Raw genomic sequence first — 230,686 nt, 5'->3', positions numbered from 1 at the left:
GAGGCGTGCGTTCCAGGAATTTTCTGATCTCATCTGCAATCCTGATCACCTGCTCTCTCACGGTGGCCGTCACAGTGTAGGAGGTTACAATTCCGTCCCTGGGAAGCCCGGTTACTGTATCAATGCCCATCACCTTGCGTCCCTCCTGCTTCTCAGCGGCCAGATCAGTCAGAGAGATCTTCAGACGCTTGGCAGTCTTCCGGCTGATCTGGAAACTGTTCTTCCTTCTGACGCCGGCAGCTATTGCCGCGTTGAACTGCTTCCCGCCAATCGGGAAGATCTTGCTGATGATCACACGCTCATCCGCAATCACGGAGAGCTCCGTGCTCTGTGCGCCGATGTTGGCGATCATGGACCCCCGGGTTCTGTGGATGGGTATTCCCAGTGCCAGGGCGTCGGCAATCGGCTTCTCCACCAGAAAAACCCGGCATTTTTTCAGCTTGCCCCTGTGGGCGATGGAATAATAGGCTCTCTTTTCGATCTCGGTCATATCCATGGGAACAGAGAAATACAGAGTCGGATGATAACCCATAAATGTATGGCAGCGGGCGAGTAAAGTGTGCAGAATCGCTTCTACCAGCATGACATCACTAATACGGCCATTGGACATGGGAGTCACCACATCAATGTTCTCCGGTGATTTCTCGAACATCTCATAGGCTTCATTACCCACAGCAAAGACCGTATCTTTATCGCGCACTGCTATCATGTTTTTTTCTTTTGTGATTGTATCCTTCTTCTGATCATAGATTTTAACATTGCTGGTGCCCAAATCTATGCCGTAAACTCGTTGAAACAGCATTCGTACCAAATCCCCTCTTTGGATTACCGTTCATTAAATATCCCCGCCTCAAACAGGCTCACATAATTCTGTCCGCCAATCACGATATGATCCAGCAGGGTAATCCCCAACAAAGCTCCTGCTCTGGCGATCCGCCTGGTCACCTGGATATCTTCAGCGCTGGGAGAAGGATCTCCGCTCGGATGATTATGGACCAGTATTAAATGAACCGCATGGAAAGCAAGAGCCTCCAAAAACAACTCCCTGGGGGATATCAGAGATGTGTTCACCGTCCCTTTGGTCAGACAGATATCTCCCAGAAAATGATTCTTCGTGTCCAGCATCATGCATATCACATGCTCCTGCTCTTCATGGCGAAGAGTCTCCATATAATAATGCGCGATAGATTCCGGCTCCTTAAAATCCAGGACCCTTTTGGCCTCGGTTTTAGCGATCCGCTTGGACAGCTCCCCAATACATTTTATCTGCACCGCCTTCACCTGTCCGATCCCCTTCAATTCCTGCAGCTGCTGCAGCGACAGATGATGAATGCCGGTAAGTCCCTCTTCAAACCGGCAGAGCTTCAGAACTTCCTTCGCCAGCTGCAGAGAAGTGCATCCCTGAGATCCGCACCGCAGGATCACTGAAAGCAATTCTGCGTCACTTAAAACCTCCGGACCCTGGTCCACACACTTTTCATACGGCTGTTCTTCCGCCGGTAATGTCTTCATGGTAATTAGTTTCTCCATGGTCGCTCCGATCTACTCTCTTCCAGACAGAGAACCAGATGGCAAACTCAAAAAGTCAATTTTTATTCTAGCACAAAACGAAAACAAAGTATATGACTTCATAAAATATTCATATATTTTTTCCCGATGGCCTCTGCCACCCGCAGCCCGTCCATGGCAGCCGAGGTGATGCCCCCCGCATAGCCGGCCCCTTCCCCGCAGGGATAGATGCCCCTGACGTTACTTTCCAGCAGATCGTCCCTGCAGATTCTCACAGGGGAAGACGTCCTGCTCTCCACGCCCGACAGCAGCGTATCAGGAAGGGAGAAGCCCGGAAGCTTCCTGTTCAGAGCTGTAATGCCCTGTTCCAGGGAAACGGCCAGAAATTCCGGGAAGATGCTCCGGACATTGGCATATTCGTAGCGGCCTTTCATGCACGGCTCATAACTTCCCGGTCCGCCCGGGCGGTTCCGGCAGAAATCTTCAAAGCGCTGGACCGGAATGGCCCCGCCTCCGCATAGAAAGGCCTCCCGTTCCAGACGCCGCTGAAAGGCCAGGCCATCCAGAACGGAGGGGGTTCCCTCCGCATGGCAGCCGGAAAAATCTGAAGGGCCTACGGTCACGACGATCGCACTGTTTGCGTTACGGGAATCCCGGGCGTGATAGCTCATTCCATTGACAGCCAAAAGTCCCTGCTCCGAAGAGGCGTTGACCACATAGCCGCCCGGGCACATGCAGAAGGAATAGATTCCCCGCCCGTTTTTCAGGGTGTGGGCCAGCCGGTAGCTGGCGGCGCCGAGAATCTCCGGCGCATCCGGGCCGTATTGGCTGTCGGTGATCATCTGCTGGGGGTGTTCCACCCGTACTCCTACGGCGAAAGACTTTGGCTGCATTTTAAGGCCCTGCTCATACAGCATGGAAAAGGTGTCCCGGGCACTGTGGCCGATAGCCAGCACTACTGCCTGGGCGGGTATCGTTTCACCGTCCTGCAGCCTTACTCCCTTCACCTTATCTCCCTCTGTGACGAGACGGACGGCCTTTGCACGGAAACGCACCTCTCCGCCCATTTCCAGTATCTGATTCCTCATATGCTCTACGATTTTTAGCAGAAGGTCTGTCCCCAGATGCGGGCGGGCGTCATAGAGGATTTCTTCGGGCGCTCCGGCTTCCACAAAGATCCTCAGAACTTCCTGGTTCCGTCCGTTTTTATCCTTTACTCCGGTGTTCAGCTTCCCGTCAGAGAAGGTTCCGGCCCCGCCTTCTCCGAACTGTATATTGCTGTCCGGGTCCAGGCGTCCGCCCTTCCAGAAGGCTTCCACCTTCTCGCGGCGGATCGCGGCGGGGTCTCCCTGCTCCAGAATTACGGGCCGGTAGCCCTGACGGGCCAGCATATATCCACAGAACAGCCCTGCCGGGCCGCTGCCCACTATGACCGGCGGGTAAAGAAGTTTCTCATCACCGGGCATTGGAAAATGATACCGCTCCGGATGGATAGACATAATATTTTTATGTTTACCCTTAGCGAGGATTTTTTTCTCAGCAGTGATTTCTGCATAAATCGTATATACCATTTTAAGATCTTCTCTTTTTCTGGCATCTATGGACCTGCGGGCAATCTTCCAGCCTTTAATTTCCTCCGGACGGACTCTCAGAACCCCTGCGATCTGCGCCTCCAGCTCCTCCCTCGTATGCAAGACAGGCATTTTCAACTGTGTGATCTGTATCATACTTCCTCCAATCAGGCATTGTATTCATAAAGCCCCACATCACTGCGGCCTGACAGCTTATTCCCTGCTGTGAATACCTGCCGCCGCTCCGCTGGACCAGGCCCACTGCAGATTATAACCGCCGCAGGAACCGTCCACATCCACCGCTTCTCCCACGAAATAGAGGCCGGGTATCTTCATGGATTCCAGATGCTCCGTTAATTCTGCGGTGCTGACGCCTCCGGAACAGACCTGTGCCTGGGCCAGGGACGCGGCTCCCCGGATTCCAACGGGAAATCCCTTCAAAAAGGATACGGTCTGTGGAATATCCGCTTCAGCAGAGGCCACCAGCGGAATCAGCCTGTCGGGAACCAGCCCGATCAGCGATTGCTGGAGCGTTTTATAGGGGCATTGCTCCCTGCGCCATTCCAGATAAGTGTGCAAATTCTCCCGTTCATAACCGGGCAGAAAGTCCAGGCGTACCAGAACGCTGCACCCTTCGTCCAGCGCTCTGACCGCAAATCTGCTCAGCTGGAAAACAGGGATTCCCGATATACCATAATCTGTCAGCTGAATCTCTCCCGTTTCTGTCCGGGCGTCTGCCCCTGCCAATATCAGTGTCGCAGAAGCGGATATACGGACGCCGGCCCATTTGGAAAACCAGCTCCCCTGCCCTCTCAGCGGGACCAGAGCGGGGCGGAAGGGAATGACTGTATGGCCGAAGCTCTCCGCTATGGCACAGGCTGTGTCTGAAGCCCCCTCGATGGAAGAGGCGGGACTTCCGCAGGCTACGATGACTGCATCCGATTCGTATTTCCAGGTTTCTGTTTCGGTAAGAAACGTACAGCCCACTTTTTTAACCGATCTCACAGCTTCTCTGGTTTTCATCTTCACCTTCAGGCTGGAAGCCTCCATCAAAAGCACCTGCAGGACGCTGGCTGCTTGGTCGCTGTTAGGATAGATCCAGCCGTCCCTATTCTTTGTATAGATGCCCAGAGAGGAAAAGAATGCGATCGTCCGGTCCGCCGGAAAACCGCCGATAACCTTCCAGGCGAACTCCCGCTGATCTCCGTGATAACAGGACTCCTTCTGTAGAAGGTTCGTCAGGTTACACCGGCCGTTGCCAGTGGCCAGTAATTTCTTCCCCGGCTTTTCATTCCTTTCCAGCAGAGTGACTGACGCGCCGCCCCTTGCCGCCTGTATGGCGGCCATCAGGCCGGATGCGCCGCCGCCGATGATGACAATCCGTTTCTTCATGGTATTTCCTTTCTCCCTTTCAGGGAAGAACCACTAAATTCGCCTCCCAGAGCTTTTGCAGGCTCATCAGGATGCCCAGCTTCGCGTGTGCCCAGGTCAGGCCGCCCTGGAAATAGACTGCATAAGGCGGCTTAATGGGGCCGTCGGCGCTCAGCTCGATGGAAGAACCCTGGACAAAGGCGCCCGCCGCCATGATTACGTCCGAATCATAGCCCGGCATGGCCCACGGCTCCGGGGCTACATAGCTGTCTACAGGGGCGGCTGCCTGGATGCCCCGGCAGAAGGCGATGACCGCCTCCGGACTTCCCAGGGTCACCGCCTGGATAATGTCGTGGCGGCTCTCCTTTCCGTCCGGAAGGACCGGGAAGCCCAGCCGTTCATAAATATTCGCTGCAAAAACCGCTCCCTTCAACGCCGCGGCCGTCACAGACGGAGCTAGGAAAAAGCCCTGATAAAAGGATTGGTTTACACCCAGAGTAGCACCCACCTCTTTGCCCAGCCCCGGCGAGGTCAGGCGGTAAGCGGCGTTTTCCACATACTCTCTTCTGCCGGCAATATATCCGCCGATGGGAGCCAGCCCGCCGCCCGGATTCTTAATCAGGGAGCCGACCATCAGATCTGCACCCACCTCGGACGGCTCCTGCTCTTCTACGAATTCCCCATAACAATTATCTACCATACAGATCAGATCAGGCCGGATACTTTTTATAAAACGGATCAGCTCACCGATCCGCTGTACAGACAGTGTCGGCCGGGTCTGATAGCCCTTTGAACGCTGGATGGTGACCAGCTTTGTCTTATCATTGACTGCTTTCCGGATTCCTTCATAGTCGAAGGAACCGTCAGGCAAAAGATCAACCTGGCGGTAAGAGACTCCGTATTCTGCCAGCGAACCATTGGAGGGACGGATGCCTATGACCTCTTCCAGTGTGTCGTAGGGCTTACCCACCGGAGAAAGCAGTTCGTCGCCGGGGCGCAGGTTTCCGGACAGCGCCACTGCCAGCGCGTGGGTTCCGCAGGCGATCTGGGGGCGCACAAGGGCATCCTCTGTGCTAAAGGCTGACGCGTATACCTTTTCCAGGGTGTCGCGCCCGATGTCATTGTAGCCGTAGCCGCTGGAGGCATAGAGGCAGGCTTCACTCACGCGGTTTTCCTGCATGGCGCGGATCACCTTCAGCTGGTTGTACTCGGCGGTCTCATCAATCTGCTGAAAACGGCTGCTTAGACGTTCTGCCGTATGCTCTCCGTACTCCCATACTTCTCTGCTGATTCCTATTTTTTCATACATCTCTGCCTTCTGATTGATCATTTTCTCTGTTCTTCCTCTCTAAGCTTTTTCTGCCACAAGTCCAGCATATAGTCCAGTATAGCCTGCTCATCATATGAAAATTCCGGCTTATTCAGCCAGATTACTTCTTTTTCTCTCCGGAACCAAGTGAGCTGCCGTTTGGCAAAATGCCTGGTATCCCGTTTGATTACGCGTACTGCTTCTTCCAGCGTGATTTCCCCACGAAGAAAGGGAAAGAGTTCCTTGTAGCCGAGGCCCTTCATGGAGACGTTTTCCTCTGTCAGCCCTCTGTCATACAAACTTCTCACTTCTTCCAGAAGCCCTGCCTTCATCATCTGATCCACCCGTCTGTCGATCTGGCGGTATAGCCTGTCCCTGTCGTCATTCAGCACAAAATACGCATAACAATAGGGAGATTCCTTTTCACGCTGAATCTCATTGTGCCCGGAAATCTGCCGCCCTGTCTCTTCATAGTATTCCAGGGCGCGGATCACTCTCTTCAGGTTGTGAGGATGGATCTCCCGCGCGGCCTGAGGATCTCTCTCAGCCAGGAGTCCGTGGAGATATTCCGGGCCTTTTTCCGCAGCCTCAGCCTCCAGCCTTTCCCTGAACGGGGATACGCCGCCGCTTTCGCTGAAATCCACTTCTTTTAAAAGTGCCTGTATATAAAAGCCAGTTCCTCCCGTCACGATGGGAATTCTTCCGGCCCCGTAGATTTCTTTCATGGCGCTTTTCGCCATCTGCTGGAATAAAACCACATTAAAATCGGCCTCCGGTTCCAGCACGTCGATCAGATAATGGGGGACCCCTTCCATCTCTTCAGGGCAGATCTTGGCGGAGCCGATATCCATGTGCTTATAGACCTGCATGGAATCAGCGGAAATGATGGAACCGTTCAGCGCCTTTGCCAGCGAAAGGGATAATTTCGTCTTGCCCACCGCAGTGGGCCCTGTAAGAACAATACATGGTTTTCGCAAATTTCTCACCTACAAAATCCGTTTGAATTTTTTGTCCAGTTCATATCTGGACATTGAAATGATCGTCGGCCTTCCATGAGGACAGTTATAAGGGTTCTCAAGACTTAACAGTTCGTCAATCAGACTTTCTGCCTCCTGTCTGGACAAGGATTGATTCCCCTTGACCGCTGCTTTGCAGGACATAGAGGCCAAACGTTCCAGAATCAGATCGGGAGACTGCTCTCCCAGCTCCTCCAGCCGGTCAAGAATCTCTGTGAACAGCTGATCTGCCTTCACCCGGTAAAGGTTGGCCGGGACCGCGCAGATTTTATACTCTTTTCCTCCGAATTCCTCAATTTCATAGCCGAATTTCCTGAAATCTTCCAGATACCGCTTCAGAAGCTCCTGTTCCCTGGCGGACAAGCTGATTACCATTGGCGGGCAGAGCATCTGAGAAGTGATCTGCTTCTCGTGATATTCTTTCATCATACGTTCATATAGTACTTTTTCATGCGCCGCATGCTGGTCAATGATGTAGAGAGAATGCTGATATTCCACCAGCCAGTAGGTATCGAATAGCTGCCCGATGATCCGGTGGTTTTTCCTGGCTTCTGCTGACAGCAGCCGGTCTGAAAACAGCTCTATCTGCTTTCCCTCCGGGACCTCGGACTCATCGTGCGGTGCAGCGTGAGCGGCCTTTACAGATGAACCGGTGCTTCCGGCTGAATACATTTCCTGCGCAGGTGCAGGAGAAGCCGCCGCCGGTTCTTTGATCGGTCTACCGTCAGACGCGCCTGTTTTCTCAGCAGTTAATGCAGAGTTTCCGGACGTTCCGGAAGCTTTGAACGCTTCAGGAACACCAGCTGCTCCGTGGGCAATGGAAGCGATCCTGTTCCCGGCTTTGTAAAGAGCGGACGTCTCCGCCAGGGCCCCGGGTTCCGGGGCGGCCGGCTCTCTCCGGAGGTATCCGTCAGCGCCTTTTATGCTCTCACGGGCGTCCGGAACAGCAACATGCTCCGGCCTCCTGCCTGGCAGCTGTGGAACCGCTGTCGAAAGGTTTCTTCTCATCCGTTCAAAGGGTTCCGGGGCCTGTTCACGATTTGGCTCCGTATCACGTCTGGTTCTTTGAGCGGAAGATTCTTCCTTTTCCAGGGATACCTCAGGTATCCGTTCTCTCGCCAGAAGAGCGTTCTGCAGCGCCAGGCAGAGCTGATGGTAAAGCTCCTCCTGGTTGGAAAAGCGCAGCTCCATTTTTGAAGGATGGACGTTTACATCCACCTTTTCCCCGTCAATTTCCAGATACAGCAAGGTGAACGGATATCTGTGCTGCATCATGAATCCGTGATAGGCGTCTTCTATGGCGCGGGCCAGCAGTTTGCTTTTCACATACCGGCCGTTGACGAAGTAATTTTCAAAATTCCGGTTTCCTCTGGCAACTGAGGGATTGCCTATAAAACCGCTGATTTTCATGAGCGGCGTCTCTGCCTCTACGGCGATCAATTCCCGGGTCAGATCTCTTCCGTAAATCTGGTAGACGATTTCCTTCAGATTCCCGTTGCCGCTGGTGTACAGTTTATTCTGTCCATTCTGGATGTACTTAAAAGAAATTTCCGGATGAGACAGCGCCAGCTGTTCAACGACGGTGCTGACACTGTTCCCTTCTGCCGTGGCGGATTTCAGGAACTTAGCCCTCGCCGGGGTATTGTAGAACAGGTGATGGACCAGAAATGTGGTGCCGGAAGGGGCGCCGATTTCCTCCAGCTCTTTCTCTGTACCGCCTTCTATGCAGTAGCGGACTCCGGTCAATGATTCAGGGGTCTTGGTGATGAGCTCCACCTGTGAGACGGCCGAAATGCTGGACAGAGCCTCGCCCCTGAACCCCAGGGATGCGATCTGCACCAGGTCCTCCACATTCCGGATCTTGCTGGTTGCATGGCGCAGAAATGCCAGACGGACCTGATCCTTCGTGATTCCGCACCCGTTATCCGTGATCCGTATGAAGGATATTCCACCTTCCTTGATCTCTACCGTAATTGCCGTTGCTCTGGCGTCAATGGCATTTTCCACCAGCTCCTTGACCACCGAAGCGGGACGCTCGACCACTTCCCCGGCGGCAATTTTGTCTATCGTTTTCTGATCCAGTATTTCTATCGCTCTCATAGCTTCCTCCAGTGACCCAATCTCTGCGGCCCTTTACCACCGGTTCTTGATCTTGTTCTGTAGCCGGTAGAGTGTGTTCAGCGCATCCAGAGGCGTCATATTAGAAATGTCCATGTCTTTCAGCTCATCGATGATATCATTGTCCTTAACCGTATCGAACAGGGACATCTGCGTCATATCCACTTCATCATAGTGGGCGCTCTTCGACTTTGGCTTCTTCAGCCCGGCCAGATCCTTCACCGTTGCGGTGATATCCGCGTCTGTGAGCTCGGCTACCAGTTCCTTGGCCCTGGCAAGTACGGATTCAGGGACTCCCGCCAGGCGGGCCACCTGGATTCCATAGCTTTTGTCTGCCCCGCCCTGTACGATTTTTCTCAGGAATACGATATCGTCGCCCTTTTCCTTCACGGCGATGCAGTAATTATGTACCCCCGGCAGCTTGCCTTCCAGCTCTGTCAGTTCGTGATAATGGGTTGCGAACAGTGTCTTTGCCCCCAGAATGCGAGTGTCTGCGATATGTTCGATGACTGCCCAGGCGATGGAAAGCCCGTCAAAGGTGCTGGTACCCCTTCCGATCTCATCCAGGATCAGAAGGCTGTCGGAAGTGGCATTCCTGAGGATGTTGGCCACCTCGGTCATCTCCACCATAAAGGTGCTCTGTCCGCTGGCCAGATCGTCGGAAGCGCCGACCCTGGTAAAGATCCGGTCCACGATTCCGATATTCGCAGATGCTGCCGGGACAAAGGAACCGATCTGCGCCATCAGGACGATCAGCGCCGTCTGACGCATATAAGTAGATTTTCCTGCCATATTGGGTCCGGTTATCACGGAAATACGGTGATCTCCATTGTCCAGATAGGTATCATTGGCGATGAACATATCATTGGGAATCATCTGTTCGACTACCGGATGACGGCCGTCATGGATGTCAATTTTCCCCTTCTGATTCAGCTTCGGACGCACAAAACGGTTTTTCTGCGCCACGCAGGAAAAGGATGCGAACACATCCAGGGCGGCAATGGCCCGCGCCGTCTTCTGTATCCGGACCACCTCTCCCGCAATTGTATCCCTGACCGTACAGAACAGCTCATATTCCAGTGAGGACAGTTTGTCTTCCGCCCCCAGAATCTCTTCTTCCAGCTCCTTCAGACGGTCTGTTGTATAGCGCTCCGCGTTTGCCAGCGTCTGCTTCCTGGTGTAATGCGCAGGAACGAGATTTTTGAAGGAATTTGTGACCTCCAGATAATATCCGAATACCTTATTGTACTTCACCTTCAGGTTTCGGATCCCTGTCTTTTCACGCTCTTCACTCTCCAGCTCGCTGAGCCACTGTTTTCCTTTATTCTTGGCTTCCCGGAAATGGTCGACCATCTCGTGATAGCCGTCTTTCAAAATCCCGCCCTCTTTCATGGCCAGAGGCGGATCGTCGATGATGGACTCTTCCACCAGCTGATAGAGATCCTCCAGTGAATCCAGATCCTCCTGGACCTTTTGCAGCAGAGATCCCTGGAAGGAATTCAAAAGCTGTTTGATATAGGGGAGCATCTGAAGGGATGTCTTAAATGCCACCAGATCCCGCGGATTGGCGGACTGGTAGGTGATCCGGCTGACGAGCCGTTCCAGATCGTAGACCGGCTGAAGGTATTCCCGGATTTCGTCGCGGATCATGGGCTGGCCGTTCAGCTCTTCCACCGCCTCCAGACGGCGGTCTATCTCCTCCTGGTCGATGAGCGGCTGTTCCACGAAGCTGCGCAGCATTCGGGCGCCCATGGCCGTCTTAGTCTTATCCAGCACCCACAGGAGCGAACCCCGCTTCTGCTTCTCCCGCAGCGTCTCCACCAGCTCCAGATTCCTTCTGGTAGAGCTGTCCAGCAGCATGAATCTGTCAGAAAAATATGGGGTGATGCTGGTCATCTGCCCCATATTGGACTTCTGTGTCTCATAGAGATACTGGAACAGAGCCCCCGCGGCGATCGTCCCGCAGCTGAAATCGTCCAGCCCCAGCCCCTTCAGCGTTTTACAGTGAAAATGCTTTTCCAGCGTCTTCCGGCAGGTGCTGTCATCAAAGTACCAGTCCTCCAGCCCGTATACCGTAATGTGAAGACGCTCCCGCAGGTCATTAATATCAGCCCCGCAGACCAGGAACGCGTGGTTGCAGATGATTTCCGCAGGCATGAACTTGTAGATTTCGTCCAGAAGCTTCCGCTCCTTATCCACCTCAGTCACCAGACACTGGCCGGTGGTTATGTCAGCTAATGAAATTCCAAACCGGTCTGCTGTGCAGACAATACACATAATATAGTTATTCTTTGTTTCATCCAGCCCCTGAATGTCCAGAACAGTGCCTGGAGTTACCACGCGGATGACCTCCCGCTTCACCATGCCCTTTGCCAGCTTCGGGTCCTCCACCTGCTCACAGATGGCTACCTTGTGCCCGCGCTCAATCAGGCGATTGATGTAGGTCTCCGCCGCGTGATAGGGAATCCCGCACATGGGAGCGCGCTCCTCCAGGCCGCAGTCCTTTCCGGTCAGGGTCAGCTCCAGTTCCCTGGAAACCGTCACCGCATCCTCGAAAAACATTTCATAGAAGTCGCCCAGGCGGTAAAATAAAATACAGTCCGGATACTCTTTTTTAGTCGCAACATAGTGCTGCATCATTGGTGAAAGTGCCACGTATTTATCCTCTTTCTGTAAATTCGCTGTTGGTAGCAGTCCCGCCTCCCGGCTTCAGACTGTACTTCCGATATAATAGAATCCCTTACAGCAGTCCAGATGAACCGGTAGAATCGTTCCGATCATTGAGGCGTCTCCCGGGAAATGGACCACCAGATTATTAGCCAGCCGTCCGGTTACAAGGGAAGAATCCTGCTCATTGACAGCTTCGACCAGCACGTCCATGGTTCGCCCCTCGAAGCGTGAGGACTGCTCTCTGGCGATCTCCTGTACTCTGGCCAGCAGGCGGTCAAACCGGTCTTTTACCACTTCTTCCGGTATCTGGTTGTCCATCGCCGCCGCAGGAGTACCGGTCCGTTTGGAGTAAATAAACGTAAAGGCGCTGTCATAACGGACCTTTTCCACCACATCCATCGTTTCCATAAAATCCTCTTCCGTCTCCCCCGGAAAACCCACAATAATATCTGTCGTCAGGGAGATGTCCGGTATGGAGGCCCGAATGCGGTCAACCAGGGCAAGATAGGATTCTTTGGTATAACGGCGGTTCATCTGTCTGAGAATCTCTGTGCTGCCGGACTGTACGGGGAGATGCAAGTGGGGGCATATTTTAGGGTATCTGCTCATAACTTCGATCAGTTCCTCTGATAAATCCTTGGGATGGGAGGTCATGAAACGGATGCGTTCCAGCCCGTCAATGCCGGCAGCCTGCTCCAGCAGCTCCGCAAAGCTCAACGGCTGCGCCAGGTTCCGGCCGTAAGAATTAACGTTCTGTCCCAAAAGCATGATTTCCTTCACACCGTCGTCCACCAGCCTGCGGATCTCTTCCAGAATCTCTTCCGGAAGCCGGCTCCGCTCCCGTCCCCGGACGTAGGGTACAATACAATAGCTGCAGAAATTATTGCAGCCAAACATGATATTGACACCCGACTTAAAAGGATACTTCCGGTCAATCGGAAGATTCTCCACGATCTGGTCCGTATCCTTCCAGATGTCTACGATCATTCCGTCCTGCTCCAGCGCCTCCGTGACCAGCTCTGCCAGCTTGTATATATTGTGGGTGCCAAAGATCAGGTTTACAAAACGGTAGCTCTTTTTCAGCTTTTCCACCACCTCCGGCTCCTGCATCATGCAGCCGCAGAGCCCGATCATCATGTGGGGATTTTTCTTTTTCAGGGCATGGAGATAGCCCAGCCTGCCATATACCCGGAGATTGGCATTCTCCCGGACCGTACATGTGTTATAAATTACAAAATCAGACGATTCACTGTCGCTTTTTATGTAACCGATTTCTTCCAATATCCCCCGGAGCTTCTCGGAATCCCTGGCATTCATCTGACAGCCAAAGGTTTCGATACAAAAGCTTAAAGGGCGGCCCAGCTCTTCCTTTTTCTTCCTGACCAGCTCCCGGCATTTGGCCATGAAGTAATATTGGCGGCGCGGCTCTTCCGACGGCGGGGATTCCGTGAGATCTATTTCATCCAGATTAATTTCATTGAACATGTAGGTTTTCCTTTCTTTTAAACACAAAATGCAACCCCAGAAGAAATCTTTTGGGGTTACGGTTTCACTACTATGCATTTTAACTGATTTATTCGTCTTTGTCCAGAAAAAACAATCGCCGCGCGTTGCCGTAAAAGATGTTTTTGATCTCTCCCTCCGTCAGTCCAAGCATATTCGCCGCATCATAAAAAGCCGACAGAGCTTCTGTTCCCACCAGCGCCGTCTGGATTCCCGGGCAGGCGGACTGATCCAGCCAGACGAATTCCCGTCCAACCGATACACACCGGCCGCGCAGTCCGGATACGGGGGCGTCGCTGCCCCACAGCACACGTTCTGCTCCCATCACTTGAATGACCGTGAAAATCGGCGCAGGCTCGCACACCGCCGCCAGGTCAAACCAGACATTCGGGATTTCCCGGAACGCAGCCACACTGTCCATCACCGTCCAGGCTGCAAATCCGCGGCCGCAGTGGGCCAGGATCAGGGATGCATGGGGATATTGGCGGCACTTCTCCAACAGATAAGATGCATTATCCGGATCGGACAGAGCCTCATCTTTCACCAGATGCAGTGTTATGGCGAGCCTGTTCCGTTCCGCCGCCTCCCAGGCCCCCTCCGGAAGATACTCCCAGACCGGCGCATCCATCGTGTGCCGGCGCCCCTGTGCCAGCGTATGATAACACTTAAGGCCTCTGATCCGTGGATGAACGAGCTGTGCTTCGATGGTTTCCGCCGTATCCTGCGGCACAACCACTACTTCCCCGCTGCACTCTGGAAAAATGGCCAGTTCCTTCGCCAGAAACTGCGTCGCTGCATCCCTCAGCCCATTTGACAGATCCGCCATAGCAGCGTCCGGCATCAAAACAAAATTAGCGTTCAGCCTGACTCTGTTTCCCAGCACAGTTCCTGCCAGCGCCAGCCCTTCCCGTCCCCCAAACACCCGTCCGGCCCTGTAAAAAGCAGACCCCTCCTGACCGGCATTCGGCATGAGCGAACAATCGTAAATATGCAGATGAGCGTCAAACACCCGCTCCGGAACAAAATTCCCCAGCCGCGCCCTCATCCGCCTGTCTGTCTCATCTGCCCAAAAATCCAGCCCGCAAAACTCACCCATATTCACAACCCTCCGTCTGGCTTTCTTTTAAGACAACTCTACCTCAATAACCTGCCAAAGTCAAATTTACTTCCGATTGGGCGGTGAGGGGATATTTATTTTTGAATTTTGAAATTCAGGCTAGTTCTGCATATTATCCCGTCGAATATCCAGAACATTGCCGGCAGGAATAGCAATACCGCACACATGCTGATCAGCGCGCCTCTTGCCATCAACAGGCACAGGGAGCTGATCATATCGATCTTTGAATACATCCCCACCCCGAAGGTTGCCGCGAAGAAGCTGAAGGCGGATACCATGATGGAGCGCATGCTGGAGCTGTGGGCGATCTGGATGGATTCTTTTTTGTTCTTTCCGGAGCCGCGTTCTTTTTCATAACGGCTGGTCATTAAGATCGCGTAGTCGACAGTAGCTCCCAGCTGTATTGTCCCTATTACGATAGACGCGATGAACGGGAGCTTTGCTCCTGTCAGATAGGGGATTCCCATATTGATGAAAATGGCGCCTTCTATCACCATGACCAGGATAACCGGCAGGGAGATGGATTTGAAGGAGAGCGCAATGATGAAGAATACGGCCAGTATGGAGATTGCGCTCACTACTTTAAAATCATGTGCCGTAATATCAATCAGATCCTTGGTACAGGGGGCCTCGCCTACCAGCATTCCTGTGGGATCATACTTTTTCAGCACCTGATTCAGATCCTCTATCTGGCGGTTGACTTCATCCGATGCGGTGGCGTATTCATTGGTGATCAGCATCAACTCATACTGGCCGCTTTCCAGTATATCTTTGATATCCGGGGGTATCATGCTCTGCGGAAAGGCAGGGCCTATGATACTTTCCAGGCCCAGTACCTGTTTTACGCCGTCCACCTGCTCCATCTCATCAATCATCTCGTATTTTCCCTTATCGGATATATTCTGGTCCAGAAGTATCATGTGGGCGGCGCCCATATGATATTCCTCCTGGAGCTTTGTATTTGCCACGATACTTTCCAGATCTTCCGGGAGTGAAGAATCCAGATTGTAGTACACATCTGTGTTTGCCTGAAAATAGGCGAAGGGGATAAACAGTACCACGAATAATACGGCAAATACTTTATGATGCTTCACCACGAAACCGGAAGCTCTGGGGAAATCGGGGATCAACTGCCGGTGCTTTGATTTTTCCAGCGCACGGTCAAAGATCATAATCATGGACGGAAGGATTGTCACACAGCAGAGTACGCCGAATATCACGCCCTTTGTCATCACAATCCCCAGATCCAGCCCCAGGGTAAAGCTCATAAAGCAGAGTGCAATGAATCCGGCAATTGTGGTGACAGAGCTGGCGACCACGGACTTTACCGTAGCGGCGATGGCCTGCGCCATAGCTTCTTTGTGGTTTTCGGGATAGAACGACTGTTGTTCCTGGTAGCTGTGCCACAGGAATATGGAGTAGTCCATCGTCACACCCAGCTGCAGCACTGCACTCAGTGCTTTAGTGATATAAGAGATTTCTCCCAGGAACAGGTTGGTTCCCATATTGTACAGGATTGCCATTCCGATACTGAGAAGAAACAGTACAGGAATCAGATAGGACCCCATCGTCAGGGCCAGGACAATGGATGAGAGGATGACTGCGATCACCACATAAATTGTAACCTCTGACTCGGCCAGATTCCTTGTGTCAGTGACAATCGCTGACATTCCGCTTAAGAAGCACTGTTTATCTGCCAGGCGGCGGATCGCGTTTATGGCGTCCATTGTCTCGTCGGACGAAGTCGTGGAATCAAAGATGATAAACATCATGGTGGAATTCTCAGAGTTAAACGCCGTTCGTATCTCTTCCGGCAGCATTTCCATGGGGATGCTGAGGTCCATAAAGCTGTCATACCATACGACCTGGGACACATGCTCTACAGCTTCTATCTTCTCTTTCAGGGCAGCTACGTCTTTGTTGTTCATTCCCTCGCAGACGAACATGGAATACGCTCCAGTCCCGAATTCATCCATCAGGATATTCTGCCCCTTCATTGTCTCAATATCATCCGGCAGATAATACAGCACATCATAATTGACACGGGTGTTTATGTACCCAAAAACCGCAGGTATCAGCAGTAATATGCTGATAATGAAAATAGGAATCCGGAATTTTACAATTTGCCTTCCCAGTTTTTCCATTTTGCTTCCTTCCTCTTTTCTTCATTTTTTATATGGTCATTCCAAATATGACCATTAGTCATTTTTATAGTAGCGCAAAAATGACCTTTAGTCAATAACACATCCGTAGAATTTTGACCAAAAGTCATTTTATATTTGGGCACTATATCAAAATTACTGAGAATCAGGTTTATAAAGAAGCCAGCATTGAAAGAGGAATTGACTTGATTTCTTCATATGCATCCAGCTGATAGGAAGGGCTGGTGGGGAACGGCGCATCTAGCGGCAGAGTTTCAATGGTGATGGCAGGATTTCCGGTCAGTTCTGAATAAAAATGCACAGAATTCCCCCCGCTCACCTTGGAGAGCAGCTCTTCCTCCCTGCGGCCCAGCGCATAGCCGCTCACATGCTGAAGAGCTCTGGCGAACTGGCGGCATTTCTGATTATATGTATTGGGCATGGCATTTCTGTAATAATAAATGATTTTTCCACGGGAATGGAAATCGAGATATGCCACTGTCTCATAATCCCGGAAAATGCGCATCAGCATCTGCGTCTCAGATTCACTGCCCGGATATTCGTATAACTGCTGCTGAACGTAAGATTTACAGGGGAAATTCCGGTTAATGTCCACACCCCTGGCATTGTACTTCCAGTTTTCGCTGGAAATGTTCCGCGCTCTTGCCATTCTCCTGTAGATCGGGTTGCTGATCACGTCGAAGCCTGATGTGGCAATCTCATACCCGTCCGGATTGACGATGGGAATAAAACAGATAGAATATCTGTGGAGCAGCTCTGAAACGTCACAGCCTCCGATGCTCTGGCGGAACCGGAACCCTTGTGCATAATCCTCGATCATACGGAGCATCAGCACCGGGTTGACTGACTCCCGTCCATGGATGCCTGCTGTACAGATCAGATTCTGACTCCCGAAACCCATCCGCATCATGGGAATCGTCCGGTCATCCTGACTGGTTCCAACGATCCTGCAGATTGTGAAATCATTGTAGCACTCTGAAAGGATCTGCATGGACGTGCAGATATCCTGATAAGAATAGCGCTGATTCAAAGCAATCATAGAACAATCCTCCTAAAAAAGTCTTTTGTATCATTCTATGTGCGAATACAGCGCTATATGACAAAAATTACGGACGGATCTGGCCGTTTCCGTAAATAATATATTTAGTTGTGGTCAAAGCCAGCAGCCCCATGGGGCCTCTGGCATGAAGCTTTTGCGTGCTGATGCCGATTTCTGCTCCGAAGCCGAATTCAAATCCATCGGTAAACCGCGTAGAAGCGTTCACATAGACTGCGGCGGCATCCACCTGATCCAAAAACTTCTGGGCATTTTCATAGCTGGAAGTGATAATGGCCTCCGAATGCTTCGTGTTATACCGGTTGATGTGCTCAATCGCCTCATCGACAGAGGAAACTGTCTTAATAGAAATGATGTAATCCAGGTATTCTCTGCCCCAGTCTTCTTCGTCCGCGGGGGTGCCTCCCTCCACCAGAGGAAGCGATTTCTGATCAGCCCGCATCTCCACGCCGGCCTCCTTCAGCCTCCTGGAAAGGACGGGAAGCAGGGCTTCTCTGACTTTTTCATGTACGACGAGTGATTCACAGGCGTTGCAGACGCCCACTCTCTGAGTTTTCGCGTTGACGATGATATTCACGGCCATATCCAGGTCTGCACTTTCGTCCACATATATATGACAGTTTCCGGTTCCTGTCTCGATGACCGGAATCGTGCTGTTATTCACCACCGCCCGGATGAGTCCAGCGCCGCCTCTGGGGATCAGCACATCCACGTACTGGTTCATCTTCATAAAGGCGTTGGTGGTTTCACGGCTTGTATCCGTAATCAGCAGGATTGCATCTTCAGGAAGTCCCGCGCGCTTCAGGCTTCCCCGGATACAATCCACTATGGCCCGGTTAGAGCTGAGGGCATCACTCCCGCCCTTTAGGATCACCACGTTCCCGGTCTTAAAGCACAAGCCGAAAGCGTCTGCTGTCACATTGGGCCTCGCTTCATAAATAATTCCCACAACGCCTAGCGGTACACGTTTCTGTCCGATCAGCAGCCCGTTGGGGCGTTTTTTCATACTCAGAACCTCTCCAATCGGATCATCGAGGGCTGCCAGCTGACAGAGTCCCTCTGCCATGCCCTCAATCCTTTCTTTTGTCAGCAGCAGACGGTCCAGAAGCCCCTGGGACATGCCGTTGGCCCTGCCCTTGTCCATATCCTCCTCATTGGCTGCTATAATCTCTTCCGCATGCTTCTGAAGGTCCGCGGCGCATTGAAGCAGCAGGTTGTTCTTTTCGTCAGTGGAAAGTCCGCGCACCTGGGGTTCGGCTTCTCTGGCACACCTTCCGATTTCCAATAATTCCATTCTTTTCCCTCCTTTTTTCAAGATCTTGCACAGTCAATAGGTCCTGCTTTCCGTGATCAGCAGAGAAGGGCAGATATCTGCCGCCTCGGCCGGAACGCGGTTCAGGACCTGAAAGTCGAAGGCCACAGCGAAGGTTGTATGTTCTCTGTGAACGCTCAGGTATCTGTCATAAAAGCCCTGCCCGTATCCGATCCGGTGCCGCTGGGGATCAAAGGCTACTCCCGGCACTATCATCAGCGCATCCTCGCGGCAGGCCCTCTCTCCCCGCGCCGGTTCTTCTATCCCGAAGTATCCCTGTTCCAGCTGTGAAAAGTCTTCCAGTACGTAAAAGACAAGGTTCTTTCCCACCACCTTCGGCACGGCCACCTGTTTTCCATCCTCCCATGCCTGGCGGATAAACCTCCGGGTCATAACCTCGCGGTTAAAATCCATATAAGCGTATACAGCCTGCGCCCTGACGTATTCCTCTCTCTCACGGACTTTGCGGAAAATCTGCTCGCTTTTCCCCGCGATTTCAATGTCCGAAGCTTCTTTTCTCCTGGAAAATATCAGCTTTCTAATGCTTTTTTTGGTCTCCATATTTTTCCCCCAGATTGGTGATCGAACCGTCCTTTTCCTGTATATTGATGTTATCCAGCTGGGTTCTCAGATTCAGGCGGACGGCGGCGATATACTCCTGTCGGAGCTTTGCCTGTTCTGCCTTCTCTTCTTCCGTCAGCCCTTCTGCTTTTGATTTGCGGGCCAGTTCGTTAATTCTGTCTATATTCATATTGCCTCCTGTCTCATACCATATGTTCCAGATAGTTCAGCACATAGAACTCATCCTTTTTATCCTCCAGGAACAGCGTTCCATAAGGCTTTCCCTGCATGATCTTATGAATGACGTGAAAATCGTCGCCGTTGGCAATGACCATATCGACACCTGAGCTGGTGGCCACCTGCGCGGCTGACAGCTTGGTAGCCATGCCGCCGGTCCCCACATTGCTGCCGGTGCTCCCCTTCCCCATCGCCATCAAATGGTCATCCAGATGCTCTACCACCTCAATGAACCTGGCGTCCGGGTTCTGATGAGGGTCGTCAGTATATAAGCCGTCGATATCTGAGAGCAGGATCAGAAGGTCCGCTCCGATCAGGGAAGCCACCACTGCGGAAAGGGTGTCGTTGTCCCCGAATACCGACAAATAATCAATCTCATAGGTAGCAATCGTGTCGTTTTCGTTGACAATTGGAATCACCCCCAGAGACAGCAGCTCCAGAAATGTATTCTTGGCATTGATTCGGTTCAGATTGTCCAGCATGGTGTTCTTCGTCATTAAAACCTGACTGCATATTTGATTATATTCTGAAAAAAGCTTCTGATAAATCATCATCAGCTTCGCCTGTCCTACCGACGCGCAGGCCTGTTTTACTGTGAGGTTTTCCGGCCGTTCCTTCAGACCCAAAGTATTCCTGCCGACCATGACGGCCCCTGAGGATACCAGAACCACTTCTTTTCCCTGGTTCCGGAGATCGCTGATCTCCCTCACAAGTATTTCTAGCTTAATCAGGTCCAGCCTGCCCGTATCCTTGTGGGTCAGGGAGGAGGAACCGATTTTTATGACAATTCTGGATTTATCTTTTAGCTTTTCACGGATATTCATATTATCTCCCTGCTTTCGTGTAATCGTCCTTATTTTACAACAGAACCACACGTTTGTCTATAAGGGAGTTGTGATCAGCACGGGGGTTCCAGCGGCAGGCGGCTGAGATTTTTGCTTAAATGTTTTGATTGCAATTTCAATAGGTTGCAATAAACCCTATATATGGCAAAAGCCCACGCTTCCGGTTTTACTGCCCGCGGCATGAGCTTCTGCTATTCTGTCATATTATTCCTGTCTTATAAAAATTTCTGGAGATAATAGATGCATTTTATTTCAGCATCTTGCAGTATGTAAAAAATATCATCAGATAAAATGTCCGGCCTATACTTAGATGTTGAGCAAATTTCGATATAATTATCTATATGATCTTTATCAATTTGATAGGTACTAGGAATATCTTCTAAGTTCTCAATGATACTCTGAATTTGAGAAAATTGTTCATCATTCAGCGCATCTCCTCTGGTAACCACATAAGTATCATTTTCATCTGAATATGTATTCGGGATTTCCATTTCTGCAAAATCCACCTCATCCTTATACTGAAGGACAAAATATTCCGTACCGTCCCCATGAAATCCTCCGCGGTTACTGTTCAAGTATAAGAGTTTAGAATGTGGTGGAACAACACTTATGCGCCAATTAATAGATGTTTCCATGGTGAGGGATAGGAGTTCATTGTCGCTATTTGAGCATCCGCATTGAATAAATAATAGTAAAATTGCGCCAAGACAAACAAAATATTTTTTCACTGCGACACACTCCATTCAAAAACATCGAAAATTAGCATTATGAATCATAATCTAAATGGCTGAATCCAACCCAATCGTATATATCTATTACATAATATATTGATCTGGGCATGTCGTTTAATAGGTATGGCTCAGCAGGCATTTGTTCTTCTTCATTGATGGCTTCTAATATTTGGTTTTCAGCTTCTGACATATCTAGATTTTCTATGCACAAATAAACAACATCCTCAATATAAATTTCTGCCTCTGGGCATTCATTTAGAACCGATCAAATTTTATTATCTATTATATACTTCCATGCATAGTTTTTCAATATATTCCGAATGTATTATGTATTTGTTTTTAGTATCAATATACTGATTTATATTTTGCTTATAGTGTAATTTTTATGGAATATTATAATATTTATTAGAATATTTTTATATTCAAGCAAATAAAACAAGGACATTTATGAAAATACATCGCCAATATTGTTCTTATCTTTCGCAAGTTTAACATCCGGAAATAATTTATTAAATTTTAGTACGCCCATTGACAAATAAAATTAAGAATACTTCTTACATAGCAGATGTTATAAAGAAGGAATCGCCAGAACCGACATTTGCCGGAACTGGCGATTCCTAATCAAGGACTTATTTTACAGCTCCTTCCCTTGAAGAAGATACAAGAAATTGTAATGGAATGTACCGGCAAATGGCAAGAAAATAGTACGCTATACACTTGGCATCTGGGCTTTCATACAGCTCTTATCATTCAACAATACAAATACAAGTTGCTGCAATCAGCAAACGGTTTTGAATTTCGCTGTCTTACTGTATATAGCCCTTAGGCTCACTAGCTGCTGAAATTTTCCAGGAAGCTGTACAGCTCTCTGTTGTTTTTTACACGCTTTCCGGCCTTTAGTTCCTCCTGGAGATCCTCCGGAAGGCTGTCGACGGCGATGCCGGTTTTCTCATAGACTGTTTGGCCGTCTTCTTCATAGACTACTACCAGCCCGTCCTCTTCCTTCAGAAAATATGCCTTTTCCTCGCTTGCGTCCACCGGGACAGTCAATACCTTGGATTCATTCTGGATTTCACTGTTCTCAGCGTTTTTCTTCTGGTTCTCCGACAGGGCGAATCCTCCGGCAGCGATTGCCAGAACCGCGCAGATAATGCCGATACCACAGGCTGTTCTTTTCATAGAACTCACTCCTTTTTTGTATAGTATCGGCATTTTTTATTATTTCATTCATTCGATATGGGTCTGGTCCGCATATGTGTCCAGCACAATGCATATCCAGGTTTTTCCTTCGTTTAGCGTGATTTCATTGCCCTCCTGGTCGTAGTAATACGTCGGCCCCCAGGGTTCCGTCTTCTTCCAGGTGATATCGACAGCTTTCCCGCCGGTGATATATTTTCCTGTACCGGGGTCGTCGGTGTGTATATTCAGATATCCCCCTGATTCATAGTATTCCCAGGCTGAATTCTGTATCAGAATATTCGTGACGGCTAGCTGTTCGCCGCTTTCTTCGTCAATCTGTGGCTCCCCGAACTGGTATCTGAGATATTTTCCGCTGTCCGGATCGTATACGAAGCTGGGGCTGTTGTAATCATAGCCGCCCGGGAGCACCAGTGATGCGTTCGTCCCGTTTTCCAGGCTGACCGGTTCTTCTGCTTCTGCGAACTGGAAGTATCCCTGATAATCTTCCGGATATTCTTCCGAATAACCGCAGATATCAATTCCTTCCGCAATTCCTGCGCCGCTCGTATAGGCGTTATGGGGCGGATTCCTGTCGTCTGTCCGGTAAAACACCTGTTCTCCGTAGCCTGCCAGACCGCTGATATTATTAACCTCCGGCAGCTCAAGGTATGGCACCGCATAGGCTGATTGACCGTAGTGCACATAGATCGCTTCAAATCCCGCCGCGTAAAAAATAAAATAATTCCTGCAGCTTCGGACAGATCCGATCCGTTCCAGATTGTCGTAGTCCTCGAAAATAGCCATCATCCTGGAAATGCCGCCTTCTACCGGCGCTTCATAGATGACTCCCGCGTGACTGATCCCCCACTGGGGCAGACACGCCTGGATGTTATTGATCATCACTGCAGCGGGCCTTCTGCGTCCGATCTCTTCAGCGACAGGTTCGCCTGTCAGGTAACTTCTGACCATTCCCTCCGGGAGGGTATCTGGTTCTTCTGTAGGACTAGGAGCAGCTGTAACGTCAGGGGTGGCCGTCTGCCGGGGCGGCTGAGTAGTTTCGGCTGCCGCTCCCTGAGTAGGGGCGGACGGCAGAGCCGTGGATTCTTCTTTTGTGCTGCAGCCTGATGCGATCAGTGTGATCAGCAGAGCTGCTGCTGCGAGTCTCATATGCTTCAAATCCATTCCTCCTGATTTTGCTGTATAATTCCAGTCTCAAAGCAGAGACAGATGGGCTGCTTGCAGACCAGTCCGGCTCTGCTTTAGAGACGACAACAGGTATGAAGAAGAAGGCCGACAGGCCGGATTCTGAATACCTGTAGAATTGCGAGAGCACGCAGTGCGAAGCAATTCGTGGGCTTATACATGTGGTGATGCCCGCCTCAGCGGGCATGGGGATTTACCGGGTAATACCTAAAGCTGTCAGAGCAGCCTCCTGCTTCTCTTCCATGACGGCAACCTCCTGGGGAACCATGTGGTCATAGCCCAGAAGATGCAGCATGCTGTGGGCAATTAAAAACGCGTATTCGCGTTTCAGCGCATGTCCGTATGCTTCCGCCTGTTCTTTTGCTTTTTCCACTGAGATCACGATATCTCCCAGCATCAGCTCGCCTGTCTCCGGATGAAAACAATCGGCCGTCTCTTCTTCCAGAAAGCGGTAATCCGCGGGAGCTGGGAAGGCTGCCATCGGAAAAGACAGGACATCTGTCTCTCTGTCAATCTGCCGGAACTCTCTGTTCAGCCTCCGGATCTCCTGGCTGCCAGTCAGAGTTACGGATACCTCCGCCTCATAAGGGCATTGTTCCATATCCAGCACCTGTTCAATGACCTGGCGTGCCACCGCCTCATAATCAAAATCAAAGCTCAGCCCCTGTTCATTCTCTATCTGAATTGTCATGAAATCTTACCTGCTCTTTCTCCTCTTCTGTATCCTGTCCTGGGCGGGCGCCGCCTTTTTCTCAAAGGCCTCGTAGGCCTGTACAATTTTCTGGACCAGAGGATGGCGGACCACATCCTTGCTGGTCAGCTCGCAGAAGGAAATCCCTTCCACCCTTCTCAGCACCTGCATGGCAACATCCAGGCCGGATTTGGCGCCGGAAGGCAAGTCCTTCTGGGAGGCGTCTCCGGTCACTATGACCTTTGATCCAAAGCCGATCCTGGTTAAAAACATCTTCATCTGAGCCGGTGTCGTGTTCTGCGCCTCGTCCAGGATAATATAGGCATTGTCCAGGGTTCTCCCTCTCATATAGGCAAGTGGGGCTACTTCTATCAGTCCCTTTTCCATATTCTTCTGGAAGCTGTCGGCTCCCATGATCTGATAGAGCGCATCATACAGCGGACGGAGGTAGGGGTCAACCTTGCTCTGCAGGTCGCCGGGCAGAAAACCCAGCTTTTCTCCTGCCTCTATCGCCGGACGGGTGAGGATAATCCTGCTCACCTCGTCGTTCCGGAAGGCCGTGATCGCCATAGCCATGGCGAGATAGGTCTTACCCGTTCCTGCCGGACCGACCCCGAATACGATCATGTGCTCACGTATGGCGTCCACATAACGCTTCTGCCCCAACGTCTTCGGCTTGACCGGGCGGCCCGCAATCGTGTGGCAGATACAGTCACCGTCCAGCTCCACAAGGGAGCTCTCCCGGGAATCCATTGCCAGGGCGATCAGGTAATTCACATTCTGCTCCGTGATATCATTGCCTCTCCTGGAAAGCTCCAGCAGCTGCTCAAGACAGTTCCTGGCGCACTTCACATTACTTTCCGGTCCGACGATCCGGAGGGTGCCGTCTCTTGAAACCAGCGTAACATTTAAAGAACGCTCTAACTTCTTTATATGCTCGTCAAATTGTCCATATACATTTTTTTCATGTTCAGCCGGTAATTCCAGCTTTTCTTCTATGATGCCAGCGGCCATATCAGCTTTCTTCCTTTCCGGGCGGAATTAATTCTTCAATCGTGCAGGGCGTTTTGTCCACTGCCTGTTTCCGCACGCTCAGAGTTCCTTTGGTGATACATTTGGAACCGGACAATTCTATTGTAACATTATTTTCCGATATTTCCACCCCTGATTTTTCCAGCTGGCCGCAGAATTGTTCCAGCCGCTGCTGGGCCAGCGCCCTCGCTTCCTCCTCTGTATAAGTGGCCTGTGTCTCAGAATAAGGCAGGACCTCCACCGTACCATACAGGATGGGGAGCACGAAATTTTCCGTCAGATAGACTTCATGTTCCTTCACCAGATAATCACAGGAGCCATCCTCCATACTGCCGCCCAGATTCAGCCGGTAGTTAAACAGCTGAAGGAAGGGTGCAGTCCTTGTCTTTTCCTCGTAGGTCCTCACCGTATGCTTCAGGGAGAACTCATCATAATAATATTGGCTACTTTCAATGATTATATCCGCGTCGCTGCGGACATATTCATTCCGGATGGTCTCCCCGCTGTCATCATTCACCGGAATTTTCCCGCTGACGAGAATATCCCCCTTTTTACAGCTGTCACCCGTCCGGACCTGGGGAACCCCTGTCCGGGTAAAAATAGACACTATGACGCCGTCCTCAGCGGCCACCAGGTCGCAGGGAGACTGGTCCTCTGCCGGGCTTTCGTCGGCGCGGTAGCCGTCCACATTTTCTTTCAGTTCCAGGATCAGCCGCGTGCCTTCCATCTTTGCGGAAACCCAGGTTACATTCGAAAACTCTTCCCGTATGGCGGCCGCTATCTCCGCACAGTCAACCCGGCTTTTGGGAATGCCGTGACGGATCCCCCTTGTCTCCAGAAATTCCAGGATGGAATAAGTGCTGTTTGCATAATTTCCGTCCACATGAATATTCCATATGAAACAGGAAAGCAGATACAATAGTCCCACAAACAGCAGGACCCCAAGAAAAAATGCCTTTCTCTTCCGGCTCTTTTGAAAAAAGAAAGGCATCCCCCGTTTTTGTAAAATTCTGATTCTGGACCGGGTTTTCCTGCAGAGGGGCTGGAGCCTGAAATAATCGCCGACAGACATTTTCATCTGGTATCCCTCGTCCCGGTGCAGAAGCTCCCAAATGACAATTCCATTTGCTGAACAGAGATTCAGAAAGCGCTCGGGCTCCTTTCCAATCAGCAAAAGGGTGACATACCCTCTGAGAAACCGCATCCATCGATTCATCCAGCCGCCTCCACCTCTTTACAGAATAGCTATCTCTTGTATCTGCCCGGTGATATACATGTCATCACTGGTGTAGCTTATGATAGCCAGGCGCTTTCCACGAACGGAAACCTTGCCGTTCTTTGTCAGAACCCGGATCTCGTCTTCCTGATACTCCAGGATATGACGGTAATTCTCAATATATATTTCGTTGCCGCCGCAAAGGGTCAGAATGCAGTCCCGCCTTGCGAGATCCGGCGGAATCTGCATCGCTTCCAACACGCGTGCGCCGGGATTTCGCCTCTTTTTTTTCACAGGATACTCCAGCGCTTTATTAATTAATCTATGTTCCGCCCCAGGCAATTATTATGTATTTTTAAAGAAAATCATGGAATACCAGAGCAGCAGGCGCTCTCCCATATAATAATCCATATTGCATCTCTCCACCAGGTTGGCAACTACGATCCCATGGCTCTCGATGCAGGGATGCATCTGCTCCGGATGCCGGCAGTGCTCCTTGGGGAAACCGCATTTACTGCAGATAGAGCAGGAATCACTGGATAGCGTATAGACCAGCAGCCCCTGGCCCCGCAGGTAATCCTCGATGATTTTAGTCATCTTCTCGTGCTCTTTTTTCGTCTTGAGATTTTCCTCCATATCTGTAAAATCTTTTACCTCAGTCACCGATGAAAAGAACAGGACGTCCTCATATTCATAACAGCGCTCCCTGCACCTCTCCACTTTCCCCACCGCCGGCGGGCATGACCAGGAATTCCCGTATCTGGGGCATTCCTTCTTGCAGATTGCCCGCACCCGTTCGTTAAAATCGATATCCTCCGGCTTTACAAAAGCATATTGATAAATAGGAAACTGCGTGATAAATGCTTCAATCTCTTCTTTTGTCACAATCTTTTCCTCCTGTTGGCTCTTTTCGTGTACAGCTATCATCATACCAGCTTTCAGGCGCCTTTTCAATGGCAGTATCTGCATGCGTTCCCCTAACACAGGAAGCCATCACTTCAGTTTAACCTTCAGGAGGGCAGGCTGATGATCTGTATATTGAAAATCCGTATCTATGTTTTCTATCCGCGAAACCTCAAGGTTGTCGGAGACAATAAAGCCATCCAGCACGTACACCTGTGAGTCCTGATAATTTCCGCTGTACGGGGCGTTTAACAGCCTGCAGGTTGGCACGTTGTCTGACACGGCGAATGTAAATCCTGCTGGCAGATCCGCCTGGCCGATCACACCGGGCACCCAGTCCTCCTGATTGTGGATCGGGTAACCGTCAATCATTTCGAAGGTCTGGTTAAAATCACCTCCTGCGATCACGTAATTGCCCTTGTCATACTCTTCCTTCAGCTTCTCCGCCAGTATCCTGCTCTGCGCTTCCTTACCCTCTCCGCTGTCATAAGCCTCCAGATGGAAATTTATCAGTACCAGCTCCCGGTCTGTTCCTTCGACAGGTATCCGCGCCTCAAGCATACAGCGCTTCAGATTACAGGTCTTCACCGGCCAGCTGAAGGATTCCGGCAGCGAAATACGGGAAGCCTCTGATACACCATAATCCGTGAAAGTCACCAGGCCGCTGTTGACTTTTCCGATCGGCGGCAGCGGATACGGTACAAAATCACATTTATAATTACAGCCAAACATGCCCGTAAGACCCAGCGTTTCTTCGTAATATGCCTGCTCGTCGATATGATAGGAACGGCTGGAATTCCGGTCGACTTCCTGCAAAAAACAGACGTCTGCATCGTGAAGCTCCAGAATCGCTGAAATCCCCCTCAGATTTTCTTCCACCAGCTCCCGGCTCTCTGGCTTCACCTTTGATCCGCCGTCCATAAAGAAATCCTCATTCCTGCTCAGTCCCGCATATCCTGTATTAAATGTTAATACTGTCAAAGCTTCCCCTTCCGCCAGCGTCCTGGCACCTGATCCAGGGTTTACTTTTTCCACAGCTTCCGGCCTGTATTCTCTCACCGTCAGATAGACGATGCCCCCGGCCAGCAGGAGTAAAATCACACCTATCACGATGGCTGTAATTTTAAGAATTCTTTTTACTTTTCCGCTCATATGTTCCCCCTTTTTATTTGTGTCTGATTTTTTCGTTAATTATAGCAGTTTGTTAAAACTATTGCACCATTTTCTCTTTTAGTTTAAAATGTCTTTATCCCTCCGTATATGAGCTACACCAACCACTATATCCTTTCTACAGTGTCACAGCTTCAGCCCGATGGGAAAACTGTGTTTGCCTATGATATTAAAATGGGAGATATACAGGACCTGACTACCTCCCTCATGGAGTACGATCAGGAGCAGATGATCATATTCGACAGCAAGGGGACAATCATCGGAAGTACCAACGAAAAATATCTGGGCGAAAGTCTCACTGACACGGCAGAAGATGCTGAAAGAAAGCTGGAGGAAGCCAAAAAAACACACAACGGGAAATATGTCAGCGTATCTGCTGCATTTACTTGTGATACGGTTCCCCCGCCATAATACGATACCCTCTGTAGATCTGTTCCAGCAAGATAATTCTCATCAACTGATGAGGAAACGTCATCTTTGAAAAGCTGACGGAAAAATCCGATCTCTTTAACACGTTAAGCCCTAACCCCAGCGAGCCGCCGATCAGAAAGATAATGTGGCTTGTCCCCTGTATTCCCAGCTCTTCGATTTTTCTGGAAAACTCAAGTGAATCCAGCATTTTCCCGCCTATTTCCAGAGAGATCACATATGCGTCGTCCCTTATGTGCTTTAACAGCCGTTCCCCTTCCTTTTGGCGGATCTGTTCTTCTGCCTGCCCGCTGCCGCCGACTGGCGTCTTTTCATCGGCAACTTCCAGAATCTCCAGCTTGCAATATCGAGAAAGGCGTTTGGTAAATTCGCCGATAGCCTGAACATAAAATTTTTCTTTAACTTTTCCTACTGTCAACAGGGTAATCTTCATCTCATTACCTTTCATATTCCAAAATATACGGTATCTCATGCCCCTGACGGGGCGGGGGGAACAGCTCACGCTGTTCCACAAAGTATGTTCTAGTTTTATTATAGCTGATCTTTTAATAAGTGACAATCAGAAAAAGCTGTCTGAAAAACACAGAATGGCCACATTTTGCCTATATAATTTTTATAGTTCCGCCTATACGCCCTGTATCCCGGCCAGCGGGAATGCCGGCCGTACCAGGCTCATATTACATTGACAAGGAGAGGATTTACCACATGAAAAAAGAAAACCGTAAACTGGCTCAGCAGCGGAGGGCGGAAGCCCGAAGAAGGGAGGCTTCCCGCAGGAGAATCAAGAAAGTGCTCATGGCTGCAATTCCTGTTGCTGCCATCATTGCAATTGTGTTGGCTGCCGCGCAGTTCTTTTCCGGCGCTTCCGGCACCTCAGACAGTTCATCCACAGCGGGTTCTGCCAGCAGCTCCGGAACAGGGACAGATAGCGGCACTTCCGCTTTCTCATCGGATGAATCTCTGACAGTGGCAGACGGTGATACGGTCAACATCGACTATGTCGGAACTGTTGATGGAGTTGAATTTGAAGGAGGCAATACAAAAGGCCGGGGGACAGACCTGACGATAGGCTCAGGCCGGTACATCGATGATTTTGAGGAGCAGCTCATCGGCCATCATCCGGGGGAGACTGTAGAAGTGAACGTGACGTTTCCGGAGAATTACGGCAAAGAGGAGCTGAATGGAAAAGATGCGGTGTTCACAGTTACGATCAATGGAATCTATACCGGGACAGGCTCCTGATACCGGCAGCAGAACAGGCAGGCAGCGTGTGATACCGCTGTCTGCCTGCTTTATGCCTTTTTTTCTCAGGGCACTTTACTGGTATTTTTTAGTTATAAATTCATGAATCCCCTTAGCTGCCGCTTTTCCGGCGCCCATAGCCAGTATTACGGTAGCGGCTCCTGTTACGGCGTCGCCGCCGGCAAACACGCCTTCCTTGGAGGTCTGTCCGTTATCCTCATCTGCGATGATACATTTCCGTTTATTCGTATCCAGACCGATGGTGGTGGAGGAAATTAACGGGTTCGGTGAGGTTCCGAGGGACATGATGACAGTATCCACTTCTAGCTCAAATTCCGAATCGGGTATAGCAATCGGGCGCCTCCTGCCGGAAGCATCCGGCTCGCCTAATTCCATACGGATGCAACGGATTCCCCTTACCCAGCCATTGTCATCGACCAGGATCTCTGTGGGATTGGTCAGGAGATTAAAGATAATCCCCTCTTCCTTGGCATGATGTACCTCTTCCTTACGCGCAGGCAGTTCTTCTTCACTCCGGCGGTAAATAATGTAAACCTCAGCTCCCAGGCGAAGGGCTGTTCTTGCAGCGTCCATCGCCACATTCCCGCCGCCTACGACGGCCACTTTCTTCCCGTGAGCGATCGGCGTCTGGTAATCTTCCCTGAAAGCCTTCATGAGGTTGTTACGGGTCAAATACTCATTGGCTGAAAACACACCGTTGGCATTCTCACCGGGAATTCCCATGAACATGGGAAGGCCTGCTCCTGAACCGATGAATACTGCCTCGAATCCTTCTTCCTGGAGAAGTTCATCCACCGTAACTGATTTTCCTATAATCACATTTGTCTCGATTTTGACACCCAGAGATTTAACATTCTCGATTTCAGCAGCTACCACCGCATCTTTCGGGAGACGGAATTCCGGAATTCCGTAGCTGAGAACGCCGCCCGCTTTATGCAGAGCTTCAAATATCGTTACGTCGTAGCCCATTCTGGCCAGGTCTCCCGCACAGGTCAGTCCCGCCGGTCCTGAACCGATAACTGCCACTTTATGGCCGTTCTTCTGCGCTGCAGGCGTGGGCTTAATTCCATTTTCACGGGCCCAGTCCGCAACAAACCGCTCCAGCTTTCCAATGGAAACGGGCTCTCCCTTAATGCCGCGGATACATTTCCCCTCACACTGGCTCTCCTGAGGACATACCCGGCCGCAGATCGCCGGAAGCGCGCTGGATTCACTGATGATCTGATAAGCCCCCTCAATATTGCCCTCTTTTACCTGGGCGATAAAATCCGGTATGTTAATTCCTACCGGACATCCGCCGATACATTTCGCGTTCTTGCAGTGAATACAGCGGGCAGCCTCTTCTATGGCCTCGTCCTGGTTATATCCATAGCATACTTCGTCAAAATTAGTTGCCCTGACCTTTGGGTCCTGTTCTCTCACAGGTACCTTCTTTAATACATCCGCCATTATTTGTCACCTCCGCATATTCCGCAGCCGCCGTGGTGGGTATCGCCCTCTTTTGCCTTCAGGACCGCACGGCCCTCCTCGGTCTTATACATCTGCTGCCGTTTCATGGCCTGGTCGAAATCGACCAGATGGCCGTCGAATTCAGGACCGTCCACGCAGGCGAATTTCACTTCCCCGCCTACAGTCAGACGGCAGGCGCCGCACATTCCAGTGCCGTCTACCATGATCGGGTTCATGCTGACAATTGTGTGTATACCCAGTTCCTTAGTCAGCAAACATACAAATTTCATCATGATCATTGGGCCGATGGCGACGCAGACGTCATACTGTTTGCCCTCTTCCACCAAATCCTTAATTGTCTGAGTGACCATTCCTTTTCTCTTGTAAGAGCCGTCATCCGTTGTTACATACAGATTACAGACTTCTTCAAATTCTTTTTCCAGAATTACCAGGTCCTTTGTTTTGGCTCCGATGATCGCATCGGCAGTGACGCCGTGCTCATGCAGCCATTTCACCTGGGGATACACGGGAGCTGTTCCCACTCCGCCGGCCACGAAAAGTATTCTTTTCTTTTTCAGCTCTTCCAGATCTTCAGTGACGAATTCGGAAGGCTGTCCCAGAGGACCCACAAAATCCTCAAAGGCATCTCCTGTCTGCAGCTGCGCCATCTCCGTTGTCGACTCGCCGATTGGCTGGAACACAATTGTAACGGTCCCCTTCTCACGGTCGTAATCACAGATCGTTAAAGGAATCCTCTCTCCCTTTTCATCCAGCTTGACAATGATAAACTGTCCCGGCTGGCAATGCTTCGCAACTCTTGGAGCATCCACTACCATCCGGTAGATATTGGCTGCAAGTTTGTCTGCTTTTAAAATTTTGTACATGGTTCCTCCTCCTTACAAATATTACCCATTATACTCAAAATATTTCTAAACAGCCTCAGCCGCCTGAGGCTGTAAAGATCGTAAAATCACCATTGCTCTCAAGAGGAGCCGTCGACTCCCTCATCATCAGGAGTCACCGAAGGGGTCGGGTTTACAGAAGGCGTAGGTGTCGGCGTATCAGTCGGCGGGGGCGTCGGCGTATCGGTCGGGTCCGGTGTGGGCGTATGCGTGGGATCCGGTGTGGGCGTCGTTACGTCCTCAGGCTTTTCCGTCTCAGATGAATGAGCCGGTTTCTTGGTAGGCGACGGCGTGATGGTCGCGGCTGCAACCTTTGTGTAGATATAGGTGGCTGAGGCCGCTATACTTTCTGTCCCGTCCTCGTTAACCAGGATTGCATAAAATATGTGTTCACCCTCCAGCATATCCACCGGTCCTGTATATGGAGTGCTGTCTTTGGTGGGCTTTTGGTCGAAGGCATAATATGCTTTGTAGCCAAATGGCACTGCAACCGTAATCTTGGTGGTTGTCCTGGATGTATAGCTTCCGTCTTTCGGTGAGATCTTCGGAGCTGAAGGCACCTTCAGGTTGATGGTATAGGCAGCTTCAGTCTCCTCACTCTCAACTCCCAGAGAATTTACCGCTATCGCCCTGACAATGGTCTTTCCCTCTTCCAGGCGGACCGGTGAAGAGTACTTTTTACTGGAAGTATCCGGTGCGGTTCCGTCTGTCGTATAATAAATCACTGCTCCTGAATCCGCTGTGATTTCCAGGCTCTTCAGATCATCATACCGGCCTTCCGGCAGACTGAATTGCGGCGCCTCACAGATATATTCTTTGTATTTCTCCCTGATATCTGCCGGACAGTTGTCCAGCAGCTCTTTGATCTTACCAGGCTCTTTCATCTCTTCGTATATTTTGATCAGCTGACCGTAGGCCGGGTCATAATCTGGCTGGTCCTCAATGATCTTGAGAAATTCTTCGGCTGCACGGCCGGAATCGCCGTTCTTATCATAAATCTGGGCCAGAAGCATCCGGGCGTCCAGGTTCTCGCTGTCCAGAGCCAGGGCCCTCGTCACATAGTCCAGAGCGCCTGTATAATCGCTGTTGCTGTAGGCTGTCTCTGCCTTTTTCAGCTGGTAATCAAAGGAGTTATAATTCTTCTGATCGTTCAGCGCTTTGACCGCAAAAAGGATGACAACGGCAGCAGCCAGCACCACAATGAGTATTAAAATAGACTTTCTTGTCTTACGCTTTTTGAGCATGGCTTCTTCTGACGCCAGCCGTTGGGCCTCTCTCCGCTTCTCCGCCTCCTCCTGCTGTCGCCTCTGCTGTTCCTGCAGGCGGCTTCCCATGGTCTCGTAGTCGGGAACTAACTGAACTTCCTGTCCGCATTCCGGGCAGAACAGCTCACCTTCCGGCAGCGGCGCGCCGCACTGTGAACATTTCTTCATAATTATATCTCCTCCAGATAATTCTCAAACTGTTCTATTGTCATCAGCACTTTCCGGGGCTTCGTACCTTCTTCCTCTCCCACGACACCCGCGTCACAGAGCTGATCCATAATCCTCGCAGCCCTGTTAAAACCGATTTTAAAGGCCCTCTGAAGCATGCCGATAGACGCTTTATCTTTATCAATAATCAGCTTCCCGGCATCCGCGAAATAGGCGTCCAGATCATCCGTTCCTGAAGCGGCCGCCGCGGCTGCGGATGAAGAGTTGTTAATCTTATCTTCCACCGCCTGGTCATAGGTATGTTCTCCTCCGTGTGCCGACAGGTATTCAACCACTTTCATAATCTCATCGTCAGATACATAGGCCCCCTGAACTCTTGCAGGCTTCTGATAGCCCTGGGGATAAAACAGCATGTCACCCTTTCCCAGCAGCTTTTCCGCTCCGTTCATATCCAGGATCGTCCGGGAATCTACTCCCGAAGCCACTGAAAGAGCTATCCTGGAAGGCATATTCGCTTTAATCAGTCCTGTGATGACGTTAACGGAGGGCCTCTGTGTGGCGATGATCAGGTGAATGCCGGCTGCCCTGGCCAACTGGGCCAGACGGCAGATGGCGTCCTCCACCTCGCCCGGAGCCACCATCATGAGATCTGCCAGCTCGTCCACCACGATCACGATCTGGGGCATTTTGGCCGGACGTTTGTCTTCTTCAATACCGTCCAGCTGTTCAATCCTGGCATTGTAGCCGGCCAGATCCCGGACGTTGAATTCTGCAAATTTATTATACCTGTCTGTCATCTCAGTCACAGCCCAGTTCAATGCCCCGGCAGCTTTTTTCGGATCAGTGACAACCGGTATATAGAGATGAGGGATACCGTTATATATGGAAAGTTCCACAACCTTCGGATCAATCATGATGAGTTTTACCTCATCCGGCGTAGCTTTATACAAAATACTGACAATCAGAGTATTGATGCAGACAGACTTTCCTGATCCGGTAGCCCCTGCGATCAGCAGATGGGGCATCTTGGCGATATCGGTAACTACCGGCTGTCCGGCGATATCCTTCCCGACGGCAAAGGCCAGCTTGGATCGGTGCTTCTGGAATGCCTGTGATTCCAACAGTTCCCTCAGCATGACTGAGCTGTTGGTCTTGTTGGGCACCTCGATCCCCACCGCGGCTTTTCCTGGAATAGGCGCTTCAATCCGGATATCCTCGGCAGCCAGATTCAGCTTAATATCGTCGGACAGGTTCACTATCCGACTGACCTTGACCCCCTGTTCCGGCTGCAGCTCATACCGTGTGACCGTAGGCCCGCAGCTGACATTGGTTACCGTCACGTTTACGCCAAAATTGTGAAGTGTCTGCTGCAGCTTCATCGCCGTCTCCTTCAGGTGGGCATTGGAATCTCCGCTGCTCTTTCCATTCCCTTTTTTCAGAAGTGAAAGGGATGGAAAACGATAGGCTGGTTTCGGCTTCACTGGCTGCTCCGATATTTCTTTTTTTATATCCTGAATGCCCGCGTCAATTTCTGCCTTGGTGGAACGGGGATTCCTTTTCTGATCCTTTTCATTCGGATTCGCGCCGCCCGCGTCCGGATTCATTTCATCCACTGCCGTATAGTCCGGCGGGCAGGCTTCATCCCTGCGGGTCTCCACAGGTTCATCCGTCAGCAGCCCGTCAGCCGGAAACGGTTCAGGCATCGTCTCCTCTGATCTCTGCACAGCCGCTTCCGTGTCTGGTTCATCGTTTCTCTGTATTATGAAATCAGGGATTGTTACCTGTTCAAAATTCTCTGACCTGGACAGCTCCTCCATTCGGGCGTCGGATCTGCGTTTCTTCTCCTGCTTCAATCGGCCTTCTGCAGGGGCTGTCTCCTTTTCACGGCTCTCTCTCCGCTTTCGGGATGCTTCCTGATGGCGTTCCCTGGCAGTGCGGTATGCTTTTGAGCCTTCTTCATGGAAAGCAGAAAGCAAAGGCTTCTGCGTCATAATGATCGCGAAGATAATCAGCGCAATGATGATGAGCACATAAGCGCCCACTGTCCCAAAGGCGGTGCCCAGAAGCTTGACCAGCGCGCCGCCTGTCAGTCCTCCGCCCAGCTTGTCATAGGCGCTGTCTGAAAAGAAGTCTGCCATTCTTGCCTCTTTCTCATATCCGATCATCAAAAGCTGCATGAATGCGCACGCGAATACAAACAGCCCGGACGCCCCGATGGCCTTGCGGACCGCTAACGGGTTATTCCTGTTGGAGATCAGGAACGCACAGCCGATGAAGAGAAAAACCGGAAACACATAGGCCAGCAGCCCGAACACTCCGAAGAAAAAGGAGCTGAACGCCCTGCCTACGACTCCGCCCAGCCCGAAATTGCTGAGCAGCAAAAGGATGGAAAATGCCAGAATCACTAACAGAAGTATTTCGATTTTCAGCCTGCCGTCTGTTGCTGACGCTGTCTTCTTCTTTGGCTGTCTTCCTGCGGAGGATGTCCTTTTTCCTGAAGCAGTGGATTTCTTCCCGCCGGAAGCTTTCTTTCTGTTTGCCTGCGCCATTACTCTCTCTCCTTTTTCAAAATCCCGGTTGGCTCCGGAATTATTTCAAATATCCGACCACGGATATAATTCCAATAATAATACAATAGGCGGCAAAGATCCGGTTTCTCTTCTTGGAGATCAGCCTTACAGCCAGCCGGATGATAAAAAACCCCACAACAGCAGATGCGGCCATGCCTGCCAGACACGGCCCGACGCCTAACGCCGCCGTGGAAGTATGTGTCCTGGTCCCTTCGAGGATAATCGCTCCCAAAATCGTCGGCACACATAATATAAAAGAATATTTCAATACAAATTTGCGGGAAAATCCGCTTAAATAGCTGGAAGAAACTGTCATCCCCAGTCTGGAAATCCCCGGAAAGCCGGAAAAGCCCTGGAAGGCTCCAACCAGGAAGGCGTCCACGTATTTCGCTTCTCTCGGTCCTTTATCAGACCCCAGCATAAAGGAAGACACCAGCAGCAACAGGGCCGTTATTAATAACCCCATGCCTGACGCCAGCAGATTACCTGTCACCGCTTCTGATACCGGGCAGATCAGATAGCCTATGATGCTGGTAGGAATCATGGACACCAGAAGCATCAGCGCAAATTTTCTGTAATTGCTGGAAACTATTTTCCTATAGCGTACATTCTCCGGATTTCTGTGACCGCCCAGCCACAGTTTCAGATTGCAGAAAAGATCCCCGATCATCCTGACCAGCTCTGATAGCAGGCGCAGGATATCACGGTAAAAAACGGCTATTACAGCCAGAAGTGTACCAATGTGAAGCATTACCACGAACATTAGGCTGGTACTGCTCTCTATCCCCATAAGATTACTGATCAGTGTCAGATGTCCGGAACTGCTGACCGGAAAAAATTCCGTTACCCCCTGCACAGCCCCTAAAAGCACAGCTTGTAGTATTGACATAGTCATTTATCCTTATCTATGTATATTGACGAAACAGCTCTGGCGTTCCCTGAACTGCTGCATATTGACAGAACAGCAGAGGCTCCCCTCCCCATTGCAGCTGTTCTGTATTGTTCTGTATGAATGTCCTATTTTTCGCGAGTATTATAACATAAAACCTTCCCAAATACAATGGGAAGGTTCTTTTTTCAGCTATTGGCAGGCTCTTCCATCAGTTCATGCAGCTTCTGAAGCGCCCGTGATATACCGCCCACCTCATCAATCAGGCCTTCTTTCACAGCCTCTTTTCCATCCAGCATGGTCCCGACGTCCTTAACCAGCATCTTCGTATCCAGCATCAGCTCCTCCAGGCGTTTCTGACTGATCCTGGAGTGGCCGGAAACGAATTCCGTGATTCTGTCCTGGGTTTTTTCCATATTCCGGTATGACTGGGCTACGCCTATGAACATCCCGTTCTGCCGCACCGGGTGGATTACCATGGTGGCGCTGGGTACAATAAACGAGTAGTCGGCGGAAACCGCCAGCGGAACGCCGATGGAATGTCCTCCTCCCATGACCAGAGATACTGTAGGCTTGCTCATGGATGCAATCATTTCCGCAATCGCAAGGCCTGCCTCCACATCCCCTCCTACGGTATTTAAAAGTATCAGAATACCTTTAATATTCTTGTTATCCTCCGCCTTGGCCAGATTCGGAAGGATATGCTCATATTTTGTGGCTTTCGCTCTCTCTGCCAGCGCTTCATGGCCCTCTACCTCACCAATGATCGACAGCAGGTAAATGTCATTCTGAATCGCGATTAAATTCTCGTTCTCTCTCTTTTCTTCTGACGGCATAATGCATCACACTCCTTTTTTCAGAAGTATCTGCATGTCCGGGCTGTTTTATGCACCGGCCGTCAGCCGGAGGCTTATTCGTCCAGGTTCGTATATACGTATTGCACGTCGTCATTTTCATCCAGAAGATCCAGCGTCCTCTGAAGGTTCTTCAGCGCTGTCTCATCCTCCAAAGCCACGTAAGTCTGGGGAATCATTGTCACATCAGCCTCAGCCATGGCAATTCCTTCTTTTTCCAGAGTCTCTCTCACTCTGGAAAAATCATCAGGATCGGTAATGATTTCGTAGCAGTCCTCTTCCTCCGAAAAGTCCTCCGCTCCGGCATCCAGCGCCATCATCATCAGATCATCCGCATCCATCTCACATTCTTCTTTGTCTATGATGATCTGGCCTTTTTTGTCAAACATGAAGGAAACGCAGCCTGGTGTACCGATGCTGCCCTGTCCCTTGGTGAAGGCACTTCGCACGTCTGCGGCTGTCCGGTTCTTGTTGTCCGTCAGGGTTTCAACAATGATCGCAATACCGTTGGGCCCGTAGCCTTCATATGTAATCCGCTCATAATTATCCGCACTGGCATCCCCTGCTGCCTTCTTGATTCCCCGGTCTATGGTATCATTAGGCATATTGTTGGCCTTCGCTTTCGCGATGACGTCTCTCAGCTTGCTGTTGTTAGCCGGGTCCGGTCCGCCTTCTTTAACCGCAATTACGATTTCACGTCCGATAATCGTAAAGATTTTACCCTTTTTGGCATCGTTTTTTTCTTTTTTATGCTTAATATTGGCAAATTTTGAGTGTCCTGACATACGTATTCTCTCCTTGTTCTTCTATAAAATCCCATAAGCGGCCGGGCAGATGGCCGCCTATCAAAATATATCACCGATTGGCTCTTTCGTCAAGAATGGCTTATGTAGGCAGTTCCAGACTGATTTTCAACGCCTCATTCACCTGTGCCAGGAGATCCGGCCGCAGATGGCAGATTTTATCTTTCAGCCGCCTCTTGTCGATTGTACGAAGCTGCTCCAGCAAAATAACCGAATCCCGCACAATATCGTAGGAGGAGGCATCTATCTCAATGTGCGTGGGCAGCTTCGCTTTATTCATTTTGGATGTGATTGCAGCACAGATTACCGTAGGGCTGTGCTTGTTGCCTATATCATTCTGGATAATCAGGACCGGCCTCACGCCGCCCTGCTCGCTGCCGACCACCGGCCTTAAATCCGCGTAAAATACATCTCCTCTTTTAATGATCAAATCCCTTCACACTCCGCTTCTAAAGAATTTAGCAGCCGTATCCCGGCGCTACCTTTAGTATTTCCAGATTTATCGAAGGTATTCAATCATCCATACCGGCTAAAGCCATGCATGTCCGTTTTTTTCTGTTACAGGTACTCCGGGATAGCCTCCAGCACATTCCGGGCGGTCATAGAGTTTTCAGAGTATTTTGAAGATGCGCTCTCCCCGCACAGCCCGTGTACATACGCTGCCAGAGCCGCGGGCGGAACCGGAAGCTGAGGATACTGCGCCGCCAGCCCCGCTGCAATCCCGGAGAGCACATCTCCGCTGCCGGCCGTAGCAAGACCGCTGTTGCCGCTCAGGTTCAGGTAACATCTGCCGTCAGGCAGCGCCGTCACACTGCGCGCATCCTTCAGTATACAGGTCACCTGATGAAGTGTGGCAAATCTGCGGGCAGTTTCTATCAGATCCTTTTTTACCACTTCTGGCGTTGTTCCCATAAGCCGGCACATTTCTCCCACATGAGGAGTTATGATGCAGGGAGCTTTCAGAGCATTCCACAGCTCTTTTTTCGATGCCAGCAGATTAAGCGCATCTGCATCTATAACACAGGGAAGTTCATTTCTGTCAAGGAAATAAGCCAAAAGTCTTCCGGCGAACTCAGAGGTTCCCAGCCCCGGTCCGATTACAACAGAGTCGGCCCATTCCAGGTCACGGTTAAATTCCTGGAGGTTCCAGGCCGATTCCCGGTAGGTGGATATCAGCGCTTCCGGCAGAAGCACTGACAGGGGAAGGCGGTTGGCCTCAGGCGTATAGATTTTTACCATTCCGATCCCGGTCATGAGCGCGGCACGGGCAGCCAGATATGCGGCTCCGCACATTCTGTCCGATCCGGCAATTACCAGCAGCTTACGGAATGTGCCCTTATTGCCGGACGGATCCCTGGCCGGAAGGCAGGAAAGATCCGATGGCTCCAGACAATACAGTCCCGGCCCGCCTTCTGGTCCGGATCCCACCGGGATGCCGATATCCCTGACAACCACCGTACCCGCACAGGCAGCTCCCGGGTAGAGATACAGACCTGTCTTGCCCCGTGCGAAAGTGACCGTCAGGTCCGCCCGTGCCGCCGTTCCCATGATTTCCCCCGTGTCCGTATGTATCCCGGACGGGATGTCCACGGAAACCACAGTCCCTCCTGAGCTGTTGATTCCGTCGATTATCTCCCGGTATGTCCCTGCAACCGGACGGCGCAGGCCGATGCCAAAGATTGCATCTATGATAACAGTATATTCAGAAGGCCTGAAACTATTAATGAAAGTTACAGGATAATTTTCCGCTATCCGGATCTGCTGTTTGAGCTGCTCACTGTATTTTTCCGGGTTCCCTGTCAGACAGACAGCTGGCCGCCAGCCCCGTTCACATAAAATACGGGCTGCGGCAACCCCGTCTCCGCCGTTATTACCCGTTCCGCAGACCACGCAGACACGGCTCAGATCCAGCCCCCTGCCAGTCATCTCTTCCACTACCGCCAGCGCGGCCCTCTCCATCAGGACCATCGATGGGAGACCCATCGCCATCGCTGACTGGTCCGCCTGCCGCATCTGTTCCGCACTGAGAATTCTTCTCATTCCGTATGATTCCTCCTTTCTCCTGTGCAAAATAAAGGCAGAAGCCCTTGGACGGCTCTGCCTCTGTTGTTATTTATTCGTCTTATGCTTTTCTTCATAGCTGGTCAGATTATAGGAAAGCCGCATCAGGCTCTCGGACAGATGTACGTTCTCCACGATGACGTCGCGGGGCAGGACCAGATTCAAATCCGTATGGGCGAAATTCCAGATCGCCCGTATCCCGTATTCTACCAGAAGCTGGGCCATCTCTTTGGCTCTGGACTTCGGAAGGGTCAACGTAGCGATCTCTACTTTATTTTCTTTGATAAATTCCGGGAGCTCGTCCACCATGCGGATGGGAATTCCTCTGACTGTCACACCCTGCAGGACCGGATTCACATCGAACAGCCCAACCGTCCTGAAGCCGCTCCGCTCGAAGGAGGCGTAATTCGCCAGCGCCTGTCCGAGATTTCCCGCTCCGATAATCACCATGTTGTGTATTCTGTTCAGGCCAAGGATCTTGCCGATTTCATCATGAAGGTACCGTACATTATATCCGTAGCCCTGTTGTCCGAATCCGCCGAAATTATTCAGATCCTGACGGATCTGTGACGCAGTAACTTTCATCCGTTCACTGAGTTCTCCGGACGAGATTCTCTCCACACCGGCTTCCAATAACTCCCCAAGGTATCTGTAATACCTCGGAAGCCGCTTGATAACGGCTTTTGAAATACCCTTTTCGCTCACTACTCCTATTCCTCCTGTCCAGGTATTTGCTGCCCGACTCTTCGATCCACTAATTCTTTTACCATTATATCTATTTGACAGAAGATTGTCAAAGATTTCTTCTGTTTTTCTTGTCTATTTTCGTTTTTTCTGTATAATAAGTACTGAAAACAATGTGGAGGTGTAATATGGTACTGGCCTGTCAAAATATCAATAAGGCATTTGCAGCCACGGAAATTCTCCGTGATGTATCTTTTCATATAGAGGAACACGAAAAAGCCGCCCTCATTGGCGTCAACGGAGCAGGAAAGACCACTCTGCTGAAAATAATCATGGGAGAAATACAGCCCGATTCCGGCCAGGTGATCCTGGCTAAGGGGAAAACCATCGGATATCTGGCGCAGCATCAGGACATCAGCGGCGACCGGACCATCTACGAAGTGGTACTGGAGGCAAAGCAGGACATTCTGGATATGGAACGCAAGATGCGCGTTCTGGAGATACAGATGAAAAATGCGGACCCCGGAGAGCTGGATGGACTGATGGCTTCCTACACCCGGCTGACCCACACCTTTGAACTGGCCAATGGATACGCCTGCCAGAGCGAAGTGACAGGCGTACTCAAGGGGCTTGGTTTCCCAGAAGAGGATTTCCACCGGGAGCTGGACACCCTCTCCGGAGGGCAGAAAACCAGAGTGGCTCTCGGCCGCCTGCTCCTGACCAAACCAGATGTGCTTCTGCTGGATGAGCCTACCAATCACCTGGATATGGAATCCATCTCCTGGCTGGAAACGTATCTGATGAATTATCCCGGCGCGGTCCTGATTGTCTCTCATGACCGCTATTTTCTGGACCGCATCGTCACGAAGGTCATTGAAATAGAAAACGGAAAATCCTTAATGTTTCCCGGAAATTATACAGTCTACAGTGAGAAAAAGGCGGTGATCCGCCGGGCGGAATACAACGCCTATCTGAACCAGCAGCAGGAAATACGCCGCCAGGAAGAGGTAATTACAAAGCTGCGCTCCTTCAACAGGGAAAAATCGATCCGAAGGGCAGAGAGCAGGGAAAAGCTGCTGGATAAGATTGAAGTTCTGGATAAGCCCGCCATTCCCCAGGCGGACATGCGCATTCACCTGACGCCAAGGATCATCAGCGGCAATGACGTGCTGACAGTCAGAGGGCTGTCAAAAGCCTACTCCGGCGTATCCCTGTTTGAAAACCAGGATTTTGAGATACACAGGGGTGAACGTGTCGCCATCATCGGCAGCAACGGGACAGGAAAGACTACCATACTGAAAATTATTAACGGCCTTGTGGAGGCAGACCATGGGAGCATTGCGCTGGGTTCAAAAGTACATATCGGATACTATGACCAGGAGCATCAGGTACTGCATATGGATAAGACGATATTTGAGGAGATCTCTGATACCTATCCTTCGATGACCCAGACGCAGATACGGAATGTGCTGGCCGCATTTCTCTTTACCGGTGACGAAGTATTCCAGCCGATCCGCACACTGAGCGGCGGAGAACGGGGCCGGGTTTCCCTGGCCAAGCTCATGCTTTCAGAGGCTAATTTTCTCATACTGGATGAGCCCACCAACCATCTGGATATCGTATCCAAGGAAATCCTGGAGGAAGCTCTGAGAAAATATGCGGGAACGGTCCTGTATGTCAGCCATGACCGTTATTTCATCAACCAGACCGCTACCCGCATCCTGGAACTGACCGGCCAGACCCTGATTAACTATATCGGAAATTACGATTACTATCAGGAAAAGAAGGAAGAACTGACCCGCGCCTACGTCTCTTCCGCCGTCTCCGGACCGGAGGCTGAAGAACAGTCCGCATCTTCCGCCCAGATGGACTGGAAAACGCGCAAAGAGGAGCAGGCGCGGCTCCGCAAGAGAGAAAACGACCTGAAGAAGCTGGAAACCCTTATCTCGGAGCTGGAAACCCGGGATAAGGAAATTGACGAGGAATTTAATCTGCCGGAAACCGGAACCGATCTCCCTCGCTGCCAGGAGCTTTCCCATGAAAAAGCGGAAATTGCCGGGCAGCTGGAACAGCTCTATGACCAATGGGCTGAACTGGCAGAGTAAGCTGAAACCTATTCTGCCACGAATACTGCGGCAGACCGCGGCCCTATCATCATGCTTTTACCGTCAAAGGGCGTATCCGGCTGAAAAGAGTCTTCACAGAAGGTATGAAGCTTCAGCCGCCAGCCGCAGCCATTTGGAGCCTCCGGAAGCTCCTGCCTGTGAGGCTCCCAGTGAGCATTGACGGCCAGCAGCACCAGATCATCCTTCTGCCCACCTTTCTGTCTCCCGGCAAACAGCACGCCGATCTGCCGGGTAAACGGGTCCGTCTCCCTGTTCCACGCAGTTCCGTTGTGCAGCGACAGATCCGGCCAGCCGCACCGGGCAGGCGCAGTCTTGCCGCGCAGCACAGGATGCTCCTTTCTGAAAGCAATCAGCCGCGCCACGAATTGCTGAAATGTCCGGTATTGCTCCAGACGCGACCAGTCCAACCAGGAAATTTCATTGTCCTGGCAGTATGCGTTATTATTGCCGTACTGTGTGTTGCAGAATTCGTCGCCGGACAGGAACATAGCTGCCCCGTGGCTGCACAGAAGAACGGTAAATGCGTTTTTCCTCAGACGTTCCCGGAGGGCGAGAATCTCCGGAGCTTCCGTCTCGCCCTCAGCGCCGCAGTTCCAGCTGTGATTGTCCCAGGCCCCGTCAGTATTCTCCCATCCGTTCGCCTCATTGTGTTTTTCATTATAGGCGTACAGGTCATATAATGTAAACCCGTCGTGACAGGTAAGAAAATTCACAGAAGCGTTCTGCCGCCTGTCCGGCGGATACAGATCCTGCGAACCGCAGATGCGCTCAATGGCCGCAGCTGCGGTGTTTTCATCCCCTTTGAGAAAGCGCCGTACATCATCCCGGTATTTCCCGTTCCATTCCGCCCACCGGTTCCAGGACGGGAACGACCCCACCTGGTACAGGCCGCCCGCGTCCCAGGCCTCAGCAATCAGTTTTACCTGGCCCAGGATAGGGTCAAATGCCAGACTTTCCAACAGCGGAGGCTTTGACAGCGGGCTGCCGTTCTCGTCTCTTCCCAGAATCGAAGCCAGATCAAACCGGAAGCCATCGACTCTGTATTCAATCACCCAGTGCCGGAGACAGTCCAGTATAAACTGGCGGACCACCGGATGGTTGCAGTTCAGAGTGTTCCCGACGCCGGAAAAGTTATAATACCTGCCATCCGGCGTGAGCATGTAGTAAATTTGATTATCAATTCCCTTGAAAGAGAAGAATGGGCCCCGTTCATCGCCCTCCGCCGTATGGTTCAGGACGACATCCAGGATTACCTCAATGCCGTGCGCGTTAAATTCCCGTATCAGCTGTTTCAGCTCCGTCCCTTCCCGGTTATATTCAACAGCGGCCGTATAGCTGGTATTAGGCGCGAAAAAGCAGACTGTATTGTAACCCCAGTAATTCAGCAGCTGTCTCCCATCCACAATGCGTTCGTCAGCCGTCTCGTCAAATTCAAAAATGGGCATCAGCTCTACGGCATTAACTCCCAGCTCCAGAAGATAAGGCAGTTTCTCCATGAGCCCGGCAAAAGTCCCTCCATGCTTCACGCCGGAGGATGGGTGCTTTGTATAACCTCTCACATGTGTCTCATAGATGACCATATCCTGAAAAGGGATTTTTGAATCACAAAAACCGCTCCAATCAAAGGAATCCTGCACAACACGGGCATGATAGGCTTTTCCCTGTTCCTTCCGGCAGCCCCAGACGCTCTGGCCGGTAACCGCCCGGGCATAGGGATCCAGAAGGAACTCCGTCCGGTCGAAGAGCAGCCCCCTGGCCGGATCATGCGGCCCATCCATCCGGTAAGCATATTCAAACTCCCGGATATCCAGGCCAAACACAATCATGGAATAGGTGTGTCCGATTCTGCAGTCCTCCGGAAAGGGCAGCACTGCGAATGGCTCACAGGCCGCCCTGTGAAACAGGCATAATTCACAGGAGTCCGCTCCGCAGGAAGATATGGTAAAGCTGACGCCTCCCGGCACAATCACCGCCCCATTCTCCCGGAACAGGCCCGGCCGGATGCGGAAGCCCCCGACCTCCCCTGTAGCTCCCGGAGCCTGGGAGATATTTTCACAGCCTTCTGCACGATAACTCATATACCACCATCCTTTCAGCTCAGTTCAAACAGGCCGTTATACAGCTGGTAATAACGTCCTTTGGCGGCCAGAAGCTCTTCATGGCTGCCGCGTTCCACAATCTGTCCGTTCTCCAGAACCATGATCGCATCAGCGTTACGGACCGTACTCAGACGGTGGGCGATGACAAAGACTGTACGTCCCTCCATCAGCCGGTCCATCCCCTTTTCAATCAGAGCCTCCGTACGGGTATCTATGGAAGAAGTCGCCTCATCGAGAATCAGGACGGGAGGATCTGCCACAGCCGCCCTGGCTATGGCCAAAAGCTGCCTCTGTCCCTGGGACAAGTTGGCGCCGTCCGCTTTCACGAGCGTATCATAGCCCTGGGGCAGCCGGCAGATAAAAGAATCCGCGTTGGCAATCCGGGCTGCCTGACGGATCTCATCGTCTGTGGCATCCAGCTTTCCGAATCGGATGTTATCCGCTATTGTTCCGGTAAACAGATGGGTATCCTGAAGCACAATCCCCAGAGAATGACGCAGGGCATCCTTGCGCATTTCGTTGACGTTGATCCCATCGTAGGTGATGCTACCCCCCTGTACATCGTAAAAACGGTTGATGAGATTGGTAATCGTGGTTTTCCCGGCTCCTGTGGACCCTACAAATGCAATTTTTTGTCCGGGCTTCGCGTACAGGCTGATGTCTTTTAAAATGGGATGCCCGGGCTCATAGCCGAATTCTACGTTCTGGAACCTGACGTCTCCCCTGAGAGGAACCAGTTTCCCATCTGCCCTGCGCCAGGCCCAGCGCCCGGTTTTCCGGCTGCAAGGCGACAATTCACCATTTTTTTCTTCCACATTGATGAGGTCTACCTGTCCGTTGTCGCTTTCCGGCTCCAGATTCATCACCTCGAACACCCGCTCCGCGCCTGCCAGAGCTGCCAGCAGGAAATTACTCTGCTGTGTAAACTGGTTGATCGGGAGGGCCGACTGCCGGACAAACACCAGATAACTGGCCAGGCTGCCCACGTCTGTGAGGCCCCGGAGGGCCATGATCCCTCCCAGGACGGCGACAATGGCATAGTTGATATAGGAAATACTCACCACGGCAGGAATCATCGTAGCGGCATAGCTCTGCGCGCCCGTCCCAGCCTTTCTGAGAGCTTCATTTTTAGCCCTGAAAGTCTCCAGGCTGGCTGCCTCATGATTGAAAACCTTAACGACTTTCTGCCCGTTCACCATCTCTTCGATATAGCCGTCCAGATCTCCCAGGCTCTCCTGCTGGCGGGTATAATACTTCTTACTTCTCTGGCCGCTGAATTTGATGTATAAAAACATGGCCGCATAGCATATCACCACAATCAGCGACAGCCTCCAGTTGAGGATGAACAGAATGAGGAGCGTGCCCACCATCTGTATAAAGCTCTGAATCACCATGGCAAAGCTGTTATTCAGGGCATCGGAGATCGTATCCACATCATTGGTAAAATAGCTCATCACATCCCCGTGACGCCGGGTGTCAAAGAACTTGAGCGGCAGGCCCTGAAGGTGTGAGAACAGGTCTCTCCGTATGTCGAACAGCACCCGCTGGGCAGCCTTTACCATAATCTGCGTATAGCCATAAGCGGATAAAGCTCCAGTCCCATAAATCGCAGCCGTGGCCGCCACGCCTGTTACCAGGGAACGGACGTTTCCGACCACCAGATTATTGACGATCGGGCGTATCATATACGTGCCCAGCAAGTTCGCAAGAGCGCTGACCGCGACCAGTATGGCCACTGCCAAAAGCAGGAATTTATGCCGCCCCATATAGGATAACAGCATGCGCAGAGTATAGCGCAGGTCCTTGGGCTTTTTAGCACTGAGCTGCCGTGCTGCCATGATCATCCCCTCCTTTCATCTGTGACCTGTATATTTCCTGGTAAATGGGATCGCCCGCCAGCAGCTCCCGGTGGGTACCCACCGCATGCACCTTTCCGTCCTCCAGGATGACGATCTGGTCTGTATTCATGACAGACGTGATCCTCTGGGCGATGATGATTTTCGTGACATCTTTAAGCTCCGCCAGAGCGCTGCGGATCTTGCCTTCGGTAGCTGTATCCACCGCGCTGGTGGAATCGTCAAATATCAGCACCTTCGGCTGCCGGAGCAGTGTCCTGGCGATGCACAGCCGCTGCTTCTGGCCGCCGGAAATATTGTTGGCGCCCTGGCCCAGATCTGTATCCAGCCCTCTGGGCAGCCGCTCCAGAAATTCATCGGCGCAGGCGGTCCTACAGGCCTCCCAGAGAGTATCGTCACTGGCTACAGGATTGCCCCATTTCAGATTCTCACGCACTGTTCCGGAAAAAAGGACGTTTTTTTGCAGGATCATGCCCACGGCATCCCGTAACGCTTCAAGATCATACTCCCGCACATCCCGGCCGCCGACTTTTACCGTGCCCTCGGTGACGTCATACAGCCTGGGGATGAGCTGCACCAGCGTGGTTTTGGCAGAGCCCGTTCCACCCAGAATTCCCACAGTCTCTCCCGCCCGGATATGGAGAGTTACGCCGGACAGAGCATTTTTCCGGGCATCTGCGCGGTATTTGAAGGACACATTCTCAAAATCAACGCTTCCGTCTGTTACATTTTTTACTGCGTCCGGCGGAGAATCCAGGACCAGTTTTTCATCCAGCACCTCACTGATCCGGCAGGCACTGGCCAGGGAACGGGTCAGCAGCAGGAACACGTTGGCGATCAGCATCAATGAATTAATTACCTGCATCACATAGCTGAGAAATCCCGTCAGATCCCCTACCTGCAGAGAAGAGTCCAGGATCATGTTCCCGCCGAACCACAGGATCAGAACTACTGCCGTATACATGACAACCTGGAAAACCGGCAGATTCAGAACCGCATAATGAAAGGTAGTCTGGCTGGTTTCCATCAGCTCCCTGTTGACAGCCTGAAACTTTTCTTCCTCATACTGCCCTCTCACAAAAGCTTTCACAGCACGGATAGCTGTCAGCCCCTCCTGTACCACATGGTTCAGCCGGTCCACCGTCTTCTGAAGCCATCCGTACATGGGCGCCACCTTCCGGATAATAAAGAACAAGATGATTCCCAGAACTGGCGTACAGACCACGAAGACTAAAGCCAGGCGGGGATTCATCCAGAAGGACAGTGCCACTCCCATGACCAGCATGACAGGCCCGCGGACTAACGGGCGGAAGCCTCCGTTTATTGCGTTCTGCAAAACCGTCACATCGGTTGTCATACGGGTTACCAGAGATGAACTGTCGAAATGATCCAGATTCGCGAAGGAGTAATTCTGCACCCGTTTATACTGCGCTTCACGTACATTCGCGCCCCATCCGTATGCCGCCCTGGCTGCAAAACGTGCGTACAGAAGCCCTGTAATCAGTGCCAGGACCGCGCATACTCCCATTTGCAGTCCCTTAGACAGAATGTAAGAAATATCATGGCCAGCCACGCCCACATCAATCAGGTCGGCGATCAGGACCGGAATGAACAGTTCCAGGCAGGTTTCTGCCAGAACCAGAAAGGCTCCGGTCACCATGTCTTTCCGGTAAGGGCCCAGATACATCAGCAGTCTTCTTATATCCCGCATGGCTCTCCCTCCTTCTCGGCGCGGAGGTTTCTGTAGGCCCGCGAAAGATAACTGGCAAATTTTTTCTTCTCTTCCGCCGTAAAGCCATCCAGCATGATATCCTCCATGACGCGGTAATTCTCTTTCCAGATTCCGGCAAACTGACAGCCTTTCTCCGTCAGCGCGATCAGATCGCTGCGCCTGCTCTTCTGATTCGTCTCTCTGGACACAAAGCCGCTCTTTTCCATTGAATATAGCATCCGGGAGACTGCGGCAGGATCTATCTCAAAATATTCAGCCAGTTCCCGCTGGCTGCAGGATCCCCGTCCCGACAGGTATACCAGCAGTTTCGGCTGGCCTGCTCCCAGTCCGGAATCCCCCAGGCAGGAACGGAGATAGTTCCTCTGTGAATGAAAGGAACGATATAACAGCATAAAGAACATATTTTCCATCTCTGATACCTCACTTCAATTATAATTGACTTATCAATAATTGATAAGTCAATTATAAAATATTCTCCCAAATTGTCAATCGTCAATACTGCAAAAATCATATTCTACTGGCGCCATAATTATGAAAAAAATACCAGATCCGGGAACCATCATGCAGGTTCCCGGACCCGGTATTTATCTGTGCATTAAATTCTATCCGAGAAGCGACTCCAGCTTCTCACGGATTGCTACAATGAAGTCACGGCTGTTCAGGACTGTCGGATTCTCCAGGGTGGTAATCAGTGCCAGGTCTTTTGTCATCTTTCCGGATTCAATGGTGGAAATTGTAGCTTCCTCCAGCTTATCCGCGAAATTCTGCAGTTCCTGGTTCTTGTCCAGCTCACCCCTCTTACGGAGAGCGCCTGTCCAGGCAAATATAGTTGCCACGGAATTAGTGGATGTCTCTTCGCCGTTCAGATGCTTGTAGTAATGACGCTGAACGGTGCCGTGAGCCGCCTCATATTCATAGTATCCGTGCGGAGACACCAGGACAGAGGTCATCATTGCCAGAGAACCGAAAGCGGAAGAGATCATATCGCTCATCACATCCCCGTCATAATTCTTGCAGGCCCAGATAAAACCTCCCTCTGCCTTCATGATTCTCGCGACAGCGTCATCGATCAGCGTATAGAAGTAGGTGATTCCCGCCTCCTCAAATTTTTCTTTGTAATTCTGCTCATACAGATCTGCAAAGAGGTCCTTGAAGCGATGGTCGTATTTTTTGGAAATAGTATCCTTTGTCGCAAACCACAGATCCTGCTTTGTATCCAGCGCGTATTCAAAACAGCTCTTGGCAAAGCTTTCAATGGAATTGTCCAGATTATGCTGGCCCTGTACGATGCCGCTTCCCTCGAAATGATGTACGAGAAGCTCCTGCTCCCCGGAACCGCCCTCCGGCACATACACCAGCTTCACATCGCCGGGAGCCGGGATCTCCATTTCCACATTCCGGTACACGTCGCCGTAAGCATGACGGGCGATCGTAATCGGTTTCTTCCAGTTCTTCACGCAGGGCTCAATTCCCTTCACCACGATAGGTGCACGGAATACCGTACCGTCCAGGAGAGCTCTGATAGTCCCGTTAGGACTCTTCCACATCTGGTGAAGATCATATTCTGTCACACGGGCGGCGTTAGGGGTGATTGTCGCGCACTTCACGGCAACACCGTATTTTTTGGTAGCGTTGGCAGCATCTACCGTGATCTGGTCTCCGGTCTCGTCTCTCTTCTTCAGTCCCAGGTCATAGTATTCCGTGTTCAGCTCCACAAACGGCGCCAACAGCTCGTCCTTGATGATCTGCCACAGAATCCGGGTCATCTCATCTCCGTCCATCTCTACCAGGGGTGTTGTCATTGTAATTTTCTGCATAGTCTTCCTCCTTGCCATCACTCTGTTTTCTCATGCAGCAATTCTTCAATATCGTACTGCTGCAAATTCTTCATACTGTTTAAAATATGCTGGGTCGCCAGCTGTTCTGCCCGCTCACCATCCTTGTTGCGCAGAGCCGCCAGAATCTCTTTATGTTCTTCACTGCTCATCATGGAACGCCGGTGGTTCTCGATGGTCAGCCTCCGGACCTTCTGGATATACTGATGATACTGAAGAAGCGTATTGCACAGCATCCGGCTTCCACTGGCCTCATACATCAGTCCGTGAAAACGGCTGTCCTGTTCGTAGAGCTGCCGGTAATGTTCACGGTCCGCATGATATTCCGAGAGGCAGATCACCTCCTCCATCGCCTGCAGCTGCTCAGGAGTGATCCGCATGGCCGCCCATCTGGCGCAGAGGCCTTCCAGCCTGGAGCGGACCATATAGATATCCCATACGTCAGAAGCTGAGATTCCGTTCACAAAGGCGCCTTTATTAGGTATAATCTCCACGAGGCCCTCCAGCGCCAGCTGGCGCAGGGCTTCGCGGACAGGTGTCCTGGATACCCCCAGGCGTTCTCCCAGGGCTATCTCTGCCAGCTCCGCCCCCTGTTCGTAATCACCGCTCAATATCTCGTTCCGGATCGTCTGATAAACTCTTCCTCTCAGAGAAGCACTTTTTACTGCCATTCGTCTGTCCTTCCGCTCACATATCTTCTATGTCCAGTTCCATCATCAGCCGTCCTGCCGCCCCGTCCACAGCCCGCTTCAGCTCTTCTCCGGTCAGGTCTGTCACCCGGCCCTCCTCATACTGGGCGTCTACCCATTCCTTCACCTGCTGTACCAGTTCACAGTTCTTGTCCAGCTGCCGGTCTCCCTTCAGGTGGTAATGGGTATTGATCCAGTGGGCGATTCCGGCCAGGCCGGAGGTATTGGAGACCGATACCTCCACCGGACGGTTTAATAATTTCTCCGTATCAAATATATTATAAATCTCTTCATTTTTCAAGAGCCCATCTGCATGAATTCCGGCTTTTGTGATATTAAAGCTCTTTCCGACGAAGGGGGTCCGCTCCGGAATCTCATATCCGATCTCTTTCTCATAGTATTCTGCCAGCTCCGTGATCACGCGGGAATCCATGCCTCCCAGATCCCCTTTGAGCTGCCCGTATTCAAATACCATGGCCTCCAGCGGAGTATTCCCCGTCCGCTCTCCGATTCCAAAGAGAGAACAGTTGACGCCGCAGGCGCCGTACAGCCAGGCTGTACTGGAATTGCTCACCGCCTTGTAGAAATCATTGTGCCCATGCCACTCGATCAGCTGAGACGGCACCCCCGCGTGAGTCATGATGCCATAAATAATACCCTGCACAGAACGGGGGATCACTGCTCCTGCGTAATTGACGCCCAGCCCCATAGTATCACAGCAGCGTACCTTAATTGGTATCCGGTATTCCTCCATCAGCCTCATCAGTTCCAGGCAGAAGGGAATCACATAGCCGTAGATATCCGCGCGCGTTATGTCTTCCAGATGGCACCGGGGGCTTATCCCCGTCTCCAGACATTCCCGGATCACGCTCAGATAATGTTCCATGGCCTGCTTACGGGTCATCTTCATCTTGTAGAAAATATGGTAATCAGAACAGCTTACCAGAATGCCGGTCTCCTTCAGGCCGATGTCCCTGACCAGCTGAAAATCCTTCTTACTGGCCCGGATCCAGCTTGTGACCTCCGGAAACTGATAGCCTCTTTCCAGGCATTTGTATACTGCATCCCGGTCCTTTTTGCTGTAGAGGAAGAATTCACTTTGGCGGATTTTCCCATTGGGTCCTCCCAGCCGATGGAGATAATCAAAGATTGTCACGATCTGGTCCGTCGTGTAGGGCGCCCTGGACTGCTGCCCGTCGCGGAAGGTGGTATCTGTGATCCAGATTTCACCGGGCATATGATGAGGGACGATCCTGTCGTTAAAAGCTACCTTCGGCACCTCGCTGTAAGGGAACAGATTCCGGAACACATTGGGCGTTTCCACATCTACCAGCGGATACATGTGCTCTTCCAACTCCAAAAGGTTGGTTTTTCCATTCATTCTCACTTGTCTGTTCTGCATATCTCTTCTCCTTCCGTATCCCGTTTGTATTATTGTATACAATAATACAGTTATACAATATGTTCATTATACAACCTTCTGTAAAAATGTGTCAAGCGAAAACTCTCCCCATCCCTGCAGATTATGTTCGTATCCCAGATCCCGTGTGGATTCCTTCAGCAACATCTTGAGTTCCACGTTCGTCAGCAAAGGATCTCTCTCCAGAGCCAGGGCTATTGCACCAGAAATCACCGGCGTAGACATGGAAGTTCCGCTTTTTGTGACATATCTGTTTCCGCCTCTTCCGGGTGCGCAGGAGATGATGTCCATTCCTGGCACTACCAGGTCTGGCTTGCACACACAGTCCCTGGTGGGCCCCCGGCCGGATATTCCCTGGTTGCTGACCAGCATATCTGAAGAGCCTACCGTAATCACCTTCCGGCTGCTGCCCGGAGCGGTAACGCTGCCCGGCGCCGGACCCAGGTTGCCTGCGGCCGTAACCACACAGAGGCCTTCATCCCACAGCTTTTCCACCCCTTCAATCAGCGCTTCATGAAGGGCCGGCTCCTTTTCCGTCGTGCCAACGGAAATATTGATGATCCTGATACGATACCTCCTCCTGTTCTGCCTGATCCATTCCAGAGCACGGAGCACATCCCGTTTCTGTCCGTTCCCTTTCCGGTCCAGAACCTTCAGAGCGATCAGCTGGCTGCCCGGCGCCACACCTGGATACTGCCCGTTGCTGCCGATTCCGCTTCCGGCCGCGATACCTGCCGTATGAGTCCCGTGGCCGTTATCATCATAGGGCTGCTTTCTTCCATACAGGAAATCCCTGAAGCAGATGATGCGGTTATCAAAATCTATATGTGGAAAGATCCCGGTATCCAGCATGGCAATACCGACACCTCTGCCTGTTAATCCATATTTATTATTCATAAAAAATTCTCCCTGAGATTGTATATTATAAAATATTCAATCTCAGGGAGAACGCCATTACACTCTTTAGATCAGCTTTCTGATCAGCTCTCCGGCCATGGCAGGGTTCGCCTTGCCCTTCATCTCTTTCATCACCTGTCCCACCAGGAAGCCCAGCACCTTTTCCTTGCCGCCCCTGTATTCTTCCACAACCTTGGGGTTGTTCTCCAGGACCTTCTTCACAACCTCTTCCAGGGCGCCGGCATCATTGACAGTTTTCAGCCCGTGTTCCTCCACATAGGCTTCCGGGTCCACATCCTCTTCATACATCTTTTCAAAGACCTCTTTGGCTACCGTACTGTTGACGGAGCCCTCCTCGGCCAGCGCGATCAGCTTCGCCAGGTGCTCCGGTGAAAAGCGGAGCTGCTCCGGCTCTTCTCCGTGTTCCTTCAGAAGACGCAGAGTCTCCACCATCAGCCAGTTGGACACTTTTTTCGGATTGCCTCCCAGCGCCACCGTTTGTTCGAACAGGTCCGCCAGACGCTTGGAACCTGTGATGATCGCCGCATCATAGGCAGGAAGGCGGAACTCCCTTTCATACCGGGCCTGCTTCTCCGGCTGCAGCTCCGGCAGGGAGGCACGGACTCTCTCCATCCATTTGTCGCTGATCACCACCGGCGGCAGGTCAGGGTCCGGGAAATACCGGTAATCCTGGGCATCCTCTTTGGAACGCATGGCATATGAGTATTCCTTCGTGTCATCCCATCTCCGGGTCTCTTGAACGACCTGACGGCCGCTCTCCAGCAAGTCGATCTGACGCGCCCGTTCCCCGGCGATCGCTCGGGCAATGGCTTTGAAGGAATTCAGATTCTTCATCTCTGTCCTGGTGCCAAAAGCTTCACTGCCTTTTTCGCGGACAGAAAGGTTGACGTCGGCACGCATGGAGCCTTCCTGCAGCTTACAGTCGGAGGCTCCCAGATACTGGGCGATCATCCGCAGACGGTCCAGATAGTCAATGACCTCTTCAGCGCTGCGCATATCCGGTTCTGAAACGATCTCAATCAGAGGAACCCCGCTCCTGTTATAATCCACCAGGGAACAGTCCTCCCATTCGTCATGGATCAGCTTTCCGGCATCCTCTTCCATATGGATCTCGTGAATCCTGATTTTTTTCCTGCCCTCTTCTGTCTCAATTTCGATCCATCCGTCATGGCAGATCGGCAGATAGAGCTGGGAAATCTGATAGTTTTGAGGGTTATCCGGATAGAAATAGTTCTTTCTGTCAAATTTGCAGTTCTGATTGATCTGACAGTTGGCGGCAAGCCCCACCGCCATGGCATATTCCACTACCTGTTTGTTCAGAACCGGAAGAGAACCCGGCATGCCGGTGCAGACCGGGCATGTATGGGTATTGGGCGCTCCGCCGAATTCAGTGGAGCAGCCGCAGAATATCTTCGTCTTTGTAGCGAGTTCTACGTGGACTTCCAGCCCTATGACGGTTTCATATTCTCTCACCATGATTATGCTTCCCCCTTTCCTTCCGAATTCCGGAGACATTCATAGGTATAGGCGGCCTGAAGCAGCGTCTTTTCACTGAAGCAGTCGCCGATCATCTGCATCCCCACAGGCAAACCTGTGCTGTCGGCCCCACAGGGAACAGTGATGCCCGGAAGTCCGGCCAGGTTCACAGAAACGGTATAGATATCTCCCAGATACATCTGGATCGGATCACTGAGGGATTCACCCAGCTTCGGCGCCGTGGTGGGGGCAGCCGGGGCCAGGATCAGGTCATATCTGGCGAAAGCGCTGTCAAAGGCCTTTTTGATCAGCGCTTTCGTACGCAGCGCCTTCAGATAATAGGCATCATAATAGCCGGAGCTCAGCACAAAAGAACCAAGCATAATCCTCCGCTTCACCTCCGGCCCGAAGCCTTCGGAACGGCTGCACTTATACATGTCGTGAAGCCCCTCGTAATCCTCCGCGCGGTAGCCGTATTTCACGCCGTCAAACCGTTCCAGATTGGAGCTGGCTTCCGCGGATGCGATCACATAATAGGCCGGTATGGCATATTCCAGCATTCCCAGGTCAAACTCTTCCACCTGAGCGCCATTCGCCCTCAACAGTTCGGCTGCGGACAGAATCTTTTCCTTTACTTCCGGATTCAGCCCTTCTCCAAAATATTCACGGGGAATGCCGATTCTCATCCCGCCGCAGTCATTCTTCAGAGCGTTCATAAAATCATAGTCCTCCAGCCTCACGGAAGTAGAATCCTTGCTGTCATAGGACGCGATCACCTGCAGAAGCGCCGCACAGTCTGTCACGTCTCTTCCCACAGGGCCGATCTGATCCAGGGAAGAACCATAGGCGATCAGCCCGTATCGGGATACGGTCCCGTAAGTCGGTTTCATTCCCGTAACGCCGCAGAAGGAACTGGGCTGACGGATAGAGCCACCCGTGTCGCTTCCCAGGGCACAGGGCACCTCGCCGGCCGCAACAGCCGCACATGAGCCGCCCGAGGAGCCGCCCGGCACGTGATCTGCATTCCAGGGATTCCGTGTGACGCCGAAATAAGAGGTTTCCGTGGTGCTTCCCATCGCAAACTCATCCATATTCGTCTTGCCGATGATAACCAAGCCAGCTTTCTCGAGATTGGCAGCCGCCTCCGCGTCATAGGTAGGAACGAAATTGTATAATATTTTTGAAGCACAGGTTGTTTTCAGTCCCTTTGTACAGATGTTATCTTTTACGGCAATGGGCACACCGGCTAACGGCCCCGAAAGCTCTCCTGCATCTATCAGCCTCTGGACTTCTCCGGCCCGCTTCATTGCACCTTCTTCGTCAACGGTGATAAAGGCGTTCACCTCTTTATCTCTCTCTTTTATCGCGGCGAGAGCAGCACTTACAGCATCCGTCACCCGGATCTCTCCGGCCTTCATTTTGGCTGAAAGCTGTACCGCAGTTAATTTCATCAGATCCACGTCTCTTTCCTCCTCTATTCCACCGTCTTTGGTACCTGATACTGCCCGTCCTTCTGCTCCGGAGCATTGGCCAGCATATGAACCCTGTCGTCTTCATTCGTCACCACATCCTCCCGGAACACATTATGAACCGGAAATATATGAGACATAGGCTCAACCCCGGTGGTATCCAGCTCGTCCAGTTTATCAATATAATCCAGCATTTTCTGCATATCCTCCCTGGCCTGTTCCTTTTCTTCGCCGGAAAGCTTCAGCTTCGCAAGAATGCCGACATACTCGATGGTTTCATCCGTAATTTTACTTGCCATCTATACTCTCCCTTCCACATGCCCCGGTTCCAAGCCCGAAGCGCTGTTTCAAAATCTATCTGTTAGCCAGTATACAACAGTTCCCACCCCTTTGCAAAGCCCCCAATTCAGGTTTTGCTTCCAATTGGTCGGTGAGGGGGGTGTTGGATACCCGGACGAAAGTGTCATCACGATGGTTGCGGACGGCAAGGATTGGCTGATTCAGCCTTATTGACGTCCGTATTATTTAATATGGCTGTTAGAAGTTATGAAGATTCCCTTCACAGAACCTACCGTCAGAGATCGTCAGGGAGCCAGTACGGAATCTGCCGCCTGCGATCATCCGGGTTCACACCACGAACCTGCCGTCTGTGATCATCCGGGGTTCACACCCCTGGCAAGAGCCACTATACCGTCTGAAGCAGTCAGAAAAGCAGCGGGCGGCCTCCAGCGGTTCCGGCCTGGTGGGCAGACCTCTGCAGGGTTGTTAGTAGTTCTTGCTTTCCGGCGACTTACCCCGGTACCTCCGGAGAGGAGCCGCCGGAATGCTAGAACTACTTCAACCCGAAGCCCAGTCTGCCCACCAGGTCGGAACCGCTGGAGAACGCCCGCTGCTTTTCGTCCGGGTATTACTATCTTGCCATAAGCCCCTTACATTCTTTTGATTCGCTCGATTGCTTCCACAGTCTTTTCATACGTTCCAAAGGCTGTCAGCCGGAAGTATCCTTCTCCGCTGGGACCGAAGCCGGAGCCTGGGGTTCCTACCACGTTTGCAGTTTCCAGCAGGTGATCGAAGAATTCCCAGGAGTTCATGCCTTCAGGGGTTTTCAGCCAGATATAGGGAGCATTTACGCCACCGGATACCGTATAGCCGGCAGATTTCAGGCCCTCGTAGATGACTCTGGCGTTTTTCATATAATAAGCCACCTGCTCTCTGAGCTGGGCCTTGCCCTCCGGTGAATAGACAGCCTCTCCGGCTTTCTGGATGATATAGGGTGCTCCGTTATATTTGGTGCCGTGGCGTCTCGCCCAGAGGCTGTGGAGGGATACGTCCCCGCTCTTAAGCTCCTTCGGAATGACTGTGAAGCCCAGGCGCACGCCGGTAAAGCCTGCGTTCTTGGAAAAGCTGCGGAATTCGATGGCACAGGTTCTGGCCCCGTCACATTCATAAATTGTATGGGGTACATCCTCTTCGGAAATGTACGCTTCATAGGCGGCGTCATAGAGGATCACGGCGCCCACACGGTTGGCGTAATCCACCCATCCCTGGAGCTGTGCCTTCGTGAGCGTGGCGCCAGTGGGGTTATTGGGATAGCAGAGATAGATCAGATCCGGAGTCTCTTTGGGGAACTCCGGTGAAAAATGATTCTCTCTGGTGCAGGGCATGTAAATGACATTGGAAAACATCTCTGTCTGGGGATTCCAGTCTCCCGCTCTTCCTGCCATCACGTTAGAATCCACATATACGGGATACACGGGATCGCAGACGGCTATTTTACTGTCCTCGCTGAAGATCTCCTGAATATTGCTGCAGTCGCATTTTGCTCCGTCAGAAACAAAAATCTCGTCCGCCGCAATGTCACAGCCCCTGCCCTGGTAATCATTTTTTGCAATAACCGTTCTCAGGAACTCATATCCCAGGTCGGGCGCATAGCCGTGGAAGGTTTCTGCCTGGCCCATCTCATCAACTGCTGCATGCAGCGCCTTAATGATAGCAGGAGCCAGCGGCTGTGTCACATCGCCGATTCCCAGGCGGATGATCCGGTCCTTCAGTTCCGGATTTGCTTCGGTAAAAGCCGCCACCTTTTTTGCGATATTGGAAAACAGATAGCTCCCCGGCAATTTCAGATAATTTTCATTCACTTTAAACATAGTTTCTTCACCTCTCCATAAAATCATTCATATTTGGTATTGCATCTATTCAACAGGACATCAGGGTCAAAACCATCTGGGCAGTTTCCACAAGGTTCGTCCCGTTGTCCATGCTGCATTTTTGTATATAACGGTGCGCTTCGGATTCTGTCATGTGATTTCTTTCCATCAGGAGAGCTTTGGCGTTGTCTATAATCTCCTGCTCTTCCCTGGATCTCGCCTTCGGCCTGGGATTCTCCCTCCTTCTGCGCCGGACTGCCTTCCGCTGCATCATCGACAGCGTATTCACCAGTTCAAAAGCGGACAGCGGCATGGACACAGCCATGATGCCGGAACCCTCCACAGAACTCAGGACACGGTTGGAAGCAATCAGCAGCATCTCGAAGCCTGCCGGCATACATTCTCTCAGCTCTGTAAAAAACATGTCGGAAAGTCTGTACCCACAGATTACGATTCCACCGTCAAGGTTATTCATTTCAGACAGGGCCCCCGCTGCGGTGGTGCAGACTGCGTCCACATCGAACCCGTGCCGGACGCATACGTCCCTGATCCGCTTCGCATCTTCCGGTTTGGGAAATACTACAACCAAGCTGCTCATTCAAACTTCCCCTCTTCATCAGATACGGTACAGATACTTGTCAACTTCCCAATCGGTTACCTGAGGCATATATTCTTTCCATTCAGCCTTCTTGGCCTCCAGATACCGTTGTACGAACTCCTCTCCCAGAACCTTTCGGACGAATCCATCCTTTTCCAGTTCTGCTATCGCTTCTCCCAGTGTAGAAGGCAGTGCAGATATATGGAATTGCTCCTTTTCTTCCGCTGTCATTTTGTCCACTTCTTTATTCACGGGTTTGGGCGGCTGAAGCTTCTTCTGAATCCCGTCAAGTCCCGCGGCCAGGCAGATGGTCAGCGCCAGATAGGGATTGGAAGCCGGATCTGGAGAGCGCAGCTCGATCTGTGTCTGGCTGCCTCTCGCCGGAGGTATTCGGATCAGAGAGCTTTTAACCCGTGTGGACCAGGCCTCATAAACCGGCGCCTCATATCCGGGGACCAGCCGCTTATAGGAATTAATCAGCGGGTTGGTGACAGCGCTCATCCCCTTGATGTGGGCCAGCAGACCGCCGATAAAATAATATGCTTTATCAGAAAGCTTTAACGGGTCATTTTCATCATAAAAAACGTTATTTCCTTCCTTATCATAGAGGGCAAAATTCAGATGCATGCCAGAACCAGGGACCCCTGTCTTCGGCTTAGGCATGAATGTAGCGTGGAGGCCGTGCCGTTTTGCGATGGTCCGCACCGCGAATTTAAAGGTCATCAGGCTGTCGGCCGCCGATACCCCCTTTGCCCAGTGGAAATCTATCTCATGCTGGCCGGGAGCCACTTCATGGTAAGAGGATTCCACCTCAAAACCCATGTCCTCCAATGTCAGCACCATATCCCTTCTGGCATTTTCGCCCATATCGATGGGACCCAGGTCGAAATACCCCGCCCGTTCCAGGGTATTTGTGGTCGGCATGCCGTTATCATCCGTCTGGAACAGAAAAAATTCACATTCAGGGCCTATGTAAAAATAATAGCCCATTTTTCTCGCCTTTTTCAGGAAATTTTTCAGAACGCTCCGGGTACAGCCGCCGTAAGGAGTGCCGTCCGCCATGTGGACGTCACAGATCAGCCTGGCAACCTTTCCCTGCTGGGGACGCCAGGGCAGGATCACGAAGCTGTCCAGGTCGGGATGCAGGTACAGGTCTGTCTCATCATCGGAAAAACCCTCAACGGACGAACCGGGAAACATGCACTGATTATTCAGCGCTTTTTCCAGCTGGCTGGAGGTGACCGCAATGTTCTTCAAGGTTCCAAACATATCCGTAAACTGCAGCCGGATAAATTCAACGTCCTCTTCTTCAGCCATCTGCAGAATTGCGTCCTTCGTATATTTTGCCATATTTACATACTCCTTTGCTCATGGACAGTCGTAGACAGTCGCATAAGAGGCTGCCGCTGCCGCTGCACCCTCTTATTACCGCATGTTTGACATGTCTGATTATACCGATTTCTAATTTCTTTGTCAATTGGATTACAGATTTGAATACCCCATGAGAGACAAATCCACCGCTTTCGCTGCTTCCCGTCCCTCACGGATCGCCCATACCACCAGGGACTGGCCCCGGTGCATATCGCCTGCCGTGAACACCCCCGGCACAGATGTCTCATATTCCCCTGGTTTTGTGTTCACGTTGGTACGGCCGTTTACCGCTACTCCGAACGCTTCGGTCACGTACTGCTGCGCTCCGAGAAAGCCTGCGGCGATCAGCACCAGATCGGCCGGGATCACCTTCTCAGACCCTTCCACCGGAATCATATTCATCCTGCCGCTTTCCGGGTCTTTTTCCGGCTTAAGCTTTATAAGCTTCAGCTTTTTCAGCTCACCCTTTTTATTTCCGATGAATTCTGTTACTGTTGTCTGATAGATTCTGGGATCCTGGCCAAACAGGGCGATGGCCTCCTCCTGGCCATAGTCAGTCTTCAATACCTTCGGCCATTCTGGCCATGGATTGTTTCCGGCCCGCTCTGCCGGAGGCTTCGGCATCATCTCCAGCTGCACGACAGATCCGGCTCCCAGGCGGATAGCAGTGCCTACGCAGTCATTACCGGTGTCGCCGCCGCCGATTACCACCACATGCTTATTTTTCGCATCTATATAATTTTTATCCTGCAGTTCAGAATCCAGCAGGCTTTTTGTGACAGAGCTCAGGAATTCCACCGCAAAATGGATGCCCTTCAGCTCCCGGCCCGGCGCCTCAATATCTCTGGGATTGGAAGCGCCGCAGCAGAGCAGCACCCGGTCGAACTCCTTCAAAAGCTTCTGCGCTTCCACTCCTGTCCCCACGTCCGCATTCGTGACAAAGCTGACTCCTTCTTCCTCCATCAGACGGATTCTCCGGTCAATCACCTTTTTTTCCAGCTTCATATTCGGTATGCCATAGCGGAGGAGCCCGCCGATCCGGTCTCTTCGTTCAAAAACTGTTACCGAATGCCCACGTTTATTCAGCATCTGGGCGGCCGCCAGGCCGGACGGGCCGCTGCCCACTACGGCGACGCTCTTGCCGGTCCTGACCTTCGGAGGCTCCGGCCTGATCAGCCCTGACTCCCAGGCATTTTCTATGATAGCCCTTTCATTTTCCTTCGTGGCTACAGGATCTCCATTCAGATTGCAGGTACAGGCCGCCTCGCAGAGCGCCGGGCAAACCCGCGAGGTAAACTCCGGGAAACAATTAGTCTTAGCCAGCCTCATATAGGCCTGTTTCCAGTTGCCCAGATATACCAGATCGTTCCATTCCGGGCACAGGTTATTCAGCGGGCATCCGCTGGCCATGCCGGCGATTATCCTCCCTGCCTGGCAGAAAGGCACGCCGCAGGCCATACAGCGCGCTCCCTGCAGCTTCTGTTTTTCCTTCGGCAGGGGGGTATGGAATTCATGGAAATCCTTAATACGTTCCAGGGGCGGCGTACACCCGCTGTCCTGGCGTTCATAATCTAAAAATCCAGTCGGTTTTCCCATCTTATTCTCCTCCTACTTGCGCAAACTCTCGTAAAAAGCTTCAATCTGAGCCTGCTCGCTGCTCAATCCCTTTTCCTCCAGCTGTGCTGAAAGTGTCATCATTCGTTTGTAATCGTTCGGTATGATTTTCTTGAATTTGGGGAGGTAATCCTCAAAGTGTTCCAGAACCTCCCGTCCCTTTTCAGAACTGGTGGCTTCCACATGTTTCTGGATCATATCTCTCAGCTCTTTCCGGTCATATTTATTTTCCACCTTGTCAATCTCAATCATTTCTTTATTCAGGTTCCGGTAAAGATCATTTTTTTCATCCAGAACATAGGCAATTCCCCCGCTCATTCCGGCTGCAAAATTCTTTTCCGTCTTCCCCAGGACTACCACACGCCCTCCGGTCATATATTCACAGCCGTGTTCGCCGACTCCCTCCACTACCGCGCGTACTCCTGAATTCCGGACGCAGAACCTCTCTCCGGCCACGCCGTTGATGTAGGCTTCGCCGCTGGTGGCTCCATAGAAGGCCACGTTGCCGACAATGACATTTTCATCTGCTTTCAGAGGGGAATTCTCCGGCGTTTTCACGATAATCTTTCCCCCGGAAAGCCCTTTCCCGAGATAGTCATTGGAATCTCCCGTCAGCCTGAGCGTCAGCCCCTTTGGAATGAACGCGCCGAAGCTCTGGCCCCCGGCGCCCTCACATTCCACCACATAGGTGTCGTCCTTCAGCGCGCTGTCACCGAATTTTCTTGTGATTTCTGCTCCCAGAATCGTTCCCAGCGTCCGGTCCGTATTGCTGACCCTGACGGAAATCTTCTTCGGTTCCCGCTTATCCATGGCAGGAAGGAGTTCCTTTAATAGAATTCTCTCATCCATAGTCTTTTCCAGCTCGAAATTATACACTGCCGCCGGATCAAACGTGACTCTGCTTCCTGTATTCGCGTAAGGGTTATTCAAAATCGCATCCAGATTAATCCTAGCGGCCTTTTCACTGGAAACATGGTCTTTTTTACGGATCAGGTCACTACGGCCCACCATCTCATCCACTGTACGGAAGCCCAGCTTTGACATGTATTCCCGCATTTCCTCCGCGATAAACCGCATGAAGTTCACTACATATTCCGGCTTCCCGCGGAATCTCTTCCGCAGCTCCGGATTCTGGGTGGCCACGCCCACCGGACAGGTATCCAGATTGCAGACACGCATCATCACGCAGCCCATGGTGATCAGCGGCGCCGTCGCAAAGCCGTATTCCTCTGCTCCCAACAGCGCTGCAAAAATCACGTCCCTGCCGCTCATCAGCTTGCCATCCGTCTCAATCATCACCCGGTTCCTCAGCCCGTTCATCAAAAGTGTCTGATGGGTCTCTGCCAGCCCCAGCTCCCAGGGCAGCCCCGCGTTGTGAATAGAGCTTCTGGGGGCGGCTCCCGTTCCTCCGTCATAGCCTGAAATCAAAATGACCTGCGCGCCGGCCTTGGCCACGCCGGCGGCAACTGTCCCGACTCCTGCCTCGGATACAAGCTTTACGGAGATGCGGGCGTTTACGTTAGAATTCTTAAGGTCGTAGATCAGCTGTGCCAGATCCTCTATGGAATAGATATCATGATGCGGCGGCGGTGAAATCAATGATACGCCCGGAGTGGAATGCCTGGTCCTGGCGATCCAGGGATAGACCTTCCCCGCCGGAAGATGGCCGCCCTCTCCCGGCTTGGCTCCCTGAGCCATCTTAATCTGTATCTCTTTTGCGCTGACCAGATATTTACTGGTGACGCCAAATCTTCCGGAAGCCACCTGCTTAATGGCTGAACATCGCTCAGGTGAAGCCAGACGGTCATCACTCTCGCCGCCCTCTCCCGTATTAGATTTGCCGTGTATACGGTTCATGGCAACAGCCAGAGTCTCATGGGCTTCCTGAGAAATAGATCCATAGGACATTGCGCCTGTCTTGAATCGCCGCACGATGGAATCCACACTTTCCACTTCTTCCAGCGGAACCCCTTCTTCCGGGTAGCGGAAATCCATCAGGCTTCTGAGATAACCGGAATCCTCCTGATCCACCAGAGATGTATATTCTTTAAACATCTGATAATCGCCTCTTCTTGTGGATTCCTGAAGCAGATGAATCGTCTCCGGATTATACCTGTGCTCCTCTCCCTGGCTTCTGCTCTTGTGACGCCCTACGCTGTCCAGCGTCAGGTCGCTGCCCAGCCCCAGCGGATCGAAGGCCTCTGAATGGCGCTCATCCACATCTCTGGAAATATCCTCCAGCGTGATCCCGTCCACCCTGCTGACAGTATTGGTAAAATATTTATCAATGACCTCCCCGGAGATCCCGATGGCCTCAAAAATCTGCGCCCCCTGATAGGACTGGATCGTGGATATGCCCATCTTAGAAGCGATTTTGACGATCCCGCTCAGTACCGCATGGGTATAATCATCCACAGCCGCATAGTAATCTTTTTCCAGCATTTCATTTTCAATCAGCTCGTGAATCGTATCCAACGCCAGATAAGGATTGACGGCGCTGGCTCCATAGCCCAGCAGCGTTGCGAAATGATGCACCTCCCGCGGTTCCCCTGATTCCAGGATAATTGCCAGCGCTGTTCTCTTCTTCGTCTTTACCAGGTGCTGGTGCACGGCTGATACAGCCAGAAGCGACGGCATCGGGACGTGGTTTTCGTCCACTCCCCTGTCGGACAGCACCAGGATATTGGCGCCCTGCCGGTAGGCCTTATCCACTTCCACAAACAGCCGTTCAATCGCTCTCTCCAGCGGTGTGCTCTTGTAGTAGGTAATCGGCACAACGACTGCTTTAAAGCCTTCTACCTTCATGTTTTTGATCTTCAGCAGATCGGTATTGGTTAGGATCGGGTTGTTGATCTTCAGCACCTTACAATTTTCCGGCTGTTCCATCAAAAGATTGCCGTCTCTGCCCAAATAAACGGACGTGGAGGTGACAACCTCCTCCCGGATGCAGTCAATCGGCGGATTGGTCACCTGGGCGAAAAGCTGTTTAAAGTAATGAAACAACGGCTGATGTTCTTTGGAAAGGACCGGAAGAGGGGTATCAATTCCCATTGCCGCAATCCCTTCAGCTCCGTTCAGCGCCATATTCCTGATGCCCGATCTGTATTCCTCATACGTATACCCAAACGCCTTCTGAAGCCTGGAACGTTCCTCCGGCTGGTATTCTTCCACCTTCAGATTCGGTATCTTCAGGCCGGCCAGCTCCACCAGATTGCTGTCCAGCCATTCCCCATAGGGCTGCTTCAGGGCATAGCGCTCCTTTAGCTCGCTGTCTCCGATCAGCCTTCCCTCCAGGGTGTCCACCAGCAGCATCTTTCCGGGGTGCAGGCGTTCCTTCTTCACAATGTGCTCCGGCGAGATATCCAGAACGCCCACTTCTGAGGACAGGATCAGATATCCGTCATCTGTGATGTAATATCTGGAGGGCCGCAGGCCGTTCCGGTCCAGAACCGCTCCCACCTGGTCACCATCAGAAAATACGATGGCTGCCGGGCCGTCCCATGGCTCCATCATCGTGGCATAGTACTGGTAAAAATCCCTCTCTTCCAGCGAAATCGTCTCGTTATTGGCCCAGGGCTCCGGAATTGTAATCATTACCGCCAGAGGCAGCTCCATGCCGCTCATTACCAGGAACTCCAGCGTGTTATCCAGCATGGCGGAATCAGAGCCCTGCGCATTGATCACAGGAAGGATTTTATCCATATCCTCCTGGAGCGACGGTGAAATCATCGTCTCCTCACGGGCCAGCATTTTATCCGCGTTGCCCCGGATCGTATTGATCTCCCCGTTATGTACGATGAAACGGTTCGGATGCGCCCGCTCCCAGCTGGGATTCGTATTCGTAGAGAACCTGGAATGAACCACTGCGATTGCCGATTCATAATACGGGCTCTGCAAGTCTGTAAAAAAGGTCCGGAGCTGCCCAACCAGAAACATTCCCTTGTATACAATCGTCCGGCTGGACAAGGATGCCACATAGGTATTCCCGGTGCTCTGCTCAAAAACCCTTCGGACCACGAAGAGCTTTCGGTCAAATTCCAGCCCCTTTTCCAGCTCCTGAGGTTTCCGGATAAATGCCTGCATGATGCAGGGCATGCATTCTCTGGCCTTGTGCCCCAGCACCTCCGGATCGGTTGGGACAGCCCGCCAGCCCAGCAGCTCCAGTCCTTCCTTCTCCACGATAATTTCAAACATCTTCCTGGCCTGGTTGCGCTTCAGCTCATTCTGCGGGAAGAAAAACATGCCCACGCCATACTCCCGCTCTCCGCCCAAAGAAAAACCGAGGGATTCACAGGTTCTGGAAAAGAATTTGTGTGATACCTGTAATAGGATACCAACACCATCCCCTGTTTTTCCCTCGGCGTCTTTGCCGGCTCTATGTTCAAGATTCTCAACAATTTTTAAGGCGTTCTCTACAGTCCCGTGGGACTTGTCACCTTTGATGTTCACCACTGCACCGATTCCACAATTGTCATGCTCAAATTCGGGCCGGTACAGGGCGGGCTGCTGTTCGGCAGCGCTTCGTCCTAGCTGCGTCATACGGTTCTCCCTCTTTCATTCCATTTTTGTGCGCCGGAGTATTCCTGCCGTTCCTCTGCCTGTAAGGTAAAATGCCCGGCGGCCTTTCGCTTACACGGGCAGCGGGCCAGGAAGACATACCTGCGTGTTCACCTGGCCGCCGCCGCGATCACGGGCGAAACTGAAAAAGCCTGTTTCGTCTCGTTTTGGTTAGCAATAATATAATACAAAAATCTCTGGTTGTAAACTATTTTTTCTAATTTTATAAAGTTTTTTTAATTTACGCCGAATAATTTAAAGTTTTATTCATTATTTACATTTGTTTATTAGATTTCTGGTTCCGATGGGCAATTGCAGCCGCAACCAGTCCCCTGAAAAGAGGATGTGGACGATTCGGGCGGCTTTTGAATTCCGGATGTCCCTGGGTCGCCACAAAAAACGGATGCTCTGGCAGCTCAATCATCTCCACGATATGGCCGTCCGGTGAGAGTCCGGAAAGAATCATGCCATTTTCCTGAAGTGCTTTTCTGTAATCATTATTGACCTCATAACGATGCCTGTGACGTTCATGAATCAGCTCCTGCCCATACAGCTCAAAAGCTTTTGTCCCTTCTTTCAGCACGCAGGGATAAGCTCCCAGCCGCAGTGTGCCTCCTATATTCTCCACGCCGTTCTGGTCCGGCATCAGAGCGATTACCGGGTGCAGCGTGTCAGGGTTTAGCTCGATGCTGTGGGCATCGTGATAGCCCACCACATGTCTTGCGTATTCTACGATCGCCAGCTGCATCCCCAGGCACAGGCCCAGAAACGGAATATTATGATCCCTCGCATATCTGATCGCCGCAATCTTCCCCTCAATCCCTCTGCTGCCAAATCCGCCGGGAACCAGAACTCCGTCCACATCCGCCAGGATCTCCGCCACATTTTCCTCCGTCACTGTCTCCGAATCAATCCATTGAATGTGAACGTTGGCACGGCTCGCAATACCGCCATGCTTCAATGCCTCAGCCACGCTCAGATAGGCGTCGTGCAGAGAAATATATTTTCCAACCAGTCCGATGGTTACATCCTTATTGGCGCTCCTGAGAGCATCTACCATCTCGGTCCAGTCTGTGAGATCCGGATCAGGACAGGGCAGATGCAGACAGTCCAGGACGACTTTGGCCAGATGTTCCCGCTCCATGGCCAGAGGCGCCTCATACAGATACTCCACATCCAGATTCTGCAGCACATGCGACGCCGGCACGTTACAGAACAGCGCGATTTTATCCTTCAGTTCAAAAGACAGCGGCAGCTCGGAACGGCATACAATAATATCCGGCTGGATTCCCATACCCTGAAGCTCCTTGACACTGGCCTGGGTCGGCTTTGTCTTCAGCTCCCCGGAGGCCTTGATATAGGGAATCAGCGTTACATGGATTAGAATCGCATTTTCATGCCCTACATCATGCTGGAACTGACGGATAGATTCCAAAAACGGCTGGCTTTCGATATCACCGACTGTTCCGCCGACCTCTATGATCGCAATCCGGTCTTCATCCACGCTTTTCCCCCTGTAAAAGCGCCCTTTAATTTCATTCGTAATATGAGGGATAACCTGTACCGTGCCCCCGCCGAAGTCCCCATGCCGTTCCTTCTGCAGAACGGACCAGTAGATTTTTCCGGTAGTCACATTGGAGTTCTTATCCAGGCTCTCATCTATAAACCGTTCATAATGCCCCAGATCCAGATCCGTCTCCGTGCCGTCATCTGTCACGAACACCTCTCCATGCTGTATGGGGTTCATTGTTCCCGGATCAATATTGATGTACGGATCAAATTTCTGCATGGTCACCTGATAGCCCCTTGCTTTCAGCAGCCGGCCAAGCGACGCAGCCGTAATCCCCTTACCCAGACCAGATACCACTCCACCAGTTACAAATACGTACTTTACTGCCATTTGGTTACCCTCCTGTCTTCTGTCGGTGATTCACTGTTTATAAAAATACGGTCACCATTATATACTAATTTATTTCCGTATTCAAATATTTTTTTCAAAAAAGCAAAAAAAATTGCTGCCTTTCGGCGTCCCCGGGCGGAGTGTTTTCAATCTCCGGAAAGGCCGGCGGGAAACGAGACAGAACAGGGGCCCACCATGGATTTCTGCAGGCCCGGCCCGATCTGCTTAACGGACAGCAGCGCCGAAAGGGAGGCCAGGTATTGTGCCTTACGCGCAATGCCTGAAGGACACGGAGGTTAGAAAGTATTATTTTATACTTGTATCTTTGGAAAAAAGCATTTATAATGTACGCATAAAAAATACGGAGAGGAATCAAAGAGCTATGACCACATTGTATAACAGCGGCCTCCGTGAGGAATGCGGGGTCTTTGGCATTTATGATTTAGACGGAAATGACGTCAGCACCACTATTTATTATGGCCTTGAAGCTTTACAGCACCGGGGCCAGGAGTCCTGCGGCATCGCCGTTTCCGATACTCAGGGGCCGAAAGGCAGAGTGCACTCCTGCAAAGGTCTTGGCCTGGTCAATGAGGTTTTTAAGGAATCAAAGCTGCAGGAGCTGAAGGGCAATATCGGCATCGGCCATGTCAGGTATTCCACCTCAGGCTCAACCAGTATCGACAATGCCCAGCCACTGGTGCTCAACTATATTAAGGGATCGCTGGCTCTGGCCCACAACGGCAACCTGATCAATGCCATGGAGCTGAGAGAGCAGATGGAATATGGCGGCGCCATCTTCCACACCTCTATCGATTCTGAAATCATCGCCTATTGCATCGCCAGAGAACGTGTACGTTCTAAGACGGTAGAAGAGGCTGTACTCGAAGCATCCAAAAAGATCAAAGGAGCCTATGGCCTCGTAGTCATGAGCCCCCGTAAGCTTGTAGGCGTCAGGGACCCCTACGGCCTGAAGCCCCTCTGCATCGGCAGACGCGGCAATTCCTTTATCATAACTTCTGAAAGCTGCGCCATCTCTTCCATCGGAGCTCAGTTCATCCGCGATGTGGAACCCGGTGAGATTGTCACAATCACGAAAGATGGCGAAATCCATTCCCAGTTTCTCCCTGAAAAACCACAACACGCTCACTGCATATTTGAATACATCTATTTTGCCCGGCTGGACAGCTGTCTGGATAAGGTCAGCGTCTATGAATCCCGTATCCGCGCCGGCGCCGCCCTGGCTGAAACCTATCCTGTGGAAGCAGATCTGGTAGTCGGTGTCCCTGACTCAGGCCTCACCGCCGCCAAAGGGTATTCAGAAGCTTCCGGAATCCCTTTTGGACTGGCCTTTCATAAAAACAGCTACATCGGAAGGACCTTTATCAAACCCAGCCAGAAAGAACGGGAATCCAGCGTAAAGATCAAGCTCAGCGTCCTGGATTCAGTCGTCAGGGGCAAACGGATTGTTCTCGTAGATGACTCTATCGTCCGGGGTACGACGATCGCCAATATCATTAAAATGATGAAAAACGCCGGCGCAACAGAAGTACACGTAAGGATCAGCTCTCCTCCCTTCCTGTATCCCTGCTACTTTGGAACAGACGTGCCCTCCAACAAGCAGCTGATCGCCTCCTCTCATTCTCCGCAAGAAATTTGCCAATTGATCGGAGCAGATTCACTGGGTTATATGCCTATCGGAGAGCTACAGAAAATGGTGGGGAACCTGCCTGTCTGTAAGGCCTGCTTTAACAATCAGTATCCCATGGATGTGCCCGATCACGAGATCCGTAACCTTCTGGAAATCTGACAGCAGGAAACTGACAGGCTTATGCATATCTGCGCTTTTCCCAATCATATGATAAGGTAAAACCAAATGAGGTGCTCATGGTCACCTTAACAGATATGATCTATTCTGAATCTTATATGGATTTTCTCATCCGCAGCTACTTCCTCAGTCAGGAGCAGATTCAGCAGCTCCCGCCTGAGGATGCACGCACCCTGGTTTTAAATACTCAGTTTTCTGCACTCTATCTCCGTCGGAGTGACCGAACAGAAAATCTCTCTGAAACCTTTCCATACAATACCATACCAAAACTTTTCATGCCCCTGGATACCCAGCCGCTGGAAGCTTCCGGCATCCGGCAGGTACAGAATCAGTCGATTCTGAATCTGAGCGGCAGCGGGGTCCTCATCGGCTTCCTGGATACCGGCATAGACTATACCCATCCGGCTTTTTTAGACGCTAGCGGACGCACACGGATCCATTCTATCTGGGATCAGACAGACCTTACCGGAACTCCTCCGATTCATTTCCCTTATGGCAGCGTATATGGACAGGAGGAAATCAACCGGGCTCTCGCCTCCGATTCTCCTCTAACCATCGTCCCGTCTACAGACGAATTGGGACATGGAACCGCCGTTGCCGGCATTGCGGCAGGAACTCCGGTCCCCTCCGCAGATTTTCTCGGTGCCGCTCCAAACGCCGGCATTGTGATGGTGAAGCTGAAGCCCGCAAAAAAATATCTCCGCGACTATTACTTTGCCGCTGACTCAGCCGTTCTGTACCAGGAAAATGATATTATCGCCGCCTTTAGCTACCTGATTCATGTTGCCGAAAACCTCCGGCGGCCATTGATCATCTGTCTGGCTCTGGGCTGTAACCAGGGAAGCCATTCCGGGACAGAACCCCTCGCCTCCGTTCTCAGCCGGTATGGGAGCCTGCAGGGTGTGGTCACGGTGGTCGCCTGTGGAAATGAAGCCGGGCGATCCCATCATTACACCCCGGTTCCGGATCCTTCCCTTCCCTATACAAACGCCGAAATCAGGGTGCCTGAAAACAGCCCCGGCTTCTTCTGTGAAATCTGGGGGCAGCCGCCTCAGGAATTATCCGTGGGATTTCGTTCTCCCCTGGGTGAGACAATTCCACGCATTCCTATAACACTTCAGCAATCCATGCAGATCCGGTTTGCTTTAGAAGAAACCCTGATATACGTCAACTATAATCTTGTCCTCCCCAGCTCAGGAAGCCAGCTGATCCTCCTCCGTTTTAAAAACCCCACGCCCGGAATCTGGAATATCCGTGTATACAGCAGCCAGCAGGAACCTGCCTTCAACATCTGGCTTCCCATGTATGGCTTTTCCGATCCGGACATAACCTTTCTTTCTCCCAATCCCTATACTACATTAACAACGCCTTCTGACGCTGAACCGGCAATCTCTGTCAGCACCTATAACTCACTGGACGGCAGCCTGTATCTTCATTCCAGCCGGGGTTATACCCGGACCGGAGGCCTAAAGCCTGACCTGGCAGCTCCGGGCGTGGCCCTGACCGCGCCCGGTCCCACCGGCTCCTTCGTTCCATTCACAGGTTCCAGCGCTGCCGCCGCCATCACAGCCGGCGCCGCCGCTCTTCTCATGGAATGGGACGCCCGGCGCTTTCCCGAGAACTATCTCACCGCCTATACCACGAAGATTTATCTGATCAGAGGAACAGACCGCCGGGAGGATCTTTTATATCCAAACCGCGAATGGGGGTATGGCACTCTGGACCTGTATCAGACTTTTCTTTCACTGATGACCTCATAATCTATTCACCAAAAGTAACACAGCTACATATCCTAAAGTGTAAATAAAATTTCCTGGAGGATTTAACATGAGTGATTTAGCTGCTACAAATTGTGGATGCGGATGTGATAACGGATGCGACAGCGGATGTGGATGCGGTAACGGAGGTAACTTCCTTAGCTCTGGCAACGGCTGCTGCAACATCATCTGGATTCTGCTCCTGCTCTCCTGCTGTGGAAACGGCAATTCGGACTGCGGATGCGGTAACGTCTTTGGCGGCGGAAACAACAGCTGCCTGTTAATTATCCTGCTTCTGTGCTGCTGTGGTGGATGCTAATATCTGACAGCATGCAAATGGGCTGCCGCCGCTTTGGCGGCGGCCCTTCTTTTATCTAGTTTTCTTTTCTGTTTTCCGGCTTATACTCTTCTTCTCTTCTCTTTTCCTCCGCCTCTTTTTTCCTTATGCAGTCCATGTCTATTTCATAAAAGGCGTTTCCGCTGACAATCAGCTTTTCTTTCTTTTCCTCCATCACGTTTACTTCCTTTCATAAAGATACTTTGGCGTATATCCCCTGGGCGATTTACGCCACAATGTATCATATGCGAAATTTACAAGAAGGGTCATATTCCTGCCCGGGACGTCATAGGATAAAGAAACAGCTTATGAGGCCTGCCAATGAATGAAAATGAAAACTTTAAAATGACGCCTCTGGATCAGATGCTGTCCAGTGAGTCCCTTCAGGTATTAAAAGCTGCGGTGCCCTATGCGCCTCCCTCCATGCAGAAATTCTTGTCCATATGGTCTAAAATGCAGGAGCTGAGGAATGCCATGAATTTATTTCCCCAGGCGCCCGACATGCAGGCCATGTCCACCGCGGATACGCCAAAGCCGTCAGCTTTTGATATACTCTCTGAAATCAGCCAGTTTGCAGTGGGGGAGACAAAGGCAAACCTTGAAAATATGACATCCGCTCTGGCTGCCATGCAGATGTTCCAGGCGATGCAGAATGAAACTGAACTAAATAAGGAGTGACAACTATGGATTCTGATTGGATGAATAACCCGAACCTTGCAGGAATCGACCCTGCCAAACTCGCAATGCTTCAGTCCCTGGCATCCCAGGGAAGCCAAAAAAGCCAGAAAGAGCTGCTGCCATTTCTGATGGCAGCAGCTTCTTCCTCACAAAAAAATGGCACTCAGTTCTCAAGAGACGAAATGGATGTGATTGTTGAGGTGTTGAAATCCGGAAAAAGCCGGGAAGAAGCGGCCAAAATAGACCAGATGATGCAGATCATGAAAATGATGAAGAAGTAGGCATGCGTTACGGGATACTCCGGAGTATACATTCCAGCGCCAGCTTCAGCGCTTCGTCTGCCGCCTGATCCCTGATTTCCCTCCGGCTGCCCTTCAGATGAAGCTCTTTTACTGTCACACGTTCATGAACGGCACATCCCACATACACAAGGCCTACCGGACGTTCTTCTGTTCCTCCCCCCGGCCCGGCCAGCCCTGTCACCGCCAGAGCCACATCGGCACCGGACGCGCGGATGCCTCCCAGCGCCATCTCTTCTGCGGTCTGTCGGCTGACGGCGGTATATGCTTCCAGGGTTTCCCGGCGCACGCCTGCCAGTTTCATCTTTGCTGCATCACAATAGGTGATATACCCCTCTTTCAGCACGTCCGATGCGCCGGGCACATTGACGATCCGAGCAGCCACCGCGCCGCCCGTGCAGGATTCTACTGTGGTGATTTCCCAATTTCTGCCCAGGAGAGCATCCACCGTCTGCTCTTCCAGGCTTTTCTTATATTTCTCACAGTACATGGCTTCCTCTGCCTCCTATTTCTGGCTGCTCATCACCTGTTTGTTTTTGCACAGATAATCAATCAGCGATATGACAGTCAGGGCCAGAGCCAGATAGATGAGAACCTGCTCAAGCACATGGGCCACGTCTCCCCCCAAGTTCACCAGAAGCAGGATGATCATCACCATCTGGCAGATGGTCTTTAACTTGCCCCATTTGCTTGCGGCGATCACAATCCCGTTATCCGCTGCAATCAGCCGGAAGCCACTGATAATAAATTCTCTGGAAATAATTACAATCACCACCCAGGAGGGCAGCTGGTCCGTATCAATCAGACAGATCATTGCCGCGCAGACCAGCAGCTTATCCGCCAGAGGGTCCATAAATTTCCCAAAATCCGTAACCAGATTGTCTCTCCTGGCGATATACCCGTCCAGGGAATCCGTCAGGCTTGCCACCACAAATACCACCAATGCAATGTAACGGTGGATTTCCCCGCCGCCCACAGGCACTTTCATAAAAACCACAAAAAAAGGGATTAAAATCATCCTGAATATCGTCAGTTTATTCGGTAAATTCATCTTCAACTACTCCAATCAAATCATATTCTAAGGCTCCGGTCACCCGCGCGCGCACCAGATCGCCGGAATTCAAAGTTTCCTCCGTATTGACAAAAAAATATCCGTCAACGCCTGGAGCATCTCCGTAGGTACGCCCTACATATGCATTCTCATCGGCCACATACCCCTCAATCAGAACATCCAGCAACTGTCCGATCTTCTGTTCACCCAGCTCCAGAGAGATTTCCTGCTGAAGCGACAACAGTTCATCCTGCCGCCTCGCCTTTATATCCTCATTAATCTGCTGCTCCATCAGCGCCGCCGGCGTATCTTCCTCCGGCGAATAGGTGAATACTCCCAGGCGGTCAAACTCCATCTCGTCCACAAACTCCATCAGCTCCTGATGCTGCTCTTCTGTCTCTCCCGGGAATCCTGTGATCAGAGTAGTCCGCAGAATGATATCCGGCATATGTTCCCGGAGATTCCGGACGATGGCCTTCAATTCTGCCTTGGAGGTCCTGCGCCCCATTCTCTTCAAAATTTCATCATTGCCATGTTGAATCGGCAGATCCAGATAGTGGCAGATCTTAGGCTCCTCCTTCATCACACGGATCAGTTCCGGATAAATCTCTTCCGGATAACAATACAAAATCCGTATCCAGCAGATGCCGGGAATTCCACACAGCTTCCTCAGCAGCACATGGAGCGACTTTTTCCCATACAGGTCTTTCCCGTAGACCGTCGTTTCCTGTGCTACCAGGATCAGCTCCTTCACCCCGTCATCAGCCATCTGTTCTGCCTCACGCATCAGCTCTTCCATAGGCACGCTCCGGTAGCTGCCCCGAAGCTTCGGGATGATGCAGTAGGTGCAATGCTTGTCGCATCCTTCCGCTATCTTCAGATATTCGTAATGGCCCCCGGTAGTCATGACCCTCTTTCCTTCTGTCTGCGGGATGCCTTCCAGTGAATCCAGAATCAGGCTTCTCTTACCGCCCAGGGCCTCTTCTATCGCCTCCGCGATTTTATCAAAACTGTTCGTACCCAGGACAGCGTCCACTTCAGGGATCTCATCCAGGATCTCCTGCCGGTAGCGTTGTGCCATGCACCCAGTCACAATCAGGGCGCGGCAGCTTCCGCTCTTCCGGTATTCCGCCATCTCCAGTATGTTAGAAATACTCTCTTCTTTGGCGTCATGAATAAAACAGCAGGTATTAATGATAATAATATCAGCCTGTTCCTCATCGTCTGTCATCTCATAGCCGTGCCCGGCCAGTTTTCCCAGCATATGTTCGGTGTCCACAAGATTCTTGTCGCATCCCAGGGAAATAAATAAAATCTGCATCACGCTTTCCTCCAGCCGTGCTCCGCTAAACCGCATGTATTGTGGGTATACAAACAGGGCATGTATTGCGGGGTGCCCTGCGGGTATAAATTCAGGCAGGGCTGCCAAAAACAGCCCCACCCGTTAATCCCGCCGTTATCACTTACTCCTCTTCCTCGGATGGAAGAATATTAACCTTGCCTTTATATAGCTCATCCACTGCCACAGACAGCGCTTTCTTGCCCCTCGTCTTCACCAGCGGTTCCGCTCCTGCAATCAGCTGGCGCGCCCGTTTACTGGTGGCAAGTACAATGGAATACCTGCTGGTAACCAGCGGGGCCTCATCCATGTCCTGTCCGTTATTAATTACCTCAATCAATTCTTTGTAAGACGGATGTATCATCTTCAATTCTCCTCTCTATCCTTTAATTCTTTCTGTATCTGCGATATAAATTCAATCTGGTGGGAGGCCGACTGGCGCTGCGAACAGATAATCTGGTGCATCTGCTCCACACAGTCCTCCAGTACATCGTTAATCACGATATAATCATAACCGCCCATTCCCTTGGACTCTTCCACTGCCCTGGAAAGCCGGGACTGTATGACTTCCATAGTCTCCGTCCCCCGTCCCACCAGCCGGCGTTCCAGCTCCCCGGCACTGGGAGGCGTCACGAACAACAGCAGTGTATCCGGCCGCTTCCTTTTGACTTCCAGCGCACCCTGTATCTCAATCTCCAGGATGACGTCCTTGCCGGCCGCCAGCTGCTCCTCTACATAGGACCTGGGAGTACCGTAATAATTGTCCACATACCGGGCATATTCAATAAATGCCTCCTCCGCAATCATCTTCCGGAATTCTTCCGAAGTCTTAAAAAAATACTCCACACCATCCCGTTCACCCGGCCTCGGCTGTCTGGTAGTCGCAGAAATGGAAAGCGCATACTGATCGTACTTTTTCAACAGCTCCTTCATCAACGTGCCCTTGCCGGCTCCGGAGAAACCGGACACAGCTACTAAAATCCCCTCACTCATCGTCTGCCTCCGATTCTTCTTTTTCATCCCTCACCATGGAATCAGGATTCACAAGGTAATCTGAATTAAATCTCCGGCTGATAGTCTCAGGCTGAAGGGCCGATAACAGGATCCGTCCCCCCTCGAGGACCACAACCGCCTTTGTCCTCCGGCCCTGAGTCGCGTCAATGACCATCCCCTCTTCCTTCGCCTTTGTCACCAGGCGCTTGATAGGGGCCGCGTCAGGGCTTACCACTGCCAGAAGCTTTTCAGAATTTACCACATTTCCAAAACCGATATTCACAAGCTTTGCCAATTCTATCTCCTATTCAATGTTCTGAATCTGTTCACGTACCTTTTCGATTTCCGTCTTCAGTTCGATGGCAATCTCTGAAGTGGCCAGATCATTGGCCTTGGATAAGATCGTATTCGCTTCTCTGTTCATTTCCTGAGCGATAAAATCCAGTTTCCTTCCGACTCCATTACCGTCCGTCAACGCCTGTTTCATATTGGTAATATGGCTCTTCAGGCGCACAGTTTCTTCATCTGTACAGATTTTATCTGCGAAAAGTACCACTTCAGCAGCAATTCTGCTCTCCTCGATCTGTGCATCCTCCAACAGCTCTCTCGTCCTCTGCTTCAGGCGTTCCTTATATTCTTCCAGGATACCTGGTGAACGGCTGACAATCTGATCCACATCCGCATCCATCCGCTCCAGCTTGCCGACCAGATCTGTTCTGAGGGATTCGCCCTCTCTGGTTCTGGATTCCGCAAAATTTTCACCAGCTGTCCTGAGCGCCTTTTCCAGCGATATCCAAAGTTCCTCTTCATCCACCGGCTGCTCCTCCATGGTGAACACTTCCGGACAGCGGGCCAGCCTGCCAACCGTCATGTCATTCACCAGCAGGAACTGCTTTTCCATCTGCGCACAGTAATCCATATACTGGCGTGCCAGTTCCTCATTATATTTCAGCGATACTTTGGTCTGCGTAAAATCTTCGTATGCGATAAAAACATCAATTTTTCCGCGCTGCATGTAATTCTTCAGAACAGTGCGGATTCCGGCTTCGAAAAAGCTGAACTTTTTCGGCATTTTTATATTGAAGTCCAGATATCGGTGGTTCACCGATTTTATCTCTACTGTAATCTTCTTATCGGCGTCCTGCAGCTCTGCCCTGCCGAAGCCTGTCATACTTTTAATCATTCAGTTCCTCGCCTCCATGGGTAAGCCCATATAAATTCACCGTATATTATAAGCTATTCCAATAGCCGCGTCAAATGCTTTTTCCGGCATATTCATACAATATTCAGAGAATATTCAGATGACTTTTTTCGATTATGTGTTATACTGAAGTCAAATTCATTCATATAAGGAGTACGTCTATGGCTTTTGATGGAATTACCATTGCTAATATAAGGAAAGAACTGGATCAGGCCCTGACCGGGGGGCGGATTACAAAAATTGCCCAGCCAGAAGCCGATGAGCTTCTGATTACTGTGAAAAACAACAGGGACCAGCACCGTCTGCTGCTGTCAGCCAGCGCCTCTCTGCCTCTGGCCTATCTGACGGAGCAGAACAAGCAGAGTCCCATGACAGCCCCCAATTTCTGCATGCTTCTGAGGAAGCATATCGGCAGTGGGAAAATTCTCTCCGTGGTACAGCCCGGACTGGAACGGATACTCATATTCACGATTGAACACCGGAATGAGCTGGGGGATCTTTGCTGCAAAAAACTGATCGTGGAAATCATGGGCAAGCACAGTAACATCATCTTCTGCACAGAGGATGATAAAATTCTGGATGCAATCAAACACGTTTCACTGAACATGAGCTCTGTCAGAGAGGTTCTTCCCGGCAGGGACTATTTCATCCCCCGCACCCAGGAGAAGGAAGATCCTCTGGAAATCACGGAAGAACGCTTCTATCAGACTGTTTTCACAAGGCCCTGTACCACGGCTAAGGCCATCTATACTACTCTGACTGGTTTTTCGCCTTTAATGGCCGAAGAGTTATGTTACCGCGCTTCCATCGACGGCGGTCTTCCTACCGGTGCCTGCGGAGAAACCGCAAGACTCCACCTCTACCACACCTTCAGCCGTATGATCGAGGACGTGAAAAACGGAGACTTTTATCCTTCCATCCTCTACAGAGGGCGGGAACCCTTTGAGTTTGCCTCGCTGCCCCTGACCCAGTACAAAGATTGCGAAGCAGTTCCCTTTTCCTCTGTTTCTCTGCTATTGGAAACCTATTATTCAGACAAGAGCCGCATCACAAGAATCCGGCAGAAATCCACAGATCTGCGGAAAATTGTCGCAACCGCGCTTGAACGGAATGTAAAAAAGTTAACCCTGCAGAAAAAGCAGCAGCACGACACGGAAAAGAAGGATAAATACAGGATTTACGGGGAATTATTAAATGCATACGGATATAGTCTGGAGACCGGAGCCACTGAGCTGTCTGCTGTGAACTATTATACGGGCGAACCGGTCACCGTACCCCTGGATCCCACCTTAAGCCCTTCCGAAAATGCGAGGAAATATTTTGACCGTTACGGCAAGCTGAAACGGACGGCTGAAGCATTGGAGACCCAGATTGCTGAAACAGAAGCGGACGTTGCCCATCTGGAAAGCATCAGCACCGCCCTGGACATAGCGTTGGAGGAGAATGATCTCACTCAGATCCGTGAGGAGCTTTCCGAATACGGCTATATCAAACGGAAGGGTCCCACAGGCAAGAAAAAAACGAAAACCTCCTCTGTGCCCCTCCACTATGTATCCAGTGACGGCTTTGACATGTACGTGGGCAAGAACAATTACCAGAATGAGGAACTTTCCTTCAAATTTGCCTCTGGCAGTGATTGGTGGTTCCACGCAAAGGGAATGCCAGGATCCCATGTGATCGTTAAGAGTAACGGCCAGGAGCTTCCCGACACAACCTTTGAAGAAGCCGGACGCCTGGCGGCCTTTTATTCAAAAGGCAGGCAGGCCCCGAAGGTGGAAATCGACTATACCCTGAAGAAAAATCTCCGGAAGCCCGGAGGAGCAAAGCCGGGCTTTGTAGTTTACTATACCAATTATTCACTGATGGCAGAACCAGATATCAGCGGCATAAGAGAATCTTGCTAAAGATTTTCCTCTATGCTATACTAAATTCCAGTATTTACAATATCTGACAAATTATAAGTGAGGTACTACATGAAACACCAAATCGAACAAGCGGAACCGCTACATAAGCGCCGCCCCACCACCCGGTATCAGGCCGACGTGCGGAAAGGCCTGACCTCTGAACAGGTCAGCGAATACCGGGAGAACGGCTGGGACAACTGCTCCGTGCAGCCGCCTTCCAAGACTACTAAGGAAATTATAAAGAGTAATCTTCTGACATATTTCAACCTGATCTTCCTGCTGATAGCCATTCTGTTGGTTGTCGTAGGTTCCTTTCGGGACCTGACATTTCTTCCGATTATCATTGCCAATACCCTGATAGGAATTATTCAGGAGCTGAATGCCAAGAAAACACTGGAAAAGCTCACCGTCCTCAACGCGCCTAAAGTTCGTGCTGTCCGGAATGGCAAGACGAAGATGGTATCGTCGGAAGACCTGGTGTTGGATGATATTGTTATCTTCAACGCCGGCAATCAGATCTGCGCCGACGCTGTCGTGGCAGAAGGCGAGGTTTCCGTGAATGAATCCCTCCTGACCGGCGAATCCGATGAGATTACGAAGAAGCCGGGAGATCATCTGATGTCCGGCAGCTTTATTGTGTCAGGAAGCTGTTACGCAAGGCTGGAAAAGGTAGGAGCAGACTCTTATATCTCCAAACTGACCATCGAGGCCAAAGCCACCAAAGAGGGCGAACAGTCAGAGATGATCCGTTCTCTGAATAAGTTAGTGATGGTTGTGGGCATTCTGATTATACCCATCGGGTTGATACTGTTTGGCCAGCAATATATCTACGCCAAGGCTTCCCTCAGAGACAGCGTGACCTCTATGGTGGCCGCAATCATCGGAATGATCCCGGAAGGCCTCTACCTGCTGGCCAGTGTGACCCTGGCAGTCAGCGTCGTACGCCTTTCCATGAAGAAGGTGCTCGTACACGACATGAAATGTATAGAAACTCTGGCCCGTGTCAATGTGCTCTGCGTGGATAAGACCGGTACGATCACAGAGAATACCATGAAGGTCAACAGCATCTGCCCCCTTCCCGCTTACGATCCCGAACACATGGACCCGCTGGAGGAAACCCTCAGTGATTTCGCAGCCGCCCAGTCTCCGGACAATATCACCATGGCGGCTCTTCAGGAGTCTTTTAAGACTCCTGGCGGCATGACGCCCGTGAGCATCACCTCCTTCTCTTCTGCATACAAATACAGCAGCGCCACATTCTCTGACGCTTCCTATGTGCTGGGTGCGCCTGAATTTGTCCTCCGCGAGGATTATTCGGAATATCAGGAAATCATTGAAGAAAAAAGCAGCAAAGGCTATCGTGTCCTGGTGTTCGGCAAATACGCCGGAACACCGACGGGTAAGGAATTGACCGAGAAGGTGACTCCGCTCTGCCTGATTCTGCTCTCCAACCCGATCCGTAAGGACGCACCGGAGACTTTTCGATTCTTCGCCAAGCAGGGCGTCGCCATTAAGGTGATTTCCGGAGACAATCCGGTCACCGTTTCAGAGGTTGCCAAGCAGGCCGGGATCGCTGACGCTGATAAATTTGTTGACGCTGCCACCCTTCGTTCCATGGAGGACATTTCAAAAGCCGTGCTGGAATACACAGTGTTCGGAAGGGTAACCCCCAACCAGAAGCGCCAGTTCGTTCAGGCACTGAAGGCCGCCGGCAAGACAGTGGCGATGACCGGAGACGGTGTCAACGACGTACTGGCACTTAAAGACGCTGACTGTTCCGTAGCCATGGCCTCCGGAAGTGATGCCGCCGCACAGGCATCCCAGCTGGTGCTGCTGGAATCTGATTTTGCGCGGATGCCAGATGTGGTCATGGAAGGACGGCAGGTTGTCAACAACCTGGAACGGTCCGGAAGCCTCTTCCTGGTGAAGAACATTTTCTCTCTTCTGATGTCCATGTTCTCCATCATTTTCAGCATCAGTTATCCGCTGGAGCCTTCCCAGGTTTCGCTGATCAGCATGTTTACCATTGGAATGCCCGCGTTCTTCCTGTCACAGGTCCCGAATAAGAATCTGATCCGCGGCCATTTCATAACGAATATACTCCTGAAAGCTCTTCCTGCCGGTATCACCGACGCTGTGATCGTCGGGGCGCTGGTCATCTTCGGAGAGACTTTCAATGTGAGCTCCCTGGACATTTCCACGGCTGCCACCATGCTGCTGGCCATTGTAGGCTTTATGATCCTATATCAGATCAGCAAGCCCATGGATCTCATCCGCTGGATCATCTGGGGCATATCCATCGTAGGGCTGATCTTCTGCAGTATCTTCCTGAAGGACCTGTTCGCCATAACAGGAATGTCCACCCGATGCATCATGCTGTTCCTGGTGTTCTCAATTATCACAGAACCGCTCTTCCGGTATCTGACCAAGCTGGTTACCATGCTCCGGAACCTCTACCTGAAGCTGCGGCACCGGGAAGCTGAGATTCAGGAAACAGCCTGACCCTGCTCTGGAAATGATAAAAATCGAGGAAAGAATCCGAGCTTTCGGAATTTTTCCTCGATTTTTGTATGCCTTTACCTCTTATTCACAATGTAAAATAAAATCCTGTCATCTGATGCAGGGGCAGATTGCCGGGCATTTATCTTTAAAAGTACAAAAACGGAGCGCTGCTCCACAGACGATTCCTCATCTGTTTTGCAGCGCCTCTTTTCTCATCAGACCGGGTACGCCCCGTTCTCCGTATCTGCCACTTTTGCATCCACCTTTGTCTTCTGTGCGTCTCTATATTTGAAGAAATCCATGGCCACCTGCGGGAACAGCGCATATGTCAGGACATCCTCGTCCTGCTCCTTGTAGGGTGCGATTTCTTTTTCAAGAGTATCCAGCTCGTTCTCAAGCAGATCCGCATAACGGCAGGTGATCGGCTCGGTATCTCCGATTACCTTTTTCTGTACCTCTGCGTTAAAGGGCTTCGCAGTGGCCCCGTATTTACCGCTGAGCACGTCCCTGGTCTCCTTGGTAACCATTTTGTAGCGCTCTCCCATCAGCACGTTAAACACGGCCTGAGTTCCCACAATCTGGGAAGACGGCGTTACCAGAGGACACTCTCCCAGATCCTTCCGGACGCGGGGTACTTCCTCCAGCACCTCATAATACTTATCCTCCGCATGCTGTTCTTTCAACTGGCTGGTCAGGTTGGAAAGCATTCCACCCGGAACCTGATACAGGAGGGTTTTAATATTAACGCCCAGGTTTTTCGGATTCAGAAGGCCGCTTTCCAGGCACTGATCCCTGTATGGACGGAAGTAATCTGCAATTTCAGCCAACAGCCCCTGGTCATAACCTGTATCATATGGCGTTCCTTTAAAAGTCTCAACCATAACTTCCGTCGCCGGCTGGGAAGTTCCCAGGGCAAATGGCGACATCGCGCAGTCAATCACATCCACTCCTGCCTCTACAGCCTTCATATAAGTCATGGAAGCTACGCCAGAGGTATAATGGGTATGAAGTTCAATCGGAAGCTTTGTCGTCTCCTTCAGCGCCTGAATCAGCTTTGTAGCCTCATAAGGCAGGAGCAAGCCGGCCATGTCCTTGATGCAGATAGAATCCGCACCCATTTCCTCGATCTGTTTTGCCATGTTGGTCCAGTATTCCAGTGTATACGCGTCTCCAAGGGTATAGGAAAGCGCCACCTGCGCATGGGCTTTTTCTTTGTTCGCCGCTGAGACAGCAGTTTTCAGATTCCTCAGATCGTTCATGCAGTCAAAAATACGGATAATATCAATCCCATTTGCCGCTGATTTCTGAACAAAATATTCTACCACATCATCCGCATAGGGACGGTAGCCCAGAATATTCTGCCCGCGGAAAAGCATTTGCAGCTTCGTGTTCTTAAAACCTGCACGGAGTTTTCTGAGTCTCTCCCATGGATCTTCATGCAGGAAACGCAGGGACGCGTCAAATGTCGCGCCACCCCAGCATTCTACGGCATGATAGCCAACTTTGTCCATCTTTTCCACGATGGGAAGCATCTCATCCGTCGGCATTCTGGTAGCGATCAGAGACTGGTGCGCGTCACGAAGCACCGTCTCCATAATTTTAACAGGTTTCTTTTCTATTTCAGCCATTTCTATCCTCCTATCAGTAACGATTGTGTATGGCGTCAGACTCCGAAAATTGCCATAAATGTTCCGGCTGCGACGGCCGTTCCGATGACGCCGGCTACATTCGGACCCATGGCGTGCATGAGCAGGAAGTTGGTGGGATCAGCTTCTGCCCCCACTTTCTGCGAGACTCGCGCAGCCATCGGTACAGCGGATACGCCGGCCGATCCAATTAATGGATTGATCTTTCCATGGGTCAGTTTACACATCAGCTTGCCCAGCAGGACGCCGCCGGCTGTTCCGAATATGAAGGCAATCAAGCCCAGGGCAACGATCTTCAGCGTCGTAACATTCAGGAATGCTTCAGCGCTGGTGGTAGCTCCGACGGATGTTCCCAGCAGGATTACCACGATATACATCAGCGCATTGGACGCGGTCTCTGTCAGCTGTTTAACCACTCCGCTCTCACGGAACAGGTTGCCCAGCATCAGCATGCCGACCAGCGGTGCTGTGGAAGGCAGAAGCAGACATACCACAACGGTGATCACGATGGGGAACAAGATCTTCTCCAGCTTGGAAACAGGGCGGAGCTGTTCCATCTTGATCTTTCTCTCTTTTTCAGTTGTCAGAAGCTTCATGACAGGCGGCTGAATGATCGGGACCAATGACATATAAGAATATGCCGCCACCGCAATCGGCCCCATTAGAGCTGTCTGGCCCAGCTTTCCACAGAGGAATATGGATGTAGGACCATCCGCGCCTCCGATAATTGAAATTGCAGCCGCTTCTTTTCCGTTAAACTGAAGCAGGATTGCAAGAAAATATGCCGCATAGATTCCGAGCTGAGCGGCTGCGCCCAGAAGGAAGCTGATCGGATTGGCAATCAACGGGCCGAAATCCGTCATAGCTCCCACACCCATAAAAATCAGCGACGGAAGGATGCTCCATTCATCCAGCTGGAAGAAATAGTGCAGAAGTCCGCCCGCATGCTCAATGCCTGACGCATCTGTGAAGGGCGCCGCCATGATATCCGGATAGATATTCACCAGCAGCATGCCGAATGCGATGGGCACCAGCAAAAGAGGTTCAAAACCATGCTTAATCGCAAGATAAAAAAACACAAAAGCAACAATAATCATCACATAGTTGCCCCATGTCAGATTAAAAAACGCGGTCTGATGAACCAGGTTTGACAATGTATCTAAAATACCTGACATTTTACTACCTCCGGTTTTATATTTTCATCGAGTGTCTGATCAATCCATCGTTGCCAATACATCACCGGATTCAACAGCATCTCCTGCTGCCACATTAACACTTGCAATCGTACCGTCCTGCGGAGCCACAACCGGGATTTCCATCTTCATCGCCTCGAGAATGACAACTGTGTCGCCACTCTTGACAGCCTGCCCTGCTTTCGCCTCTATCTTGCAGATTTTTCCCGGAACAGAAGCTGTTATCTCCACTGAACCTGCCGCACCTGCCGGAGCCGCTGCTTTTGGGGCCGGGGCTGGCGCCGGGGCCGGAGCTGCTTTTGGGGCGGCTGCCGGGACTGCTGCTTTTGGGGCCGGAGCTGCTGCACCGGCAGTGGTTCCCTCTTCTACGGTCACATTATATACATTGCCATTTACTGTAATTGTGTAAGTCTTCATCTTTTCATCCTCCTAAACTCTTCTCCATCTCCTGGATGTATTCACCTTTTTAATCGACCGAACCACATAACCGTCTCCTGACGGCTGCTCTTCCTCTGCGGCCGCAATCGCAGCCGCCAGAACAATCGCCAGTTCTATATCGTCCGTCCCCTGCACCGCTTTTGCAGGCGTCTCTTCCACCGTAGCCCGGACCGGGGCAATATCCTTTACAGGCATCTTTGTCGGCTCTGCCTTTTCCTTTTTGACACCTTTGTTTATGAAACCAAACAGAGAAATCACTCCCGCCAGAAACAAAAGGATCACAAATACTACCAGGATTCCTGTCAGAGTATTCATTCCGGCCTGGCCCATTTTAACAGACAGCGGATAATCAATGTTCATCACAAAATTGGTGGGTGCCGAGCCAGCTGCATCGAAAGTCATCACCACATCCACATCGTAATTCTCGAACTCCACCTCTGTCGTGCAAGTCACAGCCGTATCGGTCGCTGCAACTTTTACATCACCGACGCTTACCATGGCTCCAACCGTATCCTGATTTTCACGGATGGCGTCGACCATGATCTCATAAAAACCGCCGCTCGCCCTCACCTGATCGTAAATACTGTCCTCAAGGCCAAAAATACTGCTCAGGTAATCGTGTACATTCTGCTGCAGCATTTCCTCTGTATCCTCCGTGATCTCAGCGGATACGGGCACTGCCAGCATCATTGTAAACATGCAGACTACAGCCAGGAGCAGGCCGGTCCATTTTCTTTTTCTATTTTTCATTTATGCCACCTCACTTAAACGGTACCATGCTTTTTGTCCGGCCGGTAGTCTCTCTTGGTGAACAGCATTTCCAAAGCACCAATTATATATTTCCTGGTATCTTCCGCTTCAATGACAGTATCCACATACCCTCTTCTCGCGGCGGACTCCACGCTGTTCTGCAGAGCATCATATTCGTCAGCCTTTTCCTTAATCACAGCACCATCAGCTCCGGCATACATGATTTTAGCCGCCGCTTTGGCATCCATCATGCCGATCTTTGCGTCCGCCCAGGCGTACACCAGGTCAGCTCCGACCGACTTGCTGTTCATGGTCAGATACGCGCTGCCGAAAGCTTCTCCGGTGATTACATTCACTTTCGGCGCCGTCGCGCTGGCAAACGCATAGGTCAGCTTGGCTGCAGCCTTCGCCATATTAGCTTCTGAACATTTGGTGGCCTTATAGCCTCTGACATTGGTAAATGTAACGATAGGAATGGAAAAAGCGTCACAGAATCCTACAAAATCAGCCGCTTTTTTAGCGCCCCGGGCGCTGATCACCGGCTCATAAGTCTCTACTACATTCCCCTCCGCGTCGTAGAGAGTGGTTCTGTTCGCAACCGCGCCAACGGTGGTACCATTCAGCTTAATGAACGCGGTCACCATATCTTTTCCATAAGCTGCTTTGGCTTCCACATACACCTGGTTATCACTGATTCTGGCAAGCAGCAGCGCAGGGTCCGCCATGCAGTTCTTCAGATCCGGGCATGTGCGGTTCAGATCATCTTCACACTCTTCATAGGACATATCGTCTTCATTATTAGAAGGAAGCAGAGATACCAGGTTCCTCATCTGGGCAATGATCTCGCTTTCGCTTCCTGTCCCGTCTACCAGGCCTGCCTCTTCACTCTGGAATGCAGCTGATGCGGTATCGCATTGGGAATCAATATTGCCTTCCAGCGCATTGGGAGAGTTCACAAACAATTTTGCCTTTTTCTCTTCCATAAACGTGAAATCCGTCAGGGCGGGAATCAAAGCCATTCCGCCGCCGCAGGTACCAAAAATGCCGGTAATCTGAGGGATTACGCCGGAAGCATCGGCCTGGGCCATGTAAATTTCGCCAAAGCCATTCAGAGCATCCGTCGCTTCCTCAAGACGCAGCCCGGCACAGTCAATCAGTCCGATGACCGGCGCTCCCATCTTCATCGCCAGCCTGTAGAGGTTCACAATTTTTCTGGCATGCATTTCACCTACCGTACCGTTTAATACGGACGCATCCTGGCTGTAGACATAAACCAGGCTGCCATCGACCACACCATATCCGGTGATAACACCGTCAGAGGGCGTGCTCTTTTCAGATAAGTTAAAATCAGTACTTCTAGCAGTTACCCGCGCACCAATTTCAACAAAACTGTTCGCGTCAAGCAGAGTTTCAATTCTCTGTCTTGCCGGGCTTTGTGTTTCGTTGCTCATTCTTTTGACCTCCATTACCTATTTATACATTGTGGAACAGCATTAGCTGCTTCCCCGCCCCGTTAGGGGCATGAATTACGGGGTGCCCTATGGGTATACTTTGTGGAACAGCGAATGCTATTCTCCCGCACCTGTTGCTGCGGGAATAAACAAAAATTTGCACCTATTATAATATAGCGTTTTTTACTAATTTTTTCAACTGTTTCCGATCTGTTCCAATCAATTTAACAATATTGTAATAAGTTGTATTTTCTATTCGTAAAACGACAGATGTTTAGGAATCCCATTTTCATATACCACCTTGTTTTCTCCCTGGATCAACGGCCGGAGATAGGTGATCATTTCTTCAGTCACATCGTTGCCGCTGTCTGTGATCCAGTCCGAAGGCACTTTCTTTTCTGCGTTTGCTACTTCACTGATAGGAACTGTTTTAAATTCCACCACATACGGCACATCTGTCTTGCGAATAACAGCCGCCATCCGACCGCTGCTGCCTTCCAGCGCACACTGACAGGCTTTCATTCCCAGCATCCTGGATTCCTCTATATCAACGGCACTAGCAATGTGCGCGGCACAGCGCTGCATCAGGTTTAACTCAATGGAACGCACCTTACATCCCAGCTTTTCCTGAACCAGACTTTCCAGAACTTTCGCCGATCCTGCAATATAGGCGTGTCCAAAATTATCTGCTGCTTTTGTCTGTACCTGTTCAGACACATATCTGCCGTCAGCTCCCTTAATGCCTTCGCTGATCGCAACCAACACGCTGTCCTGTGACTCCAGGCACCGTTCCACATCGCTCAGAAATCTGTCAGTATCAAAGCTGTTCTCACAGAGGTAAATCAGATCCGGACCCTTGCCTCCGCCCAGCCGCGCAAGGGCTGAGGCTGCCGTCAGCCAGCCTGCATTCCTTCCCATGACCTCTACAATCGTAACAGCTTTCACGTCATATACATGGCAATCTCTCTCCAGCTCCGCGAAGGTAGAAGCAATATACTTGGCAGCCGAACCAAAGCCCGGACAGTGGTCTGTTCCCATCAGGTCATTGTCAATGGTTTTCGGGGCTCCCATAATACAGATGTCGGAAATCCCCTCCTCTTCACAGTATGCCGACAATTGGGCCACCGTATCCATAGAATCGTTCCCGCCGATATAAATAAAATACCCGATGTCATGCCTGCGCAGCACTGTGATAATTTGCTCCAGCTGCGTCCGCTCTTTAATTTTCAGGCGGCAGGAACCCAACGCCGCCGCCGGCGTCTGGCACAGCAGCTGAAAATCTTCCACATTCTTTATATGAAGCCCCAGATTCAGAAACCGTTCCTCCAGCACTCCCTTAATTCCGTTCACTGCTCCCAGGACTTCACTCACTTTACCCGAGCTGTACGCACACTGTACAACTCCCGCCAGTGTGGCATTAATCGCTGCTGTCGGTCCCCCGGACTGCGCTACCAGTAATTTCTTCATCTTGTCTACCTCCTGAATTTTATACTTCTGAAATTGAACGCTAATTGAAGTAAGTATACCATAAAAAGGCAGACAAGGAAAGGGCGGCTCTGCTTGAACCGCCCTTTCTCTGCTAAGCAGATATCTTTTCAAACTGGCTGTTATACAGTTCGGCGTAAAAGCCTCCCTGGCTCATCAATGTGTCATGATCTCCCTGTTCAATGATATCCCCGTCTTTCATGACCAGGATCATATCCGCATCCCTGATCGTCGACAGCCGGTGCGCGATCACAAAGCTGGTCCGTCCCTTCATCAGGTTGTCCATAGCCTTCTGTATCAGTACCTCCGTACGGGTATCAACGGATGAAGTCGCCTCGTCCAGTATCAGGATTTTATTATCGGCCAGGATCGCCCTGGCAATTGTCAGAAGCTGTTTCTGCCCCTGGGAGATGTTGCTTGTTTCTTCATTCAACATTGTCTGATAGCCTTCCGGCTGCTGCATGATAAATTTATGGGCATGGGCGGCTTTCGCCGCGGCAATCACTTCTTCATCTGTGGCATCCAGGCGGCCATAGCGGATATTTTCCATGATCGTCCCGTTATACAGCCAGGTATCCTGAAGCACCATGCCAAACATGGTTCTCAGTTCACTGCGGTTAAAATCACGGATATTATGGCCATCCACGCGGATAGCACCGCTGTTCACATCATAGAACCTCATCAGCAATTTGACCATTGTGGTCTTGCCTGCTCCTGTGGGACCGACAATCGCAATCTTCTGCCCCTCTTTTACATCGGCCGAAAAATCATGTATGATGATCTGTTCTGGATTATAGCCAAAGCTGACATGCTCAAATTCTACATTTCCATTGAGACCTTTTGCACTCACCGGATTTTGTACTGTCTGATCTTCCTCCGATTCCTCCAGGAACTCAAAGACTCGTTCGGAAGCGGCCGCTGAAGACTGCAGCAGGTTCGTCACCTGGGCGATCTGCTGGATCGGCTGGGTGAAGTTCCGGATATACTGGAAGAAGGACTGGATATCCCCCACCTCGATAGCATTCTTGATGACCAAAAAACCGCCGAGCAGCGCTACCAGAACGTAGCCCAGGTTGCCGATAAACTGCATGATGGGCATCATCATCCCTGAAAAAAACTGAGACTTCCAGCCTGTCTCATACAGCTTCTGATTTGCCTTCTCAAATTCTGCGATCACATCCTCTTCTTTGTTAAACGCCTTGACCACATTCTGTCCGGCATAGACTTCTTCAACCTGCCCGTTTACCTCGCCCAGATATCTCTGCTGCCCCTGGAAAAACCGCTGGGACCGCTTCATCACCTGGCCGATAATCAGCATGGATACCGGAAGTATTACCAGGGCGCAGAGCGTCATCCATACGTTGATGGACAGCATCATTACAAATACACCGATCATGGTTGTGATCGAGGTGATTAGCTGCGTAATACTCTGGTTCAAGCCCTGCTGCAGCGTATCCACATCATTTGTAACCCTGGAAAGCACCTCGCCGTAGGGACGGCTTTCAAAATATTTTAAGGGAATTCTGTTAATCTTTTTAGAGATATCTCTTCTCAGCGTGTAGCTGACATCATTGGATATCCCAGTCATCACCCAGCCCTGTATCATAGAGAATATGGCGCTGACCAGGTACAGACACAGGACGCTCAATAATATCTGGCCGATTTTCCCGAAGTCAATGCCTCCGCTTCCCTCTACTTTGGCGACCAGGCCGTTAAACAGTTCTGTTGTCGCCTTTCCCAGGATCTTCGGCCCTACTATGGCAAAGATCGTTCCTGCGATTGCGCAGACAAACATGATAATCAGCCGGACCTTATATTTCCCGATGTAGGCCAGAATTTTTTTCATGGCCTGCTTAAAATCCTTGGGCTTCTCCACAGCTCCCATACCATGGCCAGGGCCGCGGTGCTTTACTTTATGTTCACTCATGCTCCTAATTCCTCCTCTGACAGCTGTGATTTCGCGATCTGCTGGTAAACTTCACAGTTCTCCATAAGCTCCTTATGCGTTCCCTTACCTACCACACTGCCCTCTTCCAGAACGAGAATCTGATCTGCATGCAGAATCGTACTGACGCGCTGCGCCACAATCAGGCTGGTGGTATTCGCAGTCTCTTTCTTGAGAGCTCTCCTGAGCTTCGCATCCGTCTGGAAATCCAAAGCAGAAAAGCTATCGTCAAAAATATAGATTTCCGGCTGCCTGGCAACGGCTCTCGCAATGGACAGCCGCTGTTTCTGTCCCCCCGATACGTTGGAACCACCCTGAGCGATTGGGGAATGGACACCGTCTGGTTTTTCATCAATAAATTCTGCCGCCTGGGCGATTTCCACCGCCTTCCGGATCTCTGCTTCCGAAGCGTCTTCCCTGCCATAACGAAGGTTGGAATCTATGGTTCCGGAAAACAGCACTGCCTTTTGCGGCACATATCCCAGTTTGTCACGCAGTTCCTTTATATTCATCTTGCGAATATCAACGCCATCCAGCAATATTTCACCTTCCGTCACATCGAAGAAACGCGGAATCAGATTTACCAGCGTACTCTTTCCGCTTCCAGTGCTTCCGATAAATGCCACTGTCTCGCCCTGATGCGCCTTAAAACTGATATTTGACAGCACCTCTTCTTCCGCTCCCGGATAAGAGAATGACACGTTCCTGAATTCCAGTTCTCCCTTTTTCCCTGCCTCCGGCTGTTCAGCCTTTTCAGGGTTGTGGATGGAAGGCTCTGTTTCCAGCACTTCATTGATACGGTTCGCAGACACACTGGCCCTGGGCATGAATACCGCCACCATGGAAATCATCAGGAACGCCATGATGATCTGCATCGCGTACTGGATAAAGGCCATCATACTTCCCACCTGCACATTGCCCGCATCCACCCCATGAGCGCCGGTATAGACAATCAGCACGGTAAGCCCGTTCATGATCAGCATCATGACAGGCATCATAAAGGTCATGCTGCGGTTGACAAAGAGGTTCGTCTTCGTGAGTCTTCTATTGGCCTCTTCAAACCTGTCTTCTTCATGTTTTTCTGTTGAAAATGCACGGATGACCGGGATACCCGTTAAGATCTCCCTCGTCACCAGGTTGATTTTATCAACGAGCGTCTGCAATTTTTTGAATTTCGGCATCGCAACAGCGAAAAGCACCAGCATTACCGCCAGGATCACTCCTACGCCCAGTCCCAGCACCCAGGTCATGGTTGATTCGGTCTGAAGAACTTTCAGCACGCCTCCAATTCCCAGGATAGGAGCGTACAGCACAATCCGGAACATCAGCGTCATCACCATCTGTACCTGCTGGATATCATTGGTGCTCCGGGTGATCAGCGATGCGGTGGAAAAATGATTCATTTCGCTGCTGGAAAAAGAAAGCACCTTCCGGTAGACCTTGTTTCTCAGGTCACGGCCAAGAGCAGCGGCCACCCTGCTGGAAAGGAAGGTCACCAGCACGGCCGCCAGCATGGCAATCGCAGCCAGTCCCAGCATCTGCAGTCCCGCCTGCAGCACATAATTGGTCTGCATCTGATCCACGTCCCTGCCCTGTGCGGCATATTCACTCTGCACATAGGTGACGGCAGCCTGCGTAACAATGCTGTCCGACATGGCGTCAATTTTTTCTTCTGCCTGCTGCATCATGGCGTTCCGCTGTTCCTCCGGAAGCTGAGTGATATCTATGTTCTGCTGCGATACGGCAGCCGCAATCAACATGGCCTCGCCCATCGGCCCGTTAATCTCATCCCGTTCCTCCCTGGTCAGGTCTTTTCTGACGTACAGCTCTCCCTCCAGAGTGTAGGCATCCTTTACCTTCGTCTGATCCGTCTCTTTCATCAGCAGAAGCAGCCCATCCATTGCTTCCTTCCGGATCTGGTCCGGAACTGCATCTTCAATTCCCTTTTGCTGTATTCCGGTATCTACAATTCTGGATGTATATTCCGGAAGCGAAAGATCACAGAATGCCTGCAGAAACAAAAGCCCGAAAATCACAAGAATGAAGCCCAGGCTTTTCTTCATCTGCTTAAACATCTTAATCATCGTATGTCTCCTCCTCCTGCCCGCAGCACCGGATCGTCATCTCCGGAGTCTGCAGATTGTCCATGTTTTTGTATATCTGCTCCAGCAGCCGCTGCAACAGACAAATCTCCACCATGCTGATTCCCTGCATGAGCACCTGATTATTCTCGCACATCAGATCACGTATTTCTTTCCATATAGCCTTTGCCTTGTCGGTTGCATAAATCCTGTTTTTCCTCTGATCCCGTTCATCAGACGCCCGGAAGATCAGTCCGTTTTTTTCCATCCTTTGCAGGCTGACCGCTGCCGTGGATGGCTTGATCCTCAGTTTCCTGCAAATTTCACTCTGGTTCAGACCGTCATTCTGATCCAAAAGCATCAGCAACGGCATCTGACCGGGGTGAATGCCAAACCTCCGGAATTGATGAAATATAATCTGCGAATACCTGTGGCTGAGCTGTGCGAAAGTTCTCTGCACCTTAAAAAATTCCCCTGAATCCTTTTCCGTCATCTTTCATTCCTCTTTTAATTCTCTGTATGGCAGTATAGCTGTCGTCAAGTTTTTCAGGCCTCAATTCTTTTAGTCGGACTAACATAGTTATAGTCCTATCTTCCATATATTTCAAGTCCTTCGTCGGTATTTTATAGTTATTTTAGAATTTTATGATTTTTTTATTAGTTCAGCTAAATAATTCAGGACTTTCCACAATACCATTTCCACAGCTGCTCCAGACACCATCTGTAATCAATCCGTTCCACACTCTGACCGATGTAGACCGGATAAGACGCCAGAAGCTGTCCACCCAGGCTGTAATCCACCCTGCCTGCTTCCGTTCCCGCCGTCACCGGCGCTTCTAGTGACTCGGGGAGCTGGTAGCTGACTTCCACCTGTTCATCCTGACGGAGGAGCATTTTCAGGTGCCTGGATTCTTCCGGCAAGTTCAGGGTCAGTTCCGCGGACGCCTCTCCTTCTTCCGGATAATTTTCATACTGTCCGTTCTCAACCTTCACGACTGTCCCTTGAAAACTGTTGTCAAATACATCCCGGTATGTGTAATTTTCCAGCCCGTATTCCATCAGCTTTCTCGTATCAGACCATTTGTAGTTCTTATTGTTCGGCCAGCCGCAGGCCAGAAGGGCTACGATAAAGCACCTGTCATCCTGCTTAACCGCACCCACGTAGCAATACCCTGCCTGGGCGGTAAAACCTGTCTTTCCTGAAAGCGCGCCATCCATCATACTCAGGAAGGCATTGTGATTATTACAGTCAAAGACACTCTTCTGCTCCAGGTCCCAGAAGCTGTAAGAGGTAGTCTGGGTGATCGCCAAAAATTCAGCCGCTTTTGGCGACTGGCTGATGCAATAGCGCATGATTCTCGCCAAATCTGACGCCGTCGTATGGTGCGCCCCCCCTTCATCGCTGGCGTCCAGCCCGTTCGGCGTCACAAAATGAGTGTCCGTGCAGCCGATTTCCTGCGCCTTCTCATTCATCTGGCGTGCAAATTCCTCTACCGAACCGGCCACCCCTTCTGCGATCATCACTGCCGCATCGTTATGTGATTCCAGCATCAGGGAGTACAATAAATCTCCCAGATAAAACTGCTGTCCTTCTGAAACGCCCAGATGGACCTTGGGCTGAGCCGCCGCATTGGCTGAAGCTGTCACCACCTGTTCCGCAGGATTCTCTGTCTTTTCCAATGCCAGGATACAGGTCATTATTTTTGTAGTGCTGGCCATGGGCAGAGGGGTGTCCGCTTCTTTGCCAAACAAAACCCTCCCTGAATCGCAGTCCATCAGACAGGCAGATTTGGCATATAATTCACTCGCCGCGAATTCTCCTTCCGCCCGCACCTCCGGAACGGACGAAACAACCAGAATCATTGCGGCAGCAGCCGCAAGACAAAGCCTTTTGACTTTCCCCATAGAATCTCCTTATCAAATCAAAATTTTCTATAGTATATGATTTTATACGAATAATATTGACAAGGATTTTATGCAGCCCATATAATAGCATAAGGATATCAAAGGAGGACCTCTATTGTGAGTAACAGACTGATTGATTTAATAAATATATCCAAATCTTTTGACGGAGTCCCTGTCCTGGATGAACTGAATCTGTACATCCGTGAGAATGAATTTCTGACGCTGCTGGGCCCGAGCGGATGCGGCAAGACCACAACGCTGCGGATTCTGGGAGGTTTTGAACATCCTGATACGGGAAAGGTCCTCTTTGACGGAAGGGATATCACTGATACCCCGCCGAACAAACGTCAGCTGAACACAGTTTTTCAGAAATACGCCCTGTTCCCCCATATGTCTATCGCGGAAAATATCGCGTTTGGCCTGAAGATCCGGGGCAAATCCAAAGCCTATATCGATGATAAAATCCGTTATGCCCTGAAGCTGGTGAACCTGGAGGGCTATGAGTACCGCTCCCCTTCTGCCCTGAGCGGCGGCCAGCAGCAGCGCATCGCCATTGCCAGGGCAATCGTCAACGAACCCAAGGTTCTCCTGCTGGACGAGCCGCTGGGCGCCCTGGACCTGAAGCTGCGCCAGGACATGCAGTACGAGCTGATCCGCCTGAAGAATGAATTGGGCATTACCTTTGTCTATGTCACCCATGACCAGGAGGAGGCACTAACCATGTCCGATACGATCGTAGTCATGAATCAGGGCTATATCCAGCAGATCGGCACCCCTGAAGATATATATAATGAACCTCAAAACGCGTTTGTGGCCGACTTCATAGGAGATAGCAACATCCTGGACGGCATCATGGTAGAGGATAAGCTCGTTGAAATTCTTGGGGTAAAGTTCCCCTGCGTAGACGTGGGCTTTGGCCGCAATTGTCCTGTGGACGTGGTAATTCGGCCAGAGGATATTGACCTGGTCAGCCCAGAGGCGGGAACGATTCAGGGCCGTGTCACGCATCTGATATTCAAAGGCGTCCACTATGAGATGGAGGTGGAAGCCCATGGCTATGAATGGCTGGTTCACAGTACAGATATGGTTGCCGTCGGAGAAGAAGTGGGCATCCAAGTGGACCCCTTCGACATTCAGATCATGAATAAGCCCGAATCTGAAGATGAGGAGGCGGTTCCCGTTGAAGAATAATAAAAAATGGCTGGCTGCGCCTTACACCGCATGGGCGGCGGGATTTATTATCATACCGCTGCTCATGATCATTTACTACGCGTTCACCGCTCAGGAAGGCGGCGGCTTTACACTGTCTAATTTTTCGGAGGTTTTCACCTCTGAGACCATGAAGGCGCTGGGGCTTTCTCTCGCACTTTCCCTGATAAGCACCATCATATGCCTGCTGCTCGCCTATCCGCTGGCCATGATCCTGGCCGAGAAGAACGTGAATCAGACCAGCTTTATCGTGCTGATCTTTATTCTCCCCATGTGGATGAATTTTTTGCTGCGTACCTTTGCCTGGCAGACTCTGCTTGAAAAAAACGGGGTCATTAACAGTATCCTGAGCTTCCTGCATCTGCCTGCGCTGGGCATCATCAATACACCGGCCGCCATCATTCTCGGCATGGTCTACAACTTCCTGCCTTTCATGGTGCTCCCGGTCTATAATGTGCTGATTAAAATTGATAAGGATGTCATAGAGGCCGCCCGGGATCTGGGCGCCAGCGGGGTTCAGACCTTCTGGAAGGTCACTCTCCCCCTCTCGCTTCCCGGCATTGTATCGGGCGTCACTATGGTATTCATACCGGCGCTGACCACCTTTGTCATTTCCGACCTGCTGGGAGGCAGTAAAATTCTGCTCATCGGAAATGTCATCGAACAGGAATTCAAACAGCTCAATAACTGGAACGTCGGCTCGGCCATGTCCATGGTTCTGATGGTCTTCATCATCCTTTCCATGGTCCTGGTCAACAAATATGATAAAGACGGGGAGGGGACAGCATTTTGAAACGCACATTGAAAAAGGTCTACATGGCGCTGATTCTCATACTCTTGTATGCGCCGATCGCCACCCTGGTGGTGCTGTCCTTCAACGCCTCCAAATCCCGTGCCAAATGGGGCGGGTTCACGACAAAATGGTACGTGTCTCTCTTCCAGAATGATGAAATCATGCAGGCCCTATATACTACTCTGATCATCGCCCTGCTGGCCGCGATCATCGCTACTCTGGTAGGGACGCTGGCTTCCATCGGCATCAACAACATGCGCAGACGTTTTCGCTCCGTTTACATGGGAGTTACTAACATCCCCATGCTGAACAGCGAAATTGTCATGGGCGTATCGCTGATGCTGCTGTTCATCATCGGCCGGATTGAACTAGGCTTTTCCACGATCCTTATGGCTCATATAACCTTTAACATCCCTTATGTCATCCTGAGCGTTACGCCCAAATTAAAGCAGACGAACAAAAGCGCCTATGAGGCGGCGCTGGACCTGGGAGCCAGCCCGGCATACGCCTATTGGAAGGTTGTCATGCCTGATATTATGCCCGGCATACTCTCCGGCTTCCTGCTGTCCTTCACCATGTCTCTGGACGATTTCGTGGTGACCTATTTTACTAAAGGGCCGGGAATCGATACTCTGTCTACAAAAATTTACGCAGAAGTCCGCAAGGGCATCAAGCCGGAAATGTATTCCCTGTCGACCATTCTTTTTATTACCGTGCTGATCCTGCTGCTCCTGATTAATATGAGCCCTTCCGAAAAAAGCGCGAAGGAAAAGACCCGTGAAGCGGAGCATCTGGCCCGCACCGGTAAGAAGCGGCTTATCACGAAAAAACGCATTCTGGGCCGGGTCGTTCCATTGCTTTTGATTCTTACCATAGTTGCCGGAGGCTTCTATTACAGCGGCCGGAAGATATCTGCTGGTAATAATCAGGTAATCGTCTATAACTGGGGCGAATATATCGATCCGGAGGTGCTCAGCCTCTTTGAGGAAGAGACAGGCATCCAAGTGATCTACGAGGAATATGAGACAAACGAAATTATGTATCCAAAGATCAAATCCGGCGCCGTCGCCTATGATGCGGTCTGCCCTTCCGACTATATGATACAAAAAATGATTGATAACGGCCTTCTGGCAAAGATCAACTGGGATAACATCCCCAATATTGAGAACATCGGCGAGATCTATCTGGACAAATCAAGAGAATTCGACCAGTATAATGAATACTCTGTCCCATACTGCTGGGGTACCGTAGGCATCCTCTATAACAAAACCATGGTCAGCAACCCTGTGGACAGCTGGCGGATTCTGTGGGAGTCTCAGTACAAGGACAGCATCCTGATGCAGGATTCCGTGCGGGACGCTTTTGCAGTCTCTCTGAAATACCTGGGTTATTCCTTGAATACTACCAATATTCAGGAATTGAAGGAGGCACAGGAGCTTCTGGTCACTCAGAAACCGCTGGTACAGGCATATGTCATTGACCAGGTACGCGACAAAATGATCGGAAATGAAGCCGCCCTGGGCGTCATCTATTCCGGCGAGGCTATCTATACGCAGATGGAAAACCCTGATCTGGAATACGTGATTCCAAAGGAGGGCTCAAATGTCTGGATCGATTCCTGGGTTATTCCCAAGAATGCAAAACATAAAGAGAATGCCGAAAAATTTATCAATTTCCTCTGCCGGCCAGATATCGCGCTGATGAACTTTGAGTATATCACATATTCCACACCCAACACCGCCGCTCGGGAATTGATCGAAGACCCTGAAATCCGCAACAGCCATATCGCATTTCCAGATGATTCAGAGCTGGAGCGCTGCGAAACCTTCCATTTTCTCGGCAATGAAGCGGAAGAGATTTATAACCAGCTGTGGAGAGAGGTCAAATCCTCTTAAAATATAATTCCTCTGCCGGTCGTTCAGTAAATTCTGTTATTCACGGAACATCGTAAGCTGTTCCCACACCCCGTCTGGGGCATTCGTCGTTTGTAATCTGATAGTTGCCCGAATGGGCATAGATCATGGATTTAAGAGACTGGCAGGGGATGACAGACATCTCCCTGCCGTCAGATGTTAGTAATTAGTAATTTTTCCATTCCGCATCCAGCAGGTACTGTTCCAGGGAATCAGCCCGGGCGGCAAGCCTGAGCCATCGTTTTAATACACTCAGATCCTTTTCGGAACGAATGGCACTCCGCTGGCGTTCTGTCACCGTACCCAGAGCGTTCAGAAACTCAAGCACTGTCTCGGCTATTCCTTCTACTTTTCCCTCATCCCGTTCATCCATTAATAATGCGTTTAATGCTAATGACATATACTGTTCCTCCGCTTCTCTGTCCTGCTTAATCTTTAATCTCGAATCCTGAAGCTGCTTCACGTAACTGTCCTCAAAATCTTTTTCCCTTTCTTCCAGATTCGCCTTTATGAATTGCAGGAATTTTCGCAATTCTTCCGGAACCTCTCCGTCATTCTTCCCATACGCGTTCAGAAAAAAGCAGCATCCGCCGTCCTTTAATTCAAGAGAGGGCACCTCACGGCAGGACCTCGAACGGGTATTGCGTTCGTCCCGCGTATAGACGTCCAGCCTGACCCTTCTGTATTCCGGGTGGTATGTTATACTTTTTTCACGTATATGACTTCGATTCGTCCAATGGAGATTTGCATGATCGCTTCTGCAGAGAAATTCTACAAGAGAATTATATCATATCATTCAAAAGAAATCAACCGGTCAGCCTTCCAATTCGCTCAGCATTCGTGCCCCCGAAGTAAACAGTAAATTTCTCATGACCCAGGTCACAATTGCAAGAATCACCATAACTACAATTGTCACGGAATGGATATTCAAATGAAGCACCCGGTACCCCAGTACGCCCAGGCCGATCAAAGCGCCGCCTATCGCCAGGTCGATGAGCATGGAGAACATGGCGCGGTAGTTCTGTTTTACGGCCGCCGCCTCCGTCTCCCATTCCAGCTTCGGATGTGCGATGTCCATATAGAGCTGCTGGTAATTTACCGCCATCACAAACAGGACAGTAATCGCTGAGCTGTAAATAAGCGTCACCGGATGCAGCCCAAATATTACCGCTCCTAAGTTAATCAACAGTATATAGGGTAAGCTTCCCAGAATCCCGATCTTAATGCCACAGGACAAAAGCCCTCTGATCTGATCCTCATAGGACATGGGGATCATCTTCATGAAGCCAAAATTGTCCCCCTGCCTGGAAATGGCCGTGGATGAGACGAGGCACATCATAGAAATAAAGGCGGCCACACATCCCACGATCAGGACGGCCACCGCTACCGGCCCGTCCCCCCGGAGCAGGGTGAACAGCGGCAGCTCCCCTCGCCCCGTCATCTGTGAGAACAGATTCATAAAGGCGGCTGTCCCGGAGCTTCCCAACACGCTGACGGCGATGATCACCAGGAAAAACACCGGCCAGATCAAAGTCATGAGGACACAATTCATGAAATATACGGGCGTGCGGTAAAGCTTCTTCCACTCAATTCTTCCATAGGCTTTCACCGGATTGGTGCTCCGCACTTCCCTCCTGACTTCAGCCTCCGTCAGCTTCCTCTTCTCAGCCGTAGCCTCGCTCATGCCCAGCACGGCGGGCAGATACAGCTTCTGGGCAATCAGCAGGAACACCGCGAAGATCAGCACCGTCGTCCCATAGTAGAAAAGAATGTAAATAAACGATCCATGGCTGACACCCTTAGCCAGGAAAACCAGGTTGGGGAAGATCGCATGGAAAATATCAATCAGCCCCTGCTGGCCTGACAGAAAATTAATCATAGATTCTGCCTGAACCCCTTCCATTCCCCGGACCACAAATTGAATTCCGATGGCCAGCACCAGAGCCATGCCAAAGCCCAGATAACTCAGCATATCTTTATTCCTGATGTTTTTAAAAATCCGCATGATGATCATGCATAAAACCGCGGAATAAATCAGCGGGACCGCTGGAAGGCCGATGCATCCTAACACCATGGTAATCCAGTAGGAAGGGCCCATCTGCCCAGACACTCCGTACCCGGCCAGAATCGGTAAGAAAAAGAAGATCACCAGCCAGTATTCATTCAACAGGCAAACCAGCCATTTCGCCCCGACAATTTCCGCTGGACGCAACGGAAACGGCAGCAGCAGCGGCACATCCGTCGACATATAGAACACGCTCAGGATCGTAGCGATCCCGAACAGGAAGAACACACAGGCTCCTGCAATGCAGACCAAGTCCACGACCGCCGTCCCCTGTCCAAGGGGAGCAAACATGTGGTACATTTCTTTTCCCAACGTGAACAGCATCCCCGCCAGAGGCAGAAAGCAGACTGCCAAAATCAAATACATAGAAGTCCTGTTGCCAAATTTCTTTTTACCGTTTTTCTTCTGATTGTTTCCCAGGCCATTTTTCAGAAGAAACCGGGTCAGCAGCCACAGATTACGCATGTTCTGTAATCTCCAGGAAAATATTTTCCAGCGTTTCATTCGGATATTTTTCTTTCAGAGCTTCCAGTGTGCCCAGGTACACCTGTCTGCCGTGATTGATAATGCCGATCCGGTCGCAGAGTTTCTCCGCCACCTCCAGCACATGTGTAGAAAACAGTACCGAATTACCCGCTGCCGCATGCTCCCGCATCATTTCTTTCAATTCAAATGCTGATTTCGGGTCCAGGCCGGTCAGAGGCTCGTCCAGAATCCACACAGAGGGATTGTGGATCAAGGCGCCCATGACCATGATCTTCTGGCGCATCCCATGGGAATAACTCTGTATCCTGCTGGACAGCGCGTCCTCCATCTCAAATCGTGCCGCGGTTTTCTCTATGAATCCCTTCCGGGCTTCCGTAGTGACGCCGTAGATATCAGCCACAAAATTCAAATATTCGATTCCCTTGATCCTCAGAAATGAATCCGGGCTGTCCGCCACGAAGCCGAACTGCCTTTTTGCTTCCAAAGGCTCTTTTACAATGTCTTTGCCGTTGATCAGGATCTCTCCCTCTGTCGGTGAAAGGATTCCTGTAATCATCTTCAGCGTTGTTGTCTTCCCTGCCCCGTTCGGCCCGATAAAACCTGTAATTTTACCGTCCTCCACATCCCAGTTCAGGTCTTCAACAGCCATCTTCCCGCTGTTGCCATACCTTTTGCTCACGTGCCTTAAATTAATCATTGTCTTCTCCTTTATTAAATACCTATTTTTACCTCTGCCTCGGCTTCTGCCTTGAAATCCTCCAGCTGTACCGGATTGATCTCCGGCAGATGCTCGGTGGAATCGATTCCGAAATTGCGCAGGAATTCCTCAGTTGTCCCGAATAAAATCGGCCGTCCGGGGGCGTCCAGCCGCCCCAGCTCCTGTACCAGATCATATTCTACCAGCCGGTTGACCGCGTGGTCACACTTCACGCCCCTGATTTTCTCAATCTCCGCCTTTGTAACCGGCTGCTTATATGCGATGATCGACAAAGTCTCCAGCATGACGTCTGTCAGTACTGCTTTCTTAGGCTGCTGGGCTATGGTGATCAGGCAGTCATAATACTCCTGTTTTGTACAGAGCTGAAACGCTCCCTCCAGTTCAATCAGCTTAATTCCCCTGTCTTCCCTGTCATACCGCTCCTTCATCCGTTCCAATATCTCTCTGGTTTCCTCCGGCTCTTTTCCGATGGCTGCGGCGATCTTTGTTACCTCCACAGATTCTCCCATGGAAAATAAAATTGCCTCTATAGCAGCTTCCGGAGTTTTTTCCGCTTGCTCCATCTGCGTCACGCTCCTCATTCCTCTACTGAAGTATATGGTATTACGATTGTATCCTCATCTTCCATGGATTCAATCAGTATATCCCCAAAAATCTCTTCCTGCTGGATCCGGATCTTCCCCGTCTTCATCAGCTCCAGAACCGCCAGAAATGTCACGACGATCTGGGTCTTGCTGGGCTGCCCCTCCAGCAGCGCGCGGAAAGAAAACTGTCTTTCCTTCACCGCATAGCTCTCCACATATGTCATCTTCTCCGGAAGAGACACCTCCTCTTTCTCGATGTGCCCGAATTTGCTCCGGATCGGATCGATCTTATCCTCCTGGCGGCGCAGCACCGACCGAAAGATCTCATGAAGCTTATCCAGGGACATATCCGCCAGCAGCTCCTGCATATCCACCGGAGGCCTGTAGGCCAGCACACTTTTGGGAAGGCTCTGCTTCCGGCAGACAGTGTTCCCGGCTTCTGTCATCCGTTCCCTTAGCTCATAGGACATATATTTATATTTCTTATATTCCAGAAGCTGCATGACCAGCTCCTCCCGGGGATCTTCCTCTTCTCCCTCTTCATTCATCTCACGGGGCAGCAGCATCCGGCATTTGATGTCAATCAGCGTCGCAGCCATCACCATGAACTCACTGGTCACGTTCATATCCTCATGATCCATCTGCCTGATATAATCCAGATACTGGTCTGTAATTTCCGCAATCGGGATATCATAAATATCTATCTTATTCTTGTCGATCAGGTGCAGAAGGAGATCCAGGGGACCTTCGAACACCGGAAGCTTTACAGGAATCGCCATAGCCTCTCCCTTCACGATACTTTTATGTCCAGCACCACCAGTTCTCTGGGGTTGCAGATTCTCAGAGGCAGCGTATGCTCCCCCAGCCCCGCGCTGACAATCACTGACTTCCCGCCGCGTCTGAACAAGCCGTGGACATCCCCGGGAAACAGGCGGAAATCCGGACTGACCAGACCGCGGTGTTCTCCCAGGCGCACGACACCTCCATGATAATGGCCGCAAAGAGTCACATCCGCCCCCCAGCGGAAATATGTGTCCATCTGCGCCGGATTGTGGGCCAGCAGCATTGTCACATTCTCCGGGTCCGGGCGGCCCAGCGCCTGATTAACCGCTTCCACCGGAAGCTTTCTCCGCCTAAAGCGGTCATAATAACGGCGCTCCATATCGTAGCCGTAGATCACCGCTGTCAGGTCCTCCTTTTTGAAAACGGCCTTTTTATTTTCTAAAAATATAACTCCCGCCTTCTGCAGGGGCTTTTGATAGGCTTCATACATGCCGGGGTAGGTCTCCGGATATATTTTGGTTCGGTATTCATGGTTCCCTGTCGCACAATATACGGGATACCGCTCCGCAAGCTGAAGCATCAGGGTTCTTGCCGGCTCCACCGGGCTTCCGGGTTTCCCGACGATCATATCGCCTCCGCAGAGTACAGCGTCAGGCTTCGCTTCTCCGACAGCAGCCAGCAGGTCCCGGTTATCCGGACCGACCGTCACATTATGAAGATCGGTAAGAAAAGCGAACCGCAGAGTACCCCTCCCCAGCCCGCTTTTACGTTTATTCAGCTCATATTGTTGTACGGCAAATTTTTTCATACTCTGAAGTATACTATATTTTTCATGCAGACGCAACAACCGGATAGTTAATTATCCCCGGCGAAGGTTAATCGGAAGTTAACCTTCCGCCGGAACCTCATCCTGAGAATCTTTATTTCCAAAGCGCAGGTATTGCTTCCAAAGCAGCTTCACATAATCAACATATTCCGCGGCCTCCACATCCTTCTGATACAGAATCGCCACACTGCCGATTTCCTGCCCATCCAGCGTATAGACAGCCCGGCCGGCCGTCTCTCCCTTTTTAACCGGCGCGGTAACCTTCTCAGGGAGTTCTACCGTCTTCTGGATCTGTGAAAGGTCCCTTCCTTCGGTCTCCAGATATCGGAATTTCTCTGCATAGGCAACCTTCACCTCTTTTGTAATCGAATTTTCCACGGGAACCGGATTGAATTCCTCCTGGTTTTCATCCTCATAGAGGGTGCAGCTGCCAAACCCGTAATTCAGCAGGACTGACGCATCCGTAAACCGCACCTTGTGATCCGGCGCCCCCATGACCACTGCGATCAGGGTGATTCCGTTCCTCTGGGCCACGGCGCTGACACAGTATTTTGCCGTGCTGGTGCTGCCTGTTTTCAGACCAACGCAGCCTTCATAGCTTCTGATCAGCTTATTCGTATTAGACAGCGTAAAAGGTTTCGTCCCCTGGGCCGTCACATGGGTGATATCCTCCATCCAGATGGAAGAATAGTTAAGAATCTGAGGGTAGTGAGTCACCAGCTCCCGGGACATCAGCGCCACATCCCTGGCTGTGGTATAATGCCCGGCTGAATCTGTCAGCCCGCAGCAATCCTCAAATTTAGTCGCCGTCATACCCAGCTCCGCGGCCCGCGCATTCATCCGGGCTACAAAATCGCTCTCACTGCCAGCTATGTATTCAGCCATGGCAACTGACGCATCATTCCCCGACGCCACCACAATACACTTGATCAGTGTCTCAACCGTCTGTTTTTCTCCCTCCTCCAGAAAAACCTGGGAACCTCCCATGCTCTTGGCATGGGCGCTCGTAACCACTTCATCCGTCAGGCTGATCGTACCTTTTTCCAGTTCATCGAAAATCAGGATCAGAGTCATGATTTTCGTAATGCTGGCGGGGCTGCGCTGCTCGTCTGCATTTTTCTCATACAAAACCTGGCCGGTGCTCTCTTCCAGCAGCAGGACACTCGGGGCTGAAATCTCCAGTTCAGCTCGCACCTCTGCCGGCGTCATCATCAGAAAAATCAAAAGAAAGGACAATAAGCTGCAAAGAACTTTTTTCATAGACGCTCCATTTTCATCATTCTATCACAATCTATGAGCCCATCCAACATGATATGCACCGAAATATTCCAGAAACCATACCCGCAGGGTATCCCGTAATTCATGCCCCTCACGGGGCGGGAGAACAGCTCTCGCTGTTCCACAAGGTATACCCGCAGGGCTTTTTAAATCAATAGAGCAGCGGGAGCCGGACAGACTGCTCCCGTCCTACTGGCAGGCGGCTTCATCCCGAAGCCAAATCTGCCAGGAGGATCGGAATGTCTGTCCGGCTCCCGCTGCTTTTCTTTCACGTACTTATATTCCGGTCCGGATCATAAAATCGGCGCGATCGCTCTCAGGACACTCTGGAAGGCCCGTACAAAAATATGCCTGTTCTTGCAGAAATCCAGATCGATCTCTCTGGAGATCTCGAACGTATCCAACGCGTCTTTTTTTACTTCCATTACCGATTCCGTCTGATAGAGCCAGGTGCCGCATTCAAAGTGGAGGTACAGGCTCCTGTAGTCCAGGTTGATCGTGCTTACCACCGCCGCCTCGTCATCACAGACGAAGCTTTTAGAGTGGATGAAACCTGGCGTATATTCATAGATTCTGACTCCCGATTCCAGAAGCTGCTGATAATAGGACTGTGTCAGAAGAAAAACCATTTTTTTATCAGGTATGCCAGGCGTTACAATTCTCACGTCCACGCCCTTTTTGGCAGCGTTGCACAGCTCCGTCATCATTTCGTTATCCAGCACCAGATAGGGAGTAAAGATATATACATACCTCTTTGCATTACTGATCATGTTCCTGTATACGTTTTCACCCACTGTCTCGTCATCCAGGGGCGAATCACCGTAGGGCTGGACAAAGCCGTCGCTTTTGAAGGTTTCTTCGTAATATTGGCGGGGACGGTATTTTTCAAAGTCGCAGGGAGTCTGCAGCATAACCGACCACATTTCCAGGAACATAGCGGTCATATTCCAGACGGCCTCTCCATGGATATAGATGCCTGAATCTTTCCAGTGGCCGAACCGGGATCTCTGGTTGATATATTCATCTGCCAGGTTGATTCCCCCGTTAAAAGCCGTGTGCCCATCAATGACAGTGATTTTCCGGTGATCCCGGTTATTCAGAATAATATTTAAAAACGGGCGGAAGGGGTTAAAAGCGGCGCATTTAATGCCATAAGCCTGAAGCTCTCTGTAATATTTGGAGGGAAGCGTGGTCAGACAGCCTACGCCGTCATAGATCAGACGGACGTCCACACCCTGCTTTACCTTCTCCTTCAGAATGTCCAGGACCGTATCCCACATATAGCCTTCCGCCACAATGAAATACTCCATAAAGATATAATGCTCTGCCTTCTTCAGTTCTTCCACATATTTTGCGAACCAGTCTTCGCCTACGGCAAAATACTCCGTCACAGTATTCTGGTAACAGGGCATATGCACCGTATTGGTCAGATACCATGACTGGTTGGCTATGCCCAGATCCAGCTCCCGGAGCTTTTCCCGCACCTCAGGGTCTTCGCGCAGCAATTCCCCGTTTTCCTGCTTTACTTTCTTCAGTTCCTTCTGGAATTTCCTTGCCACTCTGGACTTGCCCATGACAAAATAAAAGATCAGGCCAACAATCGGCATGGCCAGGATCAGGATTGTCCAGATCAGCTTATAACCCGGATTGATCCTCTGGTTAATCAGCCAGAGAACCGTGGCAAAAGCGATCACCCACATGGCAACATTAAAAAAAACATTGCTACTGGTAATGAACAGAACCAGGAAAAAATACCATGCAAACTGGAGCGCCATCGCAAAAACAGTCACGGTAATTCGGTTAGAAAAGAACTTTAGTATTTTCTTGAGCATTCCCATCTGTAATTACTCCCTACTCACAATATTGACTATCAGAGTTATTCATTATACAAAAAAGCCCTGACTGGTGTCAAGGCTTTTTACGTGCACTTAATTATATTTACGCTTTCTAGCCGCTTCAGATTTTTTCTTACGACGAACACTTGGTTTCTCGTAATGCTCTCTTTTACGGATCTCCTGCTGAATACCGGCCTTTGCACAGCTGCGTTTGAATCTGCGTAAAGCGCTATCCAACGTCTCGTTCTCTTTTACGATTACATTTGACATCTTCTCACACCTAACCTCCCTCCAGTTGTAGATTGTGCTTAAATACAACTGTTTGGGTATTTTTTTGCACTACTATGATTATAGCAGATTTTTCCGATACGTCAACTGATTTTGCACATTTTTTTTACATTACTGGATCTGTGCAGAGAGTATCTCCGGGATCTTCTTCACCGCTTCCGGGATCTTGTCGGGATTCTTGCCTCCGGCCTGGGCCATGCCCGGACGCCCGCCGCCGCCGCCGCCCACAACTGAGGCTGCCGCTTTCACAAGATTTCCTGCATGTGCTCCCGCTTTCTGAGCTTCTTCTGTGACCATTGCCACCAGATTCACCTTTCCGTCTTTGGCGGATAACAGAACGATTACACCCTGTCCCAGCTTTTCCTTCAGCTGATCTCCCAGATCACGGAGGCCGTTCATATCCACATCCGGAACCGAGGCGGCCAGCAGCTTAATGCCCTTTATATCTGTCACCTGGTCCATCACATCTCCCAGCGATTCTGAAGCCATTTTGCTCTTCAGAGATTCATTTTCACTGTGGAGTGCCTTCAGTTCGGCCTGAAGATGTCCGATTTTATCCAGCAGGTCTTCCGGAGAGGCTTTCAGCGCCCTGGCTGCCTCATGAAGCTGCTCTTCTTCTCTCTTATAATAATCGATGACGCCCTGGCCTGTGAGAGCTTCGATCCTTCGTACTCCGGCAGCTGTCCCGGATTCTGAAATAATCTTAAACAGCATCACATCACCGGTGTTGTGTACATGAGTTCCTCCGCACAGTTCTTTTGAAAAGTCGCCCATGGAAACCACGCGGACTTCATCACCATATTTTTCTCCAAAAAGCGCCATTGCGCCTGTCTGCTTCGCTTCATCCAGAGACATGATATCCGTATGGACCGGAAGCTGTGCGGCAATTTCCCGATTCACCAGGTCCTCAACCGCCTGCAGTTCTTCCTTCGTCATCGCCTGGAAGTGTGCGAAATCAAAGCGGAGCCTGTTCGGCGCCACCAGTGACCCCTTCTGCTCTACATGAGCTCCCAGAACGGTCTTAAGCGCCTTCTGAAGCAGGTGTGTGGCACTGTGGTTCTTCTCTGTATTCTTTCTGGACGGCTGGTCTACTTTCAGCACAGCCTTCTCACCTTTGGATATCATACCAGACTTCATCGTTCCCACATGGCCGTATTTTCCGCCCCGGAGCTTTATGGTATCCTCCACTTCAAACACACCGTTAGCTGTCTCAATCCGCCCGCAGTCTCCCTGCTGGCCGCCCATGGTAGCGTAAAAAGGCGTCTGCCCGACAATTACCGTTCCTCTTTCACCCTCCATCAGGGAGTCCCTAAGCTCTGTCTCGCTGGTGAGGACGGTGATCTGTGATTCGGCCTCCAGACAGTCATATCCCACGAAATCCGTCGTCACGGAAGGATCTATTTCGTCATAGACCGTGGCGTCCGCGCCCATATAGTTCGTTGTCTCCCTGGCTTTTCGGGCCCGCTCCTGCTGCTCCTTCATGCATGCTTTGAAACCGGCCTCATCAATCTCATAGCCCTTTTCCTCCAGGATCTCCTTCGTCAGATCCACTGGGAAGCCATAAGTGTCATAGAGCTTAAACGCATGTTCACCGGACAGCTGTTTCTCACCCTTTTCATTCATCTTCTGCTCCATATCACCGAGAATCCGAAGTCCCTGGTCAATGGTTTTGTTAAACTGGCTTTCCTCATTATTGAGTACATTAAAGATAAAATCTTTTTTATCCTCCAGCTCAGGATAACCGTCTTTGCTTCCCTCAATAACCGCTCCAGCCAATTCTGCAAGGAACAGATGGCTGATGCCCAGCAGCCTTCCATGTCTGGCAGCACGGCGGATCAGACGGCGAAGCACATAGCCCCTGCCTTCGTTGGTAGGCATGATCCCGTCTGAGATCATGAAGGTTGCGGAACGTATATGGTCGGTAATCAGCCGTATGGAGACGTCGGTTTCATGGTTCTGGTGGTATTCCCGGCCGGCAATCTCACAGACACGGTTTCTCAGCGCCTGAATCGTGTCCACGTCAAATATAGAATCTACGTCCTGCACGACGACGGCCAGACGTTCCAGTCCCATTCCTGTGTCAATATTCTTCTGGTCCAGCTCCGTATAATGGCCTTCTCCGTCATTGTCAAACTGCGTGAATACATTATTCCAGACTTCCATATAGCGGTCGCATTCACAGCCTACGGTGCATCCCGGCTGTCCGCAGCCATACTTTTCCCCTCTGTCATAATAGATCTCCGAACAGGGGCCGCAGGGGCCGCTTCCATGCTCCCAGAAGTTATCATCCTTGCCGAATTTAAAGATCCGTTCCGGTGCTATGCCGATCTCGTCCTTCCAGATCTTAAAGGCTTCATCGTCCTCCAGATAGACGGACGGATACAGACGTTCCGGGTCAAGGCCCACTACCTCTGTCAGGAACTCCCAGGACCAGCGGATCGCATCCTGCTTAAAATAGTCCCCGAAAGAAAAGTTACCCAGCATCTCGAAAAAGGTGCCGTGGCGGGCCGTCTTCCCGACATTTTCAATATCACCCGTGCGAATACACTTCTGGCAGGTAGTCACCCTCTTCCGGGGCGGTATCTCAGCTCCGGTGAAATAGGGTTTTAACGGCGCCATGCCGGAATTAATCAGCAGCAGGCTTTTATCATTCTGCGGAACCAGGGAAAAGCTTTTCAGCGCCAGATGCCCCTTACTCTCAAAGAATTCCAGGAACATTTTCCGCAATTCATTTACGCCATATTTTTTCATGACATTTCCTCCAAAAACAGTTACTATATTTTTAATTCTGATACACTTACATGAATAAGCAGATTGCTTCCGGGCATGTAGAAACAGCTCACGCTGTTCCACAACGTATACTCCAGAGCATCCCGTAACTCATACCCCTGTCGGGGCGGGGGAGCAGCTACGCTGTTCCACAAAGTATGATAGCACAACTGGCTATTGGACGCAAATCTTTTTAAAGTTCTTTTTACCCCGTTTCAGCAGGATTCCGTCTGTACCGATGGATTCTTTCTTTACCTGATACCGGATATCGCCGATCTTTTCTCCATCAATGGAAACACCGCCCTGTTCTATCGACCTTCTCGCCTCTGAGCGGGTGCCGGCCAGCTCGGCCTTCACCAGCAGTGTGATTAAATCAATTGCCCCTTCTTCAAAGTCTTCTTCTGCCAGCTCTGTGGTTGGCATATGAGCGGCGTCACCGCCCCCGGTAAAGAGAGCCTTTGCGCCTGCCTCCGCTTTCTTGGCCTCCTCTTCTCCGTGAACCAGCCCAGTCAGCTCGTAAGCCAGGATCTCCTTCGCCTGGTTCAGCTGGCTGCCTTCCCACTGATCCATCTCATCGATCTGTTCAATGGGAAGGAAGGTCAGCATCCTCAGGCATTTGAGGACATCCGCATCCCCGATATTCCGCCAGTATTGATAAAATTCAAAAGGAGTCGTCTTGTCAGGATCCAGCCAGACCGCGCCTGACTGGGTCTTGCCCATTTTTTTGCCCTCAGAATTCAGCAGCAGGTTAATCGTCATTGCATAGGCGTCTTTATGCAGCTTTCTCCGGATCAGATCGGTCCCGCCCAGCATATTGCTCCACTGATCGTCGCCGCCGAACTGCATGTTGCAGTTGTAGCGCTGGAACAGCTCATAGAAATCATAGCTCTGCATCAGCATGTAGTTAAACTCCAGAAAACTCAGCCCTTTTTCCATTCTCTGCTTGTAGCACTCAGCCCTCAGCATCTGGTTTACTGAGAAATGAGGGCCGATCTCACGGATAAATTCAATATAATTCAGATCCATCAGCCATTCCGCATTATTCACCATCAGCGCTTTATCATCAGAAAAGTCAATAAAACGGCTCATCTGCCGCTTAAAACAGTCACAGTTATGCTGGATGGTCTCCGGCGTCATCATCTGCCTCATATCAGATCTCCCAGAAGGGTCCCCGATCATGCCGGTTCCTCCGCCCAGAAGTGCGATAGGCCGGTTGCCGGCCATCTGAAGGCGTTTCATCAGGCAGAGGGCCATAAAATGCCCCACATGAAGGCTGTCTGCCGTAGGATCAAATCCGATATAAAAGACAGCTTTACCATTGTCAACCAGCTCACGGATTTCCTTTTCATCTGTCACCTGGGCAATCAGGCCCCGGGCAACCAGTTCATCATAGATTTTCATTGTTTCATTCCTCCTGATTTTCGTATTTAAAATAGGAGTGAGGCGCTTCTTAATGCATAATAAAAAGCCCTCATCCCAAAACATAGGACGAAAGCTCTACTTCCGTGTTACCACCTAAATTCACAGCCGCTTCACAGCCGGCTGCCTCAGCGGGTACTGTCATACCCTGACGCTGATAACGTCCGTCAACACGCCGCAGCCTACTTGTACTCCGTTCGGTGCGGGGCTTGGGGATGTATTCGCAAAAGTTCCGCACGCGCCTCTCAGCTTCCGGCTGCTCTCTGTCTGCTTTCCTTCTGTTACTGGTTCCCTTCATTGCCTTTCTCTAAGATGCAGTATATCGGCCTGGCTGCAGAATGTCAAGAGGTAATTTGGTTTTATAAGTGTTTTCAGAATATCCCGTGTTTTATCTGTATCCGGTTCAATTTCTCACCGATCGGTTTTATTGTCAGCATCAAAAACACTACATTTGACACCATATAAGTGACGGTATACGGAACCGCTGTACTCAGCGCCAGCAGATACCGTTTCCAGCTAAAAGAATCAATCAGGCTCAGCACCGTCCAGATATCCATAATTCCGGAATACATGATTCCCATCGCCATTCCCCAGATAGCCAGCGGCAGGCGTTTTCTGAGCAGCACCCGGAACAGGGGAAGGCCTGACAATAAGCCTGTCATCCCCAGGGTCAGCATCTGGAACGGGGTCCAGGGGCCCTGTCCGAAAAATATATTGGACACCACCGCCGACAGGGAACCGACCAGGAACCCCGACTCCGGCCCCATATAGATGCCTGACAGGATCGTGACCGCCGCCATCGGCTTAAATGCCGGTATTGGCCCGAAAATCAACCTGCCCAGCACGGAAATCGCCGTCATAACCGCAATCATGACCATGCGGCGAATACTCCCCTCTCTCTTTTCATAGGCGAAATAGAAAGGGACACAGGAAAGGAGAGCGATCAACACCGACACCAGATTATATCTGCGGTCTGCCATCAGCCGGACGCCCAGGACGATCAGCAGGACGGCGCCGGCAATCAGGCACCCCCAGCCCACAAATCTCCGGATGCTGTAAGGAGCCGTATTTTCCAGAACTTCTCCGGCCGGCCGTCTGAATTCCCCTGCCGCTGTATCACTCTTTCTCATGCCGCACCTCCTTGTCTGTGATCCGATGCCTTTCTCCCGTTTTCCCTGCACAGGGCGATTACCTCTTCGCAGGTGACTGCGTTGTCATATTGCTGTCTGGATATGCGGTTTGCCGCTGTCGTATAATAATTATTATTACAGAAAAACTCCTCCGGAGTATCCAATGACACAACCGCATGGTCAAAGAACAGGCCGCAGCGGTCAGAAACACCTGCGGCAAATTCCACATCGTGCGTTACCATTAAGATTGAGATTCCCTGTTCTTTCAGGCTCTTCAACAACAGCTGCAGCTGCTGCTTGGACCATGCGTCAATTCCTTTCGTCGGCTCGTCCAGCAGAAGCAGACGCGGCCGCAGCAGCAAAATCTTCCCAATGGCCGCCTTTTGCTGCTCTCCCCCGCTGAGATCGTATGGATGGCGGTCCAGCAGATGGCTGATCCCCAGAAGCTCTGCCGTTTCACTGATTTTCCGCCCCATTTCATCTTCTCCGCAGCCAATCACTTTTCTGATTTCCTCATAATCCTCCCGTACAGACATCTTAATAAACACTGTCTGGGGGTTTTGAGGCAGTGATGCCAGCTTGCCCACATACAGCTCTTTTCCTGAATATTTCTGAAGCCTCTTTCCAAAGATTTCTATTTTCCCCCGGTATGGCTTAATTGTCCCTGAAATCACATTCAGCAGCGTCGTTTTGCCCGCCCCGTTGCCTCCCAGGAGGCTCACGATTTCCCCTTCATAGACGGTCAGGGCTACTGCTTCCAGCACGTCCGGAAGCTCCTTCTCATACCGGAAGCAGATATCTTTCATACGCATGGCCACAGGTCTTTCTTTTGCATCCGGCGCTGCCGGCCGCATCAGGCTTCGCACCTGGTTTTTATAATTTTCTGCGAGAAAATTTCTGCCGTCCCGCACAGTCAGCGGACATTCCGCATCCTCCGCATCCAGGCCGTGATAAATGCGCAGGGCGCTGGGCAGGCCCAGAAGCATTTTGTGATCTGCCTTCAGCTGTTTTAAATCGCGCCCCGCCTCTCTGGGCGGCTCCATCAGAAGCATTTTGCCCTGATCCATGATAAACACACGGTCAGCTGCCGGGAATACTTCTTCCAGCCGGTGTTCCGTCATCAGAATCGTCAATCCCAGCTCCTTATTGATTTTCACAAGCGTATTGATGAAATCAGAAGCCGCGATTGGATCCAGCTGGCTGGTCGGCTCATCCAGGATCAGCAGCCGGGGCTGCATAGCCATGATGGAAGCCAGGTTTAACAGCTGCTTTTGGCCGCCAGACAACTCAGTGGTCTTCTTCCTGAACCAGTCATCGATGCCGAAGAAGCAGGCCATCTCCGCTACCCTCCTGCGGATGGCCGGTCTCGGCATCCCCATGTTTTCCAGCCCAAAAGCCAGTTCATGCCAAACCTTATCCGTCACTGTCTGATTTTCCGGATTTTGAAGGACGTAGCCAATCTCACAGGCCGCCTCCCGTTCCGTCAAAGCCTTCTGCTCTACTCCACGAAACCATATGTTCCCGGACTTCTCTCCGGCAGGTGCCAGTTCCCGCTTCAGAAGCTTTAGAAGCGTCGTTTTGCCGCAGCCTGATTCTCCGCACACCACAATAAATTCTCCCTCCTGAATCCGGAAGGTAACCCCTTCAAGAGCCGGATGGCTTTCCTGACTGTCCCTTTTCTGCCGTGGATATGTAAATGTCAGATCTTCGACTTTTAGTAACTCCATGATACCTTCTCCTTTGTTTTCTTCACTTCTGCAGCCGGTAAATCCTGCTCCTCTGAAAAATCAGATTTTCGATTTCAAATAGTTCCAGGTTATCCGTTCACGAATTTCTAAAATGCCCGGAATACACATGAATACTAGTACCGATAAATATTGGAAAACAGATAACACATTCCAATTAATATCCGCTGCCAGCGGATAATAATAATAATCAAAAACTCCCAGTCCAAAACAGATAAAGAGATCACACGCCAGAGCGCACAGAACACTCAGAAGTATCCCATCCCTTTTATGAAAACGAAACAATGTAAAATTTGTTCTTCCCCGCAGCCCATAGCCTCTGGCTTTCATTGCGTCCGCCGTATCGATGGAATTTTCCATAGACCAGGAAACAAGACTGTCAAATACCCTTATTCCTCCCCCGATTTTATCTGAAATACTATCGGATGCATACAGCCCCATCGTCTTCTGGGACTGATTAATTTTCTTTATCTGCAGCTTAAATAACGGTATAAACCGAAATGCCATGGATAATATCAGCCCCAGCTTTGGAATCAGTTTACCAAACAAATACAGGAATTTATCGGTCGTCAGGACCGCGCTGTAGCAGCGGCACCATAACAGAATCCCCACAATCATCAACGAAGACATGCCGCCGTAAATCATCGCTTCCAGCGTAACCGGATTGTCGTTCATGAAAAAGAGAACCGTCTCCCCGTTGTGAACCAGCAGCGGATTGGCAAAAGCCATCAGAAGAAAAAGAACAAAGAAAAAGCCCAGTTCCTTTAATAGTTTACGAACTGTATTCTGAGCCCAGAACAACAGAAGGCCCCCTATAACGGATGCGCCGATGATGACCGGGTGCATGCTGATCATAGAAAAGCAAACTACCAATACATAATAGGAAAACAATACCGCCGGATGATAACTTCCGAATCCATTCATGACTCTTTACCTCCCGCTTCAGTCTTTCTGTCTTTTTCCACTTCTTCTTTATTTTCTTTTTGGTTCTTTCCCTTCAGATACTGGTCTCCGACATCCTTGCCCAAATCACAGGTGTATACCCACTCTACCCGGTCTCCGTCATGAAGCTTATAGCTGCTGCAGCCCTTTCCCGGAAATTCTCCATTAACCTTGTACATCCATCCGGACAGCTCTCCGCAGGAAAAATCATATAAATAATTAATCCCTTTAATAAATACTGTACTGTAAACATTGGTATCCGGACCCTGGTATTCCATCTGGATTTCATGATACCTGCACACCCTCTTCAGCAGATCAAAAGCCGTGTCTCCTTTCCTGAGAGCGCAGGCCGTTTCTCCCAGTATCATTCCGTCTGAGGGGACATATTTATCACTGCGCAGCTGCTTGTCCAGCTTCTTCCAGTTTTCCTCTTTTAAAAGAGTATCGCAGCGGATACTGACCGTGACTGTCTCCGAATCCTCCGTGATGTCTTCTGTATGAGTCAGATAATATTCTTCCACTGACTGAATTCTGACCCCTTTAGCTAATATCAGTACCAGCATAACGATGATCCCAATCAGAAGAATGTTTTTCTTCATATGTCTCCTCCGCGATTACCACTCGTCATCCTCACCATCCGCATTTTCCTCTCTGCCGGTACCGCCGTCAGAATCCGCCTTCTGCTTCTTTTTGTTCCGGTCCCTCAACAGCAGAATCAAAAAGATCACCACAGCCAGCACGATACCTGAGGCAGCCACAGCCGTCACCAGTACCGCCCGGCTGCCAGTCTCCTGTTTCACCTGTTCGCCTGTCTTTTCTTCCTCTTCAGTCAGCTCCGGAAGTTCCGCGCCTGCTTTCTCAATTTCCTCCCGGGAAATTTCGGGCGCGTCAGACAGGTCGAAAACTCCGGGCCTTCCCTCCTTCAGCCTGCAGACGGCCTCTAAACCATAGACAGCCTGATAGCCGGCCATATTATTACCTTCTGTTTCCTCCTGATCCCCGTCCAGGCTGTGAATGATACTGCCGTCCTCCAGCCTGAAGGCCCTCAGCCCATCCAGCAGGGTTTGTCCGTTTTTGATGAATTGCTCATCCTTTTCCGGATCCCGGCCCCAGGAGGCCAAAGCCATCATGGCCCAGCTGGTGCTTTCTGAGGTACGTTCCTCATAGGTAATCATGCTGCCGTCCGCCTGCTGCAGCTTCTCCAGACATGCAAAAGCTCTCTCGGACATCTCCGCCACAGTCATAGTCACCTGTTCTTCCGATACAATATTGGTCACAGTGTAAGTCTGCTCTGAATCCCGGTATGGAGCGAGTGCGGTCAACGCCATGGAAGTGAGATCCACGTCCGACGGGTCTGTTTTAATCAGGCCAAAGCCGCCGTCCGCCAGCTGCCGGGAAAGTATAGATGTAATCAGCTTTTCTCTGGTCCATTCTGCGTCTGCCGGCTCTTCGTAACCCCTGCTGTCCACAGTCAGAAGCGCCCAGATATAACCGTTAATCCCCTGTGCTCCCGGATCGCCCCAGATACTGTTCCAGACACTATCCCGGATCAGATTAATGGGATTTCCCTCCGGATCACTTCCAAAGGCAGTGGGGTCGCCGCCGCAGGCCTCTACCGTCATGGCAATCCTGTGCAGATCCGACAGCCGGTACCTCAGCCGGCTGTCTTCCATATCCTGGTAGATCTTCTCTACCACATCCTCCAGCCTGCTCAGATAAGCTGCCTGTTGATCCTCAATTCCCATCCGGCTGATATCAAACGCAAACCAGTCACTTCCGGCGCTCCCTGCTTTGTCCAGCAGCTCGCCGGACAAAAGCTGGCTGCTATCTTCAAAGCTGCGTCTCCAATCAATAATATCCTCCTGCATCTGCCGCAGTTCTCCTGCGACAGCCTCCCCTGTTTCCGCTCCTGCAACGGACGTTTCAGGGTCTGCCCCGGCAGCAGGTACGGCCATGGCCGGCTGAAGCAGAAGGAATGCTGATACAATTGCCGCCAACAGCTTCTGCGGGCTCCTGGATCGTTTCCATCGTTTCTTTTTCATAAATGAACCTTCTTTTCCTTTCTTTTTCCCGCAGCCTTACGCAGGGAGAAGCCTAAAGCGCCTGTCACCGCCCCGCAGGCCGCCAGAATAATCCCTAAAATAAGCAGCAGATTTTTTCGTTTTGCCATCTTAACCTGTTCCAACGCCAGCGACTCTGCGTCGGCCGATGTATCAGCAGCCGCGTTGCCGTTCAGCTGATTTTCCAGCCACTCCGGGAGTGCTCCGTCTTCTGCTGAAGCATCGTCTTTCGCTGTACTTTCAGCTTCCGCCTCTTCCGCGGACGATTCCTGCCCGGCGTCTCCATTTTCCACTGCAGTTCCATTTTCCTTAACAGTCCCACCGGTTCCGGCGCTTCCGGAAGACTGTCCGCCGCCTGCCAGAGCAGCGGTATTCCCCTGTATTCCCCCTGTGTTCACGTTGGTGTCAACCTGGGGACTCTGAAGAGCCGCAAAGGCTTTTTCGGCATTTTCAAGCACTTCTCCATTCGTCACTCTTCTCTGCTGATCCGGCGTCAGGCTATTATATGCCGCGCGCGCTTCCGCGATCTGTCCGCCGCTGGCCTGGCTGACTGCACCGATCCGGTCAATCAGGATCATTACGTTCTGTATGGCGGACAGTGAATCATAGACAGAAGCCGCCGCCTCCAGTATGTCATAATTCGTCACCAGGGCCTGCTGTTCTCCGGTCAGCATATTATATGCCGCAATCGCCGCCAAAATCGCGTTCCCGTCTCCCAGAGTGATGCTGCCCACATCTCCCAGGCCGCTGATCATCTCTATAACAGGCTGAGCCACCACAAGATTCTGATAAGTAATAATAGCGTTCTCCAGCACCTGATAGTCCTGGACCAGAATTTTTTGCGCGTCCGACAGAGCGTCGTAGGCATCCTTTGCCGCGAAAATTACTTCTTTTTTATCCAGCGTAATCTCTCCGATAGCCGCGATAGCCGACGCCACAGGATCTGCACACAGCTTGTTGTAGGCCGATTCTGCGTCCAGTAAGAGCTTTGCGTTCCCCACAAGGTTTTTTTGCTTATCTGTCAGCCCGTCATAGGCATGCCGGGCCTTCGCGATGGCATCCCCGCTGTCTGCTGTAACCGTTCCAATTTCTCCTATCAGCGCGTCCACTGCGGCGGCCAGATTCCTATCCTCGTCCGTCGGTTCATTTTCCTCCGCCAGCTTTTCCCAGGCCGCTTCCGCATCCAGCAGCACCTGAGTATACATCACCAGGGCCTTCTGCTCTTCCGTCAGCTTGTCATAAGCGTCACGCGCTGTCAGAATGGACAGTTTGACGTAATCCGCGTAGATCACTTCTCCAATCTCCAGGATAAAAGCATCCACAGTTCCTGCCGCCGCCATGTTGACCTGGTTGTAGTAGGTCCAGGCATCGGGCAGAGCGTCGATGGACGCCCTGGTCTCATCCAGGTGTCTCTGCACCTCTTCCAGAGAATCAGCCAGCAGGATATAACTCTTCGCTCTGGCGATCAGATTCCGGATCTCCGTCTGCTCCTGATCGCGGTAAACGCTGAGGTCCACATAGTTTTCCAGAATAGAAATCGCTTCGTCTCTGGCTTCCTGAAGCTTCCGCTCCGCTGTGCCTGCCTTCGTCTCCACTTCGTCGATCTGATTCTTCGCCTGTGTCATCGCGGCGCTTACGCCCGGCATATCAGCGGCCGCCTGTATCTGTGCCACCCCCTCTGCCAGAATTGCCTGGACAGCCGCCCAGTTTTCTTCTGTATAGTCTTCCTGCTTCGCGTAAGCGGAAAGCTCCGTGATGGCTCCGGTTCTAAAACCATCCAGCGTCAGCTGCCAGTCAAGAATTGGATAGCCGTTCTGGAAGCCCAGATAATCGTGAATATAACAGCCTCCTCCCCCGTTCAGGGCATTGAGAATATCGTCTCCCGCCAGTTCTGCTTCACTGATGAATTTCCCTGTGGCGGTAAAATCGATGGATATCCCCACCAATGCCCGGCCCAGGGAATCGCTGCGCTTCAGTGCATACAGCACGCCGTCGCTGCCGCTGGCCAGATTACCGAACAGCGCGCCCACTCCGTATCCGGAATCCCTCAGGTTGACGGGTCCTGAAGAATAACACCAGTTAAAGGCAGTATTATTTCCCAGGACAGAGCCTCCCAGCCCTCCGGCATACGTTTTTCCCGTGACTTCTCCTGTATTATAGGAGGCGTATATTCCTGAATCCTTTTGGCTGGCCAGCCCTACCAGGCCTCCCGCGGCATATGTCGAATAGATGATGCCGCTGTTATAGCTCCTCTGAATCGTCGTACTGGCATAGGCACTTCCTACCAGGCCTCCCGCATAATAGGTAATATTGCCTCTGACTGCTTCCCCGAGAGTCACGGGGCCTGTGTTGGAGCAGCAGGAAAGAATCGCATACCGGCTTCTGCCTGCAATCCCTCCAATACCTGTGTCCAGTGCCTTTACCCCGTCCAGGGTAATAGACACTCTGCTGTGGCAGTTCTCCAGCAAATAGCAGTCGCCGGAAGACGCTCCGCTGACATAGGCGGCAATTCCTCCCGCATAGGTTACCTTCCCGTCTACAGCGATTGTTCCGCTGACGGTCAGGTTCTGTATTTTGTGCCCGCCGCCGCCTTCTATTTTTCCAAATAAACCCGCATAAGTATCTGCCAGGTCTATAAAAAGTCCCCGTACCGTATAGCCCCCGCCTTCAAAGCTGCCGCTGAAGGCTCTGCCGCTTCCAATGGGCGTCCAGTTATAAAATCCCAGAGAGATATCATTGCAGAGAGCGCCGCAAAGCCCGCTTCCTCCCTCCGCTGTATTCACTGCATTGGCAAACCAGGCCAGCTCGCTTCCACTGGTGATCTGATAAATCCCGTCCGCGCTGAGCTCTGGTTCCGACAGCGTAACGCCGTCCCATGCGCCCGCTTCCGGTATCTGGTCGATCACACCGTCTATGTCATTTTTTGCCTGTTCCATCAGCCGCGTCACCTCAGCCGCCGTCGCCGCAGCTGAGATCTGCTTCAGCGCCTCGTCCCGAACCAGCTTGATCTTATGCATCCATGTTACGTCATACGTCTCATCCGCCCGGTAATCTGTTACCACCTGCAGTGCGTTCGAACGAATTTCCTCCAGACGCTTATCTTCTTCAAAAGAAGCTATTTTAGCTTCCAGAGCGTCCTTGCCGTCACGGATGAGCAGCCGCACTTCCTCCAGCGTTGCAGCCCCTTCCAGCTTTTTCGACCATTCACCCGTCAGGTTGTTCATATCCATTTTCTGGCTGTCTGTCAGATCCGTATGCTCTCCAGTCAATTTCCTGCAGTATTCTTCCAACGCGATAATCCCGTTGTCAATAGCCTCTGCCAGCTCGTTGTCCGCGTCAATGCCCGGTTTGACAGCGTTTAATTGCTCCCTGGCCTCCGCCATATACGCTTCCAGCTCTTCTTCATTCGAAACAGTGCCCAGTTTCTCCTTATAAGTGCTTACCAGCGTCTCTATCAGGGTATAATTCTTCCCATATTTCTTCTTATTGACATCCGTCAGCCAGCCGTTCAGTTCCATACGGCCCTGGTCAATTTTATCCAACAGATCGGAAGGCAGTGACTGCCATGCCAGTTTGGGGAATCCATTATTTTCTGTGTCATATTTATTGGACATTGTAAAGGCGCTTCCCAGTTTTTCCGGCAGAACCGCGCTTTTCATCTCTTCTTCTGTAAGCATCCGGGCTTCTCCCAGAATCGTGATTCCTCTGTCATTTTTAGCGCCCACCGGATTGATAAGCAGGCCGGAATTGGAACAGCCGTATACCGTTCCATAGGAACCGCTCAGCAGATAGCCGATGACGCCGCCTCTTCTGTAGCTGGAGGCACCGGAAAGATCCGCGGCAGAATAAGCGTTTTCCACAAGGGGGGCCGGGGGTATGGCTTCCTGTTTCCAGCTTTCATAGCCCATCTGTCCCACTATCCCCCCGGCCTCTGATCCCGCTCCGGTTCCATAGCCGCTGATGCTTCCCAGATTATAAACGTTCCGGATTGCGCTTTGCTTAACACCCCCGTTATTATACAGGCCGGCTGTAGAAATTCTCCCGGCAATTCCTCCCAGCAGAGAGTTTCCCTTAACCGCGCCGTAGTTACAGCTTGAATGGATCTCGCCACCGGCTTTGACGGCGCCCGCCAGGCCTCCGACGCAGAAATAACCCTGCACCGTTGCATAATTGACGGAATTATCCACCTGTGCGTTAACTCCATATACCAGCCCGGCGATCCCTCCGATATGATTCTGCGCAATGCCGACAGTCGTGGACAGTTTTCCGTAATTTTCACAGTGAACCACTAACCCCTTGCAAATCCCTACGATTCCTCCTGAATTGCGGTACATTGCCTCTCCGTCCATGGTAGTTCTGGCATAATTGATACAGTTCACAATCTGTCCGCTTTTCAGATATCCGGCAATTCCTCCGCTGCCTGCGCATTGCTGATCTGTCCCGTCTGCACTGCCGTAATTACCATACCCCTGGATCACCTTTCCCAGTACAGTCAGATTCTGCACTGTACCGCCGTCAATGACGCCGAACAGCCCGGCATATTTTCGTTCCGGATTCTTCATATTGATTTCAGCCCGCATATAAACCACCTTCTGCCCGTTGCCGTCAAAGCTTCCCCTGTAGGGATGCTCCTCGGTATCGCCAATCATGGTCCAGTTGTACGAAGTATTATAGTCGTTCAGATAAATGTAGTTCTCCAGCCTGCCGTTAATTTCGCCCCTGCCTCCATTCACTTCTGCTGCAAACCAGGCCAACTCAGCCCCGGTGCGGATCAGATACGTTCCGTTTTCATCTGTTTCCGGCATCGTCATGCTGACGCCGTCCCACGGGTTTTCTACCGATGCCGCGCTCACCTCCGCAAGGAGCGGAGAAAGAGGATTCACCGTTAAAGCGGTAATCAGCAAAAGCGCGAGAATACTGACCCTGGCCTGTCCTTTTCTCCTTCTTCTCAGTCTTCCTTCCATAGTCTCCTCCAATAGCGCATCTGCCGCGCCATCCTCAAACTGCGTTATAGAAAATAAATGTATTTCAGCTGAAATTTCTGAAGTATACTGCCCTGGGAATAAATCCGGTTCCAGATTTTTTCCTTAAACCGCCGCATCAGGCTCCACTGCTCTTCCGTGATTTCATGGCCGCTGTAAACCGCCTCCTGTCTGACCGCAACCACAGCGATATATTCTTCCGCCATCTCACGGTCAAACATCTTCTCTATCGCTTTTTCATAACGATAGAGTGAAGTATTCCGGATCTTCAGCCCTGCCACCGACATCAGGTTCATGGAATATTCAAACAGGGCCCTGGCAGCCTCCCGCCTGTCCGCAGACTGGAACAGCCGTTTGGCCTTCCTGCTCTTTCTTCTCTGCACCAGGATCCAGATCAAGAAAATGATCATGACCAGCACCAGCAGTAAGATTCCCAATATCATCAGAACAGTTAACAGAAAGATCCAGTCAAATTCCGGGGCTTTCTGCTCTTCTTCCTCTTTCTCCGGCTCTTCTTCCTCCTGATCCGTCTGATCCTGGGAACCTGCACCGTCCATGCCGGATATATCCTGATACTCGTCCGCCCTGTCCATGGTGTTCAAATAAGATGGGGTGGTCTCAAAGGGAAGCCATCCCACTCCGTCCTGATAGTATTCCACCCAGGCATGAGCATGTGTTTCATCCAGTACATAGGATTCTCCCTCAGTCATGGCTGACACATCGTCAGGAGTGATCAGATATCCTTCCACATAGCGGGCCGGAATCCCATAATACCGGAACATCATTACCGCGGCGCTGGCAAAATGAACGGAATATCCCTTTTTAGACACATTCAGAAAATCGAAAATAAAGTCAGAACCGTCCCAGGTATTCTCCAGAATATTCGTATCTGTATAACCGGCGGTCAGCGCATAAAGGATATTCTGCTTCGCTTCCGCATAATCCGCATGCTTTTCTCCACTGTCTATTTCTTTAACGCCTAACACCTCTGACAGCGATGCATTTAGCCTGTCTGGTATATCGAGATAAACAGAATAGGCAAATTCATTGTAAAACCCTTCCAGTTCCCGGTAATTTTCTCCCTCTTCGCCCAGGCTGTCTGTGTCCAGCAGTGCCGCGTTCAGCGCAGGGTATTTTGTAACCTGGTTTGCCAATGCCTCGTAGGAATATTCCCGGTTCCCATAAAGGCCCTGGGATACCACCGCGGCGTCCCCTATTTTCTGACGATCCATCGCCTGGCGAACCGGGCTTTCTTCCAGGGAATGGAGCTCATAGGGTACATAGCAGTATTTAGAATTTCCAGACAGGTTTTTAACAGAGATTGCGTTCTTTTCCTCCGACGCCACTGAAGCATCCAGCGCCAACGCCGCGCCGGGCAAGATTTCCTGTCCGTAAAAGTTTTCCTGATGGAGCCAGTAAAACAGATTCCGGTTTTCCCATAAAACAGCAGCCTCCGGCCCTGTCCAGCCGTTGCCTGTGTAGACACTCCCTGTAAATCCCCGCAGATAGTAGGAATCCGGCCGGCTCATGGTTATTTCCAGAACAGGATCTTCCGTCGGTTCAAAGGAACCCAGCCCGGTAAAATCTCCGTCCGGCAAAACTTGGCTGTCTCCCTGATATCGAAATTCTTCAAGGCTCTTCAGCACTCCGGACCGAATCCCTGTAAAAAGTTCCGCATTCTCCGGCAAAAAACGCTGTGTCAGGGCACGGCCCCCGGCCATTAAAAGGAAAATCCCCACCCCGGCGAAAAGGAAGCTTTCCAAAGCTGCCAGCCGCTGACGCCCCGCCGGAATCCGTTCGCCGTGCCCGCGTATCCATACTGCCAGCAGACACAGGGCAGACCAAACACCTGCCGCCAGCCCCGGTCCGATTCCCGTAACCATCTGCGCCGCCAGCAATGCCACTGCCTGAATTCCCAGCAGAATCCGGTTTCCTGCCCGCACCAGATAAACAGCCGGTACAGCCGCCAGCGCGGACAGCCAGAAAAGAGCGCCGTACAGCGCCGCTTCCCTCATTTCTTCCCCCACAGTTACCGCATAGGCCGGAAACAAATAGGGAAACCGTTCCCCCAAAGCTTCTACACCCCGATTGCAGATGATATGTATACCGCTGCTCCAGAAATCTCTGAACAGCAGGGCAAATACAGCCAGAGCCGCACACCAGAGCAGCATTTTCAGGCCAGCTCTTCTGCCCCTGCTCCCGGTCAAAAGCTGAATGCCCAGCGCAGCCACTGCCTGAATCCCCAGACACAGGCTCACAGCCACCGGCAGGTCCAGGGCTGAAATCAGCCAGACTGCCATTCCCGACAGATACAGCCATATAAAAAACCAGTCCACTAAAAATGTTATAATTCTGTTCGTTTTATTTCCCGGTTCCAGGCCTGGGTAAAGGAGAAAATTTCCGTTTTCTTTCATCGTATGTCTATCTCTTTCCTGTTTGGTAACGCCTGCGTTGGCCGGCATCTTCTAAATTTCTATATAAGCCAGCATTTCCGAAACTTGTCCCGGGACGGCGCCGATGATGGCGATACCATCCTTCTGGTCATATCCGTAGGCTCCCTGTTCGCAAATCACCTCTGTCAGCAGGCAATGGCCTGCCAGATAGCTCAGGCTTTCCCGGTGCTGCGGTGTAAATACTACCACATGTGCAAATTCCAATTGTTCCCGGTTGGCCATGTAATGCTCTGCCACAGATAATTCATCCTCTCCCGGCGAAGCCCCTAAAAGCCCCGGAAGCAGTGAATTCAGATCATCCTCCGTCTCCACCTCTTCGCAGGAAAAGGTGTTTTCTTCATGATTCTGCCAACCGATGCTGTGTACCGTCTGCTGGCTTACCAGCTCCTGGGATACAGAAAGTATCGCCTCGGCAAGAGCGTCCAGGCAGTCCGCCTCTGGCTTCCCGCCGTCTTTTACCCACCCGGTTTCCAGCAGAAGCAAAATCGTATTCTGGATCGGCAGTCCGTAATCCCGTACCGTCAGGCTCCCCAGCTTTTCCGTAAGCTTCCAGTGGATCTGGCGGATTCTGTCGCCGGGGCGGTATTCCCGGATCGCAAAGGTTTCCGACGGGTCATATCCTGCCTTTTTCATCGAATATTCATCGCTGTCCATATTGGCGCTTTCCCCGTAGGATATCTGAGTGACCACCGGAAAGGTATTCGGCGCCGCCAGGGTTAATGCCGGGGGAGTTGATACCGGTGTGTTCCGGAACCGGAACAGCCCAAACAGGTCAAAATATGTCATCTGCTTCAGAGATATTCTCACCCGCCCCGCATGCCGGCTCATGAACCGGAGATCCAGTGACACGCTGGCCCTGGCCGGAACAGCCATTCTCAGAGATTTTAGTTCTTTCTCTCCAGTCAGCAGGTTCTCACAGCAAAGCTGGCAGATCAAACGATCCGCCGGTAAAAAACAGCTATTTCTTACCGTCAGCTTTCCTTCCGCCTCCTGATTCTTCTCACAATAGGCCGAGGCTGAAATCTCCGCCTCCAGCTTTCCCCTGAGCCTCCTGGCCGGCAGTGCGCACACCGGTGGAAGGACCGCTGATACAAGAAAGAGCAGACAGCCCCCGGCGCTTTCTGTCACAGCCCAGAACAGAAATGACAAAGCCAGCCACAGAATCCACAATATTCTGGATTTTCTCATGCCTGCCTCCCTTTATCGCCCGCTGTCCGGAGATTTGGTGTTTTTCATCACTCTTAACAGCACATCCGCGGCAGAGAGCTCAGCCACTCTGGCTTTTGGATTCATAATGATCCTGTGTCCGCAGACATCCACAAAAACCTGCTGCACATCCTCCGGAGTAACAAACTGCCGTCCCTCCAGATAGGCATGGGCTTTCGCGATGCGCACTACAGCCAGCGCCCCGCGGGGGCTGACGCCCAGGCGGATCATGTCGTCCTTTCTGGTCTCCGTTGCCAGGGCGGTGATATATTCCAGAATTGAATCCTCCACATGAAGGTTGCGGATCTCCTCCTGCATGGCCAGGACTTCTTCAGCCCCGATAATTCCATGGATCTGCTCTATGGGATTAGCCGTCTGACGGTCACGCAGAATATTTACCTGGCTTTCAAAATCCGGATACCCCATTTCCAGCCGGATCATGAACCGATCCAGCTGTGCCTGGGGCAGAAGCTGAGTTCCGGCCGATCCCACCGGGTTCTGCGTCGCGATCACTACAAATGGCTTTGGCAGCGGATGGGTCACGCCGTCTACCGTCACCTGCCCCTCTTCCATAACCTCCAGCAGCGCTGATTGAGTTTTGCTGGAGGTGCGGTTAATCTCATCCGCCAGCAGCAGGTTTGTCATAACTACGCCCGGCTTATAGTCAAAAGTCCCCTGTTCCTTGTTATAGATGGAAAAACCCACGATATCCGAAGGAACCACATCCGGCGTAAATTGTATTCTGTGGTATTCCATACCCATGACCCGTGAACAGGCCAGAGCCAGGGTGGTCTTCCCCACACCCGGAACGTCATCCAGAAGGATATGTCCTTCTGATAAAACGGCCATCAACACCCGTTCCACCACTTCACGCTTTCCGACAATAACTTTTTCAATTTCTCTGATGACGGCATCTGTACGGCTGTTCATCTGTCTTTCTCCTCCTTGTTGGCCCTTAATAGTATTCCTGCTCCCTGCGGGTATCCGCTTTACCCATAGACTCCGCTGTTGGGATCCACCCCGACGTCCTTACCCCAGTCCAGTGTATAGAGCACATGGATCTCATCTCCGTCGCCGGCCGTCCAGGTCCCCATGCTCTGCCCGATATAGTAGTGGTTCAACGTTATCATCCACCCCGAACCTTCTGTAAAATTCTTTTCTCCCAGACTGTCCAAATTAGTAATTTCTTCATTCAGATAAATTCCCTCCATCTCCAGCAGAGAACGTTCCTCTTCCGATACATTCCACCCCTGCAGGATGCCGGGCTTCTGTATATGCCGGAGGAAATAGGACCCGTCATTCGCTGACCCGTCGTGGATCGTAGTATACGCATACGCAGCCAGACGGTCCTCCACGATCCTGGCAATGGTCGTGCTTCCTTCCAGATCCACATATTCGTCAATCAGCGTTCCCAGTCCGACCACATTGGCAGACAGAATAAAACGGACTCTGGCGCTTTCCTTATCGGCGTTAAAATACAGCGTAAGGTATTTCTCAGTAACGTATTGCTCACTATCCTCCACACGGACGTATATCTGATTGGCCCCCTCTGTCAGTTCCAGATTATACTCATAAAACCCGTCAGGGGTCAGGCTGTCGTTCCGCTTTTCCTGCCCGTTCAAATAAAGCTTCATCTGGCTAATCTGCAGTGTATGCTGATCATGGCTCCAGGCTTTTAATTTTACAGTGTAGGGATTATCATGAACAGTCTGCCCGTCTGCTATGCTAATCTCAATTACCGGGTTATTCTTGTCATTTCCGGGATTCTCTCCATTATCAACTCTTGTATACTTAACCTCCCAGATATAGCTTTTGGTCTCCCCATCGGAGTTCCTGCAGTACATCTTGATATAAGTCATCCCCAATGATGCATCCAATGGAATATGTATAAACCCATCTGCCCCCTGCTGCCCCAGCTTTTCCTCCTGTGCCGGGAACTGATCGCTGCTCACCAGGATACTGGTGATCTGCTCTTCTCCGGTATCGGTATTGCAGGTAATCCGGAACGCAAAATCTGAGGATTCTGACTTATAATCAATACTAGTCACTCCCCCGAAGCTCTTTTTCGCCATTGTCCTGTTGTCGGAGATATCTTCCCTGAAGCCGCCCGTGCTTTCAAAGCTCACCACAAATCCGTCAACCTTATAATTGATACTGCAGGATAATTGGGCAGAGTAATTACCCGCTTCCCCGGCCCGGATCATCACTTCATTATTATTTCCCTTGTCCAGGCCCAGACGGTATATCCCGTCAGCCTCTGCGGACTTAAGCGCATTGTTCAGGCGCAGCGTGTGCCCCACGTCTGTCCATTGACCGCCCGAGGCCTTCTGAGCCGTAACCTTAAGCCAGATATTATCCTCATAGACAGTCAGCTGCTGCCCGTCTGTCAGGTACTCTCCGGTTTTGGCATTCTGTACCAGCAAAAGCACCTTTCCCTCCGGCATATAATAGAGAACATACTTCTTGGAAGGCGCTGTTACTTCATCTCTACCCGAACGGAATTTCAGAATCACCTCTACGAAATTGGCTCCTTCCTCCAGTTCCAAACTATCTTCCTCTTCCAGCTTACCCTCCTTGCTGTCCTTGTTCCGTACAACCGTTATACTGGAGATGGACAGCTGCTTGCCTTTTTCTGTCAGATGAATTGTAAAGGGGTAATTGGGATCGTTGGTCCGTTTCTGGTCCTCGATGGTTGTATAGAACAGCTCCGATGACTGATTCGGATTTAAAGTATGCGAACTGCCGCCTTCCGTGGGCGTGTTGCCGGAATCCCCTCCCGGTTCTCCTCCTCCTCCGTTTTCTCCGATTCCACCCCCGTTTCCGCCTGTGTTTCCGTTCTGAGTATTGCCAGACTGGTTTTTCTGAATCAACGACAACAGGCTGTTGCTTACCTGCCCGGAAGGGGTGTTCTGCTCGGACGTATAGTTATTCGTATTCTGCTGCCCCTGCCGGAACTCCTGATTCTCCTGGTCTTCCTGCTGATTCTGCTGATCTTCCTGCCGCTGGTCCTGTTGTTCTTCCTGCTCTTTCTCCTGAGCCGCAGCGCTGTCAGCGCCGCCGGAGCTGATGTTGGCATTCTCCACGCTTGCCAGCTTTTCCTGATCCATGGCAAGTGTGGAGGAGGTCAAATACATGCGGGAAGCATCTGCCTCCTGAGAAGCCATGGGATTTTCCGGAGCCGTATGTCCAAACCCGGCTGTCAGAAACATAAGAACAGCTGCCAGGCATACTGACGCCAGCGCCGCTCCTGTTTTTTTAATTATTTGTCTGAATTTATTGTTTTTCATCATGCAGTTCCTTCATCCCATACTTCATGCAGGCCCCGGCTTAAGGCCGGGGCCTGAGTTTTAATGATTTACTTTTCTGCGCTTCATAGCGATTGCTCCCGCGATGCCGCAGGCCGCCGCCAGAATCAGAACAACATATCCCACCGTCTCAGTAGTATCACCCGTATTCACCGCTTTGCCATTATTGGCAGCTGAAGCGCCCCCGGACGGTTTTTCTGCCGTCGTCGGTTTTGCCGTTGGCTTCGCTGTCGGCGCAGCCGTCGGTTTCGCAGCGAGCTTTTCAATCACTGCCGTTTCTTTCTCACTGCAGACAGAGCAAACTCTTTCTTTGCTGCCCTCTTTCTCTTCTGTTGCAGCCGTGATAACCTTCCAGCCGTCCTGATCTGTTTCCTCACTCACTGTCCAGCTATGAGCCGCCCTGGCAATCTTTTCCGTCTTAGTTTCGTTGCAAACTTTACAGGTATACAGCTTTTCACCTTCCGCAGAGCAGGTGGCCGGTTTTGCTTCCCTGCCATCATCCCAGCTATGCTCAGCCAGGGGAAGCTCTTCTGTCTTTAACAGGGCCTGGTCCCTGGTGCAGCGCAGCTCTCTGGTTCCCTTTTCCTTGCAAGTGGATTCCTTCGTCACTGTCCACGTGCCCTCATCATGCCCCAGAGCCGGAATATCCTCGTCGGAGATTACAGCACCGCAGACGCCGCAGGTTACCTTCTTATGGCCCGCCGTGGTGCAGGTAGCGTCGGTACCCTCCGTATTCTGCTGATCCGCCGGATGATTGATTGTAATGGCAGATGTCAGCGCCTTAGGCGCCGTCGTGGTCGTCCCATCGGTAAATTTTAGCCCGCTTACAGTAAAACTCACGGGATCGGCGCTGCATTTCAGCACTTTAAATTTAATATTTACAGTACCGCTGGAGAAACCACCCAGCGACATATAAGCGAAATTTCCGCCCGCAGTGCTTAGGTTATCATTATTCAGTCCTCCATCCAGGGTCGTTCCCTGATATTCCAGAATCGTGCTGTCATATCCGCCCGTATTTACACCGTTAAAACCACGCAGATTATTTTCTGCACTGGAAAATGTAAGCGGAATTGTAATTTCATCTCCTATTTCCGCCGTCACATTGCCAATAGAAACTGATACCTCCGGCGCTGCTGCGGCCTTCGCCTCCTTTGCCCCGGGCAAAACCATCAGGGTCGCTGCCATTACGGCCGCCCCAAACAATGGCAGCCATTGTTTTTTGCTTTTCATACTCATACTCCTTTTCTATTTTATATTTGGATAACCGCGGTCCTTAATTCCGCGCAGTCCACTGATTCATTGAGCGCGCTGCCGGCTTATTCGCCTGCAGCCACTTCATCCAGAAGTATTACTACATCTGTGATATCCACATGGCCGTCCCCATTCAGATCGGCAGCTTCCGCGGGAAGCGCGCTACCCTTCGCCACCTCATCCAACAGACATACCACATCTGTAATATCCACGTTTCCGTCTCCGTTCAGATCTCCTCTTCCTGGAGGATCCGGCGTTGGCTGGCCGCCTGTATAGGCAGGTACCTCTATCTGAATGCCGTTGCTCCATCTCTGGTTATACCCCATCTCATAGAGATATACGACGCTTTCGGCCGTCTCGAATCCATCCAGTGTAACTGTATTTGTTCCGGCTGAAACGGCAACCCGTTTCCCATTGGTTTTTATCTCATACTGTGTGGGCATTCCCGCAGTTCCCGCTTTCCGGTCCGGCAGATAATAGAGGTATCCATCCATACTGGCATTCACCCGTATCACCGCCGTATGCTCCTGCCGGCTGACTAAAGCGCCCGCGCCGGCCGTAACCCTGGGCACTTCGTTATTGCGGAACATCGACAGCTCATATACCCTCTGGCTCTGGCCGTCCTCGGCAGTCACAGTAATCAACACCTTAGCCGCGTCCGTGCCGGCCGGCGTCACCTTATACCGCTGCCTGGGTTCGTCCAGCTGTACGGTCATCGGCTCCAGCTCCTGCCCGGGCTGCATTCCCTGTACGCCTTCCACCACCGTTACTTTCATGGAGGCTGCCGACCCCTTGGAAAGCTCCGGCCATATGTAATAAACCTTCATATCATCATTTCCGTAGAGGGAGGAGTTGTATTCCGTTATCTCTGGCTGAAAAGACGGCTGCAGTTCCATCTCCATCACCGTAAGCATCGGCGAATAGCTGACCTGCAGTCTTTCCAGGAATGCGTCACTGCCGCGTCTGCGGATTGTAAACTGGTATGTGCGGAGCTGCCCGTTTTTGCTGAGCACCACCTGCACTTCTGCCATGCCCTCCTCCAGCGTCACTTCCTGGACATTGCCTTCCCGCCCGTCTATGGAAACCACAGCTCCCTCATTGGCAGAAAACGTGAGAGTCACCCGATCGGAGGCACTATCCAAAAGGACTGTGTGCTGTTCCATCTGCCTGTCAAAAGGCTGGCCCCCATCTACAACCACTCGTTCTCCCGACGCCTCTACGCCGGTCAGATACAGCTCCGTGGGTTTTAAAGAGTACATCCAGGCCGATTCATACCGGAAGTAAAGATTCCCTCCGCTGTCGGCCAGCACGCTCCCACTCCCATTTCCGAACACCTCCGTCTGCTGATAGAACAGTCCGCTTCCCTCACCCGGAGAAGTCAGTCCCTCTCTGTCCTTCAAAAGATACAGACTTCCGTTAGAGCTGTCTGTTGTAAAATAGAGATATACGCAGCCGTCCTGCTGCTCATAAGCCGTACTCAGCGTCCCGGTCCCTTTCGGACAATATTTGACCTCCATGCGGTAAGACAAAGATAATCCCCCTTCTTCCCCAACCTGAACCACGTTCAGATAATAGGGAGCAGTCACAATCCCATAGCTGTCTGTCATAGCGCTGCCTGCATAAACCCGGTTCTGATACACCACAGGGGTGCCATAGATAATCCCGCCCAGCTTCAGGCTTGTCATATTTTCTATGTCCAGCTTTCCGTCTTCAGCCAATCCGCAGGAATAGAGGTATCCCTTTTCCGTCGCGAAATAAATCCGCCCGTCCGAATGGCTGACAGCAGTGGTGGGCGCCCCGGCTTCTGCTGGCAACGCCAGCTTCTGTACCGTCTCTCCGGTTTTCTTATCCAGACAATAGAGGCTTCCTGAACGGCCGCAGGCGTAAAGATATTTCTCTCCTGTATAGACGCCTGTCCGGTAATAGCCTCCTTTATCATACTTTCTCCAGACTGCAGATTTTTCTTCCTCTGCCTGTTCAGGCTCCTCATCCGCCGTTGAAATGCAGACCAGGTTGCCATCCGCAAAACCGGCGTACAGATAGCCTGAATCATACCGGAGCGCTGTGGCTGCATTTCCGCCGACTGTATCCACATAAACCCATACAGATTCCAGCGTGCTTGCATTAAATGCCTGTACCTTTCCATCATTGAGCGGAACAAAAAGCATACCTGCCGCATAGAGCGGCTTATTAAAGGAACTGTTTCCTTTTGCAGCCATTTTGACACTCCGGATCATTTCACCAGTGGCTCGGTCAAGATACATCAGGGTCTCTCCGCAGAAACAACAAATATAATTTTCCACCAGTATACCGTCGCTCACGCTGTTGCTGTAATCCGCATTGGAGCCATACTGCTGCTTCCAGCGAACCTCTGCATTGTCCAGGGATGAAGGTGTGGGAGCATCTGTGATGTTCTGGTTGTCTGCGTTTTTCCAATAGCCGCCCCACTCCGCATCCAGTTCTTCAAACTGACTCTCTGAAATTTTCTCCAGGCTGAAGCTCTTCTCTTCGTCCCCTTCCATGACAAAACTTCCATTCTGAGTCTGGTATTCCTGCGCAGAAACGGTATAAGTATACGTTCCTCCTTTAATCAGTTCATAGCGTCCGTCTACCGGGTCGATCTGTACTTTATTCTCATCATAGACGGCAAACACCGCGTCCGCTGGTTCCGTATCAACGGTCAGATAACATATTTCATCCACATACACTGTCAGCACATATTCATAAGGCACCGACTGCACTCCGTCACCCGCCCGCAGCACCGCGATGACCTTCGCGCCTGCAAGCGGCAGCGTATAATTTCCGCCTTCAGCCGCCTCACCGTTTACAGTCAGTTCTGTGCTGCTCTCTTCAGCCGGCGTCATGTGTATCTGTATCTGCGACTGGGAAGAGGGTACGTGTACAGAGTATTCAAACACGTTCTTTTTAAAATCAGGCGTAAAAGCCAGTGGCTCTCCCTTTTCGTCTGTCAGCTTCAGGTCACCCAGGTAAGAGCCTCTGACAATATGGAACAGGTACGTTTCCTTCTGCTCCCCATAAACTACATCAATCACCAGTTCCTTCGGTTCCGTATCATAAGCCCGAATCAGCCGGCCCGCCGTGCTGCTGGACAGTGAAGTTGTCTCGTCAACCGGCAGGTCTACGGAAACCTCCTCCCCGCTGTAGACATCTGTGAAATATGCGGTAATCTTTGCTTCCTCCGTCACATCATCTCTAAGCTGAGGCCTTACGTAAACCACATTGGTGTTTTCGGGGATCCGCAGTATGTATTCCTGCTCCCCTATAGCGCTTTCCCTCAGTTCATATCGGTTACTTCCTGAGCTGTTCTGCATGAACAACGCACTCTCCAGCATTGGGTCCTGAACAGTTACCAGCACCGGGCAGGCAGCGGTAAACCCTCCTGCCGACACAGTTATTACTGCTGTTCCTCCTGCACCTCTGGGAGCCGTCACAACCGCTTCCAGCCCATTTCCAGATACCTGGGCAACTGCGGGGTCGTCCGTACTCCAGACAATTTCCGGATTCTCTGAGGTGTCTTCCGGCAGAAGTGCAGCCAAAAGCGCTTTTTGCTCCCCGGTTTTCATTACGAGACTGGAGCGGTTCAGCGTAATCCCCTCCAGCAGAACCGTTTCAGCTTCCCCATCTGATCCGGCTTCTGCAAACACGTCTGAAGGCTTCCAGAAAAGCACCGATACAACGGTCAGCATGGCAAGCGCTCCCGCAAGCAATCTTTGATACCTTTGTCGCCTCATCCTTTTCCTGTCCTCCGTTTCCTGTCTTACGCACTTTAAGATTTGATGTGCAGCCGGGACAGTCTGCCCCTCTCCACATCATCAGCTTTCTTCCCATATGGCCTTGCCATACAAAAAAGCCTCTCCGAAGAGAGGCTTTTTACATATATCCAACATACAGCCGCACTTCTCCCCATGACTAAAACGATTTTCACGTTCTTCATGAGACAGTAGGTGCGGCGGGCTGTCCGCTCGGTCAGGCTGAATCTCCTGCACGGCACCGGGATCTGACCGGCTTTCCTTTTAACGCTTATGCGCGGCTGTTTCATATTATATTTTCAAGAAAACACACAAAAAAACAAATCTCCGCTATGCTTTCGGATATTTGCCCTATGATCTCCAGTTGCTTGTATTCTGGCTTAAAGTACAAACCTACTCGCCGTCCCTTCCCGGTTCCCCAGTGGTTATGACAGCTTTCGTCCTTATTACAGCGGAGATAAACCGCGCCGGACTCTCACCGGCCTTCCCGGAATGAATGTCTATCCATTCCACAACTGTACAAACGATCCATATTCTCTTGTCAACTGTTCATTTCAATAATAAACGATATCTTCTTTTTTGTCAATGCTATTTTCGTGTTCTAAACCTGCCGGGGTGTACGGGTCCCGTTCATAAAATTGAGGGGGCAGCAGACCCTTCAGTGCCGCCGCTCCCCCTGTAAACATTTATAAATCACAGTCCGGACTTGTCATTTTTCTCCGGCCGCTACCTGGTCAAGCAGCTGTACCACATCTGTGATATCTACTTCTCCATCACCGTTCATATCGCCAATTGACAGTTCAACCGCTTCCCCGGCCGCCACCCGGTCAAGCAGCTGTACGACGTCTGTGATATCCACTTCCCCGTCCTCATTCAAATCTCCCAACATCACGGACGTGGGAATATCGGCGCTGCAGACGGCAGAGACACCATCGTTTTCTGTTTTCAGGACCATATACACCTTCATCGCGTCTCTGGACAACCCTGTTAAAGCCAATCGGTTGCTTCCTGCCGCTGCCTCTGTCTTCAGGCCTTCACTCTGAATCCTGTCAGCGTCCGGCGCCTCCGCGTCTGCTGCCTGCACCAGATAATACAGCTCGCCTGCCTGGCCTGCGCTGACCGTCAAATCAGCCGAAGAGGATTTCCTGTTCGTAACGGCACCTTCCGCCAGCGTTAACTGAACCTTCGTATTCAATGTAACCGTATAGCTTCTCGTCTGACTGCCGTCTGCAGAGCTCACGATTAACTGCACAACAGCAGTTGCAGCATTTGTACGGTCTTCAAAGGAGACGCTGATATACTTGTTGCCCTTATAGTTTGTGGTAACCTTGAGTTCGTCTCCCTCATTTTTTCCACTGACGCCGCTGACTGCTACAGCTTTAAGCGTATCCGAAGCGTTTAGCTGGCCAAACCAGATATAACCGCTGCTCTGCACTGTTGCAATGCCGGCCGTGTAATCCGTAGACATTGGCTCAAATTCTGGCGAAACTGTAAATGCGGTTCCCATTCCTTCATTGGGGTTATTGGTAACCGTCAGGGAGGTCAGTGTCGGTCCGCTCAATACCGTAAAATTATAGACTCTGTAGGAATCTCCCTTTGTCAGCTGTACCTGTATCTCAGCCCTTCCGTCCGTCAGGGCGATCTCCTGGGTGCTTCCCGCCGTTCCGTTTATCCGAACCTCCGCGCCGTCGCTTGGCGTCAGCTTCAGATTGATACTTTCAGTGCCTGCGTCGACGGTAATCGTATGGTCTCTGAGGCTTCCGTTGAAATCCTTGCCGCCATCCAGAACCGCATTACCGCCTGTCGCCTGTATTTCCTTCAGATATGTCTCTGACCGCGTAATCACAAACTGCCACGCAGAGTCATTCTTCATATATATGTTTCCGTCGCTGTCAGCTACTGCGCTGGCAATGCAATATTGCTCATGATTCGGCGTATAGAAGACGCCTGAAGCAGGATCTGCTTCTGTCATGCCCGCCTTATCCTTAATCATGTACAGCGTACCATGAGCTGAGTTCGTCAGAAAATAAACGTATACATAGCCGGTCTCTTCTTCGTAGCCTTTAGTAATCAGGCCGGAGGTCTGCGGATAACCGTCGGTTGGAACCACGTAGGCCGCACTCATCGCGCCGGTATCTGGATCAATGCTTCCGACCAGAATGCCATAGCCTTCAGCGCCAAAACTTTCCCCACCGCTGTAACCAATATATACCCGGTTATTGTATACCGCAGGCGTACTGGTGCTGGCTCCGCCGAAGTACAGAGGCTCAATCAAATTTTCCGTATCTAATATTCCTTCCTTCGTCAAATTGTAGGAATACAGATTGCCTGACTGGGTCGTAAAATAAATTCTTCCGTTATAATAGGAAACATCACTGCGTACAGATTCACCCAGCTCTATCTTCTGTACCGCTTTTCCTGTAATTTTATCCACGCAGCAGAGCGTTCCATTCGTTTTACGCGCGTTTGTAGTTGTTACAAAAACATATTCTTCATTGGTCCAGGCGCCATTCCACTGGAAGGTCTCACCCAGCCCGCTGTTCCTCCATACAGCTACTTTCTCTTCCGTTGTGCTGGAAGGATCTTCATCCGTCACAGACAGGCAGACAAAGTTGGAGCCGCTGTAGCCCTGGAAGCCCAGGTAAATATAGCCGTCATCATAACGGATAGAGCTGTTGCAGCCGCCTCCCAGAGGATCTCTGTATACCCAGAGAGATTCCAGGGTGGACGCGTTGAAGCACTGAATCACTCCATTGTCCAAAAGCACGAACAGCATGCCATCCGCATAGGTAGGCGGAAGCAGATTGAATCCCGCACTGGCCTGCACTGCTGAACCTGTCTTCAGCACCTCTCCGGTTTCTTTATCCAGCATATATACAACACCCTTGGAAATCGTATAGACCTTATCGTCTACGATAATCGGCGTAGTCCCGCTGGTAGGGCTTACATAATCGCCCGTCTGGCGTTCCCATTTTACTTCTATGGTTTCCTTGGTAATCGGAGTCTTGGATGAAACAACCGACTGATTGTCATCCCCTGCCCGAAAGCCCGGATAATCCGCGTCCAGTTGAGGCAGCGGCTCAGTTTCCGGCGCTTTTTCCAAAGTAAAGGTTTTTGTTTCATCCGCTGACAGTGTTACCTCACCAGACTGTCCTATATATCCGCTTTTAGCAACGGTATATTGATAGGCCTCGTCCGGAAACAGCTTATAAGTCCCATCCTCCTCAGGCCAGATCCTTTCTATGCCCTTGGAGCCCCGATACAAGCTGAAGGCAGCGTCCTCCGGACTGGTCTGAACCGTTAAGGTAACAGATGCAGTCCTGGTAATGGTCAGACTGTATTCCTGAGCGTCCGCCGCGCCGTTATCTGCCTGGAAGACGACTTGATTCTCGCCGTCTTTAAGATTCATGGTCCACGAACCGTCTTCAGAAGCTTCACCGTTAAACAGCACCCTGGATGCCTCAGGCGACACTGCTTCTACCGGGTCTGTAGCTTTCAGTTCAATCTGGTCCACATTATCCAGGACTACCGCTGAATACTCAGTTTTTGTTTTGCTAAAAGACGGTGAAATCGCAATCGGATTCCCCTTCTGATCCTGAACAGTCAGCCCGGTCAGATACGCCGTCCTCTGTACATGTACCACATAGGTTTGGGTAACTGTGTCTTTTTCCGCAATTATGGTAAGATCATTACCCTGACCGCCTATTGACAGGAAATCTTCGTCAAACCAAAAGTATGTATTTGTCTTTGTTGTAGGCTCTGTCACCTTCTCCTGGCCGTCTGTGCCGGTATACCGGAAACTCAGCGTTACGTCAGACATCCCATCCGGAAATACTGGTTTCAGACGGAACTGGATATCGCCTGTCTCCCAGGTAACAGCCGCTTCCCTGCTCCCATCAAATTCCGGATTTCCTCCATTGCTCAGAATCCCTTTCAGAAGGGGCTCCTCTGCCTCCGGAATATCGACGCAAATTACAGGGGATACTGTGCCCTCACCACTTTTTAACAACAGATAAATCTTTTGGGCGCTTTTATCCAGGCCAGTCAGTTCTAAGGTATTTTCACCCTGCACTGCCGCCGCTGTCTGTCCTTCGCTTTCAAGCCTTGCCGCATCAGGCGCTGCCGCGCCGGATTCTTGAACCAGATAATACAAGCTTCCAGCTGTGCTGGCATTGACTGTTATTTTAGCGCTGCCGGCTGTGCGTTCAGATACCGGGGGTTCCCCCTGCGCCAGCTCAGGACCTGCGGCCGCATCTGTCACTGTAACCTTACAATACGCGTTACTTGCCAGACGCCCGCTCTCTTCATTCCCCGCTTCTATGTAAGCGCGTGCCGATACAAGATAAACTCCCGGTTCGTCAAAGCTGACCGTGAATTTTCCTTCGCTGTCTGTTGTAATCTCTGTTTTCTGATCCGCTGCATAACCATTTTTCTCGCTGATATAAACGTCCGCGCCAACCGCCACGTCATTGCCGCTCGACCAGCCCTTATAGGAATACTGCAGTGTCAGCGGTTCTTTTACAGCCACCTCTGCTTCTTCCATCATATCAATGGGATCAAAAGTATTGTCTACAACCTCTCCAAAATAGCCGAAGCCAGCATAGACCCCTCCTTCAAAGCTACACTGGATCACTGTAATGTTATCGCCGGGCTTCACTTCATAACCGCCAAATGTAGCGCTGCTGTCAGCCCCATTGACATAATACATCAAATCCGCACCTGTGCCATTGCATTCCAACACCCAGCCGTTTTCTTTTACTTGTATATCGACCGGGATATTTCGCTCGATCATTGCCTGGGCCAGCAGATGGAGCGGCGTCACATACTCAGGCTCCGCATTCTCTATACCGCCGGTTACACCTAAAGCACCCAGCGTTTTTACAGATTTTCCGCTCATATCCGTCTTGGAAATCAGTGTACCGTCATTCATCTCAAAACGGATGGTTACATCTTCCGGAACCGTCTTAAGTTCCGACAACTCCACAGCAGGAAGATCCATGCTGTACACCTCAGAGACCTCGCCGTTAAGCCCTTTCAAAACCATATAGACTTTCAGGGCTGCCTCTGACAGCCCCGGCAAAGTCAGAGTATTGGCTCCTGCCGATACCATAAACGACAAGTTCCCAGCCGCCTCTATTGCGGTCGCATCAGGAGCTTCCACCTCTGCAGCCAACGCTGTAAAATACACGGTTCCGTCCATATTGGCGTTCACCGTCACCGTGGCGGTGGATGATGTTCGGCCGTCGACAGTCCCTTCCGACAGTACCGCACTCTCTGTCTGGATTCCCTGCACATCCGGATTCTGTGTTTCGGCAAAAACAGTTGCCGAGGACAGCTGCAGAACCATCAGGATGCTCAACAGAATCGCCCAGATTCTTTTTCTCTTTCCAGTCATTCTATGACCTCCTTCTTTTGATAATCAGGCCCGTACAGCGAAATCGTCCGCTCACCGCTCTCCCTGTTTCAAAAGCCTGTTGATTTATGCATAAAGACAAAGCCTCAGATAGGAAGCCTGTCTATTAGCATCTTATAACCCGTTCAGGCAGGCGGACATAAAAAAAGAAACCTCCTCTTGCCTTGGACATCCACATCATATCTATGCGCAATAACAGTTCCACGTTTGTGTTCTGACTTTGGTTCATCCTCCAGACGTCCTTCCCAGGGAAACTCCCCAGTGGTTCTGTTCGTCCTTTGTCCCCATTCACAGCTCGGAAGAATGAGACGCTTTTCAACGTTTCCTTTTAACAGGCATTTTAAGCCTGACCGTGGGTTTGCATATCTTTATTTATTTTTAAACATCTGAAAAACAATGGAGAACTCATTTTCTCCAGTACAAAAAAGCCTGCCAAGACGCATTCTCTGCTGTCGCTAATATAAGCAACAGAAATAATAGAGAAAACAGTAGGTATTGTGGGCTATCCACACACCGGAACAAGTTCCGTTCGGCTCCGGAATTGCACCGGATTCCCTATTATCGCCTTACGTCTGGCAGACTGTATCTACATTTATGTAATTGAAATCAAAGCTCTTACGGCTTCACGGACTTATCATATAATAGATGCCGCAGAATGTCAATATTTTTTCAAACCCAGTCCTGGTTCAGAGCAAACTGGTATGCACATATTTTTAAAAACTGGATATTTCAATCATACCATTTTTGCAGTACATTGTTTACTATAAAAGTCCGGGCAGCAACACCTGCCTGTGGCAAAACGCGGATATTAAAAATATCTGCCCTTTGCATGATACTGCTATATACCAATGAAAGGCGGAAAATGATATGAAAAAGAATTTTAAACTGCTGGTTATTTCAGCCCTGTTCGCTGCCCTGGCATGTGTGGCCACTCTGTCCATCCGGATTCCCACGCCCGGCACGAACGGCTATATCCATCCCGGGGATGCGATAGTCATTCTGTCAGGCGTATTCCTCGGCCCTGTCTATGGCCTGCTTGCGGGGGGCATCGGCTCCGCCCTGGCAGACTTGACCGGAGGCTATTTACTCTATGCCCCCATCACCTTCATCATTAAAGGGCTGGTTGCCTTCATCTGCGGGCTGATCTTCTCCAAAGCCGGAAAAAACCCGCGCAGCCGCTATCTGTGCGTAGGATTGGGAGGCGTGGCAGATCTTGTATTGGTGGCCGGAGGTTATTACTGTTTTGAATCTGTCATATATGGCGCCGCCGGCGCCCTCGGCAGCGTCCCCTCCAACATGATACAGGGCGCAGGAGGATTGGTTCTTTCGCTGCTCCTCTATCCGGTGCTGGCTGCCGTTCCAGATCTCCGGCAGCTCGCTCAAAGAACTCATGAGAAATCAAATTAACTGTCCGCAGGCGGGCTGCCAGGGTCCTCAAGCAGTCCGCCGCCATCTGCGGCGCCAGTCGCCAGGGCGTCACATCTCTCATTCATTTCATGGCCGTCATGGCCCTTTACCCAGCAAAAAGTAACCTGGTGCGGTTCCTTAGCCTTCAGCAGACGCTTCCAGAGGTCAACATTTTTAACAGGCTCATTTTTACCTCTCTTCCAGCCTTTTTGTATCCAGGAGTCAATCCAGTGCTGATTAAATGCATCCACCAGATACTTAGAATCAGAATACAGCCGCACTTCACAGGGACGGTTCAGAGCCTCCAGTCCTGCGATAGCCGCCATCAACTCCATCCGGTTGTTGGTGGTTTTTACATATCCCTGCGACAGCTCCCTCTCATGGAGCTGACCCCTGCCGTCCCGATAGTGCAGGACGCAGCCGTATCCACCAGGCCCATCCGGATTCCCTCTGGCGGAACCGTCCGTAAATATCTCAACCAGCATCTGTTACCTCCTTGTAAATTATTAAAATCATTTCCGTCAGCTAAGTGGGACGGGGGGCCCCAGACGCTTCCAGACGCCCGCCGCCTCAAAATCAGCCGCGGCCGCCCGGGCCTCGCTGACAATTTTCTTATCATAACCGATAAATTCCAGAAGTGTGATGGCATTACGGCTGACTGCCCTGCCTTTTTTTAACAGGTAGTTAAAATTAATATCCCTGTCCGTGATCTCCTCCTCGAAGTGGTAGTTATGGTACACGTCCTCCAGGATATAAGTAAGCTCTATGTCATGCGTTGCAGCAAACGGCAGCACATTTGTCTCATGGAGAGACGCCAGTATCCGAGAAGAAGCCGCAATCCGTTCAATAGTGTTGGTCCCGCGGAGAACTTCATCGATGATACAGAGAATCGGTTCACCCTTCCGGATCTCAGAGAGAATCCTTTTCAGAGACTTGATCTCCACGATATAGTAACTTTCGCCGCTCTGTACATCATCTCTCAGGGCCATCGACGTCATGGTTTTTACCATAGCGCAGGAATACTCCGTAGCCATACAAGTGTCAATGCTCTGGGCCAGTATGGCGTTTATCGCCACCGTTTTCAAAAAAGTGGATTTGCCGGAAGCGTTGGAGCCTGTCAGTAAAACTCCTCCTTCCGCCGCTATGCTGTTGGCAACGGGACTGGAAATCAGCGGATGATAGAGGTTGTCCGCTTTCAGACTCACCGCTGGCCCCGGCGTGAATTCCGGCCTGCACCAGATAGGAAGATATTCCCGGAAGGATGCGACTGCCATCGCGCTGTCCAAAATCCCAATGTTCTCCAGCAGGCTGTCGATATCCCTCTGCCGTCCCTGCAGATCCTTCAGAACAGAATAGAACTGTATGAAATCCAGCATAAAAAAGTTATTGAGATAAGACATGATCGCTGCAAAGCCCAGATCAACTCCCTTCGCGCTCACCAGAGTCACGCATTTTCTCCGTATCTTCTGAAGACCCGAAGCGCTGCTCCTGATCCGTTCCGCATAACCTCCGATCTCCGGAATTCTGCATTTACTGATTTCTTCAGATGCTTTCAGAATCCGAAGAACGCAGGAGAGGCATGAAAGATATTTCTCGATCTCCTGGCTCTCCCTGTAGTGTGTGATCCCATTCACCGCCATTGTCAAAATCAGAAGAAAAACCGCGGCTAACGGTGAAATAAAGAACATGATAATGGATACCAGACTGGCCACAGCCATCAGGACATATTTCACGATGCTCTTGTGAGGCACAGAGGACAAGGCATCAATATAATCGGAAACAGAGTAACCTTTCCGCTTATCAATGATGCGCAGCATCATCTGTACCTGCTCCCTCTCCTTCTCCCTGGTTCGGAAAAACTCAGCCAGCCGGTTCCGTTCATCCAGAACCTCCGGGTTAAATTCCGGAAGTCTTAGCATAGAATAAAGATAATCCTCCCCGCAGGATGATACCGTATGATTCATCTGCAGGAAAACCTCGTCCATATCCAGGTCATTCCAGGTGATATCATCAATCTGAAACCGCCCCTCACTCCGTCTCCTGGTATAATGAGAGATGCTGTCCAGCTCTTCTGCCGTCCATTCACCTTCCGGAGGCTTGCCCCAGTCCCGGCGGATCTTATTCCTGAAAAATGATTTCTGCCTGCTTCTTTCGCGAAGTGCAATTACTACAAATGCGAGAATCAAAATTCCAATCGCCGCCAGCACTCCCAAATCTTCCGGTGTCACTGTCATATGATGTCTCCTGCTCTCCTCACTCTCTTGTCTTCAGATAGCCTTCAAATGCTTCCAGGGTTTCTTCGATATTATCATCCGTATGCGCCTCTGAGAGGAACATTGCCTCAAATTGCGAAGGAGCCAAATGTATCCTGCGATCCAGCATATATTTAAAATACCTCGCGAATTCCACAGTATCCGCGGTCTTGGCAATGGTATAATTCGTAACCTTAGAATCCGTGAAAAAGACACAGCCCAGAGATCCGGCCGCGTTCACCGTACACGGTGCGCCGTACAGCTTAACCAGTTCCTCCATCCGGCCGTAGAGCTTTTCACCCTTCTTTTCCAGTTCTGTATAGTATTCGGGATGCTCCCAGAGTATATGCAGCTGCTCCAGGCCGGCCGCCATTGCCACCGGATTGCCGCTCAGAGTTCCCGCCTGATAGACCGGACCCAGCGGCGCCACCATCTCCATGACCTCATGCCGGCCGCCATAGGCACCCACCGGCATGCCGCCTCCGATGATTTTCCCGTAAGTCACCAGATCCGGCGCAATGCCAAATTTCTCCGCAGCCCCTCCAAAGGCCAGCCTGAAACCGGTAATCACCTCGTCAAAGATCAGAAGCGCCCCTTCGTTCGTACAGATCTGCCTCAGTCCTTCCAGAAATCCATTCTCAGGCAGCACAACCCCCATGTTGGCCGCGACCGGCTCCACGATCACTGCCGCAATCTCACCAGGATTGGCCTCAAACAGTCTTTCCACGCTGGGAAGATCATTGTATGCCGCCGTCAGCGTATCCCTGGTACAGCCCTCAGGGACACCTGCGCTTCCCGGGATCCCCGCAGTCATCAGGCCTGATCCGGCGTCCACCAGCAGACAGTCGCTGTGTCCGTGATAACAGCCGGAAAACTTAATGATCTTATTTCTTCCCGTATAGCCTCTGGCCGCCCGAATCGCGCTCATGACTGCCTCCGTACCGGAATTCACCATGCGGACCATCTCAATATGGGGGATATGTTCGCAGATAAACTCTGCCATGTCCACCTCAATCTCCGTAGGCGCCCCGAAGCTCAGGCCATCCTCACAGGCCCTGACCACCTTTTTCAATACCCTCTGCCCGTTATGTCCCAAAATCATAGGTCCCCACGAACAGATATAATCTATATATTTTTCCCCATCCGCGTCGAAAATATAGGGGCCTGTGGCTCCCTGGATAAACCTGGGCGTCATTCCCACATTTCCATAAGCGCGCACCGGCGAATTGACGCCGCCGGGGATATATTTTAGCGCGCGTTCCATCAGTTCTTCAGATTTTCCCATCAGCCGATCCTCCCTTCATCCATGAATCTGGCCAGCTCTTCCGCATAATAAGTCAAATAAATCTGTGCGCCCGCACGGTAAACCGACGCCGCCATCTCGCAGATGATCCGTTCCTCATCAATCCATCCCCTGGCAGCAGCAGCCTTTACCATGGCGTATTCTCCGCTGACGCTGTAAGCCGCCACCGGCACAGATACCACGTCCCGCACCTTTGTAACCATATCCAGGAATGACATGGCCGGTTTTACCATGATAATATCCGCTCCCTCTTCCACATCCAGCATGGCCTCCCTGATGCCTTCCCGGCTGTTATGGAAATCCATCTGATAACTTTTCCGGTCGCCGAAGGACGGCGCAGAACCGGCAGCCTCACGGAAGGGACCGTAAAAAGCTGAAGCATACTTTACCGCATAGGACATGACGGGTATATTCTGAAACCCATTGTCATCAAGTGTATTCCGGATCGCCAGCACCCTTCCGTCCATCATATCTGAAGGCGCTACCATGTCGGCGCCTGCCTGCACATGTGACAGGGCCGTCTTAGCCAGCAGCTTCAGGGTTTCGTCGTTATTAACCTCACTGCCGCAGAGCACTCCGCAATGCCCGTGAGAGGTATACTCACACATGCACACGTCTGTGATATAATATAGATCCGGCACTTCCGCCTTTGCCGCGCGAAGGGCCTTCTGAACGATTCCGTCCTCCGCATAGGCCCCCGAACCCACCGGGTCTTTCACATCAGGAATTCCAAACAGCATCACGCTTGTAACTCCTGCGTCCGCAAGCTCTGCCAGCTTCTCCGGAAGAACATCGAGGCTGTACCTGTACTGGTTTGGCATGGAGGGAATCTCTTCCTTAATTCCCGTTCCCTCTTTCACGAACAACGGATAGATCAGGGAAGATTTATCCATCCTGGTTTCCCTCACCATCTTCCTCAAAACTTCACTTCCGCGCAGCCGGCGCGGCCTTTTAATCATATCCATAATGAATGCCTCCTATTCCTTCCTTAGTTCTATCACCAGCCGTACCAGGCTGTCAATAGTTGCTTTTTCAGACATATAAGTTTTCATTCCGAAGGAATCTGCGCAGGCTTTTGTCTGCCTGCCGATACAGGCAGCAGTCACTCTGGAATAATCAAGCCCCGGAGTTGCCTCAACAAATCCCTTTACCGTGGATGCGCTGGTAAATACGGCACAGTCTACATTTCCCTCATCAAACAGCCGGGCCTCGTCTATGAATTCCTGTCTCCTGTATACCGTCTGATAGGTGGGTATATCATCCACCTGAAAACCAGCCAGCTGATCCAGGATTTCCATGCTTCCGGCCTCTGCTCTCGGAAGAAGGATCTGTTCATCCCTGCCGCATACAGCGGCCAGAGCAGCGCCCAGGGCGGCGCCGTCATAAACCTCAGGCATCAGGTCCACAAAAAATCCCCTTTCCTGCAGAGCTTTCCGCGTCCCCTCACCGATAGCCGCCACCTTCATATGTGCCAGTTTCCGTACGTCAGTCTCAAATACTTTCAGCGCATCGAAGAAAACCCTAACTCCAGTGGGGCTGGTAAACGCAATCCACTGATATTGTTCCAGATTGGCACAGGCCTCTCTGAGCCTTAGATTGTCAGGGACCGGCACAGTCTCAATAGCCGGCAGCTCAAGGACCTCCGCCCCCTGGGCGCGGAGCCTCTCCGACATGGTGGAAATCAACTCCTTCGGACGCGTCACCAAAACCTTATACCCTGCCAGCGGCAGCCTCTCATACCAGGCGAAATCTCCGGCCAGGCAGCATACTTTTCCGACAACGATGATCGCGGGTGTCTCAATTCCCCGGCGTTTCACCTCATCGGGTAATGTGCCCACTGTCGCAACAATACGCTTCTGACCCGCGGTCGTTCCCTTCTGGAGTATGGCGGCCGGCATTTCTGGATTCATTCCCGCGTCCAGAAGGCCCCGGCAGATATCCGGGAGCGCCGTAACCCCCATCAGGAATACCAGCGTTCCCTCCGTCTCAACCAGAGCCTTAAAGTTAATATTATAATCCTCTCCCGCCCGTTTGTGGCCGGTGATGATATGAAGAGAGGACGTAAAATCCCTGTGAGTAACCGGAATCCCGTTATAGGCAGGCACTGCGATAGACGACGTGACTCCCGGCACCACCTCATAGGGAATCCCTCTTTCCGTGAGAAGCTCCAGCTCTTCTCCGCCACGCCCGAACAGGAAAGGGTCGCCTCCCTTCAGGCGGACCACCCTGTGCCCGGCCTCTGCCTCCCGCAGCAGCACCTGGTTAATCTCCTCCTGAACCATCGTATGATGGCTGGCTCTCTTGCCTACATTTATGGTGACCGCCGTATCCGGGATCATCGCCAGCACGCCGTCTCCCACCAGGCTGTCATAGACTACCACATCCGCCTGCATCAGCACCTGATACCCCTTTAAAGTAAACAGTCCGCAGTCCCCGGGGCCTGCGCCCACCAGCCAAACTTTTCCTGTACTCATCTGTCTTTCTCCTCTCCTGTCCTATTCCGGCCGCCGCCGTTTTCTCTGACCTGGCCTGCCGCTGCGCTGTGCTCCTCTGCCACACAATCTTTCTCCCCGGCCTCCGAAAGTTCTCTCGCCAGTTCAATCCCAATAGCCGCCGCCTGACACACCGGGCCTGTTTTTCTGCCCTTCCGGCAGGTCCTGGTCTCTTCTTCATAATAAAGGCCCCACAACTCCAGGATATCCCCGGAAATCTGCGCATGAGCCGCGATCGGAGATGAGCATCCCCCATCCAGCCAGCGCACAAAGGCACGTTCAGCCGCAGCCGCATAAAAGGCCTCCCTGTCTGAAAAGCCCTCCAAAAAGGTGTAATCTTCTCCCTTACGCCCCTGAAGCGCCAGAATCCCCTGGCCGGCGGAGGGAATCACCTCATCAATCGAAAAATAACGGCTGATCCGGTCCTCATAGCCCATGCGCTTCATGCCGGCCGCCGCAAGAATGATGGCACCGTACTGGCCTTCATCCAGCTTGCGTAAACGCGTCTGCAGGTTACCCCTCACGCTCTCAAACCGTGCCCCCGGATAGATTTCCTGAAGCTGCAGTATTCTCCGCAGAGAAGAGGTCCCGATGGGAAGAGACAGATCCGGTGTTTTCCGGCCCTCCGGCAGCACCAGGACATCCCTGGGGTCCTCCCTTTTCGAGTAATAGACCACCGGAAGCTCTTCCGGGACCTCCATGGGCAAGTCTTTCAGGCTGTGGACTGACAGATCACTCCTCTTCTCACCCAGCGCCCTATCCAGCTCCTTGACAAACAGGCCTTTACCGCCGATCTGATCCAGCCTCCGGTCCAGTATTTTATCCCCCGTTGTCTTCATGGTCAGCAGCTCCGGCTCCAGCTCCGGGCAGTGCTCCTTCAAATAAGCCAGCACCATCCGGCTCTGAACCACCGCAAGGGCGCTTTCCCGGCTGCCGATCACAAATTTTTTCTTTATTTCCACTTTTTTTGCTCCTCCTCCAGAAGATCTTCAATTTTTTCACGGACCTCTTTCGCTCTCTTATGATCCTTTCCGTTGGCAGTGATTCCCACAACCACATCTTCTTTCTTCACGATTCCCGGAAAATAGAAATCACACTTTCTCCGGTCACTGCACACATTTACCATGATCCCAAGACACCTGCAAACGCTGTAAATCTCATCATTAATCTGTTCGTCATCCGTACAGGCCAGCACCAGATCCGCGTCCAGGATCTGTTCTCTCCTGTAACGCTCCTGAACCCAGCAGATTCTTTTACTCAATGCCAGTTCCTGCAGCTCCGGCAGAATAACCGGAGCTGCAACGGTTAAACACTCCACAAAAGGAAGCAGCGTCTTAATCCGCCGGCAGGCGATTGTTCCGCCGCCGACCACTACGATTTTCTTATCGCTTAAATCAATAAAAACCGGAAAATAACTACTCTCCTGTTTCATACAGCTTCTCCAATCCATCCATGCACTCCAGAAAAGAATCTTTTTCCAGGAAATCCCGAAGCCCGAACATCATCTTCCCCACCACCTTCCCTGCGGCAGTATCAATGCTTTTCAGAAGCTTTTCCTGATCTTTTCCTTCCATGGGAAGTTTACGGATGACCTTCTGGATTCGCAGGTTCAGATCTGTCACGGCGTCCTGCTGGATCATCTGAATTCTCGGTATCAAGTCCCTGCCGCCCAGCCAGGCATAAAATTCTCCCATCTCTTCTTTAAGAATATATTCTGCTTTTTCATAAGCATCCGCATTTTCTGCGTCTTCCTGACTTTTAAAATCATCAATATCATACAGGGTCACCTGCGGAAGGCCGCCGATCTCCGGCTCAATATCCCTGGGCACCGCCAGGTCGATCAATATCACAGGCTTCTCAAGGCTGATCTGCTCTAGAAGCTCCATCCTCAGAGTATAATTGGGACTGGCCGTGGCGCTGACCACCAGCTCGCACCGGGGAAACAGCTCCATCCTCTCTCCGTAATCAATCCGGCTGCAGCCTCTCGGTATCTGAACGACGCCGCTCCTGTACTGCCGGACCGTGACCGTCACATCTGCCCCCTTGCCTGCAAGCGTCTGGGCTGCAAGCTTACCCATCTCACCGTTGCCGATGACCATGCATTTTTTCCCCTTCAGGGAAAAGCCCTGATTTTCCAGCATGATAACCGCACGGTCGACAGCAGTCTCGCTGGCACGGGTAAACACCACATCTGTTTTCACCTTTTTAGCGGCCGTCACAGCCTTCCGGAACAAAACTTCCAGAACCCCATCTGTAAAATAATACTCTCTCGCCAGGGCATGAGCGTCCCTGACTTGGGAAATAATCTGATCCTCCGCTAAAATCATGGACTTCAGGCCGCAAGTCAGATGGAACAGATGGGAAACAGCTTCTTCCTCCGCACGCTCCACAAAATATCCGGCAAACTCTGTGGGATCTACTCCTTTTATCCGGCAGAGCTCTTCCAGAAGAGAGCCCTCCCATTCCTCCGGCACGCTGACCCACAATTCCATCCGGTTACAGGTGGACAAGATAATGCAGCCTTCCACCTTCGCCTCTTTTTTCAGCAGCTCCATGGCGGCTACCGCGTTCTTCTTCGTGAAAGAGAAAACCGCTCTTATATCCACCGGGGCCAGATTATGGTCAATCCCCAGCATCCGTATACTCATCTTATGTATCCTCCCAATCTATACTTTCATTCCGAAAAAGAATTCTGCAGAACTTTCCCGCGGAAGAAAAAAGCCTGCAAAAGCAGGCATAATACGGCGAACATTCTTCACCATAAAGATATCAGCTTTCCGTGGAAACTCTATCTTCATCCTGCAGGGCAAGTTCCTGACTCACAGCCTGAAGCGCGCCTCATGGCTGTATACAGTGACCGGATCGTTCAGGCTTCTCACCTGATTCCTTTAAAGCCTGAACACATATCAGGCAGACCCTGCTCGGTTTAATTAACAAAGCGCAGGCCTTTCAGGCCTACGCTCTTATTATAGTGTGAGGTGAAATAGATTGTCAATAATATTCTACCAGCATTCCATACGCTCTTGCATACGCTTCCATTTTACTGCCTTCCGGGCAGCGGATGGTGCAGTTCTTATTCGTAATCCATTCTCCGATCTCTGCAGGATCATGATTAATCTCCAGCACCTTTAAACGGGAGCAGCCGTGAAACGCCCATTTCCCAATTTTCTGAACTGTATCCGGAATATATATGTAGTCAAGGCTTTTACATTTCAAAAACGCCCCTTCTCCTATTTCCAACAGACCTTCCGGCAATTCTAATTCATTGAGTCCGCATTGATAAAAGCTCTCTTTGCCAATTCGCTTCAGAGTCAGCGGCAATTCTATCCGCGACAACGCAACACATTTATAGAATGTCCGGCTTCCAATCTCCTCAAGCTTTCCGGGAAATCGAATGTCCCTAAGACCTGCACATCCTGAAAACACTTCACTATCCAATAGCCTCATACCACATGCTTTTCGAAATATTACTGTCTGCAGCCTTTTGTTGTTCTGAAATGCTCCTGACTGTATTTTATAAAGAGAAGATGGAAAGTGAAGCTTTTTCAGCTTGCTGCAGCCACTGAAGGCTCTCTTGTCAATTTTTCTCAAATTCTCCAAACGGACAGTATTCAGGGAAGTACATCCCATAAAAGCCTCTTCACCGATCTGCCGGATATTTTCCAGATTAGCAGCCTGAATCCGAATATTATTTTTCATCGCATATTTTACAATTTTAGTATCCTGGCTGTCCATCGAAAACACTTTTTCTCTTAATGCTTTTTTCCCTGCCGCTTTGCTGCAGCGGCTTATCACCATTACACCCTCCATCTCAAATCCCTCCCTCAGGTAGCCCACATCTTTAGGATTAATCTTCAGCACAGGCAATGCACGTGATCACTGCCCAAAACTCATATGGCAAAAAAGGGTACAAAAAAGAAACGTCCTCTTGCCTTAGACATTTTCAAAGCTCACAGTGTGCATATCACCCACGTTTTGTGTTCTGGCTTTGGTTCACCCGCAGAATGCGCCTTCCCAGAATTTCTTGACCCCAGTGGCATTTGTGCATTCCTTGTCCCCATTCACAGCTCGGAAGATGAGTCGCTTTACAACGTTTCCTTTAAACAGAGATAACTCTCTGACCGTGGTGCAGCACTGCCCGCTCTTATTCAGATGCGGAGTATATGATTTTATTTTTTGCAATAAGAACAGCCGTTAAGCAAATATTATTCCAGGGCCTGCAAAGCTGCCTTTTATTACAGATAATCACTGCAAGTACAAAGAGCCCGGCTTGCCGGACTCCCGCGCCGGAGCGCTGCCGCCTCAGCGGCCATATTTCCTTAGCGCGCGTGTGCATCCCCCGGAAGGTTTTATTTCATAGGAGGAACTTTCCTATGAAACAAAAAAACTTCTCCTAAATTGGAGAAGCTCTGCTAAATTCAGTCTGTGCGTACTTCTCCTACACCGATCATATCCTCCTATCGATGTATTCTTAGAGAAAACAGTAGGTAATTGTGGGCTTTCCACACAATCGGGATCCCTCCCGTATGGCTCCGTAATTTCACCGGATTCCCTATTATCGCCTTCCGCCGGCAGACTGTATCCTGTTATTATTCAATTGCAAAAGATCAAAATATCAAACTTTTGATCTTATTTATGATACCTTCATTTTATTAGAAAGTCAAGAATATTGTGAAATAATTGTGTATTGAATTTTTGTAAAACCGGATGGGCCTGCGTTTACAGCTTGACAATCAAACATTTTGCCGATATACTAAAGTCAATTAAATGCAATGAGGTGTCTGTGTTTCATTCCACAGGATAATAGGGAAGCCGGGTTAGAATCCCGCACGGTCACGCCGCTGTAATTGCGTAGTCTTTGCCACATATGTCACTGGGCAACCGGGAAGACGGTAAAGATGATGATGCATGAGTCAGAAGACCTACCCATTGTATGTAATTATGCCATTGTTACGTGCGATGACAAGGCGTAAGACAGCCCGTTTCCGGCTGTCTGGGCCCATCTAAATCCAAGCAGTCAGATGCGGCTTTTTTTGTGCGCAAATTGCGTGCCGCCGGAAGAATGGAGCCGGCTCAGAATGAAAGGAGAAATGTATGAGCAAGAAACAAAAGAAACTCGTTGTACTGGCCGCCGCCCTGGCCCTCTGCTTCGGCATTGTGCCTGCTGCCAATGCCATGCACATTATGGAGGGATACCTGCCGCCGTCCTACTGTATCCTCTGGGGAGTAATCTGTATTCCCTTTTTACTGGCAGGATTTTTTAAGATTAACAAGACGGTGAAGGAAAACCGGAGAGCCCTGACGCTGATCGCAATATCCGGGGCGTTCATCTTTGTTATTTCTTCATTGAAGATCCCGTCAGTAACCGGGAGCTGCTCTCATATGACCGGAACCGGGCTCGGGGCAATTCTCTTCGGACCGGCTACCGTCAGCGTTTTGGGAATCATTGTCCTGCTGTTCCAGGCGATCCTGCTGGCACACGGCGGACTGACCACCCTCGGCGCCAACTGCTTTTCTATGGCAATTGCCGGACCCCTGGTATCCTTCGGTATCTACGCTGTCTGCAGAAAATGCAAGGCGAACCGCAGAATCAGCGTATTTCTGGCTGCCGCCATCGGTGATCTTTTTACATACTGTGTAACCGCCTTCCAGCTGGCAATCGCCCATCCTTCAGAGGCGGGCGGCGTCGGTGCATCCTTTGGAAAATTCCTTGCCGTCTTTGCACCCACCCAGGTGCCGCTGGCAGTGATCGAAGGCATCCTGACCGTTGTAATCATCATCGCCATGGAGTCCTTCGCAGCGAAGGAACTGAAGTCCATCGGCTTTATGAAGGAGGCAGCAGAATGAGTAAGAATAAAAAGACTGTAATCATCTTATTAATAGTAGCCGCTTTAATTGCCATCATCCCGTTTTTCGCTCTGAGAGGCGCCGAATTCGGCGGTTCCGATGACGCCGGAAGCCAGGTTGTGGAAGAAATGTCTCCTGGTTACGAACCATGGTTTACCCCGGTTCTGGAATCAGCCATCGGCGGAGAGCTTCCCGGTGAGATCGAAAGCCTTCTCTTCTGCGTGCAGACCGGCCTGGGAGTGGGGATTCTCTGTTTCTTCATCGGCAGATTTTATGAACGCAAGAAGCTCGGCAAAGTGAGCGAGGAACTATAGGCAAGCTGTATAGAACTCCAGAGGAATTCATTCCATGATAGTGATCGATAAACTATGTTACAACTCTAAATTAAGGTATGTGAACGCCGGTGAGAAATTTGCTTTCGCGCTGATCACACTCTGTATGTGTATCATCAGCCGTTCGATTCTCATGGCTGTTCTCGTCCTTATAGTGAACGGGATTCTGACAGTCGGAAAGGGCGGAATCCCGTTCTTCCGTTACTGGAAGCTGCTGATGATCCCCCTGGTATTCCTTCTGTTGTCCACTCTCGCAATACTCATCAACTTCTCAAAAACACCGCTGGACGCTTATGCGATTCCAGTCGGCAGCATTTACATCACCAGCAGCTGGCATTCCGTATACGGCGGGCTGCAGTTGATTTTCACCGCCCTGGCCAGCGTCTCCTGCCTGTATTTTCTGTCCCTGAATACTCCGATGACAGATATACTGAATGAACTCAGGAAACTACACGTGCCTGGTTTGATCATTGAACTGATGCTGCTGATATACAGGTATATTTTCGTACTTCTGGAGGTTGCCGGAAACATCCTGACCTCTCAGAATTCCCGCCTGGGGAACAGGGATTTCAAAACCTCCTGCAAATCCTTCGGAGGAATGGTATCTGTCCTCTTCGTCCGGGCCATGAAGAAATCCGGGGCACTCTATGACGCCATGGAATCCCGCTGCTATGACGGAACCATCCATGTGCTCACTGAGAATTATCCGCCTAAGGCAAAAGAAATCGCGGGCATCGCCTGTTTTGAAATACTGCTGTTAATACTGACGATATGGAGTAAATTACGATGAACGATGTAATCATTAAGGCCGACAACCTCTACTTTTCCTATGACGACGAAAAATCCCATTCTCTCAACGGCCTGTCCCTGGAGATCCGCAGAGGCAAAAAAATCGCTTTCATGGGCGCCAACGGTTCTGGAAAATCCACCTTTTTTCTATGCTGCAACGGCATACACAAGCCCTCCTCAGGCACCCTCTATTTCAACGGGGAACCGGTGGATTATTCCCGTGACGGGCTGCTAAAGCTCCGCCAAAAAGTCGGGATCGTATTCCAGGACCCGGATAATCAGCTTTTTTCTGCCAGCGTCTATCAGGAGATTTCCTTTGGTATCCTGAACCTGGGAAAAACGGAAGAAGAGGCTAAGCTGGAAGTGGAGCGTGTCATTGACGAAATGGAAATCTCCCCTTTCCGCAACAAGCCCACCCATGCGCTGAGCGGGGGCCAGAAAAAACAGGTTTCCATCGCAGATATCCTGGTCATGCATCCGGACATCATCATTCTGGACGAGCCGGCCGCCGCCCTGGACCCCAGGCATACCACCATGGTGAACCAGGCCGTGGACAAAATGACCGCACAGGGCATCACCGTACTGATGGCAACTCATGACGTCAATTATGCTTTTGAATGGGCGGATGAAATCATGCTGCTGAAGGACGGACGGCTAATGATGCACGGTTCCCCGGCAGACGTATTCTCCAACCGGACAGCCCTGGCCCAGACCAACCTGGAACAGCCGGCCGCCCTGCAGCTCTTCGACAGTCTGTGTAAAAAAGGGATTCTGAAATCTACCCTGCCGGTTCCCACTACTCTGGAGAAGCTGGAACAATATATTGCCGAAATCCCTGTCAACTCCTCTGTTACCACAACAAAAACCTTTGCAGAGACCAAAAAGGCGATTCTGGTCGTCAGCTTTGGCACAAGTTACGAGGAAACCCGTAAGGTAACCATCGATGCCATAGAGCAGGAAATAGGCGAAGCCTACCCCGATTACGTGATTTACAGAGCCTGGACCAGTAAAATGATTCTGCGAAAGCTGAAAAAGCGTGATAACATCCATTATGACACTGTAACAGAAGCCTTCCGGAGAATGCATTCCGACGGGATTACTGACGTGGTCGTACAGCCCACCCACGTCATCAACGGGATTGAAAATGACCTGATGACTCAGGAAGCGCTGGCCTTCAGAGATGACTTCCATTCCATCCTCTTCGGCAACCCTCTTCTGACCACGCTGGAGGATACCGATTATATGATCGATGCGATTCATAGGGAATTTCCGGATCTGGCTGATAACGAGGTCCTTGTTCTGATGGGCCACGGCACCACCCATTATTCCAATTCCATTTATGCCGCGCTGGATTATACCTTCAAGGACAGAGGGTTTCCCAACATTTTCCTGGGCACAGTGGAATCCTATCCCAGCATGGAATCCCTGCTCCACATGGTCAAGGAATTCCAGCCCCGCCGAGTAGTTCTGGCACCATTCATGATCGTGGCCGGAGACCACGCCCAGAACGACATGGCCGGAGACAACCCGGAATCCTGGCGGTGCCAGTTGGAGGCGGAGGGCCTTCCTGTCACCTGCGTGCTGAAGGGACTGGGAGAATACAAGAGCGTCCGCCAGCTCTTCCTGAACCATGTGCGGGACGCGATCGCTGCCCGGCCTTAATAGGTATCCGCAAAGAAACAAAAAGGATTCAGTATGTGCAATTTTTACACATGCTGAATCTTTTTCTGCTTCTCCATCTTTGAAAGAGAATCAGTCAAACATCTCTCCCAGAGAATCTATGGAAGCTTTACAGCCATCGCAGATCATAATTTTCTGTCCCAGATACTCCTGCTCCTGGCAGGACTTTGTTTCGCCGCATATCTCGCATTCTGTCCTCTTTTTGCAGCCTGCAAATCCTGCGGCGAGCACCATTGCCAAAGCAATGAATGCAGTCCTTATTAATTTACCGTTTTTCATCTCCTGTCTCCCATACCAGAGTAAATCCACAGCCTGTACTGCCTTTTTTTATCTCTCGTTGTTGATCATGTATAATAAGGCGTTGCAGATGCAGGCGGCTATATTACTCCCTCCCTTTCGTCCTCTGGCCACGATATAGGGAACCGGCGCCTTCATGATCAGCTCCTTGGACTGCACCACGTTTACAAACCCAACCGGAGCACCGATCACCAGCTCTGGGGTAAGCTCTCCGTTCTCGATCAGCTCATAGAGACGGATCAGTGCCGTAGGCGCATTGCCGATGGCAAAGATCAGCTTTTTCTGGAGCTTCGCGGCCTTTTCCATGCTGACCACAGCACGGGTGACACCCCTTTCTCTGGCCTCTTCCGCCACATCCTCATCCGCCATAAAGCAGCAGACTTCTCCGCCATACCTGGCCAGGGATTTTTTATTGATGCCGGCCTTTCCCATCTGGGTATCCGTCACAATCCACGCGCCTTCTTTGATAGCGTCCATGGCTTTCTGCACCACACCTTCAGAAAAACACAGGTTATCTGCGTATTCAAAATCAGCGCTGGTATGTATGCACCGTTTAACGATCAGCTCTGTACCGGGAATCAGCTTTTTATCTCCCAGCTCCTCTGTAATCATCTCAAAGCTCCTGCTTTCAATGTCCATCGGTTTCACATTTTCTAATTCTATCTCGTATTTCATCTTCAAACCCCTTGCTCCAGTATTTGATATATCTTTTCCATGTCCAGGTGTTTTCTCAGGCTGTCGGCCAGCAGCTCATACTGGCTTTCCTTAAACGCCTGATAGTCCACCCCCGTCATCTGTTCCGTATCGATCCCTTTTTCTCTCCCAATTGCCTCTACGATTTTCTCAGCCACCAGCTCCCGGTCAAAAATGCTGTGCACATAAGATCCGTATATATTTTCAAATTGAGCTCCGTCAGCTTTTTGCCCGCTCTCCTCACTGTTCGTATCTGTGATGGCGGTCAATGGAAGTGCGCCGTTCTTCAGGGTGCTCACACCCATGTGGATCTCATAGCCCTCCAGTTCCACACCGGAAAGCTCCTTCAGAATTCCCCCGACAGCTTCAAAGGCCCCGTTAACTCTGGTACGGGTCTTTTGTCCGGCAAATACCGTATCCATCGGAAGCAGGCTCATTCCCTTGATCGTTCCTCCTGCCTCTACCCCCAACGGGTCGGCCAGCGTCTCTCCCAGCATCTGATATCCTCCGCATACTCCGAAAATAATCGTTCCGGAGGCCGCTGCCTTCAGGATTGCAGCCTCCATCCCGTTCTGGCGCATCCACAGCAGATCCTCCATGGTATTCTTCGTTCCCGGAAGGATAATCATATCCGGGTTCTTCAGATCTCCCACCCTCTGCACATACCTGAGAGAAACTCCCGGCATGCGCTCAAAGGGGTTGAAATCCGTGAAATTAGAAATCCTCGGTATCCGGACCACTGCAATATCAATCAGCCCCACCTCCTGATTCCCGTTGAACCGTTCAGTCAGGCTGTCTTCATCCTCAACCTCTATATTCAGATAGGGTGCCACACCCACCACCGGTATGCCGGCCCGCTCCTCCAGCATGGCAACCCCAGGATCGAGAATCGTCTTATCTCCCCGGAACTTGTTAATCACCAGTCCCTTGACCAGGCTCCGCTCATCCTCCTCCAGCAGTTCCACCGTACCGACCAGCTGGGCGAATACTCCTCCCCGGTCGATGTCTCCCACCAGCAGGACCGGAGCCTGTGCCAGCTTTGCCATGCCCATATTTACAAAAGCGTCGTCATCCTTCAGGTTGATTTCCGCAGGACTTCCCGCTCCCTCAATCACTATGATATCGTTGTCCGCTGCCAGAGAATCATAAGCCTCCTGCACCTTGGGGACCAGATTTTTCTTGTAGGCAAAATAGGACCTGGCGTCCATATTCCCCAGAACTTCCCCGTTTACTATCACCTGTGAGCCCGTATCATTAGTAGGCTTCAGTAAAATGGGATTCATCCGCACAGAAGGCACAACGCCCGCTGCCTCTGCCTGCATCACCTGGGCTCTGCCCATCTCCAGCCCTTCCTTCGTGATAAAAGAATTCAGAGCCATATTCTGCGCCTTAAACGGCGCTACCCGGTACCCGTCCTGATGAAAAATCCTGCATAGTCCCGCTGCAATCAGACTCTTTCCAGCATTTGACATGGTCCCCTGTATCATGATCGCCTTCGCCATCTTTTTCCTCCTTATGCCAGTGCTTCCAGCAATTTTATGTTCTCCTCATGGGTTCTGACAGCCACCCTGTAATATCCTTCGGAAAGGCCCCTGTAATTGCTGCAGTCCCTGATCAGCACCTGTTTTTTAAGCGCGTGCTCCACAAGGCCTGAGGGACCCCGGAAGAAAATATAATTCGCCCGGGAGTCATAGACTGAAAATCCGAGCTGCCGCAGCCCGTCCCGCAGAAACTCCCTCTCCGCCCCGATGATCTGCCTCGCCTCATCCACATATTCCTCTTCTTCAAGGGCCGCCACTCCGGCTGCCTGAGCCGGTATCGACACATTCCATGGCTGCACAGCCTCCTGCATTTTCTCCAGCACCGCCAGGTTTGAACAAAGTCCATATCCCAGCCGGATTCCCGCCATGGCGTACCGCTTGGTGAATGCTTTAAGCAAAAATAAATTCTGATATTCTCCCAGCATATTTTTCTTTGTATGTCTGTCTCTGTCCTCTATAAAATCCTGAAAACACTCGTCAATCACCAGAAAAGTGCCCGTTTCCCTGCAACGCTTTACAATACGGCTCATGAGTTCAGGCTCTGCCAGCAGCCCCGTTGGATTATTGGGATTGCACAGGATCACCAGATCCAGATGCAGCAGAATTTCATCCAGAATATCGCCGGTCAGAGCATATCCATCCCCTTCCTTCAGTTCATGATAGGCAATGTCACAGCCCACAACCCTCAGGGCCTGCTCATATTCGGCAAATGTGGGGGCCATCAGCAGCGCATGGCTTGGCTTCAGGGCAAGAACCAGAGTAAAGATCAGTTCGGCCGCCCCATTTCCACAGATCAGCCATTCTGCCGGCACCCGCTCATACTCTGACAGCCTTCCTGCCAGCTCTTCATACCTGATATCCGGATAATTGCAGACCGACTTCATGCTTTCCGCCGCCGCTTTTATCACTCCGGGCGGCGTCCCCAGTGGGTTCATGTTTGATGAGAAATCCAGCACATTTTTATGACGGTACACATCTCCGCCGTGTATCTGTTCTTTCATAATTTTAACTTTTGTATCCTTTCCAGCCATAAAAGTCAGCTCAAAATAAAGTGGCCAGCTTTTTTCCCGGCTCCCCGTTCCCTCAATCATGAGACACACAGTACCACAATAGCTCTCAAAACCGCTCCCGCCACAAGGGCCAGGAAGGCCGTCCCAACCATCAGCCGGTTAGAACGGGGGATGTCTTCCGGTTCTACCGGGCGGATCGGATCACCCAGCGTAGGCTTCCTGTGGAGTTCTCCGAAATACCAGGCGTCTCCCGCCAGCTGGATATCCAGCGCCCCCGCCATCACTGCTTCCGTATGGGCGGAATTGGGACTCTCGTGGTTCTTCTTGTCCCTCCGGTAGATCCTGGCTGCGTTTTTTCCGTCAAAACCCCAGAGATATCCGGCCAAAATCATGAGCCCCCCTGCAATCCTCGCCGGAAAAAAATTCACCACATCATCCAGCTTTGCCGCAAAAGTTCCAAAATACCTGTATTTATCATTTTTATAGCCCACCATTGAATCCATGGTGTTAATAGACTTGTAAAAGAATCCCCCGGCAGCTCCGCCAATCATCAGAAACAACAGAGGGGCCACCACTCCGTCCGAGGAGTTTTCCGCCACGGTCTCCACTGCAGCCTTCGTCACTCCCTGGGCGTCCAAACAGTCTGTATCCCTTCCGACAATCATAGAAACAGCGTACCTGGCCTTCGGGAGATCCCCCTCCTTCACTGCAGAATACACTCTCATGCTTTCTACCCTCAGCGCTTTGACGGCCAGTAGCTGGTAACACCAGAAAGTCTCAACAGCAAACCCGGCCCATACCTGAACCTGATACAGCCAGTGCAGGACCAGCGCCGGAACCGCCGTGCTGATCCCCGTCACGAACAGTACCAGAAAAACACCCGCTGTCCTCTGGCCGGCTCTGGTATCCGGGAACAGGCGGCGAAGCAGTTTTTCAAAAAGAGTAATCAGCTTGCCGATGATGCGCACCGGATGATACAGCCACACCGGATCTCCGAAAATCAGATCCAGAAGAAAACCCAGCGCTACCGCCGGAAGAATATAGTCAAACATCGCTTTTCCTTTCCACACAGCACTCCAGAAACGCCTTCGGCACTTCCGGATTCGCGTAATAATACAGATGGGGAAAACCCGCAAACAGGCTGCTTCCGCTGCGTATGCAGCGCCAGCTCCTTTTTCCCGACGGCTTGCTGGCCAGGAAAGCTTCTCCTGCATGTTCGGATTCAAAGTAGTGGAATTCATGGGAACGGATGTCCCCGACCTCTCTGCCGAACACCTTTCCCTCCGAAAGGGTGATGTATCCAAATCTGGTCAGGTGTCCGGTATAGTATGCTTTTCCCGGGACTGCCCCCACCATGGGCCATTCTCTGCCCTCCATATCCCTCAGCACCTCATGCAGATACAGAAATCCTCCGCACTCTGCCATACAGGGAAGCCCCTTTTCCAGCGCCTTCCGTATAGAGGCAAGCATGGACCTGTTCTCGCTTAACGCTGACGCATACAGCTCGGGATACCCTCCATGAAGCAGCAGGCCGTCCAGCCCCTCCGGCAGTTCCCGGTCATGAACGGGTGAAAATTCTACCAGCTCAGCTCCCATTTCCCGCAGCATGGCCAGATTATCTTCATAGAAAAAACAGAAGGCTTCATCTCTTGCCAGACCGATCTTCAGCGGAATTCTGCAGGCAGGCAGTTTCAGGTCCGCCTCTTCCGGAAGCTCCCTCGCTCCATGGGCGATCTCAAGGATCGCATCCACGTCCAGCGTATGATCCAGCTCCCCGCTCAATAGCTCCAGTTTTTCCCGGACCGAAGCGATCTCATCCGGCATCAGCAGCCCTAAATGCCTGCTTTCCAGCACACAGTCCTTCAGCACAGGCAGATATCCCACGACCTGCACCTTCAGTTCTTCTTCAATTACCTTTTTCATTCTCGGATACAGCATCGGAGAAATCCGGTTCAGGATCACGCCTTTGATGCAGGGCTTTTCCTGAAAATCCAGAAATCCCTTGATGAGAGGCAAGATCGACCGGCTGGCTGCAGCCGCATTCACCACCAACAGCACCGGAGTATCCGTCACCTGTGCCAGGTCACTGGCTCCGGCCCTGGAGCTGTTCTCTGAAAGGCCGTCATAGTACCCCATCACGCCCTCCATGACGGCAATGTCACAATCCGCCCCATTTTTCCGCAGAAGCATCCTGGTCACTTCATCGCCTGCAAAGAACGTGTCCAGGTTCCGGCTCTTCGTGCCGATCACCTTTGTATGGAACATCGGATCAATAAAATCGGGACCACATTTAAAAGAAGCCGTTTTCAGCCCCCTCTTTTTCAGGATCCCCAACAGGCCACAGGTAACCAATGTTTTGCCGCTTCCGCTGGAGGGAGCAGTAATCAGGATGCGGTCAAGCTTCATGTCCGCCACCTCCCGTCCCCACAGCCGCAATCACGTAAACCGGATTCTGGCCCATCATCATGTGATAGCGTCCGGCTGTCCTGGATTTCGCAACGGACACTGACGCTATATCTTCCCCGGCAAATCCCAGCGCTTTCAATGCCTCCAGCGACTCTGACAGCGTCTCAAGAGTAATCGCGTTAATGACTACCCGTATGTTCGGATTCTTAGAGAGCAAAAGCTCCAGAATCTCTTTCAGATTCCCCGAAGACCCTCCGATAAACGCGTGCGTAGGCGCGGGCAGTTCCACCAGAGCCTCCGGCGCCAGGCCCTCGACCACCGTCAGGTTATCCGCCCGGAATCTGCGCCTGTTGGCATACAACAGCTCTACGGCAACAGGATTCTTCTCCACGGCAAACACCTGTCCTTCCAGAGACTGCCGCGCCATCTCTACGGAGACAGACCCGCTTCCGGCGCCCACATCATAGACGACAGAGTCTTTTGTCAGCTGCAGCTTGCTCACAGAAATCTCCCGAACCTCTTCCTTCGTCATGGGAACCTTATCTCTCAGAAAAGCTTCATCAGGAATCCCGTGAGTTACCAAAAGCTCCGGTTCCGGGTTTTCCACCAGGATCACACTTAAAGAATCTCCGGTAAAATCCAGGAAATCCCCGGGATTACCCGTTGTAATCCGTTCTTCCGGATAGCTCAGGTTTTCACCCACATGAACCGTCAGCCCGTTCATCCCATAATCACGGAATTTCCGGCAGAGGCTGCGGATATCCTCTCCTTTTCCCATAAGAGAAAAAACTTTTCTGTTCCGGTTGCACAGGCCTACCAGATTGCTGTGCCTGCCGTGATTGCTGGTGATCGTAACATCCTCCCAGGCTGTTTTCAGCTTCGCACAGAAATAAACCAGGGAGCCAATCCCCGGAATGAGCCGCGCACTCTCCGGCAGCAGGGCCAAAAGCTTTTTCGCTCCGCTGTAAAAGCCCACGTCTCCGGACAGCAGAACGGCGATCCTGCGGCAGCCGGAATGGTTCCTGATGATCGCTGCGGTCTCCTCCGCCCTGTATTCCTCAAATATCTCCTGGCCTGGCCGCGCCACGGCCTGCACCATCCTCTTCGCCCCGATCAGAAGCTCTGCGCCCTCACAGTATTCCCTCGCCTCGACAGTCATGGTTGCTCCGGCAGCGCCGCCCATGCCGATACCCACCAGAGCGATCTCCGCTTCAGGTTCTGCCGCAGCAGTGTTCCGGATCACCGCCATATGTTCTGTGCCGGGCTCACGCACAGCCGCCGCCAGAGCGTCCGATTGCCCGGAAGCCGGACGGCTCCCCAGCAGTTCCAGGCATTCTTCAAGGGAAATCCCCTCCTCCTGCATCGGCCTTCCGATGATCACCAGCCGGCACCCGCAGCTTTTGGCAGCTTCTTCTTTTTCCAGAAATCCTCCGGCAGCGCCTGTATCCTTCGTCACAAGGAACCTGGCGCCTGTCTGGCGGATCAGAGCACAATTCATTTCCTTAGAAAATGGGCCCTGCATGCAGATCAGATGTTTTCCCTGGAATCCCAGCTCTGAACATTCCGCCACAACCTGAGGCAGTGAAAGCACTCTCGCGTAAACCCTCTCGCGATAGCCCGGAATGGCTGTAAACGCCTTCAACTCCTTACTGCCCGTGGTCAGCAGAATTCTTCCTTCCTGCCCTGAAAGGTAATCCGCCGCCTCAGAGGGGCTTTCGACAAATACCGCCTCGCATTCCTCTGAGACCTGACTTTTCCTCAGGACACGGATATACTTTCTTCCAGTCTTCCGGCAGGCCGTCCGGATATTCTCTGTGACCTCCGCCGCATAGGGATGGGTGGCGTCGATCACCAGCGCGCCGGGGCTGGCCTCCATCTTCTCCTCCATTCCGGCTTCCGAAAGCCGTCCCCACTCCACCTGAAGAGAAGGGCCGGAAGAGATCAGGCTCTCCCCATATTCCGTAGCCACAAAAACCAGAGCCCTGATACCCTGCTCTTCCATATATTCCGCTATTTTTCTTCCTTCTGCCGTCCCGGCAAAAAGCAAAACCTCATACATCCCGATATCCCCGCGGCGTTACCATTTTCCCTGCGATCTCTTTCGTCTGGGCGTTGCCGATAAATACCGTGGTGAACATATCCACCTCTGTATCTCTCAGCTTCCTCAGAGACATCACCCGGTATCCTTCACCGTCCCGCCCGATATTCTCCACAATGCCGCAGACGGTATCCTCACTCTTGTAACGCAGCACCAGGTCACAGGCCTTCGCCAGATAGTCATGACGTTTCCTGCTGGAAGGATTGTACAGGCAGATCACAAAGTCCGCCTCCGCGGCGTTCAGAAGCCGCTTTTCGATCTTCTCCCAGGGGGTCAGCAGATCGCTCAGGCTGATCAGGCAGAAATCATGGATCAGGGGCGCACCTAGCACAGCAGCGCCGCCTGTCGCCGCCGTCACTCCCGGAATGATAGTAAGCTCCACCTCCGGATATTGCTCACCCACCTCATACATCAAACCAGCCATGCCGTAGACGCCGGCATCTCCGCTGCAGATCATGGAGACCACATGGCCCTTTTTGGCTTCCTCAAAGGCCAGCACACAGCGGTCCACTTCCTTCGTCATGGGCGTCGTCAGAAATGATTTATCCGGAAAATGATCTTTTACCAGATCCACATATACGGTATATCCGATAATCATATCACTTTTTTTCAGGGCCTCCGCCGCCTCAACCGTCATCTTTTCATAGGCGCCGGGGCCGATTCCCACCACATATATTTTATTCAAAATTCCACGCTCCTGTTCTGGAGGGTGACGGCGCAGGTCACGCCGTCTCCGCTCACCTTTTTAATGATTAATTTGCCGCCTCCCGCGAGGACGGCACTCCGTTCACAGACGTTGTCAACACCGGTAATATCAGCTACAAATCCGGAGCTGGAAAAATTCCCCGGCACCGCTTTCAACTCCCCGGCTGTAAACGTCCGCAGAGGAAGTTCCCGGCTTCTGCAGAATTCCACAAGTCCCGGCTCGTCCTTCTTCAGATCGATGGTGGCCACCTGAAGGATCGCTTCCGGGTACAGGCTGTAGTCCCTGAGAGTATCTTCCACCAGCTTCTCAATCTGCCTTGCGCTGACGCCTTTCCGGCAGCCGATACCAATCGTCAGGCACCTGGGAATCAGCCAGAGAGTATGATCAAAATACGCACTGTGATAAGAAGGGCTGATGTAAATTCCCAGATCCGCTTCACCCGACCAGACAATTCCCTCCGGAAGCTCGCCCTTTACAGGAAAGTTCGTATGAAAGCCTACCTGTTCTCCGGAAAGCAGCGCAGCTGACACTTCTTTAGCATAGGTCATATTGGAAATAACCATATCGTTTTTCTTTGCATAGACATCTACGGCAAAACGGCCGTTCACATCCGTGGCCGTCGTTATGACGGGCACACTTCCGATCTTTGAAGCCAGCCATTCGGCCAGTTCATTGGCGCCTCCGATATGTCCGGATAAAAGCGGGATGCAGAACTTTCCCTTTTCATCCAGTACCAGTACCGCCGGGTCTTTCCGCTTATCCCTGACATAAGGCGCGATTGTCCGGACGGCAATCCCTGTGGCGCCGATAAAAATAATCCCATCACTGTCCCTGAAGCGGTCGGATGCCCAGTCCCTCATGGAACCGGTTATCATCTCAAATCCTGTTTCCTTCTGTTCCGGGAAATACTTCCCTTTATAAAACCACTGTGTGACTATTTCCTTCTCCACCGGTATCTGAAGCAGCAGCTCTTTGATCTTCCCTGCCAGCTCCATTCCCGCTCTTGTAAAACAAATCCCCGTAATCTTCATCTGTGCTTCCCCTATTACTTGCTTCCTTCCCGGAATTCCGTCGTAAATTCCGGATGGTACAATTTCGATCTGTCATAATGGCTGTGTGTTACCACGTCTCCAATAATCATCAGAGCCGTCTTAGTGATATTTTCCTTCCTGGCAGTCTCCGCCAGAGTTCCTACGGTGCAGACACAGGTCTTCTGGTCTTCCCAGGTGGCTTTATAGACGATGGCAGCCGGCGTATCCGCCTGATAGCCCCCCGCTACCAGCCGTTCGCTCAGCTCCTCCAGCATGCCGGTGCTCAGGAATATTACCATCGTCGCCTTGTGGGCCGCGAAGGACTCAATGCTTTCCCTGTCCGGAACTGGTGTCCGGCCGGCCATGCGGGTGATGATTACGCTCTGAGACACATCCGGCAGCGTATATTCCAGATCCAGTGCTGATGCAGCGCCGCAGAAGGAACTGACGCCGGGGCAGGAATCATATGCGAAGCCTTTTTCCTCCAGGACATCCATTTGTTCACGGATCGCTCCGTAGAGACAGGGATCTCCCGTATGCAGGCGAACGGTCGTAAGTCCGCCCTTTTCCGCCCCTTCCATCACTTCCAGCACCTCTTCCAGCGTCATGACTGCAGAATTATATACCTTGCAGCCCTCCTTTTTGTAATCCAGAAGCTGGGGATTCACCAGGGAACCCGCATAAATGATCACATCAGCTTCTTCCAGATATTTCTTTCCCCGCAGGGTGATCAGATCCGGAGCTCCCGCCCCGGCACCAACAAAATGTATCATACGCTCTCCTTTACGATAATCAAAGAATAATAGCCGGCATTTTCAGGAATCTCATCCGCGGTCCGGTAGATCTTCTCATCTGGCATTCCGCAGTTCTCAATCATAACCGCGGAAGCGTTCAGCTCTTTCAGCTCTTCCTTCACCTGTTTCATTTTCTTTCCTGCCTTCATCAGGACTTTTGTTCCCGGAAGCTTCAACGCATCTGAGATCTGATAGGAGGCAGGCATCACATGGAGGGGTTCCGCTTTTTCCACAAGCCCCATGTTCAGCCGTGCCGCCACTGCACAAAAAGAGGTAATTCCGCTTATGATCTCCGCATCATAACCGGAGGAAATGACTTTTTTATGAACATACAGATAAGTTGAATATACGGTTGGATCTCCCAACGTCAGAAATGCCACCTGCCGTCCGCTTTTCAGGCAGGCACAGATTCTGGAGGCGCCTTCTGAATGGCTCTGCTCCAGCTTTTCCGTATCTTTCGTCATCGGCATATCCACAGCCAGTAATTCCTTTTCATCCAGTCCGGGATACGCCCTCTTCACAATTTCATATGCCACCGTGTCTTTAGGGTCACTTCCGGGCAATGCAATCACATCGCTCTCCTTTATGACACGCAGCGCTTTCAGCGTCAGCAGTTCCGGATCACCCGGCCCGATGCCGACTCCATATAACTTTGCTTTCATCTTTTTATCCTTTCTGTCTGTGTATTTATCAGTTCAATCAATTCCGGAACAGTATCTGTCTCTCCTAATTTACCCCTGACGGAAGAAAAAAGAACCGCACCCAGCTTAACGGTGTTTTTACACCTGGCATTCAGGTAAAACTGTACTCTCCGGCAGATTTCCTCCATGGTTTTCCCATAGAGAACTTCTCCGCATTCTGCCAGAATGTCCAGTGATTCTTCCGTAGTATTTGTCTCCAGAATTCTTCTGGCGTCCTCTGCCCCGGCGCCTGAGCGCAATGCTGCTGCCGCCATCAGTTCGGCTCTGGCATCTGCGTTTCTGGAATGGGTATTCATAATTCCTCCGGAAACCTTGATAAACTTTCCAATATGGGCAATAAACAGGATTCCCCTGATCCCCATGGCCTCAGCCATGTCGATGGTCTCTCCCACGTAATTACTGCACTTCATCTCATAAGTCAGATCTATGTCTTTCATCTGCCGGGAAAAAGTCTCTCCATAATTCCCCGGCGTGATGACCAGATATTCGGCACCGGCCGCATGAAGCATCTTCATCTCTGTCCGGATGCTCTCTACCAGAGCCTCTTCACTCATCGGCATCACAATGCCACTGGTTCCCAGGACAGACAGGCCGCCCACAATCCCCAGTCTGGGATTAAAGGTCCTTCCGGCAATCTCTTCTCCTTCAGGAATGCTTATGACCACCGACATTCCGCCCCCGTAACCATGCATTTCACAGATTTCTTCCACCGCTTCCCGGATCATCCTCCGCGGCGTGTCGTTAATCGCCGCATTTCCTGCCGGCTGGTTCAGGCCGGGCTTTGTAACCCTGCCCACGCCTGTTCCGCCGTCAATATGTATTCCTTCCTCCGGCCTTCTTTCCACGGCAGCACAGATAAGAATCCCATTCGTCGCATCCGGATCGTCTCCTCCGTCCTTCCGCACGGCACAGCTGGCCCTGACAGGGCTTCCGTCCGGCCCCCGCTCAATCCGCCCTTCCTCAATCAGCAGATGCAGTAAAATCCCTTTGGGGGTCTGAAGAGCCGTTTCCTCCACAGGATTGCCAGTCAGCAGCATACAGGCCGCGGCCTTCGCGGCAGCGGCGGCACAGGAGCCTGTCGTATAGCCGCAGCGCAGCTTTTTATGATTTTTAATAACATAGCATTCTTCCAGCCCGCTCTTGAATCCCATCTCAGGTCTCCCTTACAAACTTTCGTATTCTCATTTCCCCGGCTTTCAGCCCCTGTTCCAGAGCAGTATCCTCCGGAAATATATCCTGAAACGCCTGGTATTCCTCACAGATTCCCTGTCCATGAAAAACTCCGCATGCGCCGGCATCACTGCCCAGCGCAAACATGACCCCCAGTTTTCTGGCCAGACGCATGTTTTCTTCCAGTCCCTTCCAGATACTCTTCAGGACCTCATCAGAAAATCTTCCGCTGCCGATCAGGTTCCTGACCGTTACGGCCGTCGGCACCCATACCACCTCATGCTCCGCCATACAGGCAATGCTGTCCCCGTCCTGGAAGTTCCCGTGTTCCAGGGAATCCACCCCGGCTTCCACTGCGATCTCCACAGCTCTCGCACCGTTCGTGTGGCTCATCACCCGAAACCCTTCTTCATGTGCGATGTGCACCATTTCACGCACCTCTTCTCTCTCCAGCGGTTCACTGGTAAGGCCCCTGTCCGTCTGGAAATCCATGATTCCCGTGGTCATGATCTTCACGAAATCACCGCCTTCATCCGCCAGCCTTCTGACCAGGGCCGCATACTCCCGGAGATTCCCATAGGACAGGCCCACCACCTTCCCGTAGCGGCCCTCCCTGTAGATTGCAAAACCGGGAGTCAGATAGGTAATCCCGTACTCCGGAGCCAGTCTTCTGGCCAACAGGGAGGCTCCGAAGTGATCGCCCCCGTCTCTGACGAAGGCCACCCCATGTGTACGGTAAGCTTCCAGCGCCCGGCGGATCTCAGCCTCATCCGGCCTGTCCCTGTGATCCTTCACAGCTTTCCGGTAATCAAACCCGTTCATAAAGATATGCGCATGGCATTCTCCAAACATAGCGCGCCTCTATTCTTCGCTCCGCACGATCTTGCCGTCCACCACCAGCTCACGGCTGCCGCGGCAAAAAGCCTCCGGTGAAAACCGCACCCGGTATCCTTCACCGTTATTCACGTGCCATTCAAAATAATCTTGTTTCGGAAAGCCGTAAGCGCCTAGTATGCTCATGATCGTTCCTCCGTGTACGACCAGCGCTATCTCTTCCCAATCCTTCTCATAGGACATGGCGACCACCCGCTCCATCCCTGCAAGACAGCGCTCCTGGAATTCAACCATGCTTTCCCCTCCGGGAAATCCCAGAGTGCCGCCGCTGTCAATCCATTTCTGATAATCCGGATTGTCGCTGAGCTCCTGGTAATTTTTATTCTCAAATTTCCCAAAATCGCATTCGGCAAATTCCGGAATCAGGCAGGGTTCCTGCCCGGGAAACAGAATTTCGGCCGTCTGCACACAGCGCATCAGAGGACTTGCAAATACCTGGTCCGTCTCTTCAAAAGCATACCGTCTCAGCGCCTCCGCCTCTTCCAGGAGAAGAGGCTCATCCGTCGTGCCGATATACCGCCCTCTGCTGTTCCCATAAGTCTTCCCATGACGGATCATATTCACCTTAAGCATGTTTAATCACCGTCCCGATCCCGCAGATCACCCGATGGACTTCCCCGGACTGTGCCGCCAGCTTCTCACAGAGCCTGCCCATAGTTTCCCGGTATTTCCTGTCAAAGGCTTCCATGGGCACCACGCCGTATCCCACCTCATTCGTCAGGATACAGATATCCGGATTCTTCTCCAGCAATTCCCCGGCCAGGCCATCCACTTCCTTCCCGGCCTGCATTCTTCTCCTCACATAATCATGAAAATGCAGCAGCCCTCTGCATTCAAAAATCTCATCCCAGCTGCAGGTATTGCCGTCCACCCATCCGTCCTGGATATTAAAGGTCTTTCTGGCATAATAATATTTTCCCTGAAATGCACCGCCAATCACAAGCTTCATCCAATCATCCCCGCAATTCTATTCCCGATTATTATTGTCAGCAGCATAACAAGCTCGCAGAGACTGACGAAAAAACCTGCCAGATCCCCGGTGATGCCGCCGAAATATTTCAATGCCATATGATAATGGTAAACAAACACAAACGCCGCTGCCGTCATTAGAAGTATCCCCAGAAACGGGTTAAGCAGGACGCCCGCCGCTAAAAACAAAAGCAGGTATACGGCCATCGTGACGTTCACTATGTTTTTCAATGAATTATTTCCGAAAACTGCAGCTGTCCCCTTCGGATTCGCATTGGGGAAATTCTCCACAGACAATGCGGAAAACGTTCGCGAGATTCCAAATGCCAGGCAGAGCACCGGAAGTGTCTCCCTGGTCACTTCACTGGCCGCTCCAAAGCAGATTACAAAATAACAGAGCCCGATGATGACCGCAAATGCGCCCGCATGGGAATCCTTGAGAATCTCCAGCCGCCTTTCCTTTTCACGCCAGGAACTCATGGCATCAGCCGTATCCAAAAGGCCGTCCAGATGAATTCCTCCGGTAACCAGCACAGGTATGAGTACCAGCACGGCAGTTCTGAATATGGTACCAAAGCCCAGCCAAACTGCCAGATGAAACCATCCGAATTCCAGGGCCCCGATCGCCAGACCTACCCACGGGAAAAAACACATGGAATATTTCATGTTTTCTCTCGTCCAATCAGCCCTGGGCATAGGAATCTTAGAATACATAGAGAACGCAACAATAAAACTGTTCCAGAGGTTTTTCATGGCGCTCCTTTCACGGAGATGGGAATCCCGTATACCACCTCTGTTACCCGGTCGGCCATGTGGGCGATTTCCTGATTGATCGCTCCCAGATACTCCTGATAAATTCTCGTCTGATTGCTGTAGGAAATCCCATCGGAAAAAATCTCATTGGTAACAATCACCAGGTTATCCGCTTCCTCCCGCAGGTGGACCACTCCGTCCAGCACGGCATTGACCGTATGTATGCCGGCCGCGTCGGGCTGGAACATCTCATTCGCCACCAGATTCGACATGCATTCCAGCAGCACATTACATCCCTCCGGAATTTCCAGCCGCGCCAGGTCTGTATAACACTCCAGAGTCTCAAAATTCTTCTCGGCCCGCATGGCCCTGTGCCTTTCAATTCTCTGGTAGCTCTCTTCATCATACGGACACATGGTCGCCAGATAAACTCTCCTGTTATCCCCCAGCTCCAGTATCTGCTGTTCCGCATATCTGGATTTACCGCTTCCCGAACCGCCTGTTATCACATGTATCATCCGTCTCTCCTAACTCAATGGAACATAAGTTTCGATGTCATTTTCTTCAAAAGTAGCCATTTTCCGGTATACCTCCAGGCCCATGTCCAGCAGCGGGAATAACGTCACCGCGCCGCTGCCCTCCCCCAGACACATGTCACAGGTCAGGAAAGCTTCTTTTCCAATAGAATCCAGCAGCAGACGGGCAGCAGGCTCCTTGGATACATGAGAGGCGATCATGTAATCTCCTGCCGTAGGACAGATCCGGATCGCCGCCAATGCGGCCACACAGGATATAAAGCCGTCAATGACCACCGGCATCTTCGCCGCCGCCCCTCCCAGGAATACTCCTGCCATGCCGGCTATGTCAAATCCCCCTACTTTGGAAAGCACGTCCACCGGATCTTCCCGGTCTGGCTTGTGCATGGCAATGGCACGCCGGATTGTCTTTATCTTCTTATTTAAACCTGCCGTGCTTAAACCTGCGCCGCGCCCTGTCATTTCTTCCACCGGATGATTCAGCAGTACCGAAGCCATGGCGCTGCTTGAGGTGGTATTTCCGATACCCATCTCGCCGGTAGCCAGAAGCTGGAATCCTTCTTCTTTTTTCTCAAAAGCCAACATGATACCGGTCTCAAGAGCCTTCACCGCCTGATCTCTGGTCATTGCAGGCTCTTTTGCCATGTTCTTCGTACCATAGGCAATCTTGCAGTTCCTGATGCAGGTATCCCGGTAGATCCCCATGTCCACAGGAAAAATCTCCGCCCCCGTCCTGCGGCAGAGAATCCCTGCCGTGGCTTTCTCCTGAAGAAAGTTTTCCGCCACCTGCGCCGTTACCTCCTGGCCTGTCTGCGTGACTCCTTCCTCTACCACACCGTTATCCGCGCAGAGAACAATCAGGGCTTTCCTGGCAATCTCCACTCTGGAGGTTCCCTGGATGCCGGCAATCTGCACGACCACATCCTCCAGCTTCCCCAGGCTGTGCAGAGGCTTAGCAATAGAATTCCAATGCTTCTCTGCAGCTTCCATAGCTTCCTGATCCAACGGAGTAATTCTCCGGACCGTTTCTTCTAATGTCATTTCCGCTCTCCCTTTCTGCCGGGATCCCCGCCGGCGCTGCCACGCCGCCGCCCGTATAATATAAAACACCGGGCATCCTCATAATGCATGCCCACACGTAGTTAATTATATCACAATCCCCACCTCAGAACAAGCACAGCCAATCATATGGTTCTGTATAATTTACTCTATCCCATTGAGCTGCTGATACAGGTCTTTAGCAAAGCTGTCCGTCATCCCGCTGATATAGTCTGTCACCAGCAACAGCCGCAGATAGAGCCTGACATTCTCCGGCTGGTTCCTGGAATAAAAATGATAGATCTGCTTGTAGTTATCAGATACCAGATGTATCAGCTTTCCTTCCATCATTCCCAGCTTCTGGCCTGTATCATAGCTGAGAAACGCATGGACAAAGGTGTCCAGAAAATAGGTGATAATTTTGCCAGCTGCAACTTCCAGCTTCAGAATCGGCATGGAGACAAATACATGGTCGTAGGCAATATTGCCTAATGCTTTGATGATCGGCGCAGCTGCCGTCCCGTAAAACAGATCATGCTCCCATCTGCCCTCCATGATTTCCCTATAATGCGCGGTAAACCCGGCGGTGGCACAGTAAATCAGATAGCCCTGCATCCGTATGATAAAATTCGACACCGCGTAACGTTTCGGCTCCTTATCCCCCCGTTCCAGCGCTTTCCGGTACTGATGCTCCAACACTGAAAGGGGATAATTCTCCTTTCCCTGATAGATGGCGTCCAGATGGCTGTGAAGCTCTGATGTGAGTCTATCGTAGGAAATAAATCCCTTCTTAAATGCATCTTCAATATCGGCGGTCCGGTAAGCGATGTCGTCCGCGGCCTCCAGAATATAAGTCAGCGGATGGCGCACGCCAAACGTTCCGCAGCTGTCTGCGATCTTCCGGTACAATTCTTCCTCTGCATAAAAATAGCCCATTTTCTTCTCACAGATCCGTCCGCTGTCCGGCAGGACGCCGGTTGACGGAACCGGATATTTTATGATTGTGTCCAACAGGGCAAAGGTCAGATTCATGCCATATTCATTCACCAGCAGATGCAGCTTGCTGACCAGACGGAGCGCCTGGGCATTGCCCTCGAAATGATAAAAATCCTGCTGCATCTGTTTCGTCAGAACCTCTGTTAACGGCTTCCCTCTGAATTCCAGAACGGGAATGTTTTTCCGGAACCAGTCGCGGATCGCTTCTTCCCCGAAATGTCCAAACGGAGGATTCCCGATATCGTGGATCAGCCCGGCACACAGAAGAATATCGCAGATGTTGCTTTTGGACTGTTCCGTAAACTCCGGGTCCAGCCCCTTCTGTATAATGCTTTCAGCAATATTTTGCCCCAGGGATTTTGACAGAGAGGAAACCTCCAGGGAATGGGTCAGCCGTGTTCTGATAAAATCACTTTTATCCAGCGGGAATACCTGGGTCTTATCCTGAAGCCTCCGGAAAGAAGCACTGCCTATGATTCTATGATAGTCCTTTTCAAATTCTGTACGGAGATCCGAAGATTTACCTGCCGACGACCTCTGGTACTCACCCTTTCTGCGGGGCGATAACAATGTATTCCAGTTCATTACGTTCCTCCATCAACCTTGAAAGCCTGCTGCTCAGCTCTTTCATTGCCTGCCGTGGTTTTCTGAGCAAAAAACGCCAGAAGAGGCTGCCGCGGCACGGCGGGCACCCTCTTTTGACGTTTATCCCCTTGATCTTTTAATCAGTTAACCCCAGTATTTTCTTCACAGCCGCTTCCATCCCTCCGACCTCTGCCACCGTATGGTGACGGACCGGTGCGGTGCGGATCTCTTCTATCGCTTCCGGTACCTTCACACCCGATACCGCGGCCAGGGCGTCGATCTGCTCCATATCCTGCATGGGGTCGTATTTCTCCCTGTCAATTGCATGAAGCACACTTCTGGCAAATTTATAAGGGCTGGCGGTAGAAGCGATCACAGTCTTTGTCCGGTCTCCGGTCTCCTCTGTGTATTTCCCGTAGACTGCGGCCGCAACTGCGGTATGAGTATCCAGAACATACCCGTCCTCCCAATAGATGCGCGAGATTGTAGCCGCGACCTCATCTTCAGACGCATAATTCCCATAGAAATCTGCAAGCTGATCTCTCATCTCCGGCGTGATCTCATATTTGCCGCCCCTGGAAAGAGCATCCATCAGGGTCTTGGTCTCGTCCGCGTTCCCGCCGGCAATCCTGTAAATCAGCCGTTCCAGGTTGCTGGACACCAGAATGTCCATGGACGGTGAAGAGGTCAGGATAAATTCACGATTCTTATCATAGGTGCCTGTGGCAAAGAAATCGTAAAGCACTTTATTCTCATTAGAAGCACAAATCAGCTTACCGATGGGAAGCCCCATTTGCTTCGCATAGTAAGCTGCCAGAATATTGCCGAAATTGCCGGTGGGCACTACCACATTGATCGGGTCGCCGGGCCGGATCTCACCCTTCCTGAGCAGGCTCGCATAAGCATATACATAATAAGCAGCCTGGGGAACCAGCCTTCCGATGTTGATGGAATTGGCCGAACTAAACTGGAAGCCCGCCTGATCCAGTTCCTTTTCCAACAGCTTATTCCCAAATATCTTCTTCACGCCGGTCTGGGCGTCGTCAAAATTACCGCGGATAGCAACTACGTATGTATTCTCACCCTTCTGGGTCACCATCTGCCGTTCCTGAACCGGGCTCACGCCGTCCTTCGGATAGAATACGATAATACGGGTTCCCGGCACGTCGGCAAAGCCAGCCATCGCAGCCTTCCCCGTATCGCCGGAAGTGGCTGTCAGTATTACAATCTCATTGGTAATATGATTTTTTCTGGCTGCCGTAGTCATCAGATAGGGCAGGATAGAAAGAGCCATATCCTTAAAAGCAATCGTTTTACCATGGAACAGCTCCAGAAAATATGCTCCGTCCGCCTGACGCAGCGGTGCAATCTCCGGAGTATCGAATTTTGCGTCATAAGCGCTGTTGATGCAGTGCCTCAGCTCTTCTTCCGTATAATCCGTCAGAAAACGGCTCATCACCTCGTAGGCCAGATCCTGATAGCTCATTCCGGCCAGCCTTTCCAGGGGTACCTCCAGCTTCGGGAGCTCTTCCGGCACATAAAGGCCGCCGTCTCCGGACAGTCCGTTCAAAACCGCGCGGGACGCCGGAACTCCTGATTCTCCGCCTCTGGTGCTTTTGTATAATATCTGCATTTTTCTACTTCCTTCCTGATGTTCTTAACTAAACGGATATTCGTGCTTCCCTGTCCGTCCGAGATCCGTGCTTCGGCTCATGAAGTCATGCCCCCAGCCCGGCTGCCGTCCAGAGCTTTCATACGTAATCAACAGTTTTTATTATACCATAGCAGCCACTTTCTGTGAAGACTCCTTCTGCAATTTCGTGCGGCGTCCTTCGGGTTTTACAGCCGTTCATCCCTTCGGCTTCGCTGTTACAAAGGTTTCCGGAGCTTCTGTTGCTTTTGTCGTCGCCTGCTCACAAAACACCTGGCGGCACAGCGATTTCCAACAGGAACGCGAAGTAAACTGTTTCTCACCGAGTCTGCTTACCGGCATCACCCCCAGGAGAGAGTTCGTGATAAACATTTCCTGGAAATGTTCTACCATTTCCGGCCTGATGACTCTCTCTTCCACTGGCCGCAGCCCCATAATGAACTGCCGAAGTATCCCGTTCAGCAGTCCGCAGGCGACCGGAGGCGTGATTATCCGCCCTTCTTCTACAAAAAACAGATTTGTCGCAGCCCCTTCGCAGATCTCCCCCCGGGTGTTCAAAAAGACTGGTTCATCATAGCCCTCCGTTACTGCCCTGCGCTTTTCCAGTATGTTTTCTCCGCAGTTCAGAGTTTTATAATAGGTAAAGGGAGAAGTCTCATTCCGGCGGATACTGCTGTACTCCAAATGAAACCCTTTCTTATATTGCTCCTCCGTATACACATTTAAACGGGATGTGAGCAGGATATTCTTCTCAGATACCGTCAGCTTGCAGGCTCCATTTTCCATGGGATTTTCCTGAAGGAAACGACGGACCTGCTCTCTTCTAGCATCCAGCCAGCGGCCATCCTTTTCTCCTGCTCTCAACAGCCCGAAAAAATCCGCAGCCTTCTGAAGCCGCCGCAGATGTTCCTCCAGAAATACCGCTTTTCCCCTATACACCCGGATTGTCTCGAAGGCGCCCAGCCCAAACCAGTATCCGTCGTCCGCTGTCAATGGTCCATCCATCCTTTGTCACCTCCTGTAATTGCCTCCACAACAGCCCTGGCTTTCTGCCAAGTCTCGTCATATTCAAATTCCGGCTCAGATTCCGCCGTAATTCCGCCTCCCGCCCCCAAATGGTACGTTCCATTCTGATGAACCGCGGTTCGGATCACAATATTCAGGTCGCAGTCCCCATTCATGGAAAGATAGCCGATAGAACCTGTGTACAGGCCTCTCCTGCTGTGTTCCAGTTCATCGATAATTTCCATCGCCCGTATCTTAGGCGCCCCTGTGATAGAGCCGCCCGGAAACGCTGCCCCAATCAGATCGGCCGCCGTCTTTCCGGCTTTCAGCTGTCCCGTCACCGTGGATACCAGATGAAAAACCGTGGCATAAGACTCAACCGCAAATAATTCCGTCACCTGCACACTTCCCGGCTCACAGACTCTGTTCAGATCATTCCGTTCCAGATCCACAATCATCAGAAGCTCACTCCGGTCTTTCTCTGACGCTTCCAGTTCCATCCGCAGTCTCCGGTCCTCTTCCTGTGTTTTCCCCCTCTTCCGGGTTCCCTTAATCGGCCGCGTCTCCACATTTCCGGCCCGTATCCGGAGAAAACGTTCCGGCGAGGCGCTGATAATCTGAAAATTCTGTTCATTCAGATACCCGCCAAACGGCGACGGGTTATGCCGCCTCAGATATCTGAACACCTCATAAGGCGCTATGTCGCACTTCACCTTTATCTGACGTGTCATATTTGCGATATAAATATCGCCGGACCTGATGTATTCAATCATAGAATGAATAGCTTCCAGATATTCCTGTTTCGTGAAATCTGAAGAGACAGAGCTCTCCCCGCCTGCCTCTTTGCCACCCTTTTCGCATTCATCCGGCAGCTCTGTACCCCCGGCAATTTTCCTGTCTGGCATACCGGCCAGCTCCGACAGCTCTGATTCATACCATTCATAAGAATGAAGCCGCTCTCCGGTACAGATATACAGCTCTTTTTTTTCCAGATCATCAATCACATAGAGATCGTAGAATGTAAACAGACCTTCGGGCATGTCGAGTTCTTTCACGTGCCGGGTAGAAATCTGTTCAAAGCTTCGCCCGTAATCATAAGAAAGATATCCCACCGCTCCGCTGATCATGGGCAGTCCCGTTTCATTCTCTTCTCTGTTCTCCTTCAGGTACCGGCTTAAAAATCCCAAAAGAGTGCCATCCATTTCCCTGCCGTTCACTCTCAGCCTCCCAAGGTTTTCTTCTGCCCGCAGGTATGGATACCTGCCGATGACAGAATATCTGCCATAGGCATTTTCCAGAGAGGAATCCAAAAAAGCCGCCGTCTCCCTGTGGAATGCCGCGAATAACCGCTCTGCCGGACAATAGTTCTTCAGCCTGCCAACTTTTGTCCCCATGATCCCTTCCTCCATTCTCTGCAGATTCTGATAAAATTTTCCAATAACTCATGGCCGTATTCCGTCAGCACTGCTTCCGGATGAAATTGAATGCCATACAGCGGATATTCCCTGTGGGAAAGAGCCATAACCGCGCCATCCTCCGACAGGGCGTCTACCCGGAGCTGCCCGGGGACGGTGCTCCTCTCCACTATCAGGGAATGGTAGCGGGTGACCGGATAAGACTCCGGCAGGCCCTTAAAAAGCCCTTCTCCCCGGTGACAGATCCGGGTCACTTTACCGTGCATGGGCCGGCTTCCCCGAACAACGCCAGCTCCAAAAGCGTGGCCGATAATCTGATGACCCAGGCAAACGCCCAAAATGGGAATTCGTCCTGTGAAATGGCGGACTGCCTCCTGTGATACGCCTCCATCCTCCGGGCGCCCCGGTCCCGGCGATATCACAAGCCCTTCCAGCTTTTTCATCTCTGCCAGATCTTCTACGGATACCCTGTCATTCCTCACCACACGGATTTCCTGGCCCAGCTCCTGAAAATAAGCCGCGAGGTTGTACACAAAAGAATCATAATTGTCAATCATCACTAACATAAAACCCCTTTCCGCCCAAATATTTTCAGAAAAACTTTCCTATTAAAATAAAAAGCCGAAACAGATGTATCTGCATACATCTGTTCCGGCAGTCTTCTGAAAATTCAGGCACACCTTATCCTTCTATATTATTTTCTCAGTCAGCAAGCCGGACAAGAATTCAAATCAGAGTCCAGACCTGAAGCAAGAAACAAATTCCCCGCAGCTTGCTGCAAAACGTCTTTCTTATTATAACACAGGCAGCCCATTCCCTGCAAATAACTTATTGAGTATAAAATCCAAATTCCACATAGCCTTCTGTCCAGTGTCCCACAACCAGGTATACATATCCCGGCTCCGCAGCTTTGATCACATACGAGCCCTCTTCTTCAGCAGCTTCCACTTTTTCACCGGCCGCACTGCTGTCATGGGCTTCCCATGCCGATACCGGCCATCTGGTAATCTCCACTGACTTCATATCACCGGAGGGAAGCAGCCGCAGATCCGCCGGTTCTTCCAGCCTGGCGTCTGCCAGCTCTTCCCATTCCAGGATGTGGCTGCCACAGGCTGCCACGTGCTGGGTTTCTCCATTTTCATCGCTGTAAGCCCATTCATAATTACCGGACGAAAGCAACATCGACGTAACTGCCAGTTTTGTAGTATATTCCACGCTCATGACAGGCAGTTCGCTGGGGTCAGGTTCCGCGTAGACCTGATCGATCAGCTCCTGATACTGACTGGCGTCTTCTTCCGTCCCTTCCTGTACCAGCACCATCCGGCTGACGCCTGGATACTGGCCCGGATAGCTCTCCAGCATGATACCGTTTCCATAGATTTCCACCAGGTCGCCTGCGCTCAGGTCGCTCTCTTCCAGCATCTCTCCATCCGCATTTGTAAACTCTTCCGGAATCGGCGCGGTGAAAAAGGTGCCGGCATTCACATCTATGAAATATCTATTTCCGCCCGGATCAACGAGAACCATCGCACAAATGGCTTCCGCAGCATCGTCTGAACCGCCGCCGTTTCCCGGCTCCGCACTCATGCTGCCGTCTGCTGTTTTTCCGGAATCCTCCTCAGAGGGCGTATCATTCGCATAATTCCCGGATCCGCAGCCATACAGCAAGAATACGCCGGCCAACAAAAGGAACAATAATTTCTTTACCGTCATTTTCATAGTAACTTCCTCCTTTTGCTTATATAGTGCTCAGAAAACGCAAAAACGTTGCATCCAAAATTCTTTGCTGTTCCAGACGGCAGCTTCGGCGCTGGCTTACAGAATGATACACAAATTTACCGGTTATTGATCGCCGTCACCAGAGCGTCGATGGAAGCCCGGATGATATCAGGGTCCACGCCGGCTCCCCACGCCAACGTCCCATCCGGTTTCCGAATACCCACATAGGCAATAGCCTTGGAGCTGGAGCTCTGGGTCAGCGCATGCTCCTGATATGTGACCAGATCAAATTTCAGATTATGCGCTTTCTTCAGCGCGTTGCTGACCGCATTCAGACGTCCGTTGCCTTCCGCAATTGTCTTCGTATACTGGCCGTTATAGGCAGAATTTACTTCCGCCTCAATCCGGCCGTCATTCAACTGTTTAAAGTGTACTCCATCAATGCTGTAAGGCTTCTTGACATTTTCAAATACAGTTTTAAACAGGCTGAAGATTTCATCCGGAAGCAGCTCTTTATGCAGATGATCGGACAGATCCTTCGCAGCATATCCCATGGCCTCCCGCATCTTCGGCGGCAGGTTCAGGCCGTAGTTTCTCTCCAGAATATATCCGACGCCGCCCTTCCCGGACTGGCTGTTGATCCGGATGACATCCGCATCGTAATTTCTTCCAATATCTGTCGGATCAATCGGCAGATAAGGCACCGTCCACAGATCGGTATTTTTCTCCTCCCTCCAGTGCATGCCCTTGGCAATCGCATCCTGATGAGAGCCTGAAAATGCGGCGAAGACCAGAGCGCCGCAGTAAGGGCTTCTTTCATTAATCTTCATATCCGTAAAGTTTTCATATTTCTCACAGATCCCCGGCATATCGGTAAAATCCAGTTGTGGGTCTACACCCTGGGCATACAGGTTCATGGCCAGCGTCACAACATCCACATTCCCGGTCCGCTCGCCGTTGCCAAACAGGGTGCCCTCGATCCGGTCGGCTCCCGCCAGCAGTCCCAGCTCTGCATCGCTGACGCCGCTGCCCCTGTCATTGTGAGGATGGAGAGAAAGGACTACGTTCTCCCTGTATTTCATGTTCTTGCTCATATATTCAATCTGGCTCGCATAGACGTGAGGCATTGACAGCTGAACGGTACTGGGCAGATTGATGATCGCTTTCCGGTCTGCAGTAGGCTTCCAGACCTCCAGAACTGCATTGCACACTTCCAGGGCATATTCCGGTTCTGTTCCCGTAAAGCTCTCCGGGCTGTATTCAAACCGGTAATCTGCGCCGCACTCCTCCGTCAGATCCTTCAGAAGCCTGGCGCCCTCCACGGCGATCTGGAGAATTTCTTCTTTGGACTTCTTAAAGACCTGCTGCCGCTGCGCAAACGAGGTGGAATTATACACATGGACGATGGCATTTTTGCATCCCTCCAGCGCTTCAAATGTTTTCCGTATAATATGCTCCCTGGCCTGTGTCAAAACCTGTACCGTCACGTCGTCCGGGATCAGGTTCTGCTCAATCAGCGCCCGGAGGAATTCATATTCCGTCTCCGAAGCCGCCGGAAAACCTACTTCAATTTCTTTAAAGCCAATCTGGACCAGGAGTTTAAAAAAATCCAGCTTCTGCTCCAGGCTCATGGGAATCACCAGCGCCTGATTGCCGTCTCTCAGATCCACACTGCACCACACCGGAGCATGCTCCACTGATTCCTTATTCACCCAGTCTGTATACCCTGCAGGCGGCATATAATACTGCCTCTGATACTTCTTGTAATTCATCATAATTTCAAATCCTCTCTTTCCATCTTTTCACATGTTCACGCGGATAACTACAAAGAGTCCGGCTTGCCGGACTCTCCGCCTGCGGCGGGTTGCATTTAGCAACATAATTCCATTCCGCCGCAGTGCGATCCTGCCCGGAGGGCTTTTTGTCAGACAGGAAATCCTTTCGAATTTCCTGCCTGACAAAAAAATCCTCCATCTCTGCATTACTGCAAGAGACGGAGGACTGATTCATCATCCTACGCGGTACCACTCTTATTTCACGGATTGCTCCGTACACTCACCGGATACGGATCTCCCGATCTTATATCCTCCCCCTCGTAACGGTGGGGCTCCGTCTGCATCTACTTTCCTGAGATTTCGGGCAGCCACTCGGAGGGCAGTTCCAGATGTTCCGTCCACTGCTTCGCATCGCCCAGCAGTTTTCTGAATTCAGGAATCAAATGTACTAATCCTCGTCATCGTATTTGTCTGTTTTAAATAACATATCACCATCTTTTTAAAATGTCAATCACTTTTTGACACTCATGCTGCATTTACCACAGCCTTCTGGCTCCGTCTCCTATCTCAGCAGCATAGATTTCCGCTGTTATACCCGTTTTCTCTCTGTATCTGCTGACGACCGTATCCCTGAACCGGTTAAAGGCATCCTGTTCCACAATACTGACTGTACAGCCGCCAAAACCGCCTCCGGTGATCCTGGAGCCGAGCACTCCCGGAATCTCCCAGGCGATTTCCACCAGCGTGTCCACTTCCCGACAGGACACCTCATAATCATCCCTGAGGGATCTGTGGGATTCGTTCATGAGCTTTCCGAATTCTTCTATTCTTCCCGCATTCAGCGCCGCCGCCGCCCGGATTGTGCGCCTGTTCTCATATACTGCGTGGCGCGCCCGTTTCTCACAGACGGTATCCTGGATTGCCTCTTTACAGCGTTCGAAGTCTTCCTCAGTCAGATCACCCAGCCCTCTGATGTCCACCGCCCGCTGCAGCATCTTCAGCGCCCTATCGCTTTCCCGCTTTCTGTCATTATAGGCGGAATCCACCAGACTGTGCTTTACTTTGCTGTTGGTAATTACTATCCTGGCGTGATCCAGCCTCGCGTTTACATACTCATAGGCCAGCGTGTCCGTATCCAGAAAGATAGCAGAGTCTTTCTTCCCCATCGCCGCTGCGAACTGATCCATAATTCCACAGTTCAGGCCGTTAAAATGATTCTCAGAATACAGGCTGATCACTGCAAGATCAGTCATCGCCAGTTCTTTCAGTTCAAAAAGCTCCCGCAGCGCCAGCGCGGCAGCCACTTCCAGCGACGCTGAGGATGACAGCCCGGCGCCGCTGGGAACATCACCATATACGAATACATCCAGGCCCTGGGTTATCTCGTATCCACGCTCACGAAACGCCCATATCACTCCCTTGGGATAATTCGTCCAGCCCGCCTCCTCCCGGCAGGCCAGATCCTCCAGATCTGATTCTATAACCCCCAGGCGGCTGAAATTCTCCGAGAAAAAACGCAGCCTCCGGTCCTGCCTCTTTCTTGCCAGCAGCCAGGTTCCGAAGCTCAGAGCACACGGCAGCACATGGCCGCCATTATAATCCGTATGCTCTCCAATCAGATTTACGCGGCCGGGAGCAAAAAAGCCACTAACGCCTTCCGCTCCGCCGTATATCTCCTGAAACTTCCCCACTAATTCATCCTTCGTCAAAGCTCTCCTCCACCTTTCTCCTGCGCTGACTCTGCCGGCACAGCATTCCGCGTAAAGAAACTCCCGTCATTTCATGGCCTTTACCCGGTCGAACTCCTCCACTACAGATTTTTCCGGAGCTTTTGTCAGAAGGCTTACGATTATGATCAGCGCACTGGCAACCAGGAATGCCGGCAGCAGCTCATAGATATCCCAGACGCCGCCCAGCGGACGGACCAGATATTTCCAGATAAATACCATCGCTCCGCCCGAAATCATGCCGGCCAGCGCTCCATACATATTGGATCGCCTCCAGAACAGCGCGAACAGGACAACAGGCCCGAAAGATGCTCCAAATCCGGCCCATGCAAAGGATACAATGCCGAATACAGAGCTGTTGCTGTCCCACGCAAGCACGACTGCCACTACAGAAATAGCAAGCAGGCAACCTCTCGCGATCATCATTAGTTTCTTCTCACTCATCTTCACCTTGAAGAAACCGGTAATGATATTCTGTGACACAGAGGATGACGCCGCCAGAAGCTGGGAATCTGCCGTTGACATGGTCGAAGCCAGGATCCCGGAGAGGATCACTCCGGCGAACAATGCGGCCAACAGCCCATTCTGGCTCAGCAGCTGAGCGATTTTAACGATGATCGTCTCAGACTGGGTGCCTTCCAGAGCAGGAACTGCGCCTACATTTGTCATGCCGAGCCCTATAATTCCGATCAGCACAGCTACCGCCATGGAAATCACCACCCAGATGGATGCCACTCTTCTGGAGATTTTCAGCTTACTGTCGTCTTCAATTGCCATAAACCGGAGCAAAATATGCGGCATTCCAAAATACCCGAGGCCCCAGGCCAGCGTCGATACGATGGTGATCAGGCCATAGCTGTCCGCTCCCCCTGTCGCCACATTGTGGACCTGCGTCATACTCAGATAGCCCGCCAGACCGGATGCATTTTCCATGACCGCGTCAAAGCCTCCGGCCACATGGACGCCAAACCCCAGCACAATCAGCAGGGCGACTGTCATAACGATACTCTGGATGAAATCCGTCGTGCTGGCGGCCAGAAACCCTCCCAGTGTTGTGTAGCCGACAATAACAATGGCGCTGAGAATCATCGCCACATGGTAATCCAGCCCGAAGAGACTGGCGAACAGCTTGCCGCAGGCCGCAAATCCGGAAGCCGTATAAGGTATGAAAAAGAGAATGATCACGACGGCCGCGATGAACATTAACACTCTCTTTTTATCATGATAGCGGTTTGAAAAGAAATCCGGAATTGTAATTGAATTACCCGCTACTGCAGAATATCTCCGGATTCTCTTCGCCACAATCAGCCAGTTCATATATGTACCGATTGCCAGGCCGATCGCCGTCCACCCGGCGCTCGCGATGCCTGTCAGATAAGCCACGCCAGGCAGCCCCATCAGCAGCCAGCTGCTCATGTCCGATGCCTCCGCGCTCATGGCTGTCACCAGCGGCCCCAGTTTCCGGCCGCCCAGATAGAAATCACCAACTGTTTCATTCTTCTTTGAAAATTTGAAACCGACTCCTAGCATGGCAACAAGATACAGAATCATAAAAATCAGCATTCCAATTTGTGATGTTGTCATTTTCCTCTCACTTTCCTCTCTCATTTTCGCTTTCTTGTATCACGAACCCGCTGTCTGCCGTCCTTTCTCCGCCAGGCCCCGTTTTCGCATTACCGTTTATTATACCATAGCATTAGCCAAATCACAATTCCGAATATCATTTGTAAATATATCGTTTAAATTCTAATTTTTAAGGCATAATAAATATGTAGAAATTTAGACATTTTTATAAAATTGTCAGGATTTTAACGTTTTTTCTTGATTTTTCCATACGAAAGTTTTATATTTTAAATAGCAGTGCTAATATTGCTTCGGAATATTCCGGTGGAAAGCAACTAAAACAATCCTCCGCCGGATTTTTTTTATTACTCAGGAAAGCTCTGCATTTTTTCTAATTAATATTGACAAGCAAAGGAAGGTGAAACGATGGCCAAAGAAACTATGGACGCCATCCGTCAGGCAGAAACCGCGGCGGAACAGGTGCGGCGAGACGCACAGGCAAGGGCTGACGCCATCCTGGCCGAAGCCCGTTCCCAATCGGAAGCCCTGCTGGAACAGGCAAAAAAAGATGCTGCCGCTGAACTGGCTCAGGCCCAAAAGACGGCCTCCGCTGCGGCTGCCCGTGAGACAGCCTCCGTACTGGACGAGGCCGCCGTCGCTGCCGCTGAACTGAAGGCCCAGGCACAATCCCGGGAGTCTGAAGCGGTGCGGCTGGTTCTGGATCATTTTTTGGAAGAAAGAGGGTGACGTCAAATGGCAGTGTTGCAGATGCAGAAACTGTATATTTGTGCATTAAAAAGCAACCGCAAGCAAATTCTTGAAGACCTGCAGCGGAGAGGCCTCGTCCAGATCGAAGCTTCCGGCGAGGAAGATCCCTTGTTCCAGCGAATGGATACCGCTCCTATGCGCACCGGATATGAAAAACGGGCCCGGACCGCTGAAGATGCTCTGAAAGTCCTAGATCAATACGCCCCGGAGAAGAGAGGGATGCTGGACTCCCTCAACGGAAAGACGGAAATCTCTCTGGCAGACTACGAAAAAAACGTAAAACAGCAGGAACAGTCTCTGTCCATTGCCAGCCACATCCTGGCCCTGCAGAAAAAGCTGACGGAAAGCCGCGCTCAGCAGTCCCGGCTCCTGGCCTCCCGTGAAAGCCTGGTGCCATGGATGCGGCTGGATCTTCCGCTGGATGCCAGGGGTACCAAGACCACAGCCATCCTTCTGGGCGCCCTGCCGGGCCAATGGACGCTGGAACAGCTCCAGTCCGCCCTGGTTGTAGATGCCCCCGGCCTGGAAGCATTTGATCTGGAAATACTGGGCAGCGATCCCACCCAGACCTGTATTTTTGCGGCCTGCCTCCGGGCTGACAGCGGGCAGATGGAGGACGCGCTGCGGAAGAATGGCTTTGCCAGGCCTTCCGTGCAATCTTCTCTGACTCCTTCCGCTTACGACGAAAAGCTCAGGAAAAAGTATGACGAGTCTCTGTCGGAAGAACAGGCGCTTCTATCTGAACTTGCCTCGCTTTCAACCGAACGCGGCCGCCTCCGTTTTCTGTCGGATTATTATACGATGCGTGCTGATAAATACCGGGTACTGGGACAGCTGCTCCAGTCCCGTCATGTATTTTTTATCACCGGGTACATCCCGAAACAAAACGCCGCCCGGCTCAAAAGCCATCTGGAGGACGCTTACTGCTGCACGGCTGAGCTGGAAGACATACCGGCTGACGAGAGTGCCCCGGTCCTGCTCAGGAACAACGGCTTTTCTGCCCCTACCGAGGGCGTCGTGACGTCCTATGGCCTCCCTCATAAAGGGGAAATCGACCCCACCGGGATTATGGCTGTTTTCTACTACTTTTTCTTCGGACTCATGCTCTCAGACGCCGGTTATGGAATCCTGATGACAGTGGGCTGCTTCATTTTCCTGAAGAAATACCCCCGGATGGCCCAGGGGCTGAAAAACATGCTGACCATGTTTATGTATTGCGGCATATCTACCACTTTCTGGGGCATTATGTTTGGAGGCTACTTCGGAGATGTCATCCCCGTTGTGGCACGGACATTTTTTCATACGGAGCTCACAATTCCCGCGGTCTGGTTCGTCCCGCTTGACGATCCCATGCGGCTGCTGATGTTCAGCTTTCTGTTCGGGATCATCCACCTATTCACAGGCCTTGCCATCAAAGGCTTCCTGCTGATCCGTGACCGCAAATATATGGACTGTCTCTGCGAGGTGGGGTTCTGGTATATGCTTCTGATCGGGCTGATCCTCATGCTGCTTCCCAGCGACATGTTCGCCTCCATGGCAGGCGTTACACTGATCTTCCCGGCCTGGCTGAATCTGCTGGCCAAAATCCTGGCAATCACCGGCGCGCTGGGAATTGTCCTGATGACAGGAAGAAGGCGTAAAAATTTCGGATTGCGCCTGGCCCTGGGGGCTTATGAGCTGTACGGCGCCACCAGCTGGCTTTCCGACGTCCTGTCCTATTCCCGTCTGCTGGCGCTGGGGCTGGCAACAGGAGTCATCGCTTCTGTTATCAATACGATGGGGGCCATGGCGGGCGGCGGCGTCATCGGTGCGATTGCGTTCGTGCTCATTTTCCTGGTGGGCCACACTCTGAATCTGGCCATCAATCTGCTGGGAGCCTATGTTCATACCAACCGTTTGCAATACGTTGAGTTTTTTGGAAAATTTTATGAAGGCGGCGGTGATGAGTTCCACCCGTTCTCCGCAGACTCTTCTAAATATTTTAAAATCAAGGAGGAAAATTAGAATGGAAAATTTAGGAATTGTGTTCGCATTGTTGGGTGTCGCCTGCGCCACTCTGTTCGCAGGGATCGGTTCCGCCGTGGGAGTTGGAATGGGCGGCCGTGCAGCGGCCGGCGTCATGACGGAGAAGCCAGAGCTTTTCGGTAAAGTTCTGATTCTTCAGCTGCTTCCCGGAACCCAGGGCATATACGGACTTTTAGTAGCTTTCGTCACCCTGAGCCGGATTGGCATCATCGGCGGAGGAGCCGTCGACCTGACACTTTCCCAGGGCCTTCTGTATTTCGTCGCCTGCCTGCCCATCGCCATTGTCGGCCTGTTTTCTGCCATCCATCAGGGCAAAACCTCTGTCGCTTCCATCGGGATGCTGGCAAAACGGCCGGATACCTTCGGAAAAGCCATGCTGCTTCCGGCCATGGTAGAAACTTATGCGATCCTGGCACTGCTGATCTCCATCATGGCAGTTTTCAACCTGTAACCTTTTTAAGATAAGGAGAGCTTGCAATGACTGGATTGGATAAGATTTTAAACCACATCGAAGAAGACGCCAAAAGCTCTGCAGACAAACTGATAGAAGACGCCAGACATCTGGCAGAAGCCATACTCGCAGAAGCAGAGAAAACCTCTGCGGAACAGGCAGAAGCTTCAAAAGCGGCAGCCTCGGCAGCAGCCCGTGACATTGAAGCCAAGGGCCGTTCTGCCGCACAAATGCAAAAAAAGAGAAGGCTCCTCGCCGTCCGCCAGGAGCTGATCGGCAGTATCATTGAAAAGGCACATCAGTCTCTGCATACCTTGGACGACGGTCCGTATTTTGAACTGCTTGCCCGCATGCTGGATCAATTCGTGCTGGAGGGTACGGGAGAAATCCGCCTGTCTGCCAGAGATCTGGACCGTCTGCCGCGAGACTTTCAGCGGACTATATCCGCTGCCGCCGGGAAGAAGGGCGGCACCCTGACTCTCTCCCACACGCCCTGTGATATTGACGGCGGGTTTCTGCTGGTCTACGGGGGCGTTGAGGAAAACTGTTCCTTCGATGCGATCTTCTCTGCCGCACAGGAACGCCTGCAGGACCTGCTTCACACATTCCTGTTCTCTGACCCTGCATAGCAGCCGGAACGCAAAGGAGGTTTTCAATGAGTAAAGATTATACCTATGAGGTTGCGCGCATCCGCACGCTGGAGCTGTCTCTTCTCAATTCCGCGGCCCTGGAACAGCTGCTGGCCGCACGCACCTATGAAGAGGCTCTGCATCTGCTGGCAGACAGAGGCTATGGTGATCCGGATCTTCCACTGACTTCCGGAGATCTTCTGGCTGCCGAAGAGAGGAAAACCTGGGATCAGGTGATGGAGCTGACAGACGATGTCTCCGAACTGAAGGTCCTGAAGCTGGCCAATGACTACCATAACCTGAAGGCAGCCGTCAAGCTGTCCTATACCGGCGCACAAATTTCACCGGAAAGACTTTTTGTCAGCGGCGGGACGCTCGATCCCTCCCTGCTCCTGAAAGCCATACAGGAACGGGAGTATTCCCTCCTGCCGGAACACATGGCGGCGGCCTCTGCAGCCGCGTATGATACACTGCTGCATACAGGCGACGGCCAGCTCTGTGATATGATTCTGGACCGCGCCGCCCTGGAAGCCGTCTATGAGGCCGGGGAACATGCTTCAGACGAGGTTTTGAAGCAATATGCGGTATCAACAGTAGTTACTGCCGATATACGCATTGCCGTCCGCTGCGGAGAGCTGGGCAAACCGCTGGATTTCATCCTCCGGGCACTGGCGCCCTGCAGGGAACTGGATACTACCCGCCTCTCTCACGCCGCTCTCGGAGGCCTGAAGGGAGTAGCCGAATACCTGGAACACACGGATTACTCTACTGCCGCTGAAGCCCTTCTGACTTCCACAGCCGCTTTTGAACGCTGGTGCAGCGACCTGGTGATCAGCCAGATCAAACCACAGAAGTCTAATCCATTTACCCTCGGCCCGGTGGCAGCCTATGTCCTGGCCAGGGAAAATGAAATCAAATGTGTGCGGATGATCCTTTCCGGCAAGCAGAACGGCCTGCCGGAACAGGTCATTCGGGAAAGGCTTGGAGAAATGTATGTATAAAATAGCAGTGATCGGTGATTACGACAGCATTTACGGCTTTGCCGCCCTTGGCCTTGCCACATTTCCTGCCGGCGACGCGGAAAGCGGAACCACCTTGCTCAGAAGACTCGCTCAGGGGGATTACGGCATCATTTATGTGACAGAAGCACTGGCGGCAATGATAAAAGATGAAATTGACAGATACGACGAACAGATCCGGCCGGCCATCATCCGTATTCCCGGCGTATCCGGGAATACCGGCGAGGGCATAGCACAGGTAAAGAGCTTTGTGGAGCGGGCCGTGGGTTCGGATATTATTTTTAACGAAGGAAATTAGAAAGGTGGGTGACGGACAAAATGAGCACAGGCATTATTAAAAAGGTAGCAGGCCCGCTGGTGATCGCCGAAGGGATGCGTGACGCCAACATGTTTGACGTGGTGCGGGTATCCGGACAGCGCCTGATCGGTGAAATCATAGAGATGCACGGGGACCAGGCATCCGTACAGGTGTATGAGGAAACCTCCGGGCTGGGGCCGGGTGAACCTGTAGAGTCCACCGGAATGCCCCTGAGCGTAGAACTTGGGCCCGGGCTGATTAAGAGTATCTATGACGGAATCCAGCGTCCCCTGGATGATATCATGAAGACCACCGGAAGCAATCTCCTAAAGCGGGGGGTAGAGGTCCCGGCGCTGAAAAGGGACCTGAAATGGCAGTTCATCCCGACAGCCCGTGCAGGGGATGAAGTGGAGGCCGGTGATATCATCGGTACAGTTCAGGAAACGCCCATTGTTTCCCATAAAATCATGGTTCCCTACGGGGTAAAGGGCAGGCTGGTATCCATTGAAGCAGGCAATTTCACCGTTGAAGAGACGGTCGCCTCTGTGGATACGGGAGATTCCGTCCGTGAAATCACTCTGATGCAGAAATGGCCGGTCCGCTCCGGCCGCCCCTATAAGGAAAAGCTTCCGCCCGATATGCCTCTTATCACAGGCCAGCGAGTGGTAGACACCCTGTTCCCCATCGCTAAGGGAGGCGTCGCAGCCGTACCCGGACCTTTTGGTTCCGGAAAAACGGTAATCCAGCATCAGCTGGCTAAATGGGCAGAGGCTGATATCGTCGTCTACATTGGCTGCGGTGAGCGCGGCAATGAGATGACTGACGTGCTGAATGAATTTCCTGAGCTGAAAGACCCCAAAACAGGTTATTCCCTCATGGAACGTACCGTTTTAATCGCCAACACCTCGGACATGCCTGTGGCGGCCCGCGAGGCTTCCATCTATACCGGAATCACCATTGCCGAATATTTTCGTGACATGGGCTATTCCGTAGCCCTGATGGCAGACTCCACCTCCCGCTGGGCTGAGGCGCTGAGAGAGATGTCTGGACGACTCCAGGAAATGCCCGGTGAAGAAGGTTATCCCGCCTATCTGGGCAGCCGGCTGGCACAGTTCTACGAGCGGGCAGGCCGCGTCATTTCCCTCGGTTCAGAGGGACGTGAGGGCGCTCTGTCTGTCATCGGCGCAGTGTCGCCCGCCGGAGGAGATATCTCGGAGCCTGTCTCCCAGGCCACCCTGCGGATTGTGAAGGTATTCTGGAGCCTGGATTCCTCCCTGGCCTATAAGCGGCATTTCCCGGCAATTAACTGGCTGACCAGCTATTCCCTGTATGTGGACAATATGGCAGCCTGGTTTAATTCCCATGTGCACGAGGACTGGATGGAATGCCGGACCCGCCTCATGGCTCTGCTGCAGGATGAAGCGGAGCTTCAGGAAATCGTCCAGCTGGTCGGCATAGACGCCCTGTCCGCTCCCGACCGTCTGAAGCTGGAAGCCGCCCGGTCAATCAGGGAAGATTTCCTGCATCAGAATTCTTTCCACGAGGTTGATACCTACACGCCTCTGGAAAAACAATACCTGATGATGAAGCTGGTACTCGCCTTTTACGACAACTGCAGATCGGCCCTGGACCAGGGCGCCGGCGTGGAGGCCCTCGTAAGGCTTGAAGTCCGGGAACAGATCGGACGCTTCAAATATATCCACGACACGGACCTGGAAGATGCCTACGAGCGAATCATGAAAGAACTGGCTGCCGAACTGGCAAATCTGGCTGTAGAGGAGGACGGAACAAATGCCTAAAGAATACAGAACCATACAGGAAGTCGCCGGCCCTCTGATGATGGTCACCGGCGTGGAAAACGTCACCTATGACGAACTGGGTGAAATCATACTGGCCGACGGGGAAACCCGCCGCTGCAAGGTGCTGGAGATCAATGGCACCAATGCTCTGGTACAGCTCTTTGACAGTTCCACAGGCATCAACCTCTCCAACAGCCGGGTACGTTTTCTCGGCCGAGGCATGGAGATGGGCGTGTCTGAAGACATGCTGGGCCGGGTTTTCGACGGATTAGGCCGTCCTATCGACGGCGGCCCCGATATCCTTCCGAACGCCCGCATGGACATCAACGGGCTGGCGATGAATCCCGCCGCCCGCAATTACCCGCAGGAATTCATACAGACCGGCATCTCAGCCATCGACGGTCTGAACACCCTGGTACGGGGCCAGAAGCTGCCGATCTTCTCGGCCAGCGGCCTGCCCCACGCACAGCTTGCGGCACAGATTGCCCGGCAGGCAAAGGTACGCGGCACCTCGGAACCCTTTGCGGTTGTCTTTGCCGCCATGGGCATCACTTTTGAGGAATCTAATTTCTTTGTGCAGAGCTTCAAAGAAACGGGAGCCATCGACCGGACCGTCATGTTTGTCAATCTGGCCAACGATCCGGCCGTGGAGCGGATTGCCACACCTCGTATGGCCCTGACCGCCGCAGAATATCTGGCTTTTGATAAGGATATGCACGTGCTGGTTATACTGACAGACATCACCAATTATGCCGACGCCCTTCGGGAAATCTCAGCCGCCCGGAAAGAAGTTCCCGGCCGCCGCGGCTATCCCGGCTACATGTACACAGATCTGGCCAGCCTGTATGAGCGCGCCGGACGACAGAAGGGAAAAAACGGTTCTATCACAATGATCCCGATCCTGACAATGCCTGAGGATGACAAAACGCATCCAATCCCGGATCTGACAGGCTACATCACCGAGGGGCAGATCATCCTAAGCCGTGATCTGTACCGGAAGAACGTCACTCCTCCCATTGATGTCCTGCCCAGCCTCTCCCGTCTGAAGGACAAGGGAATCGGCGAAGGCAAGACCCGGGCCGACCATTCCAACACTCTGAACCAGCTATTCGCCGCCTACGCCCGCGGCAAAGAGGCAAAAGAGCTGATGGTAGTCCTGGGCGAAGCCGCCCTGACTGATATGGATAAGCTGTACGCAGAGTTTGCCGACGCTTTCGAGACTGAATACGTCTCCCAGGGCTATCACACAGACCGTTCCATAGAAGAAACTCTGACAATCGGCTGGAAGCTGCTCTCTATCCTGCCCCGCTCAGAGCTGAAACGTATCGACGATCAATATCTTGACCTGTATTATGGACGTTAAAGGAGGGATTCTGTATGGCATCTACCCAGATCAATCCCACACGGATGGAATTAACCCGGCAGAAAAAAAAGCTGGCCACCGCAACACGGGGCCATAAGCTCCTGAAGGATAAGCGGGACGAGCTGATGCGCCAGTTTCTGGACCTGGTCCGCGAGAACAAGGCCCTCCGCCAGAAGGTGGAGGCCGGCCTGGCTGCCGCCAACAAGAACTTCGTTCTGGCCAAGGCCGCCACCTCCGACCAGGTACTGAACACCGCCCTGCTGGCCCCCAGACAGGAGGTCAGCCTGGATACGGAGACCAGAAATGTCATGAGCGTGGAAATCCCCGTCTTCCGCTGCAAAACCCGGACGGCCGATCCGGCCGATATCTACAGCTACGGCTTCGCATTCACCTCCTCCGACCTGGACGGCGCCGTCCGTTCTCTGGCTGAATTACTCCCGGATATGCTCCGCCTGGCAGAAGTGGAAAAATCCTGCCAGCTCATGGCCGCCGAGATCGAGAAGACCCGGCGCCGCGTCAACGCCCTGGAACATGTGATGATTCCCGCCGCCCAGGAGAAGATTAAATATATCTCCATGAAGCTGGATGAAAATGAACGGAGCACACAGATCCGGCTCATGAAAGTTAAGGACATGATGCTGGAAGAAGCGCGCCAGGAACGAATCAGAGAAGATGCGGAGCAGGGCATCATCATAGGGTGAGCTTCCAATTTGGCGAGGAGGGGGAGGAGTTTTTGGGTACCCGGACGAAAGGCTGGCGGGGACCCCTCCCCCTCTCGCCACCCCTACATTTGTTCCTGAAAATTGTTTCTGAATTTTACGGCTGCATCAGATAGATATGCTCCCTTTTTCTGAATCAACGTTATTCTTGTCTTTACCTGAGCATCCGCCAGACATTTGACTGATATTCCTTCCGGACGGATGGCTGCACATGCGGATGCGGGGACGATTGCTGTCCCATATCCACAGTCCGCCCAGGCCAAGCTGGTGCGCACGTCGTCGCAGACGCAGTAGTATTCTGGCACCGGCACCCCTGCCTCGCGAAAGCTGTGATTCAGGATCGCTTCCCATCTCCGGTAGATGATCAGCGGCATTTCTGCAAGGGACGCCATGGATATTTCCGGGGCTTCAGGGTCCTGGAAATACTGTATTTTCCCGACAGCGGCCATTGTCTCTTCTTCCAGAAAGACACAATCGTAATTCTCATCTGCAAAAGGCGTTCTGACAAATGCCAGTTCTATCCTGTCTTCTTTCATCCAGTCTAAAAGCTGGTAGGTATTTCCCTCATAAATACGAAAATCAATATGGGGATACTTTTCTCTGAAGGGAAACATTTTTTCCAGCACATAGGGCACCTCCGAAGAGGAAACCATGCCTATCCTCAGGCTTCCACGGTTTTCATTTTCAAATTGCTGTAAATCTTTTACCGCCCGTTCTGAAAGATCCAGAATATTTTGGGCATGCTGATAAAAGAGCCTGCCTGCATCTGTCAGCGTCACGCTTCTGGAACCACGCACAAACAGACGCGCACGGAGTTCCTCCTCCAGAAGGTGAAGCTGCTGGGACAACGGCGGCTGCGAGATGTGCAGGACTCTGGCCGCCGCTGAAATACTCCCCTCGTCCGCAATCGTTACAAAATATTTCATCTGCTTTAAATTCATGACCGCCTCCCTGATGATCAATGACCAGTTATATACTTTTTGCATATATCATATATACATATTTAATATTTTTCATATGAATCTTATTATGGTATACTTTGTGAAAAAGTGCAAGCAATTTTTTTGTGGAGGAATCAATGAAACGACTTTTAGGCTATCTGAGAAAAAATTTAAAAGAAACAATCCTGGCCCCCCTTTTTAAAATGCTGGAGGCCAGTTTTGAGCTGGCAATCCCCCTTGTGGTAGCCCGGATGATCGATGTCGGAATCGGCAGCCGGGATACCCGTTACATTCTGAAGATGGGAGGCCTGATGATACTGCTGGGCATCATCGGTTTTATCAGCGCGCTGACGGCTCAATATTTTGCTGCCAAGGCAGCAGTCACTGCCGGAACGTCCATGCGGAATGACCTGTTTGGACATATCGGCACTCTTTCTTACCGGGAGATTGATACGGCAGGCACCTCAACCCTGATCACCCGGATGACTAGTGATATCAATCAGGTACAGAACGGCGTTAACATGTTTCTCCGCCTATTCCTGCGCTCACCCTTCGTGGTCCTGGGTGCCATGGTTATGGCTTTTACCGTGGATACGAAGACAGCTCTTTCTTTCGCCCTGGCAATACCTGTTCTTTTTGCGGTAATTTTCGTAATATTGCTGGTCAGCATGCCTCTGTATCAGAAGGTACAGAAGCAATTGGACCGTGTGCTACTGAAAACCCGCGAAAACCTTCTGGGCGTCCGTGTAGTACGTGCCTTTAACCGCCAGAAGGACGAAATGGAATCCTTTGACCAGGAGAATGCCGGATTGTACCGTAAACAGGTTTTTGTCGGCAAAATATCGGCTCTTCTGAATCCGCTGACTTATATTATTATCAATCTGGGCATCGTAGCCATTCTGTGGATCGGCGGAGACCAGGTGTTTGCGGGCCGCCTCTCACAGGGGCAGGTGATTGCCCTGATCAACTATATGTCTCAGATCCTGGTAGAGCTGATTAAGCTGGCTAACCTGATCATACTTATGTCCAGGGCCGCTGCCAGCCTGAAACGAGTAAACAACGTATTTGACATGCACAGCACACTCCGCGACGGCAGCCAGCCCTTTACCTCTGAGGGAGGCGCCCGTATTTCCTTTCACGGGGTTTCCTTCACTTACGCGGGAGCTAAAGAGCCTTCTCTGTCAAACATCACCTTCACCGCTGAGCCGGGCCAGACCATCGGGATTATCGGCGGCACCGGCTCCGGAAAAACAACGCTCGTCAATCTGATTCCGCGTTTTTACGATACCACCGGGGGCACAGTCACCGTCAACGGCCGGGACGTCAGACAATACCAATTTGACTCGCTGCGTGAACACATCGGCGTCGTTCCCCAGAAAGCCGCCCTCTTCCGTGGAACGCTGCGCACAAATCTGCTGTGGGGCAAGGAGGATGCCACTGACGCGGAAATTTATGAAGCCCTGGACGCCGCCCAGGCCAGGGAATTCGTGGATCATAAGCAGCAGGGCCTCGGACTGCTCATCGACCAGGGCGGCCGGAACCTGTCCGGCGGGCAGAAGCAGCGGCTGACGATCGCACGCGCGCTGGTCCGCCGCCCTTCTGTCCTGATACTGGATGACAGCGCTTCGGCCCTGGATTTCGCCACTGACGCCAGGCTTCGGAAAGCGATTCGTGAGACCACCGGAAAAACTACGGTATTCCTGGTTTCTCAACGGGTGGCCACAATTAAAAACGCCGATCAGATTCTGGTGCTGGACGACGGCCGTCTGGCCGGCATCGGAACCCACAAAGCTCTGTTAAATTCCTGTGGGGTTTACCGTGAAATCTGTGAATCCCAATTAACCCCGAAGGAGGTAGCCGCAGATGCGCAATAAAAATTCCAGAAATAACCGTGAAGTAATGAAACGCATTTTGGGCTGTATCCGCCCTTACTGGTTCCTGGTTCTCTTATCTCTCCTGCTGGCCGTCATCACCGTGGTCCTGACTCTCTATATCCCTATTCTGACAGGGCAGGCGGTGGATCTCATCGTCGGAAAGGGTGACGTCAATTTCACGGGCCTGCTGGCCGTCATTCGGAATATTGCCGTCGCAATCGCCGGGACAGCTGTTGCCCAGTGGTTCATGAACCATATCAATAATAAAATCACCTACCACATTGTGCAGGATCTGAGGACCCGGACCTTCCACCACCTGCAGGTGCTGCCTCTCTCTTACATTGACGCACATCCCGCAGGCGACCTGATCAGCCGGGTCATCACGGATATTGAACAGTTTTCCGACGGCCTTCTGATGGGCTTTACCCAGCTTTTTACAGGCGTGATCACTATTGTCGGAACGATCCTGTTCATGCTGTCCATCAATCTCTGGATCACTCTGGTGGTTGTGTGCCTGAGCCCACTTTCTTTTTTTATCGCGGGTTTCATATCCAAAAAGACCTTTACCATGTTCAAGAAGCAATCCGAAACACGCGGGGAACTCACAGGTCTGACCGATGAAATGCTGGGTAATCTGAAAGTTGTCCAGGCATTCGGCCATCAGGAAAAAGCTCAGGAAGAATTTGAAGAGATTAACAGCCGCCTGGCAGAATACAGCCTGAAAGCCACCTTCTTTTCTTCCATCACGAATCCGGCTACCCGCTTCATGTATGCAGCAATTTACGCCGGAGTGACGATTGCCGGATGTTTTACAGTTATTGGGGGCGGGCTAACCATCGGACAGCTGACGAGCTTTCTGAGCTATACCAACCAGTACACAAAGCCCTTTAATGAAATCACAGGCGTTATCACGGAACTGCAAAATTCACTTGCTTCTGCTGCCCGGGTTTTCCAACTGTTGGATGAGCCTGCACTCTTAAAGGATGTACCTGGCGCGCCAGCTCTTGAAAACGTTCAGGGCAAGGTTTCCCTGAACCAGGTATATTTCTCCTATCTGCCGGAAGTCCGGCTGATCGAGGATTTTAATCTCGACGTCTGTCCGGGCCAGAGAATCGCTATCGTAGGCCCCACCGGCTGCGGCAAAACCACCGTGATTAACCTGCTCATGCGTTTTTATGATGTTACCGGCGGTTCCATATCGGTGGATGGCTGCGATATCCGGGAAGTAACCCGCGAAAGCCTGCGTACCAACTATGGGATGGTTCTTCAGGAAACCTGGCTGAAATCAGGCACTATCCGTGAGAACATCGCCTATGGCAGTCCTGACGCTTCCGAAGAAGAAATCATCCAGGCTGCCAGAGAAGCCCATGCACACAGCTTTATCATGCGCATGCCTGACGGTTATGACACAGTCATCGGCGAGGATGGCGGCAGCCTGTCACAGGGCCAGAAACAGCTGCTCTGTATCGCCCGGGTAATGCTGAATCTTCCCCCCATGCTGATTCTGGACGAAGCGACCTCTTCTATCGATACAATGACAGAAATACGTATCCAAAAAGCTTTCGCCAAAATGATGAAAGGCCGCACCAGCTTTATCGTCGCGCACCGGCTCTCCACAATCCGGGAATCCGATGTGATACTGGTCATGAAGGACGGTCACATCATCGAACAGGGAACCCATGAATCCTTGCTGGAAAAAGGCGGCTTCTACGCCGAATTGTACAACAGCCAGTTCGCCCCTGCAGGATAAAGAAGAGCAACCCGCATCTGTTACTCTGGTAAATCTGATTTACCAAATATAAAAGCCTCAAAACCGCCAGACAGACTGGGGTTTTGAGGCTTTCCTCACTCTATATTCTGTCGTTCCTCAACCATACTGGTGCTCACCGGCTGGGCAGCCATGCTGTCCTTATTATGGCGCTGCTGTTCAAAATAAATACCGCTTCCCAGCAGCACCAGAAGCGCCGCAGCGACCGCTCCGGAAATACACACCTTGCGAATCCTCCGGACATTGCGCCTGTGAACCATCTGCCGGACAGCCAGAAGACCGGTACTGACTGCTTCTTTTAATCCCTCAGAAGTCTCAACGCCGCAGAGCTGTCTGACTTCCGCACTGATTCCTGCGGTGTCCTGACGCATCTCGTCCTTAGCCCGGTAAAGATAAGATTTAACCGCGCCTTCCGGAATATCCATCACATAAGCGATTTCAGAAATTTCCATTCCAGTGACGTGCTTCAGGTAGAGAGCGGTCAGGTACCTGTTTGGCTTCTGGTTGACACCGCCCTGCTGCAGTAGAATCCTCGTGATTTCCAGATGGAATTCCTCTGCCGTCTCCTGATTCTTTCCTTCACGAAATCCTCTGGCTACTGTCTCCTGTATGGTTTCAAGAGCCGCCGTTTCCTCTCCCTGGTAAAAGTAGGCAATACGATACAGATATTCCTGCTCTGCCTTGATTCTCTGACTATACACTAATTCATTCAATCCCCTGTACCCCACTATCAGAATCTGTCTATGGTAACCCTTCGTGTTCCTTCTCTTTAGTATCTTAATATCTGATATTTCTCTGCTTCTAAAGCCATACTCCTGAGTGTCATAATGTATCCCCACAGGGCACCCCGCAATACAGGTCCCGTCAGGGGCATGAGTTGCGGGATACTCTGGAGTATACGTACACTGGTACTGAGATATCACATTTATCATACCACAAATCCTGTGAAATATCTTTAAACCTTTCTTAATAGTCACATTTTATAGCATATTTTTTAAATCAACGGCTCCTATTGTAATCCATAATTCTGTGATTGTCAAATCCTTTCTTTTGCCAGTTCCGGGCATATGCGGAGTTCCCCCTACCGTATGACCGCCGGGCGGTTTCAGTTCGGATCACTGGCCTGGCCGATAAACGCAGGCATGTGATTAATTTCAGCACAAACAGGAACGGGCGGTCTACGGTCATTGTCTTCTTTTCTATAAAGTGTGCAGAAAACAGGAAAGTGTTGCTTTGAACTGAAATTATTCCATTAGAAAAGAGAAGAACTGAAACACTTGCTCTTCAAATGCCTCTGACTCATCAGTTCTTCCCTTTTGTAATGTATATAAATCGGAACTTTTGGATCTGTTGAAAAATCATTTCCAATACCCGTTTCCGAATATGCTTTTATTATATTATGAATATGTGACAGGAGTTTGACCACATTCTGAAACATTTCATAAGATTCTTAAGAAATCTTAAATTCCCATTATTTCCTATTCGTCCCTTTTATGTCAGAAGTTTCTGCACAGCTGTCCTGTCAAAGGTCACGGAAACGACATGTTCCACCTCAATCCGGTATAGCGCATTTGCCGCAAGATGCTCCGCAGCCTGTTCCAGATCGCGGATTCCCGTCGTATCGGCATATTGGCTGACAATCACATCTAAAGCCTCTCCGGTCACTATGCATTCGTCTTCCCGCAGCCCCATGCGGCCAAGAACTTTAGGCAGAGCATACCTCGAGAAGATAATCTTCTTTTCCTCCTCCGTATAATCCGGAATGTCTATCACTGCGAACCTGGACATGAGCGGGGCGCTGATCTGGCTCTTATCATTGGCGGTTGCGATGGGATAGACGCCCACCGTTGGAACCATGCATTCAATGTAATTATCTGTGAAGCCCAGATTATCCAGAAGCGTCAGCAGCACGTCTGCCGGATTTCCGCTCCCTTTACCGGCTGCCGCCTTATCCAGCTCATTGATGATAAACACCAGATTGGACTCTCCCGCCATAGAGAAAGCATCCATGATAATCCCCGGCTTCGCGTTGGCATAGATGCGGGAGCTTCCGGTCAGCTGTTCCGGGTCATTGATGGAGCTCATATCCAGCGTTGTCCAGGGAAGCTTCAGAATACGGGCTACCGCATAAGCGATCTGGGATTTACCGGTTCCTGCCGGACCCACCAGCAGAAGTCCATAAGCCGGAAGGGTATGAGTGCGGTTAATCTGTATGATCGTTTCAATAATCCTCTGTTTTACCCGCTCCATGCCATAGAGTTCCTCATCCAGAATCCTGCGGGCTTCTTCCGGATCTATCGCTTCAAAATAGTTGCTTTTCCACTGAATATTCATCATAATAGACAGCGCCCGCTGGGCATGGCGCCTCTCTTCCGGTGAAACCTCATTGGAACGGGCAACTGCCAGATTCCTCCTGGCCCAAAGACGGATATTGTCCGGCATCGTCCTTCCGGCGCAGGTCATGAAATCCGTAATGCTCTGTATGCTTGTCAGCTTCATGCCGTCCCCGTCTTCTTCATGGTCCTCATCCTCCGGCCTGTCCTCCGGGGCACTGCTGGCCAGCAGCCGTTCAATCATAAACTGCAGAAATCCGTCCTCAGCAGATAGCTTCGTCCCGCCTCCAAACGCGGTCTCGCGGATTCGGTAGACCGCATACCCATCTTCCCGGTTCCCGCCAGAAAGGCGCACGTTAATATGGTTTTCCCCCAGCCATTTAATCAGGCTCACAAAACGCGCGTCCACCTGCAGGATATCTGCACTGACCGTCCCATCCTCTTCTTTAAATTCAAAAGCCGTCCGTTTGCTCTGATTCATAAATACCCCGCAGGAATGATGTTTCCATTCCTTCCTCCGGTTGTCCAGAATTAAAATCGGCTGTTCCAGCGAAGTCTCCGCCGAATTCGACCGGAACGTAACATAAGTGCATTCTGCCTCTCTTTTTTCGTCCGCTGAATTGCTAAAATCAAATACCGGCATGATTCCTACTCCTTTTGATTGAGAAAAAGGCTGTCGCAGCACTGCAACAGCCTTTCAGTTTCCATTCAATTTGCACTGCCTCTCATGCCTGATTCTAAAACCGGGCATAGAAAATCGGGGTAACAGGATTCGAACCTGCGACCTCACGGCCCCCAGCCGTGCGCTCTAGCCAAACTGAGCCATACCCCGAAATATCAACAAAAGAAATTATACTATGAACTCATTAAATTGTAAAGTACTTTTTTCAATTTAAATAAACAAAAAATGTATGGATATGCTGCAGGATACTGAACACTGCCCCGGTTTCTTCAAAATCAGCACAAGCCACAGGCATATCCGCCGGTTTCTGCAATTGTCAAACAAATTTTTCAATTATTTTTGCAACATATCTTAAATATTTTGACACCTGTTAATATATCCCGAAAGATCCACAAACCCATGCCTCTGAAGATCCGGTGGCAGGATGTCCTTGTGTATCAAATCTTCATTCATTGATCAATCTAAAAGGAGGAGTTTGTCATGAAAAAGAATCTGAAAATTATTCTAGCCCTGTTAATCGCCATCCTCTGTCTGTTTTCCGCCTGCGGAGGCCCATACAAAAGCACCACGGAAGCCCGGACTTCAACCGCCCGGGACGCCGGCAGATCTGCCTCCGGCTACGGATCGGAAAAATCTGCGGTTCTGGAATCCTCCGGCGCTTCTGCTGCGGAAACCGATACCGGGTTCGCTTCTTCTGCTTCCGGTTCAACGGAAAGCTCCGGGCAGCCGGTCACTGATCCCACCCGCAAACTGGTAAAATATCAATACCTTACCATGGAAACCAAAGAATTCGACAATCTGAATTCCTGGATTCAGGAGCATGTAAAATCCGCCGGCGGATACATAGAAAATTCCAGCGTATCCGGCACCTCTGCCTCCTCTATCAGCACACGCAATGCCAGCTATGTCATCCGCATCCCGGCCGACATCATGGACACCTTCATAACAGAGCTTCAGGGAGAAGGAACTGTCACCTACCGTTCCGAAAATGTAGAAGATGTAACGCTGAACTATATGGACACAGAAAGCCACATCACCGCCCTGAAGACGGAGCAGGAAACACTCTTAAACATGCTCTCCCAATCCAGTGATTTGGAGACCCTGCTGGCCATCCAGGACCGTCTGACCGATATCCGCTATCAGCTAGAAAACTACGAATCCCAACTGCGCCTTTATGACAATGACATTGAATACAGCACAATCACACTGGATATCCGTGAGGTAGACCGTGAAACGGCCGTGGAAGGCGGAAGTTTCGGCAGTCAGCTGAAAGAACGCCTCTCCTCCAATTTTTACTCCCTGGGCAAGGGCCTCCAGTCATTCGCCCTCTGGTTCCTGGGAGCACTGCCATTCTGGCTCCTGCTGGCAGCACTCGCCGTAATAACCATCGTCATCATAAAGCTCATACGCAAAAAACGCACAAAAACAACTAATAACCGAACCAAAGCCATAGAACAGGAAGACAGACACCTGCCCCCCAAGTAAATTATGGTTTTGGCCTGGCTGCGCGAAAGCCATAACTGGACGCTCTGATAAGTTTCAGGGGAGCGGGCCTCAACAGCCCGCTCCCCTACAGATACAGCCGGTAACAGCGATCCAAGCTCTCTCACGGCCAAACCGAAATTATTCGTTCCCCGGGAATCTGGGAATCCCGTCGAAACCTGCCTGCAGATCTTCATCGGACGGAATATAATCGCTCATTTCTCCATTGTGGAATTTTTCATAGGCCACCATATCAAAATATCCTGTGCCGGTCAGACCGAAAAGAATTGTCTTTTCTTCACCGGTTTCCTTACATTTCAGCGCTTCGTCTATGGCGACACGGATCGCATGGCTGCTTTCCGGCGCCGGAAGGATTCCCTCAATTCTCGCGAATTGCTCGGCCGCCTCAAATACTGAAGTCTGCTCTACAGCCCTGGCTTCCATCAGGCCGTCGTGGTACAACTGTGACAGGGTGGAGCTCATGCCATGGAAGCGCAGCCCGCCTGCATGGTTGGCTGAAGGTATAAATCCGCTGCCGAGGGTATACATTTTGGCAAGTGGACAGATTTTTCCGGTGTCGCAGAAATCGTAGAGGAACTTACCTCTCGTAAAGCTCGGACAGGAGGCAGGCTCTACGGCGATGAAGTGATAATCTGCCTCTCCCCTCAGCATTTCACCCATGAAAGGTGAAATGAGACCGCCCAGATTAGAACCGCCGCCGGCGCATCCGATTATCACGTCCGGCTTAATTCCGTATTTATCCATGGCTGTCTTGGCCTCGAGTCCGATCACTGACTGGTGGAGCAGCACCTGGTTCAGCACGCTGCCCAGTACATAACGGTAGCCTTCATGGGATGTAGCCACCTCAACCGCTTCACTGATGGCACAGCCGAGGCTTCCGGTCGTTCCCGGGTGCTCCCTCAGTATTCTGCGGCCTACCTCTGTCGTCTCAGAGGGGGACGGCGTAACAGACGCGCCGTAGGTGCGCATCACTTCCCGGCGGAAAGGCTTCTGTTCGTAGGAAACCTTCACCATATAGACCTTGCAGTCCAGATCCAGATAAGCACAGGCCATAGAAAGAGCTGTGCCCCACTGTCCCGCGCCAGTCTCAGTCGTCACGCCTTTTAATCCCTGCTGTTTTGCATAGTAAGCCTGGGCGATTGCAGAATTCAGCTTATGGCTCCCGCTCGTATTATTTCCTTCAAATTTATAATAAATCTTGGCCGGGGTCTGCAGCTTTTTCTCCAGACAGTAGGCTCTCACCAGCGGTGAGGGACGGTACATCTTGTAAAAATTAACAATCTCCTCAGGAATGTCAATCCAGGCATCAGTATCATTCAATTCCTGCTGCACTAACTCATCACAGAACACCACGCCCAGCTCTTCCGCCGTCATGGGCTTCAGCGTTCCCGGATTCAGCAGCGGCGCCGGTTTATTTGCCATATCAGCCCGTACATTATACCATTTCTTTGGCATCTCACTCTCTTCCAGATAGATTTTATACGGGATCTCTTTGTTTGCCATCTCTTGTTCTCCTTTCATTACAGCTCTGTTCAGGCATAACTGCCATCCTGAATATTTTATCATGCTAAAGCGCCCCTGTCACGAAAAATTTACCAAATTCGTGCAACATACCACTTTTTCTGGTACACTTATAATAAACAGCACTTATGTCATGATAATGCCACATAGAAAATATTTAAGGAACACAAAGGAGGCCTCCATGAAAAAAACAGCTACCTATCTGATCCTCTATTCGTCAGCTCATTTTTTCATAGACTTCACCTGTGCCTATCTGATGTTCGCGCGGGTTTCCGGAAGCAGCCAGTTCGCTCTCATGCTCTTCTTCTATAATTTCTGCGCCTTCGCCCTTCAGATGCCATTAGGCCTTGTCACAGACCGTCTGAAGCGCTGCGGCAGCCTTTCGGCTGCAGGATGCCTGCTCCTGATCTTATCTCTGCTGCTGCCCTTCGGAGCTCTGCCTCTGACGCTGGCTGCCGGGCTGGGCAATGCTCTCTTCCACATTGGAGGAGGCACCGGCGTTCTGCGCTTTTACCCCGGACGCTGCACGGAACCGGGAATCTTTGTCTCTACGGGAGCGATCGGACTCTATTTCGGGACAATTGCAGGAAAACCCGCTTTTATGCCTGCCTGGATTCCTGCCCTTGTGATGGCCGCTCTTTTTTTCCTGCTGCTGTTTCAATCCGAGGAACGCGCTCCGGCAGAACCGGCAGTCGGGCGTCAGCCAAAGCGGCCGCCGTCCGCGCCGGATTCTGTGACAACGGCCCCTTCCATTGCCTTTCCCTTTATCTGCCTGATGCTGGTCGTTTGCATACGTTCCTATCTGGGACTGATTCTGAAATTTGACTGGAAATCTCAGACACCTTTTGGCCTGATCCTCATATTGGCAATTGTCTGCGGAAAAGCACTGGGCGGCGTCCTCTCCGACCGCTTCGGAAGCTGGCGGACCGTGCTCGTGTCACTGGGAGCCTCCGGCGTTCTGTTCCTTCTCTCAGGAAGCCCGCTGCCCGGCATCGCCGCGGTACTCCTGTTTAATATGACTATGCCCATCACTTTAACCGCCTTTGTCAGACTTCTTCCCGGACAGCAGGGCTTTTGCTTCGGCCTGTTAACCTTCGCGCTATTCCTCGGATTTCTGCCTGTAGCGCTCAACGCCGTACCGGGCGGGACGTCCATCGTCTTATATGCAGCCCTGGCATTCCTGTCACTGCTTTTGATGGCTGCTGCCTGGAAGAACAGGAGGTGGGACCGATAGATTTGTTTTATACCTTCGCAGTCTCATTTCTGCTCACTCTGGCGCTGGAATACCCGGCCGCCATCCTGTTCGGAATCAGGAACAGAAAAGACCTTCTATTACTGCTGCCGGTAAATCTTCTGACTAACCCGGCCGCGGTGGCGCTGGCCTTATTCCTGCGGCTGAACCTGGGACTGCCTGCGTTACCTGCACAGATATGCCTGGAAATCCCGGTCATCCTGGCCGAAGGCCTGCTTTACCGGCATTACGGCCAGGATCTCCCCCATCCATTGGCCTTTTCCCTGTGTGCTAACGGCTTTTCCTATACCATGGGGCTGTTGATTCAGACACTGTTCTAAACTCGGACCCTATGGTGAAAACTCATATCAATTTAGGAGGATAACTATGAATCTCAAAAAGAAATTTTCCCACATTATTCTGCTGTTTCCGGTATTTCTGCTGCTCCTGGCCGCCCCATTGACTGCCTGGGCAGACGTTATCTGGACACCGGAAAACAGTTTCTACGAATCCCATGAGAATGAATGTGAATACATTGACCGGCAGTACACGGCCAAAGCAGATACTTCACTGTATGAAGAGCCTTTAGCCCCAAAGGCCTCAGACACTTTGGAAGGCGGCGCCACCGTGTATGTTTCTTTTGTCTACCGTGATGAAGGCGGCCAGGAATGGGGCTACGCAGAACAATATTCTGCCAATCAGTCAGGCTGGGCGCGCATGTCTGATCTCACCCTGGTCTACGACAGCAAAGAATTTATGAAAGACCATCAGGCTGAGTTAAATGAAAATGCCTCAGAGACCCTTGAAGCAGGAGACACGTTCTACATCTGGACCTATCCGGAATCTGGAAAGAGAGACGACTCACTCTACACCCTAACTTCGGAGCTCACCTTCGATACTGCCTACACAGACTCCTCCGGCCGTCTCTGGGGGCACTGCGTTTACTGGCAGGCCATCAAAGATTTCTGGGTCTGTCTGTCCGCTCCCGGCAATCCGGACATCCCAGCCGCCGTAACTCCTCCCGCGACAGAACAACCCGCCGCGGAAACACCCGTCCAGCCTGAACAGACCCAGCCCGCCTCTACGTCTTCGGAACCGCCCGTTCCCACCGGCGAACCGGCGCCAAATACACCTCTGTCACGGCAGTCCTCCATCTCCTGGCCCCTGATCGTGCTGCCCATTGTCGGAGTCATCATTCTGACCTGCATCCTGTTGAAAATATTTTGGAAAAAGAAAGATTAAGCTTCAGGAAAAAAAGCAGAAATTATATAAAAGCCGGCCGGAATGAGAAGTTTTTCATTCCGGCCGGCTATATTCCGCTACGTCATTTCTGGTTGATATAATTAATCAGCCCTTCGGCTTTGATGATCTTCTGCATGAACTCCGGAAACGCCTGCCCCTTATACTGGGTTCCCTTCGTCCGGTCATAGATCATGCCGGAGTCAAAGTCTATCTCCACCTCGTCCCCTGCCTCAATCTCTCTTGCCGCCTCCGGGCATTCAATGATCGGGAGTCCGATGTTGATTGAATTCCGGTAAAAAATCCGCGCGAAGGTTTCCGCAATTACACAGCTCACCCCTGCCGCTTTGATGGCAATCGGTGCGTGCTCACGGGAAGAACCGCAGCCGAAATTCTTATTCGCAACAATGATGTCGCCCTTCTGCACCTTTTTCACGAAATTCCGGTCAATATCCTCCATACAGTGAGTGGCCAGCTCGGCGGGATCTGAGGAGTTCAGATATCTCGCCGGTATAATTACGTCTGTGTCCACATTGTCTCCGTATTTAAAAACTCTGCCTTTTGCCTGCATCCCTCTACCTCCTTACGCTTCCAGCTCTTCGGGTGAACTGATTTTACCGGTTACCGCACTGGCCGCCGCTACCGCCGGGCTGGCCAGATACACTTCCGAATCCACATGGCCCATGCGGCCGACAAAATTCCGGTTCGTGGTGGATATACAGCGTTCTCCGGCAGCCAGGATTCCCATATATCCTCCCAGGCATGGCCCACAGGTAGGCGTGCTCACCACCGCGCCGGCCTCAATGAAAATCTTCAGCAGCCCCTCTTCCATCGCTTGGAGATAAATCGCCTGGGTGGCAGGAATCACGATACAGCGGACGCCTTTCTTCACCCTGCGCCCCTTCAGGATCTCCGCCGCAGCCCTCAGGTCGTCCATCCGCCCGTTCGTGCAGGAACCGATGACGGACTGATCAATCTTCACATCCTCAGAGATCTCGTCAATAGTCTTCGTGTTCTCAGGCAGATGAGGAAGGGCAACCGTCGGCTTCAGCTGGCTCAGATCAATCGTATATTCTTCCTCATAGACCGCATCCGGGTCCGCCTCATAAATCTTGAATTCTCTCTGGGAATGCTCCTTCATATAGGCAATGGCCTGATCGTCCACAGAGAAGATCCCGTTCTTGCCGCCCGCTTCGATAGCCATATTCGCAATAGTAAAGCGGTCATCCATGGAAAGGCTGGCAACTCCCTCGCCTACAAATTCCATAGACTTATACAACGCGCCGTCCACCCCGATCATCCCTATAATGTGCAGGATTACGTCTTTTCCGCTGATCCACCTGGAAGGTTTGCCGACCAGACGGAACCGGATGGCAGAAGGCACTTTAAACCAGGCCTTTCCGGTCGCCATACCGGCCGCCATATCCGTACTTCCCACGCCGGTTGAAAACGCGCCCAAAGCGCCGTAGGTGCAGGTGTGGGAATCAGCGCCTATCACCACATCACCAGCCACCACAAGCCCTTTTTCGGGCAGCAGGGCGTGTTCAATCCCCATATCGCCAACATCAAAATAATTCGTAATCTCATGTTTACACGCAAATTCCCGGACACATTTGCAATGTTCTGCTGATTTGATATCCTTGTTGGGAATAAAATGATCCATCACCAGAGCAATCTTATCCTTATGGAACACATCCTTTTTTGCGAACTTTTCCATCTCATGAATCGCCACCGGGGAAGTAATATCATTTCCCAATACCAGATCCAGATCCGCTTCAATGAGCTGGCCTGCTTCTACATGATCCAGGCCGGCCGCCGCGGCCAGGATCTTCTGTGTCATTGTCATACCCATGTTTCCCATCCTCCTTACATGACTCTTTCTGTTGTAATTTTACCACACCTCGTGATATAATACCAATACATATAAATAATACTTATTATAACTCTAAATTATGTCCATTGCCGCACGCGACTATGTTAAGAAAGGAAATTCTAATGGATCAATATCTCCCTCTCTATCACATTTTCTACACTGCCGCCAAATGCGGCAATATCTCCCGGGCATCCCGAGAGCTCTACATCAGCCAGCCGGCCGTGAGCAAAGCGATCCGGAAGCTGGAGGAATCACTGAACACTACGCTGTTTAAAAGAAATTCCAGAGGCGTCTCCCTGACTGAGGACGGCGCTCTGCTCTTCCATCATGTACAGGACGCTTTCAGCTCGCTGGACACGGCTGAACAGCTTTTAGAGCGGAAACACAGTCTGGGCATCTCCCATCTTCGCATCGGCGTCAGCGCCATCATGTGCAAATACGTGCTCCTGCCGTATCTTCAGGATTTTATCCGCCTCTATCCCCATGTAAAAATTGCTATTTCCTGCCAGTCTACCTATCAGACTCTGGAGCTCCTGCAGGAACGGAAGGTAGATATTGGCCTCATCGGCAGCCCCAATTCACAGAAAGCTCTGGACTTCTTCCCTGTCCAGTCTATCCAGGACACCTTCGTGGCTTCGGAAACGTATCTAAACAACCTCTCTCTCCGCGAAAGTGATCCCAATCTCTTTCACACGGCCACCTTCATGATGCTCGACGAAGAAAATCTGTCCAGGCAATTTGTCAACGACTATTTTAAACTGCACGATATCGAGCTGAAAAACGTATTGGAGGTTTCTACCGTAGACCTCCTGATTGAATTCGCAAAGATCGGAATGGGCGCCGCCTGTGTGATCAAAGAATTTGTACGCCCGGAACTGGATAACCACGAGTTGATGGAGCTTCCCCTGGACATCCGTTTCCCTTCCCGTAAGGTCGGCTTTGCTGTCCTCAAAGAGAACAGGGAATTATACCCCGTCCGTGAATTTTTGGAGTTGACCCTCCAGTGAAATAAAAAGCAGCCAGAAGCTTTTGTTCAAGTTTCTGGCCGCCTATTAGCTTATGTTATTGCTGATGATCTCTATTAATTGTTGATCAGTTTGTCCTCATCACTCCAGCTATAGAGCTTACGTACTTCCTCACCAACGATCTCTGCCGGATGCTCGGATGCTTTTCTTCTCATCGCACGGAAATGAGCCTGTCCGCCTGCCGGCGACATATCCAGCAGGAAATCCTTCGCAAAGGTTCCGTCCTGGATATCTGCAAGGATCTTCTTCATGGTCTTCTTGGTCTCTTCAGTGATGATCTTCGGTCCTGTAATGTAGTCGCCGTATTCTGCAGTGTTCGAGATAGAGTATCTCATTCCTGAGAAGCCTGACTGATAGATCAGGTCAACGATCAGCTTCATCTCATGGATACATTCAAAATATGCATTTCTCGGATCATAGCCTGCCTCACAGAGGGTCTCAAAGCCCGCCTGCATCAGTGCGCAGACACCGCCGCAGAGTACAGCCTGCTCGCCAAAGAGATCTGTCTCTGTCTCTGTGCGGAAGGTGGTCTCCAGGACTCCTGCGCGCGCGCCGCCAATGCCCAGCGCATACGCCAGAGCCATATCCTGTGCTTTACCTGTATAATCCTGCTCTACGGCTACCAGGCAGGGAACGCCCTTGCCCACTTCATACTCGCTTCTAACTGTGTGTCCCGGTCCCTTCGGCGCGATCATGGTGACATCCACGAACTTGGGCGGAACAATCTGGCCGAAGTGGATGGCAAAGCCATGGGCGAACATCAGCATGTTGCCCTCTTCCAGGTTCGGTTCAATATCTCTCTTATACATGGCAGCCTGCTTCTCATCGTTGATCAGGATCATGATGATATCAGCCTGCTTTGCCGCCTCCGCGGCGGTATACACTTTAAATCCCTGTGCCTCTGCCTTTGCCCAGGACTTGCTTCCCTCATAAAGCCCGATGATCACATCGCAGCCGGAATCCTTCAGATTCAACGCGTGTGCATGTCCCTGGCTGCCATAACCGATAATGGCTATTTTCTTTCCTTCCAGTAATGAAAGGTTACAGTCTTCCTGGTAAAAAATCTTTGCTGCCATTTTGCATTTCCTCCACTTAATAAAATATATTGGTTAAAGGGCTCCCGCCCCCTAGCTCACGTCATCATCCCCTGCCATCACAGGTAGCGGACGTCATCCTTCCCCCTGGATAATCCAGTGATCCCGGTTCTGGCCAGCTCCAGTATCTCATAGCCCTGAAGCAGGTTCAGGAATGCATCCAGTTTATTCTGGGCCCCTGTCAGCTCTACGATCAGGGATTCCATCCCCACATCCACAATCTTAGCGCGGAAAATATCCGCTACAGATATGACATTCTGCCTCGTCTGCGCATCCGCCTTCACCTTCACAAGAATCAATTCACGGTTCACGCTTTCATCCGGCTTCAGCACCTTGATGTCTCTGACATCCACCAGCTTCTCCAGCTGCCGGGTAATCTGTTCCAGCACCAGGTCATCCCCGCTGGCCACCACTGTCATCCTGGAATACATCGGGTCTGCCGTCACTCCCACCGTCAGGCTGTCGATATTGTAGCCCCTGCGGCTGAACAGTCCTGCTACACGGCTCAGTACACCTGAAGTATTATCTACAAGAATTGATAAAATTCTCTGCTTCATATCACAACCAACTTTCCTGTTAATAAGCGATTAACATTTTTCTTATTTATTCTACACTTGAATAATTTGTTTGTCAAATAAAATGCGCACGAAAAAATCGGATATTTACGGCACATCACGCAAATACATAAATATCCGTCAAAAGAAACGTCTTCAGACATATCACAAAAAGGCGGAAAGCAGCATCGCCGCTTTCCGCCTCCAGTCATCGGGTTTCGTAGCTTTTTCAATCTCTGGAATCCGCAAGCCTTCCATAAAATGTGATCAGATACAGTCCGCAGATACCTACAAGCGCGTAAATGATCCTTGAAAGCCAGCTCATTCCTCCGAACAGAAATGCAACCAGGTTAAAGTTAAAAAATCCTACCAGTCCCCAGTTAATGGCCCCTATTATAACGATTGTCAAAGCAATACAATTTAATACTCTCATTTTGCACCATCCTTTCCTTTGCTTAGCTTAGTATTTCACCAATTCTATCAATTATACAAAGGATGGCAAAAATTTTATTTTTCTTCAGGCATTTTCCAGGCATGATGATCAGTATGGAGCAGATGGTGGGCTTTTTCTGAAAGCGGAGCGCCCAGATAATCCTCGTAGCATTTTATCACGGATGGATTCTCATGGGAGAACCTCAGATTATTGACGCGGTCCAGCCCATAGAGGATATCTACCCGCTCCTCCGCCATCTCATAACCATCGTGGATCGGCTGTCCGCCGCCTCCCGCACAGCCGCCGGGACAGGCCATGACTTCAACAAAATCATAGGAAACCTTGCCCTGCCTGAGGGATTTCAGCAGTCTTCCGGCATTGCCGAGGCCGCTGACGACAGCAACCTTAATCGTGCTTCCCGCCAGGTCAAATTCCGCTTCCTTCCAGCCCTCCATACCGCGCACGCTCCTGAAGGCATCCGGGTCCGGATTCTGCCCGGTTACCAGATAATAGGCGCTTCGGAGCGCCGCCTCCATGACACCGCCTGTCGCACCGAAGATGACTCCAGCTCCGCTTCCCACGCCCAAAGGCATGTCCAGCTCTTCTTCCTTCAGGCTCATCGGTACGATTGTTGAAGAGCGTATCATACGGACTACTTCACGGGTCGTAAGAGCCACATCTACATCCTGTCCTCCTCCCGCGTCGTTCATCACGGGAATCGCACATTCATGCTTTTTCGCGATACAGGGCATGATGGATACAGAAAAGATCTTCGAAGGATCAACTCCCAGAATCTTCGCGTAATAGGATTTCGCGACCGCCCCGAACATCTGCTGCGGAGATTTCGCCGTAGACAACTGATCCGTAAACTCCGGATAGTGCCCCTTGACATAGCGCACCCAGCCGGGACAGCAGGATGTGAACATCGGGAATTTTTCTGTGTCCTTATGCTTCAGCCGCTCCAGGAATTCGCTTCCCTCTTCCATGATCGTGAGATCTGCTGAAAAATTTGTGTCAAAAATATAGTCAAAGCCCAGCCGCCTCAGAGCCGCTGCCAGACGCTTCACTGTGGCAAATTCCGGTTTCAGCCCCAGCTCCTCGCCCCAGGCAGTCCGTACAGCCGGAGCGATCTGGACAACCACGATCTTCTCCGGATCTTCCAACGCTTCAAAGACCTTCTCCGTATCGTCCCTCTCACGGAGAGCTCCTACCGGGCAGTGTGTGATACACTGGCCACAGAGTGCGCATTCGGAATCCTCCAGGCGCAGGACCTTCGCCACATCCACCGTGGTCCTGGAACCGGTATTCACCACGTCCCAGATGCCGCAGCCCTGGATCTTGTCGCACACCTGAATACAGCGCATGCATTTAATACATTTTGAATAGCTCCTGATCAGCGGGAAATCCTTGCTCCCCTTCGGAAATGGAATCTGCTTCATCATCGGCACATCATAGATGTTCAGATCCCCCGCGATCTGCTGCAGCGAACAATTGCCGCTGCGGACGCAGGTAGCGCAGCTGACATTGTGCTGTGACAGGATCAGCTCCACATTCGTTTTCCTGACATTCCTGACTTTCCTGCTGTTCGTATGTATGACCATACCTTCTTTTACTACATTATTACAGGCCGTAAATAATTTATCATAGCCTTCTATCTCCACCACGCACACGCGGCAGGCGCCGATTTCATTCAGATCCTTCAAAAAACAGAGCGTAGGTATCCGTATGCCGGTTCGGGCGGCCGCTTCTAAAATGGTGGTGTTTTCGGGCACTTCTATCTGGTTCCCATCAATCATCAATTTTACCATTTCTCAACTCTGCCTCCTCTAAATACTCCGAATCCGAAATGATCGCAACGCAGACAACGGCCCGCTTCCTGGCAGGCCTCTTCTTCCGTCATTCCGCACTCCATCAGTTCAAAGTCCCTGGCTCTCTCCTCGGCCGGGCGTTCCTTCATATTAATCCTGCCGATGGTATTAAAATCATCCAGGCGTACAGGAGGTATATCCACATCATTTTTCATCCTGTGATGGAAGCCCAGATATTCGTCGATATTTGCCGCAGCTACCTTGCCTGCTGCAATGGCGCGGATAACGGTTGCGGGTCCTGTCACGCAGTCTCCTCCGGCGAACACCCCTTCCGTATCTTTCACACCACTCCAGTCAAAGGCCTCAATCGCCCCTCGTTTGATAGGAATTCCGTATTCTCCGAACCTCAGGGAATCTATCCCCTGTCCAATGGCCACCAGCACACGGTCGCATTCCATGCGCACCTCTGGCAAGCTGGAATCCACCGGCGCCGGACGTCCGCCCCTGATCTCTCCCACCATCTGAGGCTTCACCCAAAGCGCGGCCACTTTGCCGTTCTCATCCTTCTCAATCCTCAACGGGGCATGCAGATCAACAACTTCGCAGCCCTCTGCTATCGCGCCCTCGACCTCTTCCGGCAGAGCGGTCATATCAACCTTTCTCCTCCGGTAAGCAATCCGGACAGACTTCGCTCCCAGCCGCACCGCAGAGCGGGCCACGTCCATAGCCACATTGCCTCCCCCGACTACCACAACGTCCATGCCGGTGAAATCAGGCATTTCATCGTCGCCGATGTGGCGGAGCATCTCTACCGCCGAGAGCACGCCGTCCGCGTCCTCTCCTTCTATCCCTATCTTCTTGTCCACATGCGCCCCTATGGCCACATACATGGCGTCACAGGCTTCACGGATATCGGCAATTGAGATGTCGTCTCCTACTCTCACATCCGTATGTACCTCTATTCCGGCGTCGAGAAGCCCCTGGATCTCCCGGTCCAGTATCTTCCTGGGCAGACGGTAGTTGGGAATACCATAACGTAACATTCCGCCAAGCTGCTTTCGCTGTTCATAAATAGTCACCTCATGGCCGGCCAGCGCCAGATAATAGGCTGCGCTCAAGCCCCCGGGGCCTCCGCCGATGACAGTAACCTTCTTGCCCGTAGGCCGCATCTTCTTCGGAGGCAGGATCTCGTCTGAATGCTCCACCGCAAAACGCTTCAATCCCCTGATGTTAATAGGGTCGTCCACCATGGTACGGCGGCAGCGCACCTCACAGGGATGCTCGCAGATCAGGCCGCAGGTCGCCGGCAGCGGGTTGTCCTTTCTGATCAGCCGCACCGCGTCTGTATACCTGCCCGCCCGGATCAGCGCAATATATCCGGGAATATCCACTCCTGCCGGACACTGCGCCACACAGGGCACCGGCTGTTCCTGGGAACCGGAGCATCTGCCGTTCTGAATATGCTCGATAAAATCCCCTCTGAATCCTCTGATTCCCTTCAGAACCATCCTCGCAGCCTCTATGCCAATGGCACAGTCAGCCGAATAAAATATGCTTTCTGCCGTCTTCTCAATAACGTCAATGGTCTTCAGCTCCGCCTTCCCATCAAGTACAGATTCCATCAGCTCTTCCAGCTGTCCCAGACCAATACGGCATGGCACGCATTTACCACAGGACTGCGCGTGGCACATTCGTAAAAAAGAAGTTGCAAGATCGACCGGACATAGTCCGGGCGGGCTTGCAACTACTCTGCGCTCTAAGTCCTTGTACAACCCTTCTACTGTGGTCTGTGCCTCGTTTTGTGTAACAATACTCAATCTGCTCATGTTACTCCTCCGCTCTACAGTTACTTAAGATATGCACGAACCCGCTCATATACTCTTTACAATTATAATGTAACACGAGGCATTATAGTACGTCAATGGTTAAAATCTCACGGGGGATTTCCCTGTATTTTGTGAATTATTTCCAATTGATAGTGTATTATTTCAAATAATTCCTTTTAATCTAAATATTCAAAATACATACCGTATTTTCTCAATCCAACCGTATTTCAATCAGATCCGCATCCGGCACTTTCCTGCTGGATGCAGCTTTATATTTTTTTAACACCATCTGCGCTTCCTTTATGGGAGCGTTTGTCCCAGCTCCACCAATACAGCCTCCCGGACAGCCCATGCCCTCTATCAGACAGCCTTTGATTTTACCGGCCTTTGCCAGCGTGAGAATTTTCTTGCAGTCCGCCAGCCCTTCAGCGTGCTCGATATGCACCTCCACCTCCGGATAATACTCCTTCAGGCAGGCGCCGATCGCATCCGCAACACCTCCTGCCGCCGCATAACCTCTCCCGGCCGCCGTAGCGTCGTGAAAGGAAGAATCCTCTTCCAGCCCGGACGGACAGATATCCCTGGCGTCGAACATCCCCAGAAGCTCTTCAAAGGTAATCACAAAATCCACATCACTGCGGACGCTGGTCCGGGATGCCTCCAGCTTCTTCGCCGCGCAGGGACCTATAAACACCACCTGAGCGTCCGGATGCTCCTTTTTAATGCTTCGGGCCGTGGCGACCATGGGCGTCAGCTCCTGTGACACACTTTCGATGAGATCCGGAAAATATTTTTTAGCCAGCATAGACCAGGACGGGCAGCAGGACGTCAGAAGAAACGGAAGCTCTCCGGTAACTACCTTTTCCGCATAATGGTGCGCCTCCGCCACTGCCCCGATATCTGCTCCCAGGGCAACCTCGTAGACCTCTGCAAATCCCAGTTTGAGCAGCGCTGCTTTCAATTTCCCCGGTGATACCTCCGGCCCGAACTGTCCGATGAAAGCAGGCGCCACTTCAGCAATGATGGTTTTTCCCTCACGGAAAGCCTTCGACAGCTGAAAAATCTGAGATTTGTCAGAAATCGCCCCAAAGGGGCAGTTCACCATGCACATACCGCAGGAAACACATTTCTGAGGGTCAATCGCCGCCCGGCCCTGGTTGTCGCTTCCAATCGCATTCACCCCGCAGGCTCTGGAACAGGGGCGCTCCATTTTCGAAATGGCATCATAGGGGCACACAGCCTTACATTTACCGCAGCGGATACACTTTTCCTGATCGATGACGGACTTGCCCTTCTGTATCCTGATGGCGCCCTTCGGACACACCTGCTTGCAGGGATGGGCCACACAGCCGCGGCACATATTGCTGACCATGTATTTATTTGGCTCGCAGGCGTCACAGGCAGAAGGGATCACCTGCATCAGCGGCGGCTCATAATACTTCTCATCAATGTTGCTGTCTTCCATTCCCGCTGTGATATGGACCGCCCTGTTCTCTGGCCGCAGAGACATTCCCATCGCCAGGCGCACACGTTCGCTGGCCACGGCCCGCTCCCGGTAAATACTTTCCCGGTAAGTAGCCCTCTCCTGGACAATGTGATAGGGAATGGCTTCAATCTCGTCCTGGAAATTTTCAGGAGTGGATGTAAAGGCCACTTTTGAAATTTCTTTAAAAACCTCCCGCCGTATCTTTTTTAAAGGAGTATCCAGATTTCTCATCGCTGCATCCTCTCTTTCATGATAAAATTGTGTAAAAAAGCAGAGGGCACCTGTCCTCCGCTTTTTTCATGTAATTATTTCCTCTTACCGAGCTTCGACATGATCCAAACGCTGACCATGACAATCAGGATCGTGACAAAGATACCACCCATCCCCTTGCCCATAATCTCAAATGCTATCGCCACATTATTCATAGCCTGTCCCTCCTTACAAGAACTGGGTGACCAGATTAATTACCATTCCGCCTGCGATCACCGACGCGATCTGTCCTGATACATTCGCACCTGCAGCATGCATCAGAATGATATTCGTGGGGTCTTCCTCCATTGCCATTTTCTGAATGACGCGGGATGACATGGGGAACGCAGAAATACCCGCTCCTCCCACCATCGGATTGATTTTCTTCTTCCTGAACAGATTCAGGAATTTAGCAAGCAGTACGCCTCCGATAGTATCCATCACGAAGGCAAACAGGCCGATTGCCATAATCATCAGTGTATCCACCCTTACAAACTGATCTGCTTTCATGCTGAAGGATATGGTGATCCCCAGAAGCAGCGTGATCAGGTTCGCCAGGTTGTTCTGCGCCGTATCTGACAGAGTCTGAAGCACTCCGCATTCCCGTATCAGATTTCCGAACATCAGGAACCCGACCAGAGCCACCGACTGGGGAGCTACAAATCCGACGATGATTGTAACCACGATCGGAAATGCGATCCGCATCGGCTTGCTCACGGAACCAGGATTATACTCCATATGGATTCTCCGCTCCTTCTTGGTGGTGACCAGCCGGATGGCAAATGGCTGCACGATGGGCACCAGTGCCATATAGGAATAGGCTGCCACCGCTATCGCCCCCACATACCGGGATTGCAGCATCTGCGATACCAGAATCGAGGTGGGGCCGTCTGCCGCACCGATGATACCGATGGACGCCGCGTCCTTCAGGTCAAATCCAAAGACGCATGCCAGCGCAATCGCGGCAAATATACCGAACTGTGCGCCCGCACCAAACAGGAACATGATGGGATTGGACAGCAGGGGGCCGAAATCGATCATCGCGCCGATCCCGATAAACAACAGGATGGGAAAAACTTCTGACGCTTCTATTCCCACATGAAACAGCCATTGAATGATGCCAGGGGTATTCCCTACGCCCTCCAGGACCTGGTCAATCACACCTGACAGCGGCAGATTCACAAGAATCGCGCCAAATCCCATGGGCAGCAGAAGCGCCGGCTCATACTCCTTCTTGATCGCCAGCCAGATCAGCAGAATCCCGATCCCGTACATGACAACCTGCTGCCACGTGACGTTTTGAAATCCTTCAATTAGAAACTCCATACACTCTTTCCTCCAGATTTATTCTCTTTAGTCCAGGATAATTAATGCCATAAAAATCAGGTTGGATACCCCGGTATTCACCAGGGCGTGGCCGCTGCCACTGGGGGTAAAGGTCACGTCTCCCGGCTTCACCTGACGCACTGTCCCGTTATCGTCAAAATCTCCAAATCCCTGAAGGATATAGAAGGTTTCGCTTTCCCCATGATGTTCATGATAGCCCAGGGAACAGCCCGGCTCCACTGTAACCTCCGCATACATACGGCACTTACCATTCAATTCCTTCTCTCCCAGCAGGTCCTTGATGATCACATGGCCCTTTCCTCCGGCCATGTTCTCCACGCGTCTGATCTCCATCTTACTTCCTCCTTATTATAGTCTATATTTTAATTTTCATTCTCTGACTGCAGCATTCTGACCGCTTCTACCATTTCCCGGTAGTCTCGTTCCACCTGCTCCAACATGCCGGCCCCGTAATGGCCCTCCCCGTCCCGGAGGGCTTCTGTCAGCACGCTGCTGGATTCATACAGCCTGGTAAAACCCAGATTCTGGCAAACACCTTTCAGCGTATGAGCCGCGCGGAACGCATCTTCATAATTCTCTGACTTCAGGGCTTCACACAATTTCTCATAGCTGGGATCAGACAGAAATTTGACAGCGAACTTTCTGAGCCGCTCTTCACTGCGCAGCCTGCCCAGTACCCCCTCATAATCGCCGCCGACTGCGGCGTAGAATTCTTCAACCGTCATACGCTCTCTCCTTTCCCCGCACCGTCTATGGATGAGATAACAGAAAACATTTCTTTCATGGAATCATCGTAAAAATAATACCGCCCCCTGCCGTCCCGCTTACCCGCGTACAGAGCCTGATCTGCCCTCTGGAACAGCATCTCATAGGTTCTTCCCACGGTCTCTGTGCTGGCTATCCCCATGCTGACAGAAATCGGGAATTCCTTATACGCCCCTCCCAGGGACCGGAAAATCCTTTCCGCCGTAGCCTCAAGCCCCGTCTGATATTCCAGAAAGATCAGGAATTCATCTCCGCCGACTCTCGCCGCCAGATCTCCGCTTCTGATGCTCTGTCTCAGTTTGTCGGCCATATATTTCAGAACATGATCCCCAAACACATGTCCGAATCGGTCATTCGCATCTTTGAAAAAATCCAGGTCCAGAATCATCACCGCATACTGAGTGTCTGGATTTTTCCTGAGACTCTCACTGATGAGGGCTTTTGCATGGGTGTGGTTCAGAAGTCCCGTCAGCGCATCATGCGCAGCCATATGCTTCAGATCAATAAGCTGCGTGTGTTCCTCATGGATATCCACGACTTTGCCGATAACTCCCATATACTGAGGTGGCTCTTCTGCCGAATACATGACACGGCAGATAATCCGGTTCCAGCGTTTTTCCCCTCCGATGATCATCTCACAGTCAAACTGCACCACGGGTTCCTCCGGAGTGGCCTTGTGAATTACGCGGATATACTCTTCCATCTTCTCACGGTCCATGCTGACAAAAACCTTGCTGTCATTCAGCGGGTCCATGATGATTTCATTGAGTCCCAGCCGCCGGGCTCCCCAGCCGGATATGGTAACCATAGAAGGCACCGCCGAATACTCAAACTGTATTTCCTGTGACATAGAAGCAAAGAACTGGTATTTGGTCCGCTCATGCTCCAGCAGGCGCAGCGTCCTTTCAGAAACTGCCAGCTCTTCATGCTGCAGCATCTCCTCCGCCACTTTTCGCATCTCTCTCTGATTATTCCGGTCCAGGGAGCTTACCTGAAGCTCTATCTGTATGTTATCGGCAATATCTGTCATGCATTCCAACAGCAGCGGGCTGAAAGCCCCGCATTCCCCGTTCAGAATCATCTGGACCGCTTTTTCATGAGTATAAGCTTTTTTGTAAACCCTGTCGCTGGTCAGCGCATCATACACATCCGCCAGAGAGACCACCTGTGCTGAAATAGGGATCTCTTCCCCCTTCAGGCCATCCGGATATCCCCTGCCGTCATACCGTTCATGATGCCAGCGGCATATTTCATAGGCAACTCTGATCAGAGGCTCGTCCTGATAGACGGACAGCTTCTCCAGCATGGAAGCTCCGATCAGGGAATGCCGTTTCATGATCTCAAATTCTTCTGCAGTCAGCTTGCCCGGTTTGTTCAGTATCTTTTCAGGTATATCGATTTTTCCGATATCATGAAGGGAAGAGGCCGTACTGATCAGATAGACATCTGAACGGTTCAGGTGATAGGGATTTCCTTTTTGGATTAAACGGTTCAAGAGCAGTTCCGTCATCGTGTTGATGTGAAGCACATGCAGGCCGCTTTCTTCATTCCGGAATTCTACGATATGGCTCAGAATATTGATCATCAGGCTGCTGCTCTTCTGCCTCTCATAGATCTGATCCGTAACCAGATCTATGAGCTTCTTCTGCTTCGCATACAGCATGATCGTATTGACCACCCGGCGCCGCACCACCAGTGAATCAAAAGGCCGGCTGATATAATCTGTCACTCCCAGTTCATAAGCCCGTTCCACATAAGAAGAGGCATTCTCGGCAGAGATCATGATCACCGGAACTTCTTCAATCCAGTGATATTTGTTCATCATTGCCAAGACGTCAAACCCGTCCATTTTAGGCATTACGATATCCAATAGAACCAGGTCTATGTCTGTTCCGTAATTTCTCAGTTCGGCTACTGCTTCTGCGCCGTCTTCCGCTTCCAGGATCTCAAATTCGTCCCCCAGCATATCCGCCAGAATAGACCGGTTGATTTCAGAATCGTCGACAACCAGGATTTTCTGCCTGTTCTCTGTTCTTTTCACCATATATTACCGCTTTCTATAATATCACTGTAAAATTGGCAGTAACGCTATTATTATAAGTAATAAAGCCATAAAATGCAATATAAATAATCACCGGCCTGATGCAGGCAAGTCTGATCCTGCGATTTCTTTAATAATTTCTCCGGCGATTATCAGTCCGGCCACTGATGGGACAAAAGCCGTACTGCCCGGCACCGCTTTTGTCACGCCTGGGAGTCCGGTTCCCTCTGCAACAGATTTAACTGGCTCTTCTTGTGAATATACCACCTTCACATTTCGGATATTTCTTTTTTTCAGTTCCCTGCGCATCACTTTTGCCAGCGGGCAGACAGACGTCTCACTGATGTCTGCCACCCGGAATCTCGTCGGGTCCAGCTTATTTCCCGCCCCCATGGAACTGATGACCGGCACGCCCTCCTTTTTCGCTTTTTCGATGATCGCCAGCTTGGCGGTGACTGTATCCACAGCGTCAACCACATAGGTATACTCAGAGAAATCAAAAGAATCCTGATTCTCCGGCAGGAAAAAACAGCGTCTGGCCTCAATCTCAGCCTGGGGGTTGATGTCCAGGGCCCTCTCTTTCATCACATCCACTTTATATTTTCCCAGCGTGCTGTGGGTGGCTATGATCTGACGGTTCAGATTTGTCAGGCTGACCGTGTCATGGTCTACCAGCACCAGGCCGCCGACGCCGCTGCGGACCAACGCTTCCGCCACATGGCCGCCGACGCCGCCGACGCCGAATAGGATCACTCTTGCCCGCGAGAGTCTTTCCATGGCTTCCCTGCCCAATAAGATTTCTGTCCTTGTAAATGGACACTCCATGTATTTATTCTTCCTCCTGTGTTCACTTAAGTTCCTGGTACAGCTCTCTGACGGCCGGATAGATCTTCACGAACTTTTCATACCGCTCATCGTATTTACGCACAAGCCCGGCGTCAGGCTCTATCGTATCCACCACTTTAATCAGCTTTTCTGCCGCCTCTTCTACAGATCCGTATTCCCCGCAGGCGACTGCCGCCAGAATCGCGCCGCCGTAGGACGGGCCCTCTTCGGTCTCAATCACATCTACCTTCAGCCCCAACACATTGGCGATGATCTTCTTCCACAGCGGGCTCTTTGCGCCGCCGCCGCAGATCTTCGTCCGTTCAATCCGAATGCCCAGTGATTTGGCAATCTCAAAGGAATCCCGGATGGCAAAGGCAACTCCCTCCAGCACCGCCTGGGTCATATCTGCCCTCGTCGTATCCATGCTCATTCCGATAAACAAGCCTCTCGCATCCGGATTGTTATGAGGCGAACGCTCCCCCATCAGATACGGAAGGAAGAACACATGGTTTTCTCCCAGCTCTCTGATTTCCTTCTGCTCTTCCTGGTATTGATCTGTTCCAATGATCTCATCCATCCACCATTTATTACACGAGGCGGCTGATAGCATACAGCCCATCAGATGGTAATGCCCGTCCGCATGGTCAAAGGAGTGCAGGCCATTGTGCTCGTCCACCCCGAATTTTTTGCTGGATATAAAAATCGTGCCGCTGGTTCCCAGCGAAATATTGCATTTTCCGTCTCCAACAGTTCCTGTGCCCACCGCCGCGGCAGCGTTGTCCCCCGCGCCGGCCACGATCTTGACCTGTCCGGAAAACCCCAGCTGTTCCGCTACCTCCGGCAGGATTGCCCCTACAGCCTCATAGCTTTCATAAAGATCAGGCAGCATCTCTCTTCTGATCCCGCAGATCTGAATCATCTCATCCGACCATTTACGGTTCTTCACATCCAGAAGCAGCATTCCGGACGCATCTGAATAATCCGTACAGTGAACGCCTGAGAGCCTGTAGGCTATGTAATCCTTGGGCAGCATGATCTTCGCGATTTTTGAGAAATTCTCCGGCTCCTCTTCCTTCATCCAGAGCAGCTTCGGAGCCGTAAAGCCTGCAAATGCGATATTCGCGGTATATTCTGAAAGCTTTTCCTTCCCGATCACCTGATTCAGATAGTCGGTCTGTTTCGCTGTCCTTCCGTCATTCCACAGGATCGCCGGCCGTATGACCTGATCCTCCCCGTCCAGCACCACCAGTCCGTGCATCTGTCCGCCGAAGCTGATCCCTGCCACCTTATCTGCCGGAAAACCCTCCGTCAGCTCCTTCAGGCCGGCCAGCACCGCTGTCCACCAGTCCTCCGGATTCTGTTCCGACCAGCCGGGATGGGGAAAATACAGCGGATAGTCCTTAGAAACAATGTTCTCTATGTGTCCGTTTCCGCTCATGAGAAGCAGTTTTACAGCAGAAGTCCCTAAATCGATACCAATATAATACATATATTTCTCCTTTCAGAAAACACACTTCGTTTTTTATCCATACATATCATAGCATAATGTATCTGCAGTTTGCAAATACTTAAATACAGAACTCATTTTTTGTAAAACAACAAAGATATTGAAGAGGTTGTGTGCAATTATAGCCTTTTAAACGGTTTAATTTTCGACAAAATTATTATATCATTAAGTAAATGTAAAAAAGGAGGCAATCATGGACGAAAAGCGTTTTAATACTCTCCGGCTGCTGGGAATCACTATCTCTTACTACCGCAAAGCTCGTGGCTATACTCAGGCGCAGCTGGCTGAAGAAGTTAACATCAGCCGTACGCACATGAGTAATATAGAAGCACCGAATGCAAAGACCTCTGTCTCACTGAATCTTCTGATGGATATCGCAGATGCATTGGATATCCCGGTAAAATGCCTGTTTGATTTTGAGAGCAAAGAATTTTAACCGTTCTTTGCGTAACTTTTAACAATTTCAATCAGGAGTTTTACCGTAAGTTCCATTCCCTCCACCGTCACATGTTCGTAGGGACCATGGAAAGCAAGCCCACCCGTTCCGAGATTCGGACACGGTAATCCCATATAACTTAAACGTGCACCGTCTGTTCCGCCGCGTATCGGCTGAATCCTGGGAACAATACCGGCTGTTTCCGCTGCTGATACTGCTGTGTCTATCAGATGGAGGCATTTTTTTATCTTTTCTGCCATATTGCGGTATTGTTCCTGCCACTCCATCGTGACTGTGCCGGGTCCGTATTTCCTGTTCAGACTCCGCAGAATTCTTTCGAGGTTTTCCTTCTTCTCAACGAAATTATTCCAATCATGATCTCTGATGATGTATTCCAACTCTGCCTCAGCAACATCCCCGGTAAATTTCACCAGATGATAAAAGCCTTCGTATCCTTCTGTATTTCTGGGGGATTCCCGTTCCGGAAGCATAGCCTGAAATTCACAGCCCACAGCGGCTGCATTCACCATCGTATCCTTGGCCGAACCCGGATGCACATTGACGCCCTTAATATGCAGCTTCACGTCTGCCGCATTAAAATTCTCATATTCTATCTCACCCTCACGGCCGCCGTCAACCGTATATGCAAAATCAGCGCCAAACCGCTGGACATCAAAATGGTCAGTCCCTCTTCCCACCTCTTCATCCGGCGTAAAGCCGATGCAGATTCTTCCGTGGGGGATATTTTCCCTGACCAGCTTTTCCGCCATACACATAATTTCCGCGATACCCGCTTTGTCGTCCGCTCCCAGAATCGTCGACCCGTCGCTGGTAATCAGTGTCCTGCCCGCCATCTCTGTCAGATGCGGAAACATAGATGGAGACAGCACTCTTCCGCTCTCTCCCAAAACCAGATCTTTTCCGTCATATTTTTTGTGAATCTGGGGCTCCACTTCCAGCTCTGCAAAATCTGATACTGTATCCATATGGGCGATAAACCCGATGCCCGGCCTGTCCTCACAACCAGGCGACGGAGGTATCATTGCGTATACATAGCACTTTGCATCCACCTCTGTACGAATCCCCAGTTCCCTCAACTCTTCACCCAGCAGCTCCGCCAAACGGAACTGGCCGCCAGACGTGGGGACATTCCTGCTTTCCTCCCTGCTGGATGTATTAATTCTCACATATTTTAACAATCTCTCCCAGACTTTCAATCACTGTACCTCCATTCGTTCCAAAGTTTTCCATATTAACCATCATATCGTATTTCTATTTTTCCTGCAAGACGGGCATTCTATTTGCCAAAGCCAGATAAGGAAGTATTTATGTAGGGGATACTGTGCAGTCTCGATGAAGGGGCTGCGCCGTATCTTTCGTTACGCCACGAATTTGAAGTCCTGCGGATTGTTCCGTATTTCCTCCATCATGGCACGGATTTCCTTCTCGGTGGAGATGTTTATCATGCCCACCGCAGTGAAATAGATGTCAACTTTCACATGGCAACGTCCGCCATCTCCCGCAGGGTACGGAGGATCAGCCTTAAATCCACCGCCTGCTGAATCCGTCTGTATTCCTTCTGCCGCATGGCGCTGTTTTTCTTTGCCAGCATATAGAGGAATACCGGCTCATAGCAGCGGACAAAATCCGCAAGGTCGCTGATGGCTTCCAGTACAATCCTTTCCAGCACTACATCACGGATATAGTGGACGGTGCAGTTTCCCCGTCCCGATTTGTAATTGGCACAGCGGAAATGCTCCTAATTTCGCGTCATGCTTTTAGCGGCTGAGAAATGCAGCTTTGCACCGCAGTCGGGACAGTATACCAGCCCCGAAAACAGGCTCGTCCTTCCGGTCTTGGTCGGCCTGCGGCGGTGTGCGTTGCAGCATAAGTGCAGGGGCGATATGATGGGGATATAAGTCAAAGCACACAAAAAGCGAGCTGTAACTCACTTGCATAAGTACAGCCCGCCGCCTGTGTTGCTATATACCTTTTTGTCTTTTGAAAACCTCCGGAAGCATTTTTAATACCCTTTTCATTTTGATCTCCGTACCATAATTGCGTTCATTTTTAATTCTTTCTCCTTCTCAATATGATTAGTAGCTCAGCCGTCTTTTTCTAACAATATTCAATGATGTAGAATCTTTGCTGATTTCCCTATCGAAATCAGTCGGAACGGCTTACTTAGAATACTTTTTCTTCTTGGAATACGCACTTGTTCCGATCAGCATTCCACCAGATATGAACAGCACTGCAAACCACAGCCACAGATTACTGTTATCGTCTGTCTGAGGACTGTTGGTATTTTCATTCCCATCTCCGTTAGGATTGGTCGGCTCTGTAGGCTTTGTCGTTCCTGTAGCCGGGATTTCCTCTCCCTTTACCTCATAACTGCAAACCTTGCACGTCTTATCGCCCGTATATCCTGACTCAGTGGCTGTGGTATCCTTTGCATTTTCCACCTTCCAGTCATGTTCAGCTCTATCGCTGACAGCCCCACAACTACATTCGTGCCAGTGTCCATTTTCGTCTGACTTCCACTTGCTGTTATAATCGTGCTGGTGCGTATCGTCTACCGTCACCGTGATATTCAGCCGTTCGCTGTAATCCATACCGTCCTTATATGCAGCAATACGGAATTTTGCATTTTCCGTAATGGTTATCGGATCGGTATAGATTTTCCGGCTTGCACTGTTCTGACAAGGACAGGAATCATCCACCGTGTAATAAATGGTCACGTCCTCCTCAGCCGAAATTACAAGCTGTTCTCCGCTTTTTACCGTAATATAGTTTTCCTTCGGAGAATTTTCGTCAAATTGTATTTCTCCAATTACCGCTGTAGGACGCTTCGGGCGGCTTTCCTCTAACGCCACACGAAGTGTAAGCGTCTTTTCAAGGCTTGTACGCGCTACCCGTAGCGTAATATCTGTATATCCCGGCAGCAAAGCGTTTGCCGTAAAAACAACTTTTCCATCCGCATCCGTGACTTCTGAACCGGAAATCAGCGTAGCAGTCAATGTATTTCCAAGCTCAGCCTCCACAGTAACACCTTCCATGTAGTTTCCTTCCGAATCCTTTACCCGTACTGAAATTCCCTTCTCCGTACCGGCTTTCGCCAAAATAATGCTTTCATAATCCAAAACAATTTCTGCTGGACGGGCCGAAACAGTCAGTTCCCCGCTATTATAAGAAGCAAGCGCTTTTCCGGTATAATTCTGTGCGCCGTCAAGGGTAAAGGAAACCTTACTGCCTTTTTGGAAGCCGCCCGCCTTTGTAATGTGCAATACCTTTGAATATCCACTGTCAACGGACTGCCACATACCGGTCATGCCTGCTGGAAGTATGATTTCTTTTTCAGTATCCATATACTGGCTAAAGATTACTTCTATATAATCCGGATACGCTCCTACCGACGAAACCACTGGATTTTCCGTTGATTTCATGGGAACTTTCAATCCCATCCTCGGCGGCGGAACCTGCATCCATTCGGTCTGCGCTGCCTCATACCCATCCTTTTCAAAGCGAACCTGCCACCAGCCGTTCGGCACATCCCATGCAAATACTCCGCTGTTGTCCGTAATCTGCGGATTTATCTGCTCATAATTCTCCGCATCCCAGACAACTGCATTGGTTCCATCAGAGTTGTCCGCATAGTAAACGGTTGCCGTCACACCAGAAAGAGTATTGGATTCCACTGCCTCGTAAACAATACCGGACGGATCCATGACCGGCTGAATCTTTTGGGTCTTCTTCATAATGCGTTCCATATCCGTATCGTCACACTTCTGCTTCCGTTCCCTCGTCAGCCTGTCCAGTTCAGCGGAAAGCCTTGTAATCTCCGCAGCGCGGCGGACACCCGTAGCGTTGGAGCATCCGTCCCACATGGCGCTCAACCCGGTAGTTATCGGCGTTTTATCGGCTGCGCCGACAACTGTAAAGATTGAACCTACCCAGGAATTGGCATAGTAGCGATCCTTTTCCAGACCCATGTACAGTCTAAGATCCATTGCCACAAAGCGTTCTCTCATAATCGCATTGGAGCAAAGCGGTTTATCCTTGTAGCGTTCCTCAAACATCTTCAGTTCGTCAATGTATCCCTGCATATCCGCCTCGCGTACTGTATAGTCCACATAGGCTTCCGTATCCTGCATTGCGCCTTCGATACCTGTTGCTGCCCCAACAAGTCCTACGGTTGTAGACATTCCCTCTGTCAGATTCAGTGCCAGCTGACTGTCCGTCACGCCCGGCAGATGCATTACCTGATTCAGCGCCTCCGTCGCATTTCCAAAACAACCGATAAATGCATTACGGACTCCCTGATCAAAATTACCGGCAGCTTCTCCGTTATAATCAATTTCGTTTCCGTCGGCGTCAATAAAGGCGAATCCTCCGGTAATGCCGCTTACGCCGCCTTCCCGAGCCAGAGAAGTGTTCGTTGTTTTC

188 protein-coding genes, 1 tRNA gene, 5 riboswitches and 1 other annotated feature (2 of these 195 cut by a window edge) are annotated in these 230,686 nt (G+C 51.3%); of the genes, 35 read left to right on the top strand and 154 right to left on the bottom strand.

What is annotated here, in order from left to right; all coding sequences use genetic code 11:
- From H9Q79_RS04565 to H9Q79_RS04440, 26 genes are all read right to left on the bottom strand, one after another.
- Positions 1-802 carry the 5' portion of a rod shape-determining protein gene (locus H9Q79_RS04565; RefSeq protein WP_118644556.1) on the bottom strand. 215 nt of this gene lie to the left of the window's left edge, so 802 of the gene's 1,017 nt are visible here — the first part of the coding sequence; the start codon lies at positions 800-802; its stop codon lies off the left edge, out of view.
- A 23-nt stretch (positions 803-825) separates the two neighbouring features.
- On the bottom strand, positions 826-1,512 hold the full coding sequence (radC, locus tag H9Q79_RS04560) for a RadC family protein (protein ID WP_249329283.1): 687 nt from the start codon (positions 1,510-1,512) through the stop codon (positions 826-828).
- 116 nt (positions 1,513-1,628) lie between these two features.
- Positions 1,629-3,236, bottom strand: coding sequence for an NAD(P)/FAD-dependent oxidoreductase (locus tag H9Q79_RS04555; protein WP_249329282.1), 1,608 nt, complete (start codon positions 3,234-3,236; stop codon positions 1,629-1,631).
- Positions 3,237-3,293: 57 nt separating this feature from the next.
- Positions 3,294-4,472: a BaiN/RdsA family NAD(P)/FAD-dependent oxidoreductase gene (locus H9Q79_RS04550; RefSeq protein WP_118644560.1), complete on the bottom strand. Its 1,179-nt coding sequence runs from the start codon at positions 4,470-4,472 to the stop codon at positions 3,294-3,296.
- Positions 4,473-4,491: 19 nt separating this feature from the next.
- Complete coding sequence (locus H9Q79_RS04545; RefSeq protein WP_118644562.1) at positions 4,492-5,781, bottom strand: methionine gamma-lyase family protein; 1,290 nt, start codon at positions 5,779-5,781, stop codon at positions 4,492-4,494.
- Positions 5,778-6,737: a tRNA (adenosine(37)-N6)-dimethylallyltransferase MiaA gene (gene miaA, locus H9Q79_RS04540; protein ID WP_118644590.1), complete on the bottom strand. Its 960-nt coding sequence runs from the start codon at positions 6,735-6,737 to the stop codon at positions 5,778-5,780. The genes H9Q79_RS04545 and miaA overlap by 4 nt, the downstream gene beginning before the upstream one ends.
- A gap of 9 nt (positions 6,738-6,746) precedes the next feature.
- Complete coding sequence (gene mutL, locus H9Q79_RS04535) at positions 6,747-8,876, bottom strand: DNA mismatch repair endonuclease MutL (RefSeq protein WP_249329281.1); 2,130 nt, start codon at positions 8,874-8,876, stop codon at positions 6,747-6,749.
- A 33-nt stretch (positions 8,877-8,909) separates the two neighbouring features.
- Entirely contained in the window at positions 8,910-11,534 is a 2,625-nt protein-coding gene (gene mutS / locus H9Q79_RS04530) for a DNA mismatch repair protein MutS (RefSeq protein WP_249329690.1), read from the bottom strand.
- 69 nt (positions 11,535-11,603) lie between these two features.
- A complete protein-coding gene (miaB, locus tag H9Q79_RS04525; protein ID WP_118644566.1) occupies positions 11,604-13,049 on the bottom strand; it encodes a tRNA (N6-isopentenyl adenosine(37)-C2)-methylthiotransferase MiaB in 1,446 nt (481 codons plus the stop codon).
- An 88-nt stretch (positions 13,050-13,137) separates the two neighbouring features.
- Positions 13,138-14,163, bottom strand: a complete 1,026-nt coding sequence (locus H9Q79_RS04520; protein ID WP_118644568.1) for an amidohydrolase family protein — start codon at positions 14,161-14,163, stop codon at positions 13,138-13,140.
- A gap of 95 nt (positions 14,164-14,258) precedes the next feature.
- On the bottom strand, positions 14,259-16,328 hold the full coding sequence (locus H9Q79_RS04515) for an efflux RND transporter permease subunit (protein ID WP_118644570.1): 2,070 nt from the start codon (positions 16,326-16,328) through the stop codon (positions 14,259-14,261).
- Between the two features lie 169 nt (positions 16,329-16,497).
- Positions 16,498-17,385, bottom strand: coding sequence for a M14 family zinc carboxypeptidase (locus tag H9Q79_RS04510; protein WP_118644572.1), 888 nt, complete (start codon positions 17,383-17,385; stop codon positions 16,498-16,500).
- Between the two features lie 67 nt (positions 17,386-17,452).
- A complete protein-coding gene (locus tag H9Q79_RS04505; RefSeq protein WP_118644574.1) occupies positions 17,453-18,697 on the bottom strand; it encodes a glutamate-5-semialdehyde dehydrogenase in 1,245 nt (414 codons plus the stop codon).
- Positions 18,698-18,730: 33 nt separating this feature from the next.
- Complete coding sequence (locus tag H9Q79_RS04500; protein ID WP_118644576.1) at positions 18,731-19,276, bottom strand: 5-formyltetrahydrofolate cyclo-ligase; 546 nt, start codon at positions 19,274-19,276, stop codon at positions 18,731-18,733.
- Positions 19,254-19,466, bottom strand: a complete 213-nt coding sequence (locus tag H9Q79_RS04495) for a DUF896 domain-containing protein (RefSeq protein WP_118644578.1) — start codon at positions 19,464-19,466, stop codon at positions 19,254-19,256. The genes H9Q79_RS04500 and H9Q79_RS04495 overlap by 23 nt, the downstream gene beginning before the upstream one ends.
- A 13-nt stretch (positions 19,467-19,479) precedes the next feature.
- The gene (gene proB, locus H9Q79_RS04490) at positions 19,480-20,337 is read right to left on the bottom strand and encodes a glutamate 5-kinase (protein WP_249329280.1); all 858 of its coding nucleotides are present in this window, start codon (positions 20,335-20,337) and stop codon (positions 19,480-19,482) included.
- 236 nt (positions 20,338-20,573) lie between these two features.
- Entirely contained in the window at positions 20,574-21,086 is a 513-nt protein-coding gene (locus tag H9Q79_RS04485; RefSeq protein ID WP_147371439.1) for a hypothetical protein, read from the bottom strand.
- 37 nt (positions 21,087-21,123) lie between these two features.
- Entirely contained in the window at positions 21,124-21,279 is a 156-nt protein-coding gene (locus H9Q79_RS04480) for a hypothetical protein (protein ID WP_249329279.1), read from the bottom strand.
- Positions 21,280-21,920: 641 nt separating this feature from the next.
- The gene (locus tag H9Q79_RS04475; protein ID WP_249329278.1) at positions 21,921-22,268 is read right to left on the bottom strand and encodes a BofC C-terminal domain-containing protein; all 348 of its coding nucleotides are present in this window, start codon (positions 22,266-22,268) and stop codon (positions 21,921-21,923) included.
- A gap of 48 nt (positions 22,269-22,316) precedes the next feature.
- The gene (locus H9Q79_RS04470; protein ID WP_118642808.1) at positions 22,317-23,450 is read right to left on the bottom strand and encodes a DUF3048 domain-containing protein; all 1,134 of its coding nucleotides are present in this window, start codon (positions 23,448-23,450) and stop codon (positions 22,317-22,319) included.
- A 214-nt stretch (positions 23,451-23,664) separates the two neighbouring features.
- Positions 23,665-24,162, bottom strand: coding sequence for an rRNA maturation RNase YbeY (ybeY, locus tag H9Q79_RS04465; RefSeq protein WP_249329277.1), 498 nt, complete (start codon positions 24,160-24,162; stop codon positions 23,665-23,667).
- Positions 24,163-24,168: 6 nt separating this feature from the next.
- Entirely contained in the window at positions 24,169-25,176 is a 1,008-nt protein-coding gene (locus H9Q79_RS04460; protein ID WP_249329276.1) for a PhoH family protein, read from the bottom strand.
- A 1-nt stretch (position 25,177) separates the two neighbouring features.
- Complete coding sequence (locus H9Q79_RS04455) at positions 25,178-26,410, bottom strand: sporulation protein YqfD (protein ID WP_118642804.1); 1,233 nt, start codon at positions 26,408-26,410, stop codon at positions 25,178-25,180.
- 18 nt (positions 26,411-26,428) lie between these two features.
- Positions 26,429-26,704 (bottom strand): YabP/YqfC family sporulation protein, encoded by a 276-nt coding sequence (locus tag H9Q79_RS04450; protein ID WP_147371404.1) that lies wholly within the window; start codon positions 26,702-26,704, stop codon positions 26,429-26,431.
- 51 nt (positions 26,705-26,755) lie between these two features.
- The gene (locus H9Q79_RS04445) at positions 26,756-27,295 is read right to left on the bottom strand and encodes a DUF2284 domain-containing protein (RefSeq protein WP_249329275.1); all 540 of its coding nucleotides are present in this window, start codon (positions 27,293-27,295) and stop codon (positions 26,756-26,758) included.
- A 108-nt stretch (positions 27,296-27,403) separates the two neighbouring features.
- Positions 27,404-28,465 (bottom strand): endonuclease/exonuclease/phosphatase family protein, encoded by a 1,062-nt coding sequence (locus H9Q79_RS04440; protein WP_249329274.1) that lies wholly within the window; start codon positions 28,463-28,465, stop codon positions 27,404-27,406.
- A gap of 192 nt (positions 28,466-28,657) precedes the next feature.
- Between H9Q79_RS04440 and H9Q79_RS04435 the strand changes: the two genes are divergently transcribed.
- Positions 28,658-28,894, top strand: a complete 237-nt coding sequence (locus H9Q79_RS04435) for a PDC sensor domain-containing protein (protein ID WP_330596922.1) — start codon at positions 28,658-28,660, stop codon at positions 28,892-28,894.
- Here H9Q79_RS04435 and rlmH read toward each other — a convergent pair.
- Entirely contained in the window at positions 28,866-29,345 is a 480-nt protein-coding gene (gene rlmH, locus H9Q79_RS04430; protein ID WP_249329272.1) for a 23S rRNA (pseudouridine(1915)-N(3))-methyltransferase RlmH, read from the bottom strand. The two genes, H9Q79_RS04435 and rlmH, sit on opposite strands and share 29 nt — an antisense overlap.
- Positions 29,346-29,617: 272 nt before the next feature.
- Here rlmH and H9Q79_RS04425 point away from each other — a divergent pair, with 272 nt between their 5' ends.
- Positions 29,618-30,154, top strand: a complete 537-nt coding sequence (locus tag H9Q79_RS04425) for an FKBP-type peptidyl-prolyl cis-trans isomerase (protein ID WP_249329271.1) — start codon at positions 29,618-29,620, stop codon at positions 30,152-30,154.
- 75 nt (positions 30,155-30,229) lie between these two features.
- Here the strand turns inward: H9Q79_RS04425 and gltA are convergent, their stop codons facing one another.
- The 10 genes from gltA to H9Q79_RS04375 form a co-directional block, all read right to left on the bottom strand.
- The gene (gene gltA, locus H9Q79_RS04420) at positions 30,230-31,624 is read right to left on the bottom strand and encodes an NADPH-dependent glutamate synthase (RefSeq protein WP_118642800.1); all 1,395 of its coding nucleotides are present in this window, start codon (positions 31,622-31,624) and stop codon (positions 30,230-30,232) included.
- Positions 31,624-32,508: a sulfide/dihydroorotate dehydrogenase-like FAD/NAD-binding protein gene (locus H9Q79_RS04415; protein ID WP_118642798.1), complete on the bottom strand. Its 885-nt coding sequence runs from the start codon at positions 32,506-32,508 to the stop codon at positions 31,624-31,626. The genes gltA and H9Q79_RS04415 overlap by 1 nt, the downstream gene beginning before the upstream one ends.
- A 98-nt stretch (positions 32,509-32,606) precedes the next feature.
- Positions 32,607-33,959, bottom strand: a complete 1,353-nt coding sequence (locus tag H9Q79_RS04410; protein WP_249329270.1) for a chitobiase/beta-hexosaminidase C-terminal domain-containing protein — start codon at positions 33,957-33,959, stop codon at positions 32,607-32,609.
- A 2-nt stretch (positions 33,960-33,961) separates the two neighbouring features.
- Entirely contained in the window at positions 33,962-36,508 is a 2,547-nt protein-coding gene (locus H9Q79_RS04405) for a DNA translocase FtsK (RefSeq protein WP_249329269.1), read from the bottom strand.
- A 40-nt stretch (positions 36,509-36,548) separates the two neighbouring features.
- Positions 36,549-37,418: an undecaprenyl-diphosphate phosphatase gene (locus H9Q79_RS04400; protein ID WP_249329268.1), complete on the bottom strand. Its 870-nt coding sequence runs from the start codon at positions 37,416-37,418 to the stop codon at positions 36,549-36,551.
- A gap of 188 nt (positions 37,419-37,606) precedes the next feature.
- Positions 37,607-38,254 (bottom strand): ClpP family protease, encoded by a 648-nt coding sequence (locus tag H9Q79_RS04395; protein ID WP_118642788.1) that lies wholly within the window; start codon positions 38,252-38,254, stop codon positions 37,607-37,609.
- A 74-nt stretch (positions 38,255-38,328) separates the two neighbouring features.
- Entirely contained in the window at positions 38,329-39,057 is a 729-nt protein-coding gene (locus H9Q79_RS04390; RefSeq protein WP_118642786.1) for a YebC/PmpR family DNA-binding transcriptional regulator, read from the bottom strand.
- A gap of 100 nt (positions 39,058-39,157) precedes the next feature.
- Complete coding sequence (locus H9Q79_RS04385; RefSeq protein WP_118642784.1) at positions 39,158-39,505, bottom strand: type II toxin-antitoxin system PemK/MazF family toxin; 348 nt, start codon at positions 39,503-39,505, stop codon at positions 39,158-39,160.
- A gap of 128 nt (positions 39,506-39,633) precedes the next feature.
- Positions 39,634-41,115 (bottom strand): NAD(P)H-hydrate dehydratase, encoded by a 1,482-nt coding sequence (locus H9Q79_RS04380; protein WP_249329267.1) that lies wholly within the window; start codon positions 41,113-41,115, stop codon positions 39,634-39,636.
- Positions 41,116-41,184: 69 nt separating this feature from the next.
- The gene (locus H9Q79_RS04375; RefSeq protein WP_118642780.1) at positions 41,185-41,841 is read right to left on the bottom strand and encodes a redox-sensing transcriptional repressor Rex; all 657 of its coding nucleotides are present in this window, start codon (positions 41,839-41,841) and stop codon (positions 41,185-41,187) included.
- 167 nt (positions 41,842-42,008) lie between these two features.
- On the opposite strand from H9Q79_RS04375, the gene H9Q79_RS04370 reads away from it, so the two are divergent.
- Complete coding sequence (locus tag H9Q79_RS04370) at positions 42,009-43,925, top strand: ABC-F family ATP-binding cassette domain-containing protein (protein ID WP_249329266.1); 1,917 nt, start codon at positions 42,009-42,011, stop codon at positions 43,923-43,925.
- 8 nt (positions 43,926-43,933) lie between these two features.
- Here the strand turns inward: H9Q79_RS04370 and H9Q79_RS04365 are convergent, their stop codons facing one another.
- The 17 genes from H9Q79_RS04365 to H9Q79_RS04285 all read right to left on the bottom strand — a co-directional run bounded on the left by H9Q79_RS04365 (position 43,934) and on the right by H9Q79_RS04285 (position 69,630).
- Positions 43,934-46,024, bottom strand: coding sequence for a glycogen debranching protein (locus H9Q79_RS04365; RefSeq protein ID WP_249329265.1), 2,091 nt, complete (start codon positions 46,022-46,024; stop codon positions 43,934-43,936).
- 14 nt (positions 46,025-46,038) lie between these two features.
- A complete protein-coding gene (locus H9Q79_RS04360) occupies positions 46,039-47,883 on the bottom strand; it encodes an ABC transporter ATP-binding protein (RefSeq protein WP_249329264.1) in 1,845 nt (614 codons plus the stop codon).
- Positions 47,858-49,612: an ABC transporter ATP-binding protein gene (locus tag H9Q79_RS04355; RefSeq protein WP_249329263.1), complete on the bottom strand. Its 1,755-nt coding sequence runs from the start codon at positions 49,610-49,612 to the stop codon at positions 47,858-47,860. The genes H9Q79_RS04360 and H9Q79_RS04355 overlap by 26 nt, the downstream gene beginning before the upstream one ends.
- Entirely contained in the window at positions 49,600-50,043 is a 444-nt protein-coding gene (locus H9Q79_RS04350; RefSeq protein WP_249329262.1) for a MarR family winged helix-turn-helix transcriptional regulator, read from the bottom strand. Before H9Q79_RS04350 ends, H9Q79_RS04355 begins: the two co-directional genes overlap by 13 nt.
- A 192-nt stretch (positions 50,044-50,235) precedes the next feature.
- Complete coding sequence (locus H9Q79_RS04345) at positions 50,236-51,450, bottom strand: NADP-dependent isocitrate dehydrogenase (protein WP_118642772.1); 1,215 nt, start codon at positions 51,448-51,450, stop codon at positions 50,236-50,238.
- A gap of 17 nt (positions 51,451-51,467) precedes the next feature.
- On the bottom strand, positions 51,468-52,139 hold the full coding sequence (locus tag H9Q79_RS04340; protein ID WP_118642770.1) for a GntR family transcriptional regulator: 672 nt from the start codon (positions 52,137-52,139) through the stop codon (positions 51,468-51,470).
- A gap of 16 nt (positions 52,140-52,155) precedes the next feature.
- Positions 52,156-53,559 carry a hydroxymethylglutaryl-CoA lyase-like TIM-barrel protein gene (locus tag H9Q79_RS04335; RefSeq protein ID WP_118642768.1) on the bottom strand — a complete coding sequence of 468 codons (1,404 nt, stop codon included), beginning with the start codon at positions 53,557-53,559 and terminating at the stop codon, positions 52,156-52,158.
- A gap of 66 nt (positions 53,560-53,625) precedes the next feature.
- A complete protein-coding gene (locus H9Q79_RS04330; RefSeq protein ID WP_118642766.1) occupies positions 53,626-54,474 on the bottom strand; it encodes a S8 family peptidase in 849 nt (282 codons plus the stop codon).
- A gap of 66 nt (positions 54,475-54,540) precedes the next feature.
- The gene (gatB, locus tag H9Q79_RS04325) at positions 54,541-55,971 is read right to left on the bottom strand and encodes an Asp-tRNA(Asn)/Glu-tRNA(Gln) amidotransferase subunit GatB (protein ID WP_118642764.1); all 1,431 of its coding nucleotides are present in this window, start codon (positions 55,969-55,971) and stop codon (positions 54,541-54,543) included.
- Between the two features lie 2 nt (positions 55,972-55,973).
- Entirely contained in the window at positions 55,974-57,431 is a 1,458-nt protein-coding gene (gatA, locus tag H9Q79_RS04320; protein ID WP_249329261.1) for an Asp-tRNA(Asn)/Glu-tRNA(Gln) amidotransferase subunit GatA, read from the bottom strand.
- A 14-nt stretch (positions 57,432-57,445) separates the two neighbouring features.
- The gene (gene gatC, locus H9Q79_RS04315; RefSeq protein WP_118642762.1) at positions 57,446-57,739 is read right to left on the bottom strand and encodes an Asp-tRNA(Asn)/Glu-tRNA(Gln) amidotransferase subunit GatC; all 294 of its coding nucleotides are present in this window, start codon (positions 57,737-57,739) and stop codon (positions 57,446-57,448) included.
- A gap of 630 nt (positions 57,740-58,369) precedes the next feature.
- Positions 58,370-59,590 carry an LL-diaminopimelate aminotransferase gene (locus H9Q79_RS04310; RefSeq protein WP_249329260.1) on the bottom strand — a complete coding sequence of 407 codons (1,221 nt, stop codon included), beginning with the start codon at positions 59,588-59,590 and terminating at the stop codon, positions 58,370-58,372.
- Between the two features lie 49 nt (positions 59,591-59,639).
- Complete coding sequence (locus H9Q79_RS04305) at positions 59,640-60,188, bottom strand: ANTAR domain-containing response regulator (RefSeq protein ID WP_118642760.1); 549 nt, start codon at positions 60,186-60,188, stop codon at positions 59,640-59,642.
- Between the two features lie 18 nt (positions 60,189-60,206).
- A complete protein-coding gene (glnA, locus tag H9Q79_RS04300; protein WP_249329259.1) occupies positions 60,207-61,538 on the bottom strand; it encodes a type I glutamate--ammonia ligase in 1,332 nt (443 codons plus the stop codon).
- Positions 61,539-61,670: 132 nt separating this feature from the next.
- On the bottom strand, positions 61,671-63,155 hold the full coding sequence (locus H9Q79_RS04295; protein WP_249329258.1) for a glutamate synthase subunit beta: 1,485 nt from the start codon (positions 63,153-63,155) through the stop codon (positions 61,671-61,673).
- Positions 63,156-63,167: 12 nt separating this feature from the next.
- Complete coding sequence (gene gltB / locus H9Q79_RS04290) at positions 63,168-67,712, bottom strand: glutamate synthase large subunit (protein WP_249329257.1); 4,545 nt, start codon at positions 67,710-67,712, stop codon at positions 63,168-63,170.
- A 292-nt stretch (positions 67,713-68,004) separates the two neighbouring features.
- A complete protein-coding gene (locus tag H9Q79_RS04285; protein ID WP_118642756.1) occupies positions 68,005-69,630 on the bottom strand; it encodes a CTP synthase in 1,626 nt (541 codons plus the stop codon).
- 382 nt (positions 69,631-70,012) lie between these two features.
- Here H9Q79_RS04285 and purF point away from each other — a divergent pair, with 382 nt between their 5' ends.
- The 3 genes from purF to H9Q79_RS04270 all read left to right on the top strand — a co-directional run bounded on the left by purF (position 70,013) and on the right by H9Q79_RS04270 (position 73,531).
- Positions 70,013-71,437 (top strand): amidophosphoribosyltransferase, encoded by a 1,425-nt coding sequence (gene purF, locus H9Q79_RS04280; RefSeq protein WP_249329256.1) that lies wholly within the window; start codon positions 70,013-70,015, stop codon positions 71,435-71,437.
- Between the two features lie 77 nt (positions 71,438-71,514).
- The gene (locus H9Q79_RS04275; RefSeq protein WP_118642754.1) at positions 71,515-73,215 is read left to right on the top strand and encodes a S8 family peptidase; all 1,701 of its coding nucleotides are present in this window, start codon (positions 71,515-71,517) and stop codon (positions 73,213-73,215) included.
- 67 nt (positions 73,216-73,282) lie between these two features.
- On the top strand, positions 73,283-73,531 hold the full coding sequence (locus H9Q79_RS04270; RefSeq protein ID WP_118642752.1) for a chorion class high-cysteine HCB protein 13: 249 nt from the start codon (positions 73,283-73,285) through the stop codon (positions 73,529-73,531).
- Between the two features lie 55 nt (positions 73,532-73,586).
- Here H9Q79_RS04270 and H9Q79_RS04265 read toward each other — a convergent pair whose 3' ends face one another.
- Entirely contained in the window at positions 73,587-73,724 is a 138-nt protein-coding gene (locus H9Q79_RS04265; protein ID WP_249329255.1) for a hypothetical protein, read from the bottom strand.
- A 146-nt stretch (positions 73,725-73,870) separates the two neighbouring features.
- Between H9Q79_RS04265 and H9Q79_RS04260 the strand changes: the two genes are divergently transcribed.
- A complete protein-coding gene (locus tag H9Q79_RS04260) occupies positions 73,871-74,227 on the top strand; it encodes a hypothetical protein (RefSeq protein ID WP_118642750.1) in 357 nt (118 codons plus the stop codon).
- A 5-nt stretch (positions 74,228-74,232) separates the two neighbouring features.
- Complete coding sequence (locus tag H9Q79_RS04255) at positions 74,233-74,508, top strand: hypothetical protein (RefSeq protein ID WP_118642748.1); 276 nt, start codon at positions 74,233-74,235, stop codon at positions 74,506-74,508.
- Between the two features lie 7 nt (positions 74,509-74,515).
- On the opposite strand, the gene H9Q79_RS04250 is transcribed toward H9Q79_RS04255, so the two are convergent.
- The 7 genes from H9Q79_RS04250 to H9Q79_RS04220 all read right to left on the bottom strand — a co-directional run bounded on the left by H9Q79_RS04250 (position 74,516) and on the right by H9Q79_RS04220 (position 79,092).
- Complete coding sequence (locus H9Q79_RS04250) at positions 74,516-75,016, bottom strand: CinA family protein (protein WP_249329254.1); 501 nt, start codon at positions 75,014-75,016, stop codon at positions 74,516-74,518.
- A 15-nt stretch (positions 75,017-75,031) separates the two neighbouring features.
- Positions 75,032-75,577, bottom strand: coding sequence for a CDP-diacylglycerol--glycerol-3-phosphate 3-phosphatidyltransferase (pgsA, locus tag H9Q79_RS04245; RefSeq protein WP_118642746.1), 546 nt, complete (start codon positions 75,575-75,577; stop codon positions 75,032-75,034).
- Positions 75,561-76,898: a 30S ribosomal protein S12 methylthiotransferase RimO gene (gene rimO / locus H9Q79_RS04240; protein WP_249329253.1), complete on the bottom strand. Its 1,338-nt coding sequence runs from the start codon at positions 76,896-76,898 to the stop codon at positions 75,561-75,563. Before rimO ends, pgsA begins: the two co-directional genes overlap by 17 nt.
- A gap of 142 nt (positions 76,899-77,040) precedes the next feature.
- A complete protein-coding gene (gene rpoZ, locus H9Q79_RS04235; protein ID WP_118642744.1) occupies positions 77,041-77,280 on the bottom strand; it encodes a DNA-directed RNA polymerase subunit omega in 240 nt (79 codons plus the stop codon).
- Positions 77,281-77,282: 2 nt separating this feature from the next.
- A complete protein-coding gene (gene gmk, locus H9Q79_RS04230) occupies positions 77,283-77,909 on the bottom strand; it encodes a guanylate kinase (protein ID WP_118642742.1) in 627 nt (208 codons plus the stop codon).
- Positions 77,902-78,204 carry a DUF370 domain-containing protein gene (locus tag H9Q79_RS04225; RefSeq protein WP_118642740.1) on the bottom strand — a complete coding sequence of 101 codons (303 nt, stop codon included), beginning with the start codon at positions 78,202-78,204 and terminating at the stop codon, positions 77,902-77,904. The genes gmk and H9Q79_RS04225 overlap by 8 nt, the downstream gene beginning before the upstream one ends.
- A gap of 9 nt (positions 78,205-78,213) precedes the next feature.
- A complete protein-coding gene (locus H9Q79_RS04220; RefSeq protein ID WP_118642738.1) occupies positions 78,214-79,092 on the bottom strand; it encodes a YicC/YloC family endoribonuclease in 879 nt (292 codons plus the stop codon).
- A 179-nt stretch (positions 79,093-79,271) separates the two neighbouring features.
- On the opposite strand from H9Q79_RS04220, the gene H9Q79_RS04215 reads away from it, so the two are divergent.
- Together H9Q79_RS04215 and H9Q79_RS04210 are read left to right on the top strand one after the other, a co-directional pair.
- Positions 79,272-81,014: an Rqc2 family fibronectin-binding protein gene (locus tag H9Q79_RS04215; RefSeq protein WP_118642736.1), complete on the top strand. Its 1,743-nt coding sequence runs from the start codon at positions 79,272-79,274 to the stop codon at positions 81,012-81,014.
- 69 nt (positions 81,015-81,083) lie between these two features.
- Positions 81,084-83,516, top strand: a complete 2,433-nt coding sequence (locus tag H9Q79_RS04210) for a cation-translocating P-type ATPase (RefSeq protein ID WP_249329252.1) — start codon at positions 81,084-81,086, stop codon at positions 83,514-83,516.
- A 215-nt stretch (positions 83,517-83,731) separates the two neighbouring features.
- On the opposite strand, the gene H9Q79_RS04205 is transcribed toward H9Q79_RS04210, so the two are convergent.
- The 10 genes from H9Q79_RS04205 to H9Q79_RS04160 form a co-directional block, all read right to left on the bottom strand.
- Positions 83,732-85,144: an oxaloacetate decarboxylase subunit alpha gene (locus H9Q79_RS04205; RefSeq protein ID WP_118642734.1), complete on the bottom strand. Its 1,413-nt coding sequence runs from the start codon at positions 85,142-85,144 to the stop codon at positions 83,732-83,734.
- 35 nt (positions 85,145-85,179) lie between these two features.
- Positions 85,180-86,337 carry a sodium ion-translocating decarboxylase subunit beta gene (locus tag H9Q79_RS04200; protein WP_249329251.1) on the bottom strand — a complete coding sequence of 386 codons (1,158 nt, stop codon included), beginning with the start codon at positions 86,335-86,337 and terminating at the stop codon, positions 85,180-85,182.
- Positions 86,338-86,376: 39 nt separating this feature from the next.
- Positions 86,377-86,772, bottom strand: a complete 396-nt coding sequence (locus tag H9Q79_RS04195) for a biotin/lipoyl-binding carrier protein (protein ID WP_118642730.1) — start codon at positions 86,770-86,772, stop codon at positions 86,377-86,379.
- Positions 86,773-86,784: 12 nt separating this feature from the next.
- Positions 86,785-87,543, bottom strand: a complete 759-nt coding sequence (locus tag H9Q79_RS04190; RefSeq protein WP_118642728.1) for an OadG family protein — start codon at positions 87,541-87,543, stop codon at positions 86,785-86,787.
- A 14-nt stretch (positions 87,544-87,557) separates the two neighbouring features.
- On the bottom strand, positions 87,558-88,994 hold the full coding sequence (locus H9Q79_RS04185; RefSeq protein WP_118642726.1) for an acyl-CoA carboxylase subunit beta: 1,437 nt from the start codon (positions 88,992-88,994) through the stop codon (positions 87,558-87,560).
- Between the two features lie 252 nt (positions 88,995-89,246).
- The gene (locus H9Q79_RS04180; RefSeq protein WP_249329250.1) at positions 89,247-90,461 is read right to left on the bottom strand and encodes a 6-phosphofructokinase; all 1,215 of its coding nucleotides are present in this window, start codon (positions 90,459-90,461) and stop codon (positions 89,247-89,249) included.
- Positions 90,462-90,573: 112 nt separating this feature from the next.
- The gene (locus H9Q79_RS04175; protein ID WP_249329249.1) at positions 90,574-92,406 is read right to left on the bottom strand and encodes an ABC transporter ATP-binding protein; all 1,833 of its coding nucleotides are present in this window, start codon (positions 92,404-92,406) and stop codon (positions 90,574-90,576) included.
- Positions 92,403-94,508, bottom strand: coding sequence for an ABC transporter ATP-binding protein (locus H9Q79_RS04170; protein ID WP_118642724.1), 2,106 nt, complete (start codon positions 94,506-94,508; stop codon positions 92,403-92,405). The genes H9Q79_RS04175 and H9Q79_RS04170 overlap by 4 nt, the downstream gene beginning before the upstream one ends.
- Positions 94,501-94,998: a MarR family winged helix-turn-helix transcriptional regulator gene (locus H9Q79_RS04165; protein ID WP_118642722.1), complete on the bottom strand. Its 498-nt coding sequence runs from the start codon at positions 94,996-94,998 to the stop codon at positions 94,501-94,503. Before H9Q79_RS04165 ends, H9Q79_RS04170 begins: the two co-directional genes overlap by 8 nt.
- A gap of 182 nt (positions 94,999-95,180) precedes the next feature.
- Complete coding sequence (locus tag H9Q79_RS04160; protein ID WP_118642720.1) at positions 95,181-96,410, bottom strand: D-alanyl-D-alanine carboxypeptidase family protein; 1,230 nt, start codon at positions 96,408-96,410, stop codon at positions 95,181-95,183.
- 117 nt (positions 96,411-96,527) lie between these two features.
- On the opposite strand from H9Q79_RS04160, the gene H9Q79_RS04155 reads away from it, so the two are divergent.
- From H9Q79_RS04155 to H9Q79_RS04145, 3 genes are read left to right on the top strand one after another with little or no spacing between them, the layout of a single operon-like run.
- Positions 96,528-97,601: an ABC transporter ATP-binding protein gene (locus tag H9Q79_RS04155; protein WP_118642718.1), complete on the top strand. Its 1,074-nt coding sequence runs from the start codon at positions 96,528-96,530 to the stop codon at positions 97,599-97,601.
- Positions 97,573-98,412: an ABC transporter permease gene (locus tag H9Q79_RS04150; RefSeq protein ID WP_118642716.1), complete on the top strand. Its 840-nt coding sequence runs from the start codon at positions 97,573-97,575 to the stop codon at positions 98,410-98,412. The genes H9Q79_RS04155 and H9Q79_RS04150 overlap by 29 nt, the downstream gene beginning before the upstream one ends.
- Positions 98,406-100,307, top strand: coding sequence for an extracellular solute-binding protein (locus tag H9Q79_RS04145; RefSeq protein WP_118642714.1), 1,902 nt, complete (start codon positions 98,406-98,408; stop codon positions 100,305-100,307). Before H9Q79_RS04150 ends, H9Q79_RS04145 begins: the two co-directional genes overlap by 7 nt.
- A gap of 184 nt (positions 100,308-100,491) precedes the next feature.
- Here H9Q79_RS04145 and H9Q79_RS04140 read toward each other — a convergent pair whose 3' ends face one another.
- The 24 genes from H9Q79_RS04140 to H9Q79_RS04025 all read right to left on the bottom strand — a co-directional run bounded on the left by H9Q79_RS04140 (position 100,492) and on the right by H9Q79_RS04025 (position 141,615).
- Positions 100,492-100,941 carry a hypothetical protein gene (locus H9Q79_RS04140; protein ID WP_118642712.1) on the bottom strand — a complete coding sequence of 150 codons (450 nt, stop codon included), beginning with the start codon at positions 100,939-100,941 and terminating at the stop codon, positions 100,492-100,494.
- Between the two features lie 198 nt (positions 100,942-101,139).
- Entirely contained in the window at positions 101,140-102,855 is a 1,716-nt protein-coding gene (locus H9Q79_RS04135; RefSeq protein ID WP_249329248.1) for a putative ABC transporter permease subunit, read from the bottom strand.
- Positions 102,848-103,573, bottom strand: a complete 726-nt coding sequence (locus tag H9Q79_RS04130) for an ABC transporter ATP-binding protein (protein ID WP_118642706.1) — start codon at positions 103,571-103,573, stop codon at positions 102,848-102,850. The genes H9Q79_RS04135 and H9Q79_RS04130 overlap by 8 nt, the downstream gene beginning before the upstream one ends.
- 14 nt (positions 103,574-103,587) lie before the next feature.
- Positions 103,588-104,157 (bottom strand): SMC-Scp complex subunit ScpB, encoded by a 570-nt coding sequence (gene scpB / locus H9Q79_RS04125; protein WP_118642824.1) that lies wholly within the window; start codon positions 104,155-104,157, stop codon positions 103,588-103,590.
- Between the two features lie 14 nt (positions 104,158-104,171).
- Positions 104,172-104,957 (bottom strand): segregation and condensation protein A, encoded by a 786-nt coding sequence (locus H9Q79_RS04120; protein ID WP_118642704.1) that lies wholly within the window; start codon positions 104,955-104,957, stop codon positions 104,172-104,174.
- An 11-nt stretch (positions 104,958-104,968) separates the two neighbouring features.
- Positions 104,969-105,769 (bottom strand): metallophosphoesterase, encoded by an 801-nt coding sequence (locus H9Q79_RS04115; RefSeq protein ID WP_118642702.1) that lies wholly within the window; start codon positions 105,767-105,769, stop codon positions 104,969-104,971.
- A 78-nt stretch (positions 105,770-105,847) separates the two neighbouring features.
- Complete coding sequence (locus H9Q79_RS04110) at positions 105,848-107,047, bottom strand: D-alanyl-D-alanine carboxypeptidase family protein (RefSeq protein ID WP_249329247.1); 1,200 nt, start codon at positions 107,045-107,047, stop codon at positions 105,848-105,850.
- A 311-nt stretch (positions 107,048-107,358) separates the two neighbouring features.
- Positions 107,359-108,903: a cardiolipin synthase gene (cls, locus tag H9Q79_RS04105; protein WP_249329246.1), complete on the bottom strand. Its 1,545-nt coding sequence runs from the start codon at positions 108,901-108,903 to the stop codon at positions 107,359-107,361.
- Between the two features lie 90 nt (positions 108,904-108,993).
- Positions 108,994-109,170, bottom strand: a complete 177-nt coding sequence (rpsU, locus tag H9Q79_RS04100; protein ID WP_004222305.1) for a 30S ribosomal protein S21 — start codon at positions 109,168-109,170, stop codon at positions 108,994-108,996.
- 129 nt (positions 109,171-109,299) lie between these two features.
- Entirely contained in the window at positions 109,300-111,939 is a 2,640-nt protein-coding gene (gene alaS, locus H9Q79_RS04095) for an alanine--tRNA ligase (protein ID WP_118642698.1), read from the bottom strand.
- A 192-nt stretch (positions 111,940-112,131) separates the two neighbouring features.
- Complete coding sequence (gene tyrS, locus H9Q79_RS04090) at positions 112,132-113,358, bottom strand: tyrosine--tRNA ligase (protein ID WP_118642696.1); 1,227 nt, start codon at positions 113,356-113,358, stop codon at positions 112,132-112,134.
- A gap of 80 nt (positions 113,359-113,438) precedes the next feature.
- Positions 113,439-113,683, bottom strand: a binding site (T-box leader).
- A gap of 64 nt (positions 113,684-113,747) precedes the next feature.
- Positions 113,748-114,506, bottom strand: a complete 759-nt coding sequence (locus tag H9Q79_RS04085; protein ID WP_249329245.1) for an ECF transporter S component — start codon at positions 114,504-114,506, stop codon at positions 113,748-113,750.
- Positions 114,503-116,233, bottom strand: a complete 1,731-nt coding sequence (locus H9Q79_RS04080) for an ABC transporter ATP-binding protein (RefSeq protein ID WP_249329244.1) — start codon at positions 116,231-116,233, stop codon at positions 114,503-114,505. Before H9Q79_RS04080 ends, H9Q79_RS04085 begins: the two co-directional genes overlap by 4 nt.
- Positions 116,234-116,293: 60 nt before the next feature.
- Positions 116,294-117,175: an energy-coupling factor transporter transmembrane component T gene (locus H9Q79_RS04075; RefSeq protein WP_249329243.1), complete on the bottom strand. Its 882-nt coding sequence runs from the start codon at positions 117,173-117,175 to the stop codon at positions 116,294-116,296.
- Entirely contained in the window at positions 117,172-117,792 is a 621-nt protein-coding gene (locus H9Q79_RS04070; protein WP_249329242.1) for a DUF4430 domain-containing protein, read from the bottom strand. The genes H9Q79_RS04075 and H9Q79_RS04070 overlap by 4 nt, the downstream gene beginning before the upstream one ends.
- A gap of 15 nt (positions 117,793-117,807) precedes the next feature.
- Positions 117,808-119,235: a prenyltransferase/squalene oxidase repeat-containing protein gene (locus H9Q79_RS04065; protein ID WP_249329241.1), complete on the bottom strand. Its 1,428-nt coding sequence runs from the start codon at positions 119,233-119,235 to the stop codon at positions 117,808-117,810.
- Positions 119,232-124,217, bottom strand: coding sequence for a hypothetical protein (locus tag H9Q79_RS04060; protein ID WP_249329240.1), 4,986 nt, complete (start codon positions 124,215-124,217; stop codon positions 119,232-119,234). The genes H9Q79_RS04065 and H9Q79_RS04060 overlap by 4 nt, the downstream gene beginning before the upstream one ends.
- 44 nt (positions 124,218-124,261) lie before the next feature.
- On the bottom strand, positions 124,262-126,649 hold the full coding sequence (locus H9Q79_RS04055) for a transglutaminase TgpA family protein (RefSeq protein WP_249329239.1): 2,388 nt from the start codon (positions 126,647-126,649) through the stop codon (positions 124,262-124,264).
- Positions 126,650-126,700: 51 nt separating this feature from the next.
- Positions 126,701-127,876, bottom strand: coding sequence for a DUF58 domain-containing protein (locus H9Q79_RS04050; RefSeq protein WP_118642678.1), 1,176 nt, complete (start codon positions 127,874-127,876; stop codon positions 126,701-126,703).
- A gap of 12 nt (positions 127,877-127,888) precedes the next feature.
- Entirely contained in the window at positions 127,889-128,824 is a 936-nt protein-coding gene (locus H9Q79_RS04045; RefSeq protein WP_249329238.1) for an AAA family ATPase, read from the bottom strand.
- Between the two features lie 59 nt (positions 128,825-128,883).
- Complete coding sequence (locus H9Q79_RS04040; protein ID WP_249329237.1) at positions 128,884-131,184, bottom strand: hypothetical protein; 2,301 nt, start codon at positions 131,182-131,184, stop codon at positions 128,884-128,886.
- A gap of 57 nt (positions 131,185-131,241) precedes the next feature.
- Positions 131,242-132,429, bottom strand: a complete 1,188-nt coding sequence (locus H9Q79_RS04035; protein WP_249329236.1) for a hypothetical protein — start codon at positions 132,427-132,429, stop codon at positions 131,242-131,244.
- Positions 132,430-132,515: 86 nt separating this feature from the next.
- Positions 132,516-136,202, bottom strand: a complete 3,687-nt coding sequence (locus H9Q79_RS04030) for a cadherin-like beta sandwich domain-containing protein (protein ID WP_249329235.1) — start codon at positions 136,200-136,202, stop codon at positions 132,516-132,518.
- Between the two features lie 366 nt (positions 136,203-136,568).
- Positions 136,569-136,752: riboswitch (cobalamin riboswitch) on the bottom strand.
- Between the two features lie 177 nt (positions 136,753-136,929).
- Positions 136,930-141,615, bottom strand: a complete 4,686-nt coding sequence (locus tag H9Q79_RS04025) for a cadherin-like beta sandwich domain-containing protein (RefSeq protein WP_249329234.1) — start codon at positions 141,613-141,615, stop codon at positions 136,930-136,932.
- A gap of 488 nt (positions 141,616-142,103) precedes the next feature.
- Positions 142,104-142,233: riboswitch (cobalamin riboswitch) on the bottom strand.
- Positions 142,234-142,500: 267 nt separating this feature from the next.
- On the opposite strand from H9Q79_RS04025, the gene H9Q79_RS04020 reads away from it, so the two are divergent.
- The gene (locus tag H9Q79_RS04020) at positions 142,501-143,040 is read left to right on the top strand and encodes an ECF transporter S component (protein WP_249329233.1); all 540 of its coding nucleotides are present in this window, start codon (positions 142,501-142,503) and stop codon (positions 143,038-143,040) included.
- Here the strand turns inward: H9Q79_RS04020 and rnhA are convergent.
- From rnhA to H9Q79_RS03975, 9 genes are all read right to left on the bottom strand, one after another.
- Positions 143,037-143,525 carry a ribonuclease HI gene (gene rnhA / locus H9Q79_RS04015; RefSeq protein WP_249329232.1) on the bottom strand — a complete coding sequence of 163 codons (489 nt, stop codon included), beginning with the start codon at positions 143,523-143,525 and terminating at the stop codon, positions 143,037-143,039. The two genes, H9Q79_RS04020 and rnhA, sit on opposite strands and share 4 nt — an antisense overlap.
- Positions 143,526-143,561: 36 nt before the next feature.
- Positions 143,562-145,274: a MutS-related protein gene (locus H9Q79_RS04010; RefSeq protein ID WP_118642660.1), complete on the bottom strand. Its 1,713-nt coding sequence runs from the start codon at positions 145,272-145,274 to the stop codon at positions 143,562-143,564.
- Positions 145,275-145,293: 19 nt separating this feature from the next.
- Positions 145,294-146,577, bottom strand: coding sequence for a glutamate-1-semialdehyde 2,1-aminomutase (hemL, locus tag H9Q79_RS04005; RefSeq protein WP_249329231.1), 1,284 nt, complete (start codon positions 146,575-146,577; stop codon positions 145,294-145,296).
- On the bottom strand, positions 146,577-147,560 hold the full coding sequence (gene hemB / locus H9Q79_RS04000; protein ID WP_118642656.1) for a porphobilinogen synthase: 984 nt from the start codon (positions 147,558-147,560) through the stop codon (positions 146,577-146,579). Before hemB ends, hemL begins: the two co-directional genes overlap by 1 nt.
- Positions 147,561-147,572: 12 nt before the next feature.
- Complete coding sequence (gene cobA / locus H9Q79_RS03995) at positions 147,573-149,069, bottom strand: uroporphyrinogen-III C-methyltransferase (RefSeq protein ID WP_249329230.1); 1,497 nt, start codon at positions 149,067-149,069, stop codon at positions 147,573-147,575.
- Complete coding sequence (hemC, locus tag H9Q79_RS03990) at positions 149,066-150,043, bottom strand: hydroxymethylbilane synthase (protein WP_249329689.1); 978 nt, start codon at positions 150,041-150,043, stop codon at positions 149,066-149,068. Before hemC ends, cobA begins: the two co-directional genes overlap by 4 nt.
- On the bottom strand, positions 150,040-150,519 hold the full coding sequence (locus H9Q79_RS03985; protein ID WP_118642652.1) for a precorrin-2 dehydrogenase/sirohydrochlorin ferrochelatase family protein: 480 nt from the start codon (positions 150,517-150,519) through the stop codon (positions 150,040-150,042). The genes hemC and H9Q79_RS03985 overlap by 4 nt, the downstream gene beginning before the upstream one ends.
- Positions 150,503-151,735 (bottom strand): glutamyl-tRNA reductase, encoded by a 1,233-nt coding sequence (gene hemA / locus H9Q79_RS03980; protein ID WP_249329229.1) that lies wholly within the window; start codon positions 151,733-151,735, stop codon positions 150,503-150,505. Before hemA ends, H9Q79_RS03985 begins: the two co-directional genes overlap by 17 nt.
- A gap of 140 nt (positions 151,736-151,875) precedes the next feature.
- Positions 151,876-152,022, bottom strand: a riboswitch (cobalamin riboswitch).
- A 56-nt stretch (positions 152,023-152,078) separates the two neighbouring features.
- Positions 152,079-152,897, bottom strand: coding sequence for a leucine-rich repeat domain-containing protein (locus H9Q79_RS03975; protein ID WP_118642650.1), 819 nt, complete (start codon positions 152,895-152,897; stop codon positions 152,079-152,081).
- A gap of 145 nt (positions 152,898-153,042) precedes the next feature.
- Positions 153,043-153,228, bottom strand: a riboswitch (cobalamin riboswitch).
- 616 nt (positions 153,229-153,844) lie between these two features.
- A riboswitch (cobalamin riboswitch) is annotated at positions 153,845-154,031 on the top strand.
- Positions 154,032-154,181: 150 nt separating this feature from the next.
- On the opposite strand from H9Q79_RS03975, the gene H9Q79_RS03970 reads away from it, so the two are divergent.
- The 4 genes from H9Q79_RS03970 to H9Q79_RS18330 are packed head-to-tail and all read left to right on the top strand — an operon-like array spanning position 154,182 to position 157,717.
- Complete coding sequence (locus tag H9Q79_RS03970; RefSeq protein ID WP_249329228.1) at positions 154,182-154,934, top strand: energy-coupling factor ABC transporter permease; 753 nt, start codon at positions 154,182-154,184, stop codon at positions 154,932-154,934.
- A complete protein-coding gene (locus H9Q79_RS03965; protein WP_249329227.1) occupies positions 154,931-155,248 on the top strand; it encodes an energy-coupling factor ABC transporter substrate-binding protein in 318 nt (105 codons plus the stop codon). Before H9Q79_RS03970 ends, H9Q79_RS03965 begins: the two co-directional genes overlap by 4 nt.
- A gap of 34 nt (positions 155,249-155,282) precedes the next feature.
- Positions 155,283-156,056, top strand: coding sequence for a cobalt ECF transporter T component CbiQ (gene cbiQ / locus H9Q79_RS03960; RefSeq protein ID WP_118642648.1), 774 nt, complete (start codon positions 155,283-155,285; stop codon positions 156,054-156,056).
- Complete coding sequence (locus H9Q79_RS18330) at positions 156,053-157,717, top strand: sirohydrochlorin cobaltochelatase (RefSeq protein WP_118642646.1); 1,665 nt, start codon at positions 156,053-156,055, stop codon at positions 157,715-157,717. The genes cbiQ and H9Q79_RS18330 overlap by 4 nt, the downstream gene beginning before the upstream one ends.
- A 90-nt stretch (positions 157,718-157,807) precedes the next feature.
- Here H9Q79_RS18330 and H9Q79_RS03945 read toward each other — a convergent pair whose 3' ends face one another.
- From H9Q79_RS03945 to H9Q79_RS03815, 27 genes are all read right to left on the bottom strand, one after another.
- On the bottom strand, positions 157,808-158,014 hold the full coding sequence (locus H9Q79_RS03945) for a hypothetical protein (RefSeq protein ID WP_118642644.1): 207 nt from the start codon (positions 158,012-158,014) through the stop codon (positions 157,808-157,810).
- Positions 158,015-158,062: 48 nt separating this feature from the next.
- A complete protein-coding gene (locus H9Q79_RS03940; RefSeq protein WP_118642642.1) occupies positions 158,063-158,707 on the bottom strand; it encodes a precorrin-8X methylmutase in 645 nt (214 codons plus the stop codon).
- Between the two features lie 2 nt (positions 158,708-158,709).
- The gene (locus H9Q79_RS03935; protein WP_249329226.1) at positions 158,710-160,227 is read right to left on the bottom strand and encodes a cobyric acid synthase; all 1,518 of its coding nucleotides are present in this window, start codon (positions 160,225-160,227) and stop codon (positions 158,710-158,712) included.
- A gap of 11 nt (positions 160,228-160,238) precedes the next feature.
- The gene (gene cobD / locus H9Q79_RS03930) at positions 160,239-161,267 is read right to left on the bottom strand and encodes a threonine-phosphate decarboxylase CobD (protein WP_118642820.1); all 1,029 of its coding nucleotides are present in this window, start codon (positions 161,265-161,267) and stop codon (positions 160,239-160,241) included.
- 86 nt (positions 161,268-161,353) lie between these two features.
- A complete protein-coding gene (cbiB, locus tag H9Q79_RS03925) occupies positions 161,354-162,328 on the bottom strand; it encodes an adenosylcobinamide-phosphate synthase CbiB (RefSeq protein ID WP_118642640.1) in 975 nt (324 codons plus the stop codon).
- Positions 162,321-163,682 carry a cobyrinic acid a,c-diamide synthase CobB gene (locus H9Q79_RS03920; RefSeq protein WP_118642638.1) on the bottom strand — a complete coding sequence of 454 codons (1,362 nt, stop codon included), beginning with the start codon at positions 163,680-163,682 and terminating at the stop codon, positions 162,321-162,323. The genes cbiB and H9Q79_RS03920 overlap by 8 nt, the downstream gene beginning before the upstream one ends.
- Positions 163,672-165,741, bottom strand: a complete 2,070-nt coding sequence (cobK, locus tag H9Q79_RS03915; RefSeq protein ID WP_249329225.1) for a precorrin-6A reductase — start codon at positions 165,739-165,741, stop codon at positions 163,672-163,674. Before cobK ends, H9Q79_RS03920 begins: the two co-directional genes overlap by 11 nt.
- On the bottom strand, positions 165,734-166,465 hold the full coding sequence (gene cobJ / locus H9Q79_RS03910) for a precorrin-3B C(17)-methyltransferase (RefSeq protein ID WP_118642636.1): 732 nt from the start codon (positions 166,463-166,465) through the stop codon (positions 165,734-165,736). Before cobJ ends, cobK begins: the two co-directional genes overlap by 8 nt.
- Positions 166,462-167,517: a cobalt-precorrin 5A hydrolase gene (locus tag H9Q79_RS03905; RefSeq protein WP_118642634.1), complete on the bottom strand. Its 1,056-nt coding sequence runs from the start codon at positions 167,515-167,517 to the stop codon at positions 166,462-166,464. The genes cobJ and H9Q79_RS03905 overlap by 4 nt, the downstream gene beginning before the upstream one ends.
- 14 nt (positions 167,518-167,531) lie before the next feature.
- On the bottom strand, positions 167,532-168,290 hold the full coding sequence (gene cobM, locus H9Q79_RS03900; protein ID WP_118642632.1) for a precorrin-4 C(11)-methyltransferase: 759 nt from the start codon (positions 168,288-168,290) through the stop codon (positions 167,532-167,534).
- Positions 168,287-168,973, bottom strand: coding sequence for a precorrin-2 C(20)-methyltransferase (gene cobI / locus H9Q79_RS03895; RefSeq protein ID WP_118642630.1), 687 nt, complete (start codon positions 168,971-168,973; stop codon positions 168,287-168,289). Before cobI ends, cobM begins: the two co-directional genes overlap by 4 nt.
- Positions 168,970-170,163 (bottom strand): cobalt-precorrin-5B (C(1))-methyltransferase CbiD, encoded by a 1,194-nt coding sequence (gene cbiD / locus H9Q79_RS03890; protein WP_118642628.1) that lies wholly within the window; start codon positions 170,161-170,163, stop codon positions 168,970-168,972. Before cbiD ends, cobI begins: the two co-directional genes overlap by 4 nt.
- 1 nt (position 170,164) lies before the next feature.
- The gene (locus H9Q79_RS03885; RefSeq protein ID WP_249329224.1) at positions 170,165-171,034 is read right to left on the bottom strand and encodes an amidohydrolase family protein; all 870 of its coding nucleotides are present in this window, start codon (positions 171,032-171,034) and stop codon (positions 170,165-170,167) included.
- A 9-nt stretch (positions 171,035-171,043) separates the two neighbouring features.
- Positions 171,044-171,649 carry a histidine phosphatase family protein gene (locus H9Q79_RS03880; RefSeq protein ID WP_249329223.1) on the bottom strand — a complete coding sequence of 202 codons (606 nt, stop codon included), beginning with the start codon at positions 171,647-171,649 and terminating at the stop codon, positions 171,044-171,046.
- A complete protein-coding gene (locus H9Q79_RS03875) occupies positions 171,642-172,025 on the bottom strand; it encodes a bifunctional adenosylcobinamide kinase/adenosylcobinamide-phosphate guanylyltransferase (RefSeq protein WP_249329222.1) in 384 nt (127 codons plus the stop codon). Before H9Q79_RS03875 ends, H9Q79_RS03880 begins: the two co-directional genes overlap by 8 nt.
- Positions 172,022-172,711, bottom strand: coding sequence for an adenosylcobinamide-GDP ribazoletransferase (locus tag H9Q79_RS03870; protein ID WP_249329221.1), 690 nt, complete (start codon positions 172,709-172,711; stop codon positions 172,022-172,024). Before H9Q79_RS03870 ends, H9Q79_RS03875 begins: the two co-directional genes overlap by 4 nt.
- A gap of 83 nt (positions 172,712-172,794) precedes the next feature.
- A complete protein-coding gene (locus H9Q79_RS03865) occupies positions 172,795-173,316 on the bottom strand; it encodes a bifunctional adenosylcobinamide kinase/adenosylcobinamide-phosphate guanylyltransferase (RefSeq protein WP_118642620.1) in 522 nt (173 codons plus the stop codon).
- Positions 173,317-173,325: 9 nt separating this feature from the next.
- A complete protein-coding gene (cobT, locus tag H9Q79_RS03860; protein ID WP_249329220.1) occupies positions 173,326-174,375 on the bottom strand; it encodes a nicotinate-nucleotide--dimethylbenzimidazole phosphoribosyltransferase in 1,050 nt (349 codons plus the stop codon).
- 162 nt (positions 174,376-174,537) lie between these two features.
- Positions 174,538-175,953 carry a deoxyguanosinetriphosphate triphosphohydrolase gene (locus tag H9Q79_RS03855; protein WP_249329219.1) on the bottom strand — a complete coding sequence of 472 codons (1,416 nt, stop codon included), beginning with the start codon at positions 175,951-175,953 and terminating at the stop codon, positions 174,538-174,540.
- 136 nt (positions 175,954-176,089) lie between these two features.
- Positions 176,090-177,586, bottom strand: coding sequence for a threonine synthase (gene thrC / locus H9Q79_RS03850; RefSeq protein WP_249329218.1), 1,497 nt, complete (start codon positions 177,584-177,586; stop codon positions 176,090-176,092).
- Positions 177,587-177,802: 216 nt separating this feature from the next.
- On the bottom strand, positions 177,803-178,609 hold the full coding sequence (locus tag H9Q79_RS03845; protein WP_118642617.1) for an aminotransferase class IV: 807 nt from the start codon (positions 178,607-178,609) through the stop codon (positions 177,803-177,805).
- The gene (pabB, locus tag H9Q79_RS03840) at positions 178,594-180,003 is read right to left on the bottom strand and encodes an aminodeoxychorismate synthase component I (RefSeq protein ID WP_249329217.1); all 1,410 of its coding nucleotides are present in this window, start codon (positions 180,001-180,003) and stop codon (positions 178,594-178,596) included. The genes H9Q79_RS03845 and pabB overlap by 16 nt, the downstream gene beginning before the upstream one ends.
- Complete coding sequence (locus H9Q79_RS03835; RefSeq protein ID WP_118642615.1) at positions 179,979-180,590, bottom strand: anthranilate synthase component II; 612 nt, start codon at positions 180,588-180,590, stop codon at positions 179,979-179,981. The genes pabB and H9Q79_RS03835 overlap by 25 nt, the downstream gene beginning before the upstream one ends.
- A gap of 262 nt (positions 180,591-180,852) precedes the next feature.
- A complete protein-coding gene (locus H9Q79_RS03830; RefSeq protein WP_118642613.1) occupies positions 180,853-181,743 on the bottom strand; it encodes a hypothetical protein in 891 nt (296 codons plus the stop codon).
- Between the two features lie 116 nt (positions 181,744-181,859).
- On the bottom strand, positions 181,860-183,518 hold the full coding sequence (locus H9Q79_RS03825) for a 2-isopropylmalate synthase (protein ID WP_249329216.1): 1,659 nt from the start codon (positions 183,516-183,518) through the stop codon (positions 181,860-181,862).
- Between the two features lie 536 nt (positions 183,519-184,054).
- Positions 184,055-185,227, bottom strand: a complete 1,173-nt coding sequence (locus tag H9Q79_RS03820) for a galactokinase (protein WP_118642609.1) — start codon at positions 185,225-185,227, stop codon at positions 184,055-184,057.
- A gap of 66 nt (positions 185,228-185,293) precedes the next feature.
- On the bottom strand, positions 185,294-186,829 hold the full coding sequence (locus H9Q79_RS03815) for a sodium/proline symporter (RefSeq protein ID WP_118642814.1): 1,536 nt from the start codon (positions 186,827-186,829) through the stop codon (positions 185,294-185,296).
- A 405-nt stretch (positions 186,830-187,234) separates the two neighbouring features.
- On the opposite strand from H9Q79_RS03815, the gene H9Q79_RS03810 reads away from it, so the two are divergent.
- Genes H9Q79_RS03810 through H9Q79_RS03770 form a run of 9 tightly spaced genes read left to right on the top strand, consistent with a single transcriptional unit; the run spans position 187,235 to position 195,861 of the window.
- On the top strand, positions 187,235-187,555 hold the full coding sequence (locus tag H9Q79_RS03810) for a hypothetical protein (protein ID WP_118642607.1): 321 nt from the start codon (positions 187,235-187,237) through the stop codon (positions 187,553-187,555).
- A 6-nt stretch (positions 187,556-187,561) separates the two neighbouring features.
- Positions 187,562-189,580: a V-type ATP synthase subunit I gene (locus H9Q79_RS03805; RefSeq protein ID WP_118642605.1), complete on the top strand. Its 2,019-nt coding sequence runs from the start codon at positions 187,562-187,564 to the stop codon at positions 189,578-189,580.
- Position 189,581: 1 nt separating this feature from the next.
- Positions 189,582-190,052, top strand: coding sequence for a V-type ATP synthase subunit K (locus H9Q79_RS03800; RefSeq protein WP_118642603.1), 471 nt, complete (start codon positions 189,582-189,584; stop codon positions 190,050-190,052).
- A gap of 26 nt (positions 190,053-190,078) precedes the next feature.
- The gene (locus tag H9Q79_RS03795; protein ID WP_249329215.1) at positions 190,079-190,681 is read left to right on the top strand and encodes a V-type ATP synthase subunit E; all 603 of its coding nucleotides are present in this window, start codon (positions 190,079-190,081) and stop codon (positions 190,679-190,681) included.
- A gap of 26 nt (positions 190,682-190,707) precedes the next feature.
- A complete protein-coding gene (locus H9Q79_RS03790; RefSeq protein WP_118642599.1) occupies positions 190,708-191,682 on the top strand; it encodes a V-type ATPase subunit in 975 nt (324 codons plus the stop codon).
- The gene (locus H9Q79_RS03785) at positions 191,675-191,998 is read left to right on the top strand and encodes a V-type ATP synthase subunit F (protein ID WP_118642597.1); all 324 of its coding nucleotides are present in this window, start codon (positions 191,675-191,677) and stop codon (positions 191,996-191,998) included. Before H9Q79_RS03790 ends, H9Q79_RS03785 begins: the two co-directional genes overlap by 8 nt.
- A 20-nt stretch (positions 191,999-192,018) precedes the next feature.
- A complete protein-coding gene (locus H9Q79_RS03780) occupies positions 192,019-193,797 on the top strand; it encodes a V-type ATP synthase subunit A (protein WP_118642812.1) in 1,779 nt (592 codons plus the stop codon).
- Entirely contained in the window at positions 193,790-195,160 is a 1,371-nt protein-coding gene (locus H9Q79_RS03775; RefSeq protein ID WP_118642595.1) for a V-type ATP synthase subunit B, read from the top strand. Before H9Q79_RS03780 ends, H9Q79_RS03775 begins: the two co-directional genes overlap by 8 nt.
- Positions 195,161-195,174: 14 nt before the next feature.
- Complete coding sequence (locus H9Q79_RS03770) at positions 195,175-195,861, top strand: V-type ATP synthase subunit D (RefSeq protein WP_118642593.1); 687 nt, start codon at positions 195,175-195,177, stop codon at positions 195,859-195,861.
- 83 nt (positions 195,862-195,944) lie between these two features.
- On the opposite strand, the gene H9Q79_RS03765 is transcribed toward H9Q79_RS03770, so the two are convergent.
- A complete protein-coding gene (locus H9Q79_RS03765; protein WP_249329214.1) occupies positions 195,945-196,820 on the bottom strand; it encodes a LysR family transcriptional regulator in 876 nt (291 codons plus the stop codon).
- Between the two features lie 137 nt (positions 196,821-196,957).
- Here H9Q79_RS03765 and H9Q79_RS03760 point away from each other — a divergent pair, with 137 nt between their 5' ends.
- Together H9Q79_RS03760 and H9Q79_RS03755 are read left to right on the top strand one after the other, a co-directional pair.
- On the top strand, positions 196,958-198,694 hold the full coding sequence (locus tag H9Q79_RS03760; RefSeq protein WP_249329213.1) for an ABC transporter ATP-binding protein: 1,737 nt from the start codon (positions 196,958-196,960) through the stop codon (positions 198,692-198,694).
- Entirely contained in the window at positions 198,684-200,444 is a 1,761-nt protein-coding gene (locus H9Q79_RS03755; RefSeq protein ID WP_249329212.1) for an ABC transporter ATP-binding protein, read from the top strand. The genes H9Q79_RS03760 and H9Q79_RS03755 overlap by 11 nt, the downstream gene beginning before the upstream one ends.
- A 95-nt stretch (positions 200,445-200,539) precedes the next feature.
- Here H9Q79_RS03755 and H9Q79_RS03750 read toward each other — a convergent pair whose 3' ends face one another.
- The 3 genes from H9Q79_RS03750 to H9Q79_RS03740 form a co-directional block, all read right to left on the bottom strand.
- The gene (locus H9Q79_RS03750) at positions 200,540-201,394 is read right to left on the bottom strand and encodes an RNA polymerase sigma factor (RefSeq protein WP_118642589.1); all 855 of its coding nucleotides are present in this window, start codon (positions 201,392-201,394) and stop codon (positions 200,540-200,542) included.
- A 559-nt stretch (positions 201,395-201,953) separates the two neighbouring features.
- Positions 201,954-203,438 carry an AAA family ATPase gene (locus H9Q79_RS03745; protein WP_118642585.1) on the bottom strand — a complete coding sequence of 495 codons (1,485 nt, stop codon included), beginning with the start codon at positions 203,436-203,438 and terminating at the stop codon, positions 201,954-201,956.
- Positions 203,439-203,552: 114 nt separating this feature from the next.
- Positions 203,553-203,627 (bottom strand) — tRNA-Pro (locus H9Q79_RS03740).
- Between the two features lie 330 nt (positions 203,628-203,957).
- Here H9Q79_RS03740 and H9Q79_RS03735 point away from each other — a divergent pair.
- Positions 203,958-204,962: a DUF4349 domain-containing protein gene (locus H9Q79_RS03735; RefSeq protein ID WP_118642583.1), complete on the top strand. Its 1,005-nt coding sequence runs from the start codon at positions 203,958-203,960 to the stop codon at positions 204,960-204,962.
- Between the two features lie 138 nt (positions 204,963-205,100).
- Here H9Q79_RS03735 and H9Q79_RS03730 read toward each other — a convergent pair whose 3' ends face one another.
- Entirely contained in the window at positions 205,101-206,483 is a 1,383-nt protein-coding gene (locus H9Q79_RS03730; protein WP_118642810.1) for a TrpB-like pyridoxal phosphate-dependent enzyme, read from the bottom strand.
- A 199-nt stretch (positions 206,484-206,682) separates the two neighbouring features.
- Between H9Q79_RS03730 and H9Q79_RS03725 the strand changes: the two genes are divergently transcribed.
- From H9Q79_RS03725 to H9Q79_RS03715, 3 genes are read left to right on the top strand one after another with little or no spacing between them, the layout of a single operon-like run.
- Positions 206,683-207,735: an MFS transporter gene (locus tag H9Q79_RS03725; protein WP_118642581.1), complete on the top strand. Its 1,053-nt coding sequence runs from the start codon at positions 206,683-206,685 to the stop codon at positions 207,733-207,735.
- Positions 207,723-208,073 (top strand): hypothetical protein, encoded by a 351-nt coding sequence (locus tag H9Q79_RS03720; protein WP_147371400.1) that lies wholly within the window; start codon positions 207,723-207,725, stop codon positions 208,071-208,073. Before H9Q79_RS03725 ends, H9Q79_RS03720 begins: the two co-directional genes overlap by 13 nt.
- 46 nt (positions 208,074-208,119) lie before the next feature.
- On the top strand, positions 208,120-208,974 hold the full coding sequence (locus H9Q79_RS03715; RefSeq protein WP_118642577.1) for a hypothetical protein: 855 nt from the start codon (positions 208,120-208,122) through the stop codon (positions 208,972-208,974).
- 82 nt (positions 208,975-209,056) lie between these two features.
- On the opposite strand, the gene leuD is transcribed toward H9Q79_RS03715, so the two are convergent.
- Both leuD and leuC read right to left on the bottom strand, forming a co-directional pair.
- Positions 209,057-209,542, bottom strand: a complete 486-nt coding sequence (gene leuD, locus H9Q79_RS03710) for a 3-isopropylmalate dehydratase small subunit (RefSeq protein ID WP_118642575.1) — start codon at positions 209,540-209,542, stop codon at positions 209,057-209,059.
- 12 nt (positions 209,543-209,554) lie between these two features.
- The gene (leuC, locus tag H9Q79_RS03705) at positions 209,555-210,823 is read right to left on the bottom strand and encodes a 3-isopropylmalate dehydratase large subunit (protein WP_118642573.1); all 1,269 of its coding nucleotides are present in this window, start codon (positions 210,821-210,823) and stop codon (positions 209,555-209,557) included.
- Between the two features lie 143 nt (positions 210,824-210,966).
- Here leuC and H9Q79_RS03700 point away from each other — a divergent pair, with 143 nt between their 5' ends.
- Positions 210,967-211,851 (top strand): LysR family transcriptional regulator, encoded by an 885-nt coding sequence (locus tag H9Q79_RS03700; RefSeq protein WP_118642571.1) that lies wholly within the window; start codon positions 210,967-210,969, stop codon positions 211,849-211,851.
- A gap of 74 nt (positions 211,852-211,925) precedes the next feature.
- Here the strand turns inward: H9Q79_RS03700 and ilvC are convergent, their stop codons facing one another.
- From ilvC to xylB, 12 genes are all read right to left on the bottom strand, one after another.
- Positions 211,926-212,945 (bottom strand): ketol-acid reductoisomerase, encoded by a 1,020-nt coding sequence (gene ilvC / locus H9Q79_RS03695; RefSeq protein ID WP_118642569.1) that lies wholly within the window; start codon positions 212,943-212,945, stop codon positions 211,926-211,928.
- A 77-nt stretch (positions 212,946-213,022) separates the two neighbouring features.
- Positions 213,023-213,520 (bottom strand): acetolactate synthase small subunit, encoded by a 498-nt coding sequence (gene ilvN, locus H9Q79_RS03690; RefSeq protein ID WP_118642567.1) that lies wholly within the window; start codon positions 213,518-213,520, stop codon positions 213,023-213,025.
- Positions 213,521-213,746: 226 nt separating this feature from the next.
- A complete protein-coding gene (locus tag H9Q79_RS03685) occupies positions 213,747-213,950 on the bottom strand; it encodes a DUF378 domain-containing protein (RefSeq protein ID WP_118642565.1) in 204 nt (67 codons plus the stop codon).
- 74 nt (positions 213,951-214,024) lie between these two features.
- Positions 214,025-215,758: an NADH-dependent [FeFe] hydrogenase, group A6 gene (locus H9Q79_RS03680; RefSeq protein WP_118642563.1), complete on the bottom strand. Its 1,734-nt coding sequence runs from the start codon at positions 215,756-215,758 to the stop codon at positions 214,025-214,027.
- Positions 215,752-217,584 carry an NAD(P)-binding protein gene (locus tag H9Q79_RS03675; RefSeq protein ID WP_118642561.1) on the bottom strand — a complete coding sequence of 611 codons (1,833 nt, stop codon included), beginning with the start codon at positions 217,582-217,584 and terminating at the stop codon, positions 215,752-215,754. The genes H9Q79_RS03680 and H9Q79_RS03675 overlap by 7 nt, the downstream gene beginning before the upstream one ends.
- Positions 217,585-217,795: 211 nt before the next feature.
- Positions 217,796-219,301, bottom strand: coding sequence for a 4Fe-4S dicluster domain-containing protein (locus H9Q79_RS03670; RefSeq protein WP_118642559.1), 1,506 nt, complete (start codon positions 219,299-219,301; stop codon positions 217,796-217,798).
- A gap of 207 nt (positions 219,302-219,508) precedes the next feature.
- Complete coding sequence (locus H9Q79_RS03665) at positions 219,509-220,645, bottom strand: sodium ion-translocating decarboxylase subunit beta (protein ID WP_118642557.1); 1,137 nt, start codon at positions 220,643-220,645, stop codon at positions 219,509-219,511.
- A 27-nt stretch (positions 220,646-220,672) separates the two neighbouring features.
- The gene (locus tag H9Q79_RS03660) at positions 220,673-220,999 is read right to left on the bottom strand and encodes a cupin domain-containing protein (RefSeq protein ID WP_118642555.1); all 327 of its coding nucleotides are present in this window, start codon (positions 220,997-220,999) and stop codon (positions 220,673-220,675) included.
- A 29-nt stretch (positions 221,000-221,028) separates the two neighbouring features.
- The gene (locus H9Q79_RS03655) at positions 221,029-221,391 is read right to left on the bottom strand and encodes an Hpt domain-containing protein (RefSeq protein ID WP_118642553.1); all 363 of its coding nucleotides are present in this window, start codon (positions 221,389-221,391) and stop codon (positions 221,029-221,031) included.
- Complete coding sequence (locus H9Q79_RS03650) at positions 221,388-223,475, bottom strand: GGDEF/HDGYP domain-containing response regulator (protein ID WP_118642551.1); 2,088 nt, start codon at positions 223,473-223,475, stop codon at positions 221,388-221,390. The genes H9Q79_RS03655 and H9Q79_RS03650 overlap by 4 nt, the downstream gene beginning before the upstream one ends.
- 87 nt (positions 223,476-223,562) lie before the next feature.
- Positions 223,563-224,297, bottom strand: coding sequence for a tRNA threonylcarbamoyladenosine dehydratase (locus H9Q79_RS03645; RefSeq protein WP_118642549.1), 735 nt, complete (start codon positions 224,295-224,297; stop codon positions 223,563-223,565).
- Positions 224,298-224,319: 22 nt separating this feature from the next.
- On the bottom strand, positions 224,320-225,789 hold the full coding sequence (gene xylB / locus H9Q79_RS03640; protein WP_118642547.1) for a xylulokinase: 1,470 nt from the start codon (positions 225,787-225,789) through the stop codon (positions 224,320-224,322).
- A gap of 211 nt (positions 225,790-226,000) precedes the next feature.
- Between xylB and H9Q79_RS03635 the strand changes: the two genes are divergently transcribed.
- A complete protein-coding gene (locus tag H9Q79_RS03635) occupies positions 226,001-226,243 on the top strand; it encodes a helix-turn-helix domain-containing protein (protein ID WP_118642545.1) in 243 nt (80 codons plus the stop codon).
- Here the strand turns inward: H9Q79_RS03635 and pepT are convergent.
- The 3 genes from pepT to H9Q79_RS03620 form a co-directional block, all read right to left on the bottom strand.
- Complete coding sequence (gene pepT, locus H9Q79_RS03630) at positions 226,240-227,460, bottom strand: peptidase T (RefSeq protein WP_118642543.1); 1,221 nt, start codon at positions 227,458-227,460, stop codon at positions 226,240-226,242. The genes H9Q79_RS03635 and pepT overlap by 4 nt on opposite strands.
- 278 nt (positions 227,461-227,738) lie before the next feature.
- Entirely contained in the window at positions 227,739-227,933 is a 195-nt protein-coding gene (locus tag H9Q79_RS03625; RefSeq protein ID WP_118642541.1) for a hypothetical protein, read from the bottom strand.
- A 490-nt stretch (positions 227,934-228,423) separates the two neighbouring features.
- Positions 228,424-230,686 carry the end of a leucine-rich repeat protein gene (locus H9Q79_RS03620; RefSeq protein ID WP_118642539.1) on the bottom strand. Its footprint extends 3,833 nt past the window's final position, so only the last 2,263 of its 6,096 coding nucleotides appear in the window; its start codon lies off the right edge, out of view — the gene reads right to left on this strand; its stop codon occupies positions 228,424-228,426.

Origin of the sequence: Wansuia hejianensis, assembly GCF_014337215.1 — a bacterium.
Classification (GTDB): domain Bacteria; phylum Bacillota; class Clostridia; order Lachnospirales; family Lachnospiraceae; genus Scatomonas; species Scatomonas hejianensis.
Note: the sequence above shows the minus strand (reverse complement) of the source record. Positions and strands in the feature narration are given on the sequence as shown.

Excerpts from the sequence above, each read along its gene's own strand:
- radC (WP_249329283.1), bottom strand. The coding sequence starts at position 1,512 with ATGAAGACATTACCGGCGGAAGAACAGCCGTATGAAAAGTGTGTGGAC.
- H9Q79_RS04555 (WP_249329282.1), bottom strand. The coding sequence starts at position 3,236 with ATGATACAGATCACACAGTTGAAAATGCCTGTCTTGCATACGAGGGAG.
- H9Q79_RS04550 (WP_118644560.1), bottom strand. The coding sequence starts at position 4,472 with ATGAAGAAACGGATTGTCATCATCGGCGGCGGCGCATCCGGCCTGATG.
- H9Q79_RS04545 (WP_118644562.1), bottom strand. The coding sequence starts at position 5,781 with ATGATCAATCAGAAGGCAGAGATGTATGAAAAAATAGGAATCAGCAGA.
- mutL (WP_249329281.1), bottom strand. The coding sequence starts at position 8,876 with ATGAGAGCGATAGAAATACTGGATCAGAAAACGATAGACAAAATTGCC.
- mutS (WP_249329690.1), bottom strand. The coding sequence starts at position 11,534 with ATGATGCAGCACTATGTTGCGACTAAAAAAGAGTATCCGGACTGTATT.
- miaB (WP_118644566.1), bottom strand. The coding sequence starts at position 13,049 with ATGTTCAATGAAATTAATCTGGATGAAATAGATCTCACGGAATCCCCG.
- H9Q79_RS04520 (WP_118644568.1), bottom strand. The coding sequence starts at position 14,163 with ATGGGTGAGTTTTGCGGGCTGGATTTTTGGGCAGATGAGACAGACAGG.
- H9Q79_RS04515 (WP_118644570.1), bottom strand. The coding sequence starts at position 16,328 with ATGGAAAAACTGGGAAGGCAAATTGTAAAATTCCGGATTCCTATTTTC.
- H9Q79_RS04510 (WP_118644572.1), bottom strand. The coding sequence starts at position 17,385 with ATGATTGCTTTGAATCAGCGCTATTCTTATCAGGATATCTGCACGTCC.
- H9Q79_RS04505 (WP_118644574.1), bottom strand. The coding sequence starts at position 18,697 with ATGGAATTATTGGAAATCGGAAGGTGTGCCAGAGAAGCCGAACCCCAG.
- H9Q79_RS04500 (WP_118644576.1), bottom strand. The coding sequence starts at position 19,276 with ATGGAGACCAAAAAAAGCATTAGAAAGCTGATATTTTCCAGGAGAAAA.
- H9Q79_RS04495 (WP_118644578.1), bottom strand. The coding sequence starts at position 19,466 with ATGAATATAGACAGAATTAACGAACTGGCCCGCAAATCAAAAGCAGAA.
- proB (WP_249329280.1), bottom strand. The coding sequence starts at position 20,337 with ATGAATATCCGTGAAAAGCTAAAAGATAAATCCAGAATTGTCATAAAA.
- H9Q79_RS04480 (WP_249329279.1), bottom strand. The coding sequence starts at position 21,279 with ATGTCAGAAGCTGAAAACCAAATATTAGAAGCCATCAATGAAGAAGAA.
- H9Q79_RS04475 (WP_249329278.1), bottom strand. The coding sequence starts at position 22,268 with ATGAAAAGAACAGCCTGTGGTATCGGCATTATCTGCGCGGTTCTGGCA.
- H9Q79_RS04470 (WP_118642808.1), bottom strand. The coding sequence starts at position 23,450 with ATGGATTTGAAGCATATGAGACTCGCAGCAGCAGCTCTGCTGATCACA.
- ybeY (WP_249329277.1), bottom strand. The coding sequence starts at position 24,162 with ATGACAATTCAGATAGAGAATGAACAGGGGCTGAGCTTTGATTTTGAT.
- H9Q79_RS04460 (WP_249329276.1), bottom strand. The coding sequence starts at position 25,176 with ATGGCCGCTGGCATCATAGAAGAAAAGCTGGAATTACCGGCTGAACAT.
- H9Q79_RS04455 (WP_118642804.1), bottom strand. The coding sequence starts at position 26,410 with ATGAATCGATGGATGCGGTTTCTCAGAGGGTATGTCACCCTTTTGCTG.
- H9Q79_RS04440 (WP_249329274.1), bottom strand. The coding sequence starts at position 28,465 with ATGAGCGGAAAAGTAAAAAGAATTCTTAAAATTACAGCCATCGTGATA.
- H9Q79_RS04435 (WP_330596922.1), top strand. The coding sequence starts at position 28,658 with ATGGGAGATATACAGGACCTGACTACCTCCCTCATGGAGTACGATCAG.
- rlmH (WP_249329272.1), bottom strand. The coding sequence starts at position 29,345 with ATGAAGATTACCCTGTTGACAGTAGGAAAAGTTAAAGAAAAATTTTAT.
- H9Q79_RS04425 (WP_249329271.1), top strand. The coding sequence starts at position 29,618 with ATGAAAAAAGAAAACCGTAAACTGGCTCAGCAGCGGAGGGCGGAAGCC.
- gltA (WP_118642800.1), bottom strand. The coding sequence starts at position 31,624 with ATGGCGGATGTATTAAAGAAGGTACCTGTGAGAGAACAGGACCCAAAG.
- H9Q79_RS04415 (WP_118642798.1), bottom strand. The coding sequence starts at position 32,508 with ATGTACAAAATTTTAAAAGCAGACAAACTTGCAGCCAATATCTACCGG.
- H9Q79_RS04410 (WP_249329270.1), bottom strand. The coding sequence starts at position 33,959 with ATGAAGAAATGTTCACAGTGCGGCGCGCCGCTGCCGGAAGGTGAGCTG.
- H9Q79_RS04405 (WP_249329269.1), bottom strand. The coding sequence starts at position 36,508 with ATGGCGCAGGCAAACAGAAAGAAAGCTTCCGGCGGGAAGAAATCCACT.
- H9Q79_RS04400 (WP_249329268.1), bottom strand. The coding sequence starts at position 37,418 with ATGTCAATACTACAAGCTGTGCTTTTAGGGGCTGTGCAGGGGGTAACG.
- H9Q79_RS04395 (WP_118642788.1), bottom strand. The coding sequence starts at position 38,254 with ATGCCGTCAGAAGAAAAGAGAGAGAACGAGAATTTAATCGCGATTCAG.
- H9Q79_RS04390 (WP_118642786.1), bottom strand. The coding sequence starts at position 39,057 with ATGTCAGGACACTCAAAATTTGCCAATATTAAGCATAAAAAAGAAAAA.
- H9Q79_RS04380 (WP_249329267.1), bottom strand. The coding sequence starts at position 41,115 with ATGAGAAGAATTCTCAGTGCGGAACAGATGCGGCAGGCGGACCAGTCA.
- H9Q79_RS04370 (WP_249329266.1), top strand. The coding sequence starts at position 42,009 with ATGGTACTGGCCTGTCAAAATATCAATAAGGCATTTGCAGCCACGGAA.
- H9Q79_RS04365 (WP_249329265.1), bottom strand. The coding sequence starts at position 46,024 with ATGAGTTATCGTGCAGAAGGCTGTGAAAATATCTCCCAGGCTCCGGGA.
- H9Q79_RS04360 (WP_249329264.1), bottom strand. The coding sequence starts at position 47,883 with ATGGCAGCACGGCAGCTCAGTGCTAAAAAGCCCAAGGACCTGCGCTAT.
- H9Q79_RS04355 (WP_249329263.1), bottom strand. The coding sequence starts at position 49,612 with ATGCGGGATATAAGAAGACTGCTGATGTATCTGGGCCCTTACCGGAAA.
- H9Q79_RS04350 (WP_249329262.1), bottom strand. The coding sequence starts at position 50,043 with ATGGAAAATATGTTCTTTATGCTGTTATATCGTTCCTTTCATTCACAG.
- H9Q79_RS04345 (WP_118642772.1), bottom strand. The coding sequence starts at position 51,450 with ATGCAGAAAATTACAATGACAACACCCCTGGTAGAGATGGACGGAGAT.
- H9Q79_RS04340 (WP_118642770.1), bottom strand. The coding sequence starts at position 52,139 with ATGGCAGTAAAAAGTGCTTCTCTGAGAGGAAGAGTTTATCAGACGATC.
- H9Q79_RS04335 (WP_118642768.1), bottom strand. The coding sequence starts at position 53,559 with ATGCAGAACAGACAAGTGAGAATGAATGGAAAAACCAACCTTTTGGAG.
- H9Q79_RS04330 (WP_118642766.1), bottom strand. The coding sequence starts at position 54,474 with ATGAATAATAAATATGGATTAACAGGCAGAGGTGTCGGTATTGCCATG.
- gatB (WP_118642764.1), bottom strand. The coding sequence starts at position 55,971 with ATGGTGAGAGAATATGAAACCGTCATAGGGCTGGAAGTCCACGTAGAA.
- gatC (WP_118642762.1), bottom strand. The coding sequence starts at position 57,739 with ATGGCAAGTAAAATTACGGATGAAACCATCGAGTATGTCGGCATTCTT.
- H9Q79_RS04310 (WP_249329260.1), bottom strand. The coding sequence starts at position 59,590 with ATGTTTAAAGTGAATGAAAATTATCTGAAATTGCCGGGGAGCTATCTG.
- H9Q79_RS04305 (WP_118642760.1), bottom strand. The coding sequence starts at position 60,188 with ATGAGCAGCTTGGTTGTAGTATTTCCCAAACCGGAAGATGCGAAGCGG.
- glnA (WP_249329259.1), bottom strand. The coding sequence starts at position 61,538 with ATGGCAAAATATACGAAGGACGCAATTCTGCAGATGGCTGAAGAAGAG.
- H9Q79_RS04295 (WP_249329258.1), bottom strand. The coding sequence starts at position 63,155 with ATGGGAAAACCGACTGGATTTTTAGATTATGAACGCCAGGACAGCGGG.
- gltB (WP_249329257.1), bottom strand. The coding sequence starts at position 67,712 with ATGACGCAGCTAGGACGAAGCGCTGCCGAACAGCAGCCCGCCCTGTAC.
- H9Q79_RS04285 (WP_118642756.1), bottom strand. The coding sequence starts at position 69,630 with ATGGCAGTAAAGTACGTATTTGTAACTGGTGGAGTGGTATCTGGTCTG.
- purF (WP_249329256.1), top strand. The coding sequence starts at position 70,013 with ATGACCACATTGTATAACAGCGGCCTCCGTGAGGAATGCGGGGTCTTT.
- H9Q79_RS04275 (WP_118642754.1), top strand. The coding sequence starts at position 71,515 with ATGGTCACCTTAACAGATATGATCTATTCTGAATCTTATATGGATTTT.
- H9Q79_RS04270 (WP_118642752.1), top strand. The coding sequence starts at position 73,283 with ATGAGTGATTTAGCTGCTACAAATTGTGGATGCGGATGTGATAACGGA.
- H9Q79_RS04265 (WP_249329255.1), bottom strand. The coding sequence starts at position 73,724 with ATGGAGGAAAAGAAAGAAAAGCTGATTGTCAGCGGAAACGCCTTTTAT.
- H9Q79_RS04260 (WP_118642750.1), top strand. The coding sequence starts at position 73,871 with ATGAATGAAAATGAAAACTTTAAAATGACGCCTCTGGATCAGATGCTG.
- H9Q79_RS04255 (WP_118642748.1), top strand. The coding sequence starts at position 74,233 with ATGGATTCTGATTGGATGAATAACCCGAACCTTGCAGGAATCGACCCT.
- H9Q79_RS04250 (WP_249329254.1), bottom strand. The coding sequence starts at position 75,016 with ATGTACTGTGAGAAATATAAGAAAAGCCTGGAAGAGCAGACGGTGGAT.
- pgsA (WP_118642746.1), bottom strand. The coding sequence starts at position 75,577 with ATGAATTTACCGAATAAACTGACGATATTCAGGATGATTTTAATCCCT.
- rimO (WP_249329253.1), bottom strand. The coding sequence starts at position 76,898 with ATGCAGATTTTATTTATTTCCCTGGGATGCGACAAGAATCTTGTGGAC.
- rpoZ (WP_118642744.1), bottom strand. The coding sequence starts at position 77,280 with ATGATACATCCGTCTTACAAAGAATTGATTGAGGTAATTAATAACGGA.
- gmk (WP_118642742.1), bottom strand. The coding sequence starts at position 77,909 with ATGAGTGAGGGGATTTTAGTAGCTGTGTCCGGTTTCTCCGGAGCCGGC.
- H9Q79_RS04220 (WP_118642738.1), bottom strand. The coding sequence starts at position 79,092 with ATGATTAAAAGTATGACAGGCTTCGGCAGGGCAGAGCTGCAGGACGCC.
- H9Q79_RS04215 (WP_118642736.1), top strand. The coding sequence starts at position 79,272 with ATGGCTTTTGATGGAATTACCATTGCTAATATAAGGAAAGAACTGGAT.
- H9Q79_RS04210 (WP_249329252.1), top strand. The coding sequence starts at position 81,084 with ATGAAACACCAAATCGAACAAGCGGAACCGCTACATAAGCGCCGCCCC.
- H9Q79_RS04205 (WP_118642734.1), bottom strand. The coding sequence starts at position 85,144 with ATGGCTGAAATAGAAAAGAAACCTGTTAAAATTATGGAGACGGTGCTT.
- H9Q79_RS04200 (WP_249329251.1), bottom strand. The coding sequence starts at position 86,337 with ATGTCAGGTATTTTAGATACATTGTCAAACCTGGTTCATCAGACCGCG.
- H9Q79_RS04195 (WP_118642730.1), bottom strand. The coding sequence starts at position 86,772 with ATGAAGACTTACACAATTACAGTAAATGGCAATGTATATAATGTGACC.
- H9Q79_RS04190 (WP_118642728.1), bottom strand. The coding sequence starts at position 87,543 with ATGAAAAATAGAAAAAGAAAATGGACCGGCCTGCTCCTGGCTGTAGTC.
- H9Q79_RS04185 (WP_118642726.1), bottom strand. The coding sequence starts at position 88,994 with ATGAGCAACGAAACACAAAGCCCGGCAAGACAGAGAATTGAAACTCTG.
- H9Q79_RS04180 (WP_249329250.1), bottom strand. The coding sequence starts at position 90,461 with ATGAAGAAATTACTGGTAGCGCAGTCCGGGGGACCGACAGCAGCGATT.
- H9Q79_RS04175 (WP_249329249.1), bottom strand. The coding sequence starts at position 92,406 with ATGAGTGAACATAAAGTAAAGCACCGCGGCCCTGGCCATGGTATGGGA.
- H9Q79_RS04170 (WP_118642724.1), bottom strand. The coding sequence starts at position 94,508 with ATGATTAAGATGTTTAAGCAGATGAAGAAAAGCCTGGGCTTCATTCTT.
- H9Q79_RS04165 (WP_118642722.1), bottom strand. The coding sequence starts at position 94,998 with ATGACGGAAAAGGATTCAGGGGAATTTTTTAAGGTGCAGAGAACTTTC.
- H9Q79_RS04160 (WP_118642720.1), bottom strand. The coding sequence starts at position 96,410 with ATGGGGAAAGTCAAAAGGCTTTGTCTTGCGGCTGCTGCCGCAATGATT.
- H9Q79_RS04150 (WP_118642716.1), top strand. The coding sequence starts at position 97,573 with ATGAGGAGGCGGTTCCCGTTGAAGAATAATAAAAAATGGCTGGCTGCG.
- H9Q79_RS04135 (WP_249329248.1), bottom strand. The coding sequence starts at position 102,855 with ATGCGTAATCTGTGGCTGCTGACCCGGTTTCTTCTGAAAAATGGCCTG.
- H9Q79_RS04130 (WP_118642706.1), bottom strand. The coding sequence starts at position 103,573 with ATGATTAATTTAAGGCACGTGAGCAAAAGGTATGGCAACAGCGGGAAG.
- scpB (WP_118642824.1), bottom strand. The coding sequence starts at position 104,157 with ATGGAGCAAGCGGAAAAAACTCCGGAAGCTGCTATAGAGGCAATTTTA.
- H9Q79_RS04120 (WP_118642704.1), bottom strand. The coding sequence starts at position 104,957 with ATGGCGATTCCTGTAAAGCTTCCGGTGTTCGAAGGTCCCCTGGATCTC.
- H9Q79_RS04115 (WP_118642702.1), bottom strand. The coding sequence starts at position 105,769 with ATGAAAAAATTTGCCGTACAACAATATGAGCTGAATAAACGTAAAAGC.
- H9Q79_RS04110 (WP_249329247.1), bottom strand. The coding sequence starts at position 107,047 with ATGAAAAAAGTTCTTTGCAGCTTATTGTCCTTTCTTTTGATTTTTCTG.
- cls (WP_249329246.1), bottom strand. The coding sequence starts at position 108,903 with ATGGGAATGCTCAAGAAAATACTAAAGTTCTTTTCTAACCGAATTACC.
- rpsU (WP_004222305.1), bottom strand. The coding sequence starts at position 109,170 with ATGTCAAATGTAATCGTAAAAGAGAACGAGACGTTGGATAGCGCTTTA.
- alaS (WP_118642698.1), bottom strand. The coding sequence starts at position 111,939 with ATGAAAAAATATGGCGTAAATGAATTGCGGAAAATGTTCCTGGAATTC.
- tyrS (WP_118642696.1), bottom strand. The coding sequence starts at position 113,358 with ATGAAAATCTATGATGAACTGGTTGCCCGGGGCCTGATTGCCCAGGTG.
- H9Q79_RS04085 (WP_249329245.1), bottom strand. The coding sequence starts at position 114,506 with ATGAGAAAGAGTGATACAGCGGCAGGGGAATTCAGACGGCCGGCCGGA.
- H9Q79_RS04080 (WP_249329244.1), bottom strand. The coding sequence starts at position 116,233 with ATGGAGTTACTAAAAGTCGAAGATCTGACATTTACATATCCACGGCAG.
- H9Q79_RS04075 (WP_249329243.1), bottom strand. The coding sequence starts at position 117,175 with ATGAATGGATTCGGAAGTTATCATCCGGCGGTATTGTTTTCCTATTAT.
- H9Q79_RS04070 (WP_249329242.1), bottom strand. The coding sequence starts at position 117,792 with ATGAAGAAAAACATTCTTCTGATTGGGATCATCGTTATGCTGGTACTG.
- H9Q79_RS04065 (WP_249329241.1), bottom strand. The coding sequence starts at position 119,235 with ATGAAAAAGAAACGATGGAAACGATCCAGGAGCCCGCAGAAGCTGTTG.
- H9Q79_RS04060 (WP_249329240.1), bottom strand. The coding sequence starts at position 124,217 with ATGGAAGGAAGACTGAGAAGAAGGAGAAAAGGACAGGCCAGGGTCAGT.
- H9Q79_RS04055 (WP_249329239.1), bottom strand. The coding sequence starts at position 126,649 with ATGAAAGAAAACGGAAATTTTCTCCTTTACCCAGGCCTGGAACCGGGA.
- H9Q79_RS04050 (WP_118642678.1), bottom strand. The coding sequence starts at position 127,876 with ATGAGAAAATCCAGAATATTGTGGATTCTGTGGCTGGCTTTGTCATTT.
- H9Q79_RS04045 (WP_249329238.1), bottom strand. The coding sequence starts at position 128,824 with ATGAACAGCCGTACAGATGCCGTCATCAGAGAAATTGAAAAAGTTATT.
- H9Q79_RS04040 (WP_249329237.1), bottom strand. The coding sequence starts at position 131,184 with ATGATGAAAAACAATAAATTCAGACAAATAATTAAAAAAACAGGAGCG.
- H9Q79_RS04035 (WP_249329236.1), bottom strand. The coding sequence starts at position 132,429 with ATGAAAAGCAAAAAACAATGGCTGCCATTGTTTGGGGCGGCCGTAATG.
- H9Q79_RS04030 (WP_249329235.1), bottom strand. The coding sequence starts at position 136,202 with ATGAGGCGACAAAGGTATCAAAGATTGCTTGCGGGAGCGCTTGCCATG.
- H9Q79_RS04025 (WP_249329234.1), bottom strand. The coding sequence starts at position 141,615 with ATGACTGGAAAGAGAAAAAGAATCTGGGCGATTCTGTTGAGCATCCTG.
- H9Q79_RS04020 (WP_249329233.1), top strand. The coding sequence starts at position 142,501 with ATGAAAAAGAATTTTAAACTGCTGGTTATTTCAGCCCTGTTCGCTGCC.
- rnhA (WP_249329232.1), bottom strand. The coding sequence starts at position 143,525 with ATGCTGGTTGAGATATTTACGGACGGTTCCGCCAGAGGGAATCCGGAT.
- H9Q79_RS04010 (WP_118642660.1), bottom strand. The coding sequence starts at position 145,274 with ATGACAGTGACACCGGAAGATTTGGGAGTGCTGGCGGCGATTGGAATT.
- hemL (WP_249329231.1), bottom strand. The coding sequence starts at position 146,577 with ATGGGAAAATCTGAAGAACTGATGGAACGCGCGCTAAAATATATCCCC.
- hemB (WP_118642656.1), bottom strand. The coding sequence starts at position 147,560 with ATGGATATGATTAAAAGGCCGCGCCGGCTGCGCGGAAGTGAAGTTTTG.
- cobA (WP_249329230.1), bottom strand. The coding sequence starts at position 149,069 with ATGAGTACAGGAAAAGTTTGGCTGGTGGGCGCAGGCCCCGGGGACTGC.
- H9Q79_RS03985 (WP_118642652.1), bottom strand. The coding sequence starts at position 150,519 with ATGAAACAGGAGAGTAGTTATTTTCCGGTTTTTATTGATTTAAGCGAT.
- hemA (WP_249329229.1), bottom strand. The coding sequence starts at position 151,735 with ATGAGTATACGGATGCTGGGGATTGACCATAATCTGGCCCCGGTGGAT.
- H9Q79_RS03975 (WP_118642650.1), bottom strand. The coding sequence starts at position 152,897 with ATGGAGGGTGTAATGGTGATAAGCCGCTGCAGCAAAGCGGCAGGGAAA.
- H9Q79_RS03970 (WP_249329228.1), top strand. The coding sequence starts at position 154,182 with ATGAGCAAGAAACAAAAGAAACTCGTTGTACTGGCCGCCGCCCTGGCC.
- H9Q79_RS03965 (WP_249329227.1), top strand. The coding sequence starts at position 154,931 with ATGAGTAAGAATAAAAAGACTGTAATCATCTTATTAATAGTAGCCGCT.
- cbiQ (WP_118642648.1), top strand. The coding sequence starts at position 155,283 with ATGATAGTGATCGATAAACTATGTTACAACTCTAAATTAAGGTATGTG.
- H9Q79_RS18330 (WP_118642646.1), top strand. The coding sequence starts at position 156,053 with ATGAACGATGTAATCATTAAGGCCGACAACCTCTACTTTTCCTATGAC.
- H9Q79_RS03945 (WP_118642644.1), bottom strand. The coding sequence starts at position 158,014 with ATGAAAAACGGTAAATTAATAAGGACTGCATTCATTGCTTTGGCAATG.
- H9Q79_RS03940 (WP_118642642.1), bottom strand. The coding sequence starts at position 158,707 with ATGAAATACGAGATAGAATTAGAAAATGTGAAACCGATGGACATTGAA.
- H9Q79_RS03935 (WP_249329226.1), bottom strand. The coding sequence starts at position 160,227 with ATGGCGAAGGCGATCATGATACAGGGGACCATGTCAAATGCTGGAAAG.
- cobD (WP_118642820.1), bottom strand. The coding sequence starts at position 161,267 with ATGAAAGAACAGATACACGGCGGAGATGTGTACCGTCATAAAAATGTG.
- cbiB (WP_118642640.1), bottom strand. The coding sequence starts at position 162,328 with ATGTTTGACTATATTCTTCCGGCGGTAGCGCTGGGTTTTCTTCTGGAT.
- H9Q79_RS03920 (WP_118642638.1), bottom strand. The coding sequence starts at position 163,682 with ATGAAGCTTGACCGCATCCTGATTACTGCTCCCTCCAGCGGAAGCGGC.
- cobK (WP_249329225.1), bottom strand. The coding sequence starts at position 165,741 with ATGTATGAGGTTTTGCTTTTTGCCGGGACGGCAGAAGGAAGAAAAATA.
- H9Q79_RS03905 (WP_118642634.1), bottom strand. The coding sequence starts at position 167,517 with ATGAAGATTACGGGGATTTGTTTTACAAGAGCGGGAATGGAGCTGGCA.
- cobM (WP_118642632.1), bottom strand. The coding sequence starts at position 168,290 with ATGATACATTTTGTTGGTGCCGGGGCGGGAGCTCCGGATCTGATCACC.
- cobI (WP_118642630.1), bottom strand. The coding sequence starts at position 168,973 with ATGAAAGCAAAGTTATATGGAGTCGGCATCGGGCCGGGTGATCCGGAA.
- cbiD (WP_118642628.1), bottom strand. The coding sequence starts at position 170,163 with ATGGGATTCAAGAGCGGGCTGGAAGAATGCTATGTTATTAAAAATCAT.
- H9Q79_RS03885 (WP_249329224.1), bottom strand. The coding sequence starts at position 171,034 with ATGTTTGGAGAATGCCATGCGCATATCTTTATGAACGGGTTTGATTAC.
- H9Q79_RS03880 (WP_249329223.1), bottom strand. The coding sequence starts at position 171,649 with ATGCTTAAGGTGAATATGATCCGTCATGGGAAGACTTATGGGAACAGC.
- H9Q79_RS03875 (WP_249329222.1), bottom strand. The coding sequence starts at position 172,025 with ATGAAGCTTGTGATTGGCGGTGCATTTCAGGGAAAATATTATTATGCC.
- H9Q79_RS03870 (WP_249329221.1), bottom strand. The coding sequence starts at position 172,711 with ATGAAATATTCCATGTGTTTTTTCCCGTGGGTAGGTCTGGCGATCGGG.
- H9Q79_RS03865 (WP_118642620.1), bottom strand. The coding sequence starts at position 173,316 with ATGATACATGTGATAACAGGCGGTTCGGGAAGCGGTAAATCCAGATAT.
- cobT (WP_249329220.1), bottom strand. The coding sequence starts at position 174,375 with ATGACATTAGAAGAAACGGTCCGGAGAATTACTCCGTTGGATCAGGAA.
- H9Q79_RS03855 (WP_249329219.1), bottom strand. The coding sequence starts at position 175,953 with ATGAACTGGAATACATTGTTATCGCCCCGCAGAAAGGGTGAGTACCAG.
- thrC (WP_249329218.1), bottom strand. The coding sequence starts at position 177,586 with ATGCAGATATTATACAAAAGCACCAGAGGCGGAGAATCAGGAGTTCCG.
- H9Q79_RS03845 (WP_118642617.1), bottom strand. The coding sequence starts at position 178,609 with ATGGATGGACCATTGACAGCGGACGACGGATACTGGTTTGGGCTGGGC.
- pabB (WP_249329217.1), bottom strand. The coding sequence starts at position 180,003 with ATGGGGACAAAAGTTGGCAGGCTGAAGAACTATTGTCCGGCAGAGCGG.
- H9Q79_RS03835 (WP_118642615.1), bottom strand. The coding sequence starts at position 180,590 with ATGTTAGTGATGATTGACAATTATGATTCTTTTGTGTACAACCTCGCG.
- H9Q79_RS03830 (WP_118642613.1), bottom strand. The coding sequence starts at position 181,743 with ATGAAAATGACGGTAAAGAAATTATTGTTCCTTTTGTTGGCCGGCGTA.
- H9Q79_RS03825 (WP_249329216.1), bottom strand. The coding sequence starts at position 183,518 with ATGATGAATTACAAGAAGTATCAGAGGCAGTATTATATGCCGCCTGCA.
- H9Q79_RS03815 (WP_118642814.1), bottom strand. The coding sequence starts at position 186,829 with ATGACAACATCACAAATTGGAATGCTGATTTTTATGATTCTGTATCTT.
- H9Q79_RS03810 (WP_118642607.1), top strand. The coding sequence starts at position 187,235 with ATGGCCAAAGAAACTATGGACGCCATCCGTCAGGCAGAAACCGCGGCG.
- H9Q79_RS03805 (WP_118642605.1), top strand. The coding sequence starts at position 187,562 with ATGGCAGTGTTGCAGATGCAGAAACTGTATATTTGTGCATTAAAAAGC.
- H9Q79_RS03800 (WP_118642603.1), top strand. The coding sequence starts at position 189,582 with ATGGAAAATTTAGGAATTGTGTTCGCATTGTTGGGTGTCGCCTGCGCC.
- H9Q79_RS03795 (WP_249329215.1), top strand. The coding sequence starts at position 190,079 with ATGACTGGATTGGATAAGATTTTAAACCACATCGAAGAAGACGCCAAA.
- H9Q79_RS03790 (WP_118642599.1), top strand. The coding sequence starts at position 190,708 with ATGAGTAAAGATTATACCTATGAGGTTGCGCGCATCCGCACGCTGGAG.
- H9Q79_RS03785 (WP_118642597.1), top strand. The coding sequence starts at position 191,675 with ATGTATAAAATAGCAGTGATCGGTGATTACGACAGCATTTACGGCTTT.
- H9Q79_RS03780 (WP_118642812.1), top strand. The coding sequence starts at position 192,019 with ATGAGCACAGGCATTATTAAAAAGGTAGCAGGCCCGCTGGTGATCGCC.
- H9Q79_RS03775 (WP_118642595.1), top strand. The coding sequence starts at position 193,790 with ATGCCTAAAGAATACAGAACCATACAGGAAGTCGCCGGCCCTCTGATG.
- H9Q79_RS03770 (WP_118642593.1), top strand. The coding sequence starts at position 195,175 with ATGGCATCTACCCAGATCAATCCCACACGGATGGAATTAACCCGGCAG.
- H9Q79_RS03765 (WP_249329214.1), bottom strand. The coding sequence starts at position 196,820 with ATGAATTTAAAGCAGATGAAATATTTTGTAACGATTGCGGACGAGGGG.
- H9Q79_RS03760 (WP_249329213.1), top strand. The coding sequence starts at position 196,958 with ATGAAACGACTTTTAGGCTATCTGAGAAAAAATTTAAAAGAAACAATC.
- H9Q79_RS03755 (WP_249329212.1), top strand. The coding sequence starts at position 198,684 with ATGCGCAATAAAAATTCCAGAAATAACCGTGAAGTAATGAAACGCATT.
- H9Q79_RS03750 (WP_118642589.1), bottom strand. The coding sequence starts at position 201,394 with ATGATAAATGTGATATCTCAGTACCAGTGTACGTATACTCCAGAGTAT.
- H9Q79_RS03745 (WP_118642585.1), bottom strand. The coding sequence starts at position 203,438 with ATGCCGGTATTTGATTTTAGCAATTCAGCGGACGAAAAAAGAGAGGCA.
- H9Q79_RS03735 (WP_118642583.1), top strand. The coding sequence starts at position 203,958 with ATGAAAAAGAATCTGAAAATTATTCTAGCCCTGTTAATCGCCATCCTC.
- H9Q79_RS03730 (WP_118642810.1), bottom strand. The coding sequence starts at position 206,483 with ATGGCAAACAAAGAGATCCCGTATAAAATCTATCTGGAAGAGAGTGAG.
- H9Q79_RS03725 (WP_118642581.1), top strand. The coding sequence starts at position 206,683 with ATGAAAAAAACAGCTACCTATCTGATCCTCTATTCGTCAGCTCATTTT.
- H9Q79_RS03715 (WP_118642577.1), top strand. The coding sequence starts at position 208,120 with ATGAATCTCAAAAAGAAATTTTCCCACATTATTCTGCTGTTTCCGGTA.
- leuD (WP_118642575.1), bottom strand. The coding sequence starts at position 209,542 with ATGCAGGCAAAAGGCAGAGTTTTTAAATACGGAGACAATGTGGACACA.
- leuC (WP_118642573.1), bottom strand. The coding sequence starts at position 210,823 with ATGGGTATGACAATGACACAGAAGATCCTGGCCGCGGCGGCCGGCCTG.
- H9Q79_RS03700 (WP_118642571.1), top strand. The coding sequence starts at position 210,967 with ATGGATCAATATCTCCCTCTCTATCACATTTTCTACACTGCCGCCAAA.
- ilvC (WP_118642569.1), bottom strand. The coding sequence starts at position 212,945 with ATGGCAGCAAAGATTTTTTACCAGGAAGACTGTAACCTTTCATTACTG.
- ilvN (WP_118642567.1), bottom strand. The coding sequence starts at position 213,520 with ATGAAGCAGAGAATTTTATCAATTCTTGTAGATAATACTTCAGGTGTA.
- H9Q79_RS03685 (WP_118642565.1), bottom strand. The coding sequence starts at position 213,950 with ATGAGAGTATTAAATTGTATTGCTTTGACAATCGTTATAATAGGGGCC.
- H9Q79_RS03680 (WP_118642563.1), bottom strand. The coding sequence starts at position 215,758 with ATGGTAAAATTGATGATTGATGGGAACCAGATAGAAGTGCCCGAAAAC.
- H9Q79_RS03675 (WP_118642561.1), bottom strand. The coding sequence starts at position 217,584 with ATGAGCAGATTGAGTATTGTTACACAAAACGAGGCACAGACCACAGTA.
- H9Q79_RS03670 (WP_118642559.1), bottom strand. The coding sequence starts at position 219,301 with ATGAGAAATCTGGATACTCCTTTAAAAAAGATACGGCGGGAGGTTTTT.
- H9Q79_RS03665 (WP_118642557.1), bottom strand. The coding sequence starts at position 220,645 with ATGGAGTTTCTAATTGAAGGATTTCAAAACGTCACGTGGCAGCAGGTT.
- H9Q79_RS03660 (WP_118642555.1), bottom strand. The coding sequence starts at position 220,999 with ATGGAGATCAGACGCGTGGAGAACATGGCCGGAGGAAAGGGCCATGTG.
- H9Q79_RS03655 (WP_118642553.1), bottom strand. The coding sequence starts at position 221,391 with ATGACGGTTGAAGAATTCTACGCCGCAGTCGGCGGCGATTATGAGGGG.
- H9Q79_RS03650 (WP_118642551.1), bottom strand. The coding sequence starts at position 223,475 with ATGGTGAAAAGAACAGAGAACAGGCAGAAAATCCTGGTTGTCGACGAT.
- H9Q79_RS03645 (WP_118642549.1), bottom strand. The coding sequence starts at position 224,297 with ATGGAGTGTCCATTTACAAGGACAGAAATCTTATTGGGCAGGGAAGCC.
- xylB (WP_118642547.1), bottom strand. The coding sequence starts at position 225,789 with ATGTATTATATTGGTATCGATTTAGGGACTTCTGCTGTAAAACTGCTT.
- H9Q79_RS03635 (WP_118642545.1), top strand. The coding sequence starts at position 226,001 with ATGGACGAAAAGCGTTTTAATACTCTCCGGCTGCTGGGAATCACTATC.